The organism is Algibacter sp. YIN40, assembly GCF_057219435.1.
In genome coordinates this window covers 57,672-240,737 of sequence record NZ_JBXVVC010000004.1, presented here as the reverse complement: position 1 = coordinate 240,737, position 183,066 = coordinate 57,672, and the positions used below count along the sequence as shown (strand labels likewise).

General features: G+C 32.6%; 172 protein-coding genes, 3 tRNA genes and 1 riboswitch (1 of these 176 cut by a window edge). Of the genes, 74 read left to right on the top strand and 101 right to left on the bottom strand.

Features of this window, described 5'->3' with window-relative positions; translation table 11 throughout:
- Positions 1-236: 236 nt before the first annotated feature.
- Entirely contained in the window at positions 237-2,687 is a 2,451-nt protein-coding gene (locus AC2D6V_RS14525) for a helix-turn-helix domain-containing protein (RefSeq protein ID WP_484649537.1), read from the top strand.
- 162 nt (positions 2,688-2,849) lie between these two features.
- Here AC2D6V_RS14525 and AC2D6V_RS14520 read toward each other — a convergent pair whose 3' ends face one another.
- Positions 2,850-3,992 (bottom strand): acyl-CoA dehydrogenase, encoded by a 1,143-nt coding sequence (locus tag AC2D6V_RS14520; protein ID WP_484649535.1) that lies wholly within the window; start codon positions 3,990-3,992, stop codon positions 2,850-2,852.
- A 98-nt stretch (positions 3,993-4,090) separates the two neighbouring features.
- On the opposite strand from AC2D6V_RS14520, the gene AC2D6V_RS14515 reads away from it, so the two are divergent.
- The 10 genes from AC2D6V_RS14515 to AC2D6V_RS14470 all read left to right on the top strand — a co-directional run bounded on the left by AC2D6V_RS14515 (position 4,091) and on the right by AC2D6V_RS14470 (position 19,281).
- The gene (locus AC2D6V_RS14515; RefSeq protein WP_484649530.1) at positions 4,091-5,146 is read left to right on the top strand and encodes an anhydro-N-acetylmuramic acid kinase; all 1,056 of its coding nucleotides are present in this window, start codon (positions 4,091-4,093) and stop codon (positions 5,144-5,146) included.
- Positions 5,147-5,303: 157 nt separating this feature from the next.
- Positions 5,304-6,530, top strand: coding sequence for a Glu/Leu/Phe/Val dehydrogenase dimerization domain-containing protein (locus AC2D6V_RS14510; protein WP_484649528.1), 1,227 nt, complete (start codon positions 5,304-5,306; stop codon positions 6,528-6,530).
- Between the two features lie 99 nt (positions 6,531-6,629).
- On the top strand, positions 6,630-8,030 hold the full coding sequence (gene nhaD / locus AC2D6V_RS14505) for a sodium:proton antiporter NhaD (RefSeq protein WP_484649523.1): 1,401 nt from the start codon (positions 6,630-6,632) through the stop codon (positions 8,028-8,030).
- Positions 8,031-8,180: 150 nt separating this feature from the next.
- Entirely contained in the window at positions 8,181-8,882 is a 702-nt protein-coding gene (locus AC2D6V_RS14500) for a MotA/TolQ/ExbB proton channel family protein (protein WP_484649521.1), read from the top strand.
- A gap of 1 nt (position 8,883) precedes the next feature.
- Complete coding sequence (locus AC2D6V_RS14495; RefSeq protein ID WP_484649518.1) at positions 8,884-9,276, top strand: ExbD/TolR family protein; 393 nt, start codon at positions 8,884-8,886, stop codon at positions 9,274-9,276.
- Positions 9,277-9,339: 63 nt separating this feature from the next.
- Positions 9,340-10,188: an energy transducer TonB gene (locus tag AC2D6V_RS14490; protein WP_484649515.1), complete on the top strand. Its 849-nt coding sequence runs from the start codon at positions 9,340-9,342 to the stop codon at positions 10,186-10,188.
- Between the two features lie 6 nt (positions 10,189-10,194).
- Complete coding sequence (locus tag AC2D6V_RS14485; RefSeq protein WP_484649511.1) at positions 10,195-11,412, top strand: bifunctional folylpolyglutamate synthase/dihydrofolate synthase; 1,218 nt, start codon at positions 10,195-10,197, stop codon at positions 11,410-11,412.
- A 77-nt stretch (positions 11,413-11,489) separates the two neighbouring features.
- Positions 11,490-11,564: transfer RNA gene (locus AC2D6V_RS14480), tRNA-Val, on the top strand.
- A gap of 274 nt (positions 11,565-11,838) precedes the next feature.
- Positions 11,839-12,609 carry a LuxR C-terminal-related transcriptional regulator gene (locus tag AC2D6V_RS14475; RefSeq protein ID WP_484649507.1) on the top strand — a complete coding sequence of 257 codons (771 nt, stop codon included), beginning with the start codon at positions 11,839-11,841 and terminating at the stop codon, positions 12,607-12,609.
- 528 nt (positions 12,610-13,137) lie between these two features.
- Positions 13,138-19,281: a two-component regulator propeller domain-containing protein gene (locus tag AC2D6V_RS14470; RefSeq protein WP_484649504.1), complete on the top strand. Its 6,144-nt coding sequence runs from the start codon at positions 13,138-13,140 to the stop codon at positions 19,279-19,281.
- Positions 19,282-19,337: 56 nt separating this feature from the next.
- Here AC2D6V_RS14470 and AC2D6V_RS14465 read toward each other — a convergent pair whose 3' ends face one another.
- Positions 19,338-20,612 carry a UDP-N-acetylmuramoyl-tripeptide--D-alanyl-D-alanine ligase gene (locus tag AC2D6V_RS14465; RefSeq protein WP_484649501.1) on the bottom strand — a complete coding sequence of 425 codons (1,275 nt, stop codon included), beginning with the start codon at positions 20,610-20,612 and terminating at the stop codon, positions 19,338-19,340.
- 86 nt (positions 20,613-20,698) lie between these two features.
- Complete coding sequence (gene gldJ / locus AC2D6V_RS14460; RefSeq protein ID WP_484649499.1) at positions 20,699-22,387, bottom strand: gliding motility lipoprotein GldJ; 1,689 nt, start codon at positions 22,385-22,387, stop codon at positions 20,699-20,701.
- Between the two features lie 265 nt (positions 22,388-22,652).
- Between gldJ and porU the strand changes: the two genes are divergently transcribed.
- The 5 genes from porU to AC2D6V_RS14435 all read left to right on the top strand — a co-directional run bounded on the left by porU (position 22,653) and on the right by AC2D6V_RS14435 (position 31,254).
- A complete protein-coding gene (gene porU / locus AC2D6V_RS14455) occupies positions 22,653-26,543 on the top strand; it encodes a type IX secretion system sortase PorU (protein ID WP_484649496.1) in 3,891 nt (1,296 codons plus the stop codon).
- Positions 26,544-26,627: 84 nt separating this feature from the next.
- Entirely contained in the window at positions 26,628-27,866 is a 1,239-nt protein-coding gene (gene porV, locus AC2D6V_RS14450; protein ID WP_484649494.1) for a type IX secretion system outer membrane channel protein PorV, read from the top strand.
- 94 nt (positions 27,867-27,960) lie between these two features.
- Entirely contained in the window at positions 27,961-28,443 is a 483-nt protein-coding gene (cdd, locus tag AC2D6V_RS14445; protein ID WP_484649492.1) for a cytidine deaminase, read from the top strand.
- Between the two features lie 174 nt (positions 28,444-28,617).
- Positions 28,618-29,616 (top strand): pyruvate dehydrogenase (acetyl-transferring) E1 component subunit alpha, encoded by a 999-nt coding sequence (gene pdhA / locus AC2D6V_RS14440; RefSeq protein ID WP_484649490.1) that lies wholly within the window; start codon positions 28,618-28,620, stop codon positions 29,614-29,616.
- 3 nt (positions 29,617-29,619) lie between these two features.
- Complete coding sequence (locus tag AC2D6V_RS14435; protein ID WP_484649488.1) at positions 29,620-31,254, top strand: pyruvate dehydrogenase complex dihydrolipoamide acetyltransferase; 1,635 nt, start codon at positions 29,620-29,622, stop codon at positions 31,252-31,254.
- A gap of 78 nt (positions 31,255-31,332) precedes the next feature.
- Here the strand turns inward: AC2D6V_RS14435 and AC2D6V_RS14430 are convergent, their stop codons facing one another.
- Together AC2D6V_RS14430 and AC2D6V_RS14425 are read right to left on the bottom strand one after the other, a co-directional pair.
- The gene (locus tag AC2D6V_RS14430) at positions 31,333-31,605 is read right to left on the bottom strand and encodes a DUF4242 domain-containing protein (RefSeq protein WP_484649486.1); all 273 of its coding nucleotides are present in this window, start codon (positions 31,603-31,605) and stop codon (positions 31,333-31,335) included.
- 175 nt (positions 31,606-31,780) lie between these two features.
- Positions 31,781-32,887 carry a nickel-binding protein gene (locus AC2D6V_RS14425; protein WP_484649484.1) on the bottom strand — a complete coding sequence of 369 codons (1,107 nt, stop codon included), beginning with the start codon at positions 32,885-32,887 and terminating at the stop codon, positions 31,781-31,783.
- A gap of 162 nt (positions 32,888-33,049) precedes the next feature.
- On the opposite strand from AC2D6V_RS14425, the gene AC2D6V_RS14420 reads away from it, so the two are divergent.
- From AC2D6V_RS14420 to AC2D6V_RS14400, 5 genes are all read left to right on the top strand, one after another.
- A complete protein-coding gene (locus AC2D6V_RS14420; protein ID WP_484649482.1) occupies positions 33,050-33,991 on the top strand; it encodes a M28 family metallopeptidase in 942 nt (313 codons plus the stop codon).
- On the top strand, positions 33,984-34,667 hold the full coding sequence (locus tag AC2D6V_RS14415; protein WP_484649480.1) for an SDR family NAD(P)-dependent oxidoreductase: 684 nt from the start codon (positions 33,984-33,986) through the stop codon (positions 34,665-34,667). Before AC2D6V_RS14420 ends, AC2D6V_RS14415 begins: the two co-directional genes overlap by 8 nt.
- Positions 34,668-34,777: 110 nt before the next feature.
- The gene (locus AC2D6V_RS14410) at positions 34,778-35,377 is read left to right on the top strand and encodes a SprT-like domain-containing protein (protein WP_484649477.1); all 600 of its coding nucleotides are present in this window, start codon (positions 34,778-34,780) and stop codon (positions 35,375-35,377) included.
- Positions 35,378-36,457, top strand: coding sequence for a mannose-1-phosphate guanylyltransferase (locus tag AC2D6V_RS14405; protein ID WP_484649475.1), 1,080 nt, complete (start codon positions 35,378-35,380; stop codon positions 36,455-36,457).
- 2 nt (positions 36,458-36,459) lie between these two features.
- The gene (locus AC2D6V_RS14400; protein ID WP_484649473.1) at positions 36,460-37,926 is read left to right on the top strand and encodes a DUF389 domain-containing protein; all 1,467 of its coding nucleotides are present in this window, start codon (positions 36,460-36,462) and stop codon (positions 37,924-37,926) included.
- Here AC2D6V_RS14400 and AC2D6V_RS14395 read toward each other — a convergent pair.
- Positions 37,923-38,690 carry an ABC transporter ATP-binding protein gene (locus AC2D6V_RS14395; RefSeq protein ID WP_484649471.1) on the bottom strand — a complete coding sequence of 256 codons (768 nt, stop codon included), beginning with the start codon at positions 38,688-38,690 and terminating at the stop codon, positions 37,923-37,925. The two genes, AC2D6V_RS14400 and AC2D6V_RS14395, sit on opposite strands and share 4 nt — an antisense overlap.
- On the bottom strand, positions 38,690-39,427 hold the full coding sequence (locus AC2D6V_RS14390; protein WP_484649469.1) for an MlaE family ABC transporter permease: 738 nt from the start codon (positions 39,425-39,427) through the stop codon (positions 38,690-38,692). The genes AC2D6V_RS14395 and AC2D6V_RS14390 overlap by 1 nt, the downstream gene beginning before the upstream one ends.
- Positions 39,428-39,535: 108 nt before the next feature.
- On the opposite strand from AC2D6V_RS14390, the gene pafA reads away from it, so the two are divergent.
- From pafA to AC2D6V_RS14375, 3 genes are all read left to right on the top strand, one after another.
- Entirely contained in the window at positions 39,536-41,215 is a 1,680-nt protein-coding gene (gene pafA, locus AC2D6V_RS14385; protein WP_484649465.1) for an alkaline phosphatase PafA, read from the top strand.
- Between the two features lies 1 nt (position 41,216).
- A complete protein-coding gene (locus AC2D6V_RS14380; RefSeq protein ID WP_484649463.1) occupies positions 41,217-42,026 on the top strand; it encodes a DNA/RNA non-specific endonuclease in 810 nt (269 codons plus the stop codon).
- Positions 42,027-42,122: 96 nt separating this feature from the next.
- Positions 42,123-44,201, top strand: a complete 2,079-nt coding sequence (locus AC2D6V_RS14375) for a T9SS type A sorting domain-containing protein (RefSeq protein ID WP_484649461.1) — start codon at positions 42,123-42,125, stop codon at positions 44,199-44,201.
- A gap of 32 nt (positions 44,202-44,233) precedes the next feature.
- Here AC2D6V_RS14375 and AC2D6V_RS14370 read toward each other — a convergent pair whose 3' ends face one another.
- From AC2D6V_RS14370 to gcvP, 4 genes are all read right to left on the bottom strand, one after another.
- Positions 44,234-45,091, bottom strand: a complete 858-nt coding sequence (locus AC2D6V_RS14370) for a glycosyltransferase family 2 protein (protein ID WP_484649459.1) — start codon at positions 45,089-45,091, stop codon at positions 44,234-44,236.
- Positions 45,092-45,115: 24 nt separating this feature from the next.
- Positions 45,116-45,637 (bottom strand): class I SAM-dependent methyltransferase, encoded by a 522-nt coding sequence (locus AC2D6V_RS14365; protein ID WP_484649457.1) that lies wholly within the window; start codon positions 45,635-45,637, stop codon positions 45,116-45,118.
- Between the two features lie 60 nt (positions 45,638-45,697).
- On the bottom strand, positions 45,698-46,756 hold the full coding sequence (locus AC2D6V_RS14360) for a 3-oxoacyl-ACP synthase III family protein (protein ID WP_484649456.1): 1,059 nt from the start codon (positions 46,754-46,756) through the stop codon (positions 45,698-45,700).
- 102 nt (positions 46,757-46,858) lie between these two features.
- Positions 46,859-49,708 (bottom strand): aminomethyl-transferring glycine dehydrogenase, encoded by a 2,850-nt coding sequence (gene gcvP / locus AC2D6V_RS14355; protein WP_484649454.1) that lies wholly within the window; start codon positions 49,706-49,708, stop codon positions 46,859-46,861.
- Positions 49,709-49,840: 132 nt separating this feature from the next.
- Between gcvP and AC2D6V_RS14350 the strand changes: the two genes are divergently transcribed.
- On the top strand, positions 49,841-50,659 hold the full coding sequence (locus AC2D6V_RS14350) for a UbiA prenyltransferase family protein (protein WP_484649452.1): 819 nt from the start codon (positions 49,841-49,843) through the stop codon (positions 50,657-50,659).
- Here AC2D6V_RS14350 and AC2D6V_RS14345 read toward each other — a convergent pair.
- The 5 genes from AC2D6V_RS14345 to AC2D6V_RS14325 all read right to left on the bottom strand — a co-directional run bounded on the left by AC2D6V_RS14345 (position 50,656) and on the right by AC2D6V_RS14325 (position 55,354).
- Positions 50,656-50,919, bottom strand: coding sequence for a hypothetical protein (locus AC2D6V_RS14345; RefSeq protein WP_484649448.1), 264 nt, complete (start codon positions 50,917-50,919; stop codon positions 50,656-50,658). The two genes, AC2D6V_RS14350 and AC2D6V_RS14345, sit on opposite strands and share 4 nt — an antisense overlap.
- 1 nt (position 50,920) lies before the next feature.
- Positions 50,921-51,475, bottom strand: coding sequence for a sigma-70 family RNA polymerase sigma factor (locus AC2D6V_RS14340; protein ID WP_484649446.1), 555 nt, complete (start codon positions 51,473-51,475; stop codon positions 50,921-50,923).
- A 59-nt stretch (positions 51,476-51,534) separates the two neighbouring features.
- A complete protein-coding gene (locus AC2D6V_RS14335; RefSeq protein ID WP_484649444.1) occupies positions 51,535-53,571 on the bottom strand; it encodes a M3 family metallopeptidase in 2,037 nt (678 codons plus the stop codon).
- Positions 53,572-53,718: 147 nt separating this feature from the next.
- Positions 53,719-54,198, bottom strand: coding sequence for a 5-(carboxyamino)imidazole ribonucleotide mutase (gene purE / locus AC2D6V_RS14330; protein WP_484649442.1), 480 nt, complete (start codon positions 54,196-54,198; stop codon positions 53,719-53,721).
- Position 54,199: 1 nt separating this feature from the next.
- A complete protein-coding gene (locus tag AC2D6V_RS14325; RefSeq protein WP_484649439.1) occupies positions 54,200-55,354 on the bottom strand; it encodes a 5-(carboxyamino)imidazole ribonucleotide synthase in 1,155 nt (384 codons plus the stop codon).
- Positions 55,355-55,493: 139 nt separating this feature from the next.
- On the opposite strand from AC2D6V_RS14325, the gene AC2D6V_RS14320 reads away from it, so the two are divergent.
- The 4 genes from AC2D6V_RS14320 to AC2D6V_RS14305 all read left to right on the top strand — a co-directional run bounded on the left by AC2D6V_RS14320 (position 55,494) and on the right by AC2D6V_RS14305 (position 59,047).
- Positions 55,494-56,603, top strand: coding sequence for an adenylate kinase (locus AC2D6V_RS14320; RefSeq protein ID WP_484649436.1), 1,110 nt, complete (start codon positions 55,494-55,496; stop codon positions 56,601-56,603).
- An 83-nt stretch (positions 56,604-56,686) separates the two neighbouring features.
- Positions 56,687-57,685 carry a GTPase ObgE gene (gene obgE / locus AC2D6V_RS14315; protein WP_484649433.1) on the top strand — a complete coding sequence of 333 codons (999 nt, stop codon included), beginning with the start codon at positions 56,687-56,689 and terminating at the stop codon, positions 57,683-57,685.
- Positions 57,686-57,748: 63 nt separating this feature from the next.
- Positions 57,749-58,456 carry an ion transporter gene (locus AC2D6V_RS14310; protein WP_484649430.1) on the top strand — a complete coding sequence of 236 codons (708 nt, stop codon included), beginning with the start codon at positions 57,749-57,751 and terminating at the stop codon, positions 58,454-58,456.
- A 162-nt stretch (positions 58,457-58,618) separates the two neighbouring features.
- Positions 58,619-59,047, top strand: coding sequence for a GNAT family N-acetyltransferase (locus tag AC2D6V_RS14305; RefSeq protein ID WP_484649428.1), 429 nt, complete (start codon positions 58,619-58,621; stop codon positions 59,045-59,047).
- A gap of 279 nt (positions 59,048-59,326) precedes the next feature.
- Here the strand turns inward: AC2D6V_RS14305 and AC2D6V_RS14300 are convergent.
- Positions 59,327-59,400: transfer RNA gene (locus AC2D6V_RS14300), tRNA-Met, on the bottom strand.
- A 132-nt stretch (positions 59,401-59,532) separates the two neighbouring features.
- Here AC2D6V_RS14300 and AC2D6V_RS14295 point away from each other — a divergent pair.
- Both AC2D6V_RS14295 and AC2D6V_RS14290 read left to right on the top strand, forming a co-directional pair.
- Positions 59,533-59,925, top strand: a complete 393-nt coding sequence (locus tag AC2D6V_RS14295; protein ID WP_484649425.1) for an START-like domain-containing protein — start codon at positions 59,533-59,535, stop codon at positions 59,923-59,925.
- A 64-nt stretch (positions 59,926-59,989) separates the two neighbouring features.
- Positions 59,990-60,832 (top strand): aminotransferase class IV, encoded by an 843-nt coding sequence (locus AC2D6V_RS14290; RefSeq protein WP_484649421.1) that lies wholly within the window; start codon positions 59,990-59,992, stop codon positions 60,830-60,832.
- On the opposite strand, the gene AC2D6V_RS14285 is transcribed toward AC2D6V_RS14290, so the two are convergent.
- The 5 genes from AC2D6V_RS14285 to AC2D6V_RS14265 form a co-directional block, all read right to left on the bottom strand.
- The gene (locus AC2D6V_RS14285; RefSeq protein ID WP_484649418.1) at positions 60,829-61,389 is read right to left on the bottom strand and encodes a YqgE/AlgH family protein; all 561 of its coding nucleotides are present in this window, start codon (positions 61,387-61,389) and stop codon (positions 60,829-60,831) included. The two genes, AC2D6V_RS14290 and AC2D6V_RS14285, sit on opposite strands and share 4 nt — an antisense overlap.
- Positions 61,390-61,510: 121 nt before the next feature.
- Complete coding sequence (locus tag AC2D6V_RS14280) at positions 61,511-61,783, bottom strand: HU family DNA-binding protein (RefSeq protein ID WP_298238758.1); 273 nt, start codon at positions 61,781-61,783, stop codon at positions 61,511-61,513.
- Positions 61,784-61,972: 189 nt separating this feature from the next.
- Positions 61,973-62,920 carry a methionyl-tRNA formyltransferase gene (gene fmt, locus AC2D6V_RS14275; RefSeq protein ID WP_484649414.1) on the bottom strand — a complete coding sequence of 316 codons (948 nt, stop codon included), beginning with the start codon at positions 62,918-62,920 and terminating at the stop codon, positions 61,973-61,975.
- Positions 62,917-64,821 carry a RecQ family ATP-dependent DNA helicase gene (locus tag AC2D6V_RS14270; RefSeq protein WP_484649412.1) on the bottom strand — a complete coding sequence of 635 codons (1,905 nt, stop codon included), beginning with the start codon at positions 64,819-64,821 and terminating at the stop codon, positions 62,917-62,919. Before AC2D6V_RS14270 ends, fmt begins: the two co-directional genes overlap by 4 nt.
- Positions 64,822-64,826: 5 nt before the next feature.
- Positions 64,827-65,381, bottom strand: coding sequence for an AAA family ATPase (locus AC2D6V_RS14265; RefSeq protein WP_484649410.1), 555 nt, complete (start codon positions 65,379-65,381; stop codon positions 64,827-64,829).
- A gap of 190 nt (positions 65,382-65,571) precedes the next feature.
- On the opposite strand from AC2D6V_RS14265, the gene AC2D6V_RS14260 reads away from it, so the two are divergent.
- The 3 genes from AC2D6V_RS14260 (at position 65,572) to murA (ending at position 67,889) form a co-directional block, all read left to right on the top strand.
- Positions 65,572-65,865: a DUF493 family protein gene (locus AC2D6V_RS14260; RefSeq protein ID WP_484649408.1), complete on the top strand. Its 294-nt coding sequence runs from the start codon at positions 65,572-65,574 to the stop codon at positions 65,863-65,865.
- A 66-nt stretch (positions 65,866-65,931) separates the two neighbouring features.
- A complete protein-coding gene (locus AC2D6V_RS14255) occupies positions 65,932-66,573 on the top strand; it encodes a DUF4290 domain-containing protein (RefSeq protein ID WP_484649406.1) in 642 nt (213 codons plus the stop codon).
- A gap of 5 nt (positions 66,574-66,578) precedes the next feature.
- On the top strand, positions 66,579-67,889 hold the full coding sequence (gene murA, locus AC2D6V_RS14250; RefSeq protein ID WP_484649404.1) for a UDP-N-acetylglucosamine 1-carboxyvinyltransferase: 1,311 nt from the start codon (positions 66,579-66,581) through the stop codon (positions 67,887-67,889).
- Between the two features lie 119 nt (positions 67,890-68,008).
- On the opposite strand, the gene AC2D6V_RS14245 is transcribed toward murA, so the two are convergent.
- The 19 genes from AC2D6V_RS14245 to AC2D6V_RS14155 form a co-directional block, all read right to left on the bottom strand.
- Entirely contained in the window at positions 68,009-68,656 is a 648-nt protein-coding gene (locus AC2D6V_RS14245; RefSeq protein WP_484649399.1) for a hypothetical protein, read from the bottom strand.
- Positions 68,657-68,746: 90 nt separating this feature from the next.
- On the bottom strand, positions 68,747-70,414 hold the full coding sequence (locus AC2D6V_RS14240) for a formate--tetrahydrofolate ligase (RefSeq protein ID WP_484649395.1): 1,668 nt from the start codon (positions 70,412-70,414) through the stop codon (positions 68,747-68,749).
- A gap of 20 nt (positions 70,415-70,434) precedes the next feature.
- A complete protein-coding gene (locus AC2D6V_RS14235) occupies positions 70,435-71,505 on the bottom strand; it encodes an SMP-30/gluconolactonase/LRE family protein (RefSeq protein ID WP_484649392.1) in 1,071 nt (356 codons plus the stop codon).
- Positions 71,506-71,568: 63 nt separating this feature from the next.
- Positions 71,569-72,876, bottom strand: a complete 1,308-nt coding sequence (locus tag AC2D6V_RS14230) for a cryptochrome/photolyase family protein (RefSeq protein ID WP_484649389.1) — start codon at positions 72,874-72,876, stop codon at positions 71,569-71,571.
- Positions 72,877-72,974: 98 nt separating this feature from the next.
- Positions 72,975-73,436 (bottom strand): SRPBCC family protein, encoded by a 462-nt coding sequence (locus tag AC2D6V_RS14225; RefSeq protein ID WP_484649383.1) that lies wholly within the window; start codon positions 73,434-73,436, stop codon positions 72,975-72,977.
- Between the two features lie 40 nt (positions 73,437-73,476).
- Entirely contained in the window at positions 73,477-73,938 is a 462-nt protein-coding gene (locus AC2D6V_RS14220; RefSeq protein WP_484649381.1) for a TspO/MBR family protein, read from the bottom strand.
- Entirely contained in the window at positions 73,925-74,101 is a 177-nt protein-coding gene (locus tag AC2D6V_RS14215) for a Lacal_2735 family protein (RefSeq protein WP_484649378.1), read from the bottom strand. Before AC2D6V_RS14215 ends, AC2D6V_RS14220 begins: the two co-directional genes overlap by 14 nt.
- Positions 74,102-74,106: 5 nt before the next feature.
- Positions 74,107-74,643, bottom strand: coding sequence for a glutathione peroxidase (locus tag AC2D6V_RS14210; protein WP_484649374.1), 537 nt, complete (start codon positions 74,641-74,643; stop codon positions 74,107-74,109).
- Positions 74,644-74,647: 4 nt separating this feature from the next.
- Positions 74,648-75,331: an SDR family NAD(P)-dependent oxidoreductase gene (locus tag AC2D6V_RS14205; protein WP_484649372.1), complete on the bottom strand. Its 684-nt coding sequence runs from the start codon at positions 75,329-75,331 to the stop codon at positions 74,648-74,650.
- Between the two features lie 23 nt (positions 75,332-75,354).
- On the bottom strand, positions 75,355-75,570 hold the full coding sequence (locus AC2D6V_RS14200; protein ID WP_298238774.1) for a hypothetical protein: 216 nt from the start codon (positions 75,568-75,570) through the stop codon (positions 75,355-75,357).
- A gap of 157 nt (positions 75,571-75,727) precedes the next feature.
- Positions 75,728-75,946 carry a hypothetical protein gene (locus AC2D6V_RS14195; protein WP_484649362.1) on the bottom strand — a complete coding sequence of 73 codons (219 nt, stop codon included), beginning with the start codon at positions 75,944-75,946 and terminating at the stop codon, positions 75,728-75,730.
- 4 nt (positions 75,947-75,950) lie between these two features.
- A complete protein-coding gene (folE, locus tag AC2D6V_RS14190; RefSeq protein ID WP_484649358.1) occupies positions 75,951-76,640 on the bottom strand; it encodes a GTP cyclohydrolase I FolE in 690 nt (229 codons plus the stop codon).
- A gap of 50 nt (positions 76,641-76,690) precedes the next feature.
- A complete protein-coding gene (locus AC2D6V_RS14185) occupies positions 76,691-76,963 on the bottom strand; it encodes a TIGR03643 family protein (RefSeq protein ID WP_484649356.1) in 273 nt (90 codons plus the stop codon).
- Positions 76,960-77,388, bottom strand: a complete 429-nt coding sequence (locus AC2D6V_RS14180; RefSeq protein WP_484649354.1) for a hypothetical protein — start codon at positions 77,386-77,388, stop codon at positions 76,960-76,962. Before AC2D6V_RS14180 ends, AC2D6V_RS14185 begins: the two co-directional genes overlap by 4 nt.
- A gap of 241 nt (positions 77,389-77,629) precedes the next feature.
- A complete protein-coding gene (locus AC2D6V_RS14175) occupies positions 77,630-79,054 on the bottom strand; it encodes an SDR family oxidoreductase (RefSeq protein ID WP_484649351.1) in 1,425 nt (474 codons plus the stop codon).
- A 2-nt stretch (positions 79,055-79,056) separates the two neighbouring features.
- The gene (locus AC2D6V_RS14170) at positions 79,057-79,683 is read right to left on the bottom strand and encodes a flavin reductase family protein (RefSeq protein WP_484649349.1); all 627 of its coding nucleotides are present in this window, start codon (positions 79,681-79,683) and stop codon (positions 79,057-79,059) included.
- A 1-nt stretch (position 79,684) separates the two neighbouring features.
- A complete protein-coding gene (locus tag AC2D6V_RS14165; protein WP_484649347.1) occupies positions 79,685-80,998 on the bottom strand; it encodes an ABC1 kinase family protein in 1,314 nt (437 codons plus the stop codon).
- Positions 80,999-81,008: 10 nt separating this feature from the next.
- A complete protein-coding gene (locus AC2D6V_RS14160) occupies positions 81,009-81,665 on the bottom strand; it encodes a TetR family transcriptional regulator C-terminal domain-containing protein (RefSeq protein WP_484649345.1) in 657 nt (218 codons plus the stop codon).
- Between the two features lie 98 nt (positions 81,666-81,763).
- Entirely contained in the window at positions 81,764-82,438 is a 675-nt protein-coding gene (locus tag AC2D6V_RS14155) for an MIP/aquaporin family protein (protein WP_484649343.1), read from the bottom strand.
- Positions 82,439-82,536: 98 nt separating this feature from the next.
- On the opposite strand from AC2D6V_RS14155, the gene AC2D6V_RS14150 reads away from it, so the two are divergent.
- Positions 82,537-83,385 (top strand): DUF2911 domain-containing protein, encoded by an 849-nt coding sequence (locus tag AC2D6V_RS14150; protein WP_484649341.1) that lies wholly within the window; start codon positions 82,537-82,539, stop codon positions 83,383-83,385.
- A 67-nt stretch (positions 83,386-83,452) separates the two neighbouring features.
- On the opposite strand, the gene AC2D6V_RS14145 is transcribed toward AC2D6V_RS14150, so the two are convergent.
- From AC2D6V_RS14145 to AC2D6V_RS14085, 13 genes are all read right to left on the bottom strand, one after another.
- Positions 83,453-83,653 carry a helix-turn-helix transcriptional regulator gene (locus tag AC2D6V_RS14145; protein ID WP_484649339.1) on the bottom strand — a complete coding sequence of 67 codons (201 nt, stop codon included), beginning with the start codon at positions 83,651-83,653 and terminating at the stop codon, positions 83,453-83,455.
- A complete protein-coding gene (locus AC2D6V_RS14140) occupies positions 83,643-84,113 on the bottom strand; it encodes a hypothetical protein (protein WP_484649337.1) in 471 nt (156 codons plus the stop codon). Before AC2D6V_RS14140 ends, AC2D6V_RS14145 begins: the two co-directional genes overlap by 11 nt.
- A 223-nt stretch (positions 84,114-84,336) precedes the next feature.
- Complete coding sequence (locus AC2D6V_RS14135; protein ID WP_484649336.1) at positions 84,337-85,323, bottom strand: Gfo/Idh/MocA family protein; 987 nt, start codon at positions 85,321-85,323, stop codon at positions 84,337-84,339.
- The gene (locus tag AC2D6V_RS14130) at positions 85,292-87,115 is read right to left on the bottom strand and encodes a sodium:solute symporter family protein (protein ID WP_484649334.1); all 1,824 of its coding nucleotides are present in this window, start codon (positions 87,113-87,115) and stop codon (positions 85,292-85,294) included. Before AC2D6V_RS14130 ends, AC2D6V_RS14135 begins: the two co-directional genes overlap by 32 nt.
- Before the next feature lie 118 nt (positions 87,116-87,233).
- Complete coding sequence (locus tag AC2D6V_RS14125; protein ID WP_484649332.1) at positions 87,234-89,756, bottom strand: PIG-L family deacetylase; 2,523 nt, start codon at positions 89,754-89,756, stop codon at positions 87,234-87,236.
- An 85-nt stretch (positions 89,757-89,841) separates the two neighbouring features.
- A complete protein-coding gene (corA, locus tag AC2D6V_RS14120; RefSeq protein WP_484649331.1) occupies positions 89,842-90,909 on the bottom strand; it encodes a magnesium/cobalt transporter CorA in 1,068 nt (355 codons plus the stop codon).
- A gap of 33 nt (positions 90,910-90,942) precedes the next feature.
- Positions 90,943-91,485 carry a mechanosensitive ion channel domain-containing protein gene (locus AC2D6V_RS14115; RefSeq protein WP_484649329.1) on the bottom strand — a complete coding sequence of 181 codons (543 nt, stop codon included), beginning with the start codon at positions 91,483-91,485 and terminating at the stop codon, positions 90,943-90,945.
- A 51-nt stretch (positions 91,486-91,536) separates the two neighbouring features.
- Positions 91,537-92,481, bottom strand: a complete 945-nt coding sequence (locus AC2D6V_RS14110) for a septum formation inhibitor Maf (RefSeq protein ID WP_484649327.1) — start codon at positions 92,479-92,481, stop codon at positions 91,537-91,539.
- 29 nt (positions 92,482-92,510) lie between these two features.
- Positions 92,511-93,104, bottom strand: coding sequence for a Maf family nucleotide pyrophosphatase (locus tag AC2D6V_RS14105; RefSeq protein ID WP_484649324.1), 594 nt, complete (start codon positions 93,102-93,104; stop codon positions 92,511-92,513).
- A complete protein-coding gene (locus AC2D6V_RS14100; RefSeq protein WP_484649322.1) occupies positions 93,104-94,018 on the bottom strand; it encodes a geranylgeranylglycerol-phosphate geranylgeranyltransferase in 915 nt (304 codons plus the stop codon). Before AC2D6V_RS14100 ends, AC2D6V_RS14105 begins: the two co-directional genes overlap by 1 nt.
- Before the next feature lie 12 nt (positions 94,019-94,030).
- The gene (locus AC2D6V_RS14095; RefSeq protein ID WP_484649320.1) at positions 94,031-94,357 is read right to left on the bottom strand and encodes a hypothetical protein; all 327 of its coding nucleotides are present in this window, start codon (positions 94,355-94,357) and stop codon (positions 94,031-94,033) included.
- 17 nt (positions 94,358-94,374) lie between these two features.
- Positions 94,375-94,905, bottom strand: coding sequence for a KdsC family phosphatase (locus tag AC2D6V_RS14090; protein ID WP_484649318.1), 531 nt, complete (start codon positions 94,903-94,905; stop codon positions 94,375-94,377).
- Positions 94,886-95,653, bottom strand: a complete 768-nt coding sequence (locus AC2D6V_RS14085) for a Rossmann-like and DUF2520 domain-containing protein (RefSeq protein WP_484649316.1) — start codon at positions 95,651-95,653, stop codon at positions 94,886-94,888. The genes AC2D6V_RS14090 and AC2D6V_RS14085 overlap by 20 nt, the downstream gene beginning before the upstream one ends.
- A 152-nt stretch (positions 95,654-95,805) precedes the next feature.
- On the opposite strand from AC2D6V_RS14085, the gene AC2D6V_RS14080 reads away from it, so the two are divergent.
- The 4 genes from AC2D6V_RS14080 (at position 95,806) to AC2D6V_RS14065 (ending at position 100,217) form a co-directional block, all read left to right on the top strand.
- Positions 95,806-96,207: a group III truncated hemoglobin gene (locus AC2D6V_RS14080; protein ID WP_484649314.1), complete on the top strand. Its 402-nt coding sequence runs from the start codon at positions 95,806-95,808 to the stop codon at positions 96,205-96,207.
- Between the two features lie 147 nt (positions 96,208-96,354).
- A complete protein-coding gene (locus AC2D6V_RS14075) occupies positions 96,355-99,540 on the top strand; it encodes a cytochrome c biogenesis protein (RefSeq protein ID WP_484649312.1) in 3,186 nt (1,061 codons plus the stop codon).
- 81 nt (positions 99,541-99,621) lie between these two features.
- A complete protein-coding gene (gene mscL, locus AC2D6V_RS14070) occupies positions 99,622-100,062 on the top strand; it encodes a large conductance mechanosensitive channel protein MscL (protein ID WP_484649310.1) in 441 nt (146 codons plus the stop codon).
- A gap of 2 nt (positions 100,063-100,064) precedes the next feature.
- Complete coding sequence (locus AC2D6V_RS14065) at positions 100,065-100,217, top strand: hypothetical protein (protein ID WP_484649308.1); 153 nt, start codon at positions 100,065-100,067, stop codon at positions 100,215-100,217.
- On the opposite strand, the gene AC2D6V_RS14060 is transcribed toward AC2D6V_RS14065, so the two are convergent.
- A complete protein-coding gene (locus AC2D6V_RS14060) occupies positions 100,214-100,870 on the bottom strand; it encodes an HAD family hydrolase (protein ID WP_484649306.1) in 657 nt (218 codons plus the stop codon). The genes AC2D6V_RS14065 and AC2D6V_RS14060 overlap by 4 nt on opposite strands.
- A gap of 196 nt (positions 100,871-101,066) precedes the next feature.
- Between AC2D6V_RS14060 and AC2D6V_RS14055 the strand changes: the two genes are divergently transcribed.
- Positions 101,067-102,473, top strand: a complete 1,407-nt coding sequence (locus tag AC2D6V_RS14055) for an MATE family efflux transporter (protein ID WP_484649304.1) — start codon at positions 101,067-101,069, stop codon at positions 102,471-102,473.
- On the top strand, positions 102,451-103,374 hold the full coding sequence (gene rlmF, locus AC2D6V_RS14050; RefSeq protein WP_484649542.1) for a 23S rRNA (adenine(1618)-N(6))-methyltransferase RlmF: 924 nt from the start codon (positions 102,451-102,453) through the stop codon (positions 103,372-103,374). Before AC2D6V_RS14055 ends, rlmF begins: the two co-directional genes overlap by 23 nt.
- A 23-nt stretch (positions 103,375-103,397) precedes the next feature.
- Here rlmF and AC2D6V_RS14045 read toward each other — a convergent pair whose 3' ends face one another.
- The 3 genes from AC2D6V_RS14045 to AC2D6V_RS14035 all read right to left on the bottom strand — a co-directional run bounded on the left by AC2D6V_RS14045 (position 103,398) and on the right by AC2D6V_RS14035 (position 107,686).
- Positions 103,398-104,072, bottom strand: coding sequence for a DUF2490 domain-containing protein (locus AC2D6V_RS14045; RefSeq protein WP_484649302.1), 675 nt, complete (start codon positions 104,070-104,072; stop codon positions 103,398-103,400).
- Between the two features lie 125 nt (positions 104,073-104,197).
- Complete coding sequence (gene pckA, locus AC2D6V_RS14040; RefSeq protein WP_484649300.1) at positions 104,198-105,820, bottom strand: phosphoenolpyruvate carboxykinase (ATP); 1,623 nt, start codon at positions 105,818-105,820, stop codon at positions 104,198-104,200.
- A 36-nt stretch (positions 105,821-105,856) separates the two neighbouring features.
- The gene (locus tag AC2D6V_RS14035; protein ID WP_484649298.1) at positions 105,857-107,686 is read right to left on the bottom strand and encodes an SLC13 family permease; all 1,830 of its coding nucleotides are present in this window, start codon (positions 107,684-107,686) and stop codon (positions 105,857-105,859) included.
- A 281-nt stretch (positions 107,687-107,967) separates the two neighbouring features.
- Between AC2D6V_RS14035 and bshB1 the strand changes: the two genes are divergently transcribed.
- Positions 107,968-108,690, top strand: coding sequence for a bacillithiol biosynthesis deacetylase BshB1 (gene bshB1 / locus AC2D6V_RS14030; protein WP_484649296.1), 723 nt, complete (start codon positions 107,968-107,970; stop codon positions 108,688-108,690).
- A 91-nt stretch (positions 108,691-108,781) separates the two neighbouring features.
- A tRNA-His gene (locus AC2D6V_RS14025) sits at positions 108,782-108,857 on the top strand.
- Between the two features lie 58 nt (positions 108,858-108,915).
- On the opposite strand, the gene AC2D6V_RS14020 is transcribed toward AC2D6V_RS14025, so the two are convergent.
- From AC2D6V_RS14020 to AC2D6V_RS14005, 4 genes are all read right to left on the bottom strand, one after another.
- Complete coding sequence (locus AC2D6V_RS14020; RefSeq protein WP_484649294.1) at positions 108,916-109,929, bottom strand: M28 family metallopeptidase; 1,014 nt, start codon at positions 109,927-109,929, stop codon at positions 108,916-108,918.
- A gap of 124 nt (positions 109,930-110,053) precedes the next feature.
- On the bottom strand, positions 110,054-111,106 hold the full coding sequence (locus AC2D6V_RS14015) for a M28 family peptidase (protein ID WP_484649292.1): 1,053 nt from the start codon (positions 111,104-111,106) through the stop codon (positions 110,054-110,056).
- 125 nt (positions 111,107-111,231) lie between these two features.
- Complete coding sequence (locus AC2D6V_RS14010; protein WP_484649290.1) at positions 111,232-111,588, bottom strand: FUSC family protein; 357 nt, start codon at positions 111,586-111,588, stop codon at positions 111,232-111,234.
- A gap of 10 nt (positions 111,589-111,598) precedes the next feature.
- Positions 111,599-112,360: a DUF3108 domain-containing protein gene (locus AC2D6V_RS14005; protein WP_484649287.1), complete on the bottom strand. Its 762-nt coding sequence runs from the start codon at positions 112,358-112,360 to the stop codon at positions 111,599-111,601.
- A gap of 176 nt (positions 112,361-112,536) precedes the next feature.
- Between AC2D6V_RS14005 and AC2D6V_RS14000 the strand changes: the two genes are divergently transcribed.
- Positions 112,537-113,379, top strand: coding sequence for a universal stress protein (locus tag AC2D6V_RS14000; protein WP_484649285.1), 843 nt, complete (start codon positions 112,537-112,539; stop codon positions 113,377-113,379).
- A gap of 109 nt (positions 113,380-113,488) precedes the next feature.
- Here AC2D6V_RS14000 and AC2D6V_RS13995 read toward each other — a convergent pair whose 3' ends face one another.
- From AC2D6V_RS13995 to AC2D6V_RS13960, 8 genes are all read right to left on the bottom strand, one after another.
- On the bottom strand, positions 113,489-113,902 hold the full coding sequence (locus AC2D6V_RS13995) for a DsrE family protein (protein ID WP_484649283.1): 414 nt from the start codon (positions 113,900-113,902) through the stop codon (positions 113,489-113,491).
- Between the two features lie 16 nt (positions 113,903-113,918).
- Positions 113,919-114,596 (bottom strand): Tat (twin-arginine translocation) pathway signal sequence containing protein, encoded by a 678-nt coding sequence (locus tag AC2D6V_RS13990; RefSeq protein ID WP_484649281.1) that lies wholly within the window; start codon positions 114,594-114,596, stop codon positions 113,919-113,921.
- A 3-nt stretch (positions 114,597-114,599) separates the two neighbouring features.
- Positions 114,600-115,640, bottom strand: a complete 1,041-nt coding sequence (locus tag AC2D6V_RS13985) for a c-type cytochrome (RefSeq protein ID WP_484649276.1) — start codon at positions 115,638-115,640, stop codon at positions 114,600-114,602.
- Positions 115,641-115,855: 215 nt separating this feature from the next.
- Positions 115,856-119,341 (bottom strand): 4Fe-4S binding protein, encoded by a 3,486-nt coding sequence (locus AC2D6V_RS13980; protein WP_484649274.1) that lies wholly within the window; start codon positions 119,339-119,341, stop codon positions 115,856-115,858.
- Positions 119,342-119,409: 68 nt separating this feature from the next.
- The gene (locus tag AC2D6V_RS13975) at positions 119,410-119,964 is read right to left on the bottom strand and encodes an OsmC family protein (protein WP_484649271.1); all 555 of its coding nucleotides are present in this window, start codon (positions 119,962-119,964) and stop codon (positions 119,410-119,412) included.
- 296 nt (positions 119,965-120,260) lie between these two features.
- Positions 120,261-121,319 carry a proline iminopeptidase-family hydrolase gene (locus AC2D6V_RS13970; protein ID WP_484649266.1) on the bottom strand — a complete coding sequence of 353 codons (1,059 nt, stop codon included), beginning with the start codon at positions 121,317-121,319 and terminating at the stop codon, positions 120,261-120,263.
- A gap of 155 nt (positions 121,320-121,474) precedes the next feature.
- Complete coding sequence (locus AC2D6V_RS13965) at positions 121,475-122,152, bottom strand: CPBP family intramembrane glutamic endopeptidase (protein ID WP_484649262.1); 678 nt, start codon at positions 122,150-122,152, stop codon at positions 121,475-121,477.
- A gap of 262 nt (positions 122,153-122,414) precedes the next feature.
- On the bottom strand, positions 122,415-124,259 hold the full coding sequence (locus tag AC2D6V_RS13960; RefSeq protein WP_484649258.1) for a sigma 54-interacting transcriptional regulator: 1,845 nt from the start codon (positions 124,257-124,259) through the stop codon (positions 122,415-122,417).
- Between the two features lie 122 nt (positions 124,260-124,381).
- Between AC2D6V_RS13960 and AC2D6V_RS13955 the strand changes: the two genes are divergently transcribed.
- The 3 genes from AC2D6V_RS13955 to AC2D6V_RS13945 all read left to right on the top strand — a co-directional run bounded on the left by AC2D6V_RS13955 (position 124,382) and on the right by AC2D6V_RS13945 (position 128,968).
- A complete protein-coding gene (locus AC2D6V_RS13955) occupies positions 124,382-126,412 on the top strand; it encodes an adenylate/guanylate cyclase domain-containing protein (protein WP_484649254.1) in 2,031 nt (676 codons plus the stop codon).
- An 88-nt stretch (positions 126,413-126,500) separates the two neighbouring features.
- A complete protein-coding gene (locus AC2D6V_RS13950; protein WP_484649250.1) occupies positions 126,501-128,552 on the top strand; it encodes an adenylate/guanylate cyclase domain-containing protein in 2,052 nt (683 codons plus the stop codon).
- A gap of 77 nt (positions 128,553-128,629) precedes the next feature.
- Positions 128,630-128,968: a DUF4870 domain-containing protein gene (locus tag AC2D6V_RS13945; protein ID WP_484649247.1), complete on the top strand. Its 339-nt coding sequence runs from the start codon at positions 128,630-128,632 to the stop codon at positions 128,966-128,968.
- A 73-nt stretch (positions 128,969-129,041) separates the two neighbouring features.
- Here the strand turns inward: AC2D6V_RS13945 and AC2D6V_RS13940 are convergent, their stop codons facing one another.
- Entirely contained in the window at positions 129,042-129,989 is a 948-nt protein-coding gene (locus AC2D6V_RS13940) for a phosphoribosylaminoimidazolesuccinocarboxamide synthase (protein WP_484649243.1), read from the bottom strand.
- A gap of 15 nt (positions 129,990-130,004) precedes the next feature.
- The gene (locus AC2D6V_RS13935) at positions 130,005-130,958 is read right to left on the bottom strand and encodes a PhoH family protein (RefSeq protein ID WP_484649239.1); all 954 of its coding nucleotides are present in this window, start codon (positions 130,956-130,958) and stop codon (positions 130,005-130,007) included.
- 246 nt (positions 130,959-131,204) lie between these two features.
- On the opposite strand from AC2D6V_RS13935, the gene AC2D6V_RS13930 reads away from it, so the two are divergent.
- The 7 genes from AC2D6V_RS13930 to AC2D6V_RS13900 all read left to right on the top strand — a co-directional run bounded on the left by AC2D6V_RS13930 (position 131,205) and on the right by AC2D6V_RS13900 (position 136,948).
- Entirely contained in the window at positions 131,205-132,095 is an 891-nt protein-coding gene (locus tag AC2D6V_RS13930) for an SAM hydrolase/SAM-dependent halogenase family protein (protein ID WP_484649237.1), read from the top strand.
- Positions 132,092-132,388, top strand: coding sequence for a putative quinol monooxygenase (locus tag AC2D6V_RS13925; RefSeq protein WP_484649234.1), 297 nt, complete (start codon positions 132,092-132,094; stop codon positions 132,386-132,388). The genes AC2D6V_RS13930 and AC2D6V_RS13925 overlap by 4 nt, the downstream gene beginning before the upstream one ends.
- Positions 132,389-132,412: 24 nt before the next feature.
- Entirely contained in the window at positions 132,413-133,132 is a 720-nt protein-coding gene (gene gldF, locus AC2D6V_RS13920) for a gliding motility-associated ABC transporter permease subunit GldF (RefSeq protein ID WP_484649232.1), read from the top strand.
- The gene (locus tag AC2D6V_RS13915; RefSeq protein WP_484649229.1) at positions 133,129-133,614 is read left to right on the top strand and encodes a hypothetical protein; all 486 of its coding nucleotides are present in this window, start codon (positions 133,129-133,131) and stop codon (positions 133,612-133,614) included. The genes gldF and AC2D6V_RS13915 overlap by 4 nt, the downstream gene beginning before the upstream one ends.
- Complete coding sequence (gene gldG, locus AC2D6V_RS13910) at positions 133,607-135,274, top strand: gliding motility-associated ABC transporter substrate-binding protein GldG (protein WP_484649226.1); 1,668 nt, start codon at positions 133,607-133,609, stop codon at positions 135,272-135,274. The genes AC2D6V_RS13915 and gldG overlap by 8 nt, the downstream gene beginning before the upstream one ends.
- 163 nt (positions 135,275-135,437) lie before the next feature.
- Positions 135,438-136,556, top strand: a complete 1,119-nt coding sequence (gene dnaN, locus AC2D6V_RS13905; protein ID WP_484649221.1) for a DNA polymerase III subunit beta — start codon at positions 135,438-135,440, stop codon at positions 136,554-136,556.
- A gap of 17 nt (positions 136,557-136,573) precedes the next feature.
- Positions 136,574-136,948, top strand: coding sequence for a nuclear transport factor 2 family protein (locus tag AC2D6V_RS13900; RefSeq protein ID WP_484649218.1), 375 nt, complete (start codon positions 136,574-136,576; stop codon positions 136,946-136,948).
- A 105-nt stretch (positions 136,949-137,053) separates the two neighbouring features.
- Here AC2D6V_RS13900 and AC2D6V_RS13895 read toward each other — a convergent pair whose 3' ends face one another.
- The 7 genes from AC2D6V_RS13895 to AC2D6V_RS13865 form a co-directional block, all read right to left on the bottom strand.
- Positions 137,054-137,491, bottom strand: coding sequence for a sensor of ECF-type sigma factor (locus tag AC2D6V_RS13895; RefSeq protein ID WP_484649216.1), 438 nt, complete (start codon positions 137,489-137,491; stop codon positions 137,054-137,056).
- 4 nt (positions 137,492-137,495) lie between these two features.
- Positions 137,496-138,011 carry a hypothetical protein gene (locus AC2D6V_RS13890; protein ID WP_484649212.1) on the bottom strand — a complete coding sequence of 172 codons (516 nt, stop codon included), beginning with the start codon at positions 138,009-138,011 and terminating at the stop codon, positions 137,496-137,498.
- Between the two features lie 33 nt (positions 138,012-138,044).
- A complete protein-coding gene (locus AC2D6V_RS13885; RefSeq protein WP_484649207.1) occupies positions 138,045-138,587 on the bottom strand; it encodes an RNA polymerase sigma factor in 543 nt (180 codons plus the stop codon).
- A gap of 297 nt (positions 138,588-138,884) precedes the next feature.
- The gene (locus AC2D6V_RS13880) at positions 138,885-140,720 is read right to left on the bottom strand and encodes an ABC transporter ATP-binding protein (RefSeq protein ID WP_484649203.1); all 1,836 of its coding nucleotides are present in this window, start codon (positions 140,718-140,720) and stop codon (positions 138,885-138,887) included.
- Entirely contained in the window at positions 140,720-142,450 is a 1,731-nt protein-coding gene (locus AC2D6V_RS13875) for a phospho-sugar mutase (RefSeq protein WP_484649199.1), read from the bottom strand. Before AC2D6V_RS13875 ends, AC2D6V_RS13880 begins: the two co-directional genes overlap by 1 nt.
- Positions 142,451-142,542: 92 nt before the next feature.
- Positions 142,543-143,493 (bottom strand): glycosyltransferase family 2 protein, encoded by a 951-nt coding sequence (locus AC2D6V_RS13870; RefSeq protein WP_484649195.1) that lies wholly within the window; start codon positions 143,491-143,493, stop codon positions 142,543-142,545.
- Between the two features lie 38 nt (positions 143,494-143,531).
- Positions 143,532-144,065 carry a DUF4199 domain-containing protein gene (locus AC2D6V_RS13865; protein ID WP_484649189.1) on the bottom strand — a complete coding sequence of 178 codons (534 nt, stop codon included), beginning with the start codon at positions 144,063-144,065 and terminating at the stop codon, positions 143,532-143,534.
- 156 nt (positions 144,066-144,221) lie between these two features.
- Here AC2D6V_RS13865 and AC2D6V_RS13860 point away from each other — a divergent pair, with 156 nt between their 5' ends.
- The 4 genes from AC2D6V_RS13860 to AC2D6V_RS13845 all read left to right on the top strand — a co-directional run bounded on the left by AC2D6V_RS13860 (position 144,222) and on the right by AC2D6V_RS13845 (position 147,108).
- Positions 144,222-144,473 (top strand): type B 50S ribosomal protein L31, encoded by a 252-nt coding sequence (locus AC2D6V_RS13860; RefSeq protein ID WP_484649186.1) that lies wholly within the window; start codon positions 144,222-144,224, stop codon positions 144,471-144,473.
- Between the two features lie 127 nt (positions 144,474-144,600).
- On the top strand, positions 144,601-145,776 hold the full coding sequence (locus tag AC2D6V_RS13855) for a GlmU family protein (protein WP_484649182.1): 1,176 nt from the start codon (positions 144,601-144,603) through the stop codon (positions 145,774-145,776).
- Between the two features lie 77 nt (positions 145,777-145,853).
- Positions 145,854-146,765 (top strand): TolB family protein, encoded by a 912-nt coding sequence (locus tag AC2D6V_RS13850; protein WP_484649178.1) that lies wholly within the window; start codon positions 145,854-145,856, stop codon positions 146,763-146,765.
- Positions 146,766-146,970: 205 nt separating this feature from the next.
- The gene (locus AC2D6V_RS13845) at positions 146,971-147,108 is read left to right on the top strand and encodes a hypothetical protein (protein WP_484649176.1); all 138 of its coding nucleotides are present in this window, start codon (positions 146,971-146,973) and stop codon (positions 147,106-147,108) included.
- Here AC2D6V_RS13845 and AC2D6V_RS13840 read toward each other — a convergent pair.
- A complete protein-coding gene (locus tag AC2D6V_RS13840) occupies positions 147,105-148,661 on the bottom strand; it encodes an ABC transporter substrate-binding protein (RefSeq protein ID WP_484649173.1) in 1,557 nt (518 codons plus the stop codon). The two genes, AC2D6V_RS13845 and AC2D6V_RS13840, sit on opposite strands and share 4 nt — an antisense overlap.
- 215 nt (positions 148,662-148,876) lie before the next feature.
- On the opposite strand from AC2D6V_RS13840, the gene AC2D6V_RS13835 reads away from it, so the two are divergent.
- The 3 genes from AC2D6V_RS13835 to AC2D6V_RS13825 all read left to right on the top strand — a co-directional run bounded on the left by AC2D6V_RS13835 (position 148,877) and on the right by AC2D6V_RS13825 (position 151,483).
- Positions 148,877-149,455 carry a T9SS type A sorting domain-containing protein gene (locus AC2D6V_RS13835; RefSeq protein WP_484649170.1) on the top strand — a complete coding sequence of 193 codons (579 nt, stop codon included), beginning with the start codon at positions 148,877-148,879 and terminating at the stop codon, positions 149,453-149,455.
- 84 nt (positions 149,456-149,539) lie between these two features.
- On the top strand, positions 149,540-150,871 hold the full coding sequence (gene mtaB, locus AC2D6V_RS13830; protein ID WP_484649168.1) for a tRNA (N(6)-L-threonylcarbamoyladenosine(37)-C(2))-methylthiotransferase MtaB: 1,332 nt from the start codon (positions 149,540-149,542) through the stop codon (positions 150,869-150,871).
- 108 nt (positions 150,872-150,979) lie between these two features.
- On the top strand, positions 150,980-151,483 hold the full coding sequence (locus AC2D6V_RS13825) for a hypothetical protein (protein WP_484649165.1): 504 nt from the start codon (positions 150,980-150,982) through the stop codon (positions 151,481-151,483).
- 72 nt (positions 151,484-151,555) lie between these two features.
- Here AC2D6V_RS13825 and AC2D6V_RS13820 read toward each other — a convergent pair whose 3' ends face one another.
- Positions 151,556-151,852, bottom strand: coding sequence for an N-acetyltransferase (locus tag AC2D6V_RS13820; protein WP_484649162.1), 297 nt, complete (start codon positions 151,850-151,852; stop codon positions 151,556-151,558).
- A gap of 120 nt (positions 151,853-151,972) precedes the next feature.
- Here AC2D6V_RS13820 and AC2D6V_RS13815 point away from each other — a divergent pair, with 120 nt between their 5' ends.
- Together AC2D6V_RS13815 and AC2D6V_RS13810 are read left to right on the top strand one after the other, a co-directional pair.
- Positions 151,973-152,638: an alpha/beta hydrolase family protein gene (locus AC2D6V_RS13815; RefSeq protein WP_484649160.1), complete on the top strand. Its 666-nt coding sequence runs from the start codon at positions 151,973-151,975 to the stop codon at positions 152,636-152,638.
- A 49-nt stretch (positions 152,639-152,687) separates the two neighbouring features.
- Positions 152,688-153,620 (top strand): lytic transglycosylase domain-containing protein, encoded by a 933-nt coding sequence (locus tag AC2D6V_RS13810; protein WP_484649157.1) that lies wholly within the window; start codon positions 152,688-152,690, stop codon positions 153,618-153,620.
- On the opposite strand, the gene AC2D6V_RS13805 is transcribed toward AC2D6V_RS13810, so the two are convergent.
- Positions 153,621-154,199: a tetratricopeptide repeat protein gene (locus AC2D6V_RS13805; protein ID WP_484649154.1), complete on the bottom strand. Its 579-nt coding sequence runs from the start codon at positions 154,197-154,199 to the stop codon at positions 153,621-153,623. It abuts the gene before it with no gap.
- 304 nt (positions 154,200-154,503) lie between these two features.
- Here AC2D6V_RS13805 and rpmH point away from each other — a divergent pair, with 304 nt between their 5' ends.
- Together rpmH and carB are read left to right on the top strand one after the other, a co-directional pair.
- Positions 154,504-154,665, top strand: a complete 162-nt coding sequence (gene rpmH, locus AC2D6V_RS13800) for a 50S ribosomal protein L34 (RefSeq protein WP_027878648.1) — start codon at positions 154,504-154,506, stop codon at positions 154,663-154,665.
- Positions 154,666-154,778: 113 nt separating this feature from the next.
- Positions 154,779-157,634, top strand: coding sequence for a carbamoyl-phosphate synthase large subunit (carB, locus tag AC2D6V_RS13795; protein ID WP_484649149.1), 2,856 nt, complete (start codon positions 154,779-154,781; stop codon positions 157,632-157,634).
- Between the two features lie 26 nt (positions 157,635-157,660).
- On the opposite strand, the gene AC2D6V_RS13790 is transcribed toward carB, so the two are convergent.
- The 14 genes from AC2D6V_RS13790 to AC2D6V_RS13725 all read right to left on the bottom strand — a co-directional run bounded on the left by AC2D6V_RS13790 (position 157,661) and on the right by AC2D6V_RS13725 (position 169,573).
- Complete coding sequence (locus AC2D6V_RS13790) at positions 157,661-158,203, bottom strand: YceI family protein (protein ID WP_484649147.1); 543 nt, start codon at positions 158,201-158,203, stop codon at positions 157,661-157,663.
- A gap of 47 nt (positions 158,204-158,250) precedes the next feature.
- Positions 158,251-158,619 carry a hypothetical protein gene (locus AC2D6V_RS13785; protein ID WP_484649145.1) on the bottom strand — a complete coding sequence of 123 codons (369 nt, stop codon included), beginning with the start codon at positions 158,617-158,619 and terminating at the stop codon, positions 158,251-158,253.
- Positions 158,620-158,653: 34 nt separating this feature from the next.
- The gene (locus AC2D6V_RS13780) at positions 158,654-159,502 is read right to left on the bottom strand and encodes a DUF5777 family beta-barrel protein (RefSeq protein ID WP_484649143.1); all 849 of its coding nucleotides are present in this window, start codon (positions 159,500-159,502) and stop codon (positions 158,654-158,656) included.
- Positions 159,503-159,537: 35 nt separating this feature from the next.
- Positions 159,538-160,281, bottom strand: a complete 744-nt coding sequence (locus tag AC2D6V_RS13775; protein ID WP_484649141.1) for a T9SS type A sorting domain-containing protein — start codon at positions 160,279-160,281, stop codon at positions 159,538-159,540.
- A 16-nt stretch (positions 160,282-160,297) separates the two neighbouring features.
- A complete protein-coding gene (locus tag AC2D6V_RS13770; protein ID WP_484649139.1) occupies positions 160,298-160,681 on the bottom strand; it encodes an OB-fold protein in 384 nt (127 codons plus the stop codon).
- A 69-nt stretch (positions 160,682-160,750) separates the two neighbouring features.
- Entirely contained in the window at positions 160,751-161,287 is a 537-nt protein-coding gene (locus AC2D6V_RS13765; RefSeq protein WP_484649136.1) for an acyl-CoA thioesterase, read from the bottom strand.
- A 5-nt stretch (positions 161,288-161,292) separates the two neighbouring features.
- On the bottom strand, positions 161,293-161,997 hold the full coding sequence (locus AC2D6V_RS13760) for a DUF3307 domain-containing protein (protein ID WP_484649133.1): 705 nt from the start codon (positions 161,995-161,997) through the stop codon (positions 161,293-161,295).
- Positions 161,994-162,629 (bottom strand): SatD family protein, encoded by a 636-nt coding sequence (locus tag AC2D6V_RS13755; protein ID WP_484649130.1) that lies wholly within the window; start codon positions 162,627-162,629, stop codon positions 161,994-161,996. Before AC2D6V_RS13755 ends, AC2D6V_RS13760 begins: the two co-directional genes overlap by 4 nt.
- Before the next feature lie 151 nt (positions 162,630-162,780).
- Positions 162,781-164,100, bottom strand: a complete 1,320-nt coding sequence (locus AC2D6V_RS13750) for a DNA recombination protein RmuC (protein WP_484649128.1) — start codon at positions 164,098-164,100, stop codon at positions 162,781-162,783.
- 72 nt (positions 164,101-164,172) lie between these two features.
- A complete protein-coding gene (locus tag AC2D6V_RS13745) occupies positions 164,173-164,793 on the bottom strand; it encodes an SCO family protein (protein ID WP_484649126.1) in 621 nt (206 codons plus the stop codon).
- 3 nt (positions 164,794-164,796) lie between these two features.
- A complete protein-coding gene (locus tag AC2D6V_RS13740) occupies positions 164,797-166,488 on the bottom strand; it encodes a tetratricopeptide repeat protein (protein ID WP_484649124.1) in 1,692 nt (563 codons plus the stop codon).
- A 112-nt stretch (positions 166,489-166,600) separates the two neighbouring features.
- Entirely contained in the window at positions 166,601-167,395 is a 795-nt protein-coding gene (locus AC2D6V_RS13735) for an ABC transporter ATP-binding protein (protein ID WP_484649121.1), read from the bottom strand.
- Positions 167,396-168,427, bottom strand: coding sequence for a FecCD family ABC transporter permease (locus AC2D6V_RS13730; protein ID WP_484649119.1), 1,032 nt, complete (start codon positions 168,425-168,427; stop codon positions 167,396-167,398).
- The gene (locus tag AC2D6V_RS13725; RefSeq protein ID WP_484649117.1) at positions 168,428-169,573 is read right to left on the bottom strand and encodes an ABC transporter substrate-binding protein; all 1,146 of its coding nucleotides are present in this window, start codon (positions 169,571-169,573) and stop codon (positions 168,428-168,430) included.
- A 69-nt stretch (positions 169,574-169,642) separates the two neighbouring features.
- A riboswitch (cobalamin riboswitch) is annotated at positions 169,643-169,875 on the top strand.
- 65 nt (positions 169,876-169,940) lie between these two features.
- Between AC2D6V_RS13725 and AC2D6V_RS13720 the strand changes: the two genes are divergently transcribed.
- Positions 169,941-171,809 carry a TonB-dependent receptor plug domain-containing protein gene (locus AC2D6V_RS13720; protein WP_484649113.1) on the top strand — a complete coding sequence of 623 codons (1,869 nt, stop codon included), beginning with the start codon at positions 169,941-169,943 and terminating at the stop codon, positions 171,807-171,809.
- Positions 171,810-171,863: 54 nt separating this feature from the next.
- Here AC2D6V_RS13720 and AC2D6V_RS13715 read toward each other — a convergent pair whose 3' ends face one another.
- Complete coding sequence (locus tag AC2D6V_RS13715) at positions 171,864-172,586, bottom strand: Dph6-related ATP pyrophosphatase (protein WP_484649108.1); 723 nt, start codon at positions 172,584-172,586, stop codon at positions 171,864-171,866.
- Positions 172,573-174,057 (bottom strand): S41 family peptidase, encoded by a 1,485-nt coding sequence (locus AC2D6V_RS13710; RefSeq protein WP_484649103.1) that lies wholly within the window; start codon positions 174,055-174,057, stop codon positions 172,573-172,575. The genes AC2D6V_RS13715 and AC2D6V_RS13710 overlap by 14 nt, the downstream gene beginning before the upstream one ends.
- 367 nt (positions 174,058-174,424) lie before the next feature.
- Here AC2D6V_RS13710 and AC2D6V_RS13705 point away from each other — a divergent pair, with 367 nt between their 5' ends.
- The 4 genes from AC2D6V_RS13705 to AC2D6V_RS13690 all read left to right on the top strand — a co-directional run bounded on the left by AC2D6V_RS13705 (position 174,425) and on the right by AC2D6V_RS13690 (position 176,657).
- Positions 174,425-174,934 (top strand): RNA polymerase sigma factor, encoded by a 510-nt coding sequence (locus AC2D6V_RS13705; protein ID WP_484649101.1) that lies wholly within the window; start codon positions 174,425-174,427, stop codon positions 174,932-174,934.
- Positions 174,921-175,397 carry a hypothetical protein gene (locus AC2D6V_RS13700; RefSeq protein ID WP_484649098.1) on the top strand — a complete coding sequence of 159 codons (477 nt, stop codon included), beginning with the start codon at positions 174,921-174,923 and terminating at the stop codon, positions 175,395-175,397. Before AC2D6V_RS13705 ends, AC2D6V_RS13700 begins: the two co-directional genes overlap by 14 nt.
- Positions 175,398-175,430: 33 nt before the next feature.
- Positions 175,431-176,024 (top strand): DUF4252 domain-containing protein, encoded by a 594-nt coding sequence (locus tag AC2D6V_RS13695; protein ID WP_484649094.1) that lies wholly within the window; start codon positions 175,431-175,433, stop codon positions 176,022-176,024.
- Between the two features lie 90 nt (positions 176,025-176,114).
- Positions 176,115-176,657, top strand: a complete 543-nt coding sequence (locus AC2D6V_RS13690; protein WP_484649089.1) for a DUF4252 domain-containing protein — start codon at positions 176,115-176,117, stop codon at positions 176,655-176,657.
- Positions 176,658-176,902: 245 nt separating this feature from the next.
- On the opposite strand, the gene purB is transcribed toward AC2D6V_RS13690, so the two are convergent.
- A complete protein-coding gene (purB, locus tag AC2D6V_RS13685; protein WP_484649087.1) occupies positions 176,903-178,246 on the bottom strand; it encodes an adenylosuccinate lyase in 1,344 nt (447 codons plus the stop codon).
- A gap of 71 nt (positions 178,247-178,317) precedes the next feature.
- The gene (locus tag AC2D6V_RS13680; protein WP_484649085.1) at positions 178,318-178,884 is read right to left on the bottom strand and encodes an adenylosuccinate lyase; all 567 of its coding nucleotides are present in this window, start codon (positions 178,882-178,884) and stop codon (positions 178,318-178,320) included.
- Between the two features lie 37 nt (positions 178,885-178,921).
- Here AC2D6V_RS13680 and AC2D6V_RS13675 point away from each other — a divergent pair, with 37 nt between their 5' ends.
- From AC2D6V_RS13675 to AC2D6V_RS13660, 4 genes are all read left to right on the top strand, one after another.
- Positions 178,922-179,395 (top strand): heme-binding domain-containing protein, encoded by a 474-nt coding sequence (locus AC2D6V_RS13675; protein WP_484649083.1) that lies wholly within the window; start codon positions 178,922-178,924, stop codon positions 179,393-179,395.
- Positions 179,396-179,454: 59 nt separating this feature from the next.
- Positions 179,455-180,690: a glycosyltransferase family 4 protein gene (locus AC2D6V_RS13670; RefSeq protein WP_484649081.1), complete on the top strand. Its 1,236-nt coding sequence runs from the start codon at positions 179,455-179,457 to the stop codon at positions 180,688-180,690.
- 93 nt (positions 180,691-180,783) lie between these two features.
- Entirely contained in the window at positions 180,784-181,371 is a 588-nt protein-coding gene (locus tag AC2D6V_RS13665) for a gluconate 2-dehydrogenase subunit 3 family protein (RefSeq protein WP_484649078.1), read from the top strand.
- Entirely contained in the window at positions 181,368-182,975 is a 1,608-nt protein-coding gene (locus AC2D6V_RS13660; RefSeq protein ID WP_484649076.1) for a GMC family oxidoreductase, read from the top strand. Before AC2D6V_RS13665 ends, AC2D6V_RS13660 begins: the two co-directional genes overlap by 4 nt.
- A gap of 8 nt (positions 182,976-182,983) precedes the next feature.
- Here the strand turns inward: AC2D6V_RS13660 and AC2D6V_RS13655 are convergent, their stop codons facing one another.
- A protein-coding gene (locus tag AC2D6V_RS13655; protein ID WP_484649073.1) for an SIR2 family NAD-dependent protein deacylase crosses the window boundary here: on the bottom strand, positions 182,984-183,066 show its end. The gene runs 598 nt beyond the window's last position; 83 of the gene's 681 nt are visible here — the last part of the coding sequence; its start codon lies beyond the right edge, outside the window — the gene reads right to left on this strand; it ends in the stop codon at positions 182,984-182,986.

The following is a 183,066-nucleotide window of genomic DNA, read 5'->3' as shown; positions in this document are numbered from 1 at the left end:
CCGAACAGAGAAGTTAAGCCCATTAGCGCCGATGGTACTACATTTGTGGAAGAGTAGGTCGTCGCCTTTTTTAGAGAGTCTAATTACATATGTAATTAGACTCTTTTTTTTGGATTAAACTTTACAAGAAAACGTAATGACTTAAATAAAAATAGTAGTTCGATTCTAGGTTTTTATTTTCTTAAAACCTACCCAAATAATTATTCAAATTATTATCTTCAATTTTTAAATTGTTAATGACTGAAAATAGAGAATTAGAATTAGCTTGGGCGTTTGTAAACAATACAAACCGATCTATTTTTTTGACAGGTAAAGCAGGTACTGGTAAGACTACTTTTTTGCATCGTTTAAAAATGAATAGTTTGAAACGTTTGGTGGTGGTAGCACCTACCGGTGTAGCCGCTATAAATGCCAAAGGTGTGACAATACATTCATTTTTTCAAATGCCTTTCGGTCCAATTTTACCTGATACAGATTTGAATGCTTCAAAAGGATTTAATAGAAAATTCAGTAAGACAAAAATCAATATTATTAAATCGATGGATTTATTGGTTATTGATGAAATTAGTATGGTGCGCGCCGATTTGTTGGATGGGATTGATAAAACCTTACGCAGGTTTAGAAATAGAGATAAAGTTTTTGGTGGTGTGCAGGTATTGATGATTGGAGATTTGCAACAACTATCGCCAGTGATTAAGGAGCAGGAGTGGGATTTGTTGAAGCACGTTTATAAAAACGGGTTCTTTTTTAGTAGTCATGCGTTTCAGCAATGTGATGCGATTACTATTGAGTTGAAGCATATTTATAGACAGGAGAATCCAAAATTTATTGAAATTCTTAACGAGATTAGGAATAATAAACTTTCTGAAGCGGCAGCTTTGGAGTTGAATAAACGCTTCGCTCCTGATTTTACTCCTGAACCTGATTCAGGCTATATTTCGCTAACGACTCATAATAACAAAGCGGAAGCGACGAATATGGCGGAGTTGGAGAAGTTAAAAACCAAGACCTTTACTTATAAGGCTGAAGTGGATGGTAAGTTTCCTGAGTATGCTTACCCTAATAAAGAGTGTTTGGAACTTAAAGTTGGTGCACAGGTCATGTTTGTGAAAAACGATAGCAATCCTGAGAAACGTTATTTTAATGGTAAGATAGGTAAGGTAATTTTATTGGATGCTGATGAAGTTGTGGTGCATTGTCCTGATGATGATTTTAATATTAACGTTACACCCGAAATTTGGGAGAATATTAATTATTCGGTTGATGCTGAAACGAAGGCGATTACTGAAAATAAAATTGGTTCTTACACTCAAATGCCGTTGCGTTTAGCGTGGAGTATTACGATTCATAAAAGTCAGGGTTTAACTTTTGAAAGGGCTATTATTGATGCGCAAGGTGCTTTTGCGCATGGGCAAACATACGTGGCTTTGAGCCGTTGTAAAACTTTAGAAGGCTTGGTGTTGAAGAGTAAAATTAATTCAACACAGATTATTAGTGATGGGAATGTCACATCGTTTAATGAAAATGCTGAAAAGCATACACCTGATAAAACTGTTTTGGAGCTTTCACAGAAAAATTTTCAGTTGGATTTGATTGCGGAAGTGTTTGGTTTTTATACCTTATTATATCCTTTGAATCGGATTTTAGATATTTATTACAAGAATAGAACGGTGATTAAAGGTGCTATTGAAGACACATTTTTGCCTATTAAAGATACGGTTACTAACTTTTTGAAAGTGGCAAATGGGTTTAACGCTCAGTTAAAGGAACTTGCGCAAGCTGATGGTTTACCAGAAAAGAATACTATTATTCAAGAACGTTTTAAAAAGGGGATTGGTTATTTTAAAAAGGAAACAGAAACTAAAATTACGACACCTTTAAAAACGTTTGCTTTTACTACCGATAATCAAACTGTTGGTAGTGAGATTACCAAACACTTAGATAGTTTTGAAGAATTACTGTCTGTAAAATTGCATTATTTTAATGGTTTACAATCGGGTTTTACTGCTGAACAAATTTTAGAGTTACGTGCGAAGTCTATTTTTATGGGGAAAGATAAACCTAAGAAACTTAGAAAAACGGTTATTGATGGAACGAGTAATGTAGAGTTATTTGAAAAACTAAGGATGTTGAGAAATGATATTGCCCAGGAGAAAGACTTGATTCATTATCAGATTTTTGCTCAAAAAACTTTGTATGAAATATGCGAAACGTTGCCAACCAATAAAGCGGAGTTGTTAAAGGTTAATGGTATGGGGAAAACTCGTGTTGAAAAATATGGTTCTGCTATTTTGAAAGTGATTAGGGCTTATTGCGATGAGCATGATATTGAAACTTCTAATGATGCTACCATTTTTGATGAACCTAAACCTAAACGTGAAAAAGGAGATACTAAAAAGGAATCGTTGCGTTTGTTTCAATCTGGTAAATCGATTGAAGAGATTGCTAATGAACGAGAATTGAATGCCAATACTATTATTGGACATTTAGCTAGTTTCATTGATTCTGGGGAAGTGAAGGTTACTGATTTAGTTCCTGAAAATCATTATGAAGAGTTGAAAGCTTTAATTCCGAAGAAAACATTTGAAAACCTATCAGATTTAAAACATCAAGTGGATGATAAGTATAGTTACGGTGAGTTGCGTTTGGTCTTAGAGGGTTTAAAAAAGAATAAAACATCATTGTGAGGAACGTAGTGACGTAACAATCTTATCAATGTTAGCTTTATTCAAAATAAGATTCATGAAAAACTTAGAAGTATGATTAAATAGATTCTTAGGTAGCTTCACTCCTTAGAATGACGAAACTTAATCTCAAAGTATACTCCTCGGGATTACAAAAGAAATATTTTAATCTCTCAAAATACTTCTCGAGATTACAATCTTCTGGATTTCAGAAGTGCCTTCATAAATCTGAGTGATTTTTGCATCACGCATCAAACGCTCAACATGGTATTCTTTTACAAATCCATTACCACCATGAATTTGCACCGCTTCAACGGTGTGTTCCATAGCAACTTTTGATGCGTATAATTTTGCCATAGCACTGGACATATCGTAATTGTTCCCTTGATCCTTATCCCAAGCCGCTTTCATGACCAAATGCCTAGCAGCAGCAATGTCTGTATACATATCGGCGAGTTTAAAAGCAATTGCTTGATGATTACAAATTTCAGTACCAAATGCTTTGCGCTCTTTAGAATATTTTAAAGCCAACTCATAAGCACCCTGTGCAATGCCAAGTGCTTGCGATGCGATTCCTATACGTCCTCCAGATAAAGTTTTCATGGCAAACCGAAAACCAGAACCATTGGCGCCTATTCTGTTTTCTTTTGGAATTTTTACATCATTAAATTGAAGAGTATGTGTATCACTTCCTCGAATACCAAGTTTATCTTCTTTCGGTCCAATATGAAAGCCTTCGGTGTCTTTTTCGACAATAAAAGCATTAATACCGTGTGATCCTTTATCGCGATCAGTTTGTGCAATTACCAAATAAACATCGGCACGCCCGCCACTTGTAATCCAGTTTTTAGTTCCATTTATTAAGTAATGGTCGCCTTTATCTATAGCTGTAGTTTTTTGTGAAGTAGCGTCACTTCCTGCTTCAGGTTCACTCAAACAAAAAGCACCAACAAATTCACCTGAAGCAAGCTTAGTAAGATATTTTTGTTTTTGGTCTTCAGAACCATAGGCTTCTAGTCCGTAGCAAACTAATGAATTATTTACTGAAACTATAACAGAAGCCGAGGCGTCAATTTTAGATAACTCTTCCATAATAAGAACATAAGAAATAGCGTCCATACCACTTCCTCCGTATTTTGGGTCTACCATGATACCCATAAAACCTAAATCGCCCATTTTTTTTACTAATGCATCTGGGAATTGTTGTTTATTGTCACGCTCAATTACACCCGGGAGTAGTTCTGTTTGAGCAAAATCGCGAGCCGCATCACGAATCATTATATGTTCCTCTGAAAGACTAAAATCCATAACCTTAAAATATTATTAATATCATAAAAAATATGCACAAATATAAGTTTTTAATGTGATATGTTTAATGGAAAATACTATTTTTACTTAATATGATAATGAAAGAATATAATGTGATTGGCGTCATGTCTGGAACATCTTTAGATGGTTTAGATTTAATTTATACCTCCTTTAAATTCGACAAAGGGTGGCAGTTTAAAATAAATAGGTATTCAACTGTTGAATACGATAAAAAATGGCGGGGTGTTTTATGTAATTTGGTTAGTTTAACTCCTTTAGAATTAAAAGTGGTTGATGATGACTTCACGAAATATCTCGCTAAGGAAATTGGGCTATTCATTAAAAAATATAGGATTGATAAAATAGATGCAGTTTCATCGCATGGCCATACTGCATTGCATAAACCAGATGAAGGAATTACATATCAAATTGGTAATAAAGCAATACTTTCAAAATTATTAGGTGAAGTAGTTGTTTGTGATTTTCGTGTTCAAGATGTATCCCTTGGAGGTCAAGGAGCTCCTTTAGTTCCTGTTGGAGATAAATTATTGTTTTCGGAATATGAATTCTGTCTAAACCTTGGTGGATTCGCTAATATTTCATTCGATAAAAGTAGTGATAGGATTGCCTACGATATTTGCCCAGTTAATATTGTGCTAAACCACTATATGAAGACTTTAGGATTCGATTATGATGATGAAGGACAAATGGCTTCAACGGGAAATATCAACGCAAACTTATTGATGAAATTAAATGAAATAACCTTTTATAAAGAGCCTCATCCAAAGTCATTAGGATTAGAGTGGGTTAGCTTAAACATTTTTCCTTTAATTGATTGTTATAAATTAGAGGTTAAAGATATTTTAAGAACGTTTGTTGAACATATAGCTATTCAAATTGCTTTAGAAATTAATAATGAAAAAGGTTCGGTATTAGTTACAGGTGGTGGCGCATATAATAAGTTTTTACTGAAGAGAATTAGAACCCTTTCAAAAACTGAAATCATTGTGCCTTCAAAAGAAATTATTGAGTTTAAAGAAGCTCTTATTTTTGCATTCCTAGGTATCTTAAAGCTTAGGAATGAGGTTAATTGCCTTAGAAGCGTGACAGGAGCTGTTAATGACCATAGTTCTGGAAATATTTTCTATCCATAAAATTATTCAAAATTTAATATTTAAGATTTTTAGTTTTTTATATTTGTTAACTTAATATTTTTAATCTTTTTTAGAATGAATCAGTTATAGCTACACTTAATCCTATTCTCCGTATCATAAAGTGTTAAGTTAAATTGAATTAAAAAGAAATCTAAAAATGAAAGAATTATTAAAAAAATACGAAAATAAAGACCCTGAGATTGTATTTAATTGGAAGGACCCTGAAACAGATGCTGAAGGGTGGACAGTCATAAATTCTTTGCGAGGTGGTGCTGCAGGTGGTGGAACTAGAATGCGTAAAGGTTTAGATATGAACGAAGTTTTGTCATTAGCAAAAACCATGGAAATTAAATTCACCGTTTCTGGACCTGCTATTGGTGGTGCAAAGTCGGGAATAAATTTTGACCCTAGTGATCCGCGTAAAAAAGGTGTTTTAGAGCGTTGGTATGCTGCCGTTTCTCCATTACTTAAAAGTTATTATGGAACTGGAGGCGATTTAAATGTAGATGAAATTCATGAAGTGATTCCAATTACTGAAGAGAGCGGAGTTTGGCATCCGCAGGAAGGTGTTTTTAATGGACATTTTAAACCAACTGAAGCAGACAAAATAAATAGAATTGGTCAATTACGACAAGGCGTTATAAAAGTTATTGAAAATCCTGATTATTCCCCGTCAGTTTCTAGAAAATATACTGTAGCAGATATGATTACTGGTTTTGGTGTTGCAGAAGCAGCTAAACAGTATTACGATATTTATGGCGGATCAATTGAAGGTAAACGTGCTGTGGTGCAAGGTTTTGGTAATGTTGGAGCGGCAGCTGCCTTTTATTTATCTAAGATGGGAGCTAAAGTGGTTGGCATAATAGATATTGCTGGAGGATTAATTAAAGAAGATGGTTTTTCTTTTGAAGAGATTACTAACTTGTTTCTCGCAAAAAAAAGTAATACTTTAGTTAGCGATAATTTAATTCCCTTTAAAGAAATAAACGAAAAGATATGGTTAATTAAAACGGAAATTTTTGCACCATGTGCAGCCTCTCGTTTAATTACCATTCATCAAATTGACGAAATGATAGATAGTGGTTTGGAAGTTATTTCATGCGGAGCGAATGTGCCATTTGCTGATAAAGAAATCTTTTTTGGACCAATTATGGAGCATACAGATTATCGTGTTAGTTTGATTCCAGATTTTATATCTAACTGTGGCATGGCAAGGGTTTTTGCTTATTTTATGGAACGTCGAGTGTTAATGACAGATGATGCAATTTTTAATGATACGTCTAATAAAATTAGGGAAGCAATCCAAAAAGTATATAATAAAAACCAGTCTAATACGGGAATAAGTGAAACAGCTTTTGAAATTGCTTTGGAACAATTAATTTAAAACAAAACAGCCATTAGAATATATTATTAATTAAGTTAATTAAAGCGCATCAAAAAAATAAAAAATACAATTTAACAACAACCAACAATATTTTAATTTATGGAAGCAGCTATTATTTTAGTATTTGTAATGGGCTATTTGGCTATTACACTTGAGCATAGTATAAAAATCGATAAACTTATCCCAGCTTTGGTTATGATGGCTATATGTTGGGCATTAATAGCTTTAGGAATAGATACTTTTCCGCAATGGTTTGATTCAGGAAAACATGCTTTATTGGAAAATTTTGGTTTGCTAGGTCATGAAGAAAAGATGCATTTAATGGAAGAAACTCTGTTGCATCATTTGGGTAAAACGTCTGAGATTTTAGTGTTTCTTTTAGGAGCGATGACAATAGTTGAAATCATTGATTATTTTGACGGTTTTTCGACTATTAAAGATTTTATTAAGACCAAGAAAAAAAGCAAAATTCTATGGATTTTTGCCATATTAGCTTTTATCTTATCAGCGATAATAGATAATCTTACTGCAACGATTGTTCTTATTTCAATACTTCAGAAAATAGTTAAAGATAGAAGTGTACGTATATGGTATGCAGGTTTAATAATAATAGCAGCAAATGCTGGAGGAGCTTGGTCGCCAATTGGTGACGTTACTACTACCATGTTATGGATAGGTAAAAAAGTAACGACGGGACATTTAATAGGGTATTTATTATTACCATCTTTTTTATGTATGGCAGTTCCAACATTTATAGCATCATTTTTGCCAGCATTTAGGGGTGATCTGGACATTGAACAAATAGAAGAAGAAAAGAAATCAAAGTTTAGTGGTACCATGCTATATTTAGGTTTGGGAGCTATTGTTTTTGTTCCTATTTTCAAAGTGATAACACACTTGCCTCCATATGTAGGTATGATGCTATCATTAGGTATTGTTGCTGTTTTTGCCGAAATATATAGTAGTTCTAAGTTTAGTTTGACAGAGTTTCACGCAGAAGAAAGTGATGCACATGCCCAACACAGTCCAGTGCATTATTCATTATCTAAAATAGAATTGCCAAGTATATTATTCTTCCTAGGAATTTTAATGGCAGTTGCGGCATTAGAATCTTTAGGGATCTTATTTAATTTTGCAGGGTCCTTGCAGGAAAATATGCCAATGTTAGGAACTGAATTACATCAAGGGAGTCATGAAGGTGTTTCAGATTTAGTAGTTTTATTATTGGGTGTTGGTTCTGCAGTTATTGATAATGTTCCTTTAGTAGCAGCAAGTTTGGGTATGTTTCATGAGCCCATCGATAATGAACTCTGGCACTTTATAGCTTATTCTGCTGGAACTGGTGGGAGTATGTTGATTATTGGTTCTGCTGCAGGAGTTGTGGCTATGGGAATGGAAAAAATTGATTTTTTCTGGTATTTAAAAAAAATAGCTTGGTTGGCATTTGTAGGGTTCTTAGTAGGAGCCGTTGCATTTATGTTTACAAGAACACTATTTTAATTAACAGTCAGTTTAATATGATGAAAACAGAAATGTTAGTGTGAATTCACTAATATTTCTGTTTTTGTATAAGATTATAAGTTGAAATGTATTTTTGTTATACTTTAGCGTCTAAACCAGCGTTATAAAATTGCGATAAATTAAAATTATATGCTAAATACTCTATTACAAAATTCCCAAGACGGGACAGATGTGCTAACCGATGGCGAGTCTGTTGAAAAAACACTTTCGATTATTGAATTAATTAGTAGCGGAGGCACTGCCGGACAAGTTATAATAGCTGTCCTTTTTCTTTTGCTTGTAGGCGCTATATATATTTATTTTGAACGCATTTTTGCAATTAAAGCAGCTTCTAAAGTAGATGCTAATTTTATGAATCAAATTAAAGATCATGTTAGCAATGGTAAAATTGATTCGGCACAAGTATTATGTGCTCAGGTAAATACACCTGTGTCTAGATTAATTGGTAAAGGAATTTCAAGAATTGGAAAACCGCTAGCCGATATTAATACAGCCATTGAAAATGCAGGCAGATTAGAAATTTATGGTCTAGAAAAAAATGTAAGTATTCTGGCAACTGTTTCTGGGGCAGCTCCAATGATTGGGTTTCTTGGTACGGTAATTGGAATGATATTAGCAATATTTGAATTAGCAAATGCAGGTGGTTCAATAGAAATGGATGTATTGGCAAGTGGTTTATATACAGCAATGACGACCACTGTAGCAGGTTTAATAGTTGGTATTGTTGCATACATAGCTTACAATCATTTAGTTGTTAAGACTGATAAAGTTGTATATCAAATGGAAGCTAATTCGTTAGAGTTTTTAGATCACCTAAACGAACCTACATAGTATGAACTTTAGAGGAAGAAATAAAGTAACCCCAGAATTCAATATGTCGTCTATGACGGATATTGTATTTCTGCTACTTATCTTTTTTATGATAGCTTCTACGTTGGTTACAACCAATGCTATTGATATTTTATTACCAAAAGCAAGTGGTAAAACAGAAAACAAAAAATCTGTGGCAGTTAGTATTAAAAAAGATTTGACCTATTATATAGATCAGAAACGAGTTGGTGAAAGTGTTTTAGAAAACGAATTATTAACCTTGCTTTCTTCACAAGAAAAGCCAACAATCGTTTTAAGAGCAGAAAAATCTGTGCCTGTTGAGCATGTTGTAAAGGTTATGGATATAGCAAATAGAAATAAGTTTAAGGTTATTTTAGCTGTAAAGCCTAATTAATAATTTGTCAATTCGAGTGACTTAATTTTTTAGCCAGAATTGTATCGAGAAGTTTTTATAATAATGAAGTATTTTGAAACAAAACATGAAAAGAATTCCGCTAAATTAACGGCATTAATTGCTGTTATATTATTGCTGTTATTGTTTGTTGTTGGTACAACTTATATGGATCCTCCTGAAGAATATGGCGTTGCTGTTAATTTTGGAAACTCCTCTTTTGGAAAAGGTAATGTTCAGCCATTAAAACCAGTTAAGTCTGAACCCAGAAAGATTCAAGAACCACCACAGCCGGATGTTTCTAAATCTGAACCAACCAAAGCTTCTGAAACTAAGGAAGAAGTTCTAACTCAGGAAGATGTTGAATCTATTGCAATTAAAAAGCAAAAAGAAGCCGAGGCAAGAGCAAAAGCCATTGCAGATGCTAAGGCGAAAGCAGAATCGGATAGAATAGCTAAAGAAAAACGGGAGCAAGAGGAGAAGAAAAAGAAATTAGACGCCCTTATTGGTGGTGTTAGTAAATCTGAGGGAAGTGAAGCTGGAAGTGAAGGTAATGATGATAGAGCAGGAGATAAGGGGCAGTTAGATGGAGATCCTTATGCACCGAGTTATTTCGGTGGTCAAGGTACGGGAAGTGGTGGTGTTGGTTATGGTTTAAATGGTAGAGGACGTGCTTCCTATAAAACAATCAAACAGGATTGTAACGAGTCAGGACGCGTTGTTGTTCGAATAGAAGTAGATAAAAATGGCAATGTAACTAAAGCAGAACCAGGTGTTAGAGGCACAACAAATAATGCAGTTTGTCTTTTAGATCCAGCAAGAAAGATTGCATTATCTCATAAATGGCCAGCAGATTCAAAAGCACCCACAAGACAAATTGGTTTTGTTAGTGTGAATTTCAAATTAAGTCAATAACACATAATGACGTATCAAGATACGCTTGATTGGATGTTTTCTCAACTACCAATGTATCAACGACAAGGTAAATCGGCCTTTAAAAAAGATTTGAGTAATACTATTTTACTTGCTAATTATTTAAAAAATCCTCACAAACATTTTAAATCTATTCATGTTGCAGGAACCAATGGCAAGGGTTCTACTAGCCATATGTTAGCATCTATTCTTCAAGAATCAGGTTACAAAGTTGGACTATATACGTCGCCTCATTTAAAGGATTTTAGAGAGCGTATTAAAATTAATGGCAGAGAAGTAAGTAAACAATTCGTTATTGGTTTTATAAAAAGAAATAAGTCTTTTTTTGAAGACAACAGTATGTCTTTTTTTGAAATGACGGTGGGTATGGCATTTGAATATTTTGCTAAGAAAAAAGTTGATATCGCTATTATTGAAGTGGGCATGGGTGGTCGATTAGACTCTACAAATATTATTAACCCAGAAGTATCAGTAATTACAAATATAGGATTAGATCATACTCAGTTCTTAGGAGATACCTTAGAAGCGATTAGCTTCGAAAAAGGGGGAATTATAAAACCTAAAGTACCCGTTGTTATTGGTGAAACTCAAAGGGAGACTAGTGTGGTTTTTGAAGAATTAGCAGTAAAACATCAATCAAAGATGATATTTGCTGATAAAAGCATTTTAAAAGAATATAAAACTGATTTAGCAGGAAGTTATCAATCAAAAAATATTAAAACAGCCGTTCAAACAATTAATATACTTAGAAATAAAGGATACAAAGTCTCAGAAAAACATTTAAAAGAAGGGCTATTAAATATTGTCAACAATACCGGTTTAATGGGACGTTGGCAAACTTTAAACAACAATCCAAAAGTTATTTGCGATACAGGGCATAACAGAGAAGGGCTTACACATGTCATGCAACAACTAGAAAGAGAAAGGTTTAAGACTTTACATGTTGTTTTTGGTGTAGTGAGTGATAAAGATTTAAATACAATAATAGATTTGCTTCCAAAACGAGCCATTTATTATTTTTGTAAACCAGATATTCCAAGAGGTTTGGATGCTGAAATATTGAAGCAAGTTTTCAGCAACCATAATCTGTTAGGAGAAGCATATCAATCGGTAAAGGATGCTTATAAGGATGCTTTAAAAAATGCTAAATCAAATGATTTAATATTTGTTGGAGGGAGCACTTTTGTCGTTGCTGAAATAATTTAATTTTTTGTTGAAAAAGTTTTTCCAGTATTAAAAACTAATTTATATTTGCATCCCGATAACCATCGGGACTATTTAGAGGGCGCATAGCTCAGTTGGTTCAGAGCACTTGGTTTACACCCAAGGGGTCGGGGGTTCGAATCCCTCTGCGCCCACTACAATTAAAAATCCTGATAATTTAATTATCAGGATTTTTTTATTTAAAATATTTCACACCTTTTTAACTTAAAACGCTTCATTTATTAAAGGTAGAAATAAAAATTAGTTCGAATATTGATTTGTATTGATTTTGTATGGGTCGTAATTCTAATTAACTTTTCATTCATTAACAATTTGAGCTATATTTATATATTATTAAAAGTTTGGGCATAGCTTTATAATTTGTACATAATTCTCCCTAAGAATTGCATTTTATAAAAGGGATTAAGTATGGCTTTAAATCAAATACAAAAAACTTATTCGGAAATATTTAAATCGTATGGTTCACCTACTCTCGAAGAGCATATTCTTAAATTTATTGAGTTAGACTTTTATTTACCTCATAGTTCTACATTTTTTTGTGTGACTAATACCCAAAACCTTTCTTTTGAGTATATAAGTAAAAATATGTTTTCATGTTTGGGTATACATGATAACGTTTTGAAGGAAAAAGGAATGCGGTACTTTTGGAGTCGTATTCATCCAGATGACTTACAAGAATGGCTCGCAGCTCTTAACGAGTTAATGGATTTTACAATGAAGGAAATAACTGCAGAAGACAGAGATAAAATGAGTTATACTTGGAATTATAGATTTAAAAAGTCAAAAGACGAATATGTAAATATTATTCAAAGTACAACACCTTTGCAGTATGATACAGAAAACAAACCGATTATTGGATTAGCTCATTATACAGTTGTAAGTCCAGAAATTAAAATGCAGGTTTGTGCTTCGGCAAAAAGGTTAAATAATAATAACGAATATGAGACTGTTTATTTTAATAATTTCTCACAAAAATTATTATCTGCTGGGGTAAGCAATAGAGAACGCGATATTATTCGTTTGCTAGTACTTAATCATTCGAGTAAAGACATTGCGATAAAACTTAATATTAGTTCGAATACTGTTGATACACATCGTAGAAACATACTAAAAAAACTTAAAATTTCTTCAACAGGAGAACTTATTGGTATGCTTAAAATGAATAAACATTTAATTTAATGTAAATTTAAATAGATTATATAATGTCATTTTGTGTAAATATCATCAAACATATCTAATTTTTTTTAATTGTCAATATAATACTCAAATTGGATATTTCTAATCTGAATCCTAGAATGTATTTATTAAAAATAGAACAAGATGGGCATCAGTAAATAAGAAATTGGTGATACAATAAATTTGATATTTGATAACAATAAAAAAATATGTATTTCATCGTTTTTAAAACTCATTTAGTCGAAAATGCTTAAAAACTACTCAAATTGAGTATTGTGTACTACATTAATTAGTTGCAAATTTACATTGCTATTAATTAATTCTTAGGGAGAATTATAATAAATTAAGTGCCTGTTGTTTTAATATCATCAGGTACTTTTTTTTATAAGGACTCTAATTTTTAATAGTCTTTCCCTCTAATTGCAAATAATAGCCAACCCCAAGTTTGTAATCTTAACTTTTATTGTTGTTTTGTTCACATATGCGTAATGCTTTTGTGTTGTTAGTGCTATTAATTAAAATCAACCCATTATGAAAAATACTTACTTTAAAAACCTCATTCTATTACTAACACTTGTATTTATTGGCACCAGTATAAATGCTCAAAACATTACGAACTATTTTCCTTCTAATGACCCTAATAGTATAAATGGAGGAGGTATTTATGCTATTGAACAAGATCATAATGGACATATGTGGTATGGCTCATGGACTAATCCTGAAGGTACTCCAGGCTTATCAAAATTTGATGGTACTAATTGGACACGATATACAACTGCCGATGGTTTAGTTGGTGATAATGTAAGCGTGTTGTTCCATGATAGTGCAAATAATTTATGGATTGGAACTACAGAAGGAGTAACATTTTTTGATTATTCAAGCGTCACTAATTATACAACTGATAATGGACTAGTTGATAATTATGTTTTTGATATTATTGAGGATGATATAGGAAATATTTGGATAGGAACATCAGGCGGCATATCGAAATTCGATGGTACTACTTGGACCAATTATACTATAAGTGATAATGCTGCTATTATTGCTATACAAACCATTATTCAAGATAATGCTGGAAATTTATGGTTTGGAAGTTCCGAAAGTGGGGCTATTAAATTTGACGGGACTACCTGGACGAATTATAATAAAGATAACAGTGGATTGGAAGCCGATGATATTTGGGTTATTTTACAAGACAAGAATGATGATATTTGGTTTGCTAATTATTTTGGCCCTAGCCTTACTAAATTTAATGGTTCTACTTGGGCGAACTTTACGGAAGCAGATGGCTTACCTAATGTTAAAATTAGAGCACTTGCTGAAGATAGTTTTGGAGATCTTTGGATTGGAAGTAATGCTGGCGCAACCAAATTTGACGGTTATGAATTAACAACTTACACTACAAATGAAGGCTTATTAAATGGTGGTGTTAGATCATTTTTTCAAGATGACAATGACGATTTATGGGTTGGAACTTGGAGTTCTGGAGTCAGTAAAGTTGAAATAAGTACAATCTCAATTCCAGACGAAATTTTCGAAAAATCTTTAATTCAAATCGGTATAGACTCTGATGGCACAATTAACGGTCAAGTATTAAGAACGGATGTATTCGAAGTTACGGAATTAATACTAACAAATCCATTATCAGAAACCAATCCTCTTTTTCATAATGAACTAATCGATCTTGATCCTTTAACAGAGAGAATTTCCAACTTAACAGGAATCGAAGCTTTTGTGGGTTTAACTAAACTTGGTTTAAGTTATAGCGATTTGACATCGGTCGACCTCTCATATAATAAAGAGTTGGATGATCTGTTTTTAACTGACGCCCAATTAACTGAAATAGATGTTTATAATAACACAAAACTTACGCGATTTGGCGTGTTGCGGAACCCAGATATTGGATCCTTAGATGTTAGTAACAATTTACTATTAGAAGAATTATTTGTAGATGGAACGGCAATGACCAGTATAGATGTTTCTTCAAATACTAGCTTGTGGAAATTTTATGGGAGATGGGGTAACCTAACAGGAATAGATCTTTCTAAAAATACTAATTTAAGAGATGTTAGCGTTAGGGGCAGTTCAAACTTAACCTATTTAAACGTCAAAAATGGTAATAATGATAAAATCACAGGGTTTGACATTCGGGAGACCCCAAATATAACCTGTGTTAATGCGGACTCAGTAATTGCATTAGAAGAAGGTGAAGAGGAAGGAGCAGAAGAGCGAGTATCAATGCTCATGTTTGGTTATTCTGGAGGACTTTTAAGTGAAGATTGTGGTACAGTATATATTCCAGACGCTAATTTTGAGCGGGCCCTAATTGATTTGGGTTTTGACGGAGAAATAGGTTATCCTACTGATGGTTTAATTTTAAAAAGTGTTGCTGCTTCCATTACAGGATTAATCATAAATGATAAAAATATTACGAGCTTAGTAGGGATCGAACATTTTGTTGGTTTACAAGAGTTATATTGTAATAATAATTCATTAACTGAAATAAATTTAGGAAATAATCCGAATATAATCAGCTTGCATTGTGCAAATAACTCGTTGACAGATATTGATTTGTCAAGTTCCCCGAATTTAGCATCGTTACATATTTATAGCAATAAGTTAACTCTTTTGGATGTAAGTTCCAACAGTGAATTATTAGAGTTGGTTTGTTTTAATAATAAGTTAACGACTCTAGATGTTTCAAACAATCCTTTAGTAGAATTTATTTCATGTAGTGGAAATGAGTTAACAAGTTTAAATATAGCCAATGGAAACAACCCTAATTTTACACCACCATCATGGACTAACGTTTCTTTTGGTGCTGATGGAAATCCAAATTTGGAATGCATACAGGTTGATCCAGGAATTGTTCATAACGTCCCAAGTGACTGGGTAAAAGACCCAATAGTCATTTACAGCAGCGATTGTTCTACAAAACCCGAACATGTTTCCATTCCCGATGCTAATTTCGAGCAAGCGTTAATTGATCAAGGAATAGACGGTAATATTGGTGATCCTGTAAATGGATTTATTTTAAAAAGTGAAGCAGAAGCTATTACAGGACACTTGGATGTAAGCAATGAAAATATTTCAGATTTAACAGGTATTGAGGCCTTTGTAGATTTAACACGTCTAAAAGCTTGGAATAATCAATTAACAGGTATTGATGTCACTCAAAATACTTTATTAACTAGATTGGAAATAGTAGGTAACCAAATTACTAACATAGACGTTACCAAAAATACTGAATTAACCATATTGTGGTTGGAAAGTAATGCGTTAAGCAACATAGACGTAAGTAAAAACACGAAGCTGTTAAATCTGGCAGTAGGTATAAATCCACTTATCGCAATTGATGTAACAAAAAATGTTGATTTGACAAATTTAACAACAGAAGTTACCCAAATTTCAGAAATTGATTTGTCTCAAAATGTTAATTTACAGCAGATGTGGATTGCAGATAACCCTAATTTAACACAGATTGATTTAAGTAATAATCCTTTGCTTTTTAATTTGGGAATTTACAACACGTCTATTACTAATTTAGATGTATCAAACAATAGTTTAACAAGATTATGGGCTTATGGTAATCCATATCTGTCCTGTATCCAAGTAGATGCCGATGTTATAAATAGTATTCCAGCAGATTGGAGTAAAGACGTAAGCACAATTTATAGCGCAGACGGCTGTGAGGGTGTTACTACTATTTATGTAAATGATACTAACCAAACAAATGACGTGTATACTACGGTAGTTGGTGATGACACAAATCCTGGATCTGCAGCTTTACCTTATGCGACTATTCAACATGCCATTAACAGAATAGCCATAGGAGGAACAATTTATGTTGATGCCGGAACTTATACCGAACAGGTTACAATAACAAAAGGTGTTACTATAATTGGTGCTGGACAAGACTTAACCTCAATCCTCGAGCCAGCTAACACGGTTTCACCACCAGGAACATTTACTGAACCGGGTGTAATTCAGACCTTTCAAGATATTGGTGATGTAAATATTCAGGATTTGTCTGTTATTGCTCCGTTTGGAAATGTACACAATATTCTTATTCAAAGTGGCGGCAGTGTAAGAAACTGCAAAGTGACAAATGGACAATTAGGTGTTTTCTTCAGAGTAGAGTCAGCAGTAAAAACTGCGATTATTGAAAATAATTTTATACAAGCTGCCGGAATTGGTATTAATTGTCAGGGAAGTGGTTTAACAACAAACATTTTGAATAATTCAATTTCAAATCCTGCAGGTTATTTTTCAGGCATTTTTGCAGGACTGGATTTTGGGCCTTTACCACAGCTAACGATTGCAAATAATACACTTAGTAATTATTTTGGCACCGGAATGTTGGTTAATAGCTATATTGGTAATTATAATAATAACAGCATTGTTGGTAATGGCGGTTTAGCTATTCAACAATTTAGTGGTAATATTCCAAATGCCACGTGTAACTGGTATGGACTGTCTGATCCCGCTTCGGTTGCTGCCAAAATTAGCGGTGACATAAATTATGAACCTTGGTTGGCAGATGGAACGGATACAGATCCTGCCATCATTGGTTTTCAGCAATTGCCAGAAGTGTGCAATGGAACTATTATTCCAGTTATAACATTGGATGTTAGAACTGATATTGACTGTTTCGGAAACAATAATGGATTAATCAATATATCAGTAACTGGCGGTTTAGAGCCATATACCTTTGCATGGACAAATGATGGAGACCCTGGATTCAATTCTGTAAACAAGGACCTGTCTGGTTTAACTCCAGGTTCTTATAATTTATTATTAACAGATGCAAATGGTTTAACGGCATCGTTGAATAATGTCAACATTATGGAACCTTCTTTATTAACATCAAGTATTGTTAACAATTCAACAGGCTGCTCCAACATTGCATTGGTAACAGCTGAAGGCGGAACTCTAGATTACAACTATTTATGGAGCAATGGAGCCACATCAGCATCCATCGAAAATGTACCTGTTGGCACATACGACGTTACTGTTACAGATGCAAACGGATGTACAACCATGGCAAGTATTGATCTTACAGTAGGCGAAGCTTTTAATCCATCGGCCTCGGTAACAGATGTAAGTTGTTTTGAAGCTGATGATGGTGTTATAACTGTTACCAATGCCAATGGAGATGCACCATTTTCTTTTAGTGAAGATGGTATTAACTTTGAAGTGGGCGAGTTTCCATTTAGCTTCAATAACCTTGAAGCCGGTACTTACGAAATTGCAGTGAGAGATGCTAACGGATGTACTGGATTTATATCTAAAACCGTTTCGGAACCAGACAAATTATTGGCCTCACTAGTAACTATAGAAAGTACATGCTCTGGTCAAAGCACCGGATCTATAACTGTTGAAGTGACTGGAGGAACAGGTGTTTTAAGTTATGAATGGACAGAGACTGAAAGTGGGGAATATACCTCTTCGCAAAAAAGCATAAACGGACTTGCAGTTGGTAGTTATTTGCTAGAAGTTAGTGATAATAATGGATGCACCGCAACGCTTGAAGCTGTTGTTCCAACATTGCCCGAAATAGTAGTTGATGACATTATAACAGATGTTTCTTGCCGAGGAGAGCTTAACGGTTCTATTGATTTAACCGTGACTGGTGGAACTGGAGACTTTGCTTATAGTTGGACAGGAAATATAATAGCAACATCCGAAGATATTTCGGGTCTTAGTTCTGGTACCAACTACAATGTAACCATTACCGATCTTGGTACTGGCTGTACAGTTTCTGAATCTTACATTATCGAGCAGCCTGATGCTAACTTGTCATTGGCGGCAAGTAAAACAAATGCCTCTGGTTGTGGCCTTGGTTTAGGAACCATAAATGCAATAGCTAATGGTGGTACGGCTCCTTATGAATATAAATTGGATGATGGCTCGTATCAGAAATCTGGAGATTTTTCAATGCTTTCAGGTGGAAACTATATAGTTTGGGTAAATGATTTCAATGGTTGCGTGTTATCAAAAGAGATTATAATTACTGATAATGGTAAAGATCAATGGGAAAGTAATAATGGTAAAAAGAAGGCGGGAGAGATTTCAAGTGATGGTTCTATAACCAATGGCAGAATTGCATTAGGTACAGATATTGCAGATTGGTTTAAGTTTAATACGGACGCTGAAGGTAGTAATTACACTGTAAGCCTTACACACGATTCTCCTGGCTTTAATGTTGCGCTATACCCTGATGGTAAAAATGTTGCAGCACTGGTTCCTATAAGTACAACTGCAACAACAAAAGAAACAACTGCAACAACAAAAGAATATGCCTTGTCTGGTAATGCAACTTATTTTGTTGAAATAACCGGAGGTTTATCCTATGATTGCTACAATTTATCCATTTTGCCAGAGGGTCTTGCTAGTAAAGGGTCTAATAGCAAAAAAGTGAATACTATTGTAGAACGCTCTGTAAATTTTTGGCCAAATCCATCGAATGCTTATTTTAACATTAAGGTAATATCTAGTAACAGTCTAGAAAGAGTAGATATTCAAGTATTTGATGTTAACAGCAGGCTGGTGCATAAGGGAGAGTTTGATCCCAATGAAGACTATCAATTCGGACAAAACCTAGAAGGTGGCATATATATTGTAAATTTAAAACAAGCGAGTAAATTAGATGTTGTTAGATTGGTAAAGTATTAAAATTATTTGTTAGTGTAAAAGTCAGGCAGGTTAAATTAATCTACCTGATTTTTTCTTTATAGAAGTTCTAAAACCCGTTCCAAAACCATACCACGAGACCCTTTTATTAAAATTGTTGCGTTTTCAATAGAAGCGGCATCAAAACTCTTTTTGAAATCATCAAACGATTCGCATTGCATTGCATGCTCTAATGATATGCTTGATTGATAAAAGTTTTCGCCAACAAAAATAAGTTTATCAATGTTTAATGAAACAGCCAAATCTGCAATTACTTGATGTTCTTGTTTTTCCTCTTTCCCTAATTCAAACATGTCACCAAGTATGGCTATTTTATGTCCTTCCTGTTTTTCTAAATTATGCAAGGCAGCGTCCATACTTGTTGGGTTCGCATTGTAAGCATCTAAAATAATTTTATTAGAACCTATTTGTTTAATTTGAGAACGATTATTAGATGGAATATAGCTTTCTATTGCTGTTTTTATTTTGCTATCATCAACTTTAAAATAATTCCCAATAGCTATTGATACAGCAATGTTTGTAAAATTATAATTGCCAATAAGTTGGCTATTAATCTCTAAATTGTTGTACATCAATCTAACAAATGGGCTGGCATCTATAAAATTTATGTTAACATCTTGGTTCGACTTACCAAATGTGATTTTCTTTGCGTTTTTTGTTTTTTCAACTTGAATAGCATCTTCAGTATTTACAAAAGCAGTTTTGCTGTTGGTAATTAAATAAGTATACATTTCACTTTTGCCTTTAATAACACCTGCAACCCCACCAAAACCTTCTAGGTGGGCTTTACCAAAGTTTGTAATGTATCCATAATCTGGTTGAGCAATACTGCATAAGAATTCAATTTCTTTTTGGTGATTAGCGCCCATTTCAACAATGCCAATTTCGGTGTCTTTGGTCATTGAAAGTAGTGTTAATGGCACGCCAATATGATTATTTAGATTTCCAACTGTTGCTGTAGTTTGATATTTTTGAGCAAGTACAGCATTAATGAGTTCTTTCGTTGTTGTTTTACCATTACTACCCGTCAAAGCTATTATTGGAATTTTTATATAGTTCCTGTGATAAGAGGCAAGTTCTTGCAAGGTTTCTAAAACATTGTTAACTAAAATATAATTACTGCCTTTGCAATAGATAGCTTCATCTATTACCACATATTTTGCACCCATATTAATAGCTTGATCTGCGTAGGTGTTACCATTAAAATTATCACCTTTTAAAGCAAAAAACATATCCTTATTATTGATTTTTCGCGTGTCAGTAGATGCTGAATGGCACTCGAGGAATAATTTGTGAAGATCTGCTATTTTCAAAAAATGAGTTATAAAGAATTATAATTAAATGTAATAAAAAAGTCCTAATCGAAATTAGGACTTTTAATTATTTTTCAAACTAAATATTAGTTTTTAGTTTTATTTTTTCTTTTGGTTTTAGAACCTACTCTAGACATTGCACATCTAAATCCAATATAGTCTGTTGCCATATCTTCTGGGTAATATCTTCTTTGTGCTGGGTCCAACCAGTATTCTCTGTCTTTCCAAGACCCACCTTTAAATACTCTTACTTGGTCATTAATTAAAGATGTTCTGTTATTATTCTTGTCATATTCTCTAATTAGGTTACCTAAAGAATCTCTCTCTACACTATGTTTAGGAGAGTTGTACATTTTACTTGTTTGTGATTCTCCATCAGCCCCATCTTCCTCATCAAAACTTTCAAAATTTCTAGATGAACGTTTATCACCATCTCTAAAGTTTATTTCATCACTCTTATCGAAATTCGTTCTTAAGTAAGTTTCATTTTCATCAACTTTAACTTGTAATATTTCACCAGGTAAGTTTCTGGCAATTAATTTACCAGTTGAAAGCGTATCATAAACAATATCTTCAGATGTTACTATTTGTACGGTACCATCTTCACCTATCGAATTTTTAGTATAAACATTACCACGATAGTAATTAAAGTCGTTGAATTCATCATCCACAATTGGTCTATAAACATCGGCAACCCATTCAGCAACATTACCTGCCATATCGTATAGGCCGTAATCGTTAGGATCGTATGATTTTACAGCATTAGTAATATCAGCTCCATCATCAGACCAACCTGCTATTCCACCGTAATCACCTTTACCTTGCTTAAAGTTAGCCATTTGGTCACCACGTATTCTTCTTTTTCCAGCACGAGTATATTGACCATCCCAAGGATATTTTTTACGTCCTCTATAAACATTATAACTACGTATTTCACTTAGTCCTAAAGCAGCATATTCCCATTCTGCTTCTGTTGGAAGTCTATATTTTAAAGGAAGAATTCCAGATTCTCGTTTAGCATAAATATTAATAGGATTTCCATCCGCATCAACTTGCGCATTTCTATTTCTACCACCTTCTGGATTTATAACTTCTTCATTACCTCCATAAGTTAGGGTAGGGGCATTTATATAAGTATCAATATTAAAAGTCGCATCGGCTGATACATCAGTAAGGTGTGAACCTCTTTTAGTATAACCTTCTTTTTGTAAAGCCATTTCACCTACACGATCGGATCTCCAATTAGCAAATTCGACTGCTTGAATCCAACTTACACCAACAACAGGATATTCTGCATAGCCTGGGTGACGTAAATAGTTTTCGGTCATTATTTCGTTAAAACCTAAACGGTTTCTCCATACTAAAGTATCTGGAAGTGCTCCGTGATATATAGCTTTGAAATTTTCATCAGTTGGTGGGTAAACCCTTTTAATCCAATCTAAATATTCCAAGTACATAACATTAGTTACCTCGGTTTCATCCATGTAGAAGGATTGCACGTGTTGTTGATTGGGCGTATTGTTCCAATCATGCATAACATCATCTTGTACTTTACCCATTGTAAAGGTACCGCCTTCAACAAATACTAAACCCGGGGAAGTTTCTTGTTCTTCAAAACGCGTATTGTATTGAAAACCGCCTTCTCTGTCGTTAATTTGCCATCCGGTGGCTCTAGAACTATTTTTAGAACTAGTTGACTTTTTACAACTAAACGCTGCTAAAGACAACCCTAGTATTAACAGAGTCCTATACGTTATTACTTTTTTCATATCCATATCTTTAAGTAAGCTAAATTTCTATTTTGGTGCTGCAATATAAGAATTAAACCCAAGATTGCAAGCGATTTATTGCATTTAAACTAAAAAAAAGTGTATTTCACCTTATTTTTGATGCATTTCATCGATGTTTTTACTGTTTTTGCATGTCGATTTGTGTTGTATTAACGTTCGTTTTCCTAATTTATTATTGTATTTTTGAACTCGTTTTTAAAATTGTTATTTTTTTTGATAATATCAGTTAATTAATAGCGTTATTCAAGCAATGAAAGAGAAATTATTAGTTTTTTTGTTAGGTTGTTCTCTAGTTACTTTTTCGCAACAAAAAAGCTTCAACATTAATTGGGAAGGATTTCGAACCTTATCTACTGGAAGTTATAGCTTTAAAGTACCTGCATTTAATAAGGAGAATTTTAGCTACGATTATAAGGACGGATTACAGTTTGTTGCCCAATGGGAAAATAATAGTAACATTGACGAAGGTTCTGTGAGTATTAGCAATGTTAAATATGAAACTATTTCCAAGAATAGCTTAGGCGATTTAAGACCTTTAAGCATCAATGGAGAACTAAAGTATAGTATTAAAAACTCAAAAGCAAGAAACAAGCAGTATCTGTATTTTCAATTAACTCCTATTATAAAGGAAGCTAATGGCACATATAAAAGAATAACTTCATTTCAAATAAACTATAAAATTGCTACAAGTAGAAATAAGTCTCCATTTAATAGTAAGAGTTTTAATAATTCACGAATAATTACAAATTCTGTTTTAAGCTCTGGTGAATGGTACCGTTTTTATGTTGATACTACTGGGGTTTTTAGATTGTCAAAAAGTTTTTTACAGCGTTTAGGCGTTAACGTTAACAATGTGGATCCACGAAATATTAAACTTTATGGTAATGGTGGTCGCATGATACCTTATTCTAACGCCCAACCTTATCCTTTCGACGTAGTTGAAAATGCTATAAAATTTGTTGGAGAAGAAGATGGTGTTTTTAATAATGAAGACCATATATTGTGTTATGCTCAAGGACCACGAGAATTTAATGTAGAAAGTAATACTAACATTAATTGTTATACTGATAAAACTTATTATTATATAAATGTAAGTTCTGATAATGGAAAACGTGTGCAACCTTTTATCCAACCAACCGGAACACCTAATCTTATTATAGACACCTATCAAGAGTATCAATTTCATGAAAAAGATGAATACAATATTGCTTCGGTGGGAAGACGTTGGTTTGGTGATCGTTTTGATGTTGAAAATTTAAAATCTTTTGAATTTGATTTTCCAGATATTGTAACCTCAGAACCTGTGAATGTTAAAGTTTTTGTTGCAGCCGCTTCCGAATCTCAAAGTTCTATGCAAGTAAGTGTTAATGGATCACCTGTTTCTAATTTGAATATGGCAGGTTCTACTGAAACTAACTTAGCAAATGGTGGTTCGTATAACGGTAACTTGAATGTAACTTCTTCAACGCTGAAAGTCGATCTTAATTTTGATAATCAAGGGAATCCAAGTGCTCTGGGGTATTTAGATTATATTTCTGTTGAAGCAACGAGAGCATTGAATTTTTCGAATAATCAATTTCAGTTTAAAAACAATAGTGTTGCAACGTCATCTGGCGTTGGTCAATATAATATCACAAATGCTTCTCAGGTTTCAGAAATATGGGATGTGACTGATATTTATAACGTGACCAATTTGCTAAATGCAGATTCAAATACCAACTTAAGTTTTACTTCTTCATTAGGTACATTAAAAACCTATGTTGCAGTAACACCCTTGGATTATTTCGAGCCACAAGTGGATGGCACAACTACAATAAGTAATCAAAATATTAAAGGCAACATTTTTAATAATGATCAAGGGCAATTTCAAGATATTGATTATATAATAGTGGCTCCAAATAATATGTTGAATCAAGCCGAACGTTTAGCTGGTATAAATACAAAACAATATGGACTAAACATAAAGGTTGTGGGCTTAAATGAGATTTATAATGAGTTCAGTACAGGTAATCAAGATGTAGGAGCTATTCGGAATTTAGTAAAGTATGTTTATGATAATGCCAGTACACCAGAAAAAAGGATAAAATATTTATGTTTATTTGGTGATGGTTCATACGATTATAAAGATAGATTAAGAAATAACACCAATATAGTGCCTTCTTGGTATTCTTACAATAGTTTTAGTCTCACTTTTTCTTTTGTGTCTGATGATTTTTATGGCATGATGGACGACAATGAAGGAACGATGGTTAATAGTGATAGATTAGATATTGCTGTGGGTCGAATACTCGCTGATACCCCGCAACGTGCTAAAGAAATGGTTGATAAAATTGAATCGTATTATGCCAAAGAATCTTTTGGAAGTTGGAGAAATAATTTTGTAGCAGTATCTGATGATGTAGATGTAGATTGGGAAGCTATTTTGCAACAAACCACAAACAACTTAGGTGATATGGTTACTCAAGAGAAACCATTCATTAATGTTGTTAAGTTACATAGTGATGCTTTTCAACAGAATTCTTCTGCTGGAGGAGATACCTATCCAGAGGTTACTGAAGCTATGGTAAATGAGATTGATAAGGGAGCTTTGGTAGTAAATTATTTTGGTCATGGCGGAGAAGAAGGTTTGGCTGTTGAACGAATTCTTCAAAAACCGGACATTCAAGGGTTTCAAAATGTTTGTAAGTTAACTTGTTTTGTTACAGTTACTTGTGAGTTTACTAAATTTGATAATCCACTTAGAGATACCGCTGGCGAGTTTGCTTATTGGAATAAGGAATCTGGAGCAATAGGATTAATTACTACTACCAGGCAGGTCTTTGTTATTTTTGGAACTAACTTCAATGATGTTTTAGAAGAATATTTATTTTCTTTTAGTGATAATGATAGCTTTAGCGATTTTGAATACCCAACTATGGCAGAAGCTTTAAGACTGACTAAAAATGATCCTTCTTTATCTGGACAAAGTCAAAGACGATTAGTGTTCTTTATCGGTGACCCAGCCATGAAACTAGCTTTTCCCAAGCCTAATATTAGATTAACTCAAATAAACGATGTTCCTATTGCACAATCAACGGAGACACTACAAGCCCTTGGTTATGTTAAACTTAAAGGTGAGGTGACAGATGTTTCAGGAAATGTACTTACTAATTTTAACGGCACATTAACCACTACTATTTATGATAAATCTATAGAAAGACAAACTTTAGCGAATGATGGTACCAGAGATTCTGGTGGTCAATTAATCAAATTAGACTTTACAACATTAGGGTCTGTAATTTTTAGAGGTCAGGCAACCGTAGTTAATGGTGAATTTGAATTTGATTTTGTAGTCCCAAGAGATATAGGAATTCCAGTTGGTTTCGGAAAACTGAGTTTTTATGCTAAAAACGAAGAATTGTTACTAGATTATGCAGGTGCTAGTATAAATACAGTAAGAATTGGAGGTTTAAATGAAAATGCCGAAGAAGATAATGTCGGCCCCGTCATTTCATTATTTATGAATGATGAAAATTTTGTTTCTGGCGGTATAACCAATGAATCTCCAACCTTATTAGCAAAGTTGGAAGATTCGAACGGTATTAATACTGCGAGTGGCATTGGTCATGATATAGTTGCAATTATTGATGGAGACGAGGCTAATCCATTTGTTTTAAATGATTATTATCAAACTGAAGTTGATAGTTATCAAAAAGGTATAGTAAGTTTTCCTTTTAGAGATTTAGAACCTGGGCTTCATACCTTAACATTGAAGGCATGGGATGTTTATAATAATTCATCAATATCTGAAATTCAGTTTATTGTATTTGATAAGGATCAAGAATTAGTTATAAACAATGTATTAAATTATCCCAATCCATTTGTGAATTATACAGAATTTTGGTTTAACCACAATAGTTCTGATGCTTTAGACGTTTCTATACAGATATTCACCGTTTCGGGTAAACTTGTTAAAACGCTTAATGGTCAGACCACAGGAGGTGCAAAAGTTACAAGTTCTTTATCACGAGATATTATTTGGGATGGTAGGGACGATTTTGGAGATAAAATTGGAAAAGGTGTTTATATTTATAAGTTGACCGTTAGATCGCCATTATTAAATAAGAAGGTTGAAAAAATAGAAAAATTAGTCATTCTTTAACAATAACCGAAGTTTTTGGTAAGTTAAACGGATTTAGAAATGACTATTAAAATAAAATATATATTTGTTAAATAAAATTGATCCATGAAGAACAAACTAACATTATTAATAGCGCTGGTAGCTATTTTAAAAATTGAAGCGCAAACAACGATTATAGTGCCAAATGAAAATGATTCAAGGGTAATAACTACCGGAATTCCCTTTGTTTTAATAGCACCAGATGCCAGAGCAGCTGGTATGGGAGACATGGGGGTTGCTACTTCTGCTGATGCCTTTTCGCAACAATGGAATTCGTCAAAATATGTATTTTCTGAAACTAAGTCTGGTGTTGGGGTAAGTTATACGCCTTATTTAAGTAAGCTAGTGAATGATATTTTCTTAGGAAACATAACTTATTTTAATAGATTAGATGAAAGAAGCGCTTTTGCGGCAAGTTTAAAATATTTCTCATTGGGTGATATCGAATTCGTTCCAGATGAATTTGCTACACCCTTAATACAAAGGCCAAACGAATTAACAATTGATGCGTCTTATGCTTTAAGACTTACCGATCAGTTTGCAATGTCTGTTGCTATGAGATATTTAAGATCAGATTTAAGACTTCAAGGTGTTGATGGTGATATTACAGCCGCAAGTACTTTTGGTGTTGATGTATCAGGCTATTATCAAAGTGAAGAAGAAGCTTATAACGATTTTAATGGACGCTGGAGAATGGGGTTTGCTATTCAAAATATTGGACCAAAATTTAAATATGATGAGGGAGGTCAGGAAAATTTTCAACCAACTAACTTGCGTTTAGGTGCAGGTTTCGATTTTATTTTCGACGATTATAATAAAGTATCTGTTACTGCTGAAGTTGCTAAATTATTGGTGCCAACACCACCAATTTTAGGAACTGAAATAGTGTTTGATGATAACAACAATAACGGTACTTATGAGCAAGATGAAGATACACTTATAAGCGAAACGGATAATGTTATTTATGAGGGTCAATCTCAAGACGTTAGCTTTTTATCAGGGATATTTCAGTCATTTGGAGACGCTCCAGGTGGTTTTAGTGAAGAGTTAAAGGAGTTTACTTGGTCTCTTGGTGCAGAATATATGTATCAAGATTCTTTTGCTTTTAGAGCAGGTTATTTTAACGAATCAGAGGAAAAAGGAGCTAGAAAATTTTTGGCATTAGGCGCTGGGTTTAAATATAATGTCGTAAATATTGATTTATCATATTTATTTTCTGCATCAAAAGTGCAAAGCCCTTTAGAAAATACATTACGTTTTTCTCTAACGTTTAACATTGGAGCTGGAGAATATACCGAATACTAGATTATAAAAAATTATAAATAAATAAAAAAACTATTGTTCAATGAACAATAGTTTTTTTGTTTAAATTAGTCACAAACTCGATACCTATTAAATTATGAAGGAGATTAAAATAGAAGCTACTTTGTTTGTTTTTGAAAGTTTTGATGAGCTTCCTGAAACGGTTCAGTCCTTAATGGAAGTTGCTATAAAGACTAGAGATCAGGCCTATGCTCCTTATTCTAAATTTAATGTAGGAGCTGCTATTCTTTTGGATAATGGAGAAGTTATTATTGGTAGTAATCAAGAAAATGCTTCTTACCCGTCTGGGTTGTGTGCAGAGCGTACAGCTATTTATTATGCTGGGGCTAAGTATCCAGATGCCAAAATAGTGCAAATGGCAATTTCAGCGGGTTCAAAAAGAATTCAAACTACAAAACCAATACCTCCTTGCGGTGCTTGTAGACAAGCCATTGCTGAATATGAAATAAAACAAAATACACCTATAGAAATTTATTTTATGGGAGAAATGGGAGCCGTTATGAAATCTAATTCTTTGAGTGATTTACTGCCACTTATATTCGACAAATCACAGTTATAGTTTTAGCTCATTTCAAAATTTTCAATATTTCAGAGTAATCCTAATGAATAATTAAAAATCTTATTAACGAGTATGTTTTTTAATATTTTTTATACTTTAACGAACATGTATTTTTGCAATAACTCACAATGTGTTACTTTTGTATTCCGCATAATTAAAACCTTATATTAGAGTATGCAAAAAATCACAAAAGAGGTCTACCTTAAATGGTATGAAGACATGTTATTCTGGAGAAAGTTTGAGGATAAACTTGCTGCAGTTTATATCCAGCAAAAAGTAAGAGGATTTCTTCATTTATACAATGGTCAAGAAGCTGTATTAGCAGGCGCTTTGCATGCTATGGATTTGACAAAAGATAAAATGATAACGGCTTATCGTAATCATGTTCAGCCAATAGGAATGGGTGTAGATCCCAAACGTGTAATGGCCGAATTATATGGTAAAGTAACAGGTACCTCAAAGGGTATGGGAGGCTCAATGCATATTTTTTCTAAAGAATTTAGGTTTTATGGAGGTCATGGTATCGTAGGTGGTCAAATCCCATTAGGAGCAGGTATTGCTTTTGGTGATAAATATCACGGTGTGGACGGTGTAACTTTATGTTGTTTTGGGGATGGTGCGGCTAGACAAGGTTCGCTTCATGAAACTTTTAATTTAGCAATGCTTTGGAATTTGCCTGTAGTGTTTGTCTGTGAGAACAATGGATATGCTATGGGGACTTCAGTTGAACGTACGGCAAATCATGAAGATATTTGGAAGTTAGGCTTAGGGTATGAAATGCCATGTGGGCCAGTTGATGGTATGAATCCAGTTAAAGTTGCTGAAGCTTTTGATGAAGCTATTCAACGTGCTAGAAAAGGTGGAGGGCCAACATTTTTAGAATTAAAAACGTATCGTTACAGAGGGCATTCTATGAGTGATGCACAACATTATAGAACTAAAGCAGAGGTTGAAGAATACAAAAAAATTGATCCTATTACGCAAGTAAAGGATGTTATCTTGGAGAAAAAATATGCTTCAGTAGATGATATAAAAGTAATTGACAAACGTGTAAAAACACTCGTAGCAGAATGTGAGAAATTTGCAGACGAGTCACCATATCCAGAAAAGCAACAACTTTATGATATGGTTTACGAGCAACAAGATTATCCATTTATTCAACACAAATTATAAGATATGGCAATAGTTGTAAACATGCCGCGATTAAGCGACACAATGGAAGAAGGAACCGTTGCTGCTTGGTTAAAAAAAGTAGGAGATAAAATTGAAGAAGGCGATATTTTAGCTGAAATTGAAACAGATAAAGCTACAATGGAGTTCGAATCTTTTAATGAAGGAACTTTATTGCACATTGGTGTTCAAGAAGGAGAAACTACAAAAGTAGATGCCCTTTTAGCCATAATTGGTGATGAAGGTGAAGATATTTCTGGTATATTAAACGGAAGTAATAATGCTTCCGCGAAAGTAAAAGAAGAAGTTGAAAGTACAGATGTCACACCGAGCAGAGTAGAGGAGTCTCAAGAAGCTGAATCCGCATCTGCTGATTTACCAGAAGGTGTTATAGTTGTAACCATGCCACGTTTAAGTGATACCATGGAAGAAGGTACTGTAGCAACTTGGTTGAAGAAAGTTGGTGATTCTGTTGAAGAAGGCGATATTCTTGCAGAAATAGAAACTGATAAAGCGACGATGGAATTTGAATCATTCCAATCCGGTACTTTATTAGAAATAGGATTACAAGAAGGAGAATCGGCTAAAGTAGATTCTTTATTAGCAATTATTGGACCTGCAGGAACTGATGTTTCAGGAGTTGCTTCGAGTTTCATTGCAACATCTGCTCCAGCTAAAAAAGAGGAAGCGCCAAAGGGTGAAACAAAGAAAGAAGCTTCTAAAGGAACTACTTCTGCGTCTTCAACCCCAAAAACTAGTGCGCCATCACCAACACCAGTTACTGAAAACGGGCGTTTATACGTATCGCCATTAGCTAAAAAATTAGCAGAAGAAAAAGGAATCAACCTAACTAAGGTTCAAGGTTCTGGAGAAAATGGACGTATCGTTAAGCGTGATATTGAAAATTATGAGCCAGCAGCAGGCGCAGCTTCAGTTGGTAAATTTGTTCCTAGTGGACAGGAAGATTTTGATGATATTGATAACTCACAAATGCGTAAAGCTATTGCAAAAGCATTAACAAATTCTAAATTTTCAGCACCACATTATTACTTAAGTGTTGAGTTTGATATGGAAAATGCCATGGCATTTCGTGCACAATTCAACTCTATTCCAGATACTAAGATTTCTTATAACGATATTATTGTTAAAGCATGCGCATTAGCTTTAAAACAACATCCGCAGGTAAACTCACAATGGTTTGCAGATAAAATGCGTTTGAATAATCATGTACATATTGGAGTAGCTGTTGCTGTTCCAGATGGTTTAGTTGTTCCTGTGGTACGTTTTGCTAACGAGCAAACTTTACCTCAAATAGGTGCGGCAGTAAAAGATCTAGCTGGAAAGGCTAGAAATAAAAAGTTAACGCCTGACGAAATGCAAGGCAGTACCTTTACGGTATCTAATCTAGGTATGTTTGGTATAGATACGTTCACATCTATAATCAATCAACCAAATTCAGCAATTCTTTCTGTTGGAAACATTGTTGAAAAACCAGTAGTAAAAAATGGCCAAATTGTAGTTGGAAATACTATGAAACTATCATTAGCCTGTGACCACAGAACGGTTGATGGCGCTACAGGAGCAATGTTTCTTCAAACATTGAAAGGATACATTGAAAACCCTGTCACAATGTTGGTGTAATTGTCATTCAGAGCAAAGCGAAGAATCTTAATATTTTAAAAAACCTGTTTCATTTTGGAACAGGTTTTTTAATTTAACCTATTCCGACGAAGTGGGATCTATAATCGTAGAAACTCTACTTATTTGATTTGCAGGGAACCCTCCTTGTTTTGCGTGTTCAGTAATCATGTCTTCATTCGGTGCAATATATACGCAATAAATTTTATCACCTGTTACATAACTGTGCAACCAATTAATTCTAGGTCCAAGCTTTTCTAAAACTCCACAAGAAGTTTGAGAGATTCTTTTTAATTGATCTGCTGTAAGTTTTCCAGCTCCTGGAATGTCTCTTTCGATTACATATTTTGGCATAATATTAAGTTTTAATTTCCTAATTATATGGTCTTTAGGAATTACCCCGTTTATTAATGTGGTATCTGATCTCCACTTATAATTCGAAATTATAAATATTACTGGAGGTCGAATAGTAGTTTTGAACCAAAAAAAGACACATTTGAACCATGACCTTTAGATACAATGGACAGAACTAATAAATATGCTGCTGTATATATTTTGAAGGAAGTAAGCCAAATCTAGATTTAAAACATTTTGAAAAGTAAGCTAAACTATTAAAACCAGTTTCAAAGGCTATTTCAGATATGTTCCCTTTTTGGTCGTGAAGTAATTTTAGAGCTTTGTCTAATCTATAATCTCTTATAAAAGTATTAGGAGATTTATCAGTAAGATTTTTTAGTTTTCTATAGATTTGCGACTTACTATAGCCAAGGGCTTTATTAAATTCGGTAATATTAAAATTTGAATTCTGCCAAATGGATTCTATAAAATCCATTAATTCAGTTAAAAATCTTTCTTCTTTTGGAGTTAGTGTTCTAATAAGTTTTTCATCTATGTAGGTATGCCTATTTTCACTTTCGTATAGTGCCTTTATTTCATTAGATACTACAATTTGGTGTTTAATAATTTCACACATACGGGTGGATAATATTATAGCGTCTTCAAAAATGTGATCTTTATTTGTTACAGGAATACCAGATGCTAATCCAATTTTAAGATTTCGGTAAGATTTAACAAATTTGGGAGTAATATATTTAATGTTTGCTTGAATTTTTAAAGCACATAAAATACCATTTGTTACAGACTTAAAAGAAACTAAATAACTTGTATTATCTTGTTTTACAATGCTTCCTTCAAATTGTTTTAAAGTTTTGGATACACTATTATGAAATTTTTGAGTAAAAACATTAAATTGATTGGCTTCAATTCTGTCCAAATAGTTGCTTGTCTCAATAACCATTATTATTCTAAAGGCAGGATCATTAATTATGTTTAATTCCGTATTTTGAGATTTATCAGGGTCTTCAATACGACCTAAAAATGATTCTACAATACTAGCTTCTACTTCAATTATTGAATGCGGAACATCACCATGGGCATCATTGTGCATTCTTTTTAGAGCATCTATGTTTGGCGCTTCAATTAAACAGAAAGCGGTCTTTCTATCTCCATCAAACCAATAAGTAAATCCACGACAGCCGTATTCTCGTTCAATTTTCAAATCTGCTTGATGTAATTGCGCCACATGTTCTGCTGTAACTTCTTCAGAAACATCGTGACGATCCATATATATAGGCATGATGAATAATTTTAAACAAGTTAATGATTTTTAACTAATTAACATAGAGTCTTTTGAAGTGAGTTTAATAAAAATATTTCAAAACGTTTGCATTAAATAAGATTGAGAAAACAAATTGGTTAATGCTGGTTTTATTTATCTTTAATGTTTTAAAATTAAGAAATGAATAAATACTTAAGTATTATAATTATATCTGTTCTTTTAGGTTGTGGTTCGTCTAAAACGACTGTGAATTTTATTTCTGAGAATAATATAAAGGCGAGTTTAGAATATTTAGCATCAGACGAACTAGAAGGAAGAAATACAGGAAGTAAAGGAATTGAAAAAGCTGCAGTGTTTATTGAAAATGTTTTTAAAGAAAACAACATAGAACCATATTTTGAAACCTACCGCGATTCTTTTAATATAAAAGATATTGTTGGGTATAACTTAGTTGGTTACATAGAAGGTAAGGATCCTAAATTAAAAAGCGAATTTGTTATTCTCGGGGCGCATTACGATCATATTGGAACGGCAAAAGAAGTGAATGGTGATGTTATAGCTAATGGCGCTAACGATGACGCATCTGGTACGGTTGCAGTTATAGAATGGGCCAAATATTTTTCTAAATCTAAAAGTAATAAACGCAGTATTTTATTTACATTGTTTTCGGCCGAAGAAATGGGTTTAAAAGGTTCTGGGCATTTGGCTGAAAGGTTAAAGCAAGAAAAAATGGACCTGTATACCATGATTAATTTTGAAATGATTGGTGTGCCCAGGGGTCCAACTAAAATAATTAGTTATTTAAGTGGTTATGAGAGGTCAAATATGGCAGAAAAATTAAATGGTTATTCTGAAAATGAAATTATAGACTTTTTTCCCAAAGCGAAACAATTTCAATTATTTATGCGATCAGATAATTATCCTTTTTATCAAGAATTTAAAGTGCCAGCGCATGCTATTTCTACATTCGATTTTACTAATTTTGATTATTATCATCATGTTGATGACGAGGTCGATAAAATGGACTTTAATCATATGACCGATTTTATTAATAAATTGATTCCTGCAATAGAAGGTATGATTAACGCTCCTACAAAGGAAATTAAAATGGATAATGAGTAAAAATATAATAATAACAGGAACAAGTAGAGGTATTGGTTTTGAGTTGGTAAAATTATTTTCCAAAGCAGGACATAAAGTACTGGCGCTTTCGCGGAATGAAAAACCTGTTCAAAATTTAAATCTTGATAATGTTACTTGCTTTTCCTTCGATTTGAATGAAAAGGATGCGTATCAAAATGTTGTAGATTTTATTAAAAGTAATTGGAAGCGTGTAGATATTTTAATTAATAATGCTGGTGCGCTTGTAAATAAGACCTTTGAAGAAACTTCCATGTCTGATTTTGAGTATGTTTATAAAACTAATGTTTATGGTGTTGCCGAATTAACAAGAGTGGTATTGCCATTTATGAAAAGTAATAGTCATGTAGTGACGATAAGCTCGATGGGTGGCGTTCAAGGTAGCATGAAATTTCCAGGTTTAGCAGCCTATAGTTCAAGTAAAGCGGCAGTAATTACCTTAACCGAATTACTGGCTGAAGAATATAAAGATTCAGAAATATCATTTAATGTATTGGCTTTAGGTGCGGTACAAACTGAAATGTTAGAGGAAGCCTTTCCTGGTTATCAAGCTCCAATTTCAGCATTAGAAATGGCACAATATATTTTTGATTTTTCACTTAACGGAAATAAATACTATAACGGAAAACTGCTTCAAGTTTCAAATTCTACGCCTTAATTTTGCGTAAACACAACTGCATGATTTTTAATTTTGATCGTGTTTAATTGTTAGTGAATTGATAGCAATTCAAGTTCTTATTATCAATAAAATCCATTATTTTCGTAGTAATGCAAGAGCAACTTCAAGAATACATTCCAAAGAAATCAATACCACAAGTTTTAAGACTGTTAGAGCATGATAACCTATCACTAAAAATTAAGAAGGAGCGGAAAACACGCCATGGAGACTATAAGCCACTACCCATTGGCAAGCACCAAATTACAATCAATTCAAACTTAAACCAGTATCGGTTTTTAATTACCCTAATTCATGAAATTGCACATTTTGAGGCTTATAATAATTATGGAAGATTTATAAAACCTCATGGATTTGAATGGAAACGAACGTTTCAACGTTTGATGTTACAGTTCTTAAATCCAGAAATATTTCCTAATAACCTCTTACCATTACTTGCTAATCATTTTAAAAACCCCAAAGCAAGCAGTGATACTGATACTCATCTAGCTTTAGCTTTAAAGCAATATGATGAAACTAACGATAAAACTTATATTTTTGAGGTCCCATTAGGAAGTACTTTTAAATTGTATAATGGAAAAGTGTTTAAAATGGGGCAAAAAAAAGTAAAACGTTTTGAATGTCTAGAGGTTAAAACAGGAAAGTTGTATCTTTTCAATCCTAATGCAGAAGTAGAATTATTAAATAATTAAATGAACAAAAATTATTACGCCATATTAATGGCAGGAGGTGTGGGGTCCAGATTTTGGCCTATAAGCACCCAAGATTTCCCGAAGCAGTTTCACGATATGTTAGGAACTGGAGATACCTTAATACAAAAAACATTTTATCGTTTAGCCGATTTAATTCCGAAGGAAAACATTTATATTTTGACCAATGAACGCTACAACGATTTGGTATTAAAACAACTACCTGAAGTCGAACAAAGGCAAGTAGTACTTGAACCTGCAATGCGAAATACCGCTCCTTGTATTTTATATGCGTCTTTAAAAATTCAAAAAGAAAATTCTGATGCAGTTATGATTGTGGCACCAAGTGACCATTGGATTGAGGATGAGAAAACATTTTCTAAAAATGTCCAGCAAGCTTTCGGTTTTTGCTCAGAAAATAATGCGTTAATGACATTAGGTATACAACCTACTTTCCCTAATACGGGTTATGGATATATCGAATTTGATAAATCAAATTCTTCAAGTATCAAGCCTGTAAATCAATTTAGGGAAAAACCAGATTACAAGACAGCCAAAGAGTTTATTTCTCAAGGGAATTTTCTATGGAATGCTGGTATTTTTATGTGGAGTGTTAAAAGCGTAGTTGAGGCTTTTCAGAATAATCAACCTGACTTATTTAAGTTATTTGAAAAAGGGGTTTCGGTTTATAATACTGATTTTGAACTTGAGTTTATACGAGATAATTATCCGAAAGCAGAAAACATTTCGGTAGATTATGCCATTATGGAAAAGTCTAAAAACGTTTATGTAATTGCTGCCGAATTTGACTGGAACGATTTAGGAACTTGGGGAAGTTTATACGATAAATTAGATAAAGACGAATCTAATAATGCCGTTGTAAATTCTAGAACATTAGTTGAGGATGCCTCTGGAAATATGATTCGCACAAAAAACGATAAAATTGTGGTTGTAGATGGTTTGAATGATTATATTATTGTTGATAAAGATGAAGTTTTGCTTATCTTTCCTAAGTCAAAAGAACAAGATATAAAGAAAACGCTCCAAAATGTAAAAGATACTTTTGGAGAACAATATGGGTAATAATGAGTCAAGAAAGTAAATTCAATTTTTCTGAAGAAGAAGTAAAGAAAGAGCAAACCGTTGAAGCATCTAAAGAAGCCGTTAAAAAGGATGCTCAGGGGTTGTTACAAAGTATTAAAAAGTTCTTTAGTGAATTATTAGACTTTCGTGATGATACCGATAGAGATGCAACCATTCAAGCAATTAAAGGAGATATACCTTTTAAAGGCGCTACTGCATGGATTTTAATTTGTTCCATATTTGTAGCGTCTGTTGGATTAAATGCGAACTCAACAGCAGTAGTTATTGGTGCCATGTTAATTTCTCCCTTAATGGGGCCTATATTGGGTGTAGGGTTATCGATTGCGATTAACGATATAGATACCCTTAAGCGCTCACTAATAAACTTAGCTACGATGATTGTCTTAAGTTTGTTAACAGCTTTCTTATTCTTTTGGTTGTTTCCATTAAGTGAAGATACTTCAGAGCTTTTAGGGAGAGTACAACCAGATATCAGGGATGTTCTAATTGCCTTTTTTGGTGGTTTAGCATTAATTATTGCAAGAACAAAACGAGGAACGATTGCTTCTGTTATTTTTGGCGTAGCCATTGCTACGGCATTAATGCCACCATTATGTACAGCGGGTTATGGATTGGCAAAAGGTAAGTGGGATTACTTTCTAGGCGCCATGTATTTATTTACAATTAATACTATTTTTATAGCTATGGCCACCTTTATAGTTTTGAAGGTTTTACGTTTTCCTATGCTTAAATATGTAAATTCTAAAAAAAGACAATTTATATCCAGAATGGCAACGTTATTAGCAGTCGTTGTTATGATTCCTGCTGTTTGGACTTTTGTAAATGTTTTAAATGAAAGTAATTTTTCGAGAGATGCTAGAATATTTGTGGAGCGTGAGCTAAACGCTTTACCTCATGCAGATTATTTAAAAAATAATGTCTCATATAAGTATGATCGCAAAGGAGTGTCTATAATAGAATTAAACACCTTTGGTCTTGACCAAATTCCAGATTCTACAATCGATTTATTGCAAGGTAGAATGAAAGATTATAGCGCTTTAGCAAATGCACAATTAGTAGTAAATCAAAATAGGTCTAAAAACTTAGATAATTTTAAATATATGGAAGAGTTGCGTGCACGAGACTCTTTAGATTTGTTATCCCAAACACATAAAATAGCTTTTCTTGAAAGTAAAGTATCTCAACTTTCGAAGTTAGAAAAAAATTATATTGCATTTGATGAGTTGGTAAAAGAAGTGAAAATTAATTATGAAACTATTGAGCAATTCTCATATGCTAACGTCATTAATTCAAACTTCACTAAAATGGATACACTTTCAGTTTTTTCTGTAAAATGGGTCGATTCTTTGGCGAAAGAAGATGTTAGAGAAAAGGACAAGGAAAAATTAGAAAAATGGTTAAAGTTGAAATTAGATTTAGACACTTTGGTTGTTAGAAGAGTTAATTAACTATTCTCATCTATATACATCTTTCTAACCTTCTTAAATAAGTTAGAGGAATATACAAAGTCGGTAACAACTTCATTATCTGTTTTAAAAATAGTTTCTTTAGAGCCCTCCCAAGCTTTATGTCCATCTTTTAAAAAAACAATCTTTTCTCCAATTTCCATTACAGAATTCATGTCGTGAGAATTAATAACTGTTGTTATTTGATATTCATTTGTAATCTCTTGAATCAAATTATCTATAACTATAGCTGTATTTGGATCTAAACCAGAATTTGGTTCATCGCAAAATAAATATTTAGGGTTGTTTACTATAGCCCGAGCAATCGCAACACGTTTTTGCATACCGCCAGAAGCTTCACTCGGCATTTTTTTATGTGCATCTGGTAAATTAACACGTTTAAGAACAAAGTCGGCACGATCTTCCATTTCGCTTTTACTCATTTTTGTGAACATTTGTAAAGGGAACATAACGTTTTCTGCAATAGTCATAGAATCGAATAAAGCGCTACCTTGAAATACCATCCCTATTTCGGCTCTTAAATTACGTTTTTGGTCTTCAGTTAGATTAGAGAAAATTTTACCATCATAAGAAATAGAACCTTCTTCATAATCAAATAATCCTAATAAACATTTTAGAAATACTGTTTTGCCAGAACCACTTTGGCCTATTATAAGGTTAGTTTTTCCTTTTGAAAAAGAGGCGCTAATTCCCTTTAATATATGGGCGTCTCCAAACGATTTATGTAAATCTTTTACTTCTATCATTAGCCTAACATCATATCGGTTAATATATAATTTATAAGAATAATGGCAACACTTGTCCAAACAAAAGCAGTTGTACTTGCCTTACCTACTTCAAGAGCTCCCCCTTTCATATAATAACCATGAAAAGAAGGAATTGTGGCCAAAACAAATGCAAAAACAAACGTTTTTATAAATGAATATATTACATGGAAATTGTCAAAATCTGTCTGGATACCTAAAATGTAGTCTGCTAACGTTGAATAACCTCCAAAAACACAAGCTGCCATGCCTCCTAAAATACCTAAAAACATCCCGATAGCAATTGCAAAAGGATATAACATTAACGCAACAGTTTTTGGGAAAACCAAATAGTTTAAAGAATTAATACCCATAACTTCTAAGGCATCAATCTGTTCTGTAACACGCATGGTTCCTATACTAGAGGTAATAAAGGATCCCACTTTGCCAGCCATAATAATAGATGTGAATGTTGGAGCAAACTCTAGAATAATAGATTGCCTTGTAGCAAAGCCAACTAGGTATTTTGGAATAAGTGGGTTATCGATATTAAGGGCGGTTTGAATTGTAATAACTCCACCAACAAAAAATGATATAAATGCTATAATGCCTAAAGAACCTATAATTAAATCGTTAATATCTTTGAATATTAATGTTCGCATTACGGACCACTTAGTCGGTTTACGAAACATTTCGGCAATCATTAAAAAATAGACACCAATATTATGGAGGTAACTCATATAAAAATTTGTTAGTGCTAAAGTAAAAAAAACTTATAGGTATTTAAGCTTAAATTTCAATTATGATGTTTTAAAATATGTATTTTTGGCAATACAATAAATCATATTATGTTTAAGAATATAGTTGTTTCTTTATTAGTTCTTTTTTTAAGTTTTTCATGTAAAGCTCAAGATTTAGGCAAAGATTTAAAGAATGAGAATAGTAACGGTGATAAACCTAAGTTAGTAGTTGGAATTGTAATAGACCAAATGCGTTACGATTACTTAACACGATTTTATTCTAAATATGGGGAAGACGGTTTTAAACGAATGGTGAACACTGGTTTTAATTTTAAAAACACTCATTTTAATTATATACCGACCAAAACAGGACCGGGTCACGCTTCAATTTATACGGGAGCAACACCAAAGTATCATGGTATTATCGGGAACGATTGGTTTGATAAAGATATAAAGCGTAATGTGAATTGTGTAGAAGATAATTCTGTAGAATCTATAGGTACAGAAAGTAAAGATGGCAAGAAATCGCCACACCGTTTATTGACTACAACTTTTGCTGATGAAAACAGATTATTCACTCAAATGAAAGGCAAAACAATAGGTATATCCCTAAAACACCGAGGGGCTATTTTGGCAGCAGGTCATACTGCAAATGCCGCTTATTGGTTAGATTATGAGCATGGAGGAAGCGGTAACTGGATTACAAGTTCATTCTATATGAATGATCTGCCTGAATGGGTTAAAAAGTTTAATTCATCTACTATTGCAGAATCATATTTTAAAGTATGGAACACTTTGTATAATGTTGATTCTTATACAGAAAGTGGTCCTGATTTAAATAAATTTGAAGGTGGATTTAACGGAAAAAAAACTGCCACCTTCCCCTACGATTTAGAAGCTTTAAAAACCGAAAATGGAAATTATAACATAATTGCCGATTCACCTTATGGAAATAGCTTAATAACAGATTTTGCCATAGCTACTATTGAAGCAGAACAATTAGGAAAGGATGAGTTTACAGATGTATTTACCATAAGTTATTCGAGCACTGATAAAGTAGGGCATAATTTTGGAGTAAATGCAATAGAAACTCAGGATACATATTTAAGATTGGATTTAGAATTAGCCAGATTATTTAAAACATTAGATAATCAAGTAGGGAAAGGCGAATATACAGTTTTTTTAACCTCAGATCATGGTGCTCCTTATGCGCCAGAGTACCTGCAATCAAAAAAAATCCCAGCTGGTTTTTTTGATGCTTCAAAAATGAGAATTGAATTGAACGATTTTCTTTTAAAGAAGTATGGAACTACTAATTTAGTTTTAAGTAGAATTAATAATCAAATATTTTTAGATCATCAAAAGATTGAAGATAATCAGTTAGATTTAAAAACTATTAAAGAAGATATTTCTATTAAATTACTCAAATACAAACTTATAGATAAAGTATACATTACTTCAGAAATAAATCAATTTAGTGGGCCATCGGGTTACATTGAAACATTGCTAGCTAATGGCCACAATCAAAAGCGTTCAGGAGATATTTTGTTTGTTTTTAATCCTTCGGTTTTTAAAGATACACCTTGGAATAGAACAGGAACAGACCACCATTCTGGCTTGAGTTATGACACACATGTGCCACTTTTATTCTTCGGTAAAGGCATTAAGCACGGAGAGACTTATCAAAAAACAGAGATTACAGATATTGCACCAACCATATCTGCACTATTAGAAATTAGTTTTCCAAATGGCTGTATTGGTCAACCTTTGGAATTTGTGTTAGATTAAATTGAGAAAGAAAACACTTTATACAATCATTGTCGCACTTATTTTATTAAGCGTTTACGGATACGAGCATTTTTTAAAAGAAGAGGAGGTTACGGTTATTGTCGAAAAAGGTAAAATTGAAAAAAAAGACACAAACTCTTATTTTCTTCCTATAAGCACTACAGGACTCATTGTCCATCACGAAGGTTATTCCTTGTCATATAATGAAACACATGAACAAGCAGAATGGGTAGCTTACGAATTAAAGAAATCACATCTTTCTAATACTAACCATAAACGCCCTTATTTTGAAATTGATGAGGCAGTAAGTACAGGTGCCGCGCACTGGCGTAATTATAAAAACTCAGGATATGATCGTGGACATTTATGTCCTGCTGGAGATAAAAGATATAGTCAAGAAGCACATGATGAAACTTTTTTAACAAGTAATATAAGTCCTATGGAGCATCAGTTTAATGCTGGTATTTGGAATAGATTAGAACAAAAAGTAAGGTATTGGGCTCGTAAACATGATGGTGTTTTTGTTGTTACTGGAGGTGTTTTAAGAGGTGATATGGAGGCAATTGGAGATGAATATGTTTCTGTCCCTAATCAATTTTATAAAATAGTATTAGATAATAATTCAGGTAAAACCAAAATGACAGGATTCTTGATGCCACATAAAGATTCTAAAAAGCCAATATCTGAATTTGTTGTCTCGGTAGATAATATTGAAAAACTTACTGGAATCGATTTCTTTCCTAGTTTAGAAGACTCTATAGAAGATAGGCTTGAAGCCTCAAGCAATTATAAAGCTTGGAGTTTTTACTAATTAACGAGAATATTTGTAGTTCAAATGTTAGATGGCTAACATTTTATTATGATTTTGTAGTTTAGGTTTGTATAAAAATATATAAATCAGATGGTTATGAAAGAAAAAGTACACAATGATTCCCTAAATCAGATTTTTAATTCAATAAAAGCCTATCTATTTTTAGTCACATTCTTATTAGGAGCATTAAGTTTTGTTTCAGCTCAAAATTCTAATGCTAACGAAAATGCAACTGTTTATGGTGGTGAAATTACATTTATCGACGGTGAATCTTATACCAGTGTGTGTGTAGGAGATGGTGAAGCTGATTACGTAGACGTAGTACTCGAGAATGCTTCTGGACGATTAAAACAGTGGATTATCACTGATGAAGAAGGGTATATTCTTGGGTTGCCAGATAGTCCATCAGATGTAAATTTTGATGGTGCTGGAGTTGGTATATGCTTAATTTATCATATATCTTATAATGGTATGAAGCCATTAGTTGATCCTTCTGGTCAAGGCAAGTTTAAATTGCATATTGATGAAGTAACTGACAAAGGAAATGGAAAAGGAAGATCTCACTTATCTGAACCAATTATGGTAGAAAGATTTCAGCAACCTACTGGAGGAACCTTAGAAGGAGGTCCTTTTGAGTTTTGTGTGGGTGATGGAGAAGCAGATAATATTGCAGATGGTGCAATTACCCTTAGTGGTAACATGGGAACAAATTCAGCATGGGTAGTAACCGATGTCAATGGCAAAATATTAGGATTACCAGGAACTTATTCTGACGTTAATTTTGATGAAGCCCCAGCAGGAACCTGTTTGGTATGGCATTTAAGTTATGAAGATAATGTTAGTTTTGATGGTGTTGAGTATGCATCAGATTTAATGGGGTGTTTTGCATTAACAAATCCTATTACAGTGAATAGATACCAGCAACCAGTAGGAGGAACCTTAGAAGGAGGCCCTTTTGAGTTTTGCGTAGGTGATGGAGAAGCAGATAATATTGCAGATGGTGCTATTACCCTTAGTGGTAATATAGGAACAAATTCAGCATGGGTAGTAACCGATGCCGATGGCAAAATATTAGGGTTACCAGGAACTTATTCTGACGTTAATTTTGATGAAGCCCCAGCAGGAACCTGTTTAGTATGGTATTTAAGTTATGAAGATAATGTTAGTTTTGATGGTGTTGAGTATGCATCAGATTTAATGGGGTGTTTTGCATTAACAAATCCTATTACAGTGAATAGATACCAGCAACCAGTAGGAGGAACCTTAGAAGGAGGCCCTTTTGAGTTTTGCGTAGGTGATGGAGAAGCAGATAATATTGCAGATGGTGCTATTACCCTTAGTGGTAATATAGGAACAAATTCAGCATGGGTAGTAACCGATGCCGATGGCAAAATATTAGGGTTACCAGGAACTTATTCTGACGTTAATTTTGATGAAGCCCCAGCAGGAACCTGTTTAGTATGGCATTTAAGTTATGAAGATAATGTAAGTTTTGATGGTGTTGAGTATGCTTCAGATTTAACAGGTTGTTTTGCATTAACTAATTCAATTAGTGTTATAAGAAATATGCCTATTGGTGGCACTCTTACAGGTGGAACAGAGAATAACTTTGATTTTACAGTAGGTGATGGTACAGAGGATAAAATTCCAGCAGATGCTATTACACTAGAAGGTAATGTTGGAACAAATTTTGCGTGGGTTGTTACAAATGAAGATGGAACGGTTATTCTTGGTTTACCTGGTAATTATTCCGATGTTGATTTCGATGGTGCTGGAGTTGGTGTTTGCAAGATTTGGCATTTAAGTTACGAAGTTGGTTTAACAGGAATTGAAGCCCCAGCTGAAGGCGACCATTTAGTTTCTAGCTTAGAAGGTTGTTTTAGTCTCTCTAATGCTATAACGGTTACTAGAACAGCTTCTAGTAGCAGTAAAGTAGCCTTATTTCCAAATCCAGCCAAAGGCTCTGTGAATCTTCAATTTTCAGGTTTTACAAGTAATGATATAAACGTAAGCGTGTATAATTTGAGGAATGTTCAATTAAGTAATAAGGACTATAGTTCTTCCAGTAAAAGAGCAACATTAGATATTAGTACTTATGAGAATGGACTCTATTTTATGCGTGTAACCGATAAACAAACTGGTGAAAGCACAATAAAGAGATTAGTTGTAAACTAGGAACTATTATTTTATAATAGAAAAGGGTCTAATTAATAATTAGACCCTTTTCTATTTATCATCCCTTTCCAACGTAAGTTTCTAATGAATGCTCCTTCTTCTTCAGAAACTAGAAATTCTAGTTTTTCTTTTTTTGCTTTGAAATAGCCAGCTAGATAATCTTTAAAAAGTAAAAAGCTACCCTTTTTGTAAGCTAGTTTTAATGCAGAAATCAATGTTATGAAAAATCCATATCGCATTTTGTACATAGCTTCTCCTTGTAAATATTTAGAAGCTTTATTATAATTTATACCTGTTGGTTTTAAATGTTTTACATGTAAGGTTTCATCAGTTAAAATATGCCATTTATAATATTTTGCTAATAGTTCATCCACAGTATCCCATCCCATGGATGGTTTTAATTTTCCTATTTCGAGAAAACATGCTTTTCTGTATGCTTTTAAAGCACCGCGAATATGATCTTTACGCGTTAAATTTTCTAATACCCAATCGTTATTCTTCTCAATATAGCAGAATCCTGATACCATACCCAATTTTTTTTCATTATTATAATGAAAAGAAAGATGCTCTAAATAAGTATCCGGAAAAATTAAATCGGCATCATATTTACAAATTACATCATAATTATTATCCAATGAATCGTACCCTTTATAAAAAGCATTAATAATTTTTGAACCTGGTAAGTGTTGGTTAGATGACGTATTGTTTATTAATGAAATCCAGCTGTACTTTTCAGCATAAGCTTCAACAATGTCTTGGGTGTTATCAGTCGAGTTATCATTAACTACAACTAACCGTTTAGGTAAAAGCGTTTGATTAGTAAGTGAGTCTAAAGTGAGTCCAATAGAACTCTCTTCGTTATGCGCAGGAATGATGATATAAAAGTCCAAAGGGTTTAATATTAAACTATAAAGTTAAACTCTTTCAGCATAAATAATGTAATATCGAGGTGTAAACCATCTTAAAATTGGGCGAATACCAATTTTGTTCGTTGGGTTGGTCCATTTTTGTCTATCTATAATTTTCCATCCAGCTTTTTCCAATAGCCAATCGAATTGCCAGTCTTCAAATTCATGATAATGACGATCTAACATATCAAACTTACTCCTGTATGCGGATGAGAACCATAATTTTAGTGGAACACTGGCTACTAATTTGCTTGCTTGTATAGATTTTAAAACTGTATAAGGAGATAATAGATGCTCAAATATTTCCAAAGCAGTAACAACATCAGCATTAGAATTTAAAATAGCTGAGATGTCTTCATCTAAATCTTCACCTTCTGTATTTTCAACACTATAACCATGAGTTTGCATAATTTTACTGAACGGATTTACAACGCCCAAATCTAAAATAGATTGGGTATTTGAAATATGTTTTTCTAAAAATTGAATGGTATGCTTAAAGCGTTTGTTAGGAAAGCTTTTTTCGTACATTAAATCATTCTGTTTTTTTATTTCCGTGCAAATGGAAATCTCAAATAATTATTAAATATGTTATTGCCTATAAACAATAGCATTAATATTCATGCCAGCTCCTACACTTGCAAAAATAATGACGTCGCCTTTCCTTATTTCTTGATTTTCCATAGAATTATTTAAAATCATATCATACAAAGTTGGTACCGTTGCAACACTAGAATTTCCTAATTTACCAATGGACATAGGCATAATACCTTCAGGCATATCTTTGTCGTACAATGTGTAAAAACGCTTTACAATGGCTTCATCCATTTTCTCATTTGCTTGATGAATCAAGATCTTTTTTACATCGTTAATTGCAATACCGCTATCATCTAAACATGACTTCATCGCCAAAGGTACGTTGGTAAGCGCAAATTCATAAATCTTACGGCCATACATTTTTATGTACCTATTGCTATCCTTTATTTCTTGTTTGTTGGTTTCGCCAAAGTATATAAAATGGGCTTCATCTAAAGCAAAAGTAGCAGAGTCGTGGCTAATTATACCACCTTCGTCACTTGTTGATTCTAATATAACAGCACCAGCACCATCGCTATAAATCATAGAGTCTCTGTCGTGTGGATCGATAACTCTCGAAAGTGTTTCAGCACCTATTACAAGACATTTTTTTGCTATTCCTGATTTTATAAATGCATTAGCTTGTATGACGCCTTCAACCCATCCAGGACATCCAAATAGTAAATCGTAACCTACACATTTAGGATTCTTAATACGCAGGAGGTGTTTTACTCTAGATGCAATACTAGGAACTGTATCACTTTGTTTGCTGTCATGTCTAACATCACCGTAATTATGGGCAACTATTATATAATCTAAATCTTCACGGTCTATTTTAGCGTTTTCAATTGCTTTTTCAGCGGCAAAAGAAGCTATGTCGGAAGTGTTTAAATGATTCTTGGCATAACGCCTTTCGTCAATACCAGTTATGGCTTTAAACTTTTTTACAATAATTTCGTTAGGAGCATTTATACTTGAGCCATCACTATTTAAAAATTCGTGATTGTAGAAGTCTTCATTTTTCTCAACATTATCAGGAATATAACTTCCAGTCCCCGTTATTTTAATATTCATAAATCGAAAATTGCCATTAATTAATATAATACAAGCAATATAATTTCTTTTAATTAAAGGCTCAAGTAATTTGCGTTTAATTTACGATGTTCAAACACATATTTATGCTTCTGCGTAAGCCTCTATAGGTGTGCATGAGCAAATTAAATTTCTATCTCCATAAGCGTCATCAACACGTCTTACACTTGGCCAAAATTTATTATCTCTAACATAATCTAATGGAAATGCAGCTTCTTCACGTGAGTATGGAAAATACCATTCATCTGCAGTTACCATATTTAAAGTATGAGGTGCATTCTTTAAAATATTATTCAGATCATCTTTAGATGTGTTGTCAATCTCCTTTTTTATTGAAATCATAGCATCACAGAAGCGATCCATTTCAGCTTTACTTTCACTTTCGGTTGGCTCAATCATCATGGTTCCAGCTACAGGAAACGAAACTGTTGGTGCATGAAAACCATAATCCATTAATCGTTTTGCGATATCTGTAACCTCAATACCGTGGGATTTAAAAGAACGACAATCAATAATCATTTCGTGTGCTGCTCTTCCTTGCTCACCAGAATATAAGGTATCAAAACTACCTTGTAAACGATGCTTAATATAATTGGCGTTCAAAATGGCAATTTTAGTAGATTCAGTTAATCCTTTTGCGCCAAGCATTTTTATATAACCATATGAAATTAAGCAGGCAAGTGCTGAACCAAAAGGAGCGGCCGAAATAGCTGAAATAGCTTTAGACCCACCAGTTTTCACCAATGGATTTCCTGGTAGAAAAGAAACTAATTGCTTGGCGACGCATATAGGACCAACACCAGGGCCACCGCCACCATGGGGAATAGCAAATGTCTTATGAAGATTTAAATGACAAACATCTGCGCCAATACTACCAGGATTAGTTAATCCGACTTGAGCATTCATATTCGCTCCATCCATATAAACCTGACCACCATTGTCATGAATTATTTGTGTGATTTCTTTTATTGCCGATTCATAAACACCGTGGGTTGATGGATAAGTTACCATCAAAGCTGCTAAATTGTCTTTATGTAATTCTGCCTTCTCTCTTAAATCATTAACATCTATATTACCCTCTTCAGTAGATTTTGTAACAACAACTTTCATACCCGCCATAACAGCACTTGCAGGGTTAGTTCCATGAGCAGACGATGGAATTAGGCAAATATTTCTATTGTGATCATCTCTTGATTCATGATAGGCTTTAATAACCATAAGTCCAGCAAACTCACCTTGGGCTCCCGAATTGGGTTGTAGAGAAGTAGCCGCAAAACCTGTAATTTCTGTTAACTGGTCTTCTAATTCTTTTAAAACAGTTAAATAGCCTTTTGCTTGTTTTAATGGTGCGAATGGATGAATGTTTCCCCATTTAAACCAGCTTAATGGTAGCATTTCTGAAGCTGCATTTAGCTTCATAGTACAAGAACCTAAAGAAATCATGGAATGATTTAAGGCTAGATCTTTACGTTCTAAAGATTTAATATAACGCATCAATTCGGTTTCCGAATGATAGGTATTGAATACCGAATCAGTTAAAAAATCTGATCTTCTTTGAACCTTATCCGAAATGTTATTTGCTTTTTCAATAGATGAAATAACAATGGTTTCTTTTTTAGCAGCTTCAGCGAAAATTAAAATTAAGTAATTAATATCACGTAAAGTTGTTGTTTCATTTATCGAAATGGTTACAGTTTCTGAATCTGGGTAAAATAGATTCACCTTTTTTTCAGAAGCTACTTTTTTTATTTTTTTCGATTTTGTTTTTATTTGAAGTGTATCAAAATAAGAAGTGTTCGTTTGCTTATAGCCTAATTTTTTTAAGGCATTAGCTAAAGCAGTAGCTTTATTATGAACTTCATCTGCTATAAATTTTAAACCTAGAGAGCCATGATATACACCATACATACTTGCCATAACTGCTAATAAAACTTGCGCTGTACAAATGTTAGAGGTCGCTTTGGCACGCTTAATATGTTGCTCTCGTGTTTGTAGAGCCATTCGTAGTGCTCTATTTCCATTAGCATCCTTTGTTACACCAATAATACGCCCTGGCAAATCACGTTTATACGCTTCTTTAGTGGCAAAATATGCTGCATGTGGACCACCATAGCCCATTGGAATTCCAAATCGCTGTGTTGTTCCAATAACAACATCGGCCCCAAATTTACCAGGTGCCTCGAGTTTTACTAAACTTAATATATCGGCTGCAACTGCTACTTTAATTTGAGCTTCATTTGCTTTACTAATAAACGTTTTTATATCTGTTACTTGACCATCTTTTCCTGGATATTGTAATATAGCTCCAAAGAAATCAGAAGAAAAGTCAAAAGAGTTTTCATTTCCAACTACTAACTCAATTCCAATTGGATTTGCTCTAGTTTCAAGAAGTGATAAAGTTTGAGGCAAAATATTTTCTGAAACAAAAAATTTATTAACCCCTACTTTTTTCTGATCACGTTCTCTTACAGCAAATAACAAACTCATAGCTTCTGCAGCCGCCGTACTTTCATCAAGAAGTGAAGCATTCGCAATTTCCATTCCCGTTAAATCAATAACCATAGTTTGAAAATTTAATAAAGCTTCTAATCTCCCTTGTGCAATTTCAGCTTGGTAAGGTGTGTAAGCAGTATACCATCCTGGGTTTTCTAAGATATTCCTTTGAATAACGGCAGGTAAAACTGTAGGGTGGTATCCCAAACCAATATAGGTCTTACGGGCTTTATTTTTTTTTGATAACTCATGAATATGTAACAGATACTCATGTTCTGTCATCGGTTCATCTAAATTTATGCCATTTTTAAGACGAATATGATCAGGGATAGTTTCATATAAAAGCTGATCTAAAGAATCTAGACCTAGAGTTTTTAACATTAGGTTTTGGTCTTCTTCTCTAGGGCCAATATGACGCAGTGCAAAGGCGTTTGTATTCATTAAAAATAAATTGATTAAATAATTCGCAAAAATACGCAATATTTAGTGCATTTTTTTGCGTAAAACGGAAAGTTTTTAACTATTCTTGAACGTTATCAACACTAATAAAAAAGGGATAGTTACTTTTGTATAATGAAGTTAGTTAAGCAGCTTTTTAATTTTTACATAAACAGTAGTATTCATGTAGCTTTAGCAGTTTTTTCCTTGACTTGGATTACCTTGTTAGAACTAGGCTTAGAGTATAACGAATCCGTTCTGTATTTTGTTTTTTATGCTTCAATTACAGGCTATAATTTTGTAAAGTATTTTGGCATTGCTAAGTTTCATCATAGACAGCTTACTAATTGGTTAAGGCTTATTCAAGTTTTGTCATTCGTTTGTTTTCTACTGATGTGTTATTACGTGTTTCAGTTAAGTACAGAAACACTTATTTATATTAGCGCTTTTGCTGTTTTAACTTTTTTATATGCCATTCCTTTTTTGTCAAAGCAAAGTTTAAGTCTGAGGCATATTGGAGGATTAAAAATTTATATTATTGCTTTAGTATGGGTTGGTGTAACCACATTTGTTCCTGTTATTAATGAAAGTTATGGCGTGAATACGGATGTTATGATTATTGGGCTACAGCGCTTTTTATATGTATTGGTTTTAATGTTGCCGTTCGAAATTCGAGATTTAAAATATGATAGTTCAAGTTTAGCTACAATACCTCAAAAAATAGGTGTTCGGCGTACAAAATATTTAGGACTAATGTTGTTAGTGCTAATTGTCTTTTCAGAATTTTTTAAGGATGAAATAACTGCAGCACGAATTGTAGTATTAATTGTTATATCAGTCTTAACAGGATTATTTGTGAGTTTTTCTAAAATTAATCAAGGGAAATATTATAGTTCTTTTTGGGTAGAAGGTTTGCCAATTTTGTGGCTTGTTTTATTGCTATTAGCGCATTAAGCAGATTGCTCATTGATAGCATGATCTAACTCTTTTTTCATGGATTCTTTACACTTCTTATCCAGACATTCAACCTTAGATTCTTTAATTTTTTTGGTTAGTTTTGCATTGTTAGTAGTATATTTTCTGCAAGCTCTACAATAAAGTAAATGTATATTTAGTTTTATTTTTTCCCATAACGTAGCTTCTTTGTATTGTGTTTTATCACAAACATGATTTGCTTCATCGCAGGGCATTGTAATTTTTAGTTTACTACTCATTTTAGAACCAATTTTCTTTTAGACAACTTGCCATAGCCGTACGTGCTCTATGAATAATTACCCAAAGGTTAGACGCTGTAATATTTAGTTCATTACAAATTACTTCGGTTTCATAACCTAAAATAGTTTTCATTTTAAAAACGTCAGCTTGTTTTTGTGGGAGCTTGCTTAAGCAGTGGTGGATAGCGTCTCCTAATTCACTATTTTGCAACGTATCCTCAGCATTTTTATCGAATGGATCTGCAACTCGCTCTTCTAACCAATCACCTTCAGACTCTGAGTCTCCACTATAAGTAATTCGAACTTCGGCTTTTCCTTTTTTGGAATTTATTTTACGATAATGGTCAATAACTTTTCGCTTTAAAATCGAAATAAGCCAAGTACGTTCACTGGCCTCGCCTTTAAAGTTTTTCATCGATTTTAAGCCTGCCAAAAAAGTGTCTTGAACTAAATCTTGAGCGATTTCTCTATCGCTAACCCTGGAAATAGTATAGTTGAATAGATAATCGGAATATAAATCTATCCATTTATTAGGATTTATTTCGTGTTTTGGCATTTAAGGCGCAATTGTTTTTTGAAAACCAAAAATAAGGTAAATAAATGAATAATTGATACTTAACCTAGCAATCCAGCCCGTCTCAATAAAGCTTCAGGTTTTGGTTCTTGTCCTCTAAAGCGTTTGTAAAGTGTCATGGGGTTTTCAGTACCGCCTTGGCTTAAAATATGATATTTGAATTTATCAGCAACTGTTTTATTAAAAATACCGTTCTCTTTAAAATATTCAAAAGCATCGGCATCTAAAACTTCTGCCCATTTGTAACTGTAATACCCAGAAGAATAACCTCCTTGAAAGATGTGAGAGAATGCGGTACTCATACACGTTTCTTTTGTTTCAGGATATAAAGAAGTATTTTTAAAAACTTCAGATTCAAAAGCTTTTACATCTCTGATATGTGTGGGATCTTGTCCATGCCAACTCATATCTAAAAGACCAAAACTCAATTGACGTAAGGTTTGCATGCCTTCATGAAAGGTCGCAGATGCCTTAATTTTTTCAACTAAATCCATTGGAATAATTTCTCCAGTTTCATAATGTCTAGCAAACAATTCTAAAGCTTCTTTTTCGTAACACCAATTTTCCATAACCTGACTTGGCAATTCTACAAAATCCCAGTACACACTCGTTCCAGATAAGCTAGGGTAGGTGGTATTAGCCAACATGCCATGCAAGGCATGTCCAAATTCATGAAAGAGGGTTGTTACTTCATTAAATGTTAATAACGATGGTTTGCTTTTTGTTGGTTTTGTGAAATTGCAAACTATAGAAACATGTGGTCGACTATTTGAGTCATTTTTTATGTACTGAGGTTTATATGAGGTCATCCACGCGCCGTTACGTTTTCCTGCTCTGGGAAAAAAATCGGCGTAAAAGATGGATACTAAATCACCATCACTATTATTGACTTTGTAGGTTAAAACATCTTCATGGTATTTATCAATAGTATCAATTTCTTCAAAATTCAAATCAAATAATTTATTCGCTATAGTAAATGCCCCATTAATTACATTTTCAAGTTTGAAGTAAGGTTTTAATTTTTCATCATCTAAACTAAATAGCTTTTGTTTTAGTTTTTCTGAATAATACGAACCATCCCATTTTTGTAATTGATCGATATTATCTAAGTCTTTTGCGAAATCCTCAAGGTTTTTGAATTCGCGTTCGGCAGCAGGTTTAGCCTTGACTAATAGATCATTTGAAAATTTAAGAACATTTTCAGGAGTTTCAGCCATACGTTCTTCTAGAACAAAATGGGCGTGTGTTTTGTAACCTAAAAGATTGGCACGTTCATGTCTCAAGCTTGCTATTTCAAGTACATTCTCTTGATTATCTAATTCGTCTCCTTTAAACGATTTACTTCCTGCAGCGAGCGTGATTTTTTTTCTTAATTCTCGATTATCAGCGTAGGTAACAAATGGAATATAGCTTGGGTAATCTAAAGTGAATAACCAACCTGTCTTGTTTTTCGTTTCCGCCAATTGCTTTGCTGCTTCTTTTGCACCATCTGGCAATCCAGACAAATCAGATTCTTCGGTAATTAGCATTTCGAACTTATTTGTTTCGGCTAAAACATTCTCTCCAAACTTTAATTTTAACTGACTTAACTTTTTGTCAATTTCTCGTAATTTTTCCTTTTTAGCTTCAGATAAATTTGCACCGTTTCTGGAAAAACTTTTATATTTTTTATCAAGCAACGTACGTTGTTCTGTCGTTAAATTTAACTTATTTTTAGAGTCGTAAACCTCTTTAATTCGTTTAAACAAGTCTTCATTTAAAGTAATATCATTACTGAATTCTGAAAGAATTGGAGAAACTTCTTGTGCTATTTTTTGGATTGTTTCATTCGTTTCAGCTGAATTTAAATTAAAGAATATACTGGATATTCTGTCTAATTTTTCTCCAGAAAAATCTAGAGCTTCTATAGTATTTTGAAATGTTGGAACGTCTGGATTATTGACTATACTTTCTATTTCAGCCTTTGCTTTGTTAATAGCCAGCTTAAAAGCAGGGATAAAATGGGCGTTATTTATTTTTGAAAAAGGCGCACAATTATAGGCTGTATCAAATGATTCTACTAATGGGTTTTTTGTCATTACAAGAAAAAATGTTAAAATTTAATTATATTATGCATGCATAATATAATTTTTTTATATTTGCCGCGATAATTATTGGAGTGACTAAACTCAAAGAATTATTGTTAATAGCTGAGAAACCTCGAATTTATTCGAGGTTTCTTTATTTTATAATCCTTTAGCTGATTCGTTTACTTTTATTTTTAAGCCCTCTTTATAAGCGATAATTTTATCCAGAACACAAGAATCGCTTGAGCCAATAATTTGGGCTCCAAGTATTCCTGCGTTTTTAGCACCGTTTAAAGCTACGGTAGCTACAGGAACACCTCCAGGCATTTGTAAAATAGAGAGTATCGAGTCCCATCCATCAATGGAGTTACTGCTTTTTACTGGAACTCCAATAACTGGCAGTGGTGACAAAGATGCAATCATACCTGGTAAATGAGCAGCACCACCAGCACCTGCAATTATAACAGAAAAACCTCTTGCATGAGCGTGCTTGCCATAATCAAATAATTTTTCTGGTGTTCGGTGTGCAGAAACAATATCTACTTCTACTTCAATATCAAATCCTTTTAAGATGTCTATTGCATCTTGCATAACAGGAAGATCACTTTTACTTCCCATAATAACTCCTACTTTACTCATATTATTCGCTTATTACTTTAATAACTTTTTTGACTTCTTCAGCAATGCGCCTAGCTTCATTCAAATCTTCATTAACAATGGTTACATGGCCCATTTTACGGAAAGGTCTTGTTTGTTTTTTTCCATAAATGTGAGGTGTAACACCCTCCATATTCATTATGGTTTCAATATTTTGATAAACGACATTTCCATTATATCCTTCAGCCCCTACTAAATTAACCATAACGCCACCTACTTTACTATCAGTTTTTCCTAATGGCAAACCTAAGATAGCTCTAACATGTTGTTCAAATTGCGATGTGTAACTCGCTTCAATAGTTTGATGTCCAGAATTATGAGGTCTAGGAGCAACTTCATTCACTAAAATTTCATCATTTTCTGTTTGAAACATTTCAACAGCTAATAACCCCACATGATTAAATGCTTCGGAAACTTTTAAAGCAACATTTTGCGCTTTTACAGCAATTTCCTTATCAATTCTAGCTGGACAAATAACATATTCTACTTGATTAGCCTCAGGATGAAATTCCATTTCTACTACAGGATAGGTTTTTATGTCGCCGTTTTTGTTTCGAGCAACAATTACAGCTAATTCGATTTTAAAATTAATCAAATCTTCTGCGATACATTCACCTTTTGGTAAACCTTCAAGATCGGAAAGTTGTCTAACAACTTTCACGCCATTACCATCATAACCAAACTGTGCCGCTTTCCAAACAAATGGAAATTCCAGTCCACCATTATCAATAGTATCTTCAATTTCTGAAAGGTAAGCGAATCTTGTGAAATCTGAAGTTGGGATATCGTGATCTCTGTAAAACAATTTTTGAGCTCCCTTGTTCTGAATAGTTCGCAAGTTTTTCGATGAAGGGTAAACCTTGGTGCCCTTTTTTTCGAGAGCTTCTAATGCATCTACATTTATGTTTTCAATTTCAAAAGTTAAAACATCAACTTGTTTTCCAAAGTTAAAAACAGTATCATAATCCATTAAGTCACCAACATGAAATTCATCGCAAGCAGTTTTGCTAGGTGCTTCGGGGTTAGCTTCTAAAACACATGTGTAAATATCAAATTTTCTAGTATTGTAAAGTAGCATTTTACCAAGTTGCCCACCTCCAAGAATTCCAAGTTTAAAATTTGAAGAAAAATAGTTCATAAAGACCTGTTTAACTGAAACTAATTAATGTTATGGCAAAAATACATTTTAATATCAAATTACTTTAGAAATCGTAAATCAAAAAATCGGTATTCGTTAATCTAATGATTATCTTTGCATCTTTTAAAACAATAAGCTGGTGATAAAGCTTCACGACAAATATTTTAAACCTTTTATTTCGGCAAAAGAAATTGATAAAGCTATTGATAAAATGGTTGCTGAAATTTCCAATGACCTAGGAGATGAAGTTCCTGTTTTTGTAGGTATTTTGAATGGGTCGTTTATGGTAGTTAGTGATTTTGTAAAAAAATATCCAAAGCCGTGCGAAGTTACCTTTATTAAATTGGCTTCTTATGAAGGTGTTAAATCTTCTGAGGACATTCAACGTTTAATTGGTTTGACACAGGATTTATCAGGAAGAACCGTAGTTATTCTTGAAGATATTATTGATACAGGGAAAACACTTGCTGAGGTACATCGCATTTTTAAAAATGAAAAGGTAAAATCTTTAAAGATTGCAACCTTGTTTTATAAACCTGATGCATATAAAAAAGACTTTAAGCTACATTACGTTGGTATAGAAATACCAAATAAGTTTATAGTAGGTTACGGATTAGACTATGATAATTTAGGAAGGGATTTACCAGAGATTTATCAAATTAAAGAAACGCAACACATGACAAATTTAGTGCTATTTGGCCCTCCAGGAGCAGGAAAAGGAACGCAAGCAAATTTTTTAAAAGAAAAATATAATTTAGTACACATTTCTACTGGCGACGTTTTTAGATATAATATCAAAAATGAAACAGCTTTAGGTATGCTAGCCAAGTCATATATGGATAAGGGTGAACTAGTACCAGATCAGGTGACTATAGATATGTTAAATGCCGAAGTTGAAAAAAACGCCGATGCAAATGGGTTTATTTTTGATGGATTTCCTAGAACTAACGCCCAAGCAGATGCTTTAGATGCTTTAATGGACAGCAAAGATTCTCAAATTAATGCTATGATTGCTCTTGAAGTTGATGATGAGATTTTAGTGAAGCGTTTACTAGAAAGAGGTAAATCTAGTGGAAGAGCAGATGATGCAGATGAATCTATTATAAGAAATAGAATTAAGGAATATTATTCTAAAACAGCTATACTAAAAGATTACTATTCTGCACAAAATAAATATTTTGGCGTTGATGGTGTTGGTAGTATTGAAGATATTACGGTACGTTTAAGTGTTGTTATAGATAAGTTATAACTACTATTTCTGTAATTACAGGAATCCATAGATTTAGTTTCAAATAATAAGAATTACCGCCTTCGTGGTAATGACAATAAGCAATGACTGAAGGAAATTTTGTTGACTACGTAAAAATGTATGTCTGTTCTGGTAACGGGGGTAAAGGCTCTGTGCATTTACATCGTGAAAAATATATAACTAAAGGAGGTCCAGATGGGGGGGACGGTGGACGAGGGGGTCATATTATCTTAAAAGGTAATTCTAATCTTTGGACACTTCTTCATTTAAAATATGCAAGACATACAAGGGCAGGTCATGGTGGACATGGAAGTAAAGGTAGAAGTACTGGTGCAGATGGTGAAGATTTTTATTTAGATGTCCCTTTAGGAACCGTGGTTAGAGATACAGAGACCAATGAGATACTCATGGAAATTACCGAAGACGGTGAAGAAAGAATAATTGCTGAAGGAGGTAAAGGTGGTTTAGGAAATTGGCATTTTAAATCTTCAACAAATCAAACGCCTAGATATGCTCAGCCTGGGATGCCTTTAGAAGAGAAGTACATTACATTAGAACTAAAATTACTTGCAGATGTTGGGTTGGTAGGATTCCCTAATGCGGGAAAGTCTACGTTACTATCGGTCATTACTTCAGCAAAACCAAAAATAGCTGACTACGAATTTACAACGCTGAAGCCTAATTTAGGAATTGTGGAGTATCGTGATTTTCAAACTTTTGTTATGGCAGATATCCCTGGTATAATTGAAGGAGCTGCTGAAGGTAAAGGCCTTGGTTATTATTTTTTAAGACATATTGAGCGTAATTCAGTGTTACTATTTTTAATACCTGCTGATGCCCCAGATATCAAGAAGCAATACGATATTTTATTGGATGAATTAAGGCGTTATAATCCAGAAATGCTTGATAAAGAGCGTATTATTGCGATTTCAAAAAGCGATATGCTCGATGACGAATTAAAGGAAGAATTGAATAGAGAACTAGAAAATGAATTGCCAATTCCTTATTTATTTATATCGTCTGTTGCTCAACAAGGAATTACAGAGTTAAAAGATGCGCTTTGGAGGATTTTGAATAATTAGAATATTACTATTCTGAAAAATTGATTATTTTCGATTACTTTGTCTAGTATTCAAGGCTTAATTATGAAGCAAATTATTAAAAGTATTGTAGAGATTAATGATAATAAAAGAAGTAGATATTTTGCCTTTTTTATTCAAGCTTTAATTTTAGTATCTGTAATTACTTTTTCAATTGAAACTATTCCAAATTTAAAACCTCAAACAAGATTTATACTTCAATCGGTAGAATGGTTTAGCGTTGTAGTATTTACTATTGAGTATTTTTTAAGAGTATATGTAGCAGATCGCAAACCAAGATTTATTTTTAGCTTTTTCGGTATAATAGATTTGCTGGCGATATTACCATTTTATTTATCTTTTGGAGTAGATTTACGATCGCTAAGAGCATTACGTTTTTTAAGACTCTTCAGAATTTTAAAATTAGTTCGTTATAACAGAGCAATGAGTCATTTTACTCAAGCTATTAAATCTGCGAAGGAAGAGATTTTATTGTTTATATTCATTACCTTAATTCTTATTTATTTCTCAGCGGTTGGGATCTATTATTTTGAAAATCAAGCGCAACCAGAACATTATTCTTCGATATTTGATAGTTTATGGTGGGCTATAATCACATTAACAACTGTTGGATATGGCGATGTTTATCCAATAACCGTTGGCGGTAAAGTTTTTACTTTCTTTATATTAATGATAGGTTTAGGTATTGTCGCGATTCCAACTGGAATAATATCTTCAGCTTTAACAAAATCTGTGGATAAAAAACAAGATTAATTAGAAACTATCATAAAGTTGGTCTCTTTAGGTTTAATAGTGTTATAAAATTTTGACATAACTCATGTAATTATTAGAGTTTTAAAAACAACTTAAGTTCAGCTAACAAAAAACTACGTATTATTTCTAGAAGGGTATAAATTAATACATAATTTTGTTACCATGAAAATTTATGAGCTAACAACAGTTAAGGTCGATATTGTAAACGTATTTAAAAAGTTAATTCCTCAACTTTCGCCTAACTGTTCTTTGCCTACAAAAAAAGATTTGGAGGCTATTGTTAATTCTAGTAATACATTACTTTTTATAGCAGAAGAAAATAATGAAATATTAGGCACAATGACGCTAGTGCTTAATAAAATACCAACTGGCGATAAAGTTTGGATAGAAGATGTAGTTGTTGACAAATCTACAAGAGGTAAAGGAGTTGGAAAAGCACTGATTAAATCTGCTATAGAATACGCAACTAAAAATAACATCAAAAAAATCAATTTAACATCTAGTCCAGATAGAGTAGCCGCCAATAAATTATATCAAAAATTAGGTTTTGTTAAAAGAGAAACTAATGTATATAGATTGACAGTTGCTTAGTTTTAAGTTATACAAACAGAGTTCATTTAAGTAGAGGTTTTTAAGGAATGTTAATTTTTTTTGAATCAAATAATAATTCCAATACCCATCTTTAGCATACAAGGTTATACATGTCAATTTTTATTATTTTATAGCCTTATTAGATTAGAATTATTATTAAAATAATATTCGTTGGTATGATTTGGGTTTGTTTGGAGTAACAGTATCAAAAGAGATCAAATGGTTTAGCAAAATAAAAAACCCAAGAATTAATTTCTTAGGTTTTTTATTGTTATTCTGTAGCGAGAGGGGGGCACGATCCCCCGACCTCCGGGTTATGAATCCGACGCTCTAACCAGCTGAGCTACCTCGCCATAATTTAAGGCTGCAAATATAAAAACAATATTAATGCTTACAAACATTAGTTTAGTAAAATATTATTAAAAATAGTTGTATAACTTATCAATTAATGTATATATTGAGCATCATATATTTAATGTTTACTTATGGACGATAAAGTTAAATTTGAAATAGAGTTTCCTATTCATGCTTCACCTCAGTTGTTGTATCAATATATATCGACACCATCTGGTTTATCTGAATGGTTTTCAGATAATGTGAATTCGAGGGGCGAACTATTTACTTTTATTTGGGATGATAGTGAAGAGCAGGCTAAATTATTAAGTAAGAAAAGTGGTGAGCGTGTTAAGTTTAGATGGGTTGAACATGAAGAAGAAGATCTTTCTTGTTATTTTGAAATTCGTATCCAAGTTGACGAAATCACTAAGGATGTGTCATTAATGGTTACCGATTTTGCGGATGAAGATGAAGTTGATGAGGCAAAAATGTTGTGGGATAATCAGATATCCGATTTAAAACAGGTTTTAGGCTCAGCCTAAATTTATAATACATTTTAATTTATATTTGTCCAGCTCAAAATTTTTAAACGAGCTGGATTTTTTTATGATAAATTTTAACGGAACTATTCAAGAAGAGAACACGAAGCTGTCTATTAAAAATAGAGGATATGCTTATGGTGATGCCTTATTTGAAACAATCAAATCTGTTTATGGGAAACTATTGTTTTGGGAGGACCATTATTTTAGATTAATGGCTTCTATGCGTATCATGCGTATGGAGATTCCTATGAATTTCACCATGGAGTATCTTGAAGAGCAAATTCAAAATACATTAATAGCTTCTCAAATAGAAAAAGCTACAACCAGAGTAAAATTAACTGTACACCGAAATGAAGGTGGTCTGTATTTGCCTGATAGTAATGATATTAGTTTTATAATTTCTACGAAGGTTGTTGACTCCGATTTTTATTTGTTTAATGATGGTGCTTATCAAGTTGATTTATTTAAGGACTATTATGTATCACCGGGTTTACTTTCTACTTTAAAAACTAACAATAAAGCTTTAAATGTCATTGGTAGTATATACTCTAAGGAAAACAACTTAGATAATTGTTTGATTCTTAATACCGATAAAAAGTTAGTTGAAGCACTAAACGGGAACCTATTTCTTGTAAAGGATAATGTAATAAAAACACCACCTATTAGCGATGGTTGTCTTAAAGGTGTTATGCGAAAACAAATTATTGAAATAATAAAAAATATTCCTGAATATGAGATTATAGAAGATTCTGTTTCTCCATTCGAACTACAGAAAGCAGATGAATTATTTATAACGAATGTTATTGTAGGAATTCAGCCAGTAACCAAATATAGAAAGAAACAATTCTCTAATGATGTTTCGAAATCACTGTTGCAAAAATTGAATGTAAAAGTAAGATTGAACTAGTTGTAACTAGGATTTTCTGGTGCGTTAGACCATATGCTGTATTCGCCACCCAATTCTAGCATTTTCTCCTTCCAGAAGGTTTCATAATCTTTTTCGATAATATTTTTTTCATAGACATTTTCAGAAATAAGCCAAGAGTTAGCTTTAAGCTCATTTTCTAACTGGTCGGAATCCCAACCTGAGTAGCCAAGAAAAAAGCGAATATCATTTTCCTTTATTATTTTGTTAGCAATTAGTTCTGCGACTTTTGAAAAATCTCCACCCCAAAAAATACCTAGTGAAATTTCAATACTGTTTGGAATTAAATCTGGAACCTTATGAATAAAATATAAATTGTCTTGTTCAACGGGCCCGCCATTATAAACCGTATAATTGGCTTCAATTTCAGGAACCAAATCATTAATATTATATTCTAAAGGTTTGTTGAGTATGAAGCCAATAGAACCTTCAGGGTTATGATCGGCCAATAATACAATAGAGCGATTGAAGGAAACGTCTCCAATTATTGCGGGTTCTGCTATTAACAAATTACCTTTTTTTGGTTTTGCCGATATCATAAAAATGAGAAATTTAATATTTAAATCTAAGATTTATTTATTAAAAATGCAACTGCGAGCTATTATTAAACAAAAATGCCTTCAAAATTGAAGGCATTTTATAAAATATTTAAAAAGTAAATTAGTTTACTGCGCTAGATAAATCTGAACCAGCTTTAAACTTTACTACGTTTTTTGCTTTGATTTTTATAGTAGCTCCTGTTTGAGGGTTTCTTCCTTCTCTTGCAGCTCTTCTAGAAACTGACCAAGAACCGAATCCAACTAAAGAAACTCTGTTACCTTTTTGTAAAGCACCTTCAATTTCGATTAGAGCACACTCTAAAGCTTTTTTTGCAGCTGCTTTAGTAATTCCAGCGTGTTCTGCCATTGCGTCGATTAAATCTGTTTTGTTCATAATATAAATTTTAATTATTAATAAATTGGTTAAACAATTTTTGTTAAATCCTTTACAAATTTATACGGATTATGCAATCATGCAAGTAATAGCAAGCGAAATGCATGCCATTGTTGATAACTTGACACATTTGTTAATAACGGAGGTGTTTTTTGTCGATTATTTATTAATATCAGTGTTAGTAAGGCTTCAGAGAACTTTAGCATTAGAATCAAATTGATATCCATTTAGAAGCGATTTTACATCCATTTTACGTCTACCAGGAAGTTTAATTTCTATCAAATTTATATAACCACCTGTAACAACTACCTTTAATTCTTTTTTGTTAGATATAATGTTACCAATGGGTAGCTTATGTTCAAGAATTTCTTTCTTAGCTTTATAAATTTTAATATCAAAAGTATCATCACCATTAATTAACGACGTGTAAGCAGTAGGGTATGGACTCAAACCACGAATCTTATTATATATATTGTTTATGGAATCTGTCCAGTCGATTTTACAGTTGTCTCGATTTAGTTTATAAGCTGTTTTTAAATCTGGGATATGTACTTGTGGTTTAGTTTTAGCTTTGTTCTTTTTAATTAAAGAAACAGTTTTTAAAACTAGATCGCTTCCTAATAGCATTAATTTATCATGGAGACTTCCTGCATCTTCTTGAGAATCAATAAGGGTTTCTTCCTGTAAAATCATTTCTCCTGTATCAATCTTATCATCAATAAAAAATGTAGATACACCTGTTTTTGTTTCACCATTAATAATAGCCCAATTAATAGGAGCCGCTCCACGGTAGTTTGGTAATAAAGACGCATGTAAATTAAAAGTACCATACTTTGGCATTTGCCAAACAACCTTAGGTAACATTCTAAAAGCCACCACTATTTGTAAATTGGCATTTAGAGATTCTAATTCTTTGATGAAATGGTCATTTTTTAAATTTGTGGGCTGCAGAATATTTAAACCTTGTGATTTTGAATATGCTTTCACGGCACTCTCATGTAACTTACGACCACGACCAGCAGGTTTGTCTGGAGCTGTAATAACGCCTACAATGTTATAGTTGTTTTCAACCAGAGCTTTTAAAGTATTAACCGCAAAGTCGGGAGTTCCCATAAATACAATTCTTAAATCCCTCATAAATGGCTTAATTTATATGTGTTTATTTTTGTTATACGTATAATATCGTGTTCTAGTAAAATAGCTAGTGTTTCTTTAATGTCTTTTTCTGAAAAGTCTAAAGCTGAAACCATAGCTCTTGATGATTGTTCTTCAACTTCTAATAATTCTATTATACATTTTTTTATAGAATTCTCATCTTTAGAAGCGTTATTTTTTTTTGATTTAAGGCAAACAGTACAAATACCACATGGTTCTATTTCTTCTTCACCAAAATAGGCGAGTAGCTGCATGTTTTTGCAAACGGTATCATTTTCAGCATAGTCAAGAATCGCTTTTACCTGTTCTTGTTTTAGTTTGTTTTGTTGCTCAATAATTGTAGCTATGCGATTAATAGTTTTATCATCCTCTCGTGGCTGAATAAAGGTTACTTGAGCATCTGTTTTTACTAAATGCAAATTAATAATGCCATCGCTTTCTAATTGCTGCAGGGTTTTTATAACATGAGATTCAGATGTTGAAGCCTTTTCAGCAACTCTAATAGTATTTATTTTGGTATCGTGGTCAAAAATACCACCATAAACACGGAGCATAGATTTAACTGTTAAAACTAAGTCTTGATGCGTTTCTAAATAATTAAATAGAGAAGGACTCGATATTATAAATTGAACCGAAACATTATTTTTAAATTGCTTAGAAAGGTTAATAACACTATTTCTATCCAATAGTAATAAAGCGTTATATGTTAAAATAGTACTAAACTTATAGGTTTTGCAAAATGAATTAAAATTAAAATCATGTACAGTGAAAACTCCTTCACCATAAGAAATTTGAAAGTAGTTACACAGTTTTCTATATACTTGCTTCACAAAGTCAACGGATGGCAATACTTTTAAAAACTGATTTTTAACTAATACTTCATCGCTATTGTTTTTCAATAAAACAGCGAATGCTTTTTCGCCATTTCTTCCAGCGCGACCAGCCTCCTGGAAATAACTTTCAATACTTTCGGGTAAATTAATATGGATAACCGTTTTTACATCTGGTTTATCAATTCCCATACCAAAGGCATTTGTAGCTACCATAACTTGACTTTGGTTATTAAGCCAGAGATTCATGTTATCTTCTTTTTCATTATTCGATAAACCACCATGATAAAAGGTCGCAGAAATATTTTTCGATTTCAAAAAAGAGGATAGTTCTATAGTTAATTTCCTGTTTCTAACATAGATAATTGATGCTGCTTTATGTTTCTTTAAAATGGTTTCAATACGATAATATTTATCGTTTTCATGAAAAACCATATAAGCCAAGTTAGGACGATAAAATGATTGTTTAAAGATTTTGGGTTGAATAAAATCGAGTTCTTTCGTAATGTCTTCAATAATATGTGTTCTCGCAGAGGCAGTAAGAGCTATTACATTTACAGTAGGATGTAATTGCCTTAATAGTACTATATTTTTATAGGCTGGTCTAAAATCGTTACCCCATTGCGAAATACAATGTGCTTCATCGACAGCGATTAAATTCACATGCATTTGCTTGATGCGATCTTGCACCAATTCTTGTTGTAAACGTTCTGGAGATAGATATAAAAATTTATAACTTCCATAAATACAATTATCTAAAAGTGTATCTAACTCGCTAAAAGAAATACCGCTAGTAAGTGACATTGCTTTTATACCTTTTGCATTTAAAGCAGTTACTTGGTCTTTCATTAATGCTACCAACGGGGATACAACAATACAAATGCCGTCTTTGGCTAATGCAGGTATTTGAAAGCAAACCGATTTACCTCCGCCTGTTGGTAATAAAGCAAAAGTGTCTTCTCCTTCAATTACGGCATTAATTATAGCTTCTTGTTGCGGTCTAAATGCTGTAAAATTCCAATAGCGTTCTAATATGTTTATAGGATGAGTCAATAGGTTTATAGACTATTTATTATATGATTTGCACGCTCTTCAATACTCCCGAAAGGAACATCTATAATATTATATCCAAACTTTTTATAAGTATGTTCTAAATGATCATGAATTTTTAAGACTTCGTCAAAATTTTCAAATCGAGCGTTGTCGGTTTTATAAATGGCTTTCCATGGCGGAAGCAAAAAGACATTTGTATACGTATGATTATTACAAGCATTTGTAAATAAGTCTCCATATTCTTGATTAAAGAAGTCCATATAAGCTAATACATCAGGTATGCCGCGGTCAAAAAAACAGGTTTGTTCACTTAAAGAATCCCCTTGTTTAAATTGATTAATACGGCCATTTAATAACCGCGTATTAAAATCTAAGGGGTCTTTAGCGAAAACAATTGGGTTAGAAATATGGGTTGAAACATCTACCTCCTTTTTGGCTTCAGAAGTTAACGATCTTATAACTTCATCAAAACAATAAAATCCTTTTGCTTTTAAAGCATTTATAACCGAGGTTTTCCCTGTTCCAGCACTACCCGTAATAACAATTTTTTTTATATTCAATTCAGCAATATTTGCTGTAAAAATCGGAATTTAACTGCTATAAAAAAAATAGAAAGGAAACCGACATGATTAAAATTATTATTAAAATTCAAGGTGATGATTATTTTAAATATTAAAGGTTACATGAAACAATAAAAAAAACAATAAAATAAATTCATGAAACTGTATATTTGTTGCTTAAAAATTGACAATGAGCATGCCTTCAAATTCAGAAGAATTTTATAAAAAATTAAGAGTCCAATTGTACGATACTGCTTTATGGCCTTCGGAGTACCTGTATAAATTTATTGTAACAACGAATTCAGAAAAAATTGAGCAAATAGAATCGCTTTTCGATAATATGGGAGCGGTAATAAATACAAAAGAATCTAAGAACGGAAAATACACAAGTGTTTCTATTAATGTAAAGATGAAAAACCCTGATGCAGTAATAGAAAAATATAAAGAAGTTTCAGAAAAAGTTGAGGGTGTGATAAGCCTATAGTTTTTTTTTGTATTTTGCGCTTGCATAGCAACTACATGCACAAACATTTAACTCTACACATTTATTTTGATAGATAATTTAGAATACAACACAGAGCGTGAACATTTAATAATTCCAGAATACGGACGTCATTTACAGAAAATGATTAATCACGCTAAAAGTCGCGAAACAAAAGAAGAACGCAATAAATTAGCAAAAGCCATTATATCTGTAATGGGCAATCTGCAACCACATTTAAGGGATGTTCCTGACTTTCAACATAAGCTTTGGGATCAGCTTTTTATTATGGCCGATTTTGAATTAGATGCAGACTCGCCATATCCTAAACCCACTAGAGAAGTTTTTGAAGAAGCACCAGACCCGTTAAAATATCCTCAAAACCATCCGAAGTACCGTTTTTATGGTAATAATATAAAAACGATGATTGATGTCGCTAATACATGGGAAGATGGCGAATTAAAAGAAGCCTTAACCTATACCATTGCGAATCACATGAAAAAGTGTTTCTTGAATTGGAATAAAGACACGGTTGAAGATGATGTTATTTTCAATCATTTGTTTGAATTATCTGATGGCAATATTGATTTACGAAACTCTGAGGAAGATTTATCAGATTCTACAAGCTTAATGCGTACAAAAACTAAGTATAGTACTAATAAAAAAGGTGGCCATAAGAAAAACACCAACCGTCAAAGAAAACGCTACTAACATTTATGGGAACATTTAAAATTGAAGGAGGCCATCAATTAAAAGGAAGCATTCAGCCTCAAGGCGCCAAAAACGAGGCGCTTCAAGTTTTATGTGCGGTTTTATTAACGCCAGAAGTGGTTACCATTAATAACATTCCAGATATTATAGATGTAAATAAGCTTATAAAACTTCTTGAAAAATTAGGCGTTAAGATTAAAAAATCAGGACAAGGTTCTTATTCGTTTCAAGCCGATAACGTTAATTTAAATTATTTAGAATCCGATCAATTTAAAATAGACGGCAGAGGACTTCGAGGATCTATAATGATTGTTGGCCCTTTATTAGCACGTTTTGGAAAAGGATATATCCCGAAACCAGGTGGCGATAAAATTGGTCGTCGTAGGTTAGATACCCACTTTGAAGGACTTATAAAACTTGGTGCTAAATTTGGTTATAGCAGAGAAGACCAGTTTTATGGTGTTGAAGCTAAAAGACTAAAAGGTACTTACATGCTTCTTGAAGAAGCATCTGTTACAGGTACAGCAAACATTGTTATGGCAGCTGTATTGGCCAAAGGACAAACAACAATTTACAATGCAGCTTGCGAACCTTATCTCCAGCAATTATGTAAAATGCTGAATAGAATGGGTGCCAAAATTAGTGGTGTAGGTTCTAATAAACTCATTATTGATGGGGTAGCAAGTTTAGGTGGCACAAACCATAGACTACTTCCAGATATGATTGAAATTGGAAGTTGGATTGGGCTTGCAGCTATGACAAAAAGTGAATTAACCATTACCAATGTATCTTGGAATGATTTAGGGGTGATACCAAATGTTTTTAGAAAACTAGGTATTACTGTTGAAAGACAAGGCGACGATATTCATATTCCTGCACATACAGATGGTTACGAAATACAAAGCTTTATTGATGGTTCTATTTTAACCATTTCTGATGCGCCTTGGCCGGGGTTTACGCCAGATTTATTAAGTATTATTTTAGTAGTGGCAACACAGGCAAGAGGCAGTGTATTAATACACCAAAAAATGTTTGAAAGCCGCTTATTCTTCGTCGATAAGCTAATTGATATGGGAGCTAAAATCATTTTATGCGACCCACATCGTGCAACGGTAATTGGGCATGATTATAAATCGACTTTAAAAGCTACTACCATGACATCTCCAGATATTCGTGCTGGGGTGTCGTTGTTAATTGCTGCGCTTTCAGCTAAAGGGACTTCAACTATCCAAAACATTGAGCAGATCGATCGTGGTTACGAGCGCATTGCAGAGCGTTTGCGTGCTATTGGGGCTAAGATTGAGCGGATAGATTAAGTTTTTTTGTTTTTTACTATTATGTATAACATGTTTGTGTATGATTAGTTATAAAAGGCTTATGCTTACTATTTTTAACTAATAATAAAAAGAACAAAAGGGAATTATAAGGTAAAGTGTTATTCTTGAAATTTTAATTTCACTCCTTTTGAGAGTCCAGGAGATTTGAAACAGCTTGGTACTTGAAGTGAATCAATAAGTCCTGAATATTCTAAGGCACCACGAAAGTAAGAGTTTGAATTATAGCCGTTTTTCGAAATTTCAGGAAGTAAAACATATTTCAGAGAATTATCATAGTTTTTTTCATATTCCAAAACTCGTTCAATAACATCTACATCATTTGATGCGATTTTTTTAACAAATACTCTCTTTCCAGATTTGTCGTTGTCGATTCTATCAAAATTTGGTACTTTAATTAAATTACCTAGTTTTGATGCGGTAGTGTCATATGCGCATTCTGAGCTCGCACTAATTGTCGTTTCCCAAAATGTCTCTTTCTCATAATTTTGCTTATTAAAGTATACAACATTTTCTTCTAAAAAGTCTCGAGTATTTATATCATAAAATTGCGCTGATCTTTCTTCATAGTCAGAATGCAGGACATTAGGATTTTTTATGAGTATAATTACAAATAGGTGATAGAATTCCATTCCTTTAATTTTTAGTATATCTACATGATTTATACCAAGAAATACAGCGTTTTCTTCAGTTTTTTCTAAAGTGATTTTGTCAGAAGGATATTTTCTTGCCATTCTTTTTGTTGACATACATTTTGTTAAAAGAAGAATTATAACAATATAAGAAAAATATCTTTTCATTTATTTTTTGAGATTAAATTATCACAACCATATTTAATATTAGAACAACCCAGTAATTTCACCAGCTTCGTTAATATCCATATTCTCCGAAGCAGGATGTGCAGGTAACCCTGGCATGCGCATAATATCGCCCGTTATAGGAATTAAAAACCCGGCACCGGCAGCAATTTCAATTTCTCTAACCGTAATAATAAAATCTTTTGGACGGCCCAATAGTTTTGGGTTATCGGATAAGGATTTTTGAGTTTTAGCAATACAAACGGGAAGATGGTCTAGTCCTAAATTAGTAATCTTCCTGAGGTCTGCTTTTGCTTTTGCTGTATAATCTACATGTTCTGCTCCGTAAATTTCTGTGGCTATGGTCTCGATTTTAGAAGTTACCGAGGATTTCCAATCGTATAATGGTTTAAAATTAGACTTGTTTTCATCCACAATGTCTATAACATGTTGCGCTAATTCTAGGGCGCCTTCGCCACCTTTAGCCCAAACGTCTGCTAAAGCCAAACGAATCCCTTTTGAGGCTGCAAATTCTTTTATGGCGTTAATTTCAGCGTCGCTATCAGATACGAATCTATTTATGGCTATTACTGGAGATACCTTAAACTTAAATATATTTTCTATATGTTTTTCTAAGTTAGGAAGTCCATTTTTAAGTGCTTCAACATTTGGAGTGGTAAGCGATTTTAAATCGGCACCGCCGTGATATTTTAAGGCACGTATGGTTGTTGTAAGAACAACGGCTTTTGGTTTTAGTCCGGCACTTTGGCACTTAATATCAAAGAATTTCTCTGCGCCTAAATCGAACCCGAAACCAGCTTCGGTTACCGTGTATTCAGAATGCGTCATGCCCATTAAAGTCGCAATCACGGTATTGGTACCTTGAGCAATATTTGCAAAAGGGCCGCCATGTATTATGGCTGGATTACCTTCTATGGTTTGTACAAGATTAGGTTTAATGGCATCTCTTAATAAAACGGTCATAGCGCCTTCTGCCTTTAAATCTTTAGCATAAATAGGGTCTTTATCGTATGTGTAGCCAATAAAAATATTACCTATTCGTTTTTTTAAATCGGTGAGGTTTTCTGCTAAACAAAGAATAGCCATTATTTCTGAGGCTGCTGTAATATCGAAACCAGTTTCTCTAGGCACCCCAGAGGTTGTACCTCCTAAACCCACAATTACACGTCGTAATGCACGATCGTTCATATCTATAACGCGTTTCCAACCAATGGTTCTAGGGTCAATACGCAAGGACGTTGTTTTACTCTGAATATTATTATCAATAATTGCAGACAATAAATTGTGTGCTTTTTCAATCGCTGAAAAGTCGCCTGTAAAATGGAGATTAATATCTTCCATCGGAAGCACTTGAGAGTAGCCTCCACCAGTTGCACCTCCTTTAATACCAAACACAGGACCTAAAGAGGGCTCTCTTAAAACGACGGTTGTCTTTTTGCTCAAGCGATTTAGTCCTTCAGATAATCCAATTGACATAGTTGTTTTTCCTTCACCTGCCGGCGTTGGAGAAATAGCCGAAACTAATATAAGATTACTTTCAGACACTTTCTGTTTGTTTATTGCTTGTAAAGGGAGTTTTGCTTTATACTTACCATACATTTCAATTTCGTCTGTATTAACGCCAAATTTTTCTGCAATTTGCGATATAGGTTTAAGCGTAATGGCTTTTGCAATTTGTAAATCAGTCATAAGCTATAGATTTTGCACAATTATTTATAATTCAATTTCAAAAGTTCATTTCCTAAATTAGCTATGTACAAAGTTTTACCATCTTTTGAGAAGAACATACCTGTTAGCAATCCAGGAAGAGGTTCATATAATTTTGGAGTAAATAAGTCTCCAAGCTCTAAACCTAAATGGTTTCTTCGAAACCATTCATTTGTAATTTTTTGATTTTCTTTTGTAGAAGCATCAAAAATTATATGTTGAGAATGGTTTTCGAAATCTACAGCAACCACTTGATTATTAACTGGTGATGCAACTATTAACCTCCCATCGCTGTCAACTAGAATATTATCAGGCGTTCCAACTGTCGCAACCACTCCAGAATATTTAATTTTTTCACCATGTTCATCTACCTCAAAAGAATGTACTCTGTCCATTGCTGTTTCTGAAACGTAAAGGTTTTTTTCAGCCTTATCCATGGTAACGCCATTTGCAAAATAGAGACTATCCTTAATTAATTCAGGAGCACTATTAAAATCTGTCATTCTGAAAATCGCTCCATTCGGGCCGGGTGAATTAATTTCCTTAAACATGCCTTGATAGTTCGTGTTTTTGGCACATTGGGTAAACCAAATTGCTCCAGTTTTATCAGAAAAGATTGAGTTCACTCCGTAAGTATGGTTGTAGATTAATTCTACTTCTTCAGAGGCTATATTTGTTCTGTATATTTTGCCATTAGCAACATCACACATTAATATATGTTTTCCATCGTGCTCTAAAACCATTCCATTTGGTGCAGCAATATTTTCAGGTGGGTTATGGATAAAACCTGCGTTTTTGAAATGACCAAAAGGTCTATTGGAGCCATCTTTTTCTATTATTCTTAATCCGTTTGCTTGGTCAACTACTACAATGCGACCATCATCTAAAGACACACCATCTTCCGCTCTCAACAAACTGCTATTTCCTGGAAATAATGTTGCATCCTTATAAGTTAAATAGGGTAATTGCTTATTTGTGTTTTTAGGGACTTCAATGTCCTTGTTTGGATTCTGTTGATTACAGCTAATAATTATAAAAATGGAAAGGAATAATGCGTAGTTGGATGGTTTCATATGTTTTTTATCAAGTATGAAACGAAGTTATTGCTTTTTTATAACAAATTCAAAAATAGAAAGCTACTGATTCAGAGCACTTTTATAAGTCTCTAAACAACGTTCTCTAGCCAATTTATGATCTACAATAGGTTGTGGGTAGGTGAGTTCCAGAAAATCGGGAACCCATGTTTTAATGTATTCTAAGTTTTTATCAAACTTTTGTATTTGCGTGGTTGGATTAAAAATCCTAAAGTAAGGTGCTGCATCGACACCACAACCTGCTACCCATTGCCAGTTTCCAATATTACTTGACATATCGTAATCGTGAAGTTTTTCAGCAAAATAAGCTTCGCCCCAACGCCAATCGATTAGCAAATGTTTACATAAAAAACTACCAACCAACATGCGCACACGATTGTGCATGAATCCTGTTTGGTTTAATTGCCGTATACCAGCATCAACCAACGGATAGCCAGTTTTACCCTCACACCATGCTTTAAATTCAGTTTCATTGTTACGCCATTCAATGCGATCATATTTTGGTTTAAAACTTTTATCTATCGTATGTGGAAAATGCCAAAGGATTTGCATAAAAAACTCACGCCAAATGAGTTCCTGCCAAAAGATTTCGTTGGTTTCTGCAATCGCTTTTTTTACCATTTTACGAATACTAACCGTTCCAAAACGAAGATGAGGACCTAACTTAGAAGTGGTGTCTTGAGCTGGGAAATTTCTGGTTGCTTCATATTGTTGAATTAAAGCAGGGGTTACTGTGTACGATTCTATTGTTTGGTCAGATTTTTTGAAACCAATATTTGCTAAACTTATATTAGGAAGTTGATTATCCTTAAATAAACTCTCAAGATTATCTTCCGATGGAAATGAGCGTACATCATTATTCTCAAAGCTCGCCTTCCATTTTTTCATGTAAGGCGTATAGACCAAATAGGGTGTCCCATCGCTTTTTACAACATCACTTTTTTCAAAAATTACTTGATCTTTAAATGTTTTAAAACCGATGTTGTTTTCAGCTAAAAAAGATTTGATTGCTTCATCACGTGCTTGACCGTAAGGCTCATAATCGTGATTGGTGTAAACTTCTAGAATATTGTATGCTTCAACCAAATTGGTGAAAATTTCTTTAGGCTTCCCATGATAAATAGCAATACTTCTGTCATGCTTATCTTGTAATGTCTTGCGCATGTCATTAAGTGTTTCATATATAAATGTAACACGCGCATCATCTTTTGGTAATTTATCTAAAATGTCAGAATCAAAAATAAAAATAGGTAAAACAGTGTGTTCTGATTGTAATGCGTTGTAAAGACCAACGTTATCATCTAATCTCAAATCGCGTCTAAACCAGAATATGTTTACTTTTTCATTCATTCAAAAAATATAATTTTTAATAAACCGTCGCATTGAGCGCAGTCGAAATACTATAAATCTTAGTACTTGAAGTTTTTATTATAATAAAGGGATAGGATTTAATATTTACCAAACAGTTCTTCAAGTTTTTCAGTACGATAATTGAATATTTCCTCTAGTTTAGGTTTCACTAAAATAGGGTGTACTAGCTGTCCCAGTATACCAAAAGGCACCTTATAGTCAATAATATCTTCCATTTCAACACCACCATCAATTTTATGTATAAAATGTTTATGATGCCATAGTGCATAAGGGCCAAAACGTTGTTCATCTACAAAATATTGTTTGTCAACACTATGGGTTATTTCTGTTACCCATTTGGTTTTTATGCCTAAGACGGGTGTTACCATATATTGAATTATTTGACCAGCATACATAGGTCTATCGGCACCAGATAAAATATGAAATCCCATATAATCGGGCGTTATTGTTTTTAGGTTCTTAGGGTCTGATAAAAAATTCCAAGCCTCATCAACTGTAATTGGCAAATTCTGTTTTTTATGTAATCTATATATTTTCATAAATCGCGTTTTTTTCCTCGAAACAGGAAATCTCAGTAATTTAATTATTGAATAAAATATAACCGTTTAAAGATGTAGCAATACACAACCAAATTAAATAGGGTAGTATCAATACTGTTTTTGTTCCAAGGTCCTTTCTAAACGACATTGTAAAAATGGCAACTACAATGGTTAAAAGCAGAATGATAATAAAACCGACGCCAACTAGGTACCGATTAAAAAAGATATAGTTCCAGATAACGTTTAAGATAAATTGTATACTAAACAACCCCACAACTGTTCCGGTAGGTTTTAATTTATACAAATACGCCATGTATATTGAAAAACAAATCATTATGGTTGTCCAAGCAACACCAAATACCCATCCGGGAGGAGTCCATGGGGCTTGGTTTAAATTTGTATACCATTCCGTTTGCGGTCCATTATTCATTAGCTCACTCCCAATGTATAAAGCGCCAAAATTTATAATTAGAAAGATAGCAATATACTTAAGCAGCTTCACTCTTCATGCTATTTATTTGTTCTGCAATTAATTGTGCTTGAGCATATTTTTCGTCACTAGCAGCTCTATTAATACTTGATAGTTTATGCCATTCTTGCATGAGTTGCTTAAATTTATCTTCTAATTTTTCTTTTTTTGATTTCTTTTTAAATAATCCGAACATAGCTTTTATTTTAAGTGTTTAACAATTTTTGGACTTAGAGGGTTAGTAGAGGAGAGGTAGTAGTCTACTAAGTTGCCACTAGGGTCTATTAAATATTTTTGAAAATTCCATTTTACCGAAGACGATTTTACGCCATTATTCACTTTTTGAGTTAACCAAGTGTAAAGCGGGTGTTGATGCTTACCTTTTGTATCAACTTTTTCAGTGATTAAAAATGTAACACCATAATTTATTTCACAAAAGGATTGAATATCCTTTGAAGTACCAGGTTCCTGATTGCCAAACTGATTACATGGTACCCCAACAATTTCAAGTTTATCCTGATGTTTTTCATACAGTGACTGCAAATCTTTATATTGTTTAGTAAAGCCGCACTTAGATGCCACATTTACAAACAAGATGTGTTTTCCTTTCAACTTCGATAAATCAATGGGTTTAGTGTTAAGCGCATTAATTTTTATGTCGTAAATAGAATTGACGCTTAGTTTGTTTTCAATATTATTAGATCCAAAGGTGGATGCAAACACTTTTAGTACATTCATTGGTTTATAATTTAAAGCTTACTATACCGCAATCCATTTCGAAGACTTGACCTGATATAGATGATGAATTTTTAGATAATAGAAACTCAGCCATATCTGCAACTTCCTCGGGGGATAGGAACTTTTTGAGTGGATGACGTTCTTTGATGTTTTCAATCATTTTATCGTTCCTCAGTAATTTTGCGGCTAGGTCTGTATTCGTTACTGTAGGTGCGATGGCATTAATTCGAATATTTGGCGCTAACTCGGCTCCCAAAGATTTCACTAATCCTTCAATACCAGCTTTGGATGTAGCAATACTTGCATGATAAGGCATTCCTAATTTTGCTGCTACCGTACTAAACAGGATGATTGATGGACTATTACCATTTTTTAGAATTGGTAAATATTTTTGAATAGAAATGACTGCACCCAATACATTGATTTCAAAATCATTTTTAAAATCATCAATGCTTAATCGAGAAATTGGTTTTAAATTGATACTACCAGGACAGTATACTAATCCATCTGCATTTTCAATTTCTGGCAATTCATCTTGAGTAATATCGCAACTATGGTGAGTTAGGTTGTTATGCGATATATCTGGAATACTTCGGCTAATGTTAATAACGTTGCAATGCGTTAATAAATTAGCAACTATGGCTTTACCAATGCCCTTACTTCCACCAACTACTATTATTGTTTTCATGGGTTTCAGGGCATTTTAAATTTTTATGGCCTGCCCTTTAGCCTTTTTTCTATTTTTTGTTTTATAACTGTTAAGCGTTTCATGAGATCCATTAATTCAGGATCTTTGTTCTCTTTATAAAGGTCATTAATACTTAATATTAAACTTTTAACCTCTCTAGAAGATTCAATACGCTCGCTAGTTGTTTTAAACGTATGTCTGCGTTGTTCGAACTCTAAAGCTTTGTCAATAATTTCCATAATTCTAATCTTACTATAATTTTTGTGTAAAATGCACTACTATATGCACATTCTCGCAATATAATAAATTATAGAAGATTACCTATTTTTATGTCGATTTATTAGTTATATTTTAATATTTTACTAGATTAACCACTTGTTTTTGATAGTTATACTATTATAACAAACGACCTTTTAATCGCTTTTCAACTTTTCGTTTTATCACAGTTAAGCGCTTCATTATTTGCATTATTTGTTCATCTTTTTTAACCTTGTAAATTTGATTTAAATCTAAGATTAAAGCTTTTGCCTCTCTAGAAATTTTTACACGATCACTAGTTGAAAGTGACCTCATTTTTCTTTGTTCAAATTCTAATGCTCTGTTTATTAATTCCATATTCTTAATTGTTTAAATAATTTTGTAATTCTGTAATTTTATCGGAGGTATTGAATCTTCCACCATAAAAAGCGGTTACGGTCGAAGAGGTATCATCTTTAATACCTCTAGAAGAGACACATAAATGTTTAGCATCTATAAGTACGGCTACATCTTCTGTTTCTAAAGTTGATTTTAATTCGTTTGCAATTTGATTTGTTAAACGTTCTTGAACTTGTGGACGTTTGGCATAATATTGTACTATTCTATTGAGTTTGGATAAGCCAATAACTTTTCCTGAAGAAATATACGCGATATGAGCTTTACCAATAATTGGAACAAAGTGGTGTTCACAATTAGAATAAAATGTAATATTTTTTTCCACCAACATTTGGTTGTATTGATATTTATTATCAAATAATGCAACCTTTGGTTTGTTAGCCGGATTTAAGCCTGAAAATATTTCATCGATATACATTTTAGCAACACGCTTCGGAGTGCCATTTAATGAGTCATCATTTAAATCTAACCCCATCACTTCCATTATCTCTTGAAATAAAATGGCAATACGTTCTTTTTTTTCTGCGTCTGTTAATTTAAAAGCATCTGCTTTCATAGGAGTTTCTAATCCAGTTAAAAGGTGATCGTCTCCAATATCTTGGGTAGAAAATCCATTTAATTTACGTCCGTCTGTTCTTAATTTTTCTAATTGCATATTCTCTTTTTTATGTGCTGTCTTAGATTTAAGCTTCTAATCAAAGTACGTTAACGTTTTGAAATTTTGTTGTGGCTTATATGCATCTGTCTACTACATTTAAATCGTTTTGTTTCAAATACTCTTAGTTTTTCATGTTTTGTTGAACGACCTTGAACACGTTTTCTCCACATTCTGAAGCTACTTGGTTTCATTTCTTTTCGCATTAATTGAATAACTTCTTGTTCTTTTAATCCAAATTGAAATGATATAGCATCAAAAGTCGTCCTGTCTTCCCATGCCATTTCAATGATTCTATCAATATCTTCAATAGATAATATCATATAATCTGAAAATTATATTGATCGTCGCACTTAATTTTTTCATTTAACATTTTGTCAAAAAACCGTTTGTTTTCTTTGAATGTTTTATTGTTCTTAAAGTGTATAAATTTTCCTTGGGCATGTATACTAGCTCCGTTCGTTTTGTACATTACTAATTGATAGTAGGGTATTATCCAAGTGAAGTTTTCTAAACCTCTATTAATAAAAATTAATATGCCGTTGGTTCGTAATTCTATGTTTCCATAATTAATATCAGATACCACATTCATTAAAGATTTTAAATTAGGACTTACCTCGCTAATTATCATCCGTTTGGATCCTATTCCTTTCATTTTCAAAGATTCGAAAAGGGTAAATGATCTACCAATTAAATCATTTATAATTTGTTTATGCTGTTTATTGTGATGTGTTGTGTTTAGTATCATGCATAAAAGCTAATATTTCAAATATACAAAATTGTTTAACATTATTTAAAAAATAATAAACAAAATGATTAATGATAGTATCGATAAAACTTATAGGTTAATGTCATTTTTGTTTTTGGTTGTATCCGGCAAGCTTAAATTCCCTATATTTTAAATTTTCTCATTTATCTTTCTATTTTAAAAAAAAGATAGGCGATTATCTAATTGAGATATTTCCAGGGGTAAGTCAACTTTTAGATGATTAAACTTTTACAAGTCTATTAATCATTCCAGAAAAAATGATACCATGAAAAGGTAATACAAAGTACCAATATAATCTGCCCCAAAGTCCTCGGGGTCTGAATGTTGCCGTTTGCTTTAGCTTATTGTCTTCTATTTTAAATTCTAACCAGGCTTCACCAGGCAAGCGCATTTCAGCATACAGAAGTAGCTTTTTTTGTGCTTTATCAGCAAAAATAACACGCCAAAAATCTAAGGCATCCCCGGCATTTAATTCTGTTAGACTCGTTCTTCCGCGTCTTAGCCCAATACCTCCAAAAAGCTTATCAATGTAACCTCTTATACGCCATAAAATAGTCCCGTAGTACCATCCATTAGTACCGCCAATACTCCAAATTTTTCGGATGGTTTCTTCCGAGTTAATCACTTCACGTTCTTTATAGTCTTTAAAACAGCCAAACTTGGGAACATTTACATATTTGTGTAAATTATTTCTTAAGTGGCCACTACTTACCATAGAATCTTTCCAACTGGAAACAATACTATTTTGTTCAATTTTTTCAAATGCTAATTCTACAGCTGCCTTATAAGTAATAGGATTTACTTCTAAAATTGAATTTATTTCACTCGGTTTTCCAATTATTTGTACACCCATACTATCAACTAAGGAGGATGCCAATTTGTACGAGGTTGATGTTACAAAATACAACCAATAAGAGGATAATTTTGGCGTCATTACAGGAACTGTTAAAATGCGACGTTTTAGACCGCGTACTTCTGCAAATTGCAATAGCATCTGTTTATAAGTAATAACTTCCGGACCAAAAACATCATAAGTCTTGTTGTACACACTTTGGTTTCTTGCAGACCTAGATAAAAAAGCTAGTACATCTCTAACAGCCAGAGGTTGAGTTTTCGTATTTAGCCATTTTGGAGCAATCATAAACGGTAATTTCTCCACTAAATCTCTTATAATTTCAAATGAAGAACTACCCGAACCAACAATAATTCCTGCTTTAAAAATGGTTAAAGCATAGGATTCAGAAGCTAAGCATTTTTCAACATTCTTTCTAGATTGTAGATGCTTAGAAAGTTTATCTTCATTTGTAATACCACTTAAATAAATAACTTGTTCAGCATCCGTAGTTTCAATATAATTTTTGAAATTTATAGCGCAAAGCTCTTCAAGAGATTTAAAATCCCTCGAAGAGTTAGACATGGAATGCATTAAATAATAAGCAACATCTATTTTTTTTGGAATATTTTGAAGAGTCTCTGGTTTTAAAAAGTCGGCTTCAATCACATAGACATTTTCATCTTCAAAATAACTCTTTTCTGCTCTTAATCTATCTCGAACCGCACAAACAACAATATGCCCTTCATTTAATAAAAAAGGGATAAGACGTTTTCCTATGTAGCCTGTTGCACCTGTTACAAGAATATTCACGATTACTGTTTTAATTGCTTTGGCCTTTGGTAGCCGAAGCGTGTTTTAGATTCTGGTATTGAGTAACCATCTAATCCATTTATGACTGCGACTTCAGCTTTGGATAGGTTAATAAACCCATCGTTTTCAATAAGATTATCTTTGATATAAAACCCTTTTACTTTTCCTATAACTAGAATGGTGTTATTTGATTTAATTTTATATTCTTCAACAAACTCCATGGCTAGTTGAATTGGTGAGTCCTTTACAAATGGTGCTAAAAATCCCGATTTGTATTCCGGTTCTAAATTGGTAACATCAAACTCTGAAATATCCCTATCATATTTAGCAGAGGTATGATGCGCTTCGCTAATAATATTTTTGTGAATATGATTGATGGTGTAAAAGCTTGTCGATTTTAAATTTTCATATGTATTCCTAAGAACAGTTGTTGGTCTTACAAAAAAGCCAAGCATAGCGGGACTTGAGCCTACATGGGTTACTGAGCTGAATACAGATACATTTTCAATACCATTTTCTGAAATAGAGCCTATTAAATTGGCTGACTTATAGCCTGAACAACTATTAATTAAATTAATTTTATAGATATGGTCTAAGTCTTGAATGTCTTCTTCACCAAAGTAGTTCATGCTAAGATAACCTTAAAAAGTTATTTATTTCAATATCTTTTGATTTTAAGTCGAACATTAAATTATACAAACCAAAGAATGTTCTATTGATGTAAATGAAATGTTTGGAACCTCGGTTACCATTCATTTTCTTTAAATCGGTGCTTTTTGAATAACGCTCGCCTAATTCTGCAATTTTGCCAAAGAAATCTGTGTTAGAAAAATCAAAACTTTCTTTATGAAAAGGTTGTGTAAATAGACTTAGCATTTCGTGAAACATTTCTGTAAAAAAGGCTAACTCTTCTTTTGTGTCATCTTCTTTTAAAATTTCAAGTTCATAAAGTTTCGAAACAAAGTATTCTTTATTGTTTATATTCTCTGGTTTTGCAAGCTCAAAATAAGGGGTGTAAAATTCGTCAGGGATCGATTTCATACACCCGAAATCAAGTGCAATTAATTCTCCTTTTTCAGAAATAAGGAAGTTACCAGGGTGTGGATCTGCATGTACCTTTTTTAAGTTATGAATCTGGTACATGTAAAAATCCCATAGTGCCTGCCCTAACTTATGTGCTTTCTCTTGGTCTCTATTATACGCCGTAAATTCCGAAAGGTGTTCACCATGCATATAATCCATAGTAATGATACGTTCAGAAGAAAAGTCTTCATAATATTTCGGAAACTTTAAATTTGAAATATGAGCGCAAGCATTGGCAATTTCTTTACTCTGTTCAACTTCCAAAATATAATTCGTTTCCTCAGATAATTTGTTTTCTACTTCTTTAAAATACTTATCTGAATCTTTTCCTTTAATGTTGAACATGCTCATAGCCACAGGTTTTACCATAGCTAAATCTGATGCAATACTTTCCGCAACTCCTGGATATTGGATTTTCACAGCAAGTTTTTTCCCATTCTTAGTTGCCATGTGCACCTGACCGATGCTGGCAGCATTCACAGAAGTTGCATTGAAAGTATCAAATAGTTCATTTGGATGTTTTCCAAAATATTTTTTAAATGTTTTTATAACTAGAGGGGGTGATAGTGGCGGTACAGAAAATTGGGCTAAAGAGAATTGCTCTACATAAGCCTGCGGCATTATGCTCTTTTCCATACTAAGCATTTGAGCTACCTTAAGGGCACTACCTTTTAATTGTTTCAACCCGTCATAAATATCTGAGGCATTATTCTGATTCAGCCGTTTTTTTGCTTCCTCCTCCGTATTTACAATTTTATCACCGTAATATTTTAAATAATTCACACCAACTTTAGCCCCAGTTGATACTAATTTACTGGCTCTTTGAATTTTTGATGTCGGTATGTTATCTATAGTTTTCATTTGTTGCCTTTTAATTCATTTGAAATTTTTCTTTGAATAAGAATTTACCTAAGTCCAAAACACTTTTCAATGGAGCTATATCCAAAACATCAAAAGTGGTGTTAACAGATTTTTCAATAAATATGTCTGTTTTTTCAAATGAAGCTGAAGTATCATCCAACCAAAACTTCATGGTCATTAGTAGCTGCAACCAAGCGGATTCTTTTAGTGCATTATCTTGAATTTTTTCGAACTGTTCTTGTTTAATGTCTAACATTTGAATGCCTAATTCACTAACAAAATGTGTGAAATGTTGCTTTAACCCATATAGTATTTTTAATCCCTTGAGGTCTTTACTATACTTATCTAAAACATGCTTTACGTAACTTCTATTTGCTGTTAGGTTTTCAAAAAATGTGTAATAGAAACTTAAGAGCTTGTTTCTTGCATCAAAAATTTCGTAGTCTTCACTTTTTTGAAGTGCATTAATTGAATTTGTATAGAATGCTTTAAAGATTCCTTTTTCTATAGCTTCAAAAGAAGCGAAATATTTGTAGAAATGGGCTTCTTCAAAGTTGTTCAGTTTTGAAAAGGCAAATACTGTTTTTGGATTTGCATCATGCTCTAAAACATAATCCATATACCACGTGATAATATCATTTTTGGAAATTGCTTTTTTCTTTGCCATACTGTTTGAATTTATGGTAAAGATATAAAATGTTTAACAAATATAAAAATAAGTTAAACAAAATAATATATAGAACTATAAGGATTTCTTATTGAAATTCAACAACACTGCTCATCTTTAACCAATTTACAACTAGAAACCGCCGCAATAGCGCCCAGAATAGGCGCAGATATATAAAGCCATAAGTATTGAAAATTCCCTGTAAAGAGCGCAGGAGCAATAGAACGAATAGGGTTCATAGACGCTTTTGTCATGGGGCCCGCAAACATAGCTTCAAGTAGAATAACACCTCCGATAGCAATGCCTGCCATTATTCCTATTTCTTTACTGCCTGTAGAAACATTAATAATAACTATCATTAAAAAGAAAGTTAGTAGAAATTCTAAAATAGCTGCTTTGAATGGTGTAAAACCTTCTGCGGGGGTTGTTTCTCCTAAAAACTGACTTTCGGGAAACAGAAGCCAAAGTAGAAATGCCGCGAAAATGGCTCCAATTGCTTGTGCTAGAATATATTTTGGGACTTTGTTCCAAGCAAATTTCTTAGAAAATGCAAAGCCTATTGTTACTGCCGGATTAAAATGTGCGCCAGATATTTCGCCAAAAGCATAAATCATAGCCATTACGATAAGCCCCCAAGTTGCAGCTATGCCAACATGAGAAACACTTCCACCGGTTATTTCGTTAATGGTCATGGCACCACAACCACAAAAAACCATGGCAAAAGTGCCTATTGTTTCTGCCAAATATTGTTTCATGTCTTTTGCTTTGTGCAAATATACAACGTCTTATTTTAAGCTTTTGTTAACAATAATAGGAAAGAGATTTGTTAATTTTATTGAATTGAAAATCTAATCATTAATAATTATACAAAATGAAGAAATTACTTTTAAGTTTATTAGCATTTACATTATTTTTTTCTGTGAATGCGCAAGTTGAAACCCCTGCACCTAGTCCTTTTGCTAAGTTGGAACAAAAAGTTGGGTTAACAGATGTTACTCTCGAATATTCGAGACCAGGCGTGAAAGATCGAAAAGTTTTTGGGAGTTTGGTTCCTTATGGTAAAATATGGAGAACAGGTGCCAATGCCAGAACAAAAATTACTTTTAGCACAGACGTAACAATTGATGGGCAAAGTTTAAAAGCGGGCTCATACTCTATTTTTACTATCCCTAACACAGAATCTTGGGATGTTATTTTTTACAATGATGGAAAAGAATTTGGGACGCCTAAGGAGTTAGATGCAGAGCATGTAACTGCGAAAACTAATGTAAAATCATACCCGATGGAGTATAGTGTCGAGTCTTTTACAATGGATATTAGTAATTTGAAAAATAGTAGTGCAACGATAGCTATTCTATGGGACAAAACATATTTGGCAGTGCCATTTAATGTTCCAACGGACGAGGCTGTTTTAGCAAGCATAAATAATGCGATGAGTGGTCCTGGAGTAAATGATTATTTCTCTTCTGCTTTATATTATTTACAAGAAGGTAAAGATATTAATAAAGCGAAAGAATGGATTGACAAAGCCGTTGAAATGACTAAAGATAAACCACGTTTCTGGGTATTAAGGCAACAGTCGGTAATTCATGCTAAAGCTGGTAGTAAAGATACTGCTATCGCTGCTGCAAAGGCTTCTCTTATGCATGCTGAAAAGGCTGGAAATGACGATTACGTAAAGATGAATAAAGATTCTCTCAAGGAGTGGGGAGCGATGTAGGCATTGACTTATCGAGTGATATTATAAAATAAAAAAACGCAACTTTAAAAAGGTTGCGTTTTTTTGTTTAATCAGTATCTTCTAAAAAGAAAATTTCTTCTAGAGGCTTATTAAAAAGTTTTGCAATTTTTAGTGAAAGTACAGTTGAGGGAACATACTTATTCTTTTCCATAGCGTTTATGGTTTGTCTACTAACACCAATTTTTTCTGCTAAATCGGCTTGCGTTAAGTCAAGGATGGCTCGTTGTACTTTTATATTATTCTTCATGACTTTTCGATTTTAGTTTTAAGAAATTAAAACGGATAATGAAAAATAGCAAGGGTGTAAACATGTTGAATACCAATACATGGAAAAAACTCAAATCATAAATAAAAAGAATGGCAAGAATAAGAACTATATAGTTAAAAATGATAGCCCATACTAAAGAATCTTTTCTCAATTTATAAATAAATTCGTCTTCAATTTTTTCTTTTGTAAAGACGATAATAAGTCCTCCAATAATTAAACATAAAGAAGCTATTTCATTAAAAAAACCAGTTTCTATTAGTTTGAAATTACCTCGATCAGATTCAAGAATTGATTCATTTAGAATTGAAAATACAGTAACTTTTATGGGTTCATTCTCGTAATCCATTGAAAACATGAATAAACCTGAAATAACTCCAATAATGAGTAAAGTCCACCCGAGTAGCTTATACTTGTTGGGTAATAAATAATTTGTTTTCATCTGTTTAATTTAAATGTTAATAATAAAGTCAGATGCAATGCCTTTTTAAATTGTATTACTTTTTAAAAGTTATTATTAGGCATTTCATAACTGTTCGTTTTAAAATACTGAAATAAATTCAGCACATGTTGATTTATGTGATTGATAAATCAAAAGTAAAATAAACTTTACATATAGACAAATAAAATTAACATAAAGTAATAAAAACTAGACTTTTTAAGGATTAGTAATGAAGATTAATTATGTTTCGAACCTTATCGAGAGTTTCGATAAGTAGCAAACTAAATTTGAAAGTCATAATATCACTCTCAGATTTTCCTTGGCGTAGTAAGTTATTAAAATGAATTATCTCGTAGCTATATCCATTGGTTTGGTAATTGAAATCTATTGTATTGCTTTTACCTTGGGATATAACAGTAACCGTTGTTGGCCCGTGAAAACCGCCATTTATTTTTATGGTACCTTTTTCACAATAAAAAATGGCCTCACCTGGAGTATCTTCTAATAGTGTACTTTTTAAATAAGCTGTCATACTGTTATCATATTCAAAAACTATATCACAAGAGGAGTCAGCTCCATTTTTAAAGTAAGTAGCAGTTGCTTCAATATTTTGCGGCTTTCCAAAAGCAGATAGTGCTGCAAAAATGGGATAGATGCCAATATCTAACAAACTACCACCGCCTAAGGATTTATTAAATAACCTGGATGAATTATCAAAAGCTCTGTAAAATCCAAAATCGGCTTCAAGATTTAATAGGTTGCCGTAAGTCTTGTTCTTTATTTCTTTTAAAACGTATTGATAATGGGGCAGGAAGTATGTCCATAACGCTTCCATTAAAAGAATATTCTTTTGTTTTGCAACTGAAATCATTGCGGTTACTTCCTCAGCATCCATAGCAAAAGGTTTTTCACATAATACCGCAATGCCATTTTCTAAACAAAGTAAGGTGTTTTCTTTATGGAACGTATGTGGAGTTGCTATATAAACAGCATCAATATTTGGGTCGTTTGCTAAGGCTTCATAACTAGAATACCATTTTTCAGCATTATAGTTTGAAGCAAAAGTATTAGCTTTTTCTTGTGAACGCGATGCAACTGCATACAACTTAGCATCATCAACTTTTAATAAGTCCTGTGCAAATTTATGTGCAATGTTGCCTAATCCTATAATGCCCCAGTTAATTATTTTCTTTGAGGGTTGTTTGGTCATGATTTTTATAAAACGGTTGGATAATAATAGCGATAAAAATAACTAAAATACAACCAAATAAATTAAGCCATAAGTATGGCATCCAATCGTACCACCAACCAATTAAAACTATTACTTGTGTAATTAAAGCTGCTATAAAAACAGCATTACCCTTAATGAATTTAAAGAAAAAAGCTAATAGAAAAATACCCAAAACATTGCCATAAAATATGGATCCAATAATATTAACTAATTGTATTAAATTTTCAGCAAGGTTAGCGAAACAGGCAATAATTATAGCAACAATTCCCCAAATAAGCGTGAATACTTTTGTTGCTTTAACCATATGCTGTTCATCTTTTTCTTCTTTTAAATTTCTTCCGTATAAATCTATTGATGTAATAGTGGCCAATGCATTTATCTCTGAAGCAGTTGATGACATGGCGGCAGAGAGTATTACAGCAAGGAGCAAACCTATAAGACCTTTGGGTAGATATTTGAGAATAAATGTAATAAACATATAATCTCTATCATTAGTTTGTGTGTCTTTAGAAGCTTCTTTATACCAGTCTTTTATTTCAGCTTTTTTATCATTATAGGCGTTACTATTATTCTCTTTAAAAGCTAGTAATTCAGAATTTAATCTATCATATTTATTAGCATACGCAGTATCAATAGCTCTTTTAATTAAATATTTAGACTCCAATCGATGTGTTTTTTCGATGCTATCTAATACAAATATGTCTTTTCTTAAGTTGTTATTTTCACTCTTAGATAGTTGAATACTTAAAGCTTTCTTTTTATTAAAAAGTACATTTTGCCGTTCTTGAAGGTCTTGGTATTGTTGCGAATATTCCGATGCCAAAACTTTTTGAGTAGAAGAATCTATAAAGTTTAAAGGCGCAGGATTAAATTGATAAAACACAAATACCATGATACCTACGAGTAAAATAAAGAATTGCATAGGTACTTTTAATAAGCCATTAAATATTAAGCCCATTTGCATTTGCTTCATGGACTTACCTGAAAGATATCGCTGTACTTGACTTTGGTCGGTACCAAAATAAGCAAGAGCCAGAAAGGTGCCTCCAATTAAGCCTGACCAAACGGTATATCTATTTTCTAAATCGAAAGAAAAGTCTAAAACCTCCATTCTTCCACTAGCTCCAGCAATGTCTAGAGCCTTAGTAAATGAAACATCTTCTGGAATTAAGTTTAAAATAATAAATAATGCGGCTAGCATTCCAGCGAAAATGACAAACATTTGCTGTTTTTGCGTTACTGTTACTGCTTTGGTTCCTCCTGAAACCGTATAAATGATAACTAAAATACCGATAACAATATTTAGATACGTAATATTCCAACCTAAAACTACCGATAAAATGATTGCGGGAGCAAATATGGTAATTCCAGCTGCTAATCCACGTTGTATTAAAAATAAGATAGCAGTAAGGCTTCTTGTTTTTAAGTCGAATCGGTTTTCTAAAAACTCATAAGCCGTATACACTTTTAGACGATGATATAATGGTATAAATACTAAGCAAATTATTACCATAGCAATTGGAAGTCCAAAGTAAAATTGAACAAAACCCATCCCGTCCGAAAATGCTTGACCCGTTGTAGATAAAAAAGTAATGGCACTCGCTTGAGTAGCCATAACCGATAAGCCTATAGTCCACCAACGTGTTGTATTGCCTCCTTTAACATAATCTTGAACGCTTTTACTACCTCTGGTTTTCCAAGTACCATAGCCAACAATAGTAAGTAGTGTAACGAGTAAAACAACCCAATCAATCCAATTTAATGTTTGCATAATTTTAAAACCATTTCATTATAAAATAAAACACTAAAATGTAAAGCGCATTGGCTATTAACACTATCGAGTATAGTTTAAGCCAAGGTTGTTTTGGTTGTTGGTCTTTAGTCATAAATTAGTCGTTTAGTTTGGCTTCTGTTTTAAACTCTTCTTTTCCAATAGATAGCATATTTGCAAAAAGTCTATATGCTCCAGAAACACCCGCAGGAAATTCCCTGAAAAAGCTTAATCCTGTATAGATGTAGTAGCCCTTTCCATGTTGAGCGACGAGTAAACTTCCATCTTTGGCAGATTCTCCTTTATCGTTCATGGAAAGGATAGGAGTATAGGCATCATCCCATTCATTTGGGAAATATAAGCCTCGTTCTTGTGTCCAACCTTCAAAATCTTTTTGAGTTATTTTATTGGGAAAATTTAAAACAGGATGTCCTGGATTTAAAAAACGAATTTCAGCGTTTTCATCGGTAACTCGGTCTCTAGAAAGTTTAATGTCAAATGGTCCCAAATCATCAACTTTAACACGATGACTTGTATTGTATTGCACTATCATATTACCACCTTCAGCAACAAAATCAAAAAGTATTTTTTGTCTAAAATTTAAATTCTCAACTATATTATAAGCTCTAATTCCAAGAACTACAGCATCGAATCTACTTAAAGTTTCTGTGTCAATTTCATCTGGTTTTAGAATACGAACATTATAGCCAATTTGTTTAAGACTCTCGGGAACAACATCTCCAGCACCTTGAATATATGCAATGTTTTCACCTTTCTTTTTAATATCTAAGCGTACAATTTTGCTTTCACTAGGTAATAAAACTGTTTGAAATGGAATGTGCTCATAGTTAATTTCAATGAGCTCTTTTGTGTAATTATTATCGTTAATATGAACAATAGGACTAATAAATCCTTCACTTTGATTTTTAGGAGGAATAACAGTAAATATTAATGTTTGCTCTTCTCCTTTATTGGCTATATTTATTTTTTGTTGCTTAGGATACACGTTCCAATCATTCGGGTGACAGACTTCTACAGAACCTTCTAAATTATCGCGTCCAGCTTTTACAATGACTTCGATATCGCGTTGATTATCATTATCTAAAATGATAACTTTTTCTGTGATTTTCGCAGACACTTCTGGAATAATTTCAAAAGGACGATATAATTCACCCTTATCTGGTTTTGAGTAGCGCTGCAAAATAGGTTTGGTAATCGTAAAAGGCGTATTATGTATAAGTAGATTAAAGTTTATTTTGTGGCTTCTAGGTGTTTCAGGTAGGCCAATTAAAGCAGTGTTGTTAACCTGATACATTCCAAGAGATCCTTTATTTGTTAACCAGTAAGGTGTTGTTGGTTCGGCGTCATTACCAATTTTTAAAACTTCTTTAAAAGGATACTTAACATTATTTTCAAGTGTGATCTGCTTTGAGATATTTAAACTACTATCATTATCAAAGCTCACTAAAGTTATAGGTAGTTCACTCCTATTAAGTACTTCAATATTCAATCCTATAGTTTCATTTTGAGTTGCCCAGTTGGATTCTGCCGAAGCTTCTAAATAAAGCCCAGAGCACATTTCAATAATTGAAATTAGTTCTTTTGTTTTTTGATTTTTCCAATGCTCGTTATCAATATTCTGGAGTAATTTATAAGCTTCAATTAATTGTGGGACGTGTACAGAAGGGTTTTTAAAATTGAAGTTGTTTTCAATAGTATTCAAAATGTAGCCAATCACTTTTCCTCCTTGAATACGATTCCATGATGTATCAATTCCAGCAAAAATATCTTTATCCTCGGCTAAAGGCTCTCCTATTAAAAATTCGATATACTCTTGTTGCGATCCTCTTTGAGTCAAACGACCAAAACCTTGACATAAATGTTGGCTACTTGCCAGAGAAGCAACTTCGTTATTTGATAAACCCTTAAGCGGATAATACGTGCCAATATCGAAACTAAGCATATTGCTTTTGTCAACTTTATCGAATTCTTCTCTGCTGCCATAACGCCACCAACTCGTATTATAAAACAAGCGTTTTGGTTGCCAAAGGCTTGTTTGTTTTAGTTGATTTGCATAAGCGGACTTGTCGTTAGCGAGATCAAAAGCTTCTACACTTAGCATGGCAGAAGTAGTATGGTGTCCATGTGAGCGACCTGGTGTTCTATGATCGAATCTATTAATAATAACGTCTGGTTTAAATCTTCTAACGGCTAATACGACGTCGCTAAGTACTTGGTCTTTGTTCCAGATTTCTAAGGTCTCGTCCGGGTGTTTGGAGTAACCAAAATCGTTAGCTCTTGTAAACATTTGTTCACCACCGTCAATACGTCTTGCTGCTAATAATTCTTGTGTTCTAATAACACCTAAAAGTTCTCTAATCTCTGGACCAATTAAGTTTTGTCCACCATCACCTCGCGTTAAAGATAAATAAGCTGTTCTTGCTTTTACATGGTTAGACATGTATGAAATTAGTCGAGTATTTTCATCATCTGGATGTGCAGCAACGTATAAAACAGAACCTAGGAAATTAAGTTTTTGAATGGACTCGTAAATTTCTGAAGAAGAAGGTGTTTTAGGTTTTTGGGCTTGAATAGTAAGCGTAAAAACTAATATAAAAAAGTAAAGAAGCTGTCTTTGCATACGGTTTTTAGTTAGCTAAAAACCAAATATAGGAAAGTTATGAAAGGGTTGGTTGGCTTTTAATGTTTCTTTAACTTAAACTTATTTACAACCAATTCTTTCTCTTGAAGAAGTAAATCATTCCTATAAATATAATAATCATCACACCCCAAATTGCAAAATACCCGTATTTAAACTGAAGTTCTGGGATATAATTAAAATTCATACCGTAGATTCCAGCAATAAAAGTTAAAGGAATAAAAATGGAAGCCATAATGGTAAGTACTTTCATGACTTCATTCATTTTGTTGCTAATGGTAGTCATATACATATCCATTAGACTCCAAATCATTTCACGATAAATGTCAATGTTTTCAGATACTTGAATTAAATGATCGTAAACATCGCGATAATAGGTTATTGTTTTCTTATTGATAAGTGTATTGTCACTTTTTTCAATACGACTGATAACTTCGCGAAGTGGAAAAATGGCGCGACGAACCCGTAATATTTCGCGCTTTAAATTCTGAATGTTTTTACTTGTGTCGTCATTAACATCGCCAGAGAATATTGCCGTTTCAAAATCTTCAATTTTATCACCTAAAATTTCAATGACACTAAAATAGTGATCGACTATGGCATCAATTAAAACGTAAAGTAAATAATCCGCTTGCATTTGGCGCACGCGTCCTTTAGCTTGTCTTATTCTTGTTCTAACTGAATCAAGCACATCACCTTCTGATTCTTGAAAAGAAATAACATAGTTTTTACCAAGTATGAAACTAACTTGTTCGGAAACAATATTTTGATCGATATCATAATATAGCATCTTTAAAACAACAAAAATATAGTTGTCATATTCATCAATTTTTGGGCGCTGGGATATATTTACAATGTCTTCAAGAACCAACGGATGCAATTCGTAATGACTACCTAGTTTTTCGATGTCGGCTACGTGATTTAAACCATTTAAATTAATCCAAGTAGTGGAATCTGTTAATTTATATTCAAAGCTCTCATGTATATCGTGTAATTCTTTTTCTAAACAATGCTCCTTACTGTAGTCAAAAGTTTCAATAGATAGTTTTTCTTTAGAACGTTCTCCAGTGTAAATTACACTTCCAGGAGCTTGTCCTAATTTCTTTTTTGATCTATATACACGTTTTCTAGCCATTAAAAAATTAATACCCTTAAATATAGGTAATATTTAAACAGCTTTTTCATCGTCTTCATCGATATCTTCAATAGCGTCTTTTTTAACTAGAGTTACAGCTTTTTGAAGCATTAAATTGTTAGGGTAAGTCACTAAATTACCATTATCTAAGCGAAGGTGTAATTGAAAAGCTCGAATATCTTCAATAATGGCGTCAACAGGAAAATCATTATCATGGATGTTAATTTTGTCGCCCACTTTATAAGGAAAGTTGAAAAACATTATGATGCCTGATGTTACGTTGCTTAATATAGACCAAATAGCAAAAAGTGCAATTCCTATAATAGCAAAAACAGAAGAAAACACAACAGCTAAGTCCTTAAACTGAGCTCCAAAAACAAACGCTTCAATAATCATGGCAATTAAAAAAAGAGTCACCGTTACATAACGACGTATAAGCCTTATTCTAGCATCATTTATACCATTTTTTTTTGCGACCTTAGTGATGGTAAAATGCGTGATAAACCTAATTATAAGCAATGAAATAATTACAATTCCTGATATAACAAGCTCATTTTGATAGCTGCTGAAAAACATAATTTTTTAGATTAAAGTTTCATACAAAGATACACGCAAAATGAAAATAAATTAGTTTAATTTAAGTGTTTGCCTAAGAATTTCATCTTCGTTACTATTCTTTTGCCAGTAGGCAGATTTTATGGTTTTAATTTTAGTTGCTTTAGTGGTTAAAACTTTAGTGCTAGATCCGAAACCACTTTTAAACGTCTCTTCCCAACTGAGCACCTCGTAAGGAAAATTGTTGTTGAAAATAATAGATAAAATTCTATTCAATTCTGGGTAGCTTATTGTGTAAGTATTCTCTTTTAAAGTAGCAGATGCTTTATAAGCTTTTATAGGTATGTGTCGCAGTCTAGTATATTCGAAGGAAGGAATTATATTTAAATTTCCAACAGGTAAAGACTTAGGGTTAATGCGCAGTTGCGTCCATAATTCATTTTCTAAAATCGATTTTTCTATCTGTATATTTTTATCAGCTTCTCCCTCAAAATACGAATGAGACATCAATTCAAATTTATCTCTATTGTTTAGTTGTATATATACATGACCACACCATTCTTGCATGGAGCTGGATATTTTTATAGCATGTATGTTGTTTGAAACAGGGTAGAAGGTACTCTGCATTATGGAATTGGGATAAATACCAGTGTTAAATTTTTTTGTGGCATTTAATTTTAGCACAGGAATATTACTATTATTTCTGCCATCCGCTTTTACTTGTGCATTTGGCAAAAAATCTTCAGTCACATAAATTAATACAGCTGTTCCTTCTCTTATTTCTCCGTAACGTGCTTGTTCTAATTTATAAGAAGATATTTCGGCTTCTCCTGCATACCAATAATCTTTAAATTCTTGCGGAAGATCCTTTTTATTATAAACCTTTTCAATTTCTATTGTATTATTTGAATTAATTGCAATGACTTGGGACTGTTCTTTATGTTTACAAGAAGCGAGTAACATCAAAAAGCCAATGATTGCCCATAAGATTAATTCGGCTTTAATAATTTTTTTCATAGCGTTATTTTAGTATTAAAGTTACGAAGCTAATAGGATTCTGCAATGGTGTTTAACGTTTTGTAAACAACATCAATTGGTAATCCCATAACATTAAAATAAGAGCCTTCTATTTTAGTAACACCAATTTGCCCTATCCATTCTTGAATACCATATGCCCCAGCTTTATCATAAGGCTTAAAAGTGTTTATGTAGTGCCAAATTTCTTCATTAGATAATTCTTTAAAAGTTACGTTTGTTATGTTATGAAGTGTCTTTTCAAAACTAAGTGTAGTAAAAGAAACAGAAGTAATAACTTCATGGGTAGCGTTACTTAAAGATTTTAAAATACTGAACGCCTCATTTTCATCTCTTGGCTTACCTAAAGCTTTATTATTATGCCAAACAATGGTGTCACTTGTTATTAGAATGTCTTTTGGTTTTAATTCTTCTTTAAAAGGTAATGCTTTTAATTGTGCTAAGTAGTTGCTTATTTCAAAATGAGTCAATCTGTTTGGATATTCTTCTTTTACTGGTTTTAGTCGCACTTCAAAATCTAAGTCCAAATTTTTGAAAAACTCTTGCCTTCTAGGAGAACCTGAAGCTAAAATAATATGATGATTTTTTAGTTTTTCTTTGAGCATTAATTTAGAATTACAAACTTGTATAAAAGTAAAGAAAGCATCCCGAAAAGCATGATTAATTTATAAATACTGCTTATATGATGAAAATCGTTTTTAGTTTTAGCTGTGAATAGTTTAATAGAATTATAAATTAATGGGCCGACAATTAATAACAAAAAGTAACCAACTGCAATAGGTTGTTTGTATAGGCTTGAATTAATATAATAGATGATTCCAAGTAATGGTATAAAGTTTAAAATAATTAAAACATTTTTGGCGCGTTCTCTGCCAATAGCGATAGGTAAAGTGTTCATTCCTGTTTTGTAATCGCCATCTATATCTTCAATGTCCTTTGCTATTTCTCTAAGTAAATTAATGATGAAAGCAAACATAGCGTAATCACGTATTACTTTGAAAAACGTTAATTGCGTTTGTCTATTTAAAGTTGTTATTGATGGAAGTAATTCAAATATGCCAACAAAAATAAGGCTTAATGCTATAAGAATAGATATAATGATATTACCTACTAAAAGTGTGCGTTTTAAATAAGTGGCATAAACATAAAGTAATACAGAAACTATTACAAATAGTGAAAAGAAGGCACTTTTTCCAACTAAATGGGACAGGTAAAATCCTAAGCCAACTCCAGTAACATTAAAAATAATAAACAGATTATAAGCGGTTTTTTCTGAAATGTTTTTACCAACAATTATCTTATTCGGTTTGTTTATAGCATCCGTTTCAATATCATTTATGTCGTTTATAATATTACCAGCAGCAGCAATGCAAATGGTAGCTATTATTAAGATTGAAATTTCAAGACCATTCAAACTAGTGCTTACCCCAAACGGTTCTAATAAAGCATATTTAATAAGTAGTTGCACTAAAGCAATCATTAATAAATTTTTCCAACGAATAATATTAAGGATGCTCAAGTATGTTGATTTTTAAAAGTTGGATCTATTATCAATCGAGTACAATACATATTCTCGAAAAGTAACTATGATTATAAAAAGCACTAAAACAGTAAGAATTAGGGTCTGAACAAACTTTCGTTTTTCGGCTTTTCTTATTTTAGTTTTTATGGCTTCTCTTTCAGTTTTGGAAAGTTCTTTGTGTAAGAAGTTAAGTTTGTAATGATAATGGGTTTCCTCATTAAGTTTATCTTTTAAAACAGAAAAAGCTTTGTTGGAACTTTGATTAAAAACAGCGTGGCTATTACCAAAGCCAATATATCCAAATCCTGTGTTATGTCTTCTTTTTCGTCTTTCCACTAAATTTAAACTACCTACTAATCATATTTTGCATTGAAATTACCACTCCATTTACCTTGAACTTTTAATACCTGTTCAATTACGTCGCGCACCGCACCTTTGCCACCTTTTTTGTGAGACACGTATTTTGAAATATTTTTAATTTCTGGAACAGCATCCTGTGGACAACAAGGTAAACCAATACCTTTCATAACTGGATAATCTGGAATATCATCACCCATGTATAATACGTTTTCCGATTTTATGCCTTTTTTACTGAAATAGTCATCTAGTTGTTCAATTTTATTGTGAGCACCAAGATAAATATCTGCAATCCCTAAACCTTTTAAACGGACTCGAACACCTTCATTTGATCCACCCGAAATAATACAAACATTATAACCCATATCAACTGCGGTTTTAAGGGCGTAACCATCTTTTATGTTCATGGTTCTTAACATGTCTCCAGTAGCAGTAATATGAACTGTTCCATCGGTTAATACACCATCAACATCAAAAATAAATGTTGTGATATGATTGAGGTATTCTTTATAACTTTTTTCTTCCATGGGTTTGTTGTATTGAACTTGTTAAGAGCTGATAAATGTCTTTATGATGTTTGCTTTCTAAAGTTTTCAAGTGCTTTTTAATCGTTTTTTTATCATTGCGCTTGGCTGGTCCTGTTTGTGCCGCATAAGGAGATATGTCTTGAATTTTCCTAGCAGTCTCCAAAATAAGTGGTTTTAATAAATCGAATTCTGCTCCTTGGCTTTCAGTTATTTCATGACCAACTCGATACAGCTGGTTTGTAAAATTATTCACAAAAACCGCAGCTAAATGTAAAACGCGTCGTTGATCACTATTTACCTTTTTTAGAGGGCTTCCAATACTCAAGGCGAGCTCCTTTAGAATGGGATAATCAGATTTATTGATAGTTTCAATACAAATGGGGACATTAGAAAAATCCATTTTAGCATGCTTGCTAAAGGTTTGCAAAGGATAAAAAACACCACGTTTGTGTTTCCTGTCTAGGTCATAAACATTCACACTTCCAGAAGTATGTACCACTAATTTATCTTTTAATGGCAATTGTATAGAAAGAGGTGCAATAGCATCATCACTAACGGCCAAAATATAGACATCGGCATCTTTTAGTAATGATAAATCATCTGTAATAGCAACCTCGTTTTGGTACTGTTTTATGTAATCAATACTTCTGTTAAACCATTGAATTACAGAAATATTATCAGATTCTTTAAAAGCCTTAAATAAGTGTGTCGCAACATTGCCTGCGCCAAGAATGACAACTGAAACCATACTGCTAAAATAGGTAATAAAACCATATTTAAAAACCTATTGCCTTATCTTTGTTATTATGAAATGAGCCATAACAAATCTTGATACTAGCGAAGATGTTTAATTGTGAATTACATCTGACAGATGATGTAAAAACAATAAAATTTATACAGATGAAAAAAAAGGATATAAAAACAAGAGAGGATGTTTTTTTGTTAGTCTCGTCTTTCTACAAAAAAGTAAGGATTGATGGCGTTTTAGGTCCTTTCTTTAACGATGTGATTAATGATTGGGATGCGCATTTAGATAAATTAACCACATTTTGGGAAACAAGTTTATTTATGACGCAAAAATTGGAACATAAGTATCATGGAGATCCTTTGGAAGCTCATGTGAAAGTAGATAAAGAAAACAACAATAGTATTACCGAATTACATTTTGGCTTGTGGTTAAATCTCTGGTTTCAAACTATCGATGAACTCTTTGAAGGTGATTATGCTGAAAATGCTAAAAGACGCGCCAGAAAAATGGGAACCTTTTTGTATTTAAAAATATTTGAAGCAAGATCTCAGTAGGAAGTCTTCAGTCTCAGTTTCGGTCTCAATCCTCAGTAAACAGTCTTCGAACTTCCGTCTTCCAACTTCAAACTTTTCCAGCACTTTAACACCTAAAAACAAACATAAATCCCTAAATTTGCACGACCTTAAAATTGGGTTGTAATTATGAAAAAAAGACTTGCTAATATTTTCTTTTCTACCAGACTTACTGCTTTCTTATTTATTGTCTTTGCAGCAGCTATGGCAACAGGAACAATTCTTGATGCTGGACAAGAAACATCGCCAACACCTTATACTAGAAACTTAATTTATAATGCGTGGTGGTTCGAAGCAATCATGGTTTTTTTCATTATTAATTTCACAGGAAATGTTTTTAGGTTCAGACTTTACAAGAAGGAAAAGTGGGCAACATTCATATTGCATCTGTCATTTATTTTTATTCTTTTAGGTGCGTTTATAACACGCTATGCGAGTTTTGAGGGGATGATGGCTATTCGAGAGGGTGCTACAGAGAATGCCTTTCTATCTCAAAAAACATATCTAACTGCTCAAATTGTTGGTGATTACGAAATTGATGGGCAATTACAACAACGTTATTTAGAAACCGAAGTCGATTTCTCGGCACGTTTGGATAACGATTTTAAAGTTGGAACAGACTATAATAAGCAACCAATTTCTATTGAATTAGAAAAGTTTATAAAAGGTGCTGAAGAAGATATTGTTCCAAATGATAATGGTGAAGAATACCTCAAAATTGTTGAAGCAGGAGGTAGTGGTCCACATAATCATTTCTTGAAAGTTGGGCAAGTGCAAAGTATTCATAATATTCTTTTCGCATTAAATAAACCAACTGAAGGTGCAATTAATATTACTTATTCTAACGAGTCGCTTTTAATTAATTCGCCATTTGAAGGAGAATTTATGACTATGGCAACCAGAGTTCAAGGTAAGTTGGTCAAAGATAGTATTCAACCACTGGTTTTACGATCTCGTTACATAATTGGTAATATGCAAATGGTATTTCCAAAACCTGTAGTTAAGGGTGTTTTTGATGTGGTTCAGAAATCACAAATACTTAAGAATGATGAAGATGGTGTTGTATTAAAAGTTACTGCAAATGATGAAACTAAAAGAGTCGGCTTACTTGGAGGAAAAGGAATTAATAATCCGTATAAACAAGTTAAAATAGGCGGATTAGATTTTGCTTTCAGATATGGTTCAAAAGTATTAGAGTTGCCATTCTCAATAAAGCTTAACGATTTTGAAGCAGAACGTTATCCAGGCACCGAAAGAGGATATTCGGCTTATTCAAGTGAAGTTACAGTTATTGATGAAAAGGAAGCGGATTACGATTATAAAATATTTATGAATAATATTTTAGATCATGGAGGATATCGTTTCTTTCAATCTAGTTTCGATCCCGATGAGAAAGGAACAGTACTTTCTGTAAATCATGATTATTGGGGAACTTTAATTACTTACATAGGCTATTTTATGCTCTATTTTGGTTTAATGGCTATTTTGTTTTCAAAGCATTCGCGTTTTGGCGATTTAAAAAACCAATTAGAAAAGGTTAAAAAGAAGAAAGCAAAATTACTTACTATAATGCTATTATGTTTTGGAATGCAGGCTGTAGCACAAGAGCATTCTGCAAACGATGGGCATGATCACTCAAAACCTAGTAAGGCTCAAATAGATTCTATATTAAAAGCGAATATTACGCCTAAGGAACATGCTAATAAATTTGGACATTTAGTTATTCAAGATTTAAGTGGACGAATGATGCCTGTAAACACCTATGCTTCAGAAATGTTGCGTAAACTTAGTAAGCACGATACCTATGCAGATTTTGATGCTAACCAAGTGTTTTTATCTATACAAGAAAGTCCGATGCTTTGGTACAATGTGCCAATCATTTATTTAAAACCGAAAAAAGGAGACTCTATTCGAAATCTAATTGGTGTTTCAAAAGAAGAGAAATATGTGCGGCTTGCAGATTTCTTTTCAGATAAGGGCGAATACAAGTTAACTCCTTTTTTAGATGAAGCCTACAAAGCACAAGTGCCTAATGGATTTCAGAAGGAGTTTAAAGAAACCGACCAACGTGTAAACCTACTTTATAATACTATTGAAGGAATGTCTTTAAAAATATTCCCTATTCCTGAAGATGAAAATAACAAATGGATATCGACTTACGATTATCGACACGATAATTATGAAGTTAACGATTCACTCTATGGAAATTTTATAAAAAATGGTTTTAGAGCTTATCTGTTTACGCTTAATCAAGCAAAACAATCTGGTGACTATAATGAAACCGAAAAACTTTTAGCTGCATTCAAAAAAACGCAGCATCGTTATGGGGGAGAAGTAATGCTTAGCGATGATAAAGTTAAAACTGAAGTACTCTACAACAAATATGATATTTTCAAAAAGCTATTTAGTTGGTACTTGTACGCAGGAAGTTTATTGTTTATTCTGCTCATTGTTCAAATATTTAATGACTCAAGTAAAGTTTTAAATATCTCAGTTACGGTTTTCAAATTTGTGATTCTAGGGTTGTTTTTATTACATACAGCTGGGTTAATTGTTCGCTGGTATATTTCTGGTCACGCACCTTGGAGTGATGCCTATGAATCTATGATTTATGTGGCTTGGGCAACAATGTTTTTTGGACTAGGATTCGGTAGAAAAAGTGATTTAACCATAGCTTCAACTGCTTTTGTAACAGCAATGATTTTAATGATTGCACATTGGAATTGGATGGATCCAGCTATTGCAAATCTACAGCCAGTATTAAATAGCTATTGGCTAATGATACATGTAGCAGTTATTGTGGCGAGTTATGGACCTTTTACCTTAGGAATGATTTTGGGAGTTGTTAGTTTATTACTCATGATTTTTACAAATCAGAAGAATAAACAAAAAATGGCTTTGAATATAAAAGAGCTTACCATTATAAATGAAATGGCATTAACTGTTGGTCTTGTTATGCTAACCATAGGTAACTTTTTAGGTGGTATGTGGGCTAATGAAAGTTGGGGGCGATATTGGGGCTGGGATCCTAAAGAGACTTGGGCACTGATTAGTATCATGATTTATGCTTTTGTTATACACATGCGTCTGGTTCCAGGGCTGCGTAGTCGCTGGTTTTATAATTTAATGTCAATTGTGGCTTTCGCAAGTATTCTTATGACGTATTTTGGAGTAAACTTCTATTTAGCAGGATTACATAGTTATGCAAGTGGCGACCAAATAGTGAGTGTTAAATTTATAAGCATTGCCTGCGCTATTTTTGCAATTTTAGGTTTCTTTGCTTATAGAGGATATACTAAACATTACCAGAAGTAAATTACTAAACATTTTATTATTCTTTTTATTTATAAACTTCATTTGTGTTAATTTTGGCTTTCATTACTAAAATATTTACACATGAAGCTATTCAAAGAATTTAAGGAGTTCGCAGTAAAAGGTAATATGATGGATATGGCCATTGGTATTATTATTGGTGCATCTTTCAATAAAGTTATCGATGTCATGGTTAAAAAGGTGTTTCTTCCACCATTGTCATTATTAACCGATGGAGTTAATTTTCAAGATAAATGTATTATTTTAAAAGAAGCCGTAACCGATATTTCAGGAACTGTTATGACCGATGAAATTGCTATAGGTTATGGCGCTTTGGGCGAAGCTTTTTTAGATTTTATTATTATTGGATTTACCGTTTTTATAGTTGTAAAGTTTATGAATCGACTACGTAATAAAGCACAAGATACCCAGGATAGAACAGTCGCAACACCCAAGGATATAGAATTATTAACTAAGCTGAATGAACTAATGGAAGAACAAAATGCCCTGTTGAAATCTAAATAGACATGGCTAAAACAGGACGAGAAAAAAACACCAAAAACAAGGCAAAGCATTCTAAATTAATGTCTCAAAAGAAAAACAAAAAGAAGGCTGAAGAAACATTAAGAAAAGAACGGCTGAAAGAAATTATTTTGAAGTCAAAGGCTGAGAAAGATTAAAACATATTTATGGTTTTACTAAACCCAATCTCCTTAAAACTTTTAATAACCATATCAGCTTTACTATAATCTTGATTTTTAGAATGAAAGCTGTCATAACCAACACAAAATATACCTGCAGCTTTTGCAGCTTCAATGCCGTTGGTTGAATCTTCAATTACAATACATTCGTCTCTATTAAAACCAGTGGCTTCAGCAGCTTTTATGAAAATTTCTGGATGAGGTTTAGATTCTTTTAAATCACCACCACTTAATTTTGCAACGAAATATTTGTTTAAATCAAAACGATCAAAAATTTGATTGATACTCGTCATTGCTGCAGATGAAGCAACGACTAAAGTTAAACCGTTGCTATGATAATCTTTTATTAAATCTAAAACGCCATCAATCAACCCTAGCTCCGAATTACTTTCAAAAAAACGTTTATAATGTTTCCGTTTTAGAGCTACTAATATTTCTGGAGATTCTACCAATCGAAAATGGTCACATAAGCGTTTACATATGTTAATAGTAGATTGACCTGTAAACGACTCATATAGTTCAGTTGAAACAGTAATGCCAATTTCATCAAACATATCATGATAGGCTTTATTATGCATAGGTTCACTATCTATAATAACACCATCCATATCGAAAATAACGACTCTTAACATTGTTTAAAATTTTTGACGAAGATAAAATAATAGGCATTCTTAGCCTATGAACATTTTGTGGTTTTAATTAAAATTGTCATATTTGTTACCTATGATTGTATAATTTGAATTCCGGCCAGTATTGAGATTGTCTCGAACAAAACAAACGTTAGGTGTTTTAAGCATTTAGCAATGTTTAAAATTTAACAAATTCAAAATGCAATCAAGTAAAATTTCTTTAAAACAATTCATTCAATATTTTAAAATTGCCGTAACAGGTAAGCAACAAGAGTTTACATCTGGAAGTATAAGGCGTGCAGTATTCATGTTAGCAATTCCTATGATTCTTGAAATGCTTATGGAATCTATTTTTGCACTTGTTGATATCATGTATGTATCGCAAATAAGTGTAAATGCTGTTGCAACCATAGGTTTAACCGAATCTGTCATTACTTTAATTTATGCGGTGGCCATTGGCTTGAGTATTGCTGCAACAGCAATTGTTGCTAGGCGTGTGGGAGAAAAAGATTTAAATGGCGCGTCAAATGCAGCAGTTCAAGTTATATTTTTGGGTGTATTTGTCGCTGCAATAGTTAGTGTAATAGGTATTATATACCCGAAAGAACTTTTAAGCTTGATGGGAGCAGAACCAGATTTAATAGAAGAGGGTTACGGTTATACTAAAGTGCTTCTAGGCGGTAACATTACTATAATGTTATTGTTTTTAATTAATGCCATATTTAGAGGAACAGGAGAAGCTTCTATCTCGATGTGGGTTTTAATTTTATCAAATGGATTAAATATAATTTTGGATCCGATATTTATTTTTGGATTCGGACCTATTCCTGCTTATGGAGTTGAAGGAGCAGCTATTGCGACTACCATTGGACGCGGTACAGCAGTGTTATTTCAATTAGCGATTTTGTTTTACGGTTATAGTAAAATAAAAATTGGTGTTAAGGATCTCATTATTCGTGTAGGGGTAATGCTTAATTTAATTAAAGTGTCGCTTGGAGGAATTGGCCAATTTTTGATAGGTACCACAAGTTGGGTTTTTTTAATGAGAATTATAAGTGAGTTTGGAAGCGAAGTACTTGCGGGTTATACCATTGCCATTCGTGTGATGCTATTTTCATTGATGCCGGCATGGGGAATGAGTAGTGCAGCAGCATCTTTAGTTGGGCAAAATTTGGGAGCGAAAAAACCAGAACGTGCAGAACAATCGGTTTGGATAACTTCAAAATATTGCTCTATTTTTATGGGTGCAGTTTCTATTTTATATCTTGTTTTTGCACCACAAATTATTGAGATATTTAATGAAACACCCGATGTTGTAAAATATGGTAGCTTGTGTTTACGCATTATGACTGCACCGTTTATTTTTTATGGTTTTGGTATGATTGTTCTTAATGCATTTAATGGTGCAGGCGATACCAAAACACCTACTTATATTAACTTTGTTAGCTTTTGGTTACTGCAATTACCGTTTGCGTATATTGCGGCCATTACTTTTGATTATGGTCCTGCTGGTGTGTTTTGGGCAGTTGCGTTAGGAGAGTTGTTAATGACCTTTATCGCTATTATTTGGTTTAAAAAAGGGCATTGGAAAAGGGTGGAAGTATAATATAAAAAAATTTAAAATCATCAGAAATAATCAAAACTTTCATCCAAAAAACAAACACAAATCGGGGTATGATTTAGATGATTTATGCTCGGTCTATCCAGATTTATTGCCTTTTGTATTTGTAAATAAATATGAGAAGAGAACCATAGACTTCGCAAACCCAAAAGCTGTTAAAGCATTAAATTCAGCACTTTTAGTTAAACATTATGGTATTAACCATTGGAATTTTCCAGACGTTAATTTGTGTCCTCCAATACCTGGGCGGGTTGATTATATTCATCATATAGCAGATTTATTAAAATCTTTTGGGATTGACAAGAATATTGAAGTTTTAGATATTGGAACAGGCGCGACTAGTATTTATCCGCTTTTAGGTAATGCCGAATATGGATGGAAATTTATTGGTACAGATATAGATAAAACGTCTTTAGAAAATGCTAAGAATATTATTATTAATAATCAACTGACCGATTCAATTTTATTAAGGCATCAAAAAGATGCGTCTCAAATATTTAAAGGTGTTTTAAGTGAAAATGATTCATTTTCAATTTCCATATGTAATCCGCCGTTCTTTAAATCGGAGCAAGAAGCTATAGAAGCCACAAAAAGAAAATTAAAAGGATTGAATGAGGATAATGACAATCCTATCAGAAATTTTTCAGGCACTCAAAATGAATTATGGTATAAAGGTGGTGAGAAAGCTTTTCTTCATAATTATTTATATGAAAGTTCGCTGATTAAAAATCAATGTATTTGGTTTACAACATTGGTTTCAAAAAAAGAACTTGTAAGAGGCATGCAGATTTCACTCAAAAAGTTAGGTGCTAAAACCGTAAAAGTTATTAATATGGCGCAAGGAAATAAAGTGTCTCGTATGGTTGCTTGGACTTATAATGATTAATGCAATTAGAGTTTTTGATATGGTTATCCTTTCTTTTTCATTAAATCAGTTTTAAAAAATACACCAACTTGTACCCTATGTAAGTTTTCTTTATTAGAAGTATTTCTATTCATATATCCTAGTTGAATATTATTAGATTTTGAAATATTAAAACCTAAACCAACATAAAATCTGTTTTCTCCTGTATTACTTAACTTTGGGGTTAATAAAAGCTCGTTATTTAAACGAGCAAATAAGGTTTCGCTTAAATTAAATTTAGTTCCTAGACGATAACGCATTCTTGCTACTTTTGGTTTAGAATCAAATTTACTAAAGAAGCGATGCTCTAACCTTAATCTGTGCTCTAATGGTATTTTGTTTAATTTATGTTTGAAACTAATTTGTTCGGTTATTCGTTTTTCGTAGGTGTGTGGTGAACTGGTATTTATGTTACTATCAAAATCAGAATATGCCAAATATAAGCTTCCTTTAAATTTTGAATTAAAGTTATAATTGTACCCTGTTTTTAATAGAAAGAAGTTAAAGTTATCGTTAATTTCATATAACCATACTTGTGTGTAGGTATCGATACTGGCTTTTTCTGAAATTTTGTGATTAATTCCCAATTCATACCAAGCTCCTAATTTGTCTTCAGGAGATGATTGCGAGTTGGTAACAAGCGTTAAGAAAAGTACGAATGTAGTGATTGCATACTTCATGGCGTAACTAGTTTGAATTGGGTAAATATTATTTAGAACTTGCAATTTGTAAATCTAAATATTTAATTAGTATTAAGATAAAAGGAGCTCTACTAGAGCTCCTTTTAAGGTTAAATAAGAACCTATTAAAAGTGTTCATGTAAGTGATGGTGTTCATCAATTAGTGGTCCACCTTCAATAATTTGTTCGGATGCTTGGTGTGCAAATTTTTCAAAGTTTAAGTGGAATGAGTGTGCTAGTTGAATAGCTTTACCCACATAAGCACCTTTTTGCAACCAAGTATTCATTGGATCTAAAATTTCTGTTGGTACACCAGGGCAGTATTTCGGCATAAATAATCCGAAAATAAAGTTTTGTTCGTAATCAACATTCTCTAAATCACCATTAAGAATTGCAGTAATCATAGCTCTAGTATATTTTAATTTTATACGAGATCCCACACCGTAAGGTCCTGCGCTCCATCCTGTGTTAATTAACCAAACATTTACACCAGCTTCTTTCATTTTTTTACTTAGCATTTCGCCATATACAGTTGGGTGTAAAGGCATAAATGGTTCTCCAAAACAAGCAGAGAATGAAGGTACTGGTTCTGTAATTCCAGCTTCTGTCCCAGCTACTTTTGCAGTATAACCAGAGATAAAGTGGTAAGCTGCTTGACCGGGTGTCAATTTAGATACTGGAGGTAATACACCAAAAGCATCACAGGTTAAGAAGAAAATATTCTTAGGATTTTTTGCGTATAAAGTCTCTTGAATATTATCTATATGATAAATAGGATAACTCACACGGGTGTTTTGTGTAATACTACTATCTTCATAATCAGGTTCTCCATTGTCTTTAAAAACGATGTTTTCTAACATGGCACCTGGCCTTACAGCTCTAAAGATATCTGGTTCTTTTTCTTCCGTTAGGTCAATTACTTTTGCATAACAACCGCCTTCAAAGTTAAAGATAGTGTTGTCTGCAGTCCAACCATGCTCGTCGTCTCCAATTAGTTTTCTTTCTGGATCGGCAGATAAAGTAGTTTTACCTGTGCCAGACAATCCAAAGAAAATAGCGGTGTCTCCAAATTTTCCAACGTTTGCTGAACAGTGCATTGGTAATACATCTTTTTCAACAGGTAAAATTAAATTTAATGCAGAAAAAATGCCTTTTTTCATCTCACCTGCGTATGCCGAACCACCAACTAATGCAATTTTTTGAGTAAAATTTAAAATAGAGAAGTTACCCTGTCTTATTCCATAATCTTTAGGGTTTTGACATTCATAACCAGGAGCACAAAGAATTAGCCAATCTTCTTTAAAGTTTTCAAGTTCTTTTTCGCTTGGTCTTAAAAACATGTTATAAACAAATAAATTAGACCATGGTAATTCAGTTACTGTTCTAATATTTGTTCTGTATTCAGGTTCTGCACAAACATAGCCATCTCTAGCATAGATTTCTTTTCCAGAAAGGTATTTAGTGATTTCATTTTTAAGCTTGTCAAAGTTTTCAGGTGAAATAGGTTTATTTGTTTTACCCCACCAAACTTTATCTGCTGTGTATGCATCTTTTACTAAAAAACGATCTTGAGGGGAACGTCCTGTAAATTTACCAGTGTTTATGGCAAGTGTTCCATTTGCTGTTTCTTTCCCCATTCCTTTGTCAACGGTAATTTGTTGAAGCTCCTTTGGCGATAAATTCCAATTTACTTTAACGTCTTTAATACCGTATTGGTTCAAGTCGGGATGTTTTGTTGTTGTTTCCATTTTGATTTAATTTAAAAGGTTCCTATTATATTTATTTTAAAAAGGCCATATTATTGGCACGAGTATTAATGATGTAATTAGAAATAGAAGTAGGAGTGGTGCTCCCACTTTTAAGTAATTCATAAATTTGTAACCGCCAGCTGTCATAACCATGGCATTGGTTGTTGTGCCAATAGGCGTTAAGAAGGCTGTTGAGGCGCTAATAGCAACTACAATCATAAACGGTTCTGGCGAAAGGTTTAATGAGTTGGCTGCAAGAATGGCTATGGGTGCCATAAGTACAGCTGTAGCTGAATTGTTTATTACTTGACTAAAAGTTGTAGTTAGCAAGAACACGCCACCTAACAATACAACAGGATGAATACTTCCCAAATAATCTACAAGTCCGTTGGCAATTAATTGAGCGGTTCCTGTTTTCTGCAAGGCGATACCCATTGGTATCATAGCCGCAATCATGACCACGCTTGTCCAACTAATTCCTTTATACGCTTTACTAATTGGGACACATCCTGTTAATAGAATAATTCCAGCAGAAATTAAAGCTGCAATCGACCCCGGCACTATTTTGAATACCATGAAAATTATCATAAGTACCAATGCTCCTAAGGCAATAAATGATTTCGGGCTTAAATTTTCAACGTTTTTAGCCATTCCTTCAGGACTTCCAATAATAACTAAGTTTTCATGTTGCTTTTTCAAATCTTCAATATGCTCCCAAGTACCTCTTATTAAAAAGGCATCTCCAGCCTTTATAACAATTTCTTTTTCTAGTATCGGTTTTTTATTTCTTGAAGCCGCTAGCAATTGAATACCGAATCGTTTAAAGTAGTCTCCTAGTTTGTATTTTCGACCAACAAGAATAGAGTTTGGGTTTACAATAACCTCAGTCATTCCAACCTCTTGATTTATAAGGTTATGCTTCAACTCGTCTGTAATTGGTTCGAGAGGTAAAAGTCCTAATCTAAACGTAATCATCATTCTGTTTATAGCTTCCGTTTCTCCTTTTACTGTAATTATATCATGGTAAAGAAATTCCGTACTAGGATCTGGAAACTCAATAAAAGTTGGTATTTTTTTCAATAGGTTTGGATGCCTTCTTCTAATTCGAATAATTGAGACGTTGTAATTTTTTTCAAATTGCCATGCTTCTATTTTGGTGTTTAACAAAGGTGAAATTGATCTAACACGTAATCGGTAATAACCACTATCAATTTTATAGGCTTCAATCCAATTGTGTAATGTAGATTCAATATTAACAGGCTTGTTATTTGTTTTGTTTTTTGGTAATAGCTTATGGCCAACATATCTAAAGTAAACCAATGCAATGATTAATAGAGGCAAGCCAATTAATGCAAATTCGAAGAATGAAAATCCTTCAAAGCCGGCTTCAACAAGTGCGTTACTAGCAATAATATTGGGAGGTGTCCCTGTTAATGTTAAAAGGCCACCAGTATTAGAACCAAAAGCTACTGGCATGAGCATTTTAGATGGTAAGGTACCTATGCTCCAAGCAGAAGAAATGGTTAAAGGCATTAAAGTAGCTACGGTTCCTGTATTACTAACAAAACCAGAAAGTACACCAGCACCTAGTGTTACAATTACTAAGAGTTTAGGAACACTTTTACCTGCCCATTCTACAAACTTTTTACCCGCCATTGCTGTCCAACCTGTTTGAGCAATACCTTCACCAATTATAAAAAGAGCAGCAATCATTACAACAGTTGGGTTACTAAAACCACTCAAAGTTTCATTAACGTCTAAAATTCCAGTTAAAAATAAACTAATCATAGAGATTAGTGCTACCATATCTGGTGTAAACTTTCCCCAAACAAAGAGACCAATGGTAATAATTAATATGAGAAGCATTAAATAGATCATATCTTAAATTAGTTTATTAGCTTTAACCGTTATATGGCATTTAATAAATATAGTGTAAAATTAGATTGGATTGACGTCAATAAGTATGACGAATGTCATGCTTTTGAGTAGCATAGCATTTTTGGATTATTGTTATATTTAAGAGTTAATTAGTGATAAAAGTATTTACGAATACGATTTCGTAATAGTGTGTTTTAAGGAATTCGAAAAGTTTATTAAATAATTTACCTTTATCACTTATAAAAATTACAAAAAAAAGAACTTTTTATATGAAATTAGACATATTAGCAATAGGTGCGCATCCAGATGATGTTGAATTAGGTTGTGGAGCAACAATAGCAAAAGAGATATCCAATGGTAAAAAAGTTGGTATTATTGATTTAACTAGAGGTGAATTAGGTACTAGGGGTACCGCCGAAACTAGAGATCAAGAATCTTTTAATGCGGGCAAAATCTTAGGTGTTAAAATGCGCACAAATATGGAGTTTGCCGATGGCTTTTTTGTGAATGATAAAAAACATCAATTAGAGATTATAAAAATGATTCGTAAATACAAGCCAGAATTTGTTATTTGTAATGCGGTGGATGATAGACATATAGATCATGGGAAAGGTAGTAAGCTAGTTAGTGATGCTTGTTTTTTAAGTGGCTTAGTAAAGATTAATACAAAAATAGAAGATGAAGATGATTGGCAAGATCCTTGGAGGCCAAAGCAAGTATACCACTATATACAATGGAAAAATTTGACACCAGATTTAATTGTCGATGTTTCAGGATTTATGGATAAAAAGTTAGAAGCTGTTTTTGCATATAAAACGCAATTTTATGACGCGAATAGTAATGAGCCAGAAACACCCATATCAAGTAAAAATTTTGCCGATAGTGTTATGTATCGAGCGATTGACTTGGGACGCTTAGTTGGCGTTGAATATGGTGAAGGTTTTACTGTAGAACGATTAGTAGCTGTGGATAGCTTATTTCATTTAAAGTAGTTGCATATTCCAGATAAAATATTAAAAAAGTCTTTGTAGATAAGATTGAAATAAATTACATTTGCACACGCATTGAAAAATGCAGTTACACGGTGGTTGTAGCTCAGTTGGTTAGAGCATTGGTTTGTGGTACCAAGGGTCGCCGGTTCGAATCCGGTCTTCCACCCAAAAAGCAAAAGCCTTTCAAGAAATTGAAAGGCTTTTTTTGTTATTCGTAAATTTTATTTAATCTAGTTTCACACGTTCATCACGATTAGCCAACTCCCATGTTGTATGAAAAATTAATCTTGTTCGAGTTTCCAAAAAATTATAATTTATTTTATCTGGTGTATCACTGGGTCTGTGATAGTCATCATGTGTCCCATTAAAATAAAAGATAACAGGAATATTGTTTTTTGCAAAGTTGTAATGGTCTGAGCGATAATAGAAACGGTTTGGATCGTTATCGTCATTATAGGTATAATCGAACTCCATATTAAAGTACTTTTTATTAACCGCCTCAGATACGTCATGTAATTCTTTACTTAATTTATCCGAACCGATTAAATATAAATAATTGTCTTTGCCTTCATGTTTTGGGTCGATGCGACCAATCATATCTATGTTGAGATTGGCAACTGTACTTTTTAAAGGAAAAATTGGATCAACATCGGCGTAATATCTTGAGCCAAAAAGCCCGATTTCTTCACCAGTAACATGCAAGAATAAAATAGAACGTTTTGGTCCATTGCCCTTGTTTTTTGCTTCTTTAAAAGCTTCAGCAATTTCAATCATAGCTACTGTTCCAGAGCCATCGTCATCTGCACCGTTATTAATGTCTCCATTACCTGAGATTCCTATATGATCTAAGTGAGACGAAATAATAATAACTTCATCTGGTTTTTCAGAACCTTTTATGTAAGCCAAAACATTTTCAGAATCTTTAATATTGCTTTTGTTGAAGTATGAAGCAGGTATTTCTTGAAAATAGTCGTCTTCTCCTAATGGTGAAGGTACGCCCATTTTAATGTATTGAGTCTTTATGAATTCAACTGCTTTTTTTTGTCCAGGTTCGCCTGTTTTTCTGCCTTCAAATTCGTTTGAGGCATAAGTAAAAAGCATTGTTTTTAGTTCGTCTCCGGTAATAGTCTTAGCAAAATCAGTAACACCTTTAGCATTTTTTGAAGATTTATTGTTCTGTGAAGAACTGCACGATATTACAAGCAATGATGTGCATAATATTAAAGCTATTTTTTTCATTGGATACTATTTGTTTTTAAAATCAAATATAATAAATCATATATCAATTAAGTATTGTCAATCTAATACTCACGATTTATTTGTTTATAATACAAAAACACGAACTATCTTTAAGTCTGAGAGTCTATTTTAACAAAACATTCTCCTTATCTGTGGCTAATCTATTAGGTTGATTCGCTATTTGCCACGCAGTTGCAAAAATAAGTCTGGCTCTTTTTTGTAATAGTGCGTAATTTATTTTGTCTGGGGTATCTGTGCTTTTATGATAATCTTCATGCTCACCGTTAAAATAAAAAATAACAGGAATACCATGTTTCGCAAAATTATAATGATCTGATCGTGAGTAATATTGATTTCTATCGCGCTCAGAATTATAGCGATAATCTATATCAATATTATAGTAAGTATTATTTACTTCTTCCGAAATATAGTGTAGCTCTTTACTTAGCCTATTTGAGCCTATAAGATAAATATAGTTTTCACTGTTTTTATGAATTTCGTCAACGCGCCCAATCATATCAATATTGAGGTTTGCAATTGTATTTTTAATAGGAAAAACAGGATGTTGTGTGTAAAATTCCGATCCCATTTTCCCAATTTCTTCAGCCGTTAAATGAAGAAATAAGATACTTCTTTTTGGACCAAAACCGTCTTTTTTGGCTTGATTAAATGCTTGAGCTATCTCCATGATGGCTACTGTGCCCGATCCATCATCATCTGCACCATGATTTACTTTTCCATCTTCGTTTATACCTAAATGGTCTAAATGGGCAGAAATAATGATTACTTCTTCAGGCTTTTCAGAACCTTTTATGAATGCTAAAACATTCTCCGAAGCTTTTACATCTTTAAAGAAAAAAGATTTAGGTATAATCTGGTAATAATTTAAACCTTCATAGGGTGAGGCTATTTCCTCATTAATGTAATAATTCTTAAGAAAATTTGCAGCTAATTTTTGCCCTATTTCACCAACTTCTCTACCTTGAAATTCATCTGATGAAAATTTATACAAGTGAGTACTCAATTCTTTAGTAGTAATTGTATTTGCATATTTTATAACCTTAGTACTATCTACAAGTTCTATACTGTCTTTAAGGTTTTCAATTTTTGTGGAGTACTTTTCTGTGGCGCAGGTCCCTAATAGCGCAAAAACAGACAGAATACAAAAGGTCTTCATGTGTAAATATTAATGATCACATATAACTAGCTAATAATTATTTCCGTGGGGAGAAGAAAAGTTTCTTATGCTAGTTTCATTAAAAATGATGAGCAAATATATTAAAAAACGTAAAAAAACGACTGCTATTCTAAATTTATATCACCTAATTCAAGCTCCTCTAAATCTAGACCTTCAAGTTCTTCAATAGCTTCTTCTTTTGTTTCTTCTTCTTTTTCTACGAGCTCTTGAGTATCAGCTACTTCTGTAGTGTTAAAAATGGCTTTGTATATAGTTATAGACAGTGCCACTGCTGTAAGTAAAAATGTAAATTGAATAATTTTTTTTACTTGACCATTTTTTTTAGAAAAGTAAAAAGCTGCTAGCCCAGATATTAGCGCAAAAATAACAGGAAATATAGCCAGATTTGAAACTGGTAATACAGATAGAACAATCGCTAAAATGGAAGCTATAATGGCTAATATGGTAAATAGTTTTTGCATAATTAATGTGTTAATGTTTTAATCCAGAAGCAGATTTTATTTTGAGTTCGCCACTACCAACAGAGATTTTAAATTTAGCATAGACAAGAATTTTATTCTTATCTGCCGTAAGCCATAATAAATTATTATTGCTTCCTTGTAGCACATTAGAACTTGACCCTATGGCTAATTTGTAGCATTCCTTTTTGCCTATAGCTGTATTAATAGTTTCTTTACCGAGGTATGTGATTTTAGCTTTTGTTTCTTCTCTGTCAAATATAATTGTGAACGATTTACGCTGCCCGTTACTCATATTCTCATAATCAAACAATCTTATATTATACAAAGTAGATACAACATCTTTTGTGCCAGTTCCAATAGAGACATTTTTCTTTTCTACATTATTGTTTTTTTTAGTTTGAACGGACTTTACAGTTTTTGTTTTATGGCTGAAGGTGTATTTCATAGCTTTATAATAACTTCCTTCATTTATATCTCTATTGTATAAATAGGGTGTTAAGGTTTTTGGGTTTACATAGCTTTCATATAAATCTCTAATCTTAAAAAAGTTATCCCATTTACTGTAGGTCGCAGCAGTACATTTTAGTCTAAGTAGTGTTGCTTTCGATGTTTTTACTTCGCTAGTTTGCATAGTAACTTGAGCAATATTAGTTAATATACCAGACATATTATAACTAGCTGTATAGGTCAACTTTTCATTTGCGCCTATCGTATTATTTTGGGCTTGAGTAGCAAAAGTTATCAGGAAAATTAAAAGAAGAGATATGCGCATTTTAGATATTAATTTTATTGTATAACGTAGTTGGGTGCATTTATTGTGCCGAAAATACGATGCTTTATATAATTAAACTAATTTTTTGATTTAGCGATTGGTAAACCTTTGTTTAGCTGATAATTATCATGTTTTTGATAGTCAATGTGCATTATATTTATGAAAAATACTATATGATGAAATCGATATTACTGCCTACAGATTTTTCTAAGAACTCGGTTAATGCCATACACTATGCTATGAACCTTTTTAAAGATGTAGAGTGCCAATTTTATTTTCTGAATGTTCAAAAAGCATCATCATTTTTAACAGACGATATGATGGTAGTTTCATCTTCAGCTACTTTATATAATACCATTGTTGATGCAGCAAAAAAATCTATTTCTAATATTATTTCAAAAATAGAAAAGAAATACGCTAATAAGAATCATGAGTTTCACTCACTTGTTGATTATGATAATTTTATTGATTCTATAAATCAGGTTTCCGAAAAGTTTGAAATTGACTTAATAGTTATGGGAACTAAAGGTGCCGCTGGTTTAGAAAAAATGATTTTTGGAAGTAATACGGTACGTGTTATGCAGCGCTGTAGTAAGCCAGTTTTAGCCATACCTGATGGTCGCAAATATCATGTAATTGATTCTGTAGTATTTGCAACTACCAACTTAAAGCAATTTAAAGTTGAACATTTTCAGCCGCTGATTGATATTTTAAATAATGGAAATTCACAACTAAATATATTGCATTTGGCAGACCAGAATCATATAGCTTATGATGCTTTTGATAATATGGCGTTTTTCAACACCTACTTTGCCAATGCTAATCACGAATTTATTGACACGAATAGTAAGGAATTGTTCAATGCAGTTCATAATTATTTGGTTAATAATAATATTAAAATGCTCTCAATTGTCAATAAAAAACACTCTTTTTTAGAACGGTTGTTCACAAGACACGAAGTTGAAACATTTGGTTTTAATATTGATATTCCACTTTTAGTTATGCAAAGTTCTAACTAGTCTGTGGTGTTATATAACTTTGAATCGTTTTTTCGTAAAACTAAAAAAGAATAAAACCTAGTCGATTGGAACTAGGTTTTATTCTTTTTTAATGAGTTATGGTACGTACCTATTGCCCTTCTTTAATATAACCCCAGCCTTCTTTTTGTTTAGTTACAATCTCCAGAATACCGTCGGGAACGCTTCGTACTCCGTCAATAATATCTGAAGCTTCAGCCTTATGACGTTTCATTGTGCCTTCACAAATAACAAAATCGACATTGTTTTTTTGAATAAGATCTGCAATGTCTTCACCTACCACAGACTTTTCCTTTAAAACCATTTCCATAGCGCCGCTGTACATAACAACTTCAAATTGTGAATTGGGATATGCTGCCGACATTGCTTTTACATGCCTAACAGTCGATTTATGTACACTCGTATTATTGCTAGTAACGTCAAATACTATTTTAACCGGCTCTTCTTGTGCAAAAGTTGTCGCAGTAATAAGGCTCGCTATTAATAATGTGAAAATTTTTTTCATAATCATTATTATTTAATTATTCGCCTGCAAAAATATACCCACAACCTTTTGCTTGCGCTTTTCCAAGGGCCCATACGCCAGATGGTACTAATTCAATATCTGAAATAATACCCGCTACCCAGTCTTTGTAAATTTCATCGGCGTTTCCACCGTTTTTTTCTGCATATTTTCCGCTATACACTTGTAGGGCTAAGTTACAAACGCAAAACAAAGCACCTCTACCTTGCATTTCTTTTATGCCACCTGGGCCATTAATTGGGTAATCGCCATCTTGTGGTTCGTGCCATGGATTTCTCAATGCAAAATCTTTTGTGTGATCTTTTACTCCGAAAAATTCACCTAATTTATATTTCGCCCAAGTTTCATCATTTAATGCCAGAGGAATAGCAGAATGTCGTAAAACAGACATTGCTGTTATGTCGCTATCTGGCGAATCTGTAGAATTGTGCGATAAGTAAAATGCCCAATTCCAAAGTATAGGTAGGCCCGCATGTGGTGTTGAGCCATCATATACTATACGATGTGTGCCTTTAATTTTGTCGAACCAATTTTCTGTAGCCTTCATACCTTTTGTGTCAAAGGCATTTGTACTTGCGTAAATTGGATTTGTGAGTACAGAGATAGTACTTGCAGTTGCACCAAGAGCTATTGCTCCTAGAAATTGTCGTCTTGAATTACTGTCATTTGTTTTCATAATTTACTTGGTTTTAGTGATATTATATTTTTGTTTATAAAATGCCATTATTGGCTGAAAAGGTCCTAATTTATGTTGTTCAATAGGGAAGTTATCTGCATAAGGCGGGTAAGGTGTAGAAACGGGTTTTTTCTTTATATCTGGAAAGTCCTTTTCAGGGTTTGATTTTTGAGGTCGATTATGCATATTAATAAATCCTGCAACATCATAGGCTTCTTCATCGGTTAAAACAGGAGCATCATATGTGGCAAGTTCAAAAGGCATGTTTCCTTTTATAAATTTTGCAGCAGTAATAACCCGTGTCATTCCAGCGCCATTATTAAATGAGTCGTCTCCCCAAAGAGGTGGGTATTCATAACTATAGCCATCAGCATATAATTTGCCTTGTCCATCTATTCCATGGCAACTAACGCAATGTTGAGTAAATACTTTTTCACCATTATCAAGGTTTACAGCTCTATTAGGTATTTCAAGTTTTAAAAAACCTTTACCTTTTATTTTTCCATCTTCTGGTGCAAAGCGACTTAACCATTTTAAATAAGCAACCATAGCTTTCATTTCTTTACTTTCTAGAGGTAATACTCTTCCATTCATACTGCGTTCCATGCAGCCATTTATGCGTTCTTCTATGGTACCGATTTTATTTTCGCGCCCTCGAAATTGTGGAAATCTTTGTATGATTCCTATTAGTGGGGCAGAAAATGGTTGTGTTCCTGAGCCTAAATGGCAATTTTTACAAGATAATCTGTTATCTTGATACACCATGTCTGGGTTTCCATTGTCTCGACCAATATATTTTGGTGTTTTTTGAAATAGCTCGAATCCATATTTTAGAAGTTCATTGTCTTTAGAATCAGGTAATGTCAGAACATCATAATTCATGTAATATATATTGGGAATCTTGTTTTCGGATTTAAATAAATCTAATGGGATTGCATCGAAACAGCAGAGCAGGGTTAAAAAAGCGATTACTAAAATTGAACCAAAGTATATAAATACAAGTTTTTTGATTTTTTTATAAAAATGTGGTACTTCTTTGTTCATAATTAATTAAAATAATTCCGTTTTAGGTTATACAAATTTAGGGTGTAGTTTAACTATACCAGATAGCCATTTAGACTATTAAGTTTTCGGAGCTACTTCTTTAATTCTAGGGAGTGAATCAAAAAAAATTATTCTTGATTTGGAGAAGAATATTTTTAAAATCATCTCCAATGTACAAAAAAGTAGCTTTTTATTTCAATTTGTTATCCGATTTGTCATTTTTTGTAAGTTAATTGCTTTTGGATTTTTTCATTCTGAATTAATTTCAATCTACTAATAGGTCTAAAAGAAGCTATGTTTAAATAATTATCAAACCTTTTGTTAACTTGTTTTTGAGTTTTTAAAATTTGAGCAGTATATACCTTTTTATGATTTTCTAAAAATTTTGAGAAACGTTTCTCCAGTCTTAAATAGTCTTCAATTTTTATTGAAGGTACATTAGAGTCTAACTGAAGCGTATTCAGCCTTTTTTCGGCGCGCCTTGGGTCGTTTCTGTATAATAACCATTGTCCAGAATCAACAGCTGCTTTATAATATTGACTTGGGTTTTTCATGTCGATACCATGAGAATCACTATGGCAATAGGCAATTATTATAGATGGACCATCAAAACTTTCAGCTTCATTAAAAGCTTTAAGGGTTTGGGCTTGATTAGCACCAATAGCAACCGAGGCAACATATACATTATCGTAGGTCATTGCTAATTGCCCTAAATCTTTCTTTTGTTTTTGCTTGCCATTATATGCAAACTTTGTTTGTGCTCCAAAAGGCGTAGCTTTAGAGGCTTGGGCGCCTGTGTTGTCGTAAACTTCGTTATCTAAAACTAGAATATTTACATTTTCGCCACTGGCTATTACATGGTCTAATCCACCATATCCAATGTCGTATGCCCAACCATCACCACCAACTATCCAAACACTTTTTTTAACTAAATTATCGATTACTCCAAATAATTTATTTGCTAAGGGAGATTGAATTTTTATAAGCTGTTTTTTTAGAATTTCAACATGTAATCGTTGATTACTTATTTCATTTTCAGTTGTTTGTTTGTTATTTAGAATATCATGTACCAAATCAAAATTTAATTGCGGTAAAAAGGATTCTAAAAGCTGTTTTGCTTTTTGTTCTTGTTGATTAATTGAAATTCTAAAGCCTAGTCCAAATTCAGCATTGTCTTCAAATAATGAATTTGACCATGCGGGACCTTGCCCTCTTTCATTTCGAGACCAAGGAGTTGTAGGTAAAGCACCTCCAAAAATAGAGCTAGCACCAGTTGCATTGGCGACTAGTAATCTGTCACCAAACAATTGGGATATTAGCTTTAAATAAGGTGCTTCACTACAACCTTCAACACCAATTGAATATTTGAATAAAGGTTCTTGTAATTGTTGTTGATTTACTTTTGTAACGTCAATTTTTGTTCTATCTAATTCTGGAATCGATTTAAAGTAATTCCAATTGGTTGTTTCCTTTTGAATATTTTCACTTTTATCAATCATTTTTAAAGCCTTCACAGGACAAGCATCTACACAATTATTACAGCTATTGCATTGTTCTGGATTTATTTGAATGGTGTAATTCATTAAATCAAAATCTTCAGAGTTTATCTGCTTTAATGTAATTGGAGCGGCATTTGAAATTTTATCGTCGTATACTTTAATTCTTAAAGCAGCTTGGGGACACGCCATACTACATGCACCACATTGTGTGCATGAATTAGAATCCCAATCGGGTATGTATTTACCAATCTGTAATGGATTGAATTTAGAAGTATTGGTTTGGAAAGTTCCATCGGCAGGTAATAAGCTTACAGGTATACTGGTTTCGTTATTTTTAAGCATTTTGCTCAAAAGGGTATTATCAAAATCGGTATCAATTTCTGATACAATGGATTCTTTTTGATATCCGTATGAGGTGTCAACTCTGTATATAAAATCTTTTAAATCAATTATAGATTCATTATAAAATAAATCTGCTTTAATGGCCAAGAAACAGGCATGTAGTTCAGAAATTGAACCTAAATTTAAAACATGACTTTCTCTAATCTCATCAAAATTCGTAATCAATAAATTAATATTTTTTTCTATTATTTGATATTGTTTGTTAGCAGATAAAGATTGCCAAAATGCTTTAGACGTTTGCGAAGTGTTAACCAGCAATGTACCTCCTGGTTTTAAATTGTTTATTGTGTTGTCGTTTTGTGCGAAGAAGGCATTTTGGCAACCTATGAAATCGGTTTGTTTTATTAAATAGGGTGCTTTTATACGTTTATCGTTTATGCGTAAATGTGTTACATCGTTTGTGTTTGATTTTTTGTAATCTAGTCGTGTATACCCTTGGACAAAGGTATTATCTTTAGTTCCAATGAGTTTTAAAGTGTTTGTGAAACTCTTAGAAATAGTTTTATTTTTATCTTGATAGAAAATAGCTTGATATGTGTTGTTTTCTAGTTTTATATTTTCAGAATAATCTAAACTTAAATTTTTAACATCGTCATTTATACCAATGGTGAAATTGTTTTTTGGGGATTCTAATTTCAAGTTGTTGAATATAGCATGAACCATATTTGGGGTAAACTCTTTTGAGGATAAGCCATAGCGGCCTCCAACAGTTTTAGGAAAAACACTTAATTGATCATTCTGATATGCCTCTACGATAGATTGAAGCACATCTAAATATAAAGGTTCGCCACTTGAACCAGCTTCTTTTGTTCTGTCTAGAACAGCTATCGATTTTATTGATTTTGGTAACGCTTCAATTAGATGTTTTGTACTAAAAGGTCTAAACAATCTTACTTTGATGAGTCCGTATTTCTCTCCTTGTTTGTTTAAATGATTAATAGTTTCTTCTATGGTTTCTGTAGACGAAGCCATAGAGATAATTAGTTGTTCTGCATTTGAGTGACCGATATAGTCGAAAAGTTTGTATTGTCTGCCGGTTAGAGTCGCAAATAAATCCATGTGCTTTTGTACAATCTTTGGGCAGTTATCATAGAATGGGTTAGCTGCTTCTCTACTTTCAAAAAAGACATTTGGTCCTTGAGTGCTTCCTCTAAGAACAGGTTTGTTTGGATTTAAAGCTCTATTTTTATGTTTAAGGATGGTGTTTGAATCCATCATGAATTGAATGGTTGTATCAGAAACAGTTTCAATTTTCGATAACTCATGCGACGTTCTAAAACCGTCAAAAAAGTGAACAAAAGGAATTTGAGATTCTAAAGATGCTGTTTGGGTTATTAAAGCAAAATCTTGTGCTTCTTGAACCGATGCGCTACCCAACATGGCATATCCAGATTGTCTTACTGCCATAATATCGCTATGATCTCCAAAGATTGATAAGGCATGTGTAGCGATGCTTCTGGTAGCTACATGAATCACATTGGGGGTGAGTTCACCAGCAATTTTATACATATTGGGAAGCATCAATAATAAGCCTTGAGATGCTGTGAATGTCGATGCTAATGAACCCGTTTGTAAAGCACCATGCATGGCACCTGCAACACCTGCTTCGCTTTGCATTTGAAATACAGAAGGAATATCTCCGAAACAATTAGGTTTTTTTTCTGCGCTATATTGCTCAACAAGTTCGCTCATTTCTGAGGCTGGGGTAATAGGGTATATTGGAAAAACCTCATTGGTTTTATATGCTATTCTTGCAATGGCTTCGTTGGCTGTTAGAATGCTATATTTTGAAGTTTTCATTTGGTGGTGTTTTAGTTTTGTTGAAAAAAATGGCTACTTATTTTCAGTAGCCATTTTTTTTGAGTATTCTACTGTTTTACAATTTCAATTGAAACAGGAGTTGGGTTTGTGATGATATCAAAAACAGGTGAAAATTTTGCTAAATTTTCTAATTGTTCTGCAGTAGCATCAGACTTTACTCTTAGCGTAACTTTAATTCCATCAAATCCGGTTCTTATTTCTGGATCTAAACCAAGAAAACCATGTAAATCTGCGCCTCCTTTTGTAGATGAATTTGCACTTTCAATGTCAATTCCATTAGCTGCAGCATGGTATACCATAGCTCCAGTTAAGCAAGAGCCTAAAGCATGTAATACTACTTCTGGTGGGGTTGGAGCCTCATCTTGCCCTAGTAAAACTTGAGGGTGGCTACATTCCATAGTAAAAGTTTCTTGACGAGAAGTGTCTTCTGCACCTACACCATAAAAGCTTTTGATACTTGAAACACAATGTCCGCCATCAATCCAATTGTTTTTAGATCTGAATTCGAATTTTGCCAATTCTGGATTTTGTTGAACTGCACCAATAGTTTCTACTAACTGGTCTACGTTTACTCCGTTTTTTACATTTGCTGTTGTAATCATTTTTTCTAAATTTTAATTATTAATTGATTTTTTTAATGTTTGGCATGTTTAATGCATTTGCCATGCCAAACCATTTAATTAATTGATAATCAATAATTTAAAATGATATATGATTGTTGAAGCAATAACTAAAAATAGTATATAAACGAAATATCGTTAATTTATTTACGAGAATTCGTAAATCGTTAAGAAGAAAAGAGTATGTAAGATTCCCGTTTTCACGAGAATGACAATTTTAGAGGAAACCCCGATGCAAGCATGCAGGAAATTCTGTTTGATAAAATGAAAGCTATAATTTAAAAAGTACCATTATCGACATCTTTTATAAAACTAATAAGACCTTTAAAGAAGTTTTCTTGGTCATCATATTGCGATAAGTGACTCCCATTTGGACAATGTAAGTAGCGACCATTCTGAACTTCAGTCGAGATCCATTCCATATGCTTAGGATCCATAGTATCGTATTGTGCCCCGATAGATAGTGTTGGTACAGAAATGTTTTTTAATTGATTTGTAACATCCCAATGTTTTAAAGTAGCATCCCCTTTAATACCAAATTCACTTGGTCCCTGCATAGTCACATAGACGTCTGAATTTACATGTTGAAAAGCCCGATTTATAGAGTTTGGCCAGTTTTCTGGAGACATTCTTATAATATGTTTTGTATAGTAGTTTTGTACAATGAGATCTAAATAACGTTCATTGTGATAGTCTTCTGCATTTTCATAAGACATAATTTCATCATAAACATCTTTTGGTAATTGAGGCGCTAATACTTCATCCGAATATTTTTGGTATTCAGGTATAGACGCCACCATATTAGAAATTACCAGACCTTTTAAATGTTGTTGATATTTTAAAGCATATTCCATCCCAAGAATCCCACCCCAAGATTGACCATATAAATAAAAATTATCTTTATTTAAACCTAGAGCTATTCTAACTTGCTCAACTTCTTCCACAAAACGCGGTAAATCCCAGAGTGATAAATCTTTAGGTTGGTCGCTATAGTAAGATCCTAATTGGTCGTAATAGTAATATTCAATACCTTCTTGTGGGAAATAACCATCGAAAGATTCGTATAGCTCATGCGTCATTCCTGGTCCTCCATGTAATAACAAAACCTTTATTTTAGGATTATTCCCTACACGTTTAGTCCAAACCTTAAACTCGCCTTTCGGTGTTTTAATAGGTATCATTTTAATCCCTCCAGTAGCCTGATCGTTATGACCTGTATTATCATGGTATGTTTTTATTGAAATACAATCGTCAACATTATTTTCTATATCCTTTTTTGCTTGTTCGTTGCAGTTAAATAGAATCAATGCAATGCAAATGAAGTATAAGTTTTTCATGGCTGGTGGTTTAGTGAGTTACTAATTTAGTAAATAAAAATTGAACAGAGAATCTGCGAGGATTATTGTAAGTAGGATAGTGCTAACAATGGATTATATACGTTTTAAGTTGGTTTTTTAACTCAGTTGTTTGTTGTACACTGACTTTTTTCAATTCAGACTAAGAATACAATTATATTCCAAAACATATGAAAGACAACAGATGGTCCAATTGATTTAGATTTAAAATATAGAATTCCGGAGATTATTCCACCAAATACTGTCAAATAAAATAAATGCCAATCTTGTTTTGATGATTCTAATATCAAATTCATATATGGTGAATGAATTGAAGCGAACAATAGAGAAGCAAATAAAATCGCAGCTATCGTATTCGTTTTCTTCTGTAAATTATTCTGTACATATTCTCTAAAAAATAATTCTTCTCCTATTGGAATCATGAGGATTGCAGAGATAATATTTATATTCTTGAATTTAGGTAAGCCATCAAACCTATAAGCAATTTGGTATTCCGTTCCGAATAACAAGTTGTAAATCCATTTTAATGGAGTTTGCATAAATACAAATGAAATTCCCAGTATTAGAGCAAATAAATACCACTTGAGATGAGTTTTTTTAATCAGATTTTTAAAAGTCCGCTTTTTTATAAAATAAATAAAAATCAAGACTCCGATTAATTGCAAAGTTCCTTGAATTAAGAAATAATATTTGGAATTAATTTCGAATCCAATTTCTTCTGCTATAAGAGACCAAGAACCAATAAGTTCCATTCCAATAAGATAGAGTAGAGTCGCCAAAATGGCTTTTGGAATACTTATCAAAATGTTATTCAATATTGTTGGTTTTTTTAGCTTGTATCTAACTTAGTTATGAGGATTATTAAATAACCTATAATATCTCAAAAGAGAGTTATAAGTATACTTTTTTGATAGCATAACCCATTTACTAAAATAATTGAATTCTTACAAAATATAGAAACTATTATCAATTTCTTTTTAAATCTATAGTAATGATGTAGTTACTCGATTCGATTTTTTCTTAAATATGTTGGATAGTATTTTTATTTCTCAAATTGCTTACATTTTAGGTGTAAGCTTATATCGGTCGTTCTATGTTAAGTGCTTTAATTCTTGATGCTAATGTAGTAGGCGGTAATTGTAATAATTCTGCGGCGCCATTTTTACCAGATATTTTCCACTTAGTTTGCCTTAGAGCTTTTAAAATATTCGCTTTTTCTAAAGCAATTAAGTCTTTTGATGTTAATATTTTATCTTGAGAAGTTTCCGTTTGAATTTCAACTGAATTAGAATTATTAGGAATGATAGCCTGCCAATTAATCGTACCTTTTTGAGATACAATGACTGCGCGTTCTATTAGGTTTTGAAGCTCTCTAACATTTCCAGGCCAATGATAAGTTCCTAGTAGCGCTTTATCTGAATCTGACAATGCAAGCATAGGCTTGTTCAGTTTTTTTGAAAATTGATCAATCATTTCTTGAGCAATTAAACAAATATCATGACCTCTTTCGCGAAGCGCAGGGACTTCAATTGGGAATACATTTAAACGGTAATATAAATCTTCTCTAAATTTTCCTTCTTTAGAAAACTCAAATAAATTTCTATGAGTCGCTGCTATAATGCGCACATCTACTTTAATAGTTTCAGAACTTCCAACGGGATCGAATTCGCCTTCTTGAATAATACGAAGTAATTTTGGTTGGAGTTCAATCGGCATTTCGCCAATTTCATCTAAAAAAATAGTGCCTTTATCCGCAAGTAAAAAGCGCCCTTTTCTATCTGCTGTGGCGCCAGTGAATGCACCTTTTTTATGACCAAATAATTCACTTTCAATTAAATTAGCAGGAATAGCACCACAATTAATTCTAATTAGTGGCTTGTCGTTACGATTGCTTTCTTTGTGAATAGCTCTGGCAACTAACTCTTTACCAGTTCCAGTTTCACCATGAATTAAAACGGTTGCATCAGTTTTGGCAACTTGATGAATTAGGTTTATTGCAGATTTCATGCTTTCATCTTCAGCAATAATACCATAACTACTCGTCAGTTCCTTAATTTCTTCTTCTAGGTACTCTGTTTGCTTAGTTAAAAGATTGATAGTGTCTTCTGCTATTAATCGTTCTTCAATATTTCTTAAAATTAACGTGAAAAATGTTTCTTGTTCATTTCCAGATTTGCTAATAGTCCCTTCATTTAAAGTTTCGGTGTCGTTGGATCCAACTACTTTTACAATATTTGGCAGGTATTTGTTTGTTAGTCCGTTATCTGATTCGCTAGAAACTATATTTTCAATTAAATTGGCGCTTTCATCATCAAAGAAAAACAAAACATTACGTTGCAAGGTGTCACTATTTTCTAAAATTTTATTTGCAGAGGCGTTGGTCAATACAATTTTAAAACTACTATCAAACATTATAATTGCATCCATAGCACCATTTATCAAACCATTCATTTTACTATTTGCAACCTCAATAATTTGTTTTGAAGACGCTAAACTTTCTTGGATGGTATCTAATTCACGATGACGCTTGATCATAACGGCCAGAATACTTTGTGAAAACTGGATGCTTTTACTCATTAAGTCTAAAAAATGTTTCCGCTCAATTTTTAAAACAGTCGTTGTTTCTAGTGTTGCTATGGATGCTGAACGCGATTCGTTGTCTATTAAGGCATATTCGCCAAAGCAATCACCGACAGTAAGTGTGTCGTAAACATGATCTTTTTCAAAAACCTTAACCTTTCCATTAATTATAACATACATGGAGTCTCCTAGAGTTCCTTTTTTAAAAATAGTTTCTCCTTTTATGTATGATTCCTCGGTAGCGTTTTTATACAATTCTTCCATTGATTCTGACGAAACGCCAGAAAAAAATGGAGTATTAGAAAGAAATTGAATGTGTGTTTTTGAACTCGTATCTGACATAAAATAACTTATAATTAGGCTAAATATATTAATAATTCTGAAGCATTTAGCACATTGGTTTTTCTAAAAGCTACGTTTTTAAAGATAATTAATTAATTTAGTTGTTTAACAACATTATTTAAATGCCACAACACAGAGAACTCGTTGCTATTATGTTTACGGATATTGAAGGGTATACCTCTTTAATGCAGAATGATGAGAAGGAAGCCATGTTAATTCGTGAAAAACACCGCGAGATATTTGATGCCTGTACACTTAAGCATAAGGGGGAACTTATTCAATATTTTGGAGATGGTACGTTAAGTACTTTTAGAAGTTCAGTCGAGGCCATTAAATGTGGTATTGAAATGCAATTAGCCTTTCAAGAAGAACCATCAATTCCTGTTAGAATTGGTGTTCATGTGGGTGATGTTATTCGAACTGAAGCCGATATTATAGGAGATGCTGTTAATATAGCGTCAAGAATAGAATCTCTAGCAGTGGCTGGAAGCATCTTGGTTTCAGATAAAGTTAATGATCAAATTAGGAATCAAAAATATTTGTCAACCCAGTTTATAGATGCCATAGATTTTAAAAATGTTAATAAAGTAATTCCTGTTTTTGCTATTACTAATAAGGGTTTGGTTGTGCCAAAAAAAGAAGATCTTAAAGGAAAAACAACGCCAAATGATTCAGAAGTTTATAAAAGTTATAGAAAAAAGAGTTTTTATGTTTTAGGAGTTCTTTCCTTAATTATACTATTTCTCATGTATTTTATGATGCAGAATAGCGAAGTAGAAATCAAGGAACCAACGCTAGCTGTTCTTCCTTTTAACAATATGAATGATGATGAAAAATCGAATGTATTTACTGATGGCATTACTGAAGATATAATAACGCATCTCTCAAAAATTCAGCACTTACAGGTGATTTCTCGGGCATCTGCAATGCACTATAAAAATAGCGATAAGTCCATTCAAGAAATAGCTAATGAGTTGGATGTTAATTATATCCTCGAAGGCAGTGTTAGAGTTAATGATAATCAAGTGAGAATTAATGCGAATCTTGTTGATGCGGCGAACAATAAAAATTTATGGGCAGATAATTACGATAATGATTTAGTCCAAATATTTAAAATACAAAATGATGTTTCTCGAGATATAGCTAATGCTTTAAAAATAACATTAAGTGATACTGAAGAATCTCGCTTAAGCAACGAGCCAACAAATAATCCGGAAGCATATACCGCATTTAAAGAAGGTCAAGTGTATTTGCATCAGGGTGGTGGGAAAGTTGAAGAATTAAAGAAGGCGGAAGGATTATTTAAAGAGGCAATTAATTTAGATCCTCAATTCTGTAGAGCTTATGTAGGTGTTGCCGAAACTTATTTGGAATATATTTTTTGGGGAAGAGAATCACCTAAAAAAATGCTGGAATTAGCATCAACACCCGCTTTAAAGGCTTTAGCAATTAATTCTAACGATGGAGGAACCTTTGGTGTTTTAGGTGCTATTAGTTATTACAAATATGAAAGAGAAACTGCTTTGCTGTATTTAAAAAAAGCTATTGAAATTAACCCAAGTTATGTGAGTGCTTATAATAAACTGGGGTGGATTTATGCATTTGATGGCGATTTAGAAAGTATGGAGGAGAATTTTAATATGGTTCAAAAACTCGATCCTTTGTCTTCTAAATATATTGGCGATATGGGTCAAGCATATTATTACTTAAGAGAATTTCAAATGGCTATTGATAAGATGAGTGAATCTTTAAAGAAATTCCCAGACGATAATATGTTACTGTGGATGAAGGCCTCTAATCTTTCTGCTTTAGGTAAATATCAAGAAGCTATTGATATTTATACGTCACGAAGTGTCGCTTCAAATACCAATTGGATGCTCGGTTATTGCTATGGTATGGTAAGAGAAACAGATAAGGCAAAAGAGATATTAAACTACCAATTGAATAAAAATAAAATGGTTTATGTACCTCCCGTTATGATAGCGACTATTTATATGGGTTTAGGCGATCATGATAATGCACTTACATGGTTAGAAAAAGATTATGAAGTTGGTGGTCAAGGCCTTTTCTTTTGGGGATTAAAGCAAGACATTAAATTTGATCCTGTAAAAAATGATCCACGATTTCAGGCTCTCATGAATAAAATTCCATAATTCATTTAGTAAAAGTAATTTTTTTTGATTCTGATTATTGTGGCATAAAAGTCATTGATTAGGTATATTTGAGTCTCAAATAAACACCATGCGACACCAGAGGCAATTAGCTGCAATTATGTTTACAGATATTGAAGGGTATACTTCTTTGATGCAGCATGATGAAGCGCAAGCTACAGCTATAAGGGAAAGACATCGTAATTCTTTTGAAGTAACAACTGAAGCATATGATGGAAAAATTATTCAATATTTTGGAGATGGCACATTGAGTATTTTTAAAAGTACGGTTGAAGCAGTGTACTGTGCCATTGAAATGCAAAAAGCTTTTTTAGAAGATCCTAAAATACCTGTTAGAATTGGTATCCACGTTGGTGATATTATGTATTCTGATGAAGATATTATTGGGGATGCCGTTAATGTTGCTTCTCGAATCGAGTCTTGTGCTGTTCCTGGAAGTGTGTTAATATCTGATAAGGTTCACGATCAAATAAGAAGTCATAGAGATATTCACGTCAAGTTTTTGGATGCGTATGAATTAAAGAACGTTGATGGTGCAATGCCAATATTCGCTATATCAAATGAAGGATTGATTGTTCCTAAACCTGAGGATGTAAAAGGGAAATTAAAAGTAATAAAAGAAAAACCTAAAAACCGTTTAGGTTTTTTTAAAAACAAAAGAAATCTTTTATGGTTAGTTGCCGCTGCTATTTTAATAGTTTTATTATTTAATATAAAGTCCTTTAAAATAACTACTAATAACTCAGTAAAAGAATTATCAATTGCGGTATTACCTTTTAATAATTTAAGTTCAGATAAAGATTCAGATTTCTTTAGAGACGGTGTAACCGAAGATATTCTCACACAACTGTCAAAGTTAAAAGATATCCGTGTTATTTCGAGAACTTCTGTAATGCAATATAAGGATACCGACAAAACGATGCCCACAATAGCTAACGAATTAGGTGTCTCTTATGTGTTGGATGGGAGTATTCGAAAATATGGCAATGATATTCGGATTTCTGCGCAGCTAATAGATGCAGATTCAGACAGGAATTTATGGGCGGAAAATTATGATAAAACCATTACTGATGTTTTTACAATTCAGACTGAAATTTCTCAAGAAATAGTGAAGGCTCTTGAACTTAATTTGTCCTTTGAAGAACAAAAACGTTTAACGACCGTGGCAACTAAAAACATAAATGCTTACAAGTTGTTTTTAGAAGCTAGAGATGAAGCAGACAAAAGAAATTCTGAAAGTATTGCGCGAAGTATTACCCTATATAAAGAAGCCACAATACTTGACCCAAATTATGCAGAAGCTTATGCTGAAATTGCTAATTCAATATATTTAGAGACGTATTATTCGCGGCGAGACCCAAAAGAAGCTTCGAAAAGCGCAAGAGAATATTTAGTTAAAGCAGAAGAAATTAACGATAAAGTTCCCCGAATCTATTCAGTAAAGGGTTTTATTGATAATATAGAAGGGAATCACGAAGCTGCAGAAGCCGCATTCCAAAAAGCGATTAGTTTATCTCCAAATGATTTAACAACCAGACATCAATATGCGACTTTCTATTATTATACTAGACAGTATGAGAAACAGTTAGAACAGGCAGAAATAGCCTATAGATTAGACCCCTTATCATTTGTTACTACTAATAGTTATGCCACCGCATTGGCTTTTAACCATAAATATGAAGAAGCTGAGCAAATATTGAAAAAAGCAGAAAAATTAAGTAGCGAAAACAATAAATTTGTTATTAATAGGTCCTATTTTAGACTTTATATGGATCAAAGAAGGTACAAAGAAGCTATAAGACCATTGAAAAAAATTGTTGAAAAAGAAAATGTATTTAATAGGTTTTTGGGGTTTTGCTATGCTAAAATAGGAGATACAGTTAATGCTAAAAACACGATTGATAAAATTAGGGAGGTAGCGCATCCATATGAAAAAAGTCAACAACTGGCAGTAGTATATGCAGGATTAGAAGAACGCGATAGTGTAATATATTATCTAGATACGTTAAGAAACAAGCAGACAAAAACTTTAAAAAGAGAAGTTTCTGAGTTTTTTGAATTTTTGAAAGATGACGATGAATTTAAGGAAGTGCTTAAGTCTCATGGTATTTTAGAGAAGTAAATTTCTTTTACTTCATATATTATGTAACATTTTTTTAATTTTTGCGTCATATTAGTATCAATCAAAAAATCACCATCATGCGACAAGACAATCAATTAATCGTTATTACCCATTTAAGTCAGTTAATTACTCTAGTAACTGGTTTTGGAAGTTTGTTGCTTCCTTTAGTACTTTGGCTTACACAAAAAGAAAAAGTGTATCAAATGGATACACATGGTAAGAATATTATAAACTTTCAATTAAGTTTAATAGTGTATTGCCTTATATGCATCCCATTAATTTTATTGTTTGGTTTAGGACTTTTAGGCTTTATAGTTTTAGGAATAATTTCTGTTATTTTTCCTATTGTTAATGCTGTAAGAGCTAGTCGTGGCGAAACACCAAAATACCCTTTATCTCTTAATTTTATTAGTTAGTTTAGTTAGCATGAGATAAACAAAACGCTCACCATTTGGTGAGCGTTTTTTGTTAAGTCTATTTATAGTTTTTCTATTTTAGAAATTCTAAAACATTTGCTTCTATACGTTCTTGAATATTACTAACATCTGCTTTTTCAAATGTTTCTCCTGTAATATTTTCGTAAAGTTCTATGTAACGCTCACTGACCGTTTCAATATAGTCATCACTCATAAAAGGCACCGTTTGTCCTTCTAAACCTTGAAAGTTATTTGAGATTAGCCATTGGCGAACAAATTCTTTAGAAAGTTGTTTTTGAGCTTCCCCCTTATTTTGACGTTCTTGATATCCATTGGCGTAAAAATATCGTGAAGAGTCTGGTGTATGTATTTCATCAATCAAAACAATTTGTCCTTCTTTTGTTTTACCAAATTCGTATTTAGTATCTACTAAAATTAATCCACGAGATGCAGCTATTTCAGAACCTCGCTGAAACAATTTACGAGTGTAATCTTCAAGAATAATATAATCTTCTTCAGAGACAAATCCTTGTTTTAAAATGTCTTCCCTAGATATATCTTCATCATGATCACCCATTTCAGCTTTAGTTGCAGGTGTAATAATAGGCTTAGGAAAAGCATCATTTTCTTTCATGCCTTTTGGCATTGGTACACCACAAAGCATTCGCTTTCCTAATTTATATTCTCTTGCAGCATGTCCAGACATATATCCACGAATAACCATTTCAACTTTAAAAGGGTCACATAAATGTCCAACAGCAACGTTTGGGTCTGGTGTTGCCGTTAACCAATTTGGCACTAAATCTTCTGTAGCCGCCATCATTTTAGTAGCTATTTGGTTTAGTATTTGCCCCTTATATGGAATTCCTTTTGGCATAACAACATCAAATGCTGAAAGCCTATCGGTAGCAACCATTACTAATTGCTCATCATTAATATTATATACCTCTCGTACTTTTCCTTTATAGACGTTTTTTTGTCCAGGAAAGTTGAAATTTGTATCTATAATTGTATTACTCATTAATTGTATTACTCATTAGTCTCTATTCTCTATACTTTTGTATGCTTCAATTACTTTTTTAACTAATTTATGGCGAATCACATCTTTGTCATCTAAAAAGACCATACCAACACCTTCTACATTTTTTAAAATTAGAAGTGCCTCTTTTAAACCAGAAATTGTTCGACGGGGTAAGTCAATTTGTCCAGGATCACCTGTTAGCAAAAATTTAGCATGCTTTCCCATACGAGTTAAAAACATTTTCATCTGCGCATGTGTTGTATTTTGACCTTCATCTAAAATAACAAATGCATTATCTAAAGTTCTACCACGCATAAATGCTAAAGGAGCAATTTGAATTGTGCCGTTTTCAATATAATGTGCCAGTTTTTCAGGTGCAATCATATCGCGCAAAGCATCATACAATGGTTGCATGTAAGGGTCTAATTTTTCCTTTAAATCACCTGGTAAAAACCCAAGATTTTCTCCAGCTTCTACCGCTGGTCTTGTTAAAATAATACGCTTAACTTCTTTGTTTTTAAGTGCTTGAACTGCTAATGCAACTCCAGTATAAGTTTTACCAGTACCAGCGGGCCCAATTGCAAACACCATGTCGTTTTTACGCATTAATTCCACCAGTCTTCTTTGGTTTGCAGTTTGCGCCTTAATAAGTTTACCACCTACGCCATGAACAATTACTTCACCACTTTGTTTTGAGGTTGTATAGTCATCACTACTTTGACTTGTTAGAACACGTTCAATAACATTTTCGTCTAGTTTATTGTATTTGGCAAAATGTTTTAAAAGCATGGTGATTCGGCGGTCGAATTCTTCAAGTAATTCTTCGTCGCCAAAGGCTTTAATTTTAGTCCCTCGGGCTACTATTTTAAGTTTTGGAAAGTACTTTTTAAGAAGTTCAATATTTGCATTTTGTGCTCCAAAAAATTCTTTTGGAGTAATTTCTTCAAGTTCAATAATAATTTCGTTCAAAGGCCTAAATTTTGTTTAAAATTTCATCTTATATAAGGAAATTTGATACTTACAAAGACAAAACGATTTATTAGTTTTATTAAGTATTTCTTATTTTAAAAAATAAGGATTCAATAACCTGCATTTTTCATTTAAAATATAAAAACGAAAACGAAAATTTATGTAGGTTTGTAAAACAAGTAATAATACTCAAAAATACTTAATTTTGAGTGAGGAAATACTAAAAACATATCAACAATTTTGCCAATGGCGATAATAACATTAACTACCGATTTTGGAGAAAAAGACCACTTTGCTGGCGCGACAAAGGGCGCTATTTACAGTGAGCTTCCAGATGTTAGAATTGTTGATATCTCACACTCAGTATCCTCGTTTAGTATTCCTGAAGCGGCTTATATAATTCAAAATGCTTACAGTAGTTTTCCTAAAGGAACTATTCATATTATTGGAATTGATTCTGAAATAAATCCAGAGAACAAACATATTGCGATTAAACTTGACGACCATTTCTTTATTTGTGCAAATAATGGCATAATGAGTATGATTTGTTCTGAAATAGCACCTGAGAAAATAGTTGAAATTAATATTCATGATAAGATACAGACAAGTTTTCCTGTTTTAGATATTTTTGTAAAAGTGGCTTGTCATATCGCAAGAGGAGGTACTTTGGAGGTTATAGGAAAGACAATTAATGAAATTAAGCCAATTAAAAACGTAGTGCCTTATGTGAATGATGATAAGTCACAAATAATTGGTAGTATTATTTATATAGATAATTACGGTAATGTAATTACCAACATAAAACGTAGTTTTTTTGAAACCATTCAAAAAGGGCGCGATTTTGAGATTTCTGCCAGAAATCATAAATTCAAAAAAGTATTTAATAAATATAGCGATATAGTAAATTTTGATATCCCAGAAGATAAAAGACACGATGAAGGAAGAGGATTAGTGGTGTTTAATTCTGGAAATTTTTTAGAAATTGCTGTTTATAAAAGTAATAGCGCAACGGTTGGAAGTGCTTCTACGCTTATGGGACTAAGCTTAATGGATACTGTAAGTGTTAATTTTATAAAGAAAAGTGTTGAGGTTTTTCCAGAACGTCCACTTAAAACGGAACTAAATGAAGATTTATGATAGTAAGAATCGTGAAAATGGGGTTCAGGGAAGATGCTATAGACGATTTTATATGTAATTTTGAATCTAATAAGCATAAAATAAGAAATTTCAAAGGGTGTGAATTTCTTGAATTGTATAGGGAAACTAAGAATTCAAATATATTTTTTACCTATAGCTATTGGAATTCAGAAGCTAATTTGGAAACCTATAGAGAATCTAATTTATTTAAAAAAGTTTGGGCAAAAACAAAGCCACTTTTTAATATAAAACCAGAGGCTTGGAGTGTAGATAAATTAGCAATACTTAAATAAATATAGAAAGCAGTTAAAGATTATATGTTCGCAATTTTTAGAAAAGAAATAAATTCATTTTTTTCCTCACCCATAGGCTATATGGTTATAGCTATTTTCTTAGTTTTAAATGGTCTTTTTTTATGGTTATTTAAAGGGGAATTTAATATTCTTGATTATGGTTTCGCCGATCTATCTTCTTTTTTTCTACTAGCACCTTGGATATTAATTTTTTTAATTCCTGCAGTAACTATGCGCAGTTTTTCAGATGAAAAAAAACAAGGCACGTTAGAATTGTTACTCACCAAACCAATATCAAATAGTCACATTGTCTTAGGGAAATATTTTGGAGCTTTTGCACTTATTTTAATAGCCTTATTGCCATCACTTTTATACGTTTATACTGTTTATTACTTAGGAAATCCAACAGGTAATTTGGATATTGGAAGCACATTGAGTTCTTACTTTGGTTTGCTTTTCCTCATTTCATCATATACTGCCATAGGTGTTTTTAGTTCTACACTTTCAGAAAATCAAATTGTTGCTTTTATTTCTTCGGTATTTATTTGTTTTTTATTTTATATTGGGATTGAAGGTGTTTCAGATTTTTTATCAAGCAATGTTATTGAACAATTTGGCATGAGTTTTCATTATAAAAGTATGAGTCGTGGGGTGTTAGACACCAGAGATATTATATACTTTTTGGGTATAACAATTTTCTTTTTGATGCTTACTAAGTTTAATCTTAATAAAGCACGTAAATGATATTAACGCCCACTTTTGTTATTTTATTTATAGTCGTTTTTGTACTCGTTTGGTTATTTGCACGAACAATAGATAAGAGGCTTTGGGTTAGTTTATTAATAGGTATAGTTTTGACACCTGTTATTTATTTCTACGTGTTTTATCCGTTTATAAATATTTTTACAAGTTATCATCATGAAAAGCATTTTGATTCTTTGGCTTGGAAAGATAAACCTGCACTTCGCTATGAAATGAGTAACGAAATAATTAATGAATCGCTATTTATTGGGAAATATAAGAACGAGATTGAAACGCTGCTTGGTGAAAGTGAATGGTTTGGTTGGGATGATTCTTTAAAAATGAATTCTCAAAATAAATGGAATTACAATTTGGGGTTTGAACCAGGAGCATTTAATAGGAATCAAGAATGCTTGGAGTTGATTTTTAAAAATGCCAAAGTAAAAAGTGTAAAACAGTATCAATTAGAAAAAACTTTTGAATAAAACTATTAAAAATATTAGCATAGCCTTAGTAGTTATCATTTTAATAAATGTTTTAGCTACTAAATTTTATAAGCGATTTGATTTAACTCAAGATGGTCGTTATACCTTAAGTGAGTCTGCTAAAAATATTATTGGCAGTATAAACTCGCCTATTGATATAGATGTGTTTTTAATAGGAGAAGATTTTCCTTCAGAATTTAGGCGTCTTCAAAATGAAACAAAACAATTACTAGAAGAGTTTTCAGCAGAAAATAACAATATTAAATTCAAATTTGTTAATCCGTTAGAAGATGAATCTACACGCGAAAGTAATATACAACAGCTAAAACAACGTGGTTTGACACCTATGCAATTGAGTGTACAAGAGAATGGAAAGTCAAGTCAAGCAGTTATATTTCCTTGGGCATTGGCAAGTTACAATGGTGTAACAGTGACAATTCCATTAGTAAAAAACAAAATTGGTGCTTCGCAACAAGAATTGGTTAGCAATTCTGTACAACACTTGGAATATGCATTTACTGACGGATTTAGCAAATTAACCCAACCAAAGCGTCGTAAAATTGCCATTTTGAAAGGGAATGGACAACTTGAAGATAAATATATTTTTGACTTTGTAAAAAAACTTGGCGAGTATTATTTTATAGCCCCATTTACATTGGATAGTGTTTCTAGCAATCCACAAAAAACGCTTTCAAATCTAAAGTCTTTTGATCTTATTATTTCAGCAAAACCAACTGAGGCGTTCACGGAAAATGAGAAATTTGTTCTAGATCAATTCAATATGAATGGAGGGAAAAGCCTATGGCTTGTCGATGCGGTAGCCATGGAAAAGGATAGTTTATATAATGATTCTGGAAGAAGTTTTGCAACCACGAGAGATATTAATTTAACCGATTTCTTTTTTAAGTATGGCGCTAGAATAAATCCTGTTATGGTAAACACACTTTATTCCGCACCTATTACACTTGCAATGGGAGAGGGAAGTAGCTCCCAATTTCAACATTTAAAATGGCCTTATTCACCTTTGGCAGAATCCAATAATAATCATCCTATTGTTAATAATTTAAACTTAGTTAAATTCGATTTTGCTAATCAAATTGATACTTTAAAGAATAATATAAAGAAAACCATTCTTTTAGAAAGTGCTCCATTGAGTAAAATAGATGGCACTCCGAAAGAAATAAGTTTAGAATTAGTTATTAAAGAACCTAACCCAGCTTCATATAGCAAAGGAAATCAAGCATTGGCAGTTTTACTCGAAGGAGCATTTACTTCTATGTATAAGAATAGGATAAAGCCTTTTAAGATATTGGATGGAAAGGGTGATGGTGTTACCTCAAAAATGATTTTGATAGCAGATGGTGATGTTATAAAAAATGATGTAGTTAGAAATACGCCACAAGAACTAGGCTTCGATCGTTGGACAGGACAAACTTATGGTAACAAGGAATTTTTATTGAATGCTGTAAATTATTTATTAGACGATAATGGACTTATAAACATTCGATCTAAAGAAATAGCGGTCGCTTTCTTAGATCAGCAGAAAATTGCTAAAGAGAAAACAAAATGGCAACTTATTAATATTGCATTACCACTAGGTTTATTAGCTCTCTTTGGTTTCATTTTTGGTTCTATAAGAAAGAAAAAATATAGAGTATAAATGTTAATAAGTTTGTTTCCTATATTAGACCGTATCGAATATATTTGTAGATAGTATTATTAAATTATAAATCTACAAATCATTCATTATTTCTTGTTTTAATTAAGTAGAATTTTTATTTAGTGAATGTAATAATTGTCAATTAAAAAATACAAACTACCAAATGAAATTTATAGTATCAAGTACCTATTTATTAAAACAATTACAGATTTTAGGAGGTGTTATTAATAACTCTAATACACTTCCGATTTTAGATAATTTCTTATTTGATTTAGACGAATCTAAGTTAACAGTTTCTGCAAGCGATTTAGAGACAACTATGTCTTCTTCTTTAAATGTGGAGAGTGATAGTAAAGGTAGTATTGCAATTCCTGCACGTTTATTACTTGATACTTTAAAAACATTTCCGGAGCAGCCATTAACTTTTGTGGTTGAAGAAAATAATACTATAGAGATTAGTTCAAATCATGGTAAATATGCTTTAGCTTACGCCGATGGGAATGAATTTCCAAATGCGGTATCACTAGAAGACCCAAGTCAAACAGTTATCGTTGGTGATGTTTTAGCTACAGCTATTAGTAAAACTATTTTTGCAGCAGGGAATGATGATTTAAGACCGGTAATGAGTGGTGTCTTTTTTCAGTTTTCTACAGAAGGCTTAACTTTTGTTGCTACAGATGCGCATAAGTTGGTGAAATATACCCGTGAAGACGTAAAAGCTTCGCAAGTAGCTGAATTTATTATGCCTAAAAAGCCTTTAAATCTTTTAAAAGGTATTTTAGCAGGTAGTGAAGACAGTGTGACTATTGAATATAATGATTCTAATGCTAAATTTACTTTTGAAAATTCGGAATTAATTTGCCGTTTAATAGATGGAAAGTATCCTAATTATGAGGCAGTAATTCCAAAGGAAAATCCAAATAGACTTACTATCGCGCGTAATCAGTTTTTAAATTCTGTGAGACGTGTTAGTATATTTTCAAATAAAACGACACATCAAATTCGTTTAAAAATTGCTGGTGCAGAGCTGAATATTTCTGCTGAAGATATTGACTATAGTAATAAGGCTGAAGAGCGTTTAACTTGCGATTATCAAGGTGATGATATGCAAATTGGATTCAACTCACGTTTTTTAACGGAGATGTTGAATAATTTAGGTTCAGATGAAGTGCAATTAGAAATGAGTTTACCAAATAGAGCAGGTATTTTAACACCTATTGATGGTCTAGATGAAGGAGAACAAATTACTATGCTTGTCATGCCAGTGATGCTTAATAGCTAGTCGAAATATTATCCAAAATGTCTTTAAAGACAATTGCTTTAGATTATATTAAGTTTTTAGAGAATTCTGAAACGGATAAAATTGTAGCACTCTTTTCTAAGAATGGTAAAGTAAATTCACCATTATACGGCACAAAGGATTCTTATTTGTTTTATAATGAATTAGCTGAAGACACTTTAAATTCTAAACTAAAAGTCAATGCTATTTTTGAAGATAGTGAATCTAACAGTATAGCTTTGTACTTTACATTTCATTGGACATTAGCAAATAAGAAGGAAGTTGTTTTTGATGTGGTAGATATTATTGAATTCAACTCTAGTAAAGAGATTACCTTACTAACTATTATTTATGATACTGTTATTGCTAGAGGAATTTTCAATGATGTGAAATGAAAACTTAAATAAAAATTTAAAGAGGTTGTCTTAAAAGTCATTTATTCTCAATATGACATAGAATTAGACTTTTAAGACAACCTCTTTGTTCTTCAATGTATAGTTTTAGCTTTTTCCTTTTTTTCTCCTTTTAAGTTCATCAAGCATTCTTCTTTTAAAATCCTCTTCGGCTATTCTTAGAAGAATTATTTTTTTAGGAGAAATGACACCTACTAGTTTTTTGCTAAACTCTAAACGTAGTTTGTGTAATTTGTTTTCGGCCGCATCAAGTTTTAATAATAAGTCATTTGCTTGTGCATCTGTCATAGAGTCAATATTGTTTTTAATTTCTCTACGGATACTTCTAATATCATTATACCTAATTTTTACTAGCTGCTGGTCATGTTCGTTGTAAATAGGCCAAAACTTTTGAGCTTCTTTTTCTGTTAAATCAAGTTTTTCTGTAATGAAAGAAACTTTTAAGGCTTTTACGCGTTCTCGATGCTTTTGCGCCACAACATTTAATGAAAGCAAAAGTAGCAATATGGTGAGTAATTTTTTCATCTTTTTAATTTATTTGTTCAAGCATTAAATCTTCAATATCAATATTGTTTAAAAGGTATTCTTCTACTATTTCCTCTTCAAAATTATATTTTTCAAAGCTATCTTCAATAAGTTGATCATCCATTAATAATGAAGCAATTTCATAAGAGCCAATACTTTCAGAAATAACATAATTTTCAACGGTTTCGGTTTCTAAAGTATCAAAAGTAGGCATGTCATTATAAATAGAAAGATTTAATAACAACAAGACCGTTGCAGCAATACTGGACGCATATATTAAATTTCTACGACTTAATAGTGAAATAACTTTAGATTCACTTTTATCTGAAACTTTATTCAAAATACGCGCTTCTAAAGAGTCGAAGTAACCAGTTGGAGTTTTAAAAGCCATTTCTTTATAGGCATCTAAAGTATCCTCATTTTTAATCTTACTCAAAATATCTTTATCTAAAGATTCTAAATAACCATCGGGCATTTTAAATCCAGCAGATTTAATATTATGTAATTTATTTGTTTTCATCTTATTTATAAGACTTAAATTAATTGTAAGGGTTTAATTGTTAGTTAAATATGCTTCTATTTTTTTTACTGCTATATGATATGATGCTTTTAGGGCGCCTTCACTAGTATCAAGTATTTCAGACATGTCCTTATACTTGATATCTTGAAAATATTTCATGTTAAATACTAATTGTTGCTTTTCAGGTAGCGTCGCAATGGCATTTTGTAATTTTAATTGTATTGCATCTCCTTCAAAATAAACATCTGAGGTTAAATTGCTAATAACCAATTCCTGAACTTCTTCACTTGAAATTTGAAGTCGTTTGGCTTTCTTATTTATAAATGTAATAGACTCGTTTGTTGCAATGCGATACATCCATGAATATAATTTACTATCTCCTTTAAAATTTTGAATGTTTTTAAAAATTTTAATAAAGGTGTTTTGTAAAACATCATCCGTATCATTATGTGACTTGACTATATTTCTAATATGCCAATATAAGCGCTCTTTGTAGGTAGTTATTAACTCTCTAAAGGCTTCCTCTTTATCTGTTTCCGATTTAAGTCGTTCTAATAAATGTGCTTCGTCTAGCAAAAATATAGTTTAGATATTAGACATATAAATATAGTAAAAGTTTAAGCTGAAATCTTTAGCGAAATACGAGTTTGTCTAAGCAGCTGATATACAGACGTTATCAATATATTTTATCGATGAAATACATAAAAATACGATAAAATACATATTTTTCTTGTGAGAAGTATTTAATTATTATATGTTTGTAGCAGAAACCTACTTATGTTGTTAGTTGTCCCCAAATCTAACAATGAACAAAAAAAGGATAGATGCCCAAATCTCTATCCTTTTTTATTTTTAAAGAAGTTTTATATTTTACTACTCGAAGCTTTGCATATCAACCAACTTTTTATAAACACCATTTTTTGCAATAAGTTCATTATGTTGACCTTGTTCTACAATTTTCCCTTTTTTAAGCACAACAATAGTATCTGCAGTTTGAATAGTTGATAGTCTGTGAGCGACCACAATGGACGTTCTGTTTTTCATCATGTTTTCTAAAGCTGTTTGCACAACCCTTTCGCTTTCTGTATCTAAAGCTGAGGTTGCTTCATCCAGAATCATAATTGGAGGGCCTTTTAGAACCGCTCGAGCAATACTTAATCGTTGTTTCTGTCCACCAGAAAGTTTCGTCCCGCCATCACCTATATTATAATCTAAAACACCATCTAAATCTTTAACAAACTCCCATGCATTTGCGACTTTTAAAGCTTCAATTATTTCTGCATCGGGGGCGTCACTTTTTCCAAGTTTGATATTATTTTTAATACTGTCATTAAATAAAATGGCATCTTGTGTTACAATTCCTAATTGTTTTCTGAGAGAACTTGTCGTGATATCATTAATATTTATACCGTCTATTAATATTTCACCCTCATTCACATGATAAAAACGGGTGATTAAATTCGTAATTGTTGATTTACCGCTCCCGGATTGTCCCACAAACGCGACCATTTTACCTTTCGGTATAGTTAAGCTGAAATTCTTTAAGACATCTTCATCATCATATCTAAATGTAATGTCTTTAAATTCAATTTCAGAATCAAAGCTTTCTTTTTTAATGGCATTTGGTAAATCCTTTAACGGATTCTCTGTATCAATAATTTCTTGAATACGTTCTGCTGCAGCTCCTCCTTTTTTAACATTGTATAAGCCTCTAGATATGGCTTTTGCAGGTGTTAATATATTATAAGCAAGTCCTAAGTATATTAAAAACTTACTACCGTCTAAAGCTAAACTAGTATCTTTACTTAATACAAGATTTCCACCATACCAAAGTATAGTGGCTATCATACAAATTCCTAAAAATTCACTTGTAGGAGAGGCAAGATTTTGTCGATTCATTAACTTATTTGAAAACCTATAAAATCGCGAGGTAGATTCCTGAAACTTTTCATTGAATTTACTTTCTGCATTAAAACCTTTTATGATACGCAAACCTGTTAGGGTTTCTTCTAAGGTTGATAAAAATGTACCTTGCTCTTTTTGAACCCGGTCTGATTTTCGCTTTAAACTATTACCAATTTTTGATATGATAAACCCCATTACTGGTATAAAAATAAAAACGAATAAGGTAAGTTGTGGGCTTATATAAAGCATTGCAACTATCGTGAAAATTATCGTTAATGGTTCTCTAACAATAATTTCTAAAACAGATAGAAATGAATATTGTAAATCTAAAACATCACTAGTAACTCTTGATAAAATGTCACCTTTTCTTTGTTCGGATAAGTATGACAAAGGTAGTTCTATTGTTTTTTTGTAGACTTTATTTCTAAGATCTCTAATAACCCCATTTCTTAAAAAAACTAAAAAGTAGTTTGCGAGATAACCAAAAAGGTTTTTTAATAAAAACATTACTACTATTAAACAAATAGTAAACAAAAGTGCTTTGGAGTTGTCCCCATTTGTAATTCGATTCATTTCATAGGCCAGATAGTCTCCAACATAATCATCTATTTTTATTATTCCTTCATAAACTGGTTTTTGCGATGGAACTTTAGTATCTTCTTTAAAAATAACCTTCAGCATAGGCATCATTGAAATGAATGAAAGTGTGCCGAATAAAGCAAAAAACACATTAGAAATAATGTGTCCTATGGCATAACTTTTATAAGGTTTTGCGTATTTTAATATGTTTAAAAAGTGATTCATTAAAGAAGATTCATGTCTTTTAAGATGGTTTCAGCTTTTGTATCAAGCTTTACTTCTGTTTTTTTAACTTCCTTAATAGAATTTATAGATGTATTAACGCTTACATAGAATTTTATTTTTGGTTCTGTCCCACTAGGTCTTAAAGCTACTTGACTGCCGTCTTCTGTATAATATATCAATACATTAGATTTCGGAATGTCAATGGCGCTTTCTTCACCAGTTATCATGTTTTTAGATACCGATAAATCATAATCTTCGAACTTAACCACTTTTGAACCATTTATAACTTTAAGCGTATTGTTTCGAGCATCTGTCATCATTTGTTTAATTTCCTCGGCGCCTTCAATACCTTTTTTAGTGAGTGATACAAGTTTTTCTTTATAGAATCCATGTTCTACATAAAGCTTTAAAAGTTCATCATAAAAAGAACTCTTGTTTGATTTTGTAATAGCTGCAATTTCGCAAGCCAAAAGGGTAGATGTAACAGCATCTTTGTCGCGCACAAAATCACCAACCATATAACCAAAACTTTCTTCGCCACCTCCAACGAAATCTAATTCTGGATAATCTTTTATCAATTTAGCTATCCATTTAAAACCAGTTAAAACAATTTTACTTTCAACATTATAAGTGGCCGCTAGTTTTGTTAGCATCGGTGTTGACACGATGGTTGATGCAATAAATTCTTTTCCTTTTATTTTTCCTTCAGATTTCCATTGTTTTAAAAGAAAATCAGTCATCATCAACATGGTTTGATTTCCATTTAATAATTGTAATTCATTTTCAGAATTACGCACTGCTACACCTAATCTGTCACAATCTGGGTCTGTTCCAATTACAATATCTGCATTTACCTCGTTGGCTAATTCTAGCGCCATTTTTAGAGCGGCAGGTTCTTCTGGGTTAGGTGAGGCAACAGTTGGAAAATCACCATCTGGGACTTCCTGTTCTTTAACAATATGTACGTTTTTGTAGCCAGCACGTTTTAGGGTTTCAGGAACTGCTGTTATTGATGTTCCATGAAGCGATGTGAAAACAATTGTTAAATCATCTTTAGCAGTTTGTGTTGCACCAACACATCCATTTTCAACAGATGCATTAATAAAAACATCATCAACTTGCTCTCCAATATAATGAATCAATGCGTCATTTGCTTTAAACTTAATATCGGCATAATCAAGATCATTAATAATATCGATAACGGCACTATCATGCGGTGGGACTAATTGACCTCCATCTTGCCAATATACTTTATATCCGTTGTATTCTGGAGGATTATGAGATGCCGTTAAAACTATACCGCAATGGCAGTTTAAATGTTTTACTGCAAATGATAATTCTGGTGTCGCACGTAAGTCTTCAAATAAATATACTTCTATATCATTTGCCGAAAAAACATCAGCTACTACTTTAGCTAAACTTTTACTATTATGTCTACAATCATAGGCAATAACAGCTTTCGGTTTTTCGTTAGGAAATGATTTATGTAGATAATCGCTTAAACCCTGAGTGCTTTTTCCTAAGGTGTATTTGTTTATGCGATTCGTACCTACACCCATAACGCCTCGCATTCCGCCAGTACCAAACTCTAGGTCTTTGTAAAAGCTTTCTTGAATGTCTTCAGGACTATTTGCAATACTATCCTTAATTGATTGTTGTGTTTCGTTGTCAAAACTAGGTGTTAACCATGTGTTTATGCGGTCTAAAATTTTTGGATCTATATAAATCATTTTGATACTTTATGAATAGCAAAAATAAACAATTGTTCAACTATAATTTTCAATAACACACTCTTTTAAAATAAAAATATTATGAAAATGTATTAATCAATATTTAATTTGTCTTTTATTAAATAACGTTTTTTATCTTGTTTGGTGCGTAAAATAATTTCTCCTAAAAACCCTGCTACAAAAAATTGTGTTCCTATAATCATAGTTACTAAAGCAATATAAAACTGTGGACGCTGTGTTATAAGTCTGCCTCCTGGATTTAAAAACAATTTATCAATGCCCAAGTAAGTTGCAAATCCAAAGCCTATGGTAAACATTATTACGCCTAGAGCACCGAATAAATGCATAGGCCGTTTTCCAAACCGAGATAGAAACCAGATAGTTATTAAGTCGAGAAACCCGTTAATAAATCGATCCATGCCAAATTTAGTTTCACCATACTTTCTTGCTTGGTGTAGCACGATTTTTTCTCCTATATTGCTAAATCCAGCATTTTTTGATAATACTGGGATATAGCGATGCATTTCACCGTTTACATCTATATTCTTTACAACGTCTTTATTGTATGCTTTTAAACCACAATTAAAATCATGCAATTTTACTCCAGATGTTTTTCTTGCAGCCCAGTTAAATAATTTTGAAGGTAAATTTTTGGTAATAACAGAGTCGTAGCGCTTCTTTTTCCAGCCTGAAACCATATCAAAACCATCTTTGGTAATCATATTATACAGTTCTGGAATTTCATCCGGATTATCTTGCAAATCGGCATCCATAGTAATTACAACGCCGCCTTTAGCCTTATCAAACCCTGCATGAAGTGCTTGAGATTTTCCAAAGTTTTTAAGAAATCTAATCCCCTTTATATTGTTGTTTTTATCTGACAGCAGTTTGATAACCTTCCAAGAATTATCTGTGCTACCGTCATCTATAAAAATGATTTCATAAGAAAAATGATTGGTCTGCATGACATTTACAATCCAATCATTTAACTCGTTTAACGATTCGTATTCATTAAGTAGTGGAATAACTACAGATATATTCATTAGAAATTTTCAAAATTAACATTTCAAAAATACTGAATTTATTCTGAGTTTGGATTTGTTTTTTTTATAAAAGCGGCTGACATTAATCCAATAATAGTAATAGGAAGCAGGTAATTCATAATTAATCTTTGAAGAACATTACTGAATGAATAAAGGTTTTCGTTTTTTATTTTGTCAATAGTATTAGAAATTTCTTGCTCTGAAGTATTAATACCTTCAAGAATTTCAATAAATTTTTCAATAGTTTTTTCTTTAATTGTCTCAGAGGCTTCAATATCAATGAAGTTGAATAATACAAAAGTAACAAGGGTGCTTATCCCTAATCCTATTATTGCTACAATAAAATAAGCTTTAAAAGCTTCCTTAAAATTGATATATCCATTAAAGCGTTGTTTACATTTAATAATTGAAATTAATCCAAAAATAATAGTTGCTATCATTACTGATATAATATATAGCGGGTTGACAAATAACTCTAAATTAAAAGCGTATACCAGAATTGTCAATAAGGTAAGAAGAACTCCTAAGTATAATCCATAATTAGTGGCAATAGATTTCAAAGATTTTTCCATATTATTTTGATGATGTTTTGGTTGAAAATTAAGTATTCAAATATAACAAAAGGTCACAGACAAATGTGTGATAAAAATTATCAAAAAAAATTGTAGATTTATAAAAATTACGTAAATTTGCAGCTCGAAAATTGAAAAGAATAAAAGCGTTTAGTGATGAAAAAAGGTATACACCCAGACAATTATAGATTAGTAGCATTTAAAGATATGTCTAATGACGATGTGTTTTTAACTAAATCTACAGCAAATACAAACGAGACTATTGATGTTGATGGTGTTGAATACCCATTAATTAAAATGGAAATTTCGAGAACATCACACCCTTATTATACTGGTAAATCTAAATTAGTAGATACTGCTGGTCGTATAGATAAATTTAAAACTAAATACGCTAAGTTTAAAAAATAAGTTTCGCGGAATAATATATTTGAAAGCCTTTCTACTTAGAAAGGCTTTTTTGTTTTACGCAATTACGCTACTTTTGAATGAGGAAAAATTGTAACAAGAATAGATAACTTCTAATTTTAAGTTTATTATGAACTACATCCTTTTTGATGGTCCATCACGAAATAATTTATTACCATTTACCTATACAAGGCCAATGGCAGATATTAGAGTCGGGATATTAACTATTCGTGAAAAGTGGGAGCATTTTCTAAAAACTACTACAACTACAGTTACCGAAGATTATTTGTCAGATAAGTATCCAATGGTTGAAATGGAAGTTAATGTCATGATTAACGCATCCTATTTGCCAAATTTAGAGTTGGTTGAGATGGTTAAAACCTTAGAGGAAAATCAAGCTATTTTTAAAGGAGCAGATGTTATTGCTTTTTATACTAAAGAAGCCCAAGAAGATATTGACTTTAATACTTTTGAAGCTTTAGAGTTTCAAGAGCATGCTATAAAAATTGAATATACATGGGATATTTTCTCTAAAAATGGAGAAGCTATTCTTGAAGATTTTAATTTATTGACAAAAGGTAGAAAATCTAAACCCATCCCTTCTAGTAATAATATAATTGCACCTGAAAATATTTTTATTGAAGAAGGAGCGAAGCTAGAGTTTACGACACTTAATGCAAGTACAGGGCCTATATATATTGGCAAGCAAGCCGAAATAATGGAAGGTAGTATAATAAGAGGTCCTTTTGCTTTGTGTAATCATGCTACCGTTAAAATAGGGGCAAAAATTTATGGTCCCACTACTGTTGGACCTTATAGTAAAGCTGGAGGTGAAATAAATAACTCTGTTTTATTCAACTACTCTAATAAAGGACATGATGGTTTTCTAGGGAATTCTGTTTTGGGAGAATGGTGCAATTTAGGAGCTGATACTAATAATTCGAATTTGAAGAATAATTACGCTGAGGTTCGTTTATGGGATTATCAAACTGAGGGTTTTGAAAAAACTGGATTGCAGTTTTGTGGAGTTATTATGGGAGACCATAGCAAATGTGGGATTAATACCATGTTTAATACAGGAACCGTGGTTGGTGTAAATGCCAATATATTCGGAAGTGGGTTTCCTAGAAATTTTATCCCAAGTTTTAGTTGGGGAGGAAACTCTGGTTTTACAACATACCAAACTCGCAAAGCTTTAGAAGTAGCAGAAATAGTAATGTCAAGACGTAATATCTCCCTTACTGAACAAGATAAGAGTATATTAGAACATGTTTTCGAAGAAACTAAAAAATACCGAAGAGCATAATTTATTTACTCTTAATCTATCATTTGTGCAGGGATTAATACAAATTATTATATTTGATTGAATCAAGCCCAAGTCAAATGATTAAGATTACTGCCTATATTTTTTTTCTCTTTGGGGTACTTTCTTTTGCACAGAGTGAGAAATACACTGTTACAAATTTAGAAATCAATAATGAGAACCCTCATTTTGGTTTGATGAAGCTTAAGAACAATAAAATTATTTTCACTTCTTACCTATTAGGTAAAAAAGGGAAATTAAAGTTGGTTTCAGGAAGCCCAATACTTACAATATATGAAGGGAATTTATCTGAATCTGGTAAAATCACTGATGTCGTTCCCGTAAAAATTGATGAAAAACAAATTATTCCTACAATCACAAGCGCTACTATATCTCCAGATGGAAGTAGACTATACTTAACAACTATTTATAGTAATAAAAATAAGCCCAAAGGCGATTTTAAAGCTACCAATTTTCATATAGTAGTAGGCGAGTACGATGAAGTTCTTGGTTGGACTAATTTTATGATTTTACCATTTTGTAAACCTAAATATTCGTATGCCCATCCAGCTTTAAGTCAAGATGGTAAAACGCTTTATTTTACAGCGAATATTAGAGGTGGTAAAGAAACAACTAAAGGAGGTTCAGATATTTTTAAAGTGACTATTTTAGGTAATAACACTTACAGTGAACCTAAGAATTTAGGAAGTAAAGTGAATTCCTATAGTCGTGAAATGTTCCCATATATAAGTAGCGATAATACATTGTACCTTGCTTCTAATAGACCAAATGGATTTGGCGGATTCGATATTTATAAAAGCACTATGAATGAAGATGGTACGTTCAATAAATCTGAAAAACTGCCTAAACCTATAAATAGCAATAAAGACGATTTTTCCCTAATAATGGACACAAGTACTTCTGGTTATTTTTCTTCTAAAAGAGCAGGAGGTAAAGGAGATGATGATGTTTATTATTTCATTTCAAATTAATACATTATGCTTGGACTATTACTTAACTATTTTATTGGTAAACGGTTTTATGACCTTTCAATTGATTACAATCAAAAGAAATGGTTATATGCTATTTTAGGTGTTATTACTTATTATGTTGTGGGTACAGTGTTTGTGGTTTTTTATAACAATTTTAGATGTTTATTTCTTTGACTGGGGTTTTGATTGGGATAATAACTTTGGAATGAATTTATTAGTTCTTCCTTCTGGTTTATTAGCTGTTAGGGGTTTGTATCACATTTTAGAGAATAAATGGAAGAAATCGGTAATTGTTATAAAAGATGAAATAAATGATATTGGTAAGAATGCACAAATTAATTAGTGTTTTTTCACTCTTCTTAAATCCAATAAGTTAATTGGGTTAATACCAAGTCCTTTAACGTTTTTCCTTGTAAACCGCACTACTTCATCATAAAAAAGTGGCACCATAATAGCTTTATCCATAGCTAAAGAATCCATTTTTGAATATAAATATTTACGTTTATCTATATCTGTAACCGTAAATGCTTTATTGTATAAACTATCAAATTGTGGGTTTTTATAATGAAAGTAATTCGAACCGTTAGGCGCAAAGTTTTTACTGTAGAAAATGGATAAGTAGTTTTCGGCATCAAGGTAATCTGCTATCCAAGAGCTTCTAAACATATCTACTTTTCCATTAGATCGGGCGGATCTTAATGAGGCTTCGGGCATAACATCAACATTAATTCTTAAGCCAGTTTTTTCAAGTTCACGCTGTATAAATTCACAAAAACTTAAATAATTACTTGTTGTTACTAAATTAATTTCAGGATTGCTTATACCACTTTCATTTTTAAATTGTTCTACTAATTTTTTTGCCTTTTCTGGCTGATAAGTATAACCAATGGCTGTGTCGTAACCAGGAAGCCCAATAGGAATAAAGCCGCCATTTGCTGGGTTACCGATGCCATTACGTAAATAAATCATCATTTTCTTCCTGTCGAAACCATAATTAATTGCTTTTCTAATTAACTCAGATTGTATTTCTGGTGTTTTAGAATCAAGATAGAAGCCCAAATACTCCGTATTTAGATAAGGGCCTCGAATCATATTAACTGTTTCGTCGTAGGTTTTTCGTAATTGACCTTTTGCAGTCAATAACTCATCTTTATAAGAAGCGTCCAAACCAGATAGAAAATCAATATTACCTTGCGCAAATTGCAAAAATTCACTTTGTTTATCTGGCAGAAATGTAAGTGCCACAGATTCTAGATAGGGTAATGATTTTCCTGTTACATCTCTTTCGAAGTAATCTTGGTTTTTTCTTAAAACAAGTTTGATGTTCTCTTCCCATCGCTTAAATTTAAATGGACCAGTTCCAATAGGCTTTGACCGGAATTCCATACCGTAAAGTTCAACCACTTCTTTAGGAATAACCGAACAGTATTTCATTGTTAACAAACCAATAAAAGCAGGGAATGGCTGTTTCAATTTAATTTCAAAAACACTGTCGTTAATAGCTCTGAAATCATCTACTTTATTTAACACCCAACTACCTGGTGCTGCAACCTTTTTATTTCTTAATCTATTAAGACTATATTCAAAATCGTCGGCAACGACAATTCGAGTTGAGTCTTTGCCAAATAATTTATGCTTATGAAAGTACACGTCCTTGCGCAGTGAAAAAGTATATAAAAGGCCATCTTTTGAAATAGTCCAACCTTTAGCTATACATGGAAGAATATTTAAATCATTATCTAGCTGAACAAGCCCATTGAATATTTGATTGCAAATATTATTGTCTTGCAAAGTTCTTGAAAATGCGGGATCTAGGGTGTTTATATTTCCATATTCATTATAACGAAAAACAAGATGATCTTTAGAGTCGTTGTTTTTTGTTGTACACCCAATCAATAAAAATGGTGTAAATAAAATTATTAATAGTTGATATCGGTTTTGAAATCGCACGGTTTAATTAAAAATTAGTAAATCAAAAATATTGATTTTATACTTTAAATAAAGATTAATTATGAATTAAACCGTTAATAGTGACTTTTAGGGTTTTTTCGAGTCTAACTGTTATATTATATATGTAATGCTATTATTAACAATAACTCTCAAAATTTAAAATGAAAAAACTTTACTTTCTAGCATATTCTATGCTATTTTGTGCTATGGCACATGCCCAAATTACTTGCCCTACATCAATTAAAACTTCTGGGCAAAGTACCACCACAAATCCAATTTTTACAGTACCTAATGGTCAAAATGGTTGCAGTGAATCTTGGCCAGCAACAATTACTGTTGATGGGTCTTTAACTTACGATTATGTTAGTTGTTCTGGAGGAAATTTAAAATATTCCATACAATCGGGAACAGCGCCTTCAACTTACGAAATGACAATAGATTTTGGTTCTGGAGTTGTTTGTAGTTATGATGCCTCTGGAAACTTGACAGTTTTATCATCAGAAAAATTTAAAACGATAAAAGCTTCTATTGGACCTAATCCAACTAGAGATTTTTTAAAGATTAGTTTAGACTTTTCCAATTCTTTAAATAGCATAAATATCTATTCTGTTTCAGGAAGACTTGTTCTTAATTCAGGAAGTAAATATGAAATTAATATTTCTAATTTAAGTCGTGGTCTTTATATTATGAAATTAGAAACAGCTAATGGTACTTTATCAAGAAAAATAGTTAAACAATAATATTAATTTATATTAGCAATAGACAGAGCGCTTCTTAATAGAAGCGCTCTTTTTTTATTAACTTTGCCCGATTAAATTGGATAAATGAAAACCAATAAAAGAGTTGCATTTTATACTTTGGGCTGTAAGCTTAATTTTTCTGAAACATCTACTATTGCAAGAGACTTTCAAAAAGAAGGATTTGATCGTGTAGATTTTTCAGAAAGCGCAGATATGTATGTGATAAACACTTGTTCTGTTACTGAAAATGCGGATAAACGATTTAAAACCATTGTAAAACAAGCACAAAAAGCAAACCCTGATGCTTTTGTTGCTGCTGTTGGATGTTATGCACAGTTGAAACCGGAAGAGTTAGCAGATGTTAATGGAGTTGATTTGGTGCTTGGTGCTACCGAAAAGTTTAATATTACCGATTATATAAATGACTTGACTAAAAACGATTTTGGTGAAGTACATTCTTGCGAAATTGAAGATGCCGATTTTTATGTAGGTTCCTATTCTATTGGAGATAGAACCCGGGCTTTTTTAAAGGTTCAAGATGGTTGCGATTATAAATGTACGTATTGTACAATTCCTTTGGCACGTGGTATTTCACGCAGTGATACAATGGAAAATGTGTTGAACAATGCTATAAAAATTTCAAAACAAAACATAAAAGAAATTGTTCTAACAGGTGTTAATATTGGGGATTATGGTAAAGGTGAATTCGGAAATAAAAAACACGAACACACTTTTTTAGATTTAGTTACTCAATTAGATATGGTAGCTGGGATTGAACGTTTACGCATTTCCTCTATTGAGCCTAATTTACTTAAAAATGAAACTATAGATTTAGTTTCAAAATCCAGAGCTTTTGTACCCCATTTTCATATCCCTTTGCAGTCAGGTAGTAACGAGATTCTTAAAAAAATGAAACGTCGTTACATGCGTGAATTGTATGTGGATAGAGTTAATAAAATAAAAGAAGTGATGCCCCAGGCTTGTATTGGAGTTGATGTTATTGTTGGTTTTCCAGGAGAAACAGATACCCATTTTTTAGAAACTTATAATTTCTTAACTGATTTAGATATCTCGTATTTACATGTATTTACTTATTCGGAACGTGATGATACAGAAGCAGTTGAGATGAGTGGAGTAGTACCTAGTAATGTGCGTAGCAAACGTAGTAAGATGTTGCGAGGCTTGTCTGTTAAAAAACGTCGGGCATTTTATGAAAGCCAGATTCGAACTGTAAGAACAGTTTTATTTGAAAGTGAAAATAAAGAGGGTTACATACACGGGTTTACCGAAAATTATGTAAAAGTTAAAACACCTTGGAATCCTGTTTTAGTGAATACATTACACCAAGTTGAACTTACCAAGATAGATGAAGATGGCTTAGTAAGATTCGAGTTTATTAGTGTACTTTCAGAATAATTCCTTCTATTTTACTGTAAATCAACCATTATTTTGTCCATTTAGCTTGTTTTTTGTGCTTTTAATGCTAGCATTAATACTTTCGCCTTGAAATAATCATGCCCCAATATGAATAAATTATTTTTCACATTAGCCCTTTCATGCCTTTTTTTAGTTAGTTGCTCTGGTAACGATATTAACGATGATCCTCTTCTTGGTGTATGGAAATTAACCGAATGGAATATAGCAGGTGGCTTCGATATTGATAACGATGGTTTTGTTAGTACTAATCTTTTAAATGAAATCGATTGTTTTTATAATGAAACCTTACTTTTCGAACCTAATAATATTGTTTCATTAAACACTACTTTTAACCCTAAGCTTGAAGTCGCTCAATTAAATAATAATGCTGATGAGTATAGTTTTAATGTTGAATGCGATACTGAAGGTGTAGTAAGTCTAGCCACGTTTTATTCCAAAGAAGGAAATTCTTTGACATTCGGTGAAAGTGAAGCTGTGATAAATGGAGACCAAATATCAATAGTTTTTAAAGAAAGTATAGAAATTTATAATGAAGATTTTACACAGGTAATTGCTGCCAAAGATTTAACAGTCGTTTATTCAAAGCAATAATTATTAAACCTTATAAAAATAAAAAAATCCGAAGCTTAACGTTTCGGATTTTTTAATTTTTTTTCTAAATATTTAGATTCTTACTCCAACAGGTAACATGCGTTTATATTTTCTGTTGCTTCTTACAAACTTAGCAATTTCAGGACTTGTAGGAACGACGCTTAAATTACGTTCTTGAATCTGCTCGAAAACTGCTGCTAAAAATTCTTTTCTAAAATCTTCATCATCAATAGCCTCAGGAATTAAAAGCTTTGTTAAAAATATTTTTCTTTCTTGAAGGGAATATTCAATTTTTGCTAAATGATTATCAATTTTTAATTCAAACTGACGTAAAAAGTCGTTATCAATTAATTCGGCAACATCAACCATGGTAAGTATTTTATTTAATTTCTAAGGAGTCGTAAAATAGTGGTTACTATTTAGCTATTTTTGCAGTGCAAAGATACTAAAAAAAACTAGAATATAAAACTTAAAGTAAGTTAAAAGCTTATGACTCAAGAGGTAATACATGTTTATTTGATGCCAGGAATGGCTGCGAGCCCTCTGATTTTTGAGCATATTAAATTGCCAGAAGAACAATTCAAAATACATTTATTAGAATGGGTATTACCTATTGATAATGAGGTTATTAGTGATTATGCTTTACGTATTGTTAACAATATAAAACATGAAAACCCTGTTTTATTGGGGGTTTCATTTGGAGGTGTTTTGGTTCAAGAGATGAGTAAACATATAAAATTGAGAAAGCTTATTATTGTTTCAAGTGTAAAATCTAAGCGAGAACTACCAAGGCATATGTTGTTAGCTAACAAAACAAAAGCCTATAAATTAGTTCCAACGCAGTTAGCTTCAAATATAGATTTGTTTGCTAAATACGCTTTTGGAAAAAATGTAAAAAAGCGTATGGAACTTTATAGAAGGTATTTGTCCGTTAATAATCCAAAATATTTAAGTTGGGCTATTAAGCAAATGGTCTCTTGGAGTCAAAAAGAATTAATTCCGGATTTGGTTCACATTCATGGAGACAACGATTCGGTATTCCCAATTAGGAACATAAAAAATTGTATCTCAATTAAAAAAGGATCGCACATCATGATTATTAATAAATATAAGTGGTTTAACGAGAATTTACCACGCATTATTTTAGAGAACTAGTCAGTGATTTTTGATTATTTTTTTATAACTTTAAACCAAACTTATAATTATGAAGATAGCTCAAAAAATATTGGCGCTTGTGGGATTATTAAGTTTATGTCTCCTATTTATTTATGCCCTACAAGATGCTCCTACTGATGAAAATTTTGAAAAAAAATTAATAAACGATTATAATGTTTATGCGCTGCAGGTACCTGAACATTTAAACTTTGCGGGTGAGGCTATGCCACTTCAAAACCCTGATATTTTAGAGCGCATGGATAGAGAGTTATTAGTGAATACCTATTGGCAGTCTAACGGTTTGCTAATGTTTAAACGTGCTAAAAAGTATTTTCCTATTATTGAGCCTATTCTAGAAAAGTATAGTATCCCCAACGATTTTAAATATTTAGCGGTTATAGAAAGTGGCTTAACTAATGCTGTTTCGCCTGCGGGTGCAAGAGGTGTTTGGCAAATTATGAAGGCTACAGGTCGTGAAAATGGATTAGAAGTTAATAGTAATGTGGATGAGCGGTATCACCTTGAAAAAGCTACAGAAGTTGCTTGTCGATACTTACTTAAGTCTAAAGAAGAATTAGGTTCGTGGACATTAGCAGCAGCGGCTTATAATGCTGGTAATGCGGGAGTATCAAGACGTTTGCGAGAGCAAAATGTTTCCAATTACTATGATTTGTTACTAGGAGAAGAAACTGGGCGTTATCTATTTAGAATAATAGCCTTAAAGGAAATTCTAAATAACCCCACTAAATATGGCTTTAATTTTAGAGATAAAGACTTATATAGTAATGTTCCAACATACAAGGTTGAAGTGGATACAGCAGTAACAGACTTTACTCAATTTGCTGAAAAATTTGGAATTAATTATAAAATATTAAAATTGCACAACCCCTGGTTGAGAGAACCACATCTTAATAATAAAACCAGAAGACAATATTTAATAGATATCCCGGAAGAAGGTTATTATGATTTAGCGAGTAAATAATTATTTACTTCTTCTTTTTTGTTGTCTTAACGATCCGCCAGTTCCGTAATGTTGATTAGGCATTTGAGCACGTTTCATATTGTCTTTCATCATTTTTATTTGGTCAGCCAACATGCCTTGTTTATCAAGTTTTTGGGCTTCAGATAAAAGTTTTTGTGCTTCCTGTTTCCTTCTCTTAGAAAAAGCAATACCAGATAAGTTAAGTTTAGCCATAGCAAGATCATGATCCATCGACAAGCCTAAAGAAATGGCTTTTTTAAAGTACTTCTCAGCATCATTCATATTACTTTGAGAGACCATAATACCATGTAAATAGTTATAATAACCTTGCTGTTTCCTAACTAAAGCAGCTTCGGGTTTTTTTATTTTATTTAACCATTTTTTGGCACCATCAAAATCTTGCTTTCGTAACCTTAAAAATGCAAGCAAGATAAATTCATTTTTAAAATAAAGAAATATAAAAATTAAGGACAGAAAAATAAGCATGATACCATTTCCAATATATCCTTCAGAAAATTGGTAAACTGCAAATGCAATTATGCCAGCAGCTATGAAAAGTTTTATTATTTTATTGTACATATTTATAAAATTTGAATGGTAAAAAGTAAGCTCTAAGCAACCAAATGCGCTATAAGTTTAATTTTGATTGCAAAGAAACTAAATTTTTACGAAAAAATTGATATGAATTAAGAACAAATAAATTGGCTTTAGCCCAAATATATAGGGGATTTAAGCAATGTTGTTGAGGTGAATATATAATTAAAATATTTTTTATAAAATGATTTGCAAAGTAATAAAGGGTTTGTATATTTGCCCTCAGTTTTGCGGAAGCGTCAAAAAAGTTACAACAAAAATACAATTCAGTTTTTAAAGATATAGGATAATGAGTAAAAGAACATTTCAGCCTTCTAAAAGAAAGAGAAGAAACAAACATGGTTTCAGAGAAAGAATGGCTTCTGCTAATGGTAGAAAGGTATTAGCTCGTAGAAGAGCTAAAGGAAGAAAAAAGTTATCTGTGTCATCTGAAACAAGACATAAAAAATAATGATTAACAATTGTTGATAATTTAAAGGTGTTACTTAAGTGTAATGCCTTTTTTTATATCTAGTGATTACTATTTTTGTAGCTCATTAAAATATACCAAATAAACAGGAAAAAATGCCAAAAAATCCAAAACTTAAATCGATTCTAATTATTGGCTCAGGGCCTATTGTTATTGGACAAGCATGTGAATTTGATTATTCAGGCTCTCAATCATTAAGGTCACTCACGGAAGATGGAATTGAAACGATTTTAATTAACTCTAATCCAGCAACAATCATGACTGATCCAACCATGGCAGATCATGTTTATTTGTTGCCTCTTAATACAAAATCCATTATAAAAATTTTAAAGGAACATCCTCAAATTGATGCTGTATTGCCAACTATGGGAGGACAAACAGCATTAAACTTGTGCATAGAAGCAGATGAAAAAGGGATTTGGAAAGATTTTGGAGTTGAATTAATTGGTGTAGATATTAATGCTATCAATATCACAGAAGATAGGGAACAGTTTAGAGAGTTGATGGGTAAGATTGATGTTGGCATGGCACCACAAGCTACAGCAACATCGTTTTTAAAAGGAAAAGAGATTGCTCAAGACTTTGGATTTCCATTATGTATTAGAGCATCCTATACATTAGGAGGTGCTGGAGCAGCTATTGTGCATGATGAAGATGATTTTGATAAGCAATTACGTAGAGGATTAGAGATTTCGCCTATTCATGAGGTGATGATTGATAAAGCCATGATGGGTTGGAAGGAATATGAGTTGGAGTTGCTTAGAGATAGAAATGATAACGTTGTTATTATTTGTTCTATTGAGAATATGGATCCTATGGGAATTCATACTGGTGATTCTATTACAGTGGCTCCGGCAATGACTTTAAGTGATAGAACGTATCAAAAAATGCGCGATATGGCTATTAAAATGATGCGCAGCATTGGTGACTTTGAAGGTGGCTGTAATGTGCAATTTGCAGTAAGCCCAGATGAAAAAGAAGATATTATTGCTATTGAGATTAATCCACGAGTATCAAGGTCCTCAGCGTTAGCGAGTAAAGCAACAGGTTATCCCATTGCTAAAATAGCCACGAAATTGGCCATAGGGTATACGCTTGATGAATTAGATAATCAAATTACTAAGTCTACTTCAGCTTTATTCGAGCCTACGTTAGATTATGTAATTGTAAAAATACCACGTTGGAATTTTGATAAATTTGAAGGTTCAGATAGAACACTAGGTTTACAAATGAAAGCTGTAGGAGAGGTTATGGGAATAGGACGTTCTTTCCAAGAAGCATTACATAAAGCTACGCAATCTTTGGAAATTAAAAGAAATGGTTTAGGGGCAGATGGTAAAGGTTATAAAGATTATAATCAGATTATAGATAAGTTAACAAATGCCTCTTGGGATCGTGTATTTGTTATTTATGATGCCATCGCAATGGGTATTCCACTAAGCCGAATATATGATATCACAAAAATTGATATGTGGTATTTAAAACAATATGAGGAATTATTTCACTTAGAAAAAGAAATTTCTAAATATACCATCGATACACTAGATAGAGATCTATTGTTGGAAGCTAAGCAAAAAGGTTATGGCGACCGCCAGATAGCACATATGTTGGGCTGTCTAGAAAGCCAAGTATATAAGAAAAGAGACGAATTTAATATTCAACGGGTATTTAAACTAGTTGATACTTGTGCCGCAGAATTTACGGCAAAAACGCCATATTATTATTCAACTTTTGAAAACATGGTTGAAACACCTTCTGGTGAGAAATATGTACACAATGAAAGTATTGTTAGTGACAAAAAGAAGATAGTTGTATTAGGTTCTGGGCCAAATAGAATTGGTCAAGGTATTGAGTTCGATTACTGTTGCGTGCATGGTGTTTTAGCAGCTGCAGAATGTGGTTACGAAACAATTATGATTAACTGTAATCCAGAAACGGTTTCTACCGATTTTGACACAGCAGATAAATTATATTTTGAACCTGTTTTTTGGGAACATATTTATGACATTATTCGTCATGAAAAACCAGAGGGCGTTATTGTTCAACTTGGAGGTCAAACAGCTTTAAAATTAGCAGAAAAGCTAACCAAGTATGGTATTAAAATTATTGGAACCAGTTTCGAATCTTTAGATTTAGCAGAGGATAGGGGGAGTTTTTCAAGATTGTTAAAAGAAAATAATATTCCATATCCAGAGTTTGGAATTGCAGAAAATGCAGACGAAGCTTTAGCTTTAGCCGATGAATTAGATTTTCCAATCTTAGTGAGACCGTCTTATGTTTTAGGAGGGCAAGGAATGAAAATTGTAATCAACAAAGAAGACTTAATTGAGACTGTAGTTGATTTATTAAGAAGAATGCCAAATAATAAACTTCTTTTAGATCATTATTTAGATGGTGCAATAGAAGCTGAAGCTGATGCTATTTGTGATGTGGATGGAAATGTATACATCATAGGAATTATGGAACACATTGAACCATGTGGTGTTCATTCCGGAGATTCTAATGCGACTTTACCAGCGTTTAATTTAGGAGACTTGGTAATGCAACAAATTATTGATCATACACATACTATTGCAAGAGCATTGAATACAGTGGGTCTAATTAATATTCAATTTGCTATTAAAGATGATATTGTTTACATAATTGAAGCAAACCCCAGAGCATCAAGAACAGTTCCATTTATAGCTAAGGCTTATAAGGAACCTTATGTTAATTATGCAACTAAGGTGATGTTAGGAGAGAAGAAGGTAACGGACTTTGATTTCAATCCTCAGTTAGAAGGTTATGCCATCAAACAACCAGTATTCTCTTTTAATAAGTTTCCGAATGTAGATAAGCGTTTAGGTCCAGAAATGAAAAGTACAGGAGAGAGTATCTTGTTTATAGATAGTTTAAAAGATGATGCGTTTTACGACTTGTATTCTAGACGAAAAATGTATTTAAGTAAATAATAAAAAAGCCGCTAAAAGCAGCTTTTTTATTTTTTTTTGAGGTCAAAATTAAATGCTACTTCAATGTCTTTTGCAATCTTACTGCTCACAATTTTTGGGATTTTTATACCAAATTCTGAAGCTTTTGCCTTAAAAGAGCCTGACATATTTATAATGTCACTTTCTTTAGATATAGACACAATTAAATTGTCAAATTGCTTTGTTTTTCCATGAAAAGTAAGTTCACCATTTAATTTATATGTTGTATTATCTTTTATTTTTGAAACATCAAAATCTAAGATTTTTCCCTTGAAAGTTGCTTTGGGAAATTCATCAGATTCAGCATAGTTTTCATTAAAATGCTCTTCCATTAAAGCATTTTTAAAACGAAACCCCTTAACGAGAATTAAAGCTGCGAATTCTCCATTTTCAGTGTTAATAATTGCAGTTACGGTATTGTGCTTTGCTTTAACTTCTTCAAACGAAGGAACAGATGCTTCAAAAGAGACATTGCCAGTTTTAGTTAAGTATTTTCCCTGTGCGAATGTGCTAAAGCTAATAAAAGCTAAAATGTATAATAGATTTTTCATAGTTACTTTATTTAACTTTTTTAGTTAAATCAAAAACACTGCCAAATTTAATTTTCTAAAAGACCATCATCTTTCCATTGTTGAATTTTATCCCTTAATGACTGGGACATTAAACCAGATTGTGGCATTGGGTTCGAAGCGCTGTTAATGCGTGCTAAAATATTTCCAGTTTCTACACCATTCTTAACTTGAGTATATGTTGTGTAACTAGTGGGGCCAGGGTTCGGCGGATTTCCATGACATTGAATGCAGTTGTTGTCTATAATGGTTTTTATATCAGCATCATAAGTAACTTTGACCATTGGGTCTGGATCTGGATCTGGATTTTGATTGGATAAATCATCACTGCTACTGCTTGAGCAGTTAAACATTAGGGCAATTATAGCAAAGCCCAGAATTAAGTTTTTAAAGTTCATAGCATTTTATGTATTTAAATTAATCTTTTTATAATTAAAAAGTTCTACTTAGGTTAAATCCAAAATAGATATTTCCATCGCTCCAATCTCCTCCTCCTTGTCCTAAAAAGCCATTAGTATTCATAGCTTGAGCATTGGAAAAATGCATTTGAAAAACATGTCCGCCAGTTTCTAAATCAACCCCAATAGACAATGGATTTTTAAATGGAGAATTACTTGCTCTATTTAAATGAAGTCCGTAATCTGCATTAATAGACCAGCGTTTTCCTAATTTATGGCGTCCACCTATACCAATAGCAATTTGGGAATTGTCTTGCTCATCTATAACTACAAAATTATCATGGAAAAAAGTAGGAGCCAATTCAAGAGTTAAATTGGTATTTACTTTTCTAGAAATAAGTAATTGTGCTGTATAGCCAAGGCGATGTTTAAATTCTAGAAGTGGTAAATTGTCTTTTTCTAAAGCAGTATTAATTAAGATAGCGTTAAAACCTACTATGGAAAAAGGAAACCCATTCTTTTCTTGTCTTAATAATCTATACTTTGCAGTAATATCATAAACTTTGAGCAAAGAGCTTCTTGAAACACCAACATTTATAGCGTCGGTAATACCGTAAACAAAGTTCAAGCGGGTTACAGCATTATCAAGCCCAAAAAAGTCGTCAATACCGTTTTTTATACTTCCAAACCTGTGAGATACAATTAGTGTAAATTCTTTTTTAGCTACTAACTTTGTGGATTCAAAATTAACAATTTTTAAACCTTTAAATGCCGCAGCTTCATATTGAGGTTCTTCAGAATCAGAATCAATTTCATCTAGTAAATCATCTTGAGAATAAGTAAATAGGGGTAAACATAGTAGAAAAATGATTAGGGTTTTCATATTCAGTAAGGTGTTTATTGTACTAATATACTTAATTATTGTCTAACAAATCTTTTACTAATTGTTTGTCCTAACGAGGATACTCTAATTATATATAAACCCGATTTCCAATTTGTAATATCGACTTTAGAATCAGTGATATTGTTTGAAGTATAAATAATTTTACCAAGTATGTCATAGACTTCAGCTTTTATTTTGTTTAAGCTATTAGGAAATCTAAACTCAAGTGAATTAGTTCCTGGGTTTGGGAAAATACTAAAGTTGTTTAACGAAAATTCTTCGACATTAAGCGTAGGATCCCAATCGTTTACTCCTTCAAAGGTTGTTCCATCTCCTGTGTATTGATATGGAGTTGGTGCAGAATTAGAGATTGAAGTTCCAGCACTCCATATTCCAGCTCCTGCAGCAACAGATTCTCGAGTACCTCCAGTACTTATCCATTGGACATAATCTCTAATGTTAGCAGAAACCCCAAAACTATTGGTGTTTATGTACAAGCCAAGTTCTCCACCTGTATCTACAAGATTTGTTGAACTAATTATGGTAACTTCCGCCCCAGAGGCTAGATTTAATGACCCACTAGTGACGGATAAGGTGTTTAACTGTGGGTAATTTGGGAAAATACATAGTTTGTAGTTTGAGATATCAACTGTGCTTGCACCAAAATTTTTAATTTTTATAGTTTCTGTTCCTGGATCTACACTAATAAAACGGATTTGACCATTCGAAGTTAGCATGATTCCTAATAATAAAAGTAAAAGTAATTTTTTTTTTTTCATAGCATTTTTATTGTCATTAGTCAATTATAATACACTGGTCTATTTTAACTTGTTCCAACAAATCATCGTAGCCTATTACGCGTCCTTTAATTTTTATTTGTGCTTGTGTTTTTAGAGAAGTATTATCAAAAGGGATATTGAAAGAACAAAAAACAAGTTCATCAATGGTTAAGTCGGAATCATTTAATTCTGAAATAGCACCTGTCAGTTCAACTGTTTTGTTTAGGTATTTTGTTTCGGCTTGATTTACGTTTTTTATGAATTCACCATTGATTTTTGAAGTTGTGATAGTAAATGAAGCAGTTTCTTTTTCAATGTCTCTATGCTCTTGATAAATGTATTGATAACCAAAAAAAGTGATTATTATTAAGATCATAATAGATAAGTACCACTTTCGCATTATTTCGAACTATATATGTTGACTTAAGTAACGTCGTAGAGTGTATGGAAACCTTACAACTAAAAGGTTTTAAATTTCAATTTTCGCATTTTGAGTTTTAATAAACTCCAAATGTTCTTTCATTTTAAATTCTGAAGACTTAAATTGGTTTGATCGCGTTCTGGATTGTTCTTGTCTAATAATACTTCTGGCAAAACGTCTAACACGTTGTTCAGAATCTAATATAATCCCTGGAATCGGTGCGTTTTTACCATTCTCATCTTTGGCTACCATAGTGAAATAAGACGAATTACAATGCTTCTTTTTACCAGTTTGAATATTTTCAGATTCTACACGAACACCAATAACCATAGATGTTCTTCCTGTATAATTTACAGAGGCTTTTAGTGTAACAAGTTCACCTACTTCAATAGGGTTTAAAAAATCTACTTTATTTACAGATGCCGTTACGCAATAGTTTCTAGAATGTTTTGAAGCGCAAGCAAATGCTATTTGATCCATTAAGTTTAAGATATGCCCACCATGAATTTTGCCACTAAAATTAGAGTGGGAGGGTAGCATTAATTCTGTAATGGTTACTTGTGATTCTTTAGGGTGTTTAAACATAGATTTTATGTTAGCACAGTGTACAAAATACCTGTGATGATTGCAATTCCAAAACTAATCAAAGTGCCTATTAAAATGTATTCTGTTAGCTGTCTATCTTTTGATTCTTTTAAATCACCAAATCTAAATACAGATTTAGCAGTTATTAGAAAACCAACAGCTTCCCAATGATTTAAAACTATAAAAATAAACACTAAAATTCGCTCTAAAATACCAATATATTTGCCAGCATCTTTGAGTGATTGGTTATTTTTAGTGAGTTGTGAAATATTCCACTTTAAAAAAATGGTTTTCATAATTATGGATACTGGTATTGTTAAAAACAATAAACAAGTAAGGAGCAATAAGTTATTTTTAGTGAAGTTTATATCGAGTATAGATGTGTTTTTTGAAAGAAAATAATAACACCCAATAATAATTAAAACATGAAGCAATTGGTCTACAAAAAATAATATTCTTTTTGTTTTTTTCTTCTGAAATAAAAGTTTAACGGCATCAATGATTAAATGAGCCCCCCCAATGATTGCTATAATTGGCCATAAAGATAAATCCCAAAGTAACAATGTCATTACAGTTACATGTATTAGAACATGAAAATAAAGTTTTGGTGATTTTAATTTTTTCTTCTCCTTTTCTTTAACCCAGCTTTGTGGTTGAAGGAAGAAATCACCGATGAGGTGAGCTAGTAAGAGTTTTATTAGTATTATCATTCTCTTTCTAAGTTTTCTAATTCTAACAATGTGATTTTTTTACGATACATCTTTTCTAAGTCTATTATTTCTCTATAATTGGCTCGTTTAAGTCGTTTGCTTATTGCATCTTGACTAACACCTATAGACTTTGCTATATCAGACTGTAAAGCTTCATGATTTTCAAGTACCATTTTCATAGCTTCGGAAGAATTGACTGTCCAATTGTCCATTGAAATTAGTGCTAGCCTAAAATATAAATTAAGCTCTTCATTTAAATAGATGGATGGGGTTTTTATTTTTAAGTTGGTTTTTTCTTTTTTCAAGCTTTCCAAGGTTTCTCCAGAAAATTGAAAGGCCTCCCCATTTGATTCAGTCACTACGTTGCCTTCAAAATTTTTATTACCTACTCCAATAGCCATTCGAACATCCAACTCTTTGACTGTTTTTATACAAGCTTTAATGTAAGTTACAATATAAAAGGCTTGTTGATTGTTCCTAATTTCGATTTGAAAACTATCTCCCCGAAAAATTTCCCAGTATTTCTTATCAATTCCAATTTCTGTTAAAGCTTCTTTTAAGGGGTTTAACCATATTTCTGGATTCGTGAATTTTCTCGATCTGATTATGTCTCCAGTTATTATGCTTACCATATTGACAATTTTTATTCTCTCTAAAAGGAATAACTAACAATATTCCTTAATTATAGAATAATTCAATTTATTCCTTTAAAGAGGAATATCAAATATATCACACTTTTATGTGATAAACAAATATATCACGTTTTTATGTGATAAAAAGATGTTATTCGTCTTCTTCGGCACGTTTAATTATAGCTTCAGGTAATGATTTTTTTGCTTTGGCTCCCATTTTCTTTAACTTTTCAACACTAGTGATTAGATTGCCTCTGCCATCAACAAGCTTGTTCATAGCTGCGGAATAATCGCTTTTTGCAGCATCAATCTTTTTGCCAACACCAGTTAAATCACTAACCAAACCTTCAAATTTATCATAAAGAGCTCCAGCTTGTCGCGCTATTTCTATGGCGTTACGTTGTTGTTTTTCGTTATTCCACATGCTATCAATCGTGCGAAGTGTTGCTAGAAGAGTAGACGGCGTAACAATAACAATATTCTTTTCAAAAGCTCTATTATAAATGGAGTTGTCTTCATTTACTACAACAGCAAAAGCAGGTTCAATTGGAATAAACATTAAAACGAAATCTGGTGATTCAATATCATATAAATCTTGATAATTTTTTTCTGAAAGTTGGTCAACGTGTTTTTTAATGGAGTTTACGTGTGCTTTTAAAAAGGGTAGTTTATCATCATCATCAGCGTTCACTAAACGCTCATAATCTGTTAAAGAAACCTTGGAATCAATGACCATTTTTTTACCATCAGGTAAATTCAAGACAACATCAGGAAGCACTCTGGAGCCATCTGCTAAAGTAAAACTTTGTTGCACAAAATACTCTCTGTCTTTTTCTAAGCCAGATTTCTCTAAAACCCGCTCTAAAACTAATTCACCCCAGTTACCTTGCATTTTGCTATCACCTTTTAAGGCTCTAGTTAAGTTGGTAGCTTCTTTAGTCATTTGTTGGTTGAGGTCTTTTAAACCTAATAATTGCTCTTTTAAAGCCGAGTGCATACTAATGCTTTCCTTTTGAGTTAAATCAACTTTTTCTTCAAATATTTTTATCTTTTCTTGTAACGGATTTAAAATATTCTTGATGTTTTCTTTATTCTGAAGCGTGAATTTTTCCGATTTTTCATCAAGAATTTTAGTTGCCAAAAGTTCAAAATCTTTTCTTAGTTGTTCTTGACGTTCTTCCAATTCAGCATCACGCTTAGCGCTAAGTTGCTGTAGGTTTTCGTATTCGGTATTTTTTCTAGTTAATTCCGAATTTAAAAAATCTTTTTCACGACGTATCTCTTCGCGTTCATTTTCGATTTTATTCAAATTTTGTTTTAATTCTTCAATAGTTAAATGCATTTGATTTTGACGCTCCTCAAGTGTGCTTTTTTCACTTTTACTTTTTAGTTTAGTAAAAAGCATGCCTAAATAGGAGCCAATTCCAGCAGAAATGAGTATTGAAAGAATAAGAGTAAGGTTGTCGTTCATTTATGAAAAGAAATATAATCAAAGATAATTTTTTAAGTTGGAAGATTAAAGTATGGCAAAGGAAGAATTGGGCTAGTTCTGTAAAATTCTAATATCCTCAATGATTTGTTTAATATCTTCCATACTTGTGCCGTTATAAATACCTCGAATTTGTTTTTCTTTATCAACTAAAATGAAGTTTGGTGTATGAATAAAATCTTGCATGCCACCATCACCTTGTTCTACAACAGCGAAATAACTTTTTCGTGCTAAGTTATATATATGCTTTTTGTCACCTGTGGTAATATGCCATTTAGAATCGATTACCCCTTTATTTGTTGCATATTCTCTTAAAACAGAAACACTGTCTAATTCTGGAGTAACAGATAAAGAAAGAAACATAACATCCTTAGCATTTATAAATTCTTTTTGAAGAAGAGACATATTATCTGTCATAATTGGACAAATTGTGCCACATCGCGTAAAAAAGAAATCGGCTACATAAATTTTGTCTTTATAATCATCTTGAGTGATGGTGTCTCCATTTTGATCGATTAGTTGAAAGTTTGAAACTGTGTGATGCTCAGTTTTACTTCTTAGACTGGGATCGACTAATTCAGGGTTGAAATTTGCAGGGTTGTATATAGGTAATTTTTTTTCTTGGTTACAAGCAGATATTACAGCAAAATAAAAAACTATATGTTTCAATTGCATGATTTAAATAGAATGATGTTCTGTAATATATTGTTTAGCTTCTGCTAGTTCTGGTCGATCGCTATTAGAGCCTGTAGTTAGCTTAATAAGTTGATTAAAATAAATAGCAGCCTTATCTAAATCACCAGATTGTTTTGCTGCAACTGCAGCTCCGTATAGTCCATTAAATCTGTTTGGATGTCCCTTTAAATTTTCTTCGTAAGCTAATAAGGCTTCCTCAGGTTTGTTTAATTCTAAAAACATATCTCCAAGCATTTCTATAGCTGGTAAAACATCACCTGGAGTAACTGGGTGTTTACTGGTATGGCGTTCTATTTCTGAGGCCTCTTTCATTAATGCTAGTCCATTTTCAATATCATTTTGCCTAAAATTTAACCAAGCTTGGACTGTTTTAATTTGAATTTCTACTAGCTTAATTGGAATAGCCTTTGTTTTATCATTTAGAGCTATCAGATTTTGATGCAATGCTTTTAAAGTTTCAATTTTTTCTTTTACGGTATTAAAATCATTTGTATTTACAGCTCCTATTGCAATGGCAAAGTGATGTATGGCTTCTTGCCAAGGATACTGTTCCCACTTCAAATCAATTTCTTGTAATTTTAAATTTGCTGCACGATTCCAATTTTTGTTTTCAAGAGCTAACCTTGCAGGAATAGCTGTTAGTGGGTAGAGTACTGCATCAATATTAGTAGGGTGAAAAGTTTTTCGTTTATTTATTAGATTGTATAGATCCTCTGCATTTATGTTATCTCCTTTTTGTAAATAAGCATAAACTAAATAATCTATACTATGTAATTCTTCAAAATATGAACCCTCAAAGGCTGCTGCTTCTGCATAGCATCTAGCGCTTTCGGACGATTGTATATTAGAATCTATAGATTCTTGCCAAATTCCTAACATTGTAAAAATATGTGAAGGCATATGTTGTGCGTGAGAAGAAGAAGGCGCAATTTTTGCATAACGTCTTGCCGTTTTTAATCCTTTATGAGCCAAAACAGGATTGTCATAATTATGAATAATATAATGTGCGATTCCTGGATGATTTTGGTTTTCTTCAAATAAGCCTTCAAGAATTTCCCCTGCTTTTCTTTCATTAGCATATTCTTTTCCAACACGGTCTCTAGTAGAAAACAACGCCAAGGAATAAAAAATGGCAGCCTCAATATCTTCTGGATATTTAAGGTGAATTTGTTCCATTTTATTTTCAAACCTTTTAGCTCTTGTTTTATGGTCTATAGTGTGCGAATCTGTGTAAAAAGCATCAATAGCATTTATGTAGTCTCTTTGTTTTTCATCCATTGACAATTCCTTGGCAATTTTTAAAACGGCTGAACCTTTAATTAAATCTTCTTTAGAAGGCGGAAACCAAGCAGCATGATAAATACTCATAGCAATACCCCAATACGCCATAGGGCAATTAGGGTCTACATCAATCACTTTTACAAAAGCTTTTTCAGCCTCGCTATATTGAAATGAATGCAATAATGCCACAGCTAAATCAAAACGCTCTCTGGTTTCATAATTACAAGAAAGTGAGAATTTTAGCTCTCCAAATAGGCCATCACCGCACAATAGTAAATCACCTCTTAAAAAGTCGATGGAAGCTAAAGCGGGATTCGACTTAGCAGTTTTTTCTTTGCAATTATTGAATAATAATAGCCCAATAATCAAGACTATAAGTTTTAATGATTTCATGGTAATAAAGTTTAAATTCAAATTGAAAATCATTAAAACAAGGGAGAGAAAATATAAAATACTGATTTTCAACTACGTAAATATAGTGAAATTTAAAAAGATACCATATCGATTATTTCTTTACTCGAAAACTCCCAGTTTTCTCATCAAAGGCAATTAAATCCTTTGGGAATAAAGTATTAAAAGTACCTTTTGAAATAAGATTGCATGGTTCATCTGATACCACTTCAGTATCAGTCATTACAATCAAATTGTCACATAATTGAATAGCTAAATCTATTTCATGAGATGAAAATAAAATAGTTTTATTGGTATCTTTAGCCAGCCTCTGAAGTAATTTTAAAATATATGCTTTATGATACATATCTAAATGTGTGGTAGGTTCATCAAGAATAATTAAATCGGTATCTTGTGCTAAGGCACGAGCAATCATTACTTTTTGTAATTGCCCATCACTTAATTCAAAACATTTTTTATGTTTTAAACCAGCAATGTTGGTTTGTACAAGAGCTGTATTAACAATCTCGATATCATTTTTAGATAAGTTACCAACCCAATTTGTATAGGGCTGTCTTCCCAAAGCGACGAGCTCTAAAACAGATAAATTCTTTGAAGCTAAAGGTTCGGTTAAGACCAAACTCATCACTTTTGCTAAATCAATTGAGACGTATTTAGACAAATCTGTATTATTGATAAAAAGCTGTCCATTTAAAGGGTTTTGAACATTAGTAAGTGTTCTTAAAAGCGTAGACTTGCCAATACCATTTGCGCCAATTAAACCTACAAGTGTTCCTTTTTTTAATTCAATGTTAATGTTTGAAGCAATAATAGTTTTTCCTTTTTTCGAGGTATAACCAATGGATAAATCTTTGGCTTTTAAAATGATATGTTGATTTTTTCTTTCCATTTAAAATACCATTTTTCGTTTTCTAACTAATAACCAAATGACAACAGGAGCGCCTACTAAAGATGTAATGGCATTAATAGGTAACGTAAAATCACTATTAGGCAGTTGCGCAATACTATCACAAATTAACATTACTATCGCCCCAAATAAAAAAACGGCAGGTAATAAAATTTTATGATTGGACGTATTAAAAACTTGTCTAGTTAAATGCGGAATAGCTAATCCAATAAAAGCAATAGGCCCAGTAAAGGCAGTGATAGTACCTGCTAATAAACTTGTGGCAATAATTATTGTTAAGCGACTTTGTTTAATGTTTAAACCTAAACTTATAGCGTAATTCTCTCCTAAGAGTAAGGTGTTTAAAGATTTGATTGCCGCAATGCCCAGTGTAATTCCTAGAGCATAAATTAAGAATAAAATACCAAGATTTTCCCATGATAAATTACCTAAACTACCGAACCCCCAAAAAATGTATTGTTGTAATTGTTCTGCAGAGCCAAAATAAGAAAGTACACTAACAATAGCTGCTGTGATACTTGCGAACATGAGACCAATAATAAGAATTGCCATGGTATCACGGACTTTTAAAGACACCATAAGTACCGCAAGTAAAACTAAAAAACTTCCTAAACTAGCTGCAATTACAATGCCCCATTTTGAAATAAATAAAGTCGCCAAAACACCTCCGGAAATGCTTGAACCTAAAATTACCAACGCCACTCCTAAGCTTGCTCCAGAACTAATGCCTAAAACAAATGGACCTGCCAAAGGGTTTCTAAACAATGTTTGCATTAATAAACCTGAAATACCTAGACCAGAGCCAACAATTATAGCCGTTAAGGCTTTTGGTAATCGATAGTTCTGAATAATGTGTTGCCAAGGCTCTTGTTCGGTAGCATTTCCAATAAGCGCGTTAAATATATCCTTCAAAGGAATTGATACTGAACCTAAACTTATATTCACAAGAAAACAAGTTATTAAAATAACTATCAATATGATAAAAGGTATCCGATATGTTTTTTTATTTGGCACTTATTTCAAGAGTTTAAAAAAGTATGGTTTGTAATCTTCCAATACTTCTGGATGGCAAATTTTAGTAATATCTTTCAATACTAAATCGGGTCTTGTCATTCCTAATTCATAATATAGAACGCCTCCAGAAGAGCCAGTTGTATTTGTGAATGTGTAAATATTTTTATTTTGAAAGGCTTTAAATATGGCGTGATTTTCGTTGCCATTTTTTAAAGTCTCGAAACTTGTGTAATTTGAAGGACTTAACCAGATGTCTGCTTGTTGAGCTTTTAAATAAACAGATTCAAAGTTCAACTTTAAACTTCCTGAACCTTTTGTGTCACTCCATAGATAGTTTACATTGGCATCTTTTAATAATTGTGCTTCAGTACTTGTTCCATTTGGCAAATACCAAATATCGTTATGCATAGCACCGCTTAAAACAGTTGGTTTCGATTTTATATTTTGAGCTATTTTTTTGACTTCTAAATAGTTTTTTTCAATTTGATTAAAAATGGAATCTGCTTCTTTTTCTTTATCATACAAAACACCGAAGAATTTAATCCATTCGGCCTTGGCTAAGGGAGAATCTTCTACCCAATCACCATTAAATATTACTGGAATCCCGGAGTTTTTAATAGTTTCTAATGATCTGTTTCCCCCATCTATTCCAAAGCCAACAACCAGGTCAGGATTAAGCTCTAAAAGCACTTCGGTATTCAAGCCTTTATTCTTACCGAGCTCTCTTATATTTCCGTTTTTAATTCTCTGTCTAATGCTTTCAGAAGAAATATAATCGGTTCCAGGAAATCCAACTAATGTTTCTTCAATATCTAATAAATCTAAAGCAGGAATATGGGTTGTTGATGTGACTACAATTTTTTTAATTGGTTTTATTATAATACCGTCATACTCGTTTTTTAAAAAAGAGATTTTTGCGACATTTTCATTACTTATTAAAACGTATCGATAACTTTTATCTGCATTAGGCCAAGGTGTAAATATTTCTAAAATGGAATAATTTTCATTTTTGGTAACCATAAACCCCTTTGCATAATTGAGATTAATTTTTTTAAAATCTGAGTGAGGTAATAGGTTATTTGTCCCTTTATCTTCTTTACAAGAGAATAAAAGGCAAATTAAAAAAAATGTTATTAGATTTTTCAAATCATAAAATTTAACGCTTCAAAAGTAAGATTATTTAATCTTTTTAATGAAACATTAAACAAAATGTTTACTTTCGCTGCGAATTTTGGTTTTGTTTGCAAAATGCAAATAAATTAAAAGGGAATCTGGTTAAATGCCAGAACTGTTCCCGCAACTGTAAGTTTATGCCGTCCCGATGCTATTGGGATTTTAAGCACCTCTTAAAGAGGATGTTATTAACTGCATTTACCACTGACCTTAGCGTTGGGAAGGTATAATAACATAAAACAAGTCAGGAGACCTGCCATTTTCAAAACAAATAAGTTAAACTTTCGGGATAAAAGTTTGCGTATAGGTCTATGCGATTCTCGAGTAATTATTCATTAAAATGAAAAAAAAGAATGTTTTTGGCATCCTGTGTTTAGGATTCTCGTTGGTTGGTTTTGCGCAACAGCAAAATGATTCAACAAAATTAGAGCAACTTGATGAAGTTGTTATTTCAGATTCTCGCTTCAAATTGAAACGTGAAAATTCAGGTAAAACAGTTATTAAAATTTCGCAACAAGAGATTGAAAGAAACCAAGGTAGAACGGTTTCAGAATTAATTAATACTAAAAGTGGTATTGAAATTAATGGAAGTAGGAGTGTTGATGGTCAGAACTTAGGAACCTTTGTTAGAGGAGGAAATAACCGACAAGTTTTAGTGCTTATTGATGGTGTACAGATAAACGATCCATCGATTGTAGCTAACGATTTTGATTTACGACTATTAGATTTAAATACTATTGAATCTATTGAGGTTATTAAAGGAGCTGCAAGTACGCTTTATGGTAATGCCGCTGCAACTGCAGTAATTAACATCGCCACCAAAAAGTCATCAAAAAAGGAAATTTCTGCAAGCTTTTTAACTGTTATGGGTACAAATCAAACTCAGGATGATTTGAATTATAACGGTACAAGTTTTACCAACAATGTATCAGTAAACGGAACTTTAAATAAGTTTACGTATTTAGCGAGTTTTGGTAATAGGTTCGTCGATGGGCTATCTGCAGCAAAATCTGAGAACCCAGAGAAAGATCCTTTTTCAAGATATAATACGAATTTGAAATTGAATTATGAATTCTCAGATAGTTTTGAAATATCTGCTTATGCTAGTTTCGATAAGTTTAAAACCAATATTGATGGTTTTCCTGCTCCAACATATAGTTTTGCAGATACTAACGATGAATATATTTCACAACAAAAAAGGGTAGGGATATCTCCAAAATTCACTTATACAAAAGGGAGTTTTCAAATTAATGCCGCTTATACAAAAATAGATAGAGAGACTATTTCAGATTTTGGTTCTGTTAATGAAGCTGATAGTTACGTAATTGATGCGTTCAATAAATATGTTTTTAATGACACTTTTCATACTATTGTTGGTTTAAATTATGGGGATTATAAAAGCTTATTTGCCGAAGAGGAAAGCTTTACAAACACAGATCCTTATTTAAATGTTGTTTATATTTCAGATTTTGGATTGAATTTAAATGCTGGCGGGCGATTAAATAATCATAGCGAATATGGTTCACATTTTGTATACAGCTTAAATCCATCATATAATATTCCTGTAAATAATGGCTATGCTAAAGTATTTGGTTCTTATGCTACTTCATTTATTGCACCTAATTTATCACAGTTATTTGGTTTTTTTGGAGCAAATCCAGATTTAGAACCAGAAGAAAATAAAACTATAGAAGGTGGTTTGGAATTCAACACAAAAAAGGGGTTTCGTCTAAATGGTATTTATTTTAATAGGAAAGAAGAAAACACAATAGTTTACACAACGGCTTATGAAAATGCTACTTCAGATGCCATTGTTCATGGTTTTGAATTGGAAGCACAGATAGATATTGTAAAAAATTTATCAATTTCTGCCAATTATACTTATACTGAAGTAAAAGATGGTATAAGATTGCGAGTGCCAAAACATAAAGCAAATGCAAGTTTGGGGTATGATTTTTCTAAAACCACTTATGGGTCTTTAAACTACCAGTTTGTTGGGAGTAGAACAGATACTAATTTTTCAACATTTTTAAATGAAGAATTAGGTTCTTATTCATTAATCAATTTATATTTTAGTCATAAGTTAATTAAAAATAAGTTGAAGCTTTTTGTAAATGTGACTAACTTATTAAATGAAGATTATTTTGAGATTTTGGGTTACACAACGAAAGGTAGAAATGTGAGTTTAGGATTGAATTTGAATTTGTAATAAGATAAAAAGAATTTAAAAGGTTGCTTCAAAGTATTTTGGAGTGACCTTTTTTTATGGAATTAAATCACAGTACCAGACACCGTATTTTTCATAGTCACTTTTACAAATAGAATCGTCATCTGTTTTTGGTGTATCATATTCTCGGTACACTTTTTCTCCAATAGTAAATTCAATGGAGTTTTTAAAAATGGGACCGTCAAAACAAAAGGTGTGGAACTCTCCATTTTCACCACAAGGATCAACACTTTCAGGTAAATTATCTATAAAATTTTTATCTATTATTGTTCCTACAAAGTCTTCGTCAAAATATTTAGAATTAGCACAAACTATTATGGTTTTAAAACCTAAATCTAAAAACTCATTTAACAGTTCTTTTGTATCTCTTTTCCATAGTGGGTAAACAGCGAGTAAATTTTGCTTTGATAATTGCTTGTCTCTATACTCTCTTAAATCCTCAAGGAAAATATCACCAAATGCAGAATGTGTAAATCCATCGTTTTTTAACCTTGTAACTGTTTCAAGCATTGTCTGTTCGTAAACATCCATACTTGGCATTTCAGGAAGTTCTATTATACTTGCAGGAATACCTATAGCATTAGTTTGAGCAATTAAAAGCTCTTTTCTCAATCCATGCATAGAAACACGATTATAATTACTATTAACTGTTGTAATTAATTCATCAATAGCGTATTTCTCATTTTGTAACAAATGATAAAGCGCCAAAGCTGAATCTTTGCCAGAGCTCCAGTTGAAATAGGTTTTAATTTTGTTCAAGTAAAATCATTCTTAATAAATCGCTAGACAGTTCTTTGTCACTATATAAGCCGGTTTTATAACTCATATTTATGCGTGGAAGCGATTTTAACTCGGGCAATAAAATCTTTTTCTTTTGACTAGAAGATTTTCCAGTCCCAATAATATCGTCAATTGCTGCGGCTAATAACCGTTCGCTAGTATCACCCAAAACACCTAGGTTGTTTATTTGCTCAACGACTTCTATGTCTGGAGGTAATCCATTAAAAAAATCGGTTTCATCATTAACGTTAGCCGATTTGAAAACCAAAGGTTGCATTGCATAGGAATGATTTGGACTAGCTCCTTGCCTTCCAAAATTTGGTGAATCATATAAAGTTATAGAAGCTTGGTATTTACCACTAGTATTTGTGCCAATTTGGACAACATCAATATAGGGGTTTAGAGAATTAATAACTAATTCGCTTGCGGAAGCACTTGTTTGGGATGTTAAAATATAAACTTTAGACAAGTTTAGGCTATTAAGAGTTAGTCCCTCTTCGCTATTTATAAATCTATTCAATAATTGTTCAGGGTTTTGTATTTCAAGCACTTGGTGCAATTCAGAATTCCATTGTTCTTTGCTAAATATTTCTCCATTAAATTGACCAGTAATTAAACTAGATAATAAAACAGCTTTACTAGAAAATCCACCTCTGTTATAACGTAAATCCAGAACCAAATCGGTTATTCCTGTATTTTTAAAAGAACTAAAGACATCGTTAAGCTCAGAAGAGCTGCCATTAAAACCATTATACATTAAGTACCCAATGGTTTTTCCTCCAGCGATAATTACATCATTAATATAAATAGGGTTTTCTGTGTATTGAACTTTTGTAAGAGATATGGCTTCATTTAATGGATTTATAGTATCATCATTATTATCTGGTGTGCCATTAGTCTCATAAGTCCCAAGGTTAATGGAATAACTATCTTGACCCGCAAGTTGCGAGAAATTATTTATTGTGAGTTGTATATCATCAATAGCATAAAATATGTCACCTCTTAAAACTCCTTGAGATTCAGCGCTAGTATTGGGAAGTACATAACCAACTACTCCAAATACATTGTTTGAGCCGTCTGGGTATCTATAGAACTCAGACTCCATACCATTACTTGTGGTAATTCCATTCAAAAATTGTTCTAGCGCAATATAATCATCTACAATCCAACTAAATCTATCAATACTTTGTCTTTGATATATTAAACTCTCAAATAATTCTTCCGGAGATGAAAAACTATTTAAATAATCGGCATACTCACCGTTATTAGAAAAACGATCGTTTGCAAGATTAGGAATGTTATCTTTATAAAGATAAAAGGCATTCATGCCTTTATAAACAAAATCATTTATTTGACTTGCCGATATAGTATCATCATCATTATCTTCAAAGCAACTTGTAAATATGAAACAAGTAACAATCAAGACTATTAGGGCTTTATAATTTTTCATAGCTTTTATTATATAAAGATTAGTCTTTAAAACCCTAAATTTACTTACAATATTGTGCAATTAAAAATAAACCTTTTCAAATTTAGTTGAATCTTAACTTAGACGCTAGCAAATTAATTTAGTTGATGGCGTTTAATTAACTCCAATTTAGCTGATTTGCCTGCGTAAGGGATTGCAGTGGAACCCAAGTGGGAGGGAGGACTTGCAACGTAAAGCCCGACCCTCCCGTCCCGATGGTTATCGGGAGCTATCGGGAAGGGATACTCCCTAAAGATTATTTTTTTGTTTACGATGTAACAAAACAAATACTGTGTCGTCGTAATATCAAATAGCAATAACTAAGCTGTTTTACTAAACCAAACCAAAAATGACTCAAAGCGAGTTTTTAAATATTGTAATGCCTTTTAAAGATAAGGTCTTTAGATTAGCAAAGCGCTTATTAGTTTCTACCGAAGAAGCTGAAGATGCGACGCAAGAGGTACTGTTGAAATTATGGAATAACAAAGCTAAAATAGTAGAGTATAAAAATGTAGAAGCATTTTCTATGACCATGACAAAGAATTTTTGTTTCGATAAGCTTAAATCTAAACAAGCCCAGAATTTAAAAATTGTTCATAGCAATTATGAAGATAAGCAAACCGCATTACAAAAACAAGTTGAACTAAATGATAGTGTTAGTTGGGTAGCAAAGATTATTGAAGACTTACCTGAGCAACAAAAATTAATAATTCAATTAAGAGATATAGAAGAATATGATTACGATGAGATTGCAAAAATGCTAGATATGAATAATACCGCAGTTCGTGTAAACTTATCGAGAGCAAGAAAAACAATAAGAGAAAAATTAACTAATACACATAATTATGGTATTAAATAATATAGAAAAATTACTAGAAAAGTACGAGAACGGCGAAACATCGCTTAAAGAAGAGCAAGTGTTGAAAAACTATTTTTCCAGCGACACTGTAGCATCTCATTTAGAAATGTATAAACCTATGTTCGACTATTTTTTGGTAAACCAACAAGAACAATTTACTAAAGACATTCCATTAAAAACTAAACGTACTTTTAATTACAAATGGATTTCTGTCGCAGCGGTAGCGCTTTTAATGTTGGGGTTTTATTTTAGTAATTCATTTAATAGTGATCTAGGCACTTATAGTGAATCTGAAAAAGAACTAGCTTATAATGAAGTTGTAAAATCTTTAGAAATGATTTCTGGTCATTTTAATAAAGGAACTTCAACTGTAGGATATCTAAATGAAGTTAATAAAGGAACTTCGGCTTTAGGATATCTAAATGAAATTGATAATACAACAAGTATAATTTTTAAGAACTAATTAAATCAAAAATCAAAAATCAAAAATCAAAAAATGAAAACTTTAAATAATTTAAAAACAGGAACAATGAAAAATAGATTAATAGTATTAGTAATGGCAATTATGTTATTGCCTATAACAGGAATGGCTCAAAATGTTTTTGAGAAGTATAGTGATAGTCCAGATGTTACTTATGTAAACATTAAGCCTAAAATGTTTCAAATGTTAGCAAAAATGGGTGTTAATATAGACGACCCAGAAGCTAAATCATATATGGAAATGGTTAAAAGTATTACTAGTTTTAAAACTATAGTAACAGATAACAAAGGCATTTCTTCAGATATTTCTAAATGGGTAAAATCTCGTTCAAGCTCTTTAGAGGAATTAATGGAAGTGAAAGATGATGGTACAGAAGTTAAATTTTATGTGCAAGAAGGGAAAGATGCAGATCATGTTAAGGAACTTTTAATCTTTGTTAGTGGAATAGATAAAGCTATGAAAGGGAAAGGTGTTGAGATTAATGGTGAAAATCGTAACATAGAAACTGTAGTAGTATCACTTACTGGAAATATCAATTTGAACGAAATTTCTAAACTTACCGATAAAATGAATATTCCTGGAGGTAAGCATTTAGATAAAAAGGAATAATAACAATCAATCTTAAAATGAGCAGTTGTGATATGCTGATGAAATTATTCATCAGCATATCGTAATTGTCAATCAAAAAACAATCAACCAATGAAACGAATATTCAACTACATAGCATCAATATTTTTAATGGCTTCAATTTTTACTAGTTGTAATAATGGACCCACTTTGCAGCGTTATTTTGTAGATAGCCAAGAATCAGCAAATTTTATTTCGCAAGATGTACCACTATCAATGGTTAAAATTGATGCTAGCGCATTTACCGAAGAGCAAAAGGAAGCTTATAATTCAGTTAAGCGATTAAACTTTTTGGGTTATAAAGCAAATGAATCAAATGCCGCTACACTACAAAGTGAAATTGAAAAGGTAAAGACTATTTTAAGTAGTGATAAATACAACGACTTGATGGAGTTTAGTGATAAAGGAAACAAAATTGTTGTAAAATATATTGGGGATGATGATGAAGCTGATGAGGTAATAATCTTTGGCAGTGCTAAGGAATTAGGATTTGGTGTTGTACGCGTTTTAGGAAACGATATGAGTCCAGATAAAATGGTGACTTTGGTTTCAGCATTAAAAGATGCGAATGTAGATGAGTCTAATGTGCAGGATATTATGAATTTTTTTAAATAAATTATAGTATTAATGTTAATGTAAAAAGGGTTGCTAATTAGCAACCCTTTTTTTATTCTTGATCTTCAGAAGTATCTTCTTTTTCTTGGCTCTGAACATAAAGGAGATTACCTATTATAACTAGAAAAATTATTGTGAGAACCGTTAAAACTATAAAATTATCTAGAATATTTAGAATTCCAGTCACAAAAATACCTGCAGCAAGAATGCCACAAAGTATTAGTGATTGTTTATCGCTTAACATATTATATGCCTGTATAGTTGCTAGGAGAAATAGCTTTTAATTCAAATTTTATTGCATCAGAAACATCCAAAGTATCTATAAAATTAGAAATAGAAATCTGATTTATTTTTTCATTCGTTCTCGTCAATCCTTTTAATGCTTCGTAAGGATTTGGATATCCTTCTCTACGCAATATTGTTTGTATAGGCTCGGCTACCACTGCCCAATTATTTTCTAAATCTTCAGCAAATTTACTTTCATTTAGTAATAGTTTGCCAAGTCCTTTTAAGGTGGATTTAAAACCGATAAGTGTATGTCCAAAAGGTACACCAACATTTCGTAAAACCGTACTATCGGTCAAATCTCTTTGCAGTCTAGAAATAGGCAATTTTGCAGATAGGTGCTCGAAAATGGCATTAGCAATACCTAGGTTGCCTTCAGAATTTTCAAAGTCAATAGGATTCACTTTATGTGGCATTGCGCTACTTCCAACCTCACCTGCTTTAATTTTTTGTTTGAAATAATCCATTGAAACGTAAGTCCAAACATCTCTATTTAAATCAATTATAATGGTGTTAATACGCTTTAAAGTATCAAACAAGGCGGCCATGTGGTCATAGTGTTCTATTTGTGTTGTTGGAAACGAATGCTGTAGACCTAATTTTTCTTGAACAAAACTACCTCCAAAAGCTTTCCAGTCAATATTTGGATACGCTACATGATGTGCATTAAAATTCCCTGTTGCACCACCAAATTTTGAGGCACTTGGGATGTCATTTAGTAAATTGAACTGTTCTTCAAGACGTACTACAAAAACTTCAATTTCTTTTCCAAGTCGGGTTGGAGATGCTGGCTGCCCATGTGTTCTAGCCAACATAGAAATAGCTGCCCAGTCTTTAGATAAGGCCTTTAACTTTTCTAAAACTATGAAATATTCAGGAACATAAACATCGTTCATAGCTTCCTTTATACTCAAAGGAATAGCAGTATTGTTAATGTCTTGGGATGTCAATCCAAAATGGATAAACTCTTTGTATTGAGATAAGCCTAAGGCATCAAATTTTTCTTTTATAAAATATTCAACTGCCTTAACATCGTGATTGGTAACACTTTCAATTTTTTTAATAGCTAAAGCATCATCAGAAGAAAACTCTTGGTATATCTTTCTTAAGGGATCAAAATGTGAACTGTCAACAGACTTGAGCTGAGGTAAAGGAATTTCGCAAAGCGCAATAAAGTATTCTATTTCCACTAAAACACGATATTTTATTAAGGCTTCTTCAGAAAAATAAGGTGCTAATTCATTTACTTTACTTCTATAACGACCATCAATTGGTGAGATGGCATTTAAGGCTGATAATGACATGTTTTATGTTTAATTTTTGAAGTTGCAAAGATAGAAAAGAAAGTTTGAAGGACGAAGCTAGAAGACCTAAGTTATTGCTTTTTAATCTTTTTCAAAATATGTCTAGCTCTTGCCTTAAATCCAGAACTTTGCATTTGGAAATCCCGTTCTAATATTAAAACTAATTCTGGATGCACCCAGTCATATTCATTTCCAAGTAAAAACAGAGTGTTCATGGAGTATGCCTTAGGTGCGATTTTTTCGTCGTTTATCATATAATCGAAACAGGTTTCTATAATGCGCTCTTTATGTGTTTCGGTTAATGCGTTTTTAATGTTGTTATTTGTTTTAGAGGTGTATGCTTTGGTTAGAAACTCACAAATTTTTGCTATAGGACGAACGGCAGAATCTTTATGAACGTGTTTCATGTTTTCAGTAAACCTATCTAAATATGGAATTATAATTTCGATATCATTATTACACATAAATTCAAAAACCCAAGCAGCACGTGGTGATATTTTATCGTCTACCATAAAAAGGATATCTAGCAATTTTGAAATTAAATCTGGATTATTTGTAACTAAATCCGCATAATACAAACGTTTTTCACGAGAATGATTTACATAATTTAATTCGTTATAAAGTTCTGCTGTAGTCAAAGTGATTTCGCTATTTTTATAGAATAAAAGTATTAAAATGAAAATTATAAAAAAAGTGCTATTCCTTTTGTTAGTTGTTTTTGTTGTAGCGCAGTTTTTCCGACCAGAAAAATATTCTGGAGATATTAGTTCTATTGAACCTTTTTTAGCAGAAACCAATCCTCCAGAGAGTGTAAAACTCATATTAAAAGAAAATTGTTTCGATTGTCATAGCGATGTAACGCGTTATCCTTGGTATAATAATATAACTCCTGTAAACTATTGGTTAAAAGGGCATATAGACCACGGGAAACATCATTTTAATATATCCAATTGGATAGGAAATTCGACGAAACGAAAAGACCGTAAGTTTGAAGAACTTATCGAAATGGTTGAAGTCAAAGATATGCCATTAAAATCTTATACTTGGATGCATTCTGGAGCTAAACTTTCAAATAAACAAATACAAATGGTTGTAGATTGGGCAAAATTAGTGCGTTTAAAATATGGGCTAGAACCTTTGCCACAGTAAACAGTCATCTAGAATGCAAGAGAGAAATCGCATAATATTAATTAAATATTCGTGAATTAGTGGTAACCAAAAAATTATTAATCATTGGCTTTGTTTGGCCAGAACCAAGAAGTTCTGCCGCAGGTAGCAGGATGATACAATTAATTGCTGTATTTCAATCTGCTGGTTATCATATTACATTCGCAAGTCCATGTGCAAAAAGTGATAATGCTGTTAATTTGGAAGAAATTAATGTTGCACAAGTTTCTATTAAGTTAAACAATTCTGGTTTTGATGATTTTATAAAAGTATTGAATCCAGATATTGTAATGTTTGATCGCTTTATGATGGAAGAACAATTCGGATGGCGGGTTAGCGAGCAATGCCCTAGAGCATTAAAAATTCTTGATACCGAAGATTTACACTGCTTACGTAAAGCTAGGCAACAAGCTTTTAAGGAAAGTAAGCCATTTAATACTAAGTATTTGGTTAACGACACCGCAAAGCGAGAAATAGCAAGTATTTATAGATGCGATTTAAGTTTGATTATTTCGGAAGCTGAAATGGAAATCCTTAAAAAAGAATTTAAAGTAGATGCATTTTTATTGCAATATGTGCCATTTTTACTCGATAATATTTCAGATGAACAACTGAATAATCTTCCAGTCTTTAATAACAGAAAGCATTTTATCACGATAGGCAATTTTCTACATGAGCCAAATTACAATGCAGTTTTATATTTAAAAGAAATTATCTGGCCATTAATAAGAAAGCAATTACCGCAAGTTGAATTGCATATTTACGGATCTTATGCTTCTCAAAAAGTAAATCAGTCACATAATGAAAAGCAAGGATTTTTAATAAAGGGATTTGCAGAAGATGCTAATGTGGTCATGCGGAATACTAGAGCTTGTTTAGCGCCTATCCGTTTTGGTGCTGGCTTAAAAGGAAAGTTATTTGATGCTATGCAGAACGGAACACCTTGTATTACAACAACAATTGGAGCAGAAGGCATTTATGGGAATTTAAAATCTAACGGATTTATTGAAGACAATCCACAAGAGTTTGCTACTAAAGCTGTCCAATTATATAACAATGAAGTTTTGTGGAAAGAAAAACAACTAAACGGATTTGAAATTATTAATACACGATTTAATAAAGTGTCTTTTGAAAAAGATTTGATTTATAAAATAAATGAAACAACTAAACAACTTAACGATAAACGCCTAAATAATTTCATAGGGCAAATGCTACAGCACCATAGTATACAAAGTACCAAATATATGGCTAAGTGGATTGAGGAGAAGAATAAATAAAGGCTTCATTATTTTTTATTCTTAATAGAGAGTTGGAATTTTGAACAAATCCACCTATCTTTAAAGAGCTAGTAACCAACCCTTTAATTTGTAATGACTAAAAAGAAAGTTTGGTCTAGGAGGCAATTCTCCAAGGCTATTATATCTGCACAGGTATTATTGGCTTCAGGTGCATTAACATTTCCAATTGCTTGTAATATTGATAAGAAAGTAAAAGAGAACGTTTTATTTCTTGATTCTGAACTTGAAACCTTAAAGTACGCAATGGATGAAATAATTCCAGCTAATAATAAAATGCCATCGGCATCAGAAGTTGAAGGTGTAAAATACATATTAAATGTTTTAGACGAATTACCTGAATTATTGCCCGTGTTTCAAAGTCTTTTGAGTAATCTTGAAGATAAGAGTCGGGAGAAATCGAACAAAAATTTTATTAGTTTAAATAAGATTGATAGAGTAAAAGTTTTAGAATCCTTAGAAAAAACTAGCTCAGATTTATTCGCGGTAATAAAAAACTTCACTTACGAAAGTTATTATACGAATTCTAAAGTTTATGAATTAATTGGTTACGAGCCACACCCTACGGGTACGATGGGGCCAAAAATGGAACCGTTTGATGAAAAATTATTGGACCGTGTAAAAGCGATGCCACCGATGTACACAAAAATCGAAATACTATGAAAAATGAAGATATAGATGTTTTAGTTATTGGTGCTGGTGCGGCTGGTGCGGCGTTGTCCTGGAGTTTAACAGAAAAAGGAGCAAAGGTTGTTTGTTTGGAGCAAGGTGGTTGGATCGACCCTTCAACATTTCCTTCATTGAAACCAGATTATGAAACACAATTTACTCGTGGAGGTGATTTTAGTTTAAGCCCAAATATTAGAAATCTAAAAGAAGATTACCCGGTTACAACAGCGGGTGAGAATCCTCCGTTTGTTATGATGTTTAATGCGGTTGGTGGATCAACCATACATTGGCAAGGGCTGTTTCCAAGATTTCATCCTTCCGATTTTAAAGTTAAAACGCTTGATGGGGTTGCTGATGATTGGCCAATTTCATATAAAGACTTGGAGCCTTATTATGATTTTAACGATCAAATGATTGGAATATCTGGGCTCGTTGGAGACCCAGCAAACCCAATACGGTCACCTCGACAAACACCACCTTTGCCAATTGGTAAAATGGGCAATGCATTGGTGAAAGGCTTTGAGAAATTAGGATGGCACTGGTGGGTAAATGATCAAGGCATTATTTCAAAAGCCTATAAGGATAGATCACCATGCATGCTACACGGTAAATGTATGTTTGGTTGTCCAATGGGCGCTAAAGCAACAACCGATCGTACTTATTGGCCTTTAGCTATTGATAAAGGAGCAGAGATTAGAACATGGTCGCGAGTAAAAGAAGTAACTCTAGATAGAAAAGGAAGAGCAAAAGGAGCAATTTATTTCGATAAGGATGACAATATTCAGGAAATTAAGGCTAAAGTAGTGGTAGTGTGTTGTAATGGTATTGGAACACCACGTGTATTATTAAATTCAAAATCTAACATGTTTCCTGATGGACTAGGTAATAGTAATGGATTAGTTGGAAAAAATTTCATGAATCACCCTGCATTATTTATCAATGGTATTTTTGATGAGGTTATGGATGGGCACATTGGTCCTATGGGAAGTCCGTTGTTTAGTCACCAATTTTATGAAACAGATGAGAGTCGTGATTTTGTGCGGGGTTATATGCTCTATGGTGAGCGTACCTTTGGTCCCTTATCTCAAGTTACAGGAATTCTATCTGGAAATCCAATTCCCTGGGGTAGTAAACACCATAGTGCGTTTGGTGAATTGTTTCCGCATCAAGTAGGAGTTACAATATTAGCAGACGATTTACCAGAAGAAACGAACACTGTAACACTTGATGAAGAGAAAACTGATTCAAATGGCATCGCAGCTGCTAAAGTAACCTATACCCTATCAGATAATTCTAAAAAAATGTTAGAACATGCGACCGAAAAAGCAACAGAAGTACTGGAAGCGGCTGGAGCTAAAGAGGTAGTTGTTCCACCGCCTTCAAATATGGCACATTTAATGGGAACAGCGCGAATGGGTACAAATGAAAAAAATTCGGTAGTTGATGCTACAAATCAAGTACATGGTGTGCCAAATTTATTTGTTGTCGATGGGAGTTCCTTTACTACTGGTGCTGGTGTTAATCCTACTTCAACAATCATGGCATTAGCACTAAGAGCTGCCGATAAAATTTGGGAGCGCAGACTGGAATGGAAATAATAGGTTGTTTATAATAGCTCAATAACTTTTTGCATGCCAACTGTAGCAGTTTCATTAATAACCGTTAAATTCTTTTTATTGTCAATATTAG

Coding starts and splice junctions, on each gene's coding strand:
- AC2D6V_RS14130 (WP_484649334.1), bottom strand. CDS start 87,115: ATGCAAACATTAAATTGGATTGATTGGGTTGTTTTACTCGTTACACTA.
- AC2D6V_RS13770 (WP_484649139.1), bottom strand. CDS start 160,681: ATGCGAAAGTGGTACTTATCTATTATGATCTTAATAATAATCACTTTT.
- AC2D6V_RS13985 (WP_484649276.1), bottom strand. CDS start 115,640: ATGAACAAAGAAGTACCACATTTTTATAAAAAAATCAAAAAACTTGTA.
- AC2D6V_RS14110 (WP_484649327.1), bottom strand. CDS start 92,481: ATGAAAAAAATTATTAAAGCCGAATTAATCTTATGGGCAATCATTGGC.
- AC2D6V_RS14080 (WP_484649314.1), top strand. CDS start 95,806: ATGAAAAAAAAGGATATAAAAACAAGAGAGGATGTTTTTTTGTTAGTC.
- AC2D6V_RS14000 (WP_484649285.1), top strand. CDS start 112,537: ATGAAATCGATATTACTGCCTACAGATTTTTCTAAGAACTCGGTTAAT.
- AC2D6V_RS14085 (WP_484649316.1), bottom strand. CDS start 95,653: ATGGTTTCAGTTGTCATTCTTGGCGCAGGCAATGTTGCGACACACTTA.
- folE (WP_484649358.1), bottom strand. CDS start 76,640: ATGCAATTAGAAAAATTAAGAACAGACGGACGTAAATTAAATGGATTT.
- AC2D6V_RS13705 (WP_484649101.1), top strand. CDS start 174,425: ATGACTCAAAGCGAGTTTTTAAATATTGTAATGCCTTTTAAAGATAAG.
- AC2D6V_RS13735 (WP_484649121.1), bottom strand. CDS start 167,395: ATGGAAAGAAAAAATCAACATATCATTTTAAAAGCCAAAGATTTATCC.
- AC2D6V_RS13855 (WP_484649182.1), top strand. CDS start 144,601: ATGAACTACATCCTTTTTGATGGTCCATCACGAAATAATTTATTACCA.
- carB (WP_484649149.1), top strand. CDS start 154,779: ATGCCAAAAAATCCAAAACTTAAATCGATTCTAATTATTGGCTCAGGG.
- AC2D6V_RS14365 (WP_484649457.1), bottom strand. CDS start 45,637: ATGTACGAAAAAAGCTTTCCTAACAAACGCTTTAAGCATACCATTCAA.
- AC2D6V_RS14325 (WP_484649439.1), bottom strand. CDS start 55,354: ATGAACTATTTTTCTTCAAATTTTAAACTTGGAATTCTTGGAGGTGGG.
- AC2D6V_RS14485 (WP_484649511.1), top strand. CDS start 10,195: ATGACGTATCAAGATACGCTTGATTGGATGTTTTCTCAACTACCAATG.
- AC2D6V_RS14165 (WP_484649347.1), bottom strand. CDS start 80,998: ATGAAAACTATAGATAACATACCGACATCAAAAATTCAAAGAGCCAGT.
- AC2D6V_RS13865 (WP_484649189.1), bottom strand. CDS start 144,065: ATGGAAAAATCTTTGAAATCTATTGCCACTAATTATGGATTATACTTA.
- AC2D6V_RS14525 (WP_484649537.1), top strand. CDS start 237: ATGACTGAAAATAGAGAATTAGAATTAGCTTGGGCGTTTGTAAACAAT.
- pafA (WP_484649465.1), top strand. CDS start 39,536: ATGTTTAAGAATATAGTTGTTTCTTTATTAGTTCTTTTTTTAAGTTTT.
- gcvP (WP_484649454.1), bottom strand. CDS start 49,708: ATGAATACAAACGCCTTTGCACTGCGTCATATTGGCCCTAGAGAAGAA.
- AC2D6V_RS14035 (WP_484649298.1), bottom strand. CDS start 107,686: ATGCTTCTCATATTAATTATTACCATTGGTCTCTTTGTTTGGGGAAAG.
- AC2D6V_RS14170 (WP_484649349.1), bottom strand. CDS start 79,683: ATGAACTACTTTGGTGAAGAAGACATTCAAGACTTAGACCATATCTAT.
- purE (WP_484649442.1), bottom strand. CDS start 54,198: ATGAGTAAAGTAGGAGTTATTATGGGAAGTAAAAGTGATCTTCCTGTT.
- dnaN (WP_484649221.1), top strand. CDS start 135,438: ATGAAATTTATAGTATCAAGTACCTATTTATTAAAACAATTACAGATT.
- AC2D6V_RS13975 (WP_484649271.1), bottom strand. CDS start 119,964: ATGATTACAACAGCAAATGTAAAAAACGGAGTAAACGTAGACCAGTTA.
- AC2D6V_RS14060 (WP_484649306.1), bottom strand. CDS start 100,870: ATGTTAAGAGTCGTTATTTTCGATATGGATGGTGTTATTATAGATAGT.
- porU (WP_484649496.1), top strand. CDS start 22,653: ATGAAAGAGAAATTATTAGTTTTTTTGTTAGGTTGTTCTCTAGTTACT.
- AC2D6V_RS13665 (WP_484649078.1), top strand. CDS start 180,784: ATGACTAAAAAGAAAGTTTGGTCTAGGAGGCAATTCTCCAAGGCTATT.
- gldF (WP_484649232.1), top strand. CDS start 132,413: ATGTTCGCAATTTTTAGAAAAGAAATAAATTCATTTTTTTCCTCACCC.
- AC2D6V_RS14360 (WP_484649456.1), bottom strand. CDS start 46,756: ATGAATATTAAAATAACGGGGACTGGAAGTTATATTCCTGATAATGTT.
- AC2D6V_RS13895 (WP_484649216.1), bottom strand. CDS start 137,491: ATGAAAAAATTACTCACCATATTGCTACTTTTGCTTTCATTAAATGTT.
- AC2D6V_RS13805 (WP_484649154.1), bottom strand. CDS start 154,199: ATGTACAATAAAATAATAAAACTTTTCATAGCTGCTGGCATAATTGCA.
- AC2D6V_RS14305 (WP_484649428.1), top strand. CDS start 58,619: ATGAAAATTTATGAGCTAACAACAGTTAAGGTCGATATTGTAAACGTA.
- AC2D6V_RS14345 (WP_484649448.1), bottom strand. CDS start 50,919: ATGAGTAGTAAACTAAAAATTACAATGCCCTGCGATGAAGCAAATCAT.
- AC2D6V_RS14285 (WP_484649418.1), bottom strand. CDS start 61,389: ATGATATCGGCAAAACCAAAAAAAGGTAATTTGTTAATAGCAGAACCC.
- AC2D6V_RS13750 (WP_484649128.1), bottom strand. CDS start 164,100: ATGAACGACAACCTTACTCTTATTCTTTCAATACTCATTTCTGCTGGA.
- AC2D6V_RS14105 (WP_484649324.1), bottom strand. CDS start 93,104: ATGCTCAAAGAAAAACTAAAAAATCATCATATTATTTTAGCTTCAGGT.
- AC2D6V_RS13765 (WP_484649136.1), bottom strand. CDS start 161,287: ATGTTTAAACACCCTAAAGAATCACAAGTAACCATTACAGAATTAATG.
- murA (WP_484649404.1), top strand. CDS start 66,579: ATGGGAACATTTAAAATTGAAGGAGGCCATCAATTAAAAGGAAGCATT.
- pckA (WP_484649300.1), bottom strand. CDS start 105,820: ATGGAAACAACAACAAAACATCCCGACTTGAACCAATACGGTATTAAA.
- AC2D6V_RS13740 (WP_484649124.1), bottom strand. CDS start 166,488: ATGAAATCATTAAAACTTATAGTCTTGATTATTGGGCTATTATTATTC.
- AC2D6V_RS13880 (WP_484649203.1), bottom strand. CDS start 140,720: ATGAATCACTTTTTAAACATATTAAAATACGCAAAACCTTATAAAAGT.
- nhaD (WP_484649523.1), top strand. CDS start 6,630: ATGGAAGCAGCTATTATTTTAGTATTTGTAATGGGCTATTTGGCTATT.
- AC2D6V_RS13955 (WP_484649254.1), top strand. CDS start 124,382: ATGCCACAACACAGAGAACTCGTTGCTATTATGTTTACGGATATTGAA.
- AC2D6V_RS14245 (WP_484649399.1), bottom strand. CDS start 68,656: ATGTCAACAAAAAGAATGGCAAGAAAATATCCTTCTGACAAAATCACT.
- AC2D6V_RS13675 (WP_484649083.1), top strand. CDS start 178,922: ATGAAAATTATAAAAAAAGTGCTATTCCTTTTGTTAGTTGTTTTTGTT.
- AC2D6V_RS13995 (WP_484649283.1), bottom strand. CDS start 113,902: ATGAAAAAAATTTTCACATTATTAATAGCGAGCCTTATTACTGCGACA.
- AC2D6V_RS14375 (WP_484649461.1), top strand. CDS start 42,123: ATGAAAGAAAAAGTACACAATGATTCCCTAAATCAGATTTTTAATTCA.
- AC2D6V_RS13915 (WP_484649229.1), top strand. CDS start 133,129: ATGATATTAACGCCCACTTTTGTTATTTTATTTATAGTCGTTTTTGTA.
- AC2D6V_RS14420 (WP_484649482.1), top strand. CDS start 33,050: ATGAATAAATACTTAAGTATTATAATTATATCTGTTCTTTTAGGTTGT.
- AC2D6V_RS14295 (WP_484649425.1), top strand. CDS start 59,533: ATGGACGATAAAGTTAAATTTGAAATAGAGTTTCCTATTCATGCTTCA.
- AC2D6V_RS14430 (WP_484649486.1), bottom strand. CDS start 31,605: ATGCCAAAATATGTAATCGAAAGAGACATTCCAGGAGCTGGAAAACTT.
- AC2D6V_RS14425 (WP_484649484.1), bottom strand. CDS start 32,887: ATGCCTATATATATGGATCGTCACGATGTTTCTGAAGAAGTTACAGCA.
- cdd (WP_484649492.1), top strand. CDS start 27,961: ATGAAGGAGATTAAAATAGAAGCTACTTTGTTTGTTTTTGAAAGTTTT.
- AC2D6V_RS13775 (WP_484649141.1), bottom strand. CDS start 160,281: ATGAAAAAAAAAAAATTACTTTTACTTTTATTATTAGGAATCATGCTA.
- AC2D6V_RS13720 (WP_484649113.1), top strand. CDS start 169,941: ATGAAAAAAAAGAATGTTTTTGGCATCCTGTGTTTAGGATTCTCGTTG.
- purB (WP_484649087.1), bottom strand. CDS start 178,246: ATGTCATTATCAGCCTTAAATGCCATCTCACCAATTGATGGTCGTTAT.
- AC2D6V_RS14235 (WP_484649392.1), bottom strand. CDS start 71,505: ATGAAACCATCCAACTACGCATTATTCCTTTCCATTTTTATAATTATT.
- AC2D6V_RS14490 (WP_484649515.1), top strand. CDS start 9,340: ATGAAGTATTTTGAAACAAAACATGAAAAGAATTCCGCTAAATTAACG.
- AC2D6V_RS13925 (WP_484649234.1), top strand. CDS start 132,092: ATGATAGTAAGAATCGTGAAAATGGGGTTCAGGGAAGATGCTATAGAC.
- obgE (WP_484649433.1), top strand. CDS start 56,687: ATGACTGAAGGAAATTTTGTTGACTACGTAAAAATGTATGTCTGTTCT.
- AC2D6V_RS13930 (WP_484649237.1), top strand. CDS start 131,205: ATGGCGATAATAACATTAACTACCGATTTTGGAGAAAAAGACCACTTT.
- AC2D6V_RS14045 (WP_484649302.1), bottom strand. CDS start 104,072: ATGAAGTATGCAATCACTACATTCGTACTTTTCTTAACGCTTGTTACC.
- AC2D6V_RS13970 (WP_484649266.1), bottom strand. CDS start 121,319: ATGAAAAACTTATACTTCATTTGCATTGCATTGATTCTATTTAACTGC.
- AC2D6V_RS14405 (WP_484649475.1), top strand. CDS start 35,378: ATGAACAAAAATTATTACGCCATATTAATGGCAGGAGGTGTGGGGTCC.
- AC2D6V_RS14065 (WP_484649308.1), top strand. CDS start 100,065: ATGGCTAAAACAGGACGAGAAAAAAACACCAAAAACAAGGCAAAGCAT.
- AC2D6V_RS14395 (WP_484649471.1), bottom strand. CDS start 38,690: ATGATAGAAGTAAAAGATTTACATAAATCGTTTGGAGACGCCCATATA.
- AC2D6V_RS14520 (WP_484649535.1), bottom strand. CDS start 3,992: ATGGATTTTAGTCTTTCAGAGGAACATATAATGATTCGTGATGCGGCT.
- AC2D6V_RS13940 (WP_484649243.1), bottom strand. CDS start 129,989: ATGAGTAATACAATTATAGATACAAATTTCAACTTTCCTGGACAAAAA.
- porV (WP_484649494.1), top strand. CDS start 26,628: ATGAAGAACAAACTAACATTATTAATAGCGCTGGTAGCTATTTTAAAA.
- AC2D6V_RS14400 (WP_484649473.1), top strand. CDS start 36,460: ATGAGTCAAGAAAGTAAATTCAATTTTTCTGAAGAAGAAGTAAAGAAA.
- AC2D6V_RS13760 (WP_484649133.1), bottom strand. CDS start 161,997: ATGATAATACTAATAAAACTCTTACTAGCTCACCTCATCGGTGATTTC.
- AC2D6V_RS14185 (WP_484649356.1), bottom strand. CDS start 76,963: ATGATATTATCTATTGAAGATATTGATAGAATCATTGAAATGGCATGG.
- AC2D6V_RS13835 (WP_484649170.1), top strand. CDS start 148,877: ATGAAAAAACTTTACTTTCTAGCATATTCTATGCTATTTTGTGCTATG.
- AC2D6V_RS13845 (WP_484649176.1), top strand. CDS start 146,971: ATGAATTTATTAGTTCTTCCTTCTGGTTTATTAGCTGTTAGGGGTTTG.
- AC2D6V_RS13695 (WP_484649094.1), top strand. CDS start 175,431: ATGAAAACTTTAAATAATTTAAAAACAGGAACAATGAAAAATAGATTA.
- AC2D6V_RS13660 (WP_484649076.1), top strand. CDS start 181,368: ATGAAAAATGAAGATATAGATGTTTTAGTTATTGGTGCTGGTGCGGCT.
- AC2D6V_RS14240 (WP_484649395.1), bottom strand. CDS start 70,414: ATGACTGATTTACAAATTGCAAAAGCCATTACGCTTAAACCTATATCG.
- mtaB (WP_484649168.1), top strand. CDS start 149,540: ATGAAAACCAATAAAAGAGTTGCATTTTATACTTTGGGCTGTAAGCTT.
- gldJ (WP_484649499.1), bottom strand. CDS start 22,387: ATGGATATGAAAAAAGTAATAACGTATAGGACTCTGTTAATACTAGGG.
- AC2D6V_RS13755 (WP_484649130.1), bottom strand. CDS start 162,629: ATGGTAAGCATAATAACTGGAGACATAATCAGATCGAGAAAATTCACG.
- AC2D6V_RS14115 (WP_484649329.1), bottom strand. CDS start 91,485: ATGTTTTTCAGCAGCTATCAAAATGAGCTTGTTATATCAGGAATTGTA.
- AC2D6V_RS13900 (WP_484649218.1), top strand. CDS start 136,574: ATGTCTTTAAAGACAATTGCTTTAGATTATATTAAGTTTTTAGAGAAT.
- AC2D6V_RS14195 (WP_484649362.1), bottom strand. CDS start 75,946: ATGGAATTAATAAACAGAGCATTAGAATTTGAACAAAGAAAAATGAGG.
- AC2D6V_RS14205 (WP_484649372.1), bottom strand. CDS start 75,331: ATGAAAACAATAATAGTAGTTGGTGGAAGTAAGGGCATTGGTAAAGCC.
- AC2D6V_RS14055 (WP_484649304.1), top strand. CDS start 101,067: ATGCAATCAAGTAAAATTTCTTTAAAACAATTCATTCAATATTTTAAA.
- AC2D6V_RS14280 (WP_298238758.1), bottom strand. CDS start 61,783: ATGAACAAAACAGATTTAATCGACGCAATGGCAGAACACGCTGGAATT.
- AC2D6V_RS14495 (WP_484649518.1), top strand. CDS start 8,884: ATGAACTTTAGAGGAAGAAATAAAGTAACCCCAGAATTCAATATGTCG.
- bshB1 (WP_484649296.1), top strand. CDS start 107,968: ATGAAATTAGACATATTAGCAATAGGTGCGCATCCAGATGATGTTGAA.
- AC2D6V_RS14470 (WP_484649504.1), top strand. CDS start 13,138: ATGAAAAATACTTACTTTAAAAACCTCATTCTATTACTAACACTTGTA.
- AC2D6V_RS14350 (WP_484649452.1), top strand. CDS start 49,841: ATGAAGTTAGTTAAGCAGCTTTTTAATTTTTACATAAACAGTAGTATT.
- AC2D6V_RS13870 (WP_484649195.1), bottom strand. CDS start 143,493: ATGAATATATCTGTAGTTATTCCACTACTTAATGAATACGAATCGTTA.
- AC2D6V_RS14015 (WP_484649292.1), bottom strand. CDS start 111,106: ATGAAGACCTTTTGTATTCTGTCTGTTTTTGCGCTATTAGGGACCTGC.
- AC2D6V_RS14210 (WP_484649374.1), bottom strand. CDS start 74,643: ATGAATGTACTAAAAGTGTTTGCATCCACCTTTGGATCTAATAATATT.
- AC2D6V_RS13785 (WP_484649145.1), bottom strand. CDS start 158,619: ATGAACTTTAAAAACTTAATTCTGGGCTTTGCTATAATTGCCCTAATG.
- AC2D6V_RS14010 (WP_484649290.1), bottom strand. CDS start 111,588: ATGCAAAAACTATTTACCATATTAGCCATTATAGCTTCCATTTTAGCG.
- AC2D6V_RS13950 (WP_484649250.1), top strand. CDS start 126,501: ATGCGACACCAGAGGCAATTAGCTGCAATTATGTTTACAGATATTGAA.
- AC2D6V_RS14290 (WP_484649421.1), top strand. CDS start 59,990: ATGATAAATTTTAACGGAACTATTCAAGAAGAGAACACGAAGCTGTCT.
- AC2D6V_RS14225 (WP_484649383.1), bottom strand. CDS start 73,436: ATGAAAATATATAGATTACATAAAAAACAGAATTTGCCAATTACAGTT.
- AC2D6V_RS13710 (WP_484649103.1), bottom strand. CDS start 174,057: ATGAAAAATTATAAAGCCCTAATAGTCTTGATTGTTACTTGTTTCATA.
- AC2D6V_RS14005 (WP_484649287.1), bottom strand. CDS start 112,360: ATGCGCATATCTCTTCTTTTAATTTTCCTGATAACTTTTGCTACTCAA.
- AC2D6V_RS14230 (WP_484649389.1), bottom strand. CDS start 72,876: ATGAATGAAAAAGTAAACATATTCTGGTTTAGACGCGATTTGAGATTA.
- corA (WP_484649331.1), bottom strand. CDS start 90,909: ATGGCTAGAAAACGTGTATATAGATCAAAAAAGAAATTAGGACAAGCT.
- AC2D6V_RS14090 (WP_484649318.1), bottom strand. CDS start 94,905: ATGGAAGAAAAAAGTTATAAAGAATACCTCAATCATATCACAACATTT.
- AC2D6V_RS13700 (WP_484649098.1), top strand. CDS start 174,921: ATGGTATTAAATAATATAGAAAAATTACTAGAAAAGTACGAGAACGGC.
- AC2D6V_RS13810 (WP_484649157.1), top strand. CDS start 152,688: ATGAAGATAGCTCAAAAAATATTGGCGCTTGTGGGATTATTAAGTTTA.
- AC2D6V_RS14515 (WP_484649530.1), top strand. CDS start 4,091: ATGAAAGAATATAATGTGATTGGCGTCATGTCTGGAACATCTTTAGAT.
- AC2D6V_RS14340 (WP_484649446.1), bottom strand. CDS start 51,475: ATGCCAAAACACGAAATAAATCCTAATAAATGGATAGATTTATATTCC.
- AC2D6V_RS14310 (WP_484649430.1), top strand. CDS start 57,749: ATGAAGCAAATTATTAAAAGTATTGTAGAGATTAATGATAATAAAAGA.
- AC2D6V_RS14410 (WP_484649477.1), top strand. CDS start 34,778: ATGCAAGAGCAACTTCAAGAATACATTCCAAAGAAATCAATACCACAA.
- AC2D6V_RS14510 (WP_484649528.1), top strand. CDS start 5,304: ATGAAAGAATTATTAAAAAAATACGAAAATAAAGACCCTGAGATTGTA.
- AC2D6V_RS14125 (WP_484649332.1), bottom strand. CDS start 89,756: ATGCAAAGACAGCTTCTTTACTTTTTTATATTAGTTTTTACGCTTACT.
- AC2D6V_RS14215 (WP_484649378.1), bottom strand. CDS start 74,101: ATGTTCGGATTATTTAAAAAGAAATCAAAAAAAGAAAAATTAGAAGAT.
- AC2D6V_RS14435 (WP_484649488.1), top strand. CDS start 29,620: ATGGCAATAGTTGTAAACATGCCGCGATTAAGCGACACAATGGAAGAA.
- AC2D6V_RS13860 (WP_484649186.1), top strand. CDS start 144,222: ATGAAAAAAGGTATACACCCAGACAATTATAGATTAGTAGCATTTAAA.
- AC2D6V_RS14160 (WP_484649345.1), bottom strand. CDS start 81,665: ATGGCAAAGAAAAAAGCAATTTCCAAAAATGATATTATCACGTGGTAT.
- AC2D6V_RS14415 (WP_484649480.1), top strand. CDS start 33,984: ATGAGTAAAAATATAATAATAACAGGAACAAGTAGAGGTATTGGTTTT.
- AC2D6V_RS14390 (WP_484649469.1), bottom strand. CDS start 39,427: ATGAGTTACCTCCATAATATTGGTGTCTATTTTTTAATGATTGCCGAA.
- AC2D6V_RS14180 (WP_484649354.1), bottom strand. CDS start 77,388: ATGATACTAAACACAACACATCACAATAAACAGCATAAACAAATTATA.
- AC2D6V_RS13745 (WP_484649126.1), bottom strand. CDS start 164,793: ATGCAATTGAAACATATAGTTTTTTATTTTGCTGTAATATCTGCTTGT.
- mscL (WP_484649310.1), top strand. CDS start 99,622: ATGAAGCTATTCAAAGAATTTAAGGAGTTCGCAGTAAAAGGTAATATG.
- AC2D6V_RS13990 (WP_484649281.1), bottom strand. CDS start 114,596: ATGAAAACAAATGACAGTAATTCAAGACGACAATTTCTAGGAGCAATA.
- AC2D6V_RS14075 (WP_484649312.1), top strand. CDS start 96,355: ATGAAAAAAAGACTTGCTAATATTTTCTTTTCTACCAGACTTACTGCT.
- AC2D6V_RS13825 (WP_484649165.1), top strand. CDS start 150,980: ATGAATAAATTATTTTTCACATTAGCCCTTTCATGCCTTTTTTTAGTT.
- AC2D6V_RS13980 (WP_484649274.1), bottom strand. CDS start 119,341: ATGAAAACTTCAAAATATAGCATTCTAACAGCCAACGAAGCCATTGCA.
- AC2D6V_RS13890 (WP_484649212.1), bottom strand. CDS start 138,011: ATGAAAACAAATAAATTACATAATATTAAATCTGCTGGATTTAAAATG.
- AC2D6V_RS13780 (WP_484649143.1), bottom strand. CDS start 159,502: ATGAAAACCCTAATCATTTTTCTACTATGTTTACCCCTATTTACTTAT.
- AC2D6V_RS13820 (WP_484649162.1), bottom strand. CDS start 151,852: ATGGTTGATGTTGCCGAATTAATTGATAACGACTTTTTACGTCAGTTT.
- AC2D6V_RS13690 (WP_484649089.1), top strand. CDS start 176,115: ATGAAACGAATATTCAACTACATAGCATCAATATTTTTAATGGCTTCA.
- AC2D6V_RS13815 (WP_484649160.1), top strand. CDS start 151,973: ATGACTCAAGAGGTAATACATGTTTATTTGATGCCAGGAATGGCTGCG.
- pdhA (WP_484649490.1), top strand. CDS start 28,618: ATGCAAAAAATCACAAAAGAGGTCTACCTTAAATGGTATGAAGACATG.
- AC2D6V_RS14475 (WP_484649507.1), top strand. CDS start 11,839: ATGGCTTTAAATCAAATACAAAAAACTTATTCGGAAATATTTAAATCG.
- AC2D6V_RS14335 (WP_484649444.1), bottom strand. CDS start 53,571: ATGACAAAAAACCCATTAGTAGAATCATTTGATACAGCCTATAATTGT.
- AC2D6V_RS13850 (WP_484649178.1), top strand. CDS start 145,854: ATGATTAAGATTACTGCCTATATTTTTTTTCTCTTTGGGGTACTTTCT.
- AC2D6V_RS13875 (WP_484649199.1), bottom strand. CDS start 142,450: ATGATTTATATAGATCCAAAAATTTTAGACCGCATAAACACATGGTTA.
- AC2D6V_RS14200 (WP_298238774.1), bottom strand. CDS start 75,570: ATGGAAATTATTGACAAAGCTTTAGAGTTCGAACAACGCAGACATACG.
- AC2D6V_RS14145 (WP_484649339.1), bottom strand. CDS start 83,653: ATGAAGAATAATATAAAAGTACAACGAGCCATCCTTGACTTAACGCAA.
- fmt (WP_484649414.1), bottom strand. CDS start 62,920: ATGAGGGATTTAAGAATTGTATTTATGGGAACTCCCGACTTTGCGGTT.
- AC2D6V_RS14140 (WP_484649337.1), bottom strand. CDS start 84,113: ATGAAAACAAATTATTTATTACCCAACAAGTATAAGCTACTCGGGTGG.
- rpmH (WP_027878648.1), top strand. CDS start 154,504: ATGAGTAAAAGAACATTTCAGCCTTCTAAAAGAAAGAGAAGAAACAAA.
- AC2D6V_RS13790 (WP_484649147.1), bottom strand. CDS start 158,203: ATGAAAAATCTATTATACATTTTAGCTTTTATTAGCTTTAGCACATTC.
- AC2D6V_RS14260 (WP_484649408.1), top strand. CDS start 65,572: ATGAGCATGCCTTCAAATTCAGAAGAATTTTATAAAAAATTAAGAGTC.
- AC2D6V_RS14500 (WP_484649521.1), top strand. CDS start 8,181: ATGCTAAATACTCTATTACAAAATTCCCAAGACGGGACAGATGTGCTA.
- AC2D6V_RS13960 (WP_484649258.1), bottom strand. CDS start 124,259: ATGTCAGATACGAGTTCAAAAACACACATTCAATTTCTTTCTAATACT.
- AC2D6V_RS14020 (WP_484649294.1), bottom strand. CDS start 109,929: ATGAAAAAAATAGCTTTAATATTATGCACATCATTGCTTGTAATATCG.
- AC2D6V_RS14150 (WP_484649341.1), top strand. CDS start 82,537: ATGAAGAAATTACTTTTAAGTTTATTAGCATTTACATTATTTTTTTCT.
- AC2D6V_RS13945 (WP_484649247.1), top strand. CDS start 128,630: ATGCGACAAGACAATCAATTAATCGTTATTACCCATTTAAGTCAGTTA.
- AC2D6V_RS14135 (WP_484649336.1), bottom strand. CDS start 85,323: ATGACCAAACAACCCTCAAAGAAAATAATTAACTGGGGCATTATAGGA.